General features: G+C 60.0%; 204 protein-coding genes, 1 tRNA gene and 2 pseudogenes (2 of these 207 only partly in view). 107 read left to right on the top strand and 100 right to left on the bottom strand.

What is annotated here, in order from left to right; all coding sequences use genetic code 11:
- The 10 genes from M5B98_RS02120 to M5B98_RS02075 all read right to left on the bottom strand — a co-directional run.
- On the bottom strand, positions 1-424 hold the 5' end (the start) of the coding sequence (locus tag M5B98_RS02120) for a hypothetical protein (protein ID WP_248741633.1). The gene continues 1,706 nt to the left of window position 1, outside the view; only the first 424 of its 2,130 coding nucleotides appear in the window; its start codon is at positions 422-424; its stop codon lies beyond the left edge, outside the window.
- A gap of 153 nt (positions 425-577) precedes the next feature.
- Positions 578-1,414 carry a hypothetical protein gene (locus M5B98_RS02115; protein ID WP_248741632.1) on the bottom strand — a complete coding sequence of 279 codons (837 nt, stop codon included), beginning with the start codon at positions 1,412-1,414 and terminating at the stop codon, positions 578-580.
- A gap of 184 nt (positions 1,415-1,598) precedes the next feature.
- A complete protein-coding gene (locus M5B98_RS02110) occupies positions 1,599-2,168 on the bottom strand; it encodes a hypothetical protein (protein WP_248741631.1) in 570 nt (189 codons plus the stop codon).
- A gap of 2 nt (positions 2,169-2,170) precedes the next feature.
- Positions 2,171-3,313 (bottom strand): toll/interleukin-1 receptor domain-containing protein, encoded by a 1,143-nt coding sequence (locus M5B98_RS02105; RefSeq protein ID WP_248741630.1) that lies wholly within the window; start codon positions 3,311-3,313, stop codon positions 2,171-2,173.
- 81 nt (positions 3,314-3,394) lie between these two features.
- The gene (locus M5B98_RS02100; protein ID WP_248741629.1) at positions 3,395-5,011 is read right to left on the bottom strand and encodes a CBASS cGAMP-activated phospholipase; all 1,617 of its coding nucleotides are present in this window, start codon (positions 5,009-5,011) and stop codon (positions 3,395-3,397) included.
- A 63-nt stretch (positions 5,012-5,074) separates the two neighbouring features.
- Complete coding sequence (locus M5B98_RS02095; protein ID WP_248741628.1) at positions 5,075-5,674, bottom strand: TIR domain-containing protein; 600 nt, start codon at positions 5,672-5,674, stop codon at positions 5,075-5,077.
- A 262-nt stretch (positions 5,675-5,936) separates the two neighbouring features.
- Positions 5,937-6,113 (bottom strand): antitoxin Xre/MbcA/ParS toxin-binding domain-containing protein, encoded by a 177-nt coding sequence (locus M5B98_RS02090; protein ID WP_248741627.1) that lies wholly within the window; start codon positions 6,111-6,113, stop codon positions 5,937-5,939.
- Positions 6,114-6,328: 215 nt separating this feature from the next.
- Complete coding sequence (locus M5B98_RS02085) at positions 6,329-6,973, bottom strand: Mu transposase C-terminal domain-containing protein (RefSeq protein ID WP_248741626.1); 645 nt, start codon at positions 6,971-6,973, stop codon at positions 6,329-6,331.
- Positions 6,974-6,981: 8 nt separating this feature from the next.
- Complete coding sequence (locus tag M5B98_RS02080) at positions 6,982-8,070, bottom strand: integrase catalytic domain-containing protein (protein ID WP_248741625.1); 1,089 nt, start codon at positions 8,068-8,070, stop codon at positions 6,982-6,984.
- Between the two features lie 670 nt (positions 8,071-8,740).
- A complete protein-coding gene (locus M5B98_RS02075; protein ID WP_248741624.1) occupies positions 8,741-9,010 on the bottom strand; it encodes a hypothetical protein in 270 nt (89 codons plus the stop codon).
- Positions 9,011-9,135: 125 nt separating this feature from the next.
- Between M5B98_RS02075 and M5B98_RS02070 the strand changes: the two genes are divergently transcribed.
- Both M5B98_RS02070 and M5B98_RS02065 read left to right on the top strand, forming a co-directional pair.
- Positions 9,136-10,227, top strand: a complete 1,092-nt coding sequence (locus tag M5B98_RS02070) for a VOC family protein (protein ID WP_412548531.1) — start codon at positions 9,136-9,138, stop codon at positions 10,225-10,227.
- Positions 10,228-10,294: 67 nt separating this feature from the next.
- On the top strand, positions 10,295-11,248 hold the full coding sequence (locus tag M5B98_RS02065) for a fumarylacetoacetate hydrolase family protein (protein ID WP_248741622.1): 954 nt from the start codon (positions 10,295-10,297) through the stop codon (positions 11,246-11,248).
- Here the strand turns inward: M5B98_RS02065 and M5B98_RS02060 are convergent, their stop codons facing one another.
- Together M5B98_RS02060 and M5B98_RS02055 are read right to left on the bottom strand one after the other, a co-directional pair.
- Positions 11,249-12,544: an OmpP1/FadL family transporter gene (locus tag M5B98_RS02060; RefSeq protein ID WP_248741621.1), complete on the bottom strand. Its 1,296-nt coding sequence runs from the start codon at positions 12,542-12,544 to the stop codon at positions 11,249-11,251.
- Between the two features lie 111 nt (positions 12,545-12,655).
- On the bottom strand, positions 12,656-13,729 hold the full coding sequence (locus tag M5B98_RS02055; protein ID WP_248741620.1) for an amidohydrolase family protein: 1,074 nt from the start codon (positions 13,727-13,729) through the stop codon (positions 12,656-12,658).
- A 195-nt stretch (positions 13,730-13,924) separates the two neighbouring features.
- On the opposite strand from M5B98_RS02055, the gene M5B98_RS02050 reads away from it, so the two are divergent.
- The 11 genes from M5B98_RS02050 (at position 13,925) to M5B98_RS02000 (ending at position 23,828) form a co-directional block, all read left to right on the top strand.
- On the top strand, positions 13,925-14,530 hold the full coding sequence (locus M5B98_RS02050) for a TetR/AcrR family transcriptional regulator (RefSeq protein WP_085710178.1): 606 nt from the start codon (positions 13,925-13,927) through the stop codon (positions 14,528-14,530).
- A 169-nt stretch (positions 14,531-14,699) separates the two neighbouring features.
- Positions 14,700-15,569 carry an alpha/beta hydrolase family protein gene (locus M5B98_RS02045; protein ID WP_248741619.1) on the top strand — a complete coding sequence of 290 codons (870 nt, stop codon included), beginning with the start codon at positions 14,700-14,702 and terminating at the stop codon, positions 15,567-15,569.
- Between the two features lie 9 nt (positions 15,570-15,578).
- The gene (locus tag M5B98_RS02040; RefSeq protein WP_248741618.1) at positions 15,579-16,589 is read left to right on the top strand and encodes a VOC family protein; all 1,011 of its coding nucleotides are present in this window, start codon (positions 15,579-15,581) and stop codon (positions 16,587-16,589) included.
- 13 nt (positions 16,590-16,602) lie between these two features.
- The gene (locus tag M5B98_RS02035) at positions 16,603-18,354 is read left to right on the top strand and encodes a bifunctional 3-(3-hydroxy-phenyl)propionate/3-hydroxycinnamic acid hydroxylase (protein ID WP_248741617.1); all 1,752 of its coding nucleotides are present in this window, start codon (positions 16,603-16,605) and stop codon (positions 18,352-18,354) included.
- Positions 18,351-19,142 (top strand): 2-keto-4-pentenoate hydratase, encoded by a 792-nt coding sequence (locus tag M5B98_RS02030; protein ID WP_248741616.1) that lies wholly within the window; start codon positions 18,351-18,353, stop codon positions 19,140-19,142. Before M5B98_RS02035 ends, M5B98_RS02030 begins: the two co-directional genes overlap by 4 nt.
- A gap of 58 nt (positions 19,143-19,200) precedes the next feature.
- The gene (locus tag M5B98_RS02025; protein WP_248741615.1) at positions 19,201-20,142 is read left to right on the top strand and encodes an acetaldehyde dehydrogenase (acetylating); all 942 of its coding nucleotides are present in this window, start codon (positions 19,201-19,203) and stop codon (positions 20,140-20,142) included.
- Positions 20,143-20,152: 10 nt separating this feature from the next.
- Positions 20,153-21,172, top strand: coding sequence for a 4-hydroxy-2-oxovalerate aldolase (dmpG, locus tag M5B98_RS02020; RefSeq protein ID WP_248741614.1), 1,020 nt, complete (start codon positions 20,153-20,155; stop codon positions 21,170-21,172).
- 250 nt (positions 21,173-21,422) lie between these two features.
- Positions 21,423-21,878 (top strand): hypothetical protein, encoded by a 456-nt coding sequence (locus M5B98_RS02015; protein ID WP_248741613.1) that lies wholly within the window; start codon positions 21,423-21,425, stop codon positions 21,876-21,878.
- A gap of 106 nt (positions 21,879-21,984) precedes the next feature.
- Complete coding sequence (locus M5B98_RS02010) at positions 21,985-22,389, top strand: DUF4259 domain-containing protein (protein ID WP_248741612.1); 405 nt, start codon at positions 21,985-21,987, stop codon at positions 22,387-22,389.
- A gap of 589 nt (positions 22,390-22,978) precedes the next feature.
- Entirely contained in the window at positions 22,979-23,200 is a 222-nt protein-coding gene (locus tag M5B98_RS02005; protein ID WP_248741611.1) for a hypothetical protein, read from the top strand.
- An 82-nt stretch (positions 23,201-23,282) separates the two neighbouring features.
- Positions 23,283-23,828, top strand: coding sequence for an NADAR family protein (locus tag M5B98_RS02000; protein WP_248741610.1), 546 nt, complete (start codon positions 23,283-23,285; stop codon positions 23,826-23,828).
- Between the two features lie 59 nt (positions 23,829-23,887).
- Here the strand turns inward: M5B98_RS02000 and M5B98_RS01995 are convergent, their stop codons facing one another.
- Positions 23,888-24,328 (bottom strand): hypothetical protein, encoded by a 441-nt coding sequence (locus M5B98_RS01995; RefSeq protein WP_085709877.1) that lies wholly within the window; start codon positions 24,326-24,328, stop codon positions 23,888-23,890.
- A 296-nt stretch (positions 24,329-24,624) separates the two neighbouring features.
- On the opposite strand from M5B98_RS01995, the gene M5B98_RS01990 reads away from it, so the two are divergent.
- Positions 24,625-26,484 (top strand): ABC transporter ATP-binding protein, encoded by a 1,860-nt coding sequence (locus M5B98_RS01990; protein WP_248741609.1) that lies wholly within the window; start codon positions 24,625-24,627, stop codon positions 26,482-26,484.
- Between the two features lie 37 nt (positions 26,485-26,521).
- Positions 26,522-27,586, top strand: a complete 1,065-nt coding sequence (locus M5B98_RS01985; RefSeq protein ID WP_248741608.1) for a YncE family protein — start codon at positions 26,522-26,524, stop codon at positions 27,584-27,586.
- Positions 27,587-27,589: 3 nt separating this feature from the next.
- On the opposite strand, the gene M5B98_RS01980 is transcribed toward M5B98_RS01985, so the two are convergent.
- From M5B98_RS01980 to M5B98_RS01965, 4 genes are all read right to left on the bottom strand, one after another.
- Positions 27,590-30,667, bottom strand: coding sequence for an efflux RND transporter permease subunit (locus M5B98_RS01980; protein ID WP_248741607.1), 3,078 nt, complete (start codon positions 30,665-30,667; stop codon positions 27,590-27,592).
- Positions 30,664-31,830, bottom strand: coding sequence for an efflux RND transporter periplasmic adaptor subunit (locus M5B98_RS01975; protein WP_248741606.1), 1,167 nt, complete (start codon positions 31,828-31,830; stop codon positions 30,664-30,666). The genes M5B98_RS01980 and M5B98_RS01975 overlap by 4 nt, the downstream gene beginning before the upstream one ends.
- Complete coding sequence (locus M5B98_RS01970; RefSeq protein WP_248741605.1) at positions 31,827-33,245, bottom strand: efflux transporter outer membrane subunit; 1,419 nt, start codon at positions 33,243-33,245, stop codon at positions 31,827-31,829. The genes M5B98_RS01975 and M5B98_RS01970 overlap by 4 nt, the downstream gene beginning before the upstream one ends.
- Positions 33,246-33,349: 104 nt before the next feature.
- A complete protein-coding gene (locus M5B98_RS01965; RefSeq protein WP_248741604.1) occupies positions 33,350-34,039 on the bottom strand; it encodes a response regulator transcription factor in 690 nt (229 codons plus the stop codon).
- Between the two features lie 117 nt (positions 34,040-34,156).
- On the opposite strand from M5B98_RS01965, the gene M5B98_RS01960 reads away from it, so the two are divergent.
- Both M5B98_RS01960 and M5B98_RS01955 read left to right on the top strand, forming a co-directional pair.
- Positions 34,157-34,849 (top strand): response regulator transcription factor, encoded by a 693-nt coding sequence (locus tag M5B98_RS01960; RefSeq protein ID WP_134826845.1) that lies wholly within the window; start codon positions 34,157-34,159, stop codon positions 34,847-34,849.
- Entirely contained in the window at positions 34,827-36,200 is a 1,374-nt protein-coding gene (locus M5B98_RS01955; protein ID WP_248741603.1) for a sensor histidine kinase, read from the top strand. Before M5B98_RS01960 ends, M5B98_RS01955 begins: the two co-directional genes overlap by 23 nt.
- A 13-nt stretch (positions 36,201-36,213) precedes the next feature.
- On the opposite strand, the gene M5B98_RS01950 is transcribed toward M5B98_RS01955, so the two are convergent.
- The gene (locus tag M5B98_RS01950; RefSeq protein ID WP_248741602.1) at positions 36,214-37,131 is read right to left on the bottom strand and encodes a LysR family transcriptional regulator; all 918 of its coding nucleotides are present in this window, start codon (positions 37,129-37,131) and stop codon (positions 36,214-36,216) included.
- A 66-nt stretch (positions 37,132-37,197) separates the two neighbouring features.
- On the opposite strand from M5B98_RS01950, the gene M5B98_RS01945 reads away from it, so the two are divergent.
- Both M5B98_RS01945 and M5B98_RS01940 read left to right on the top strand, forming a co-directional pair.
- Positions 37,198-37,815 carry a LysE family translocator gene (locus tag M5B98_RS01945; RefSeq protein WP_248741601.1) on the top strand — a complete coding sequence of 206 codons (618 nt, stop codon included), beginning with the start codon at positions 37,198-37,200 and terminating at the stop codon, positions 37,813-37,815.
- Positions 37,816-37,940: 125 nt separating this feature from the next.
- On the top strand, positions 37,941-38,360 hold the full coding sequence (locus M5B98_RS01940) for an organic hydroperoxide resistance protein (protein WP_085709867.1): 420 nt from the start codon (positions 37,941-37,943) through the stop codon (positions 38,358-38,360).
- 13 nt (positions 38,361-38,373) lie between these two features.
- Here the strand turns inward: M5B98_RS01940 and M5B98_RS01935 are convergent, their stop codons facing one another.
- Positions 38,374-39,804 carry an amino acid permease gene (locus M5B98_RS01935; protein ID WP_248741600.1) on the bottom strand — a complete coding sequence of 477 codons (1,431 nt, stop codon included), beginning with the start codon at positions 39,802-39,804 and terminating at the stop codon, positions 38,374-38,376.
- A 108-nt stretch (positions 39,805-39,912) separates the two neighbouring features.
- Positions 39,913-40,371, bottom strand: a complete 459-nt coding sequence (locus tag M5B98_RS01930; protein ID WP_248741599.1) for a GNAT family N-acetyltransferase — start codon at positions 40,369-40,371, stop codon at positions 39,913-39,915.
- Positions 40,372-40,557: 186 nt separating this feature from the next.
- Between M5B98_RS01930 and M5B98_RS01925 the strand changes: the two genes are divergently transcribed.
- Entirely contained in the window at positions 40,558-40,719 is a 162-nt protein-coding gene (locus M5B98_RS01925) for a hypothetical protein (protein WP_248741598.1), read from the top strand.
- A gap of 98 nt (positions 40,720-40,817) precedes the next feature.
- Here M5B98_RS01925 and M5B98_RS01920 read toward each other — a convergent pair whose 3' ends face one another.
- On the bottom strand, positions 40,818-41,243 hold the full coding sequence (locus tag M5B98_RS01920) for a cupin domain-containing protein (RefSeq protein ID WP_248741597.1): 426 nt from the start codon (positions 41,241-41,243) through the stop codon (positions 40,818-40,820).
- 122 nt (positions 41,244-41,365) lie between these two features.
- Complete coding sequence (locus M5B98_RS01915) at positions 41,366-42,262, bottom strand: transcriptional regulator GcvA (protein ID WP_248741596.1); 897 nt, start codon at positions 42,260-42,262, stop codon at positions 41,366-41,368.
- 107 nt (positions 42,263-42,369) lie between these two features.
- On the opposite strand from M5B98_RS01915, the gene gstA reads away from it, so the two are divergent.
- Positions 42,370-42,981: a glutathione transferase GstA gene (gstA, locus tag M5B98_RS01910; protein WP_248741595.1), complete on the top strand. Its 612-nt coding sequence runs from the start codon at positions 42,370-42,372 to the stop codon at positions 42,979-42,981.
- 23 nt (positions 42,982-43,004) lie between these two features.
- On the opposite strand, the gene M5B98_RS01905 is transcribed toward gstA, so the two are convergent.
- Positions 43,005-43,691 carry an alpha/beta hydrolase gene (locus tag M5B98_RS01905; RefSeq protein ID WP_248741594.1) on the bottom strand — a complete coding sequence of 229 codons (687 nt, stop codon included), beginning with the start codon at positions 43,689-43,691 and terminating at the stop codon, positions 43,005-43,007.
- A gap of 166 nt (positions 43,692-43,857) precedes the next feature.
- Between M5B98_RS01905 and M5B98_RS01900 the strand changes: the two genes are divergently transcribed.
- Together M5B98_RS01900 and M5B98_RS01895 are read left to right on the top strand one after the other, a co-directional pair.
- The gene (locus M5B98_RS01900; RefSeq protein WP_114882977.1) at positions 43,858-44,454 is read left to right on the top strand and encodes a paraquat-inducible protein A; all 597 of its coding nucleotides are present in this window, start codon (positions 43,858-43,860) and stop codon (positions 44,452-44,454) included.
- Positions 44,451-45,122: a paraquat-inducible protein A gene (locus M5B98_RS01895; protein WP_085709859.1), complete on the top strand. Its 672-nt coding sequence runs from the start codon at positions 44,451-44,453 to the stop codon at positions 45,120-45,122. Before M5B98_RS01900 ends, M5B98_RS01895 begins: the two co-directional genes overlap by 4 nt.
- Before the next feature lie 10 nt (positions 45,123-45,132).
- Here the strand turns inward: M5B98_RS01895 and M5B98_RS01890 are convergent, their stop codons facing one another.
- Positions 45,133-45,882 carry an SDR family NAD(P)-dependent oxidoreductase gene (locus M5B98_RS01890; protein WP_248741593.1) on the bottom strand — a complete coding sequence of 250 codons (750 nt, stop codon included), beginning with the start codon at positions 45,880-45,882 and terminating at the stop codon, positions 45,133-45,135.
- Positions 45,883-46,047: 165 nt separating this feature from the next.
- Here M5B98_RS01890 and M5B98_RS01885 point away from each other — a divergent pair, with 165 nt between their 5' ends.
- The 6 genes from M5B98_RS01885 to M5B98_RS01860 all read left to right on the top strand — a co-directional run bounded on the left by M5B98_RS01885 (position 46,048) and on the right by M5B98_RS01860 (position 50,974).
- Entirely contained in the window at positions 46,048-46,944 is an 897-nt protein-coding gene (locus M5B98_RS01885; RefSeq protein WP_248741592.1) for a LysR family transcriptional regulator, read from the top strand.
- Positions 46,945-47,044: 100 nt separating this feature from the next.
- Complete coding sequence (locus M5B98_RS01880) at positions 47,045-47,905, top strand: putative selenate ABC transporter substrate-binding protein (protein ID WP_248741591.1); 861 nt, start codon at positions 47,045-47,047, stop codon at positions 47,903-47,905.
- Positions 47,902-48,699, top strand: coding sequence for a phosphonate ABC transporter ATP-binding protein (locus M5B98_RS01875; protein ID WP_248741590.1), 798 nt, complete (start codon positions 47,902-47,904; stop codon positions 48,697-48,699). The genes M5B98_RS01880 and M5B98_RS01875 overlap by 4 nt, the downstream gene beginning before the upstream one ends.
- Positions 48,693-49,520, top strand: coding sequence for a PhnE/PtxC family ABC transporter permease (locus M5B98_RS01870; RefSeq protein ID WP_248741589.1), 828 nt, complete (start codon positions 48,693-48,695; stop codon positions 49,518-49,520). Before M5B98_RS01875 ends, M5B98_RS01870 begins: the two co-directional genes overlap by 7 nt.
- Positions 49,517-50,284, top strand: coding sequence for a phosphonate ABC transporter, permease protein PhnE (gene phnE / locus M5B98_RS01865; protein ID WP_248741588.1), 768 nt, complete (start codon positions 49,517-49,519; stop codon positions 50,282-50,284). Before M5B98_RS01870 ends, phnE begins: the two co-directional genes overlap by 4 nt.
- A 96-nt stretch (positions 50,285-50,380) precedes the next feature.
- Entirely contained in the window at positions 50,381-50,974 is a 594-nt protein-coding gene (locus tag M5B98_RS01860; protein WP_248741587.1) for a hypothetical protein, read from the top strand.
- Positions 50,975-51,103: 129 nt separating this feature from the next.
- Here M5B98_RS01860 and M5B98_RS01855 read toward each other — a convergent pair whose 3' ends face one another.
- Complete coding sequence (locus M5B98_RS01855) at positions 51,104-51,664, bottom strand: ATP phosphoribosyltransferase regulatory subunit (protein WP_248742155.1); 561 nt, start codon at positions 51,662-51,664, stop codon at positions 51,104-51,106.
- A 417-nt stretch (positions 51,665-52,081) separates the two neighbouring features.
- Here M5B98_RS01855 and M5B98_RS01850 point away from each other — a divergent pair.
- The 4 genes and pseudogenes from M5B98_RS01850 to M5B98_RS01835 form a co-directional block, all read left to right on the top strand.
- Positions 52,082-52,554 (top strand): annotated as a pseudogene (locus M5B98_RS01850) (PhnE/PtxC family ABC transporter permease); the annotation flags it as partial.
- Positions 52,555-52,719: 165 nt separating this feature from the next.
- Positions 52,720-55,131 carry an AAA family ATPase gene (locus tag M5B98_RS01845; RefSeq protein ID WP_248741586.1) on the top strand — a complete coding sequence of 804 codons (2,412 nt, stop codon included), beginning with the start codon at positions 52,720-52,722 and terminating at the stop codon, positions 55,129-55,131.
- Between the two features lie 251 nt (positions 55,132-55,382).
- A complete protein-coding gene (locus tag M5B98_RS01840) occupies positions 55,383-55,598 on the top strand; it encodes a hypothetical protein (RefSeq protein ID WP_248741585.1) in 216 nt (71 codons plus the stop codon).
- Between the two features lie 542 nt (positions 55,599-56,140).
- The gene (locus M5B98_RS01835) at positions 56,141-56,500 is read left to right on the top strand and encodes a DUF6124 family protein (RefSeq protein WP_114882967.1); all 360 of its coding nucleotides are present in this window, start codon (positions 56,141-56,143) and stop codon (positions 56,498-56,500) included.
- Between the two features lie 189 nt (positions 56,501-56,689).
- Here the strand turns inward: M5B98_RS01835 and M5B98_RS01830 are convergent, their stop codons facing one another.
- On the bottom strand, positions 56,690-57,349 hold the full coding sequence (locus M5B98_RS01830) for a carbonic anhydrase (protein WP_085709845.1): 660 nt from the start codon (positions 57,347-57,349) through the stop codon (positions 56,690-56,692).
- Positions 57,350-57,564: 215 nt separating this feature from the next.
- Between M5B98_RS01830 and M5B98_RS01825 the strand changes: the two genes are divergently transcribed.
- Positions 57,565-58,131 carry a TetR/AcrR family transcriptional regulator gene (locus M5B98_RS01825; RefSeq protein WP_114882965.1) on the top strand — a complete coding sequence of 189 codons (567 nt, stop codon included), beginning with the start codon at positions 57,565-57,567 and terminating at the stop codon, positions 58,129-58,131.
- A gap of 81 nt (positions 58,132-58,212) precedes the next feature.
- Here the strand turns inward: M5B98_RS01825 and M5B98_RS01820 are convergent, their stop codons facing one another.
- Genes M5B98_RS01820 through M5B98_RS01810 form a run of 3 tightly spaced genes read right to left on the bottom strand, consistent with a single transcriptional unit; the run spans position 58,213 to position 63,937 of the window.
- Positions 58,213-59,616: an efflux transporter outer membrane subunit gene (locus tag M5B98_RS01820; protein ID WP_248741584.1), complete on the bottom strand. Its 1,404-nt coding sequence runs from the start codon at positions 59,614-59,616 to the stop codon at positions 58,213-58,215.
- Between the two features lie 4 nt (positions 59,617-59,620).
- Positions 59,621-62,752 (bottom strand): efflux RND transporter permease subunit, encoded by a 3,132-nt coding sequence (locus tag M5B98_RS01815; RefSeq protein ID WP_248741583.1) that lies wholly within the window; start codon positions 62,750-62,752, stop codon positions 59,621-59,623.
- A 27-nt stretch (positions 62,753-62,779) separates the two neighbouring features.
- Positions 62,780-63,937 carry a MexC family multidrug efflux RND transporter periplasmic adaptor subunit gene (locus tag M5B98_RS01810; RefSeq protein ID WP_248741582.1) on the bottom strand — a complete coding sequence of 386 codons (1,158 nt, stop codon included), beginning with the start codon at positions 63,935-63,937 and terminating at the stop codon, positions 62,780-62,782.
- 118 nt (positions 63,938-64,055) lie between these two features.
- On the opposite strand from M5B98_RS01810, the gene M5B98_RS01805 reads away from it, so the two are divergent.
- A complete protein-coding gene (locus tag M5B98_RS01805) occupies positions 64,056-64,622 on the top strand; it encodes a TetR/AcrR family transcriptional regulator (RefSeq protein WP_248741581.1) in 567 nt (188 codons plus the stop codon).
- On the opposite strand, the gene M5B98_RS01800 is transcribed toward M5B98_RS01805, so the two are convergent.
- Entirely contained in the window at positions 64,623-65,234 is a 612-nt protein-coding gene (locus M5B98_RS01800; protein WP_248741580.1) for a dTMP kinase, read from the bottom strand.
- A 148-nt stretch (positions 65,235-65,382) separates the two neighbouring features.
- On the opposite strand from M5B98_RS01800, the gene M5B98_RS01795 reads away from it, so the two are divergent.
- The 3 genes from M5B98_RS01795 (at position 65,383) to M5B98_RS01785 (ending at position 70,563) form a co-directional block, all read left to right on the top strand.
- Positions 65,383-66,516 (top strand): aminotransferase class V-fold PLP-dependent enzyme, encoded by a 1,134-nt coding sequence (locus tag M5B98_RS01795; protein ID WP_248741579.1) that lies wholly within the window; start codon positions 65,383-65,385, stop codon positions 66,514-66,516.
- Between the two features lie 271 nt (positions 66,517-66,787).
- Positions 66,788-69,193, top strand: a complete 2,406-nt coding sequence (locus tag M5B98_RS01790) for a glucose/quinate/shikimate family membrane-bound PQQ-dependent dehydrogenase (protein ID WP_248741578.1) — start codon at positions 66,788-66,790, stop codon at positions 69,191-69,193.
- Between the two features lie 83 nt (positions 69,194-69,276).
- Positions 69,277-70,563 carry a carbohydrate porin gene (locus tag M5B98_RS01785; RefSeq protein ID WP_248741577.1) on the top strand — a complete coding sequence of 429 codons (1,287 nt, stop codon included), beginning with the start codon at positions 69,277-69,279 and terminating at the stop codon, positions 70,561-70,563.
- An 11-nt stretch (positions 70,564-70,574) separates the two neighbouring features.
- Here M5B98_RS01785 and M5B98_RS01780 read toward each other — a convergent pair whose 3' ends face one another.
- Positions 70,575-71,255, bottom strand: coding sequence for a DUF3313 domain-containing protein (locus M5B98_RS01780; protein WP_248741576.1), 681 nt, complete (start codon positions 71,253-71,255; stop codon positions 70,575-70,577).
- Positions 71,255-71,581 (bottom strand): hypothetical protein, encoded by a 327-nt coding sequence (locus M5B98_RS01775; protein WP_248741575.1) that lies wholly within the window; start codon positions 71,579-71,581, stop codon positions 71,255-71,257. The genes M5B98_RS01780 and M5B98_RS01775 overlap by 1 nt, the downstream gene beginning before the upstream one ends.
- A 146-nt stretch (positions 71,582-71,727) precedes the next feature.
- Between M5B98_RS01775 and M5B98_RS01770 the strand changes: the two genes are divergently transcribed.
- The 3 genes from M5B98_RS01770 to M5B98_RS01760 all read left to right on the top strand — a co-directional run bounded on the left by M5B98_RS01770 (position 71,728) and on the right by M5B98_RS01760 (position 75,159).
- Entirely contained in the window at positions 71,728-72,453 is a 726-nt protein-coding gene (locus M5B98_RS01770) for a response regulator (protein ID WP_134826812.1), read from the top strand.
- Positions 72,450-73,784: an ATP-binding protein gene (locus M5B98_RS01765; protein WP_248741574.1), complete on the top strand. Its 1,335-nt coding sequence runs from the start codon at positions 72,450-72,452 to the stop codon at positions 73,782-73,784. The genes M5B98_RS01770 and M5B98_RS01765 overlap by 4 nt, the downstream gene beginning before the upstream one ends.
- A 79-nt stretch (positions 73,785-73,863) precedes the next feature.
- Positions 73,864-75,159 carry an OprD family porin gene (locus M5B98_RS01760; RefSeq protein ID WP_248741573.1) on the top strand — a complete coding sequence of 432 codons (1,296 nt, stop codon included), beginning with the start codon at positions 73,864-73,866 and terminating at the stop codon, positions 75,157-75,159.
- A gap of 9 nt (positions 75,160-75,168) precedes the next feature.
- Here M5B98_RS01760 and M5B98_RS01755 read toward each other — a convergent pair.
- The 7 genes from M5B98_RS01755 to fdnG form a co-directional block, all read right to left on the bottom strand.
- Positions 75,169-75,264 (bottom strand) — tRNA-Sec (locus tag M5B98_RS01755).
- A 6-nt stretch (positions 75,265-75,270) separates the two neighbouring features.
- On the bottom strand, positions 75,271-77,190 hold the full coding sequence (gene selB, locus M5B98_RS01750; RefSeq protein ID WP_248742154.1) for a selenocysteine-specific translation elongation factor: 1,920 nt from the start codon (positions 77,188-77,190) through the stop codon (positions 75,271-75,273).
- Positions 77,187-78,593 (bottom strand): L-seryl-tRNA(Sec) selenium transferase, encoded by a 1,407-nt coding sequence (gene selA / locus M5B98_RS01745; RefSeq protein ID WP_248741572.1) that lies wholly within the window; start codon positions 78,591-78,593, stop codon positions 77,187-77,189. The genes selB and selA overlap by 4 nt, the downstream gene beginning before the upstream one ends.
- Positions 78,594-78,641: 48 nt before the next feature.
- The gene (gene fdhE, locus M5B98_RS01740) at positions 78,642-79,568 is read right to left on the bottom strand and encodes a formate dehydrogenase accessory protein FdhE (RefSeq protein WP_248741571.1); all 927 of its coding nucleotides are present in this window, start codon (positions 79,566-79,568) and stop codon (positions 78,642-78,644) included.
- A 3-nt stretch (positions 79,569-79,571) separates the two neighbouring features.
- Positions 79,572-80,225, bottom strand: a complete 654-nt coding sequence (locus tag M5B98_RS01735; RefSeq protein ID WP_248741570.1) for a formate dehydrogenase subunit gamma — start codon at positions 80,223-80,225, stop codon at positions 79,572-79,574.
- Positions 80,222-81,157: a formate dehydrogenase subunit beta gene (gene fdxH, locus M5B98_RS01730; RefSeq protein WP_248741569.1), complete on the bottom strand. Its 936-nt coding sequence runs from the start codon at positions 81,155-81,157 to the stop codon at positions 80,222-80,224. Before fdxH ends, M5B98_RS01735 begins: the two co-directional genes overlap by 4 nt.
- A gap of 14 nt (positions 81,158-81,171) precedes the next feature.
- A complete protein-coding gene (gene fdnG / locus M5B98_RS01725; RefSeq protein WP_248741568.1) occupies positions 81,172-84,237 on the bottom strand; it encodes a formate dehydrogenase-N subunit alpha in 3,066 nt (1,021 codons plus the stop codon).
- A gap of 219 nt (positions 84,238-84,456) precedes the next feature.
- On the opposite strand from fdnG, the gene M5B98_RS01720 reads away from it, so the two are divergent.
- Together M5B98_RS01720 and M5B98_RS01715 are read left to right on the top strand one after the other, a co-directional pair.
- Complete coding sequence (locus tag M5B98_RS01720; RefSeq protein ID WP_248741567.1) at positions 84,457-85,611, top strand: MalY/PatB family protein; 1,155 nt, start codon at positions 84,457-84,459, stop codon at positions 85,609-85,611.
- 141 nt (positions 85,612-85,752) lie between these two features.
- Positions 85,753-87,096, top strand: a complete 1,344-nt coding sequence (locus tag M5B98_RS01715; RefSeq protein ID WP_248741566.1) for a cation:proton antiporter — start codon at positions 85,753-85,755, stop codon at positions 87,094-87,096.
- 2 nt (positions 87,097-87,098) lie between these two features.
- On the opposite strand, the gene M5B98_RS01710 is transcribed toward M5B98_RS01715, so the two are convergent.
- From M5B98_RS01710 to M5B98_RS01700, 3 genes are read right to left on the bottom strand one after another with little or no spacing between them, the layout of a single operon-like run.
- Positions 87,099-89,018 carry a PAS domain-containing sensor histidine kinase gene (locus tag M5B98_RS01710; protein WP_248741565.1) on the bottom strand — a complete coding sequence of 640 codons (1,920 nt, stop codon included), beginning with the start codon at positions 89,016-89,018 and terminating at the stop codon, positions 87,099-87,101.
- A 10-nt stretch (positions 89,019-89,028) separates the two neighbouring features.
- Positions 89,029-91,347, bottom strand: a complete 2,319-nt coding sequence (locus M5B98_RS01705; protein ID WP_248741564.1) for an ATP-dependent DNA helicase — start codon at positions 91,345-91,347, stop codon at positions 89,029-89,031.
- Positions 91,344-92,996: a VRR-NUC domain-containing protein gene (locus M5B98_RS01700; RefSeq protein WP_248741563.1), complete on the bottom strand. Its 1,653-nt coding sequence runs from the start codon at positions 92,994-92,996 to the stop codon at positions 91,344-91,346. Before M5B98_RS01700 ends, M5B98_RS01705 begins: the two co-directional genes overlap by 4 nt.
- A gap of 198 nt (positions 92,997-93,194) precedes the next feature.
- Here M5B98_RS01700 and M5B98_RS01695 point away from each other — a divergent pair, with 198 nt between their 5' ends.
- A complete protein-coding gene (locus M5B98_RS01695; protein ID WP_085709821.1) occupies positions 93,195-93,419 on the top strand; it encodes a YgdI/YgdR family lipoprotein in 225 nt (74 codons plus the stop codon).
- A gap of 58 nt (positions 93,420-93,477) precedes the next feature.
- On the opposite strand, the gene M5B98_RS01690 is transcribed toward M5B98_RS01695, so the two are convergent.
- From M5B98_RS01690 to M5B98_RS01625, 14 genes are all read right to left on the bottom strand, one after another.
- Positions 93,478-93,852, bottom strand: a complete 375-nt coding sequence (locus M5B98_RS01690; RefSeq protein ID WP_134826799.1) for a hypothetical protein — start codon at positions 93,850-93,852, stop codon at positions 93,478-93,480.
- A gap of 163 nt (positions 93,853-94,015) precedes the next feature.
- Entirely contained in the window at positions 94,016-95,869 is a 1,854-nt protein-coding gene (locus M5B98_RS01685; RefSeq protein WP_248741562.1) for a polyurethanase, read from the bottom strand.
- Between the two features lie 150 nt (positions 95,870-96,019).
- Entirely contained in the window at positions 96,020-97,708 is a 1,689-nt protein-coding gene (locus tag M5B98_RS01680; protein ID WP_248741561.1) for a polyurethanase, read from the bottom strand.
- Between the two features lie 57 nt (positions 97,709-97,765).
- Positions 97,766-100,852 (bottom strand): autotransporter serine protease, encoded by a 3,087-nt coding sequence (locus tag M5B98_RS01675; RefSeq protein ID WP_248741560.1) that lies wholly within the window; start codon positions 100,850-100,852, stop codon positions 97,766-97,768.
- 81 nt (positions 100,853-100,933) lie between these two features.
- Entirely contained in the window at positions 100,934-103,885 is a 2,952-nt protein-coding gene (locus M5B98_RS01670) for an autotransporter serine protease (RefSeq protein WP_248741559.1), read from the bottom strand.
- 42 nt (positions 103,886-103,927) lie between these two features.
- Positions 103,928-105,295 carry a TolC family outer membrane protein gene (locus M5B98_RS01665; protein WP_248741558.1) on the bottom strand — a complete coding sequence of 456 codons (1,368 nt, stop codon included), beginning with the start codon at positions 105,293-105,295 and terminating at the stop codon, positions 103,928-103,930.
- Between the two features lie 2 nt (positions 105,296-105,297).
- Entirely contained in the window at positions 105,298-106,647 is a 1,350-nt protein-coding gene (locus M5B98_RS01660) for an HlyD family type I secretion periplasmic adaptor subunit (RefSeq protein WP_248741557.1), read from the bottom strand.
- The gene (locus tag M5B98_RS01655) at positions 106,644-108,431 is read right to left on the bottom strand and encodes a type I secretion system permease/ATPase (RefSeq protein ID WP_248741556.1); all 1,788 of its coding nucleotides are present in this window, start codon (positions 108,429-108,431) and stop codon (positions 106,644-106,646) included. The genes M5B98_RS01660 and M5B98_RS01655 overlap by 4 nt, the downstream gene beginning before the upstream one ends.
- A gap of 203 nt (positions 108,432-108,634) precedes the next feature.
- On the bottom strand, positions 108,635-109,063 hold the full coding sequence (locus tag M5B98_RS01650; protein ID WP_248741555.1) for an AprI/Inh family metalloprotease inhibitor: 429 nt from the start codon (positions 109,061-109,063) through the stop codon (positions 108,635-108,637).
- Positions 109,064-109,156: 93 nt separating this feature from the next.
- Positions 109,157-110,614, bottom strand: a complete 1,458-nt coding sequence (locus tag M5B98_RS01645; RefSeq protein ID WP_248741554.1) for a serralysin family metalloprotease — start codon at positions 110,612-110,614, stop codon at positions 109,157-109,159.
- Between the two features lie 402 nt (positions 110,615-111,016).
- Positions 111,017-112,102, bottom strand: coding sequence for a polyamine ABC transporter substrate-binding protein (locus tag M5B98_RS01640; protein ID WP_248741553.1), 1,086 nt, complete (start codon positions 112,100-112,102; stop codon positions 111,017-111,019).
- A 56-nt stretch (positions 112,103-112,158) separates the two neighbouring features.
- Complete coding sequence (locus tag M5B98_RS01635) at positions 112,159-112,503, bottom strand: cupin domain-containing protein (RefSeq protein ID WP_248741552.1); 345 nt, start codon at positions 112,501-112,503, stop codon at positions 112,159-112,161.
- Between the two features lie 39 nt (positions 112,504-112,542).
- A complete protein-coding gene (locus M5B98_RS01630) occupies positions 112,543-113,949 on the bottom strand; it encodes an NAD(P)/FAD-dependent oxidoreductase (RefSeq protein ID WP_248741551.1) in 1,407 nt (468 codons plus the stop codon).
- A gap of 51 nt (positions 113,950-114,000) precedes the next feature.
- A complete protein-coding gene (locus M5B98_RS01625) occupies positions 114,001-114,816 on the bottom strand; it encodes a helix-turn-helix domain-containing protein (protein ID WP_248741550.1) in 816 nt (271 codons plus the stop codon).
- A gap of 263 nt (positions 114,817-115,079) precedes the next feature.
- Here M5B98_RS01625 and M5B98_RS01620 point away from each other — a divergent pair, with 263 nt between their 5' ends.
- On the top strand, positions 115,080-115,352 hold the full coding sequence (locus M5B98_RS01620) for a DUF1652 domain-containing protein (protein WP_248742153.1): 273 nt from the start codon (positions 115,080-115,082) through the stop codon (positions 115,350-115,352).
- Positions 115,353-115,410: 58 nt separating this feature from the next.
- On the opposite strand, the gene M5B98_RS01615 is transcribed toward M5B98_RS01620, so the two are convergent.
- A complete protein-coding gene (locus M5B98_RS01615) occupies positions 115,411-117,885 on the bottom strand; it encodes a UvrD-helicase domain-containing protein (RefSeq protein WP_248741549.1) in 2,475 nt (824 codons plus the stop codon).
- A 279-nt stretch (positions 117,886-118,164) separates the two neighbouring features.
- Between M5B98_RS01615 and M5B98_RS01610 the strand changes: the two genes are divergently transcribed.
- Positions 118,165-118,860 carry a pirin family protein gene (locus tag M5B98_RS01610; RefSeq protein ID WP_248741548.1) on the top strand — a complete coding sequence of 232 codons (696 nt, stop codon included), beginning with the start codon at positions 118,165-118,167 and terminating at the stop codon, positions 118,858-118,860.
- A gap of 62 nt (positions 118,861-118,922) precedes the next feature.
- Here the strand turns inward: M5B98_RS01610 and pgm are convergent, their stop codons facing one another.
- The 4 genes from pgm to M5B98_RS01590 all read right to left on the bottom strand — a co-directional run bounded on the left by pgm (position 118,923) and on the right by M5B98_RS01590 (position 125,149).
- Positions 118,923-120,569: a phosphoglucomutase (alpha-D-glucose-1,6-bisphosphate-dependent) gene (gene pgm, locus M5B98_RS01605; protein WP_248741547.1), complete on the bottom strand. Its 1,647-nt coding sequence runs from the start codon at positions 120,567-120,569 to the stop codon at positions 118,923-118,925.
- A 109-nt stretch (positions 120,570-120,678) separates the two neighbouring features.
- Positions 120,679-122,079 carry a PLP-dependent aminotransferase family protein gene (locus M5B98_RS01600; RefSeq protein WP_248741546.1) on the bottom strand — a complete coding sequence of 467 codons (1,401 nt, stop codon included), beginning with the start codon at positions 122,077-122,079 and terminating at the stop codon, positions 120,679-120,681.
- A gap of 46 nt (positions 122,080-122,125) precedes the next feature.
- Positions 122,126-123,580 (bottom strand): hypothetical protein, encoded by a 1,455-nt coding sequence (locus tag M5B98_RS01595; RefSeq protein ID WP_248741545.1) that lies wholly within the window; start codon positions 123,578-123,580, stop codon positions 122,126-122,128.
- Positions 123,581-124,126: 546 nt separating this feature from the next.
- The gene (locus tag M5B98_RS01590; protein WP_085709804.1) at positions 124,127-125,149 is read right to left on the bottom strand and encodes a zinc-dependent alcohol dehydrogenase family protein; all 1,023 of its coding nucleotides are present in this window, start codon (positions 125,147-125,149) and stop codon (positions 124,127-124,129) included.
- Between the two features lie 270 nt (positions 125,150-125,419).
- On the opposite strand from M5B98_RS01590, the gene M5B98_RS01585 reads away from it, so the two are divergent.
- The 5 genes from M5B98_RS01585 to hxsA all read left to right on the top strand — a co-directional run bounded on the left by M5B98_RS01585 (position 125,420) and on the right by hxsA (position 130,315).
- Entirely contained in the window at positions 125,420-126,334 is a 915-nt protein-coding gene (locus M5B98_RS01585) for a LysR family transcriptional regulator (RefSeq protein ID WP_085709803.1), read from the top strand.
- Between the two features lie 357 nt (positions 126,335-126,691).
- Entirely contained in the window at positions 126,692-126,991 is a 300-nt protein-coding gene (gene hxsD, locus M5B98_RS01580; protein WP_248741544.1) for a His-Xaa-Ser system protein HxsD, read from the top strand.
- Complete coding sequence (gene hxsB / locus M5B98_RS01575; RefSeq protein WP_248741543.1) at positions 126,988-128,475, top strand: His-Xaa-Ser system radical SAM maturase HxsB; 1,488 nt, start codon at positions 126,988-126,990, stop codon at positions 128,473-128,475. Before hxsD ends, hxsB begins: the two co-directional genes overlap by 4 nt.
- A complete protein-coding gene (gene hxsC, locus M5B98_RS01570) occupies positions 128,475-129,710 on the top strand; it encodes a His-Xaa-Ser system radical SAM maturase HxsC (RefSeq protein ID WP_248742152.1) in 1,236 nt (411 codons plus the stop codon). Before hxsB ends, hxsC begins: the two co-directional genes overlap by 1 nt.
- On the top strand, positions 129,707-130,315 hold the full coding sequence (hxsA, locus tag M5B98_RS01565; protein WP_248741542.1) for a His-Xaa-Ser repeat protein HxsA: 609 nt from the start codon (positions 129,707-129,709) through the stop codon (positions 130,313-130,315). Before hxsC ends, hxsA begins: the two co-directional genes overlap by 4 nt.
- A gap of 154 nt (positions 130,316-130,469) precedes the next feature.
- Here hxsA and M5B98_RS01560 read toward each other — a convergent pair whose 3' ends face one another.
- The 3 genes from M5B98_RS01560 to M5B98_RS01550 all read right to left on the bottom strand — a co-directional run bounded on the left by M5B98_RS01560 (position 130,470) and on the right by M5B98_RS01550 (position 132,414).
- Positions 130,470-131,654 (bottom strand): sugar transporter, encoded by a 1,185-nt coding sequence (locus tag M5B98_RS01560; RefSeq protein ID WP_248741541.1) that lies wholly within the window; start codon positions 131,652-131,654, stop codon positions 130,470-130,472.
- A gap of 152 nt (positions 131,655-131,806) precedes the next feature.
- Entirely contained in the window at positions 131,807-132,091 is a 285-nt protein-coding gene (locus M5B98_RS01555; protein ID WP_248741540.1) for a hypothetical protein, read from the bottom strand.
- A gap of 44 nt (positions 132,092-132,135) precedes the next feature.
- Positions 132,136-132,414 (bottom strand): hypothetical protein, encoded by a 279-nt coding sequence (locus M5B98_RS01550; RefSeq protein ID WP_134826782.1) that lies wholly within the window; start codon positions 132,412-132,414, stop codon positions 132,136-132,138.
- 190 nt (positions 132,415-132,604) lie between these two features.
- Here M5B98_RS01550 and M5B98_RS01545 point away from each other — a divergent pair, with 190 nt between their 5' ends.
- The 4 genes from M5B98_RS01545 (at position 132,605) to M5B98_RS01530 (ending at position 139,602) form a co-directional block, all read left to right on the top strand.
- A complete protein-coding gene (locus M5B98_RS01545; RefSeq protein WP_248741539.1) occupies positions 132,605-133,531 on the top strand; it encodes an HTH-type transcriptional regulator ArgP in 927 nt (308 codons plus the stop codon).
- A 192-nt stretch (positions 133,532-133,723) separates the two neighbouring features.
- Complete coding sequence (mexE, locus tag M5B98_RS01540) at positions 133,724-134,977, top strand: multidrug efflux RND transporter periplasmic adaptor subunit MexE (protein WP_114882883.1); 1,254 nt, start codon at positions 133,724-133,726, stop codon at positions 134,975-134,977.
- Between the two features lie 15 nt (positions 134,978-134,992).
- The gene (locus M5B98_RS01535; RefSeq protein ID WP_085709791.1) at positions 134,993-138,184 is read left to right on the top strand and encodes an efflux RND transporter permease subunit; all 3,192 of its coding nucleotides are present in this window, start codon (positions 134,993-134,995) and stop codon (positions 138,182-138,184) included.
- A complete protein-coding gene (locus M5B98_RS01530) occupies positions 138,181-139,602 on the top strand; it encodes an efflux transporter outer membrane subunit (RefSeq protein ID WP_114882879.1) in 1,422 nt (473 codons plus the stop codon). The genes M5B98_RS01535 and M5B98_RS01530 overlap by 4 nt, the downstream gene beginning before the upstream one ends.
- Positions 139,603-139,660: 58 nt before the next feature.
- Here the strand turns inward: M5B98_RS01530 and M5B98_RS01525 are convergent, their stop codons facing one another.
- The 3 genes from M5B98_RS01525 to M5B98_RS01515 are packed head-to-tail and all read right to left on the bottom strand — an operon-like array spanning position 139,661 to position 142,971.
- Positions 139,661-140,641, bottom strand: a complete 981-nt coding sequence (locus M5B98_RS01525) for an HlyD family secretion protein (RefSeq protein WP_248741538.1) — start codon at positions 140,639-140,641, stop codon at positions 139,661-139,663.
- Positions 140,642-140,645: 4 nt separating this feature from the next.
- On the bottom strand, positions 140,646-140,846 hold the full coding sequence (locus M5B98_RS01520) for a DUF1656 domain-containing protein (RefSeq protein ID WP_085709788.1): 201 nt from the start codon (positions 140,844-140,846) through the stop codon (positions 140,646-140,648).
- The gene (locus M5B98_RS01515) at positions 140,836-142,971 is read right to left on the bottom strand and encodes an FUSC family protein (RefSeq protein ID WP_248741537.1); all 2,136 of its coding nucleotides are present in this window, start codon (positions 142,969-142,971) and stop codon (positions 140,836-140,838) included. The genes M5B98_RS01520 and M5B98_RS01515 overlap by 11 nt, the downstream gene beginning before the upstream one ends.
- A gap of 191 nt (positions 142,972-143,162) precedes the next feature.
- Here M5B98_RS01515 and M5B98_RS01510 point away from each other — a divergent pair, with 191 nt between their 5' ends.
- The 3 genes from M5B98_RS01510 to M5B98_RS01500 all read left to right on the top strand — a co-directional run bounded on the left by M5B98_RS01510 (position 143,163) and on the right by M5B98_RS01500 (position 147,527).
- Positions 143,163-144,218, top strand: coding sequence for a tetratricopeptide repeat protein (locus M5B98_RS01510; protein ID WP_085710171.1), 1,056 nt, complete (start codon positions 143,163-143,165; stop codon positions 144,216-144,218).
- A gap of 139 nt (positions 144,219-144,357) precedes the next feature.
- On the top strand, positions 144,358-145,860 hold the full coding sequence (locus M5B98_RS01505; RefSeq protein ID WP_248741536.1) for an ATPase domain-containing protein: 1,503 nt from the start codon (positions 144,358-144,360) through the stop codon (positions 145,858-145,860).
- Positions 145,857-147,527: an ATP-binding protein gene (locus tag M5B98_RS01500; RefSeq protein ID WP_248741535.1), complete on the top strand. Its 1,671-nt coding sequence runs from the start codon at positions 145,857-145,859 to the stop codon at positions 147,525-147,527. The genes M5B98_RS01505 and M5B98_RS01500 overlap by 4 nt, the downstream gene beginning before the upstream one ends.
- 13 nt (positions 147,528-147,540) lie before the next feature.
- Here the strand turns inward: M5B98_RS01500 and M5B98_RS01495 are convergent, their stop codons facing one another.
- Genes M5B98_RS01495 through M5B98_RS01475 form a run of 5 tightly spaced genes read right to left on the bottom strand, consistent with a single transcriptional unit; the run spans position 147,541 to position 154,079 of the window.
- Positions 147,541-147,918 carry a response regulator gene (locus tag M5B98_RS01495; RefSeq protein ID WP_007954537.1) on the bottom strand — a complete coding sequence of 126 codons (378 nt, stop codon included), beginning with the start codon at positions 147,916-147,918 and terminating at the stop codon, positions 147,541-147,543.
- Positions 147,919-147,962: 44 nt separating this feature from the next.
- Complete coding sequence (locus tag M5B98_RS01490; RefSeq protein ID WP_085709784.1) at positions 147,963-149,177, bottom strand: hybrid sensor histidine kinase/response regulator; 1,215 nt, start codon at positions 149,175-149,177, stop codon at positions 147,963-147,965.
- Positions 149,171-149,764, bottom strand: a complete 594-nt coding sequence (locus M5B98_RS01485) for a chemotaxis protein CheB (RefSeq protein ID WP_248741534.1) — start codon at positions 149,762-149,764, stop codon at positions 149,171-149,173. Before M5B98_RS01485 ends, M5B98_RS01490 begins: the two co-directional genes overlap by 7 nt.
- Complete coding sequence (locus M5B98_RS01480; RefSeq protein WP_248741533.1) at positions 149,761-150,594, bottom strand: CheR family methyltransferase; 834 nt, start codon at positions 150,592-150,594, stop codon at positions 149,761-149,763. Before M5B98_RS01480 ends, M5B98_RS01485 begins: the two co-directional genes overlap by 4 nt.
- Positions 150,594-154,079, bottom strand: a complete 3,486-nt coding sequence (locus M5B98_RS01475; protein WP_248741532.1) for a response regulator — start codon at positions 154,077-154,079, stop codon at positions 150,594-150,596. The genes M5B98_RS01480 and M5B98_RS01475 overlap by 1 nt, the downstream gene beginning before the upstream one ends.
- 263 nt (positions 154,080-154,342) lie before the next feature.
- Between M5B98_RS01475 and M5B98_RS01470 the strand changes: the two genes are divergently transcribed.
- The 12 genes from M5B98_RS01470 to M5B98_RS01415 all read left to right on the top strand — a co-directional run bounded on the left by M5B98_RS01470 (position 154,343) and on the right by M5B98_RS01415 (position 167,392).
- Entirely contained in the window at positions 154,343-154,708 is a 366-nt protein-coding gene (locus M5B98_RS01470; protein WP_248741531.1) for a response regulator, read from the top strand.
- 96 nt (positions 154,709-154,804) lie between these two features.
- A complete protein-coding gene (locus M5B98_RS01465; protein WP_248741530.1) occupies positions 154,805-156,094 on the top strand; it encodes a glycosyltransferase in 1,290 nt (429 codons plus the stop codon).
- A gap of 150 nt (positions 156,095-156,244) precedes the next feature.
- Complete coding sequence (locus M5B98_RS01460; protein WP_248741529.1) at positions 156,245-157,090, top strand: phosphatidylinositol-specific phospholipase C domain-containing protein; 846 nt, start codon at positions 156,245-156,247, stop codon at positions 157,088-157,090.
- 75 nt (positions 157,091-157,165) lie between these two features.
- Positions 157,166-158,071 (top strand): AraC family transcriptional regulator, encoded by a 906-nt coding sequence (locus tag M5B98_RS01455; protein ID WP_248741528.1) that lies wholly within the window; start codon positions 157,166-157,168, stop codon positions 158,069-158,071.
- A 227-nt stretch (positions 158,072-158,298) separates the two neighbouring features.
- Positions 158,299-159,609: an ABC transporter substrate-binding protein gene (locus M5B98_RS01450; protein ID WP_248741527.1), complete on the top strand. Its 1,311-nt coding sequence runs from the start codon at positions 158,299-158,301 to the stop codon at positions 159,607-159,609.
- Positions 159,610-159,689: 80 nt separating this feature from the next.
- The gene (locus M5B98_RS01445) at positions 159,690-160,616 is read left to right on the top strand and encodes a carbohydrate ABC transporter permease (protein ID WP_119426385.1); all 927 of its coding nucleotides are present in this window, start codon (positions 159,690-159,692) and stop codon (positions 160,614-160,616) included.
- An 8-nt stretch (positions 160,617-160,624) separates the two neighbouring features.
- Complete coding sequence (locus tag M5B98_RS01440; RefSeq protein WP_248741526.1) at positions 160,625-161,455, top strand: carbohydrate ABC transporter permease; 831 nt, start codon at positions 160,625-160,627, stop codon at positions 161,453-161,455.
- 23 nt (positions 161,456-161,478) lie between these two features.
- A complete protein-coding gene (locus tag M5B98_RS01435; RefSeq protein WP_085709772.1) occupies positions 161,479-162,582 on the top strand; it encodes an ABC transporter ATP-binding protein in 1,104 nt (367 codons plus the stop codon).
- A gap of 16 nt (positions 162,583-162,598) precedes the next feature.
- Positions 162,599-164,071, top strand: coding sequence for a mannitol dehydrogenase family protein (locus M5B98_RS01430; protein ID WP_248741525.1), 1,473 nt, complete (start codon positions 162,599-162,601; stop codon positions 164,069-164,071).
- A gap of 207 nt (positions 164,072-164,278) precedes the next feature.
- Positions 164,279-165,775, top strand: a complete 1,497-nt coding sequence (gene xylB, locus M5B98_RS01425; protein WP_248741524.1) for a xylulokinase — start codon at positions 164,279-164,281, stop codon at positions 165,773-165,775.
- A 13-nt stretch (positions 165,776-165,788) separates the two neighbouring features.
- On the top strand, positions 165,789-166,727 hold the full coding sequence (locus tag M5B98_RS01420; protein ID WP_248741523.1) for a carbohydrate kinase family protein: 939 nt from the start codon (positions 165,789-165,791) through the stop codon (positions 166,725-166,727).
- 44 nt (positions 166,728-166,771) lie between these two features.
- Positions 166,772-167,392, top strand: a complete 621-nt coding sequence (locus M5B98_RS01415; RefSeq protein WP_248741522.1) for a hypothetical protein — start codon at positions 166,772-166,774, stop codon at positions 167,390-167,392.
- Positions 167,393-167,464: 72 nt separating this feature from the next.
- Here M5B98_RS01415 and M5B98_RS01410 read toward each other — a convergent pair whose 3' ends face one another.
- Positions 167,465-168,766 (bottom strand): OprD family porin, encoded by a 1,302-nt coding sequence (locus tag M5B98_RS01410; protein WP_248741521.1) that lies wholly within the window; start codon positions 168,764-168,766, stop codon positions 167,465-167,467.
- A gap of 361 nt (positions 168,767-169,127) precedes the next feature.
- Between M5B98_RS01410 and M5B98_RS01405 the strand changes: the two genes are divergently transcribed.
- Both M5B98_RS01405 and M5B98_RS01400 read left to right on the top strand, forming a co-directional pair.
- Positions 169,128-171,113 carry a type VI secretion system tip protein VgrG gene (locus M5B98_RS01405; RefSeq protein WP_248741520.1) on the top strand — a complete coding sequence of 662 codons (1,986 nt, stop codon included), beginning with the start codon at positions 169,128-169,130 and terminating at the stop codon, positions 171,111-171,113.
- Positions 171,110-171,667 (top strand): hypothetical protein, encoded by a 558-nt coding sequence (locus tag M5B98_RS01400; protein ID WP_248741519.1) that lies wholly within the window; start codon positions 171,110-171,112, stop codon positions 171,665-171,667. Before M5B98_RS01405 ends, M5B98_RS01400 begins: the two co-directional genes overlap by 4 nt.
- Before the next feature lie 59 nt (positions 171,668-171,726).
- Here M5B98_RS01400 and M5B98_RS01395 read toward each other — a convergent pair whose 3' ends face one another.
- Positions 171,727-172,023 (bottom strand): hypothetical protein, encoded by a 297-nt coding sequence (locus M5B98_RS01395; RefSeq protein WP_248741518.1) that lies wholly within the window; start codon positions 172,021-172,023, stop codon positions 171,727-171,729.
- Between the two features lie 486 nt (positions 172,024-172,509).
- Here M5B98_RS01395 and M5B98_RS01390 point away from each other — a divergent pair, with 486 nt between their 5' ends.
- Positions 172,510-172,776, top strand: coding sequence for a DUF2790 domain-containing protein (locus tag M5B98_RS01390; RefSeq protein ID WP_248741517.1), 267 nt, complete (start codon positions 172,510-172,512; stop codon positions 172,774-172,776).
- 91 nt (positions 172,777-172,867) lie between these two features.
- A complete protein-coding gene (locus M5B98_RS01385) occupies positions 172,868-173,266 on the top strand; it encodes a hypothetical protein (RefSeq protein WP_085709759.1) in 399 nt (132 codons plus the stop codon).
- Here M5B98_RS01385 and M5B98_RS01380 read toward each other — a convergent pair.
- Entirely contained in the window at positions 173,263-173,532 is a 270-nt protein-coding gene (locus M5B98_RS01380; protein ID WP_248741516.1) for a DUF1652 domain-containing protein, read from the bottom strand. The two genes, M5B98_RS01385 and M5B98_RS01380, sit on opposite strands and share 4 nt — an antisense overlap.
- A gap of 371 nt (positions 173,533-173,903) precedes the next feature.
- Here M5B98_RS01380 and eco point away from each other — a divergent pair, with 371 nt between their 5' ends.
- Positions 173,904-174,389: a serine protease inhibitor ecotin gene (gene eco, locus M5B98_RS01375; RefSeq protein ID WP_248741515.1), complete on the top strand. Its 486-nt coding sequence runs from the start codon at positions 173,904-173,906 to the stop codon at positions 174,387-174,389.
- A gap of 20 nt (positions 174,390-174,409) precedes the next feature.
- Positions 174,410-174,715, top strand: a complete 306-nt coding sequence (locus M5B98_RS01370) for an NIPSNAP family protein (protein ID WP_085709756.1) — start codon at positions 174,410-174,412, stop codon at positions 174,713-174,715.
- Positions 174,716-174,730: 15 nt separating this feature from the next.
- Here M5B98_RS01370 and ilvA read toward each other — a convergent pair.
- Positions 174,731-175,732, bottom strand: a pseudogene (ilvA, locus tag M5B98_RS01365) (threonine ammonia-lyase, biosynthetic); the annotation flags it as partial.
- A 251-nt stretch (positions 175,733-175,983) separates the two neighbouring features.
- Here ilvA and M5B98_RS01360 point away from each other — a divergent pair.
- The gene (locus tag M5B98_RS01360; protein ID WP_248741514.1) at positions 175,984-176,322 is read left to right on the top strand and encodes a DUF2834 domain-containing protein; all 339 of its coding nucleotides are present in this window, start codon (positions 175,984-175,986) and stop codon (positions 176,320-176,322) included.
- Here M5B98_RS01360 and M5B98_RS01355 read toward each other — a convergent pair.
- Both M5B98_RS01355 and M5B98_RS01350 read right to left on the bottom strand, forming a co-directional pair.
- Positions 176,303-177,226 carry a magnesium transporter CorA family protein gene (locus M5B98_RS01355; RefSeq protein ID WP_119426398.1) on the bottom strand — a complete coding sequence of 308 codons (924 nt, stop codon included), beginning with the start codon at positions 177,224-177,226 and terminating at the stop codon, positions 176,303-176,305. The two genes, M5B98_RS01360 and M5B98_RS01355, sit on opposite strands and share 20 nt — an antisense overlap.
- Positions 177,227-177,233: 7 nt before the next feature.
- Entirely contained in the window at positions 177,234-178,808 is a 1,575-nt protein-coding gene (locus M5B98_RS01350) for a RimK family protein (protein ID WP_248741513.1), read from the bottom strand.
- A 92-nt stretch (positions 178,809-178,900) separates the two neighbouring features.
- On the opposite strand from M5B98_RS01350, the gene rimI reads away from it, so the two are divergent.
- Positions 178,901-180,004 (top strand): ribosomal protein S18-alanine N-acetyltransferase, encoded by a 1,104-nt coding sequence (gene rimI / locus M5B98_RS01345; protein WP_248741512.1) that lies wholly within the window; start codon positions 178,901-178,903, stop codon positions 180,002-180,004.
- Positions 180,005-180,009: 5 nt separating this feature from the next.
- On the opposite strand, the gene M5B98_RS01340 is transcribed toward rimI, so the two are convergent.
- Together M5B98_RS01340 and M5B98_RS01335 are read right to left on the bottom strand one after the other, a co-directional pair.
- Positions 180,010-181,155, bottom strand: coding sequence for a PQQ-dependent sugar dehydrogenase (locus M5B98_RS01340; protein ID WP_248741511.1), 1,146 nt, complete (start codon positions 181,153-181,155; stop codon positions 180,010-180,012).
- 89 nt (positions 181,156-181,244) lie between these two features.
- The gene (locus M5B98_RS01335) at positions 181,245-181,568 is read right to left on the bottom strand and encodes a hypothetical protein (protein WP_085722089.1); all 324 of its coding nucleotides are present in this window, start codon (positions 181,566-181,568) and stop codon (positions 181,245-181,247) included.
- Positions 181,569-181,753: 185 nt separating this feature from the next.
- Between M5B98_RS01335 and M5B98_RS01330 the strand changes: the two genes are divergently transcribed.
- Positions 181,754-182,614: a Ku protein gene (locus tag M5B98_RS01330; RefSeq protein ID WP_248741510.1), complete on the top strand. Its 861-nt coding sequence runs from the start codon at positions 181,754-181,756 to the stop codon at positions 182,612-182,614.
- Between the two features lie 54 nt (positions 182,615-182,668).
- On the opposite strand, the gene lpxO is transcribed toward M5B98_RS01330, so the two are convergent.
- Positions 182,669-183,568: a lipid A hydroxylase LpxO gene (gene lpxO, locus M5B98_RS01325; protein WP_248741509.1), complete on the bottom strand. Its 900-nt coding sequence runs from the start codon at positions 183,566-183,568 to the stop codon at positions 182,669-182,671.
- A gap of 391 nt (positions 183,569-183,959) precedes the next feature.
- Between lpxO and M5B98_RS01320 the strand changes: the two genes are divergently transcribed.
- Positions 183,960-185,546 carry an ABC-F family ATPase gene (locus tag M5B98_RS01320; protein WP_248741508.1) on the top strand — a complete coding sequence of 529 codons (1,587 nt, stop codon included), beginning with the start codon at positions 183,960-183,962 and terminating at the stop codon, positions 185,544-185,546.
- 138 nt (positions 185,547-185,684) lie between these two features.
- Positions 185,685-186,872 (top strand): MFS transporter, encoded by a 1,188-nt coding sequence (locus tag M5B98_RS01315; RefSeq protein ID WP_248741507.1) that lies wholly within the window; start codon positions 185,685-185,687, stop codon positions 186,870-186,872.
- A gap of 3 nt (positions 186,873-186,875) precedes the next feature.
- On the opposite strand, the gene M5B98_RS01310 is transcribed toward M5B98_RS01315, so the two are convergent.
- A complete protein-coding gene (locus M5B98_RS01310; RefSeq protein WP_085708151.1) occupies positions 186,876-187,913 on the bottom strand; it encodes an alpha/beta hydrolase family protein in 1,038 nt (345 codons plus the stop codon).
- 235 nt (positions 187,914-188,148) lie between these two features.
- On the bottom strand, positions 188,149-188,760 hold the full coding sequence (locus tag M5B98_RS01305) for an FMN-dependent NADH-azoreductase (protein ID WP_085708152.1): 612 nt from the start codon (positions 188,758-188,760) through the stop codon (positions 188,149-188,151).
- A 128-nt stretch (positions 188,761-188,888) separates the two neighbouring features.
- Here M5B98_RS01305 and M5B98_RS01300 point away from each other — a divergent pair, with 128 nt between their 5' ends.
- Positions 188,889-189,797 (top strand): LysR substrate-binding domain-containing protein, encoded by a 909-nt coding sequence (locus tag M5B98_RS01300; protein ID WP_119426161.1) that lies wholly within the window; start codon positions 188,889-188,891, stop codon positions 189,795-189,797.
- Positions 189,794-190,153: an MmcQ/YjbR family DNA-binding protein gene (locus M5B98_RS01295; protein WP_248741506.1), complete on the top strand. Its 360-nt coding sequence runs from the start codon at positions 189,794-189,796 to the stop codon at positions 190,151-190,153. The genes M5B98_RS01300 and M5B98_RS01295 overlap by 4 nt, the downstream gene beginning before the upstream one ends.
- A gap of 2 nt (positions 190,154-190,155) precedes the next feature.
- On the opposite strand, the gene M5B98_RS01290 is transcribed toward M5B98_RS01295, so the two are convergent.
- Together M5B98_RS01290 and M5B98_RS01285 are read right to left on the bottom strand one after the other, a co-directional pair.
- The gene (locus tag M5B98_RS01290) at positions 190,156-190,584 is read right to left on the bottom strand and encodes a DUF1294 domain-containing protein (RefSeq protein WP_248741505.1); all 429 of its coding nucleotides are present in this window, start codon (positions 190,582-190,584) and stop codon (positions 190,156-190,158) included.
- Positions 190,581-191,411 carry an undecaprenyl-diphosphate phosphatase gene (locus M5B98_RS01285; protein ID WP_248741504.1) on the bottom strand — a complete coding sequence of 277 codons (831 nt, stop codon included), beginning with the start codon at positions 191,409-191,411 and terminating at the stop codon, positions 190,581-190,583. Before M5B98_RS01285 ends, M5B98_RS01290 begins: the two co-directional genes overlap by 4 nt.
- A 304-nt stretch (positions 191,412-191,715) precedes the next feature.
- Here M5B98_RS01285 and M5B98_RS01280 point away from each other — a divergent pair, with 304 nt between their 5' ends.
- From M5B98_RS01280 to M5B98_RS01235, 10 genes are all read left to right on the top strand, one after another.
- On the top strand, positions 191,716-193,350 hold the full coding sequence (locus M5B98_RS01280) for a methyl-accepting chemotaxis protein (RefSeq protein ID WP_248741503.1): 1,635 nt from the start codon (positions 191,716-191,718) through the stop codon (positions 193,348-193,350).
- Between the two features lie 81 nt (positions 193,351-193,431).
- Positions 193,432-193,995 carry a nicotinamide riboside transporter PnuC gene (gene pnuC / locus M5B98_RS01275; RefSeq protein ID WP_119426166.1) on the top strand — a complete coding sequence of 188 codons (564 nt, stop codon included), beginning with the start codon at positions 193,432-193,434 and terminating at the stop codon, positions 193,993-193,995.
- Complete coding sequence (locus M5B98_RS01270; RefSeq protein ID WP_248741502.1) at positions 193,992-194,516, top strand: AAA family ATPase; 525 nt, start codon at positions 193,992-193,994, stop codon at positions 194,514-194,516. Before pnuC ends, M5B98_RS01270 begins: the two co-directional genes overlap by 4 nt.
- A 114-nt stretch (positions 194,517-194,630) precedes the next feature.
- Positions 194,631-194,876 carry a hypothetical protein gene (locus tag M5B98_RS01265; RefSeq protein WP_248741501.1) on the top strand — a complete coding sequence of 82 codons (246 nt, stop codon included), beginning with the start codon at positions 194,631-194,633 and terminating at the stop codon, positions 194,874-194,876.
- Positions 194,852-195,313 (top strand): hypothetical protein, encoded by a 462-nt coding sequence (locus M5B98_RS01260; protein ID WP_248741500.1) that lies wholly within the window; start codon positions 194,852-194,854, stop codon positions 195,311-195,313. Before M5B98_RS01265 ends, M5B98_RS01260 begins: the two co-directional genes overlap by 25 nt.
- Positions 195,310-195,888, top strand: a complete 579-nt coding sequence (locus M5B98_RS01255) for an adhesin (protein ID WP_114882792.1) — start codon at positions 195,310-195,312, stop codon at positions 195,886-195,888. The genes M5B98_RS01260 and M5B98_RS01255 overlap by 4 nt, the downstream gene beginning before the upstream one ends.
- 59 nt (positions 195,889-195,947) lie before the next feature.
- Positions 195,948-196,907, top strand: a complete 960-nt coding sequence (locus M5B98_RS01250) for a heme utilization protein (RefSeq protein ID WP_248741499.1) — start codon at positions 195,948-195,950, stop codon at positions 196,905-196,907.
- A gap of 65 nt (positions 196,908-196,972) precedes the next feature.
- Positions 196,973-197,653, top strand: coding sequence for a C39 family peptidase (locus tag M5B98_RS01245; protein WP_114882788.1), 681 nt, complete (start codon positions 196,973-196,975; stop codon positions 197,651-197,653).
- 44 nt (positions 197,654-197,697) lie between these two features.
- Entirely contained in the window at positions 197,698-198,444 is a 747-nt protein-coding gene (locus M5B98_RS01240; protein ID WP_248742151.1) for a hypothetical protein, read from the top strand.
- A 45-nt stretch (positions 198,445-198,489) separates the two neighbouring features.
- Positions 198,490-199,800: a hypothetical protein gene (locus M5B98_RS01235; protein ID WP_114882784.1), complete on the top strand. Its 1,311-nt coding sequence runs from the start codon at positions 198,490-198,492 to the stop codon at positions 199,798-199,800.
- A 94-nt stretch (positions 199,801-199,894) separates the two neighbouring features.
- Here the strand turns inward: M5B98_RS01235 and M5B98_RS01230 are convergent, their stop codons facing one another.
- The gene (locus tag M5B98_RS01230) at positions 199,895-201,220 is read right to left on the bottom strand and encodes a sigma-54 dependent transcriptional regulator (RefSeq protein ID WP_114882782.1); all 1,326 of its coding nucleotides are present in this window, start codon (positions 201,218-201,220) and stop codon (positions 199,895-199,897) included.
- Positions 201,221-201,564: 344 nt separating this feature from the next.
- Here M5B98_RS01230 and M5B98_RS01225 point away from each other — a divergent pair, with 344 nt between their 5' ends.
- The 3 genes from M5B98_RS01225 (at position 201,565) to nhaB (ending at position 204,980) form a co-directional block, all read left to right on the top strand.
- A complete protein-coding gene (locus M5B98_RS01225; RefSeq protein WP_096820315.1) occupies positions 201,565-201,831 on the top strand; it encodes a hypothetical protein in 267 nt (88 codons plus the stop codon).
- 282 nt (positions 201,832-202,113) lie between these two features.
- Complete coding sequence (locus M5B98_RS01220; protein ID WP_248741498.1) at positions 202,114-203,403, top strand: hypothetical protein; 1,290 nt, start codon at positions 202,114-202,116, stop codon at positions 203,401-203,403.
- A 74-nt stretch (positions 203,404-203,477) separates the two neighbouring features.
- Positions 203,478-204,980, top strand: a complete 1,503-nt coding sequence (nhaB, locus tag M5B98_RS01215) for a sodium/proton antiporter NhaB (protein WP_085708169.1) — start codon at positions 203,478-203,480, stop codon at positions 204,978-204,980.
- Positions 204,981-205,025: 45 nt separating this feature from the next.
- On the opposite strand, the gene M5B98_RS01210 is transcribed toward nhaB, so the two are convergent.
- Genes M5B98_RS01210 through gnd form a run of 3 tightly spaced genes read right to left on the bottom strand, consistent with a single transcriptional unit; the run spans position 205,026 to position 208,332 of the window.
- Positions 205,026-205,835 carry an HAD family hydrolase gene (locus M5B98_RS01210; RefSeq protein ID WP_248741497.1) on the bottom strand — a complete coding sequence of 270 codons (810 nt, stop codon included), beginning with the start codon at positions 205,833-205,835 and terminating at the stop codon, positions 205,026-205,028.
- A complete protein-coding gene (gene zwf, locus M5B98_RS01205; RefSeq protein WP_248741496.1) occupies positions 205,832-207,355 on the bottom strand; it encodes a glucose-6-phosphate dehydrogenase in 1,524 nt (507 codons plus the stop codon). Before zwf ends, M5B98_RS01210 begins: the two co-directional genes overlap by 4 nt.
- Positions 207,352-208,332 (bottom strand): phosphogluconate dehydrogenase (NAD(+)-dependent, decarboxylating), encoded by a 981-nt coding sequence (gnd, locus tag M5B98_RS01200; protein WP_085708172.1) that lies wholly within the window; start codon positions 208,330-208,332, stop codon positions 207,352-207,354. Before gnd ends, zwf begins: the two co-directional genes overlap by 4 nt.
- 272 nt (positions 208,333-208,604) lie before the next feature.
- On the opposite strand from gnd, the gene M5B98_RS01195 reads away from it, so the two are divergent.
- The 3 genes from M5B98_RS01195 to M5B98_RS01185 all read left to right on the top strand — a co-directional run bounded on the left by M5B98_RS01195 (position 208,605) and on the right by M5B98_RS01185 (position 211,181).
- Positions 208,605-208,787, top strand: coding sequence for a DUF6026 family protein (locus M5B98_RS01195; protein ID WP_085708173.1), 183 nt, complete (start codon positions 208,605-208,607; stop codon positions 208,785-208,787).
- A gap of 214 nt (positions 208,788-209,001) precedes the next feature.
- Positions 209,002-210,750 (top strand): phosphoethanolamine transferase CptA, encoded by a 1,749-nt coding sequence (locus M5B98_RS01190; protein WP_248741495.1) that lies wholly within the window; start codon positions 209,002-209,004, stop codon positions 210,748-210,750.
- Between the two features lie 224 nt (positions 210,751-210,974).
- Positions 210,975-211,181 carry a hypothetical protein gene (locus M5B98_RS01185; protein WP_248741494.1) on the top strand — a complete coding sequence of 69 codons (207 nt, stop codon included), beginning with the start codon at positions 210,975-210,977 and terminating at the stop codon, positions 211,179-211,181.
- A gap of 83 nt (positions 211,182-211,264) precedes the next feature.
- On the opposite strand, the gene M5B98_RS01180 is transcribed toward M5B98_RS01185, so the two are convergent.
- The 7 genes from M5B98_RS01180 to M5B98_RS01150 all read right to left on the bottom strand — a co-directional run bounded on the left by M5B98_RS01180 (position 211,265) and on the right by M5B98_RS01150 (position 216,878).
- Positions 211,265-211,762 carry a GNAT family N-acetyltransferase gene (locus M5B98_RS01180; RefSeq protein WP_248741493.1) on the bottom strand — a complete coding sequence of 166 codons (498 nt, stop codon included), beginning with the start codon at positions 211,760-211,762 and terminating at the stop codon, positions 211,265-211,267.
- Positions 211,763-211,859: 97 nt separating this feature from the next.
- The gene (locus M5B98_RS01175) at positions 211,860-212,441 is read right to left on the bottom strand and encodes a DinB family protein (protein ID WP_248741492.1); all 582 of its coding nucleotides are present in this window, start codon (positions 212,439-212,441) and stop codon (positions 211,860-211,862) included.
- A gap of 17 nt (positions 212,442-212,458) precedes the next feature.
- Positions 212,459-213,577, bottom strand: a complete 1,119-nt coding sequence (gene zapE / locus M5B98_RS01170) for a cell division protein ZapE (protein WP_248741491.1) — start codon at positions 213,575-213,577, stop codon at positions 212,459-212,461.
- A 22-nt stretch (positions 213,578-213,599) separates the two neighbouring features.
- The gene (locus tag M5B98_RS01165; RefSeq protein WP_085708179.1) at positions 213,600-213,941 is read right to left on the bottom strand and encodes a nuclear transport factor 2 family protein; all 342 of its coding nucleotides are present in this window, start codon (positions 213,939-213,941) and stop codon (positions 213,600-213,602) included.
- A gap of 51 nt (positions 213,942-213,992) precedes the next feature.
- Positions 213,993-214,709 (bottom strand): helix-turn-helix transcriptional regulator, encoded by a 717-nt coding sequence (locus M5B98_RS01160; protein WP_085708180.1) that lies wholly within the window; start codon positions 214,707-214,709, stop codon positions 213,993-213,995.
- An 88-nt stretch (positions 214,710-214,797) separates the two neighbouring features.
- Positions 214,798-215,757 (bottom strand): agmatinase, encoded by a 960-nt coding sequence (gene speB, locus M5B98_RS01155; protein WP_114882763.1) that lies wholly within the window; start codon positions 215,755-215,757, stop codon positions 214,798-214,800.
- Positions 215,758-215,786: 29 nt separating this feature from the next.
- Positions 215,787-216,878: a polyamine ABC transporter substrate-binding protein gene (locus tag M5B98_RS01150; RefSeq protein WP_248741490.1), complete on the bottom strand. Its 1,092-nt coding sequence runs from the start codon at positions 216,876-216,878 to the stop codon at positions 215,787-215,789.
- A 99-nt stretch (positions 216,879-216,977) separates the two neighbouring features.
- Between M5B98_RS01150 and M5B98_RS01145 the strand changes: the two genes are divergently transcribed.
- From M5B98_RS01145 to M5B98_RS01130, 4 genes are all read left to right on the top strand, one after another.
- Positions 216,978-217,877 carry a LysR family transcriptional regulator gene (locus tag M5B98_RS01145; RefSeq protein ID WP_248741489.1) on the top strand — a complete coding sequence of 300 codons (900 nt, stop codon included), beginning with the start codon at positions 216,978-216,980 and terminating at the stop codon, positions 217,875-217,877.
- 99 nt (positions 217,878-217,976) lie between these two features.
- Positions 217,977-219,443 (top strand): nucleobase:cation symporter-2 family protein, encoded by a 1,467-nt coding sequence (locus M5B98_RS01140; RefSeq protein ID WP_248741488.1) that lies wholly within the window; start codon positions 217,977-217,979, stop codon positions 219,441-219,443.
- Positions 219,444-219,513: 70 nt separating this feature from the next.
- A complete protein-coding gene (locus tag M5B98_RS01135; protein ID WP_248741487.1) occupies positions 219,514-219,987 on the top strand; it encodes an LEA type 2 family protein in 474 nt (157 codons plus the stop codon).
- A gap of 53 nt (positions 219,988-220,040) precedes the next feature.
- Positions 220,041-220,595, top strand: a complete 555-nt coding sequence (locus M5B98_RS01130; RefSeq protein ID WP_248741486.1) for a GNAT family N-acetyltransferase — start codon at positions 220,041-220,043, stop codon at positions 220,593-220,595.
- Here the strand turns inward: M5B98_RS01130 and M5B98_RS01125 are convergent.
- Positions 220,585-221,508, bottom strand: a complete 924-nt coding sequence (locus tag M5B98_RS01125; protein WP_248741485.1) for a carbon-nitrogen hydrolase family protein — start codon at positions 221,506-221,508, stop codon at positions 220,585-220,587. The two genes, M5B98_RS01130 and M5B98_RS01125, sit on opposite strands and share 11 nt — an antisense overlap.
- A gap of 84 nt (positions 221,509-221,592) precedes the next feature.
- On the opposite strand from M5B98_RS01125, the gene M5B98_RS01120 reads away from it, so the two are divergent.
- Positions 221,593-222,507 carry a LysR family transcriptional regulator gene (locus M5B98_RS01120; protein WP_248741484.1) on the top strand — a complete coding sequence of 305 codons (915 nt, stop codon included), beginning with the start codon at positions 221,593-221,595 and terminating at the stop codon, positions 222,505-222,507.
- Here M5B98_RS01120 and M5B98_RS01115 read toward each other — a convergent pair whose 3' ends face one another.
- Complete coding sequence (locus M5B98_RS01115; RefSeq protein WP_007957535.1) at positions 222,508-222,762, bottom strand: hypothetical protein; 255 nt, start codon at positions 222,760-222,762, stop codon at positions 222,508-222,510.
- Between the two features lie 153 nt (positions 222,763-222,915).
- On the opposite strand from M5B98_RS01115, the gene M5B98_RS01110 reads away from it, so the two are divergent.
- On the top strand, positions 222,916-223,233 hold the full coding sequence (locus tag M5B98_RS01110) for a DUF883 family protein (RefSeq protein ID WP_016982860.1): 318 nt from the start codon (positions 222,916-222,918) through the stop codon (positions 223,231-223,233).
- A 55-nt stretch (positions 223,234-223,288) separates the two neighbouring features.
- On the opposite strand, the gene M5B98_RS01105 is transcribed toward M5B98_RS01110, so the two are convergent.
- Positions 223,289-224,320, bottom strand: a complete 1,032-nt coding sequence (locus tag M5B98_RS01105; RefSeq protein WP_085708187.1) for an Ldh family oxidoreductase — start codon at positions 224,318-224,320, stop codon at positions 223,289-223,291.
- A gap of 103 nt (positions 224,321-224,423) precedes the next feature.
- On the opposite strand from M5B98_RS01105, the gene M5B98_RS01100 reads away from it, so the two are divergent.
- Positions 224,424-229,316: a dermonecrotic toxin domain-containing protein gene (locus M5B98_RS01100; protein WP_318654164.1), complete on the top strand. Its 4,893-nt coding sequence runs from the start codon at positions 224,424-224,426 to the stop codon at positions 229,314-229,316.
- A 238-nt stretch (positions 229,317-229,554) separates the two neighbouring features.
- Complete coding sequence (locus tag M5B98_RS01095; protein WP_248741483.1) at positions 229,555-230,556, top strand: FecR family protein; 1,002 nt, start codon at positions 229,555-229,557, stop codon at positions 230,554-230,556.
- A 57-nt stretch (positions 230,557-230,613) separates the two neighbouring features.
- On the opposite strand, the gene M5B98_RS01090 is transcribed toward M5B98_RS01095, so the two are convergent.
- Positions 230,614-230,686: the 3' portion of an acylase gene (locus M5B98_RS01090; RefSeq protein WP_248741482.1), read on the bottom strand. Its footprint extends 2,270 nt past the window's final position; the window shows 73 of its 2,343 coding nt (coding positions 2,271-2,343); its start codon lies beyond the right edge, outside the window; the stop codon is at positions 230,614-230,616.

Here is a 230,686-nt window from a genome sequence, read left to right as displayed (position 1 = left end):
GAAGCGTGAAGACTCGGCCCAGTAACATCAGGTAATCAGGGTCTTGGCCATCTTCGAGGGTGTCGAGCAGCAAACGCTCTGCTGCTGGAAGGTCGGAAGCGGCCACAAGGGCGTTGAGCTCCCTAAGAAGCGCATCCTTGTTCCTGGTTTTTTTTGACGAGAGTTCGGAACCTTGGATTTGCCGCTCCACCCGGAGCCTTTTGAGTCGCCCCTGGACTTTCAGAAAAGCGCCTGGGCGCGCTGAGACTTCTCTGATCACCGAGCTCAAGGCTGAGTATTCGCACGACCGCAGATGTGCACTGATCGCGACCAGCTCATTGCCCCTTGCTAGCCCCTCAAACAGCTCCTGAACTGCGGCCTCCAGTGACCCTGGCTCAGCAGCCACATAGCGACATAGGTCGTCCAGCAGTTGATCGCAGTCCATTGCTCACGTTCCAATCTATTTCGGCACAAATATGTAACTCATGGCACACCTTAGCCGATCATCCGTCATCAAGTTAAGCGAATATTGAGGCCGGTCGCCAAGAGTGAGCGGTTGGCATCTGCCATGCCTCCGCGCTCCCCAGTGGCCACATGCCTACGCACTTTCATCTGACCTTTCAGAGAACTCATCTTCGAGACCGTAAGCGTAATAGAGGGAGTCGAGATAGAAGCCGCCCTTATAGCTCACACGCTCAAAATGATCCATCAGCTCTCTACCACTGACTTTAGGCAGGTGGTCGGTAGGAATATCGAATCCGAACGCGGCTGACTTGGGGCTAAAAGGTGCCTCCTCCAGGCTAATCTCATCTGCAAAAAAACGCTCAGATTTGGGGAGTCGCTGTCTGCGGGGAACTTTGGTGCGAACCTGCGCGCTGAATGAAAGCTCGGAGTAAATCCAAGGTGACAAGGTTTGATTTCGGCCAGCACTTTTCAGGGGCACAGATTTACTGGTATTCAAGAAGACGAAGCATTCAGTCTGGTCGATCATCCTGTGAAGCTCCGTCATCAACATGACGTAAGCTGCCGCTGCAGCCTCATCACATTTCCTGTGCGAGTAATATTTCTGATCCCCGACGATTTCAGATTCTGAGTACTGCTCATTCACGGCATCCAAAAGCTCACCAACGCTCCCCCAAACACAAGAATCGATGAACACTTCGACACTCCTCTTCTCCATCGCGATGGCGAATTTTATGGCATTTTCTTCATCACCATGGGAGTGAGAGAGAAAAATGTGGGCGTGGCCAGAAGGGAATAGGATTTGAGCAAGTTCTTTAGCGCCTAAAACGTCTTTGCCTCCCAGCTGTGCAACAATGGCATTTGTGAGCTTGCTGATATTTAGCCCGCCAGCGTTAGCTTTATAAGCTTCAACCTCCTGCCGCGATACAGCGCCAAGTGACTTGAAGCCCTCTAGCTCAAACCCTAAATACATTAACACTCCTTCACTAAAACTTTTGGCCCGGCGCGCAATATCGATACGCCCCACATCTGTAAACGGCTTCCTTGTTACCGTTAATTAGATGGCGCCCCAACCGTAGGTAACAAGTTGAGAGGGTCGATAGCCACCCACGGCATAGGCTTCTACCAGGCATCCTTGCTTGGAAATTTACCCACAATTAATGAGCAGGCAAAAACCGGTTGAATAGCGATGCGAAATCTATGTCGTCAAGCTCGGACTCAGTGAAATAACCTTTATCGCGAGCAAGATTCAGCGCTGCACCGCCTGGCGCGGCAACCGGCAGAATGAAAGAGCCTTGATTGAACTGCTTGAAGATGTCGTATTCGACCTCTACACCGTCCATCCCGCCAATGAACACAGCACCGACTAGATCTGGTCGAGAGAGCATCTGTTTGCGCATCAATAGCAAGCTGCCTTGGAGGTCGTTTGGCACGGCATCTGTATAGATCACGTTGTCAAATCGCTGGTTCTCTTCTGGGAAGCTCCCTTCAAAAAATCGGCTTTGATACAGAACCACAGAGCTTGCGTAATCAACACCGAGATCTTCACAAATGCTCCAGATCATTGGGGTGATTGCTGGATGGCCGCCCCATACGATCTTGTGCTGGCGAACCGCAGCGATGGCGAACTCGCGAACGGCACACTGGATAAGAAACGGGTCAGCAGTCTCAAAATACTGACCTCGCCCAGCCACTGGGATACTTGCCGAGAGAAAAATCGCCCCCATTTCTACGCCCTCCAGTCTGCAAATTGCCAGCCCGCTTCGCAGGCCTTAACCCATCGGGTCGCCTGGATGTGCTGGCCGAGCCAGTCCAAATGACTCAGCCACTGCGGATGCAGGCCTACATGGTCATAGAGTATGGCCACAGATCCCTCAGGAGAGTTCATTGAAGCTTCGTGCATAGTCGTGGAGGTCGGCACGCCCACCGTTGGGTAAACCACGACCATCCGATCATCGGGCAGACGTACCTGAATCCCGCGCCCGGCTCCCATCCCAATCACCTCGCCACCAATGGACTCGATGCCGATTCGCAGATTGCTCACCAGGTTAACGGTTCGCACCGCATGGCTCTTGCTGCGGACTTCTTCAAGCTGGAGACAAATCCGGTCAATCGCGTGGTCAGAAATCCTTCCAGATGCGACATCCAGCTCACTCGCATCGAGCTCAGCAAGGCTTGCGGTAGCCAAGCGCGCGGAACGCTGAGCTTCAGGCCATCCTACTCGAAGCACGCTGATGCCCTTGGCAAGCGCCCTCCCGAACTCGGCCGATGTCCATCGACTGTTGAAGTAGTCAGGCGTATCGAGCATCAATAACACGTCAGAGTCGCAAAGCCGATGCCACAGCATGGTCTGAAAATCTTCGGCCGGCGCAATGCTGTGGGTATCCAGGAACACATCGAAATGCCTGGCAGAAAGCGCATCGAACATCTGCAACGCAGCCTGCCTGGCCTCGTCTCGCCGATAACTGACAAAGACCCGTCTCTGCTTTGGAAGCAAGCCTGCGCATTCCAGCAGGGCCGTGGCGACTCGTTTTGCCCCACCACTGGCGTAAGACAAGCAGTTCAGCGGGCGCAGGATTTCTGGGACTTCAGTCGCGACTCGCCCCAGGTCGGACACGACTGGGACGACAGGAACACCACCTCGCAGCAAGCTTGGTAAGCTAGGATGATCCGCGCCCACTCCGCCAAAAAACACCACAGCAGCTGATCGTTGCTGGTGGGGGGTGAAGGCGGCTGGAACGATTTCCCAGCCGATTTCCTGGCCTAACCTCAAGCCAAACATGGAAACCGCATCTGCTACAGCGCTTTCAAGCTCAGAAATTTGCGCTGCCGAGGGTGTTCCCAAGACAGCTAGCTGATAGATGAATGACATGACAGCCCCGCTACCGGACTCATTAAGCGCCAATAATCAAATGGGCACTGGGAGGGTTAACCTCTCAGTGCCCATGCCCACTCAGAACCGCTCCCACGGATCAACATGCTGGCCGTCGAAGAACCTAGAACGCACCTCAGCAAAGTGCTTTTTGCCGGCCTCATTGCCCCGTTGCGCCATATCCTGGATGGCCTCGGTGTCATCAAGTTTGATTTCTAGAGGGGTCTGCTCGTTGACACGTAGGTGCCGGGTCGGGCCGAGGAAGCTATCCGCCAACGCCAAAGCGCCATGCTCCTGGGCGGCGAAAAAGAGATCTGTGCTGTGAAGCGCCCAACCTGCCTTGCCGTTTAGGAACCGAGTACTGAAATCGCTTTCGCTGGTGAGCGTACCGACGCTCAGAACATCGATCCTATCCAAAGGTACCTTCAGATAACGAACCGCTTCAGCCAGGGCTGGCAGAATGGGGTTATTAGCCCAGACACCACCATCCAGGAAAGTCTCCAGCGCTACCGCGCCATTGAATTCGGCCTCATCAAAGTAGGTGGGCGCCGCAGAAGAGGCCAGCGCAGCCTCCACGGCTGTTATATCTCTATAAGCCGTACGATCTGGGCTATGCGGTGTGACAATAGCTTCTGCGTGACCATGCTTGGCCTTCACCGTTGGGATCACCAAGCGGCAAAGGGAATCCCCGGCCAGCGTTTTTTCGCCGTAAACCTCAGTGAGTAACTCCTTCAGTGTCGCGGAGTCATGCTTGGAAAAGACCCAGTGCCGTAGGGCCCGGTTCTTGGGGAAAATTTTTGGCCCCTTCGTCTGGTAAAACTCAAGAATTTGACCTGGCTTCAAGCCCAATGCCAGCCCAATCGCCAGGATCGCGCCCGTGGATGTACCGGCCACCAGATCGAAGTGCGAGATCAGGTCGTTTCCACCGCCGGCCTTCAGCATATCGTCCCACTTGGCCAAGACTGCGGCTGTGAAGGTGCCTCTGAGCCCGCCTCCGTCCAGGGCCAAGATACGGAAATTGCGACCCCGCGAAACATTCCGCCGGGTCAGTGGCAGGTTTTTCAGCTGTTCTACAATTAGATCCACAACCTGGTCTGCAGACGTGCTTTCGGCAATAACCTTATTGACTGCCTCAGGCAACCCGTTGCGCAGGCGTGATAGCAACGAAGGGTCTTCTTTGAGGTAGCCTGCGATTGCCCCGCCGAAGCCAGCCACAATAAAGCCGGGCTTACCGAGCTCAAGCATTGCATCAAGCTCATTGGGAACGCCCGCTTTTGCTTTGTTGACGTCCCACCAAGCGCCTCCCACGCAAACAACGACGTCAGAACGATCCGCCATCCAGTCTCGCATCGGGGTCAGGCCGTCTGCTGCGGTGTCATCGCTATTATCTGCAGGCACAATTTCTACAGAAGCAAATGCTCTCTGCGCTTCAATTTCAGCGGTGTACTGGTCGGTCGAGAAGCTTTTCGCTCGAACAAGCGTGAGCGCACCTTTGCTACCGCCTGCCTCGATGAAGTCTTCTGCTGCCTTCTGCAGTGGCGCAGTGAATGTGGGATGGCTTCCATGGACAATGGAGCCTCCTTCGCTGAAGACCTTAGCTGCGAGCTTCTGTACGAAAGCAGCAATCTCTGGTTTTGATTCTTTATTTGATCCGGACAGATGGATCCTGACGCCGGCCAGGCGCTGTATAACTGCCATGTGAAATACCTGAGTAATCTGAAATATCGATTGCTGTGAGCCAACACGGCTAGGAGTGCATTTCTAACGGCCAGCCAGGCCTGCCGCCGTTTCGATCCAGCCAGCGATGTTGTCCCTGCCATTCTGAGCGGCGAAGTCGTATCTCATGCAGTGCTTGGAAAGGGGGACTACCGTGTCGCGGGTAGGAGCATCGAACCACAGATCAGCGGCCGGAATGGCAAGGGTGTAATCCTCATACCTCACCCACTTTCCGCCCTTGACCTCCGCGAAGAGAATTTTGCCGTTGGCGAGATACAGTCCCACCTGATCCAGAGGGTTTGTGCCTTTCACCCCGAGCTGCTTGTCGTTGTTTCTCACGCCATGGATATCAACGGTGAGCAGCCCGTTGCCCTTCAGGACACTGCGCACGATCTCGTACCGCACCCACCGCCTGCCGGCGGTGTACTGGCCAGCGAGTACACACGTTACAGAAGTGTTGTTGAGACCGTTGCGAAGGAAGGTCTTCAGCGCTTCATCGCCTTCCTTCTTGGAGGCCTCGAATATACTGCCATCAAAGAAGCCCTGGGCTTCTTGATCCTTGCTGACCACCAGGCAATTCCTGACATTCCAGCATCGCCACACGTCTTCCTGATAATGGAAGGAAAAAAACGTTCTCCGTGCCATCCCTTGCTCCCGTTCGTTAGCACCCCCTGCCTCGGCTCCCAGCCTCAGCGAAGGGCTGCATGCGGGGCTGCTGTGGCCATCAAAAGCGAGGCCGTCCAGCAGCGGAGGCTTTGAAATGCAGGGAGACTACCACCAAGCGCTGGAGTTGACATCACTATGATGGCAGCAGGCATGCAAGCGGCTGTAGTGCGGCTGCGGCGGAGGATGGCTATGATCCATCTCTTGATGGTTAGGCAGACCGGGTTCCGATCAGAGCTAACGCTCAGGTGAAGATGCCATGGTCAAGACGCATGAGTAGGTCATAAATCTCGTCATACCCTGAAAGCGTGCACAGCAGGCTGCAGGGGGCTCGACAGCCTAGCTCACGCACAGGCATCTCCAGCCAGTCTTGCGCGATCTTCGAATTTCCGAATACCTGCAGCGCAATCATCGCGATCATGGCGGCAAATCTTGATCCGTTGTTCTGCCGGCAACTCGATTAGGTGCCTTAAGTCGGCTTTCACATGACTGAGGTCGCTCATAACTCAAGTCTCCATAGAATCGATGATCAGCACTGGTACCAGCAAGTCTATCTCTTCGGGGTCTAAGATTATCTGTGGTTGGAAAATATCTTCTTCCTCCCAAGCACCTTCGTCGGTTTGAACATAGACTTTACTATTCTTCAATAGGGTATTCCTCGACGTCCTCTAGGTCATCCCCCTCGACGGAATGAGGGGCTGGAAGTGGTGGCGGTAGAGCTAACTGCTTCGGCGCACTCATGAAAGCCGTTTTCAGCGCCTCAGCTTCTTGAAGAATTTCTTCCTGCCGATCCATCGCGGCGAGTGCGAAATCATCATCGATAGTCCCGTCTGCCTTGTTAATCAAAGCTGGCATACGCTTTGATAGTTGCTTGTGATTCGAGTAGGATTCCCAATGTTTAGACAGCCCGTCACGAGTGTAAGAACAAGGAATTTTTAGGAATGCATGAGGAGTCTTCACCCAAATATAGTTAAGGTCGTGCTGCAAGTACTTCACATCCAGCTTTTGGCCAACATAGTCTTCCAAAGCATCACTTGCATACCTGCGGCCGGCGAAATTAATACCATGCGGGTGCACCTTATGGGAGAAAGAGGTTGGGCAAAAATCGATGAGAAACCTCTGCGCATCCTCCGTGGAAATAATTCTGGATGAGTCATACTTTCCTTGAGCTTTGTAGTGAGCGAAAGCTTGCCTCGGAGTACAACCAAGTGCGGCTTGTTTTTTTCCATGGTAAACTGTAACCTCCTTCATCATCCACTCTGCACATTGCTTGAAGTCCATTTTGGCGTTTAACTCGCTTTCAAACTTTGTCGCTCCATCACGTTGCTCCCGGTCGAACCGGGAAGAAAATGCACTCCAGTGGTCATGAACGAGCCAATTACACGCTCTATTATCCCGCCGTACCATTTTTTGCCGATGGGGCGATGATCCCACTCCATCCCCCATTCTTTGCACTGCTGAATGAAGGCATCGCTCGTAAACTCTGCAGCATTGTCGGTAAAAACTACAAACGGGATGCCATGAAACGGATACTCATCAGGATGAGTCAAAAAACTAAATAAACTGCTTTGCTTATTCATAACCGCAAACGCCAATGCGGCAGCAACTGTACTTATACTCGGAGCCTCCATACTTAGATAAAACCCTAGGATTACCCTTGACCTGTCACAAATGATCATGGTTATCCAGGGTCGCCCGATGATGACATCCCTGTTATACTCATCGACGAGCAATATATCCACTCGAGTATGATCCATTGACACACGACGCAACAAACCATCGATAATAAATTTTTTTGGCTTAAAGCCATACTTTTGATCAAATTGCTCCGCAGTAAGCACCTTCCGGTCACGGTCTTTTTCCGGTATGTTAAGAAGAAACTTTCTTGCCGTATGACGACTTACCGGTTTTTCACCAGTAGCTTCACAATAATTGCGGGCCCACTTTAGCAACTCACTGATGGACGCCTTTGGGCCTTTATAGTGAGTTTCGCAAGCTTTGCTGAGCGCTGCCACCTGTCCTGACGTTGCTCTACTGCCTCCTATAGGTGTCCCCCTGTGTTTCCGAACGATATTTTTTCCGTTGCGATAATCCTCCAGCAACTTATAGAAATGTGATCTTTTTAACCCAGTGAGTTCCATGCCCCTCTTGGCAGGCAGCCCTTGATCAATTTCCTCGAATACAGATATACGCTCACTTGCGAGTTGCTCCTCTCGGTGATCAATCGTTCTGACCTGATACGGAATGGCTTCAGTGCTGGGTGGAACTCCAGACTCCTTCCAATCTCTGGGGATTCCATCGTGGGCATTTTTAACTGGAGCCAACTGAGCATTTAGTTCAATTCCCTGGTTATCTTTCTCCAGATCATCGTCATCCATATCCAACCCCAACGGCTCTGTTGAGCAACTGAATCACATGACACTTGAGTAATCATAGCCGCCCAATTAATACATGCAACCCCTGGGCAAAAGACCGAAGGGAACGCGCCCCAAAGGCAAAGACCGATTTAATTTAATATTGAACTTTAAAAGCAGGGGAAATAAGTACACTTGGCTGACAATTAAAAATATGCAAATTTCAATAAGTTAAACCCTTCCACGCCCAAGCATCGAGATTTTAAATTCACAATACTCATATAAATCGAGATTGTTTTTATAACCGAAAGGCAATTACCGCAAAAAATATTGTTATAAAAATATTCGGGGCTTAATCACGGGAATAGTCGCCCGCTGTCAGCCGGCATCACAAAGATACGCGATTGTGAGAATGCTATATGAGCGTCAGCGATGCAGCCTTCACCGCTTGTAGGGGTGATACCTCACCAATCAACGTGGACATATCGGTCGACCGAGGACAGTAGAAGGAGAAAGGATAGCCATCCAGCCGTACCGAAAACTGCCTGGATGGCCTGTACATTTCATTGCCGGAAAAAAGATGATGTTCTTTTCATTGCCGGAAAAAGATTTCTGTTTTCCGGTAATAGAGCGACATTCTCGCTAACTACCTGTAATCTCTAAAAATTCTTATTGTCCGCTTAAATTTCAACGTTCACATCTTTCGCACCACACTGTGCATCGCTGGCAGGTAACGCCGAGCCGCTTCCTCCACCGACATCGCCTTGGCGATGTACACCAGGTTCAGACAGCCCATAAGCCGCGCCTCATGCGTGATCGGAATGGCAATGGCCGCGATCTTGCGCTCCTGGCCCCAGTGGGAATTATTTTCTCCATACCCCTTGCTTACCGTATGTTCCACCAACCGTTCAACAAACCGCCGGTCCGCTGCCAGCGCGGATTGCTCGTCTTCGCGGCTGATCATCAACTCAATCAGTTCTTCACGTTCGGCCGGCGGGCAAAAGGCGAAGTATGTTTTCCGGAATCCACCAAGGCGACACATTTGACTCAAATTGAACGACCATGTTCAACTTGCGCTACGCCATACTCTTGCGCCTAGAGACTCCCATAGTGAAGCTCAATCCCGCACAGCCAGCACGCCACGACGCTCCCACCGTACGCGCTCGCGCACTGACTCATCTGATTTTCGAACGGCCGGATCTGGAACGGACCGAGCGCTTTCTTCAGGACTTCGGACTGCTGACGGTTCTGCGCAATGCGGATCTGCTGCTTTTGCGTGGTACCGGACCGACGCCCTATTGCTATCGCGTACATCGCGGCAAGAAGCCCCGTTTTATTGGTTTCGGTCTGAGTGTCGGTTCCCGTACCGACCTGGAGCGTCTGAGCTTGTTACCACAAGCCTCACCCATCATGCCGTGCGATCACCCCGGCGGTGGCGAACAAGTCACCTTGCAAGACCCGTCCGGTTTTCTCGTCGAGGCCCTTCATGGCCAGTCGGTGGTTGGCGCCCGGCCCCATCGCCCGGCCTTGCCGCTCAACCTCGGGGATAGCGTGGTGCGCATCAATGCAACCCAGCGTCCGCCGATTGCTCCACCGGAGATCATCCGCCTTGGCCATCTCGTGCTGGAAGTGGCGGACTTCCAGCGCACGTGTGCCTGGTACACACAACACTTCGGATTCATTCCCAGCGATGTGCAGTTGTTGCCTGACGGTTCGCCGGCGGTGGCCTTCCTGCGTCTGAATCTGGGCGACACGCCAGCCGACCATCACACGCTGGCCCTGGCCCAGGGATTCATGCCGGCCTACAGCCATAGCGCTTATGAGGTGGTCGATCTGGACGCCGTCGGCATGGGCCAGAAGGTTCTTCGGGACCAGGGTTGGCGCCATGCCTGGGGTATTGGCCGGCACATTCTTGGGAGCCAGATCTTCGATTACTGGCAGGACCCGTTCGGCGACAAGCACGAGCACTATTGTGATGGTGACCGGTTAACTGCCGACCAGCCCACAGGTCTGCACAGTGTCAGCGCAGCGGCGATGTCCCAGTGGGGCGAATCCATGCCCAGAAGTTTTACCAAACCGAAACTGACACCGGCGAATGTTCTTTCCTTGTTCCGCCATCTTCGCCGCAGTCCGGATCTGAGCGTGCGCAAGCTGATCACACTGGCACGCCTGTTCGCCTGATTTTGCAGCGTCACAAACCACACGAGGTTGGCGCTGGCCCCCTCCTCACCCCCCAGGAGTCGTTGTCATGGCTGTGCAGGTTGTCCGTTTCGAATATCAGAACACCGTCCAATGGGGACGTATTCACAATCAGCGCATCACGCCCGTTCCTGGGCAATACGCGACAACCGGCGAGTTCATCCGGCAAGTCAGCATCGAGCAGTTGCGCGACCTGAAGAGCCCGACACTCGACCTCAATCAAGTGCGGCTGCTCTCCCCGGTCACCCGCAACCAGCAGTTTGTCTGTCAGGGTGCCAACTACCGTCAGCACATGATCGAGTCCGGGATGGATCCGGACGCCAAGTCGTACAACATGATGTTCACCAAGGCAGCCAGTTGCATTTGCCCGGCCGACAGCGACCTGATCAAGCCACGCCATGTACGTTTTCTCGACTACGAGATTGAACTGGGCCTGGTCATGCGCAGCGACATCAACGGCCCGGTCCAGGTTGACGACAGCAATCTGCACCAGTTCGTGGCCGGGCTGGTCATCGTCAATGACTATTCGGCGCGGGACATCCAGATTCCGCAGATGCAGTTCTACAAAGGCAAAAGTTTCCGCACCTTCGGCCCGGTCGGGCCTTATTTGTGTCTGTTGGAAGCCAACCAGATGCACTACCTCAAGGCCTTGCAGCTGCGCCTGACCGTCAACGACCAACTGCGACAAGACGACAATACCGCGAACATGGTTTACACCCCTGCGCAGACCCTGACAGAACTGTCTGCCGTGCAAGACCTCGCGGCCGGAGACCTGATTGCCACAGGCACTCCGGCCGGCTGTGCGCTGGCCATTCCATCACCCGCCACCCAGCGCATTGCCGCCCTGCTGCCCGAGGCCCTCAAGTGGAAACTGTTTCTGAAGGCCCAGGCCCGTCGCGAGCGCTACCTCAAGCCGGGCGACAGGGTCGAGGCGAGAATCCATAGCGCGGACGGCATTGTCGATCTGGGAGTCCAACGCAATCTTGTCGTCGAGCAAGACTGATCAGAAGCTGTGATTCAACTGCAGCCCGAGGCCGTTGACCGTGTTCTGGTAGGTGGCGCTGTAACCCGGACGCAGCCCACCCTGGGACGTGTCCTGTGAAACCTTCACCGGATCTTCGTGGATGTAGCCGTATCCTAGATCCAGAGAGGTCTGATCGGTCATCTGCCAGTTCAGGCCAACCGTGAAAATCTTCCGGTCTCCCGTTGGTGCACGGGTGGACGTGTACTGATTGGGCATCGGCGTCGGCTCATAGGCGATCCCGCCGCGAACCTTCCATTGCTTGTTCAGGCGATAGGCCATGCCGGTGGAGAACGACCAGGTATCACGCCACTTCAGGGTTTCGAGGATCGTATCGAAAGGGCCATAGGCCTGTGGCACGCCGGAGTTCAGTACCCTCAATTCCTGCACACGGCTCCAGCGACTCCACAACGCGCCGGCGGAGACATCCAGCCGATCATTGATGCGCCAGGTCGCCGAGGCATCGACCGTCTCCGGTGAAGTGAAATCCAAGCTCGCATCATATTTACCGTTGAGCCCTGGCAGCCCCAGCCCCGGGATCGGTGCCAGCAATCCATTGGCACCTGAGACCTTGGTCTTTCCGCTCAGCTTGTAATCGACTCTGGAGTGATAGGTGAGCCCCAGGGTCAGGTCGTCGAGCGGGTCGAACAGGATGCCCAGACTGAAGCCCATGGCCGTGTCGTCGCCGGTGACTTTGACAGTTCCGTCGCCCTGCCCGCCCACCGCGCTGTTGGCGATCTTGCTTTCGAGCAGCCCGTCGATGCGGTTGATCGTCGGCCCAAACCCCACAGACAGTCGATCATTGATCCGGTAACTGACCGTCGGCTGCAAGGTGACGACCTTCACCTGAGTCTGCGAGCTGCGGTAGCGTCCCTGGAAGTTGCTCTCGTAGTCCGTGCTCCCGCCAAACGGGGCGTAAACCCCGAAACCCACGTGCCAGTCCTCGTTGAGTTGCAGCGTGTAGAAGCCCGATGGCACGACGATCGGATCAGGCACCATGTTGCCGTGCGAAGTGCCCGACACCGTGGTATTGACCTGGCTGATGCGCGAACTGACATCGATGAAGCTGAGACCGCCACTGACGTGTTCACCCGTCAGGCGGGACATGCCGGCGGGGTTGCCGTAAACGATGGAGGCGTCCTGAACATCAGAAGCCCGACCGGAATAAGCCTTGCCTCCCGAGCTGATGCTCTGTTCGTTGATTTGCAGGCCGTTGGCCAGGAGTTGAGTGGAGGTGAGGCAAAGCCCCAGCACACAAAGCTGATTTCTTATTGTCATGATTTGGCTCTTGTTATTTTTTTTGGTGGGCGCGAACACCCAAGGCACGCGGATGGATCGTTGGATTCAATGATGTGAAGCGTCGCCGGCCTTCCATGGCGACGGGTTAGCTCAGCGTTTGCGCATCCGCTCGGCCAGCGCACCGATCGGTCGGGTCATGCTGCGTCGCAAGCGTTGAGAGAAGGATTCGCCCTCATAGACCGGCGCCGGGGTAACCACTTCATTGGGCTGGCTGTACTGCGGAAACAGACTGAGTGCGTGGGCACGGTTGATGCCATGCATGATCGCCGGCGACCACATCTCCAGGCTTTCCAGCGTCCGGCACTGCAGCGCCGTGGCGGGAGCCGGGGCGAAGGGATAGTCACTGCCGAAAAGAATGTGTGACGGTTCCACCAGTTCCTTGAGCGCCGCCATGGAATAAGGTGATGGCGACAACGCCGTGTCGAAGTAAAAGCGACGGATGTAGGTCATGACCCCTTGCGGCGCGTGTTGCTGAAATTCCGGCAACATGTTGGCCAGCGAAACACGCCAGGCCACAAACGGCAGGAAGCCGCCGGAGTGGGACAGAATCCAGCGAATGCCGGGATAGCGCTCCATGGTCCCGCTGAGGATCAGATTGACCGCCGCGCGAGTGGTATCGCAGAGAAACTCGATGAGAAATCCCGGGGTCTGCAGACCGATGCTTTCGCTGGTCTGGTGCATGTTGGGATGGATGAATACCACGGCTTTTCGGCGGTCGAGTTCGGCCATCAGTTCGTCGAAGCGCGGATCACCCAGAAACACCCCGTCGGTGCTGCCCAGCAAAACAATGCCCTCGGCCTTGAGTACGTCCAGCGCGTGAATGGCTTCACGGCAGGCGGCCTCGGTGAACGGCATCGGCAGCACCGCGAAGTTGCCGAAGCGGCTCGGGTAGCGCGTGCGCATCTGCGCGGCGAACTCGTTGCAGCGTCGCGCCAGCTCGCTGGCTTGTTGGACCCCGTCACCGAAGTGGACGCCGGGCGCAGACAGCGAGGTGATCGCCCGTTCGATGCCGTTCGCATCCATCACCTCAATGGATTTTTCCGGGGTCCAGTCTGGCAGCGGCGCTCCCGCAACGGAGTGCAGCCCTCTGGCATTCATCGCATCGACGAATGCGGGGGGAATGATGTGATGGTGGACATCGATACGGCCTTGCTTGATTGACATGCTGACTCTCTTGTTTGGGCTTCGACCGAGCGCCTGCGGCCATTGGGTAAAGGGCTGTGCTCGGTGGGCGTACAACTTTCGAGATCAATATTGAACATTTGTGTTCAATCATGTCAATGATCGGCAAACGCTGATTTGCTTTATTTTGAACGCGCTTGTTCAATGTCCGGAATCTCTCCGTTGGAGCTCATTGCTTTGAAACTCAGTCCCGTGCAGAAGCGCATCCATGAAGCTGCGATCCGGCTGTTTGTCGAGAAACGTGTCGAAGAGGTCAATGTCAGCGAACTGGCACAGATCGCCGGGGTAGCGCGCGGCACGATCTACAACAACCTCAACTCGGTGGAGACGCTGTTCGAAGATGTCGCCAGCCAGCTCAGTGCCGAAATGAACGACAGGGCCGCGCGCAGTACAGATCCCCATGCGTCCCCTGCCGTCCGCCTGGCCACCGGTATCCGCCTGTATATCCGCCGCGCCCATGAAGAGCCGCACTGGGGAGCCTTCATCGTGCGCTACGGGGCCAGCAATGAGACGTTGCAACAGATGTGGAGCGGTCCGCCCATGCACGATGTGCTCAGCGGCCTGAGCAGTGAGCAATACAGCTTTCGACAGGAGCAACTGCCTTCGGTAATGGCGATGATCGGAGGTGGCGTACTGGGGGCCACGATGCTGGTACTTCAGGGTCACAAGACCTGGCGCGACGCGGGTTCCGATATGGCCGAATTCGTACTCAGGGCGCTCGGCGTGCCGGCCGATGAAGCGCGCGGCATCGCTACTCAGGATCTGCCCCTTCTCGCAGCCTGATGTCCTCCGCTGATTTTTCTTGAGCCAGATCCCTTGGGGAATCTGGCTTTTTTATTGCCCGCAAAAAGACAATTGAACACTGTTGTTCAATTCTAATCTTGAGTGTTAGAGTCTGCCGCAAGCACTGACCCACCGCCCGGGTCGTAGTGCCTTACGCCAGGAACTGACAATGAACAATAAAGAACCTCTTCCTGCCCTGACCTCGCGAACGGTACAAGTGGGTCGTCGGCAGATTTTCATCAGCGAAACGGGCGTCGGCCATCCCCTGCTGATGCTTCACGGTGGCGGAGCGGGAGCCTCGGGGCTCTCCAACTACTCGCGCAATATCGAATCGCTTGCCGGGCAGTTCCGGGTGATTGTGGTCGACATGCCCGGTTACGGCCGATCCACCAAAGGTGTGGATCGCAAGGACCCCTTCGGCGATCTGGCGGGGGCGATGCTCGGCCTGCTCGACACCCTGAACATCAGCAGCGCCCACGTGGTGGGCAACTCTTTGGGTGGTGCCTGTGCCTTGCGCATGGCGCTGGATGCACCTGGCCGGGTGTCGGCTCTGGTGCTGATGGGCCCCGGTGGCGTCAATACCACTCGCAGTCTGCCGACACCGGGTCTCAAGCTGTTGCTCGACTACTACAACGGCGAAGGCCCGACTCTGGCCAAGATCACGCGTTTTATCCGCGAGTACCTGGTGTATGACGGCAGCCAGGTCAGTGACGAGATGATCCGCGAGCGTTTCGAGGCGAGTATCGACCCGCAGGTCGTTGCGGCCCCTCCCCTGCGTCGGCCAACGGGCATTCCCCGTTTCTCGCGCTGGGACTTCACCCGCGATTCACGCCTCCAGCATTGCCAGGTTCCGACCCTGGTGCTCTGGGGCGCGGACGACAAGGTCAATCGCCCCAGCGGCGGCGAGGCGCTGCGCAGTCGCATGCCGGATTGCAACCTCTACCTGTTCAGCCGGACCGGTCATTGGGTGCAGTGGGAACGTGCGGACGAATTCAACTCCGTGACTCTGGCGTTCCTCGCCAGTCGCACCGCGCGCTGAGTTGTCGTCATGAATAATCAAGCAACGATCAGTCGGACAACGCCGGACATCTTCGGCGCCAGCAGCATGGGCTATGCATTGATCGAGTCTCGCCACCTGACGCGTTGGCGTGAGCTGCTCCAGCACGGCATCGGTCTGCACCTGGCCAGTTCGGACGAACAAACCCTGGCTTTCCGGATGGATCAGCACCAGCGGCGGATCATTATCCAGCGCGGTCCGCAGGAAGATTTTCTTGCCGTCGGCTGGCAATTACGCGACCAGTCCACCCTCGACGAAGTGCTCAAGCGCCTGCAACACCTCGGTATCGAAGCGCAACCCAGCCAACCGGAAGAAGCCGCACAACGCGGCGTGAAAAGGTTCTGGCGGGTGCTCGGTCCCAAACGCATGGCCGTCGAGCTGTTCTGGGAGCCGCTGCTGAGCGACAAGCCACTGAACATGCTCAGTGCAGGGTTCATCACCGGTTCCGCCGGGATGGGCCACCTGGCGATCACCTCGCGCAAGCCACAGCAGATGCAGCGTTTCTGGCAGGAAATATTTGATGCCAGAGCCAGCGACCACATCGTCGAGCGGATTGCCGGAGTGACCCTGGACATTGATTTCTTCCGGGTCAACGAACGTCACCACTCGATTGCCATCGCCCGCTTGCGTGGCCTGCCGATGGATCCGATTCGTACCCGCGTACAGCACATGAACCTGCTGACCACCTCGGTCAGTGAACTGACCAACGCCTATTTGCGCTGCAGGACCCTCGGTTTCGAAATGGCCCACGAAATCGGAGAGCACCCCAACGACCGTGAGCAATCGTTCTACGTGATGAGCCCCAGCGGTTTCGAGCTGGAACTGGGTTGCAACGCCAGGGTGGTCGATGAGGCTCTTTGGCGCACAACCTCCTATCAAGGCATCAGCCTTTGGGGGCATCGCCCGGAGAAAAGCGGTGCCTGGCACACGTTGACCACCAACCTGGCGAACTTCGCCCGTGGCACACGTTCGTTGCTCAAGCCCGAATATTCACCGCTGTAAGAGAGATATCGTCATGAATAACAAAAACGAGTCTGTAACGAGCGTCGACGTGATTATTTCCGGGCTTGGCCCGACGGGCGCCACGCTCGCGCATCTGCTCGGCAAGCGTGGTCTGTCGGTGCTGGTACTGGAACGTGAGCCCATGTTTTATGGCAACGCCCGGGCGGTCTATACGGACGACGAGTGCATGCGCGTCATGCAGGCGGCCGGCGTTGCCGCCGAGCTTTCAGCCAACATGCAAGTCGATACGCCCGCTCAGTGGGTGCTGGCCAACGGCAAGATCCTCGGCCAGTACTGGCGCCTCGATCGCCCTTACGGCTGGCCGATCATCAACTTCCTTTACCAGCCCTGGCTGGAAACCACGCTGAGCGATCTGCTCGAGCGCTATCCCAATGTGCGGGTTGCCCGTGGTCGTGAACTCACGCAGTTCACACAGGATGAACATGGGGTGACCGTCACCCATCAGGCCACCAGCACCTTCCGCTTCAGTGATGCGACGGATGCCCGTCAGGCCTGCGAAATCGATCCGGACCCGCAAACCATTCGCGGGCGCTATCTGGTGGGGGCTGACGGCGGCCGCAGTACGGTTCGTGAGGCCTTGGGCATCGGCATGAGCGGCAAGAACTTTCCCGAACCCTGGCTGGTGGTCGACCTGGAGATGAAGGAAGGCGAGGATGCCTTGCGTCATCTGCCCTACTTCAGCTTCATCTGCGACCCGGATTGCCCGACGGTCTGCTGTCCTCAGCCCGGTCGTTTCCATCGCTTCGAATTCATGCTGATGCCCGGCCAGACGCGCGAACAGATGGAAGACCCGACTGTGGTGCGCAACCTGATCAGCCGCTACGTCGATCCGGACAAGTTCGAGGTCAAACGCAAGTTGGTCTACACCTTTAACGCACTGGTGGCGAAGGATTGGCGCAAGGGTCGGGTTTTGATTGCCGGCGATGCTGCCCACATGACGCCGCAGTTCATGGGTCAGGGCATGAGTTCCGGTGTGCGTGACGCCTACAACCTCGCCTGGAAAATCGACGCCGTGATCAAGGGGCAAGCCGGTGAGCGGCTGCTCGACACCTATGGCAGCGAACGCTTCCACCATGCCAAGGCGATGATTGATATTTCGGTGCAGATGAAAGACTTCGTCTCGATGTCCAGCCCGGTTTCCAGCCTGATGCGCAACCTGCTGGTCAGGACCGTCCTGGCGACACCATTTCTCGGCCGCTATGTTCGCGAAGGCCGTTTCAAACCGGCCCCGACCTATGCCCCTGACAGCTATCTGGGCATGCCACGCCGCCACCGGCGCTCGCCGGAAGGCCGGATGATTCCGCAACCCGAAGTCCGCACCTTCAAGGGCCAGCGCGTATTGCTCGATGACCTGTTGGGCGACGGTTTTGCCTTGATAGGACTTGAGGTCGATCCACGCGTCCATCTGAGTCAGGCGTCCCGGAAACTGCTGGACATCCAGAACACGCGCTTCGCCACCCTCTTCCCGTTCGGCACCCGTCCGCAGGGCGCCGATACCGATCGTTCCAATACCCAAGAGTTGGTCGAACTGGAGGACGTGCAGGGCGAGATGGTCGCCTGGTTCAAACGCTCGGGGTTCTCCTGCGGAGCCGTCGCCGTGGTGCGCCCGGACAAATTCACCTTCGCCATGGTCGAGGCCGCGGATCTGGATCGGGCCATCAACGAACTCAAGTTCCAGCTGCAATGGAGCCCCGGCGCTGAAGTCGTCGCAGACGAGCCTCGACTGCTGAGGAAAATCGCATGAGCCAGTTCCCATTGAAGGTTCTGCAAGACGCCGCCGCAGCCCTGGTCAGAGCACGGGAGCAACGCGAGCCCTGTGCAAGGATCTCGTCCACTTTCGGTATCGATTCGTTGACCGGCGCCTATGCCGTGCAGGAGATCAACACCCAACGGGCCCTGGCCCAGGGGCGACGTCTGGTCGGCTGCAAAATCGGACTGACCTCGCCTGCCGTGCAACAGCAACTGGGCGTCGATCAACCGGATTTCGGCATGCTGTTCGCCGATATGGAAATCGCCGATGGCGGTGAAATCCAGATCAGTCAGTTGATCCAGCCCAAGGCCGAAGGCGAGATTGCGTTCGTTCTGGGCCGCGATCTTCCGTATGAAGATACGACCCTCGCGGAACTGCTGCGGGCGGTCGAGTACGTGGTGCCTGCGCTGGAAATCGTCGACTCGGCCATCGAGAACTGGAACATATCGCTGGTGGACACGGTGGCGGACAACGCCTCATCCGGGCTGTATGTGTTGGGTAAACAGCCGACTCCACTCGCCTCGCTGGACCTTCGGCTGGAAGGCATGCTGCTGGAAAAAAATGCCGCCACGACTTCGATCGGTGTCGGTGCCGCATGCCTCGGCAATCCGGTGGACGCCTGCCTGTGGCTGGCTCGCACCATGGCCCGGATGGGCCGGCCCTTGCAGGCCGGCGACGTGCTGCTCTCCGGCGCCCTGGGGCCGATGACGCCTGTCGTGGCCGGGGACAGTCTGCACTTGCACCTGACCCGACTTGGCCAGATCCGTTGCCGCTTCATCTGACCTGCCCGTCCTTCTGCGCCAGGCTGTCGTGGCCTGGCCAATTTGAGAGATTGCTCCCATGAGTCAAACCAAACTCAAGGTCGCCATCATCGGCTCCGGCAACATCGGCACCGACCTGATGATCAAGATTCTGCGCAACGCCAGACACCTGGAAATGGCGGTAATGGTCGGCATCGACCCAGCATCCGACGGTCTCGCCCGCGCAGAACGCATGGGCGTCGCGACCACCCACGAGGGGGTTGAAGGCCTGATCCGCATGGACGCGTTCAAGGACATCGATTTCGTCTTCGATGCCACCTCGGCTAGTGCCCATATCGAGAACGAAAAACGCCTGCGCTCGATCAAGCCGGGTATCCGCCTGATCGACCTCACTCCGGCGGCTATCGGCCCTTACTGCATTCCAGTGGTCAACCTGGAGCAAAATCTGGATCGACTCAACGTCAACATGGTCACCTGCGGTGGTCAGGCGACGATTCCAGTGGTCGCCGCAGTATCCCGTGTTGCCCGGGTTCACTACGCCGAAATCGTCGCCTCGATCGCCAGTAAATCCGCCGGCCCCGGCACCCGTGCCAACATCGATGAGTTTACGGAAACTACTTCCAGAGCCATCGAAATGGTGGGTGGGGCGTCCAAAGGCAAGGCGATCATCATCATGAACCCCGCCGAACCGCCGCTGATGATGCGTGACACGGTGTTTGTACTGTCCGAAACCGCCGATCAGGCGCAGATCGAGGCTTCCGTCGAGGAGATGGTGGCGGCCGTCCAGGCCTATGTGCCGGGCTATCGCCTGAAACAGAAGGTTCAGTTCGACGTCATTGCCGAATCGGCACCCCTGAACATTCCGGGGCTGGGACGCTTCAGCGGCCTAAAAACCTCGGTATTTCTTGAGGTTGAAGGCGCCGCCCATTACCTGCCTGCGTACGCCGGCAATCTCGATATCATGACCTCCGCTGCCTTGGCCACCGCCGAGCGCAAGGCGCAGTCGATGCTCAACGCCTGAGGGGCCCGACATGACATTCAATCCCGGCAAGAAAATCTACATCTCCGACGTCACCCTGCGCGACGGCAGCCATGCCATCCGCCATCAGTACTCGCTGCAGAATGTGCAGGACATTGCGCGCGCACTGGACAAGGCCAGGGTCGATTCGATTGAAATCGCCCACGGCGACGGCCTGCAGGGCTCGAGCTTCAACTATGGTTTCGCCGCCCATACCGACCTGGAGTGGATCGAAGCGGCGGCCGATGTCATCGAGCACGCCAAAATCACCACCCTGCTGCTGCCGGGGATCGGCACGGTGCACGACCTCAAGGCCGCCTATGACGCCGGCGCACGCGTGGTGCGCATCGCCACACACTGTACGGAAGCCGACGTTTCGAAACAGCACATTGAATATGCTCGCGAGCTGGGCATGGACACCGTCGGTTTCCTGATGATGAGCCACATGATCGCCCCCGAGCACCTGGCGGCCCAGGCCCGGCTGATGGAAAGCTACGGCGCGACCTGCGTGTACATGGCCGACTCCGGTGGCGCGATGAACATGCAGGATGTTCGCGAGCGCTTCCGGGCTTTCAAAGCCGTACTGAAACCGGAAACCGAAACCGGCATGCACGCCCACCACAACCTGTCGCTGGGCGTCGCCAACTCGATAACCGCCGTCGAGGAAGGCTGCGACCGGATCGATGCAAGTCTGGCCGGGATGGGGGCTGGTGCGGGCAATGCGCCGCTGGAAGTGTTCATCGCCGCCGCCGAACGTCTCGGCTGGAACCACGGCACCGACCTCTACACACTGCTCGACGCCGCCGACGACATCGTACGCCCGCTGCAGGATCGGCCAGTGCGGGTCGACCGTGAAACCCTGGCACTGGGTTATGCCGGCGTCTATTCAAGCTTCCTGCGCCACGCCGAAATTACCGCCGCCAGGCACGGCCTCAAGACCCTGGACATACTGGTCGAACTGGGCAGGCGTCGCATGGTTGGCGGTCAGGAAGACATGATCGTCGACGTCGCGCTGGATCTGCTCAAGCGCTGAACCACGCAACATTGCCGGCCTGCCGCCCACGCAGCGGTGGGCCGGTCCTGGATAAGCGAATGTGCCGCCCCTTGTCAGGCCAGCCCTGGTGCGCACCGGCTCACGTCGCGAGCGCGCTGCCAGCAAACACCGGGGTTAACAAAGTCATAAGCCCCGTACTCGATTTGATTTACCATCCGCAAGCGGTCCGCTCCGGCGCCGCTCAGCCCACGCCTGTATTTCGAATTTCAAATGGAAGGACCCCCGCTTCATGTCCAATATGTTGTTCCGCCCCCTCGCCTTGTCCAGCCTGTTAGTCCTCGCCAGCTGCACCACTGCAACGCCAACCGCATCGACGCCGGTCACCTCCAAGGCCATCGAAGCCTTCGTAGACATCTGCCTGAAGACCGCGCCCTCATTCGCCGGCTCTGCTGAAGCGGCCAAGCGGTTCGGCATCAATGACCTCCAGGACATGGGCTTTACGCGCATCGGCTTCACCGCGGACAAAAATCTTTCCGTGCAACTTTCCGAAAAGGAATGCGTCGTTACCACTCCGAACCAACCCGACGACAGTCTGACCCGCCAGCTGCTGAGCGCCGCGCAGACTTACTCGCAAACGCCGGTAGCAGATCGTGTGCCATCGAAGGTGCGTATCCAGGACAACAACTTTATTCTTCACCATGACCGGAACGGCGGTGAAGCGTATGTGCTGATGCGGAACAAGTAATCAGCACGTTTACTCCGCGTACGAAAAAAAACGCAAGTGGCAACCGCACTTCCGAACTGCGTAAATTCTTGGTGCTGCAGCACCGATGTTAAAGGACGAATAATCGATGGGTACATGGTCAATTCATGCATTTGGGAACGACGAAGCAGCTGATTTTGCTATTGAACTGAGCGAGTCCAGCAATCTCGATCTGATCCAGTCAGCGCTGGAGGATGTAATTGCAGCGGATGAGTATCTGGAGGCTCCCGAGGCAGACCGTGGGATAGCTGCTGCAGCGGTTTTGGCTTTGCTCAACGGCCAGGAAATCCCTGGAGCCCTTGATGAGGCGCTATCTACTTGGGTGAAGAGTCAAACGACTAAACCAAGTTCGGCTCTGCTCACCAAAGCACAAGTGGTCATTGAGCGTGTGTTATCCGAAAACTCAGAGCTCGCGGAGCTTTGGATCGAGAGTGACGAATACGAGTCTTGGCAAGACGGACTGCGCCTTATAAAAGCATCGCTAGGTCGATAGTATCGAAAAGAGGACTGACTTAACTTCTCAGAAAATAAATCAGTCCCCTTTTCTGAAACTCTTCGCGTCCCCCTCGCCCAGCATAGCAACTGAGGCTAAGCGCCCCACTGCCGCTTATAGGCCGCGACGTGCTCAGGAAAGACATCACCATAGGCTGGGTATTCAATGCCTAGAACAACCACTTCGATTTCATCCGTCTCAGAGTTAACGGAGTAGTCAGCAATAGATGCACCGAAAGCAGGAACCTCTACCCCGTCTACGCGCACTGTAAATTTGAAATGGCGCTGATCACGCTGGGTAGTAGCCCTGACCTGTTCCCGGATTGCGGAATATCCCGGGCCAGGAACAAATATACCGTGTGCAACCCCCATGGGCGGATCCCCATGCTCCAGCTCGGACCAACCGATTTGTTGTCCATTACTGAAAACCTCGAATCGGGGCATGAGTTACCTATAAAATCTGACTGAATTTCTCGCAGGGTAACTCAACAGCTTTCATAACCAAATGTCGTGAAGGCGGAAATGTCCCCCGGCAGGCCCAACCAACAATTAAAGATCTGCCGAACCAATCGGCATGCGGAAAAACACGGATGACTTCTTTCAGAAATCTTGGCTTCTGGGGCAAAGTCTGGGCCTGTACCTGGATAGCGTTCCTGCTGCTGATTTCCGCAGATTCAGGCACTGACTGGATGGATATAAGCTCATCCGGTCGCAAGCGTGTCTTCAGTCCCGGCTTTCTCGTGCTGTGCGTTTTTGTAGCGGTGATTGAGCTGATACTACTCAACCACTTCTATGGTGCAGGAATGAAGTGAGGTATTCAGGCTCGCCGACTCTCTCGTGAGTGCATATCGTGGTAAACCTCCCACGCCAAACCCAATTGCCAAGGAAGTCCAATTGCAAGACTCCAAATACCTGGAAGACCTCCGCTCCCGCTTCAACGCCGGAGAGGATCTGAACTATGTCTTTTTCTGGGGACACCAGCGCAGCAAGCACGGCGTCACTGCTTCGTGCTTCAGCCAGTGGTTCGAAGCCGAATTTGTTGTCGACGGACAACGTTATGCGACTGCCGAACATTTCATGATGGCCGAGAAGGCCGACTTGTTCGGCGATCAGGACATTCGTGCTCAAGTGCTACAGGCGCCCACTCCCAACGCAGCCAAGGCGCTTGGCCGCAAGGTGCGCGGCTTCAACGAACACGAATGGCTGGAACATCGATACGAGATTGTCGTCCGGGCCAACCGGGCCAAGTTCTCGCAAAACCCGGAACTGCATGCATTCCTCAAGGAAACCGGCTCCAGCATCATCGTCGAGGCGAGCCCGGTCGACAGCATCTGGGGCATCGGCCTCGCCCAGGACCACAAAAACGCGAGCAATCCCGAGCTGTGGCAAGGCCTGAATCTGCTGGGATTCGCGCTGATGCAGATCCGCGACGAAAAATGATTCGCCCAGGTCGCGGTGATTGACACCGCGACCGGCGCACAGAAATGCAATTGGTAACCTTACGCGGCCGCCCTCTCATGCTCGCTTTCATGGACGTAAATCCACGAAATACCCGATGGGGAGTTCTCATCAAGACGCATGAGCGCCGAGTCGACTTTTTTCTTGGTGATCCCGTCCTTGACCAGGTCGAACACCGTCAGGAAGAAGCCACCGGGTAGCGGCGTGATCGATAGATTGGTGATATGCGATTCGGGACTTCCGGCACGCTTGCCATGCAGGCCCCAGAGTCGTTCCCAGTAGTCGGCCCGTTCCATGATCTGGCCATCCGTGAGCACCACCCGAAAATCGTCCGCCAGCGCATCGTACAAGGGTTTAATGGCGCCTTCCGATTGCGAAGACATGCCGCGTGACCACGGGAAAAACAGGTTGTACCAGCGATACACCTCGGCTTCGACGAGCGCTGTTTTGTCTGAGGTTTCGAGTACTCGATTGCTTGCCATCTGCGTTCTCCTTAACAAGTAAAAAGGCGCGGGTTCTCCGTTACGCATCGAACGAACGATGCTCCGCGCCTTTCAAGATCCATCCTGAAAGCTGCGTCACCGGGCTCAGCTAAAGTGATCGTTTCCCAAGGGCTGCTGTCACTTCGCTGACCCGGATAAAAAATAGTCTTTACCCTGTTGGATAGTATTGAGAACTGACCAATGGTCAAAGATGGCCGAGCGATCGCTGTCCTCCTATCCGGGGCCAGCGACGAAGATGGCATACTCCCCTGAACCTGATCATTTCGGAGACCCTTATGCTTCGCGTGTTTGAACGCAGGCTCGATCCTTTCCCGCCCGACGAGGCGCCGCCACCGCCCGTTGGCCTGATGCGTTTTCTGTGGGCCTGCACCCGTGGTGCCCGTGGTTATGTCCTGGCGCTGGCGCTGCTCAGTGCCAGTGTGTCGATCTACGAAGCCTGGCTGTTTTCGTTTCTCGGGCAAGTGGTGGACCTGCTCTCGACCTGGCAGGCCGGAGGTGCCGCGAGCGGTGAGGAAAGCCGTGTGCTGTGGGGCATCGCCATCGTCCTGCTCACGAGTATTGGCCTGGTGGCGTTGCGCACGATGGTCCAGCACCAGATTCTGGCGATCAATTTGCCGCTGCGCCTGCGCTGGGATTTCCATCGTCTGATGCTGCGGCAAAGCCTTTCGTTCTTTTCCGACGAGTTCTCCGGCCGGGTCACGACCAAAGTGATGCAGACCGCGCTGGCGGTACGTGAAGTCCTGTTCACGATCATCGAAATCGCTCCCGGTATCGGCGTTTACTTCATTGCGATCATTGCTCTGGCCGGCGGTTTTGCCCTGAAACTGATGCTGCCGTTCATTGCCTGGGTCGCCCTGTTCGGGCTGGCGATGCTGTATTTCGTGCCGCGCCTGGGACAGGTCGGGCAGGAACAGGCCCATGCGCGCTCGTCGATGACGGGGCGAATTTCCGACGCTTACACCAACATCACCACCGTCAAACTGTTCTCGCACTCCAACCGCGAAGCGCACTTCGCGCGTGCGGCGATGGAAGATTTCAAGCTCACCGGTTTTCGCCAGATGCGTCTGGTCAGTCAGTTCGAGATCGTCAATCAGGCCCTGGTGGTCGGGCTGATCCTCGGCGCCGGCGGGTATGCTCTGTGGCTCTGGCATCAGGGGCAGGTCGGTGCGGGCGCGGTGGCCGCGATCACCGCCATGGCGTTGCGGATCAACGGCATGTCCCACTGGATCATGTGGCAGATGACCTCGCTGTTCGAAAACATCGGCACCGTGCAGGACGGCATGGCCACCCTCACCCGCGGCCCCAAGGTGCAAGACGCACCCGACGCCGGCGTGCTGGTGCCTTCCGGCGGCGCGGTGACCTTCGACAACGTGCACTTCAACTACAACGGTGAGCGTCAGGTGCTCGACGGTTTGAGCCTGCACATCCGCGCCGGGGAAAAAATCGGTCTGGTGGGCCGCTCCGGGGCCGGCAAATCGACGCTGATCAATCTTTTGCTGCGTTTCTATGACGTCGACAGCGGTACGATTCGCATCGATGGCCAGAACATTGCGCAGGTGACACAGGACAGTCTGCGCAGCGCCATCGGCATGGTCACTCAGGATACGTCGCTGCTGCACCGCTCGATCCGCGACAACATTGCCTACGGACGCCCGGACGCCACCGATGCGCAGGTTCACCGTGCAGCGGTCAACGCCCAGGCCGACGGTTTCATCAGCCAACTGAGCGATCGCCAGGGTCACACCGGTTACGACACGCTGGTCGGCGAGCGCGGCATCAAGCTGTCCGGCGGTCAGCGCCAACGTATCGCCATCGCCCGGGTGATGCTCAAGAACGCGCCGATCCTGCTGCTCGACGAGGCCACCAGTGCACTGGATTCCGAAGTCGAAGTCGCCATCCAGGAAAGTCTGGATGAAATGATGCAGGGCAAGACCGTTATTGCCATTGCGCATCGTTTGTCGACGATTGCCGCCATGGACCGGCTGATTGTCATGGACGAGGGCCGCATCATCGAACAAGGCACCCACGCCGAACTGCTGGAACGAAACGGCACCTACGCGCGGCTTTGGCAGCATCAGAGCGGCGGTTTTCTCGGTGAAGATCAAGGGCTGGATGAAGCAATGGACCGGGCATGAACCGTTCCTGCCGAACACTGAAATTTTGAGGTTTTGAATGGTATTTGCAAAAACCTGGCGAGCGCTTGCCGTCCTGACGGTCTGCCTGTCCGGCGCCCAATACGCCGAGGCCGACGCGCCGCTGCTGTACACCCTGAACGCCGCCAAGGCATTGCCCGGTGAGGGTCACAGTTGGGGCTTCGCTGCCCTGCAACCACAGAGCGCGCAACTGTTCGTGGCCCGCCGCGAAAACGGCCTGTCGGTGTTCGACGTCGAGCAGCAGAAACTGCTGAAAACCCTCCACAACTCTGCAGGCGCCAACGCCGTTGCCTTCGTGCCGGAACGCAACCGCGCCTATGTCGCCAACATGGATGGAACGCTGGGCATCGTGGCGCTGGATCGCCTGCAAGTGCTGCAACGGCTCAAGCTCGATTCGGGCAATCTCAACAATCTGGTTTACGACGCCAGCCGCGACCGGCTGATCGTCACCAGCGGCCGGCGCGGCGATCATTCGACGCTGTACCTGATCGATGCCAAGACCGATCGCCTGACCGATGTGGTGGACATTCCAGCGCAAAAACTCGACGGCCCGGTGATCCTTGAAAACGGTCAATTCATCGTCCCCATGCGCGACGAGGATAAAGTCGCCGTGCTTTCAGGGGCGAAGCTTGAACAGCAGCAATTCTGGACATTCAATGGTTGCAGCAAACCCAGCGCACTGGCCGTGGACGAACCGCGTCAGCGCCTGTTCGTGGCTTGCCGTGGCGCTGACCCGATTCTGGTGGTTGCCGACCTGAAAACCGGCAAGGCCTTGAGCACCCTGCCCATCGGCCGCGCCGTCAACGCGCTGGCCTACGATCGGGTGAAAGACCAGTTGCTGGTGCCCAGTGGCGCCGACGCCAGCCTTGCGATTGTCCAGCGCGACGATCAAGGGCAATACCAATTGCGCGGCAGCGTCGGGACCCGGCCATGGGCGCACAACATGGTGCTGGACGCCCGACGCGGTCAGGCCTACCTGTTCACCGCCGACTTCACCCAGCCGGCGCCGAGCCGGGAGCAACCCAAACCCGACCCGGCGTTTCACCCCGACACCTTCACCGTCCTGACCTACAAGGCGCAGTAAGCGTCAGGAAGCCTCGATGACCTCGGTGGCGTGTGCCTTGCGCCGCCGACGCTCGAACCACAGGTAAACCACCGGCGTGGTGTAGAGCGTCAGGATCTGCGAAACCGCCAGGCCACCGACAATCGCGATGCCCAAAGGCTGACGCAACTCCGAGCCGGCACCGTGCCCGAATGCCAGCGGCACGGCCCCGAGTAACGCGGCCAGCGACGTCATCAGAATCGGCCGCAAGCGCAACAGGCACCCTTCCCTCACCGCTTCACGCGGCGACAATCCGCGTTGCTGCGCCTGCAAGGTGAAGTCGACGATCATGATCGCGTTCTTCTTGACGATGCCGATCAGCAGAATGATCCCGATCATCCCCAGCACCGACAGTTCCTGCCCGCACAGCATCAAGGCCAGCAGCGCGCCGAAACCGGCGGACGGCAAGGTCGAGATGATCGTCAGCGGGTGGATCGCGTTTTCATACAACACGCCGAGCACGATGTAGACCGTCAGGATCGCCGCCAGAATTAGCCACGGTTGCGACTTCAGCGAATCCTGAAATGCCTGGGCCGTACCCTGAAAACTGCCCGCCACGGTGTCAGGCATGGCGACCGCCAGCGACGCCTGATTGATCGCGCTGACCGCCTCGCTCAAGGCATGCCCCGGCGCGAGATCGAACGACAGGGTAATGGCCGGGAACACGCCCTGATGGTTGATGATGATCGGCACTTGCTCGGTCTTGAGGCTGGCCAACAGGTTCAAAGGCACCAGCGCCCCGGAGCTTGCGCGAACAAACAGATGCTCAAGGGTCGCGGTGGACGTTTGCCAGCTCGGGTCCAGCTCCAGAATCACATGGTTCTGATCCAGTTGCGTGAACATGGTCGCGATCTGCCGCTGGCCGAACGCGTCGTACAGCACGTCGTCGATGGCCTGCACCGTCACGCCCAGACGCGCAGCGGTCGGACGGTCGATCACCAGCGTCGACTGAGGAATTGCCTGCTGCTGGTCAGAGGTGACGTGCTGCAATTGCGGCAAGGTCTTGAGTTTGGCCAGCAGCACCCCGCTCCAGTGATCCAGCTCGACGCTGTCCGGGTCCTGCAGGGTGTACTGATACTGGGTCTTGCTCGCCCGGCCGCCGATCTGGATGTCCTGGTTGGCCTGCATGAACACCTTGACCCCGGACAACCCGTCCAGCGCCGGCTGCAAGCGTCGGATGACCTCGGCAGCACTCGCCGTGCGCTCATTGAACGGCTTGAGGTTGATCATCACCTTGCCCTGGCTGACCGTCGGGTTCGGACCGATCCAGAAATACACCCGCGCCACTGCCGGATCCTGACCAATGATCTCCGCCGCACGGTTGACCTGGGCGCGCATGGCCGTCGGCGAAATGTCCGCCGCCGCTTCCGCCACGCCTTGAATCAGACCGTTGTCCTGCTGCGGGAAGAATCCCTTGGGAATGCCGACATACAACACCGCCGTGGCCGCCAGCGTGGCGATGGCCACCGCCATGGTGATGCGCTGATGATCGAGCACCCAGTCCAGGCTGCGCCGATAGCCGTTGTGCAACCGGTCGAACACCCGCTCGCAGGCCTGGGCGAAACGCCCCTCTTCCTGATCGGCATGGGGTTTGAGCAGCCAGGCGCAGAGCATCGGGGTGATGGTCAGCGAGACGATGCCGGACATGATGATCGCCACACTGACGGTCACCGCAAACTCTCGCATCAGACGCCCGACGATGCCGGACATCAACAGGATCGGCAGGAACACCGCAATCAACGACACTGTCATCGAGACAATGGTGAAACCCACTTCGCGCAAACCATCGACCGCCGATTGCAGGCGCGACTTGCCCATTTCCAGATGCCGGACGATGTTCTCCATCACCACGATGGCATCGTCCACCACGAATCCGACGGCAATCGCCAGGCCCATGATCGACAGGTTGTCGAGGCTGTAGCCGAGCAGATACATGACGCCGAACGTGGCCACCAGCGACAGCGGAATGGTCAGGCTGGGAATCAGCGTGGCGGTGGCCTTGCGCAGGAACACGAAGATCACCACGACCACCAGCGCAATCGACAGCAGCAAGGTGAACTGCATGTCATTGACCGACGCTTCGATGGTCTGAGTGCGGTCGCCCACCACTTGCACCTGCACGTCGCGGGGCAAGGACGCGGTCAGCTCGGGCAACTTGGCCTTGATTGTGGCGATGGTCGACAGCAGGTTGAAACCCGGTTGCTTGTGGATGTCGACGATGACCGTCGGTTCACCGCCCAGTTGCGCGGCTTGCTGGGTGTCCTCGGCCCCGGCGATGACCCGTCCCAGATCACCGAGTTTGATCGGCATGCCGTTTTTATAGGCGACGACCTGATCGCGATAGTGCTGCGGATCGAGCAACTGGTCGGTGGCGCCCAGGGTGATCGAGCGGCTCTGGCCATCGAGGGTGCCCTTGGGCTGATCCAGAGTACTGACGCCGATCACGCTGCGCACATCTTCCAGCGTCAGACCTCGTGCAGCCAGCGCATCAGGATCGATCTGCACGCGCACGGCAGGCTTCTGCTCACCATGAAAATCCACCAGCCCCACGCCGGGCATTTGCGACAGGCGCTGGGCGATGTAGTTGTCGGCGTAGCGATCCAGCTCCGGCAGCGTGCGGGTCGGCGACGTCACCGCCAGCGACAGCACGGTGCCTTCGGCCGGGTTGACCTTGTTGAAGGTCGGCGCGCTGGACATGGTCTTGGGCAGGTTCGGCGTGGCGGTGTTGATCGCAGTCTGTACGTCCTGCGCGGCACCGTCGATGTCCCGCGACAGGTCGAATTGCAGCACCACCTGGGTCTTGCCAGCGGCGCTGGAAGAGGTCATCGAAGTGACTTGCGGCACGGCGGCAAAGGCCCGTTCCAGTGGGGTTGCCACCGATGAGGCCATGGTTTCGGCGCTCGCTCCGGAGAGTTTGGCGGTGACCTGAATGGTCGGAAAATCCACCGTCGGCAGCGGCGCCACCGGCAACTGGAAGTACGCGAAAGCCCCCAGCAGCATGACGCCGAGCGCCAGCAGGCTCAGCCCCACACGCCGTTGAATCAGTCCGGCCAGCGCATTCATCGGGCGGCCTCCGCCAGATCGGCGCTGGTGTCAGTCTTTACCGGCACTACCTTCAACCCCGGTGCGACCCGCGACTGGCCCTGCACCACCACGGTTTCGCCGGCATTCAAGCCCTGACGAATCCACTGCTTGCCGTCCACCACATTGGCGGCGTCCACCAGACGCGGCTGTACCCGCTGATCGGCATCGACCACATAGACGAAATTGCCCTGACGCCCCAGTTGCACCGCATCGGCCGGCACCACGGCCACGTCGCGATGGGTCTGCACCAGCAGGCGCGCACTCACCAGTTCACCCGGCCACAGCTTGGCATCAGCGTTGTCGAACTGCGCCTTGAGCTGGATCTGCCCGCTGGCCGCCGTCACCTGGCTGTCGATGAAGCTCAGATGACCTTTGGCGATTTCCTGCTGGCCATCGCGGGTCATGGCGACCACTTGCAAGGCACCTTTGGCGTTCTCTTCGAGGATCTCCGCCAGTTCGTCCTGGGAGACAGCGAACGCAACGGAGATCGGATTCATCTGGGTGATCGTCACCAGCCCCGTCGCTTCGGCACCGTGGGCAATCGCGCCGACATCCAGCAGACGCTGGCCGGTGCGGCCGGTCAGCGGCGCCTTGACCTGAGTGAACTCCAGTTGCAGCCGCGCCGCATCCAGCGCCGCCTGGTCGGCCTGCACCGTCGCCTGTTGCGCAGCCAGTTGCGCGCGGTAAGTGTCGACGTCCTGAGTCGGGCCGGCCTTGGCCGCCGCGAGTTTGCTGGCCCGGTCGAGATTGACCCTGAGGTTCGCCAGTTGCGCCTGATCCTTGGCCAGCAGCGCCTGCGCCTGCGCGACCTGGGCCTGATAGACCCGTGGATCGATCACCGCCAACAGGCTGCCGGCGGTGACGGTCTGCCCTTCGTTGAACAGGACTTTCTGCAACTCGCCGTCCACCCTCACCCGCACATTGACGCTGTTGAGCGCCTGCACGTTGCCGATGGCACTGATCCACACCGGCAGATCCTGACGGCTGACCTTGCTCATCTGTACCGGGATCGCACCGGCATCAGTTTTCACCGGCGCAGCGTGAGCCTGTTTGATCCATTGAAAACCGCCGACGGCCACCGCCAGCGAAAGTGCCGCGACGCCCAGGAAAACGGTGCGACGACGTGGGTGCAGGACAGTCATGGATGAGTCACCTGAACAGAAGAATTGAGTGCCAGAGCGTCAGCGGAAAAATCCCCGCCCAGGGCCCGGAACAGGCCGACCGCCGCTTGAAGGTGTTGCAGACGAACCTGCAGCAGCGTGTCTTCGGCCTGATATTGCGTGCGCTCGACGATCAGCAGCGTCTGGAAGTCGGTGGAGCCGAGGCGGTAGCGAACCTGTGCCAGACGCGCCGCTTCCCGCGCCGAATCCACCGCCGAGGCGTTCAACGCGTAACTCTTGTCGAGTTCGCGGGCGGCGCTGATCTGGGTTTCGACGTCTTGCAGGGCTTCGACGATGGACTCGCGATAACTGGCGGTCAGCTCCTGAACATGAGCCTGATCGAAATGCAGTTGGCCCTTGAGTTGGCCACCGGCAAACACTGGTTGCCCGAGGGTGCCGATGACACTCCAGATCTGCCCGCCGGCGAGGGTGTCGATCCCGCCCAGCAGGTCCAGCGACAGATTCGGCAGGAACGCGGCACGGGCCACGCCGACATCGAAGTTGGCAGATTTGAGCCGCGCTTCGGCAGCCTGAATGTCTGGCCGCTGACGCAGCAGGCCGATCGGCAGACCGGTCGCCGGTTGCGGCACCTGCACGGCGCCGAGGCTGTCGCCCTGCAAATGGAAGCCCTCGGGTGGCGCACCCACCAGCACCGCCAGTTGATACAGCGCCTGATCCCGCTGCTGCCGTAGCGGCGGCATTGCCGCTTCGAAGGTCTGCATGGCGTTGCGCTGCTGGGCGACTTCGAGATTGGAAACGGCGCCCTGACTGGCCTGGATTTCCACCAGATCCAGCACCTGACGGGCATCGTCGGCGATGGACTGAGCCAGACGCAGGCGCTCTTCCAGCGACAGCACCTGAAAGTAACTGTCGGCAATGCTCGCGCTCAGGCTCATGCGCAGGGTCTGGGCATCGAACGCGGTGGCGTTGGCCAGGGCGTCGGCTGAGTCGGCCGCCGCACGTTGCTTGCCCCAGAAATCCACTTCATAGGTGGCCTCGGCAAATACGCTGCGTTTCTGCGTAGTGCCGTAGTTGTTCTGGCGCTGATAGTTGCCGCCCAGGTTCAGCGCCGGATATTGCCCGGCGCCGGTGACCTGCGCGGAGGCCCGCGCCTCGTCGATACGGCTGATCGCCGCTTTGAGGGTGAAGTTTGAGGCCAGCCCACGATCAATCAGTTGATCCAGCTCGGCGCTGTGAAACTCGCGCCACCATTGACCGCCCGCAGCGGATTGACCGCCAGAAGCCGCATTCCACTGTTGGGCCAGCGGCAACGCGGGCTGCCGATACTCGGGCACCATCGAGCAGCCACCGAGGGTCAATACGCCCAGCAGGACCAGCGTCGCTGATGATTGAAATGCAACGCGCCGTCTGCGCGCCTTGGTCTTTGGAACCGACATGAGCAAGCTGTCTCCCCGCTTGAGCCTTTGTGGAGCGATCCACGAATGCGGCGAAGATAGCGAGGGGTGCCTGCCAGAGCGTTCCCCGGCAGATAAACTTTTGTTTAGCCTTGCTCGGGCGTCGTCTGGAAGCTGTAGCCGGCGCCGGGGATGGTCCTGATCAACGAATAGTCGAAACCGTCATCGAGTTTGCGCCGCAATCGATGGATGTGTTTGTCGATGACGTTGTTGTTGGGGTCGAAATCGTAATCCCAGGCACTGTCGAGCAGCATGTCGCGGGTGACGATCTGGCCGCTGTGGCGCATGAGTTTTTCCAGCAACAGGGCTTCGCGATGCTGCAAGGCAATCACCTTGCCCCGGCGTACGGCCGTGCGTGTCGCACAATCCAGATGCAACTCGCCAACCACCAGTTGCCGCGCCGGCCCCGCGACCTGATCGCGCCCGCGCAGCAAGGCTTCGAGCCGCGCCAGCACTTCAGCGAAGGCATAAGGCTTGGCCAGATAATCATCACAACCGGCCTGCAAACCTTCGACCTTCTGCTCGGTCGAGGCCTGGGCGCTGAGCATCAGGATCGGCACCCGTACCTGCCGTGCGCGCAAGGCCTTGATCAGGCCGATACCGTCGAGGCCGGGTAGGCGCCGGTCGACGATCAACACGTCGTGGATCCCCTCCAGTGCCATGTCCAGACCGCTGTTGCCATCGCCGGCGACATCGACCACATGCCCGCTTTCGCTCAAACCGCGCAGCAGGTAAGCGGCGGTCTGGGCATCATCTTCAACCACGAGAATGCGCAAGGCACCTACTCCATCAAGCCAACCTGAACTTTTATTTATCCGGCGGGAACGTGGCGCAACCGCAGGCTTTGCCACACTATGCCATCTCTGCCTGATGATGTGAGTGGTTCAAAAGCCATGACCCATGTTCTGGTCGTCGAGGACGACTTGCCCACCCGCCGCGAAATCGAAGCGGCGCTGACGGACCACGGTTTCACCGTGAGCAGCGTCGACAATGGCCGTGAAGGCCTGTTGAAAGCCCTCGGCGAGCCGTTCGACCTGATCGTGCTCGATCGCATGCTGCCCGGCGGCCTCGACGGTCTGGGCGTACTCACCGCGTTGCGCGCCGCCAGCGTCAACACCCCGGTGCTGATCCTCAGCGCCCTGAGTGCGCTGGATGAACGGGTACGCGGCTTGCGCGCCGGGGGCGACGACTACCTGACCAAACCCTTCGAATTCATCGAGCTGACCGCCCGCCTGGACGCCTTGAACCGGCGTCGGGCCGAACCGGTGGCCGTGACTCAGGAAACCCGTCTGAAGGTCGGTAACCTGGATGTCGATCTCTTGAGCCGCACCGTGCGCCGTGGCGAACGCACCATCGATCTGGTGCCCCGTGAATACGCATTGCTCGAACATCTGGTGCGCCACGCCGATCAGGTGGTGACCCGCACCATGCTGTTCGAAGCGGTGTGGAATTACAGCTATGACGAACGCACCAACGTCATCGAAGTGCACATGAGCCGACTGCGCCGCAAGGTCGACGGCGAAGGCGAGCCGCCGATGATCCATACCATTCGTGGAGCCGGGTATGTCCTCCGTTCACCTGAGTGAAATCCCGCGCACCATCAGTTTTCGCACGGCGTTGCTGTTTCTCGGGCTGTTCGGCTGCTCGTTTCTGGCGCTGTTCGGTTACGTCTACTGGCAAACCGCGTTCTACCTGAAGACCGAAGCCGACACCGCCCTGTATCGGCAAGTGGAAAACCGCAGCGCCCAGCCGCCGGAACTGCAATTGCAGGAAATCCGCAAACACGCCCTGCAGGACGTCGAAGCGCGCCTGCCCCACAGCCTGTTCGACGCTGACGGCAAATTCATTGCCGGTGTGATCAAAGAACTGCCGCCCTTCTCCGCCTACGACAAGCCGCAGGAGTTTCGCTGGCTCAAGTCCAACGGACACCACCGACCGGTGCGCTTCATCGTGCATAAACTGGCGGACGGTAAAACGCTGCTGGTCGCCCAGGACGTTCATGACATCCGCGAATTCGACGAACTGCTGATCAACGCGCTGATTTCCGGCGGCCTGCTGCTGTTGCTGGTCGGGTTGCTCGGCGCCGTGGTGCTGGGTTATTCGGCACACCGACGACTGGACAAGGTCAGCCGCTCGATCAAAGGCATCATCGAGGGCGACTTGAAAGGACGTTTGCCGGTCAAGGGCAACAACGATGACATCGACCGTCTCGCCTCGGTGGTCAACGGCATGCTCGATGAGCTGGAGCGTTTGATGAGTGAAGTCAAAGGCGTATGCGACGACATCGCCCACGACCTGCGCACGCCCCTCACACGCCTGATCGCCGGCCTGGAACGCACCCAGCGCCGGGGTCTGGATGAAGCGCAATACGCCGCCAGCATCGATGCGGCGCTGACCGAGGCCAAAGCCTTGCTGCTGACTTTCAAGGCCCTGCTGCGCATTTCGGAAATCGAAAACAGCGCCCGGCGCAGCCACTTCGCCCCGCTGGACCTGAACCTGATCAGCGCCGATGCCGCCGAGTTGTACGAACCGCTGGCCGAAGAGCGCGGCATCAGCCTGACCATCGAAAACAGTCAGGCGCCCGCGATCATGGCCGGCGACGCACAACTGCTGTTCGACGCGCTGTGCAACCTGCTAGACAACGCCATCAAGTTCTCGCCCGACCACAGTCAGGTGCGCCTGAGCGTGATTGCCGATCATGAAACCGTGGGCATTCGCGTCACCGACAACGGCCCCGGCATTCCTCCGGCCGAGCGTGAAGCGGTGCTGCGTCGGTTGTACCGCGCGGAATCCAGCCGCCATACGCCAGGTAACGGCTTGGGCTTGAGCATGGTGTCGGCGGTCGCGCGCCTGCATGACATGCGGGTGACGGTGAACGATGCGGCGCCGGGGTGCCGGATTGATTTGCTGGGCAAGGCAACGCCGGCCAGCCATTGAAAACCGACAGGCCTCAACCCACCGACCGCAACCACTCCAACAAATCCATTTCCAGGCTGCCCGGTTTGGGAGGCGCAGGCGACAGCAGGCAATAATGCGAGCCGTCTTCAACGAAGCCTGCCGGTGCGGCCAATACCCCGCTTTCGATATCGTCGCGGACCAGATGCCACGGACCGATGGCCACTCCAAGGCCCGCGACAGCCGCCTGAATGCTGAAGTAAAAGTGTTCGAAAGACTGCATCTGCGCCGCAGGAACCGGCTGGCCCGCTGCGGCGGCCCATTCCTGCCAGGCCGTGGGTCGGCTGCTCGTTTGCAGCAGAGGCACCGTGGCATGCAGGCCTTTGCCGCTTTCATCGAACCACTGACCGACTTTATCTGGTCGGCAGACTGGCCCGACCTTCTCGGCAAACAAGCGCTCGGCGTGGTAACCGGGAGGCCGGGGGAAATCGTCCCGGCGAATGGCCAGGTCGATTCCCTGTTCAAATGAAAACGGACCGCCGCCCGCCACCAGATGAATGTCCGGGCCGCGATGTTGTGCCTGGAAATCACTCCAGCGCGGAATCAACCAGCGCATCAACAGCGTCGGCTCGCACGACAGGACCAGCCGCCGCGTACGACGCGCCTCAGTGCGGATCTCGCGGACGGCCTGGTTCATCACCCCCAAACCTTCGCTCACCGCTTTCAGCAGTCGCCTCCCCGGCTCCGTCAGGAAAACCCTTCGCTGGCGCCGCTCGAACAGGTCAACACCCAGATCCTCTTCAAGCAGACGCACCGCCCGGCTGATGGCGCCGGGTGTCAGATGCAGTTCGTCAGCCGCACGGGCGAAGTTCTCGAACCGGCCTGCGGATTCGAAGCAACGCAGCGCCAGCAGAGAAGGCATACGCCCCTCGGAAAACGGTGAGTCAGATTCACCATTTGCTTCAGAAATCATCGTTAGTTCCAGCGTTCGCTATCTGTAAACATGGCTTTCTATCACCAACCCACCCAAGGTTCCACCATGAGCGAATGGATAGTCGTAATCACCATCACCCTGCTGGCATGCATCAGCCCCGGACCGGACTTCGCCCTGGTCTCGCGCAACGGGTTGCTGCTCTCTCGACGCGCAGGCGTTCTCACGGCGATGGGCATTGGTCTGGGCGTGCTGGTGCATGTCGGCTACACCCTGCTCGGGCTCGGATTAGTGCTTCAACAATCGCCCTGGTTGTTCAATGCACTGAAAATGGCAGGGGCTGCGTATCTGGTTTATCTGGGCATCAAGATGCTTCGCTCCAGACCTGACGTTCAGCAGCCGGATGCTGCGTCTCCTGCCCTGTCGGATCTGGCCGCGTTGCGTTCAGGTTTTCTCACCAATGCGTTGAACCCCAAAACCTCGATTTTCATCGTGAGCCTGTTCATGGGTGTCGTCCGGCCGGACACCGGCCTGCCGGTACAAATGGCCTACGGGGTGTTCATTGCCGGGGCGCATGTGCTGTGGTTCAGCCTGGTGGCGCTGTGTTTCTCCGCCGGGCGGGTGCGGGAGAAACTGCTGGCGGCGCGGCAGTGGATTGACCGGGCGTTCGGCGGCCTGCTCGTGGGCTTCGGGGTTCTGCTGACGCTGTCTCAGCGATCAGGCTGAACGCATTGCTACACAGCGATACATAACCCCCGTTTCATGACACATCCCCGGTACATGCCGATGCAAAAGTGTGGGCCATCGGAACCTTCCCTCCGACTCAACCACTCACACAGGCAGGCCTTCTCATGATCAATCAAATCGACACCGTGCTGTACACCGGCAAGACCCGCACCACTGGCGGACGCGATGGCGCCTCGCGCAGTTCCGACGGCAATCTGGACGTCAAGCTGTCGCCACCGGGCTCCAACGGCAGCGGCACCAACCCGGAGCAACTGCTGGCCGCCGGCTGGTCGGCCTGTTTCATCGGCGCCATGGGCAAAGCGGCGGCTGCGCTGAAGATCAGGCTGCCAGCGGATGTGGCGGTGGAAACCGAAATCGATCTGGGCAAGACCGGCGACGCGTTTTTCCTGCAGGCACGCTTGAATGTCAGCCTGCCGGGGCTGGAGCCTTCGGTCGCCCAGTCGCTGGTGGAAGCCGCGCATCAGACCTGCCCTTACTCCAAGGCCACGCGCGGCAACATCGACGTGACCCTGCGCCTGATCTGAATCCCGATCCTCCCTATACGCCCGAGGCACTGCCTCGGGCGTTTTGTTTGACCGGGACAGAAGTAGTCGCCGGCCCATGCTGACGGGTGGTCACCAGCCCGATAAAGGAAATGGCCAGAGCCAGGCCAATGGTCGACGTCACTTCCAGACGATGCTCCGGCGTCAGCATCATCACCGCGAGCGCCGCGCAGATGAAGGCCATCACCAGATAGGTCAGCCACGGAAACAGCCACATGCGAAAGGTCAGCTCGACATTCTGCCGAAGCAGCATTCGCCGCATGCGCAGCTGGGAAACCGCGATCACCAGGTACACCAGCAACGCAATGGCACCGGAACTGGCGAGCAGGAACTGAAACAGTCCGGCAGGCATGAAGTAGCTGAGCAGCGTCACCCCGGCGCCGATGACGCTGCTGGCAATCACCGCCGCCCTCGGCACGCCTGCGCCGGACGTCACTTTCAACGCGTGCGGTGCGTCGCCGCGAAGCCCCAGGGAAAACAGCATGCGCGAAGCGATATAGATCGACGAGTTCATGCAACTGGCCACGGCGATCAACACCACTACATCGACCATGAATTTGGCGTGGGGAACGTTCATCAACTCCAGTGCGCGCTGATAGGAACCGACGGACGCCAGCAGCGGGTCGTTCCACGGCACCACGGAAATCACCACGAAGATCGACAGCAAATAGAACACGCCGATACGCCAGATCACCGAGCGCGTCGCCTTGGCGATGTTCTGCGCCGGATTGTCCGATTCGGCGGCGGCGATGGTCACCGCCTCGGTCCCGATGAAACTGAACATGATGGTGATGAACGCGCCGACCACCGCCGACAAGCCGTTGGGAGCAAAGCCGCCATGTTCTTCCATCAACCGGCTGAGGCCGCTGGCTTCACGCTCGGGAATCCAGCCCATCAGCACGGCGAAACCCACACCGATGAAACCGATGATCGCCACGACCTTGGCCATGGCGAACCAGAATTCGAACTCGCCGTACTTGGAGACACTGAACAGGTTGGTAATCACCAGCAGGATGATCGACACCAGCGCGAACAGCCACGCATCGACCTGGGGAAACCACTGATTCAAGACATGCCCGGCGGCCAGTGCCTCGATGGGAATGACCAGCACCCAGAACCACCAGTAGAGCCAGCCGATGGTGAAGCCGGCCCAGCGGCCGATGGCCTGATCGGCGTAGGTGGAAAACGATCCGGTGTCCGGTCGGGCCACCGCCATTTCCCCCAGCATGCGCATCACCAGCACCACCAGCAGGCCGGAAAACAGATACGCCAGCAACACCGCCGGCCCCGCCGCTGCAATGGCGTGCCCGGAACCGACAAACAACCCCGCGCCGATGATTCCCGCAATTGACAACATGGTCACGTGACGTGGTTTGAAACCCTGCGCCAGTTGACCGCTCGATTCCTTCGAATTCAGGCTGTTCATTGTTTTTGTTGTTCTCTGATGGACGCCTCACCTTACGTGGCTGAAGTTCAACGCAAATAGCTCGGGTGCGGCATGCCGATGCCTGATTTCGACATGCCCGGGTGACGGTCAGCGTGAACCGGCGAGTGTCTTGCGCATGAAAACCCGGGCAAATCCGTCCTCGGTGGCGCGATGGGTTTCCACAAAACCGAGCTTTTCATAGATGGCGACGTTCTCGGTCATCCGCTCGTGGGTGTACAGCCGCACCGCCTCGCAACCGAGACTCAGCGCATGGGTTTCGCAGAAAGTCATCAGCACTTTGCCGAGCCCTTTGCCCTTTTGCTGGGGCGACACGGCGACGTTGATCAGCAGCAGCTCGTTGCCCTCCTGGCTCATCACCAGCACACCGAGGATTTCCTTGTTGTCGGTCAGCACGAACGTATCGGTTTCACGCAGCACTTGCTCGTAGTCATCGAGCATCGGCGCGGGTTTGCGGCCGATTCGCGGGATGTAAGGGCTGTAGGCCTCATCGACCAGTGCGGCGATGGGCGCGGCGTCTTCGGGTCGGGCGCGGCGGAGGGTCTGCAAAGGGAGCCTCTTCAGTGGTGGTGATTAAGGCGCTCAGCATGCGATGGATGACGATCCCGGAGCAAATCCACCGCCTCCCCCGTAGCACAATCGAAGCGCCCGAGGATGAACATACGTTCACCAAAAAAATCGACGGATGCGTCTAGTCTGCGGGTTCCAACATAGTGACTACAGGAGTAACCCACCATGTTCTCGCACGAAAGCATCCCGCTGATCATCCTTTTCATCATCCTGCTGCTTGGCGTGCTGACGGCTGTTTTGCATCCGGTGCATGCGTTTTTCAGCTGGCTCAAGCGGCGCAAGCAAAGGGCATCTGCCGGGGTTGTGAAAGAGGTGGATGCGCGCTGAAGTTTTTTCAGTTTGAATCCGGCGGCATCAGCCTGCGTTGAATCCGCCGACAACAAAAAGGCCTGCCACATTGGCAGGCCTTTTCAGTGTCCGGGGAGTTATTGCTTGAGGATCAGCAACGGCTCGCCCTTCTTGACGATGTAAGTCGCCAATTCCGAGCCCTTGTCGTTGCCGACGTTCTTCGCGATGTGCGCCACGCCTTCCGGGATGAACAGCGAATCGCCGGCCTTCAGCGTCACCGGCGCCCGGCCTTCGAGCTGGTATTCGAAAGTACCGCTGATGACGTAGGCGACTTCAACGCCCGGGTGGGCATGTCGGGGCGAGATGATGCCCGGTTCGAAATCGACCCGGGCCTGGATCACTTCGCGGTCCGCAGCGCCCAGGTCCTGATGGACCAGATCCGTGCGGCTCAGGCCTTGTTGCCAGCTCTTCGCCGGGGCAGCAGATTGAGTGTCGGCGGCGTGTGCCAGGCCGGTCATTGAAACCAGTACGGCGGCTGCGGTCATCAGGAGTGTGCGGCGCATGGTGTTGCCCTCTTGGAAGTAGTGAAGTGACGCCGCTACTTTGAAGAGGGCATGTACCGGGAATGTGTCCCGATACCGGCGCTTGTTAGCTCACTGTGTATAAGGGCGGGATTGATACACGCTCATACAACTCGCACCATCTGCGACAGCCACTGCCTGAAGGCGACGATCTTTTTCGAAGCGGCGTTTTCATGGGGCGTGACGAAGTAGAAACCCGAGTCGGACTTGAGCCGCAAATCAAACGGCGCTACCAGTCTTCCGGCCCGTAAATCGTCCTCGACGTAGGTCGATCGCCCGATGCACACGCCCTGCCCGTCAATCGCCGACTGCACCGCCATCATGGCCAGGTCGAAGGTCAGGCGCGGGCCTTTGGCCGGGAGCGGCGGTTGACCTGCGGCGTTCAGCCAGGCGCTCCAGTCATCGGCGGTCTGCCCGCTGACGTGCAGCAAGGTGTGTCGGGCCAGATCGGCCGGCGCTTTGATCGGGTCCGGCCCGCTGAGCAGGCGCGGGCTGCACACCGGGAATATCTCGTCGGCCATCAGCCAGTCGGCGCGCAGTCCCGGCCAGTTTCCATTGCCGTAGCGGATCGCCGCATCGATGCCACCTTTGCGAAAGTCCACCAGCTCGGTGGATGCACTGATGCGCACATCGATTTCGGGAAACGCCTCGCGAAAGGACGGCAGGCGCGGTAACAACCACTTAGACGCCACCGACACCAACGTGCTGATCGTCAGAACGCTTTGATTGTTCGCCTCCTGCAAGCGCTCGGTCGAATGGCGCAGTTCCATGAACGCCGAACGTACACCGGGAAAATAAGCGCTGCCCTCTTCCGTCAGCGCCAGTCCGTCCTTCAAGCGCATGAACAGGCGTACGCCGAGTTCATCTTCGAGGCGGCGGATCTGATGGCTGATTGCGGTTTGCGTGACGTTCAGCTCTTCGGCGGCGCGGGTAAAACTCAGGTGGCGGGCCGCGCATTCGAAGGCGCGCAACCCATTGAGCGACGGTAGTCGGGTGAGCATGGGTTTTCTTCAGTCCATGAGATTTTGTCATACGCTAGCACTGCAGATGTCCTTTGCGAAGCGCCGCCAAAATCCCGGATTCTGGGCCTTCATATGAAGGAGACCCTATGAAACTGTACTTTGCCCCCATGACCTGCTCGCTGGCCCCGCACATTGTGCTGCGAGAACTGACGCTGCCGTTCGAGCTGATCCGGGTCAACAACCAGACCAAGCGCACCGCCGACGGCCAGGACTTTCGCGAGATCAATCCGAAGGGTTACGTGGCCGCACTGATGCTCGACAATGGCGAGGTGCTGACCGAAGGCCCGGCGATTCTGCAATACCTCGCCGACCTCGTGCCCGGTCATGCGCTGGCCCCGGTCAATGGCACTTGGGAGCGCTCGCGTTTGCAGGAATACCTGAATTTCATCAGTTCGGAAATTCATGGGGGCAGCGCGCCGCTGTTCAGCAACGAAATCCCGGAATCCACCAAAACGATCTTCAAACACAAACTCTTCAAACGTCTGGATTACCTGAACCGCCTCCTCGCGACGCAACCGTATCTGATGCAGGCGTTCGGCGTGGCGGATGCCTATTTGTTCACGGTGTTGAAGTGGTTGCCGACCTTCAGCATCGCCATCGAAGACTGGCCAGCGCTGGCGAACTACATGACTCGCATCGCCGAGCGGCCCGGTGTGAAGGCTGCAATCGCAGCAGAGGAAGCCACGCAACCGGTCTGAATCGCCCGGTTGCGTGGTCGTTGTCAGGCCTTGGCGGCCTCGTCGATCAGCGCCGCGACTTCGGCGGCGCGGGAGGCCAGCGAGGCGTGGCTGGCGTCGAGGGTGATGACTTTCTTCGCATTGAGCCGGGCCGACATGCGTTTCTGGTTGTCCGGGTGAATCATGTGGTCCTGACTGGAAATCTGATACCAGGACGGCTTGTGTTTCCACGCTGGATCACTGATGACATCGCCAAAGGTGCTGGCCAACGGGGCTTTCTGGGTGACGGCCATCACCAGCGCTTCATCCGCCGACAGGTCCTGACAGAAGCTTTCATGGAACTTGTCGGCCTTGAGCCAGAGGAAACCGTCACTGTCCGGGGCGAGATTCGGTGCGGCGGCGGGCAGATGTTCCTGAGTGATGCCGCCGGGGCTTTCGCCCTGATCCGGGGCGAACGCGGCGATGTACACCAGCCCCGTCACATTCGGTTGATTGCCGGCCTGGGTGATCACCGCGCCGCCGTAGGAATGCCCGACCAGCAGCACGGGCCCGCTCACTTGAGCGACCATTTTGCGCGTGCGCTCGGCGTCGTCGGCCAGCGACGTCAGCGGCATCTCCACCGCCTGAATCGCGCGGTAGCCCTTGCGCGACAGTTCGACAATCACCTTGCCCCAATGCGCGGCCCCGCCCCAGAACCCGTGTACCAGCACAATCGTCGGTTTTTCACTCATGGCCCTGCTCCTGCTCGTAATGAATTCGGCGCCAAGGAGTATGGAACGCTTCCACAAACCCGGCGGGCCGGCAGACCAAAGGTGCATTTCCGGATGTGACAGTTGTCGGATGCCCCAACGCGCCTATATTGAAGAAGGTTCAAGCCCTCCTCCCCTCGAGCGCCCCATGGCCACGACTGATCACCTGATCATCTGCGAGCATTGCGACTGCGTGTACGAAAAAGCCACGCTCGCCCGCTACCAGAAATCCCTCTGCGCCCGTTGTGGCGGCGTGCTCCAGCGCCACAACAACCTGAGCGTGGAGCAACGTCTGGCCCTGAGTTTTACCGCCGCGATGCTGTGGCTGTTCGCCAATTTCTACCCGGTGATGAGCATCAGCATGAAAGGCCTGAAAAACAGCGCGACCCTGTGGGACTCGGTGCTGGCCCTGAGTCAGGGGCCGATCACCTTCATGGCCATGGTCGCGGCGATCTCGATCATCATCGCCCCGGCCTTTCAACTGGTTTTGCTCATCTGGGTATTGAGCTTCGCCCTCGCCTCGCGCCGCTCGCCGGCCTTCAAGCTGTGTATGCGCTGGCTGGAAGCGCTGCGGCCGTGGAGCATGCTCGAAGTGTGTCTGCTCGGGGCGATGGTGGCGGTGTTCAAACTGGCGGGCATGCTCGATGTGATCCCCGGCATCGGCCTGTTTGCGCTGGCCGTGCTCAGCCTGTTGCTGATCCGCGTCGCCGGGCGCGACATACGTGATTTGTGGGACATCCTGTGAAACGACCACCGACCGCCAGCGAACTCAACCTCTGCCTCTGTCACAGCTGCGGGCTGGCCTGCGACATGACCGATGAGCCGCACCAGTGCCCGCGCTGTGACGCGCCGCTGCACCGGCGCAAGACCAACTCGCTGGCCCGCACCTGGGCCTACATGTTCGCCGCCCTGGCGTTTTACGTGCCGGCGAATCTGCTGCCGGTAATGAACACCACCCTGCTCGGCAACGGCGCCGACAGCACCATCATGAGCGGCGTGCTGGAGTTCTGGGAACACGGCGCGTGGGACATTGCGCTGATCATCTTCATCGCCAGCATCGCGGTGCCGGGGATCAAGTTCATTGCGCTGACGCTGCTGCTGGTCACTGTGCAACGGGACAGCCATTGGGCGCGCCGGGAACGTTCGAAGCTGTATCGGTTCGTCGAGCTGATCGGTTATTGGTCGATGCTCGATGTGCTGGTGGTCGCGCTGGTGGCGGCGCTGGTGAAGTTCCAGGCGCTGGGGGATATCGAGCCGCGACCGGGGATTCTGTTTTTCGGGCTGGTGGTGGTGTTCACCATGCTTTCGGCCATGAGCTTCGATCCGCGCCTGATCTGGGACAAGGCGCCGGCCGAGGAAACCGATGAAACAGACGAGCCCCGGCACTCGAACGAACAAGTGCCGGGGCATTGAGTGACGCCTGTCAGATCTGCGCGGTGCCGCCGTCGACGAAGAGTTCGATGCCGTTGACGAAGCTGCTGTCATCCGAGGCCAGGAACAGCGCAGCCTTGGCAATTTCGCTCGGCTCGCCCAGACGCCCGATCGGCACCACAGACGCCAGTTGATCGAACAGCCCTTGCGCGTGTTCCGCCGGCACCAGCCCCGCCAGACCTGGAGTGCGCACCGGGCCGGGGCTGATGGCGTTGACGCGGATGCGACGAGGTTTCAAGTCCAGCAGCCACGACCGGGCGAAGTTGCGTACGGCGGCTTTGCTCGCGCTGTAGACGCTGAAGTTTTCCGTGCCTTGCACCGAAGTGGTCGATGAAGTCAGCAAAATCGAACCGCCATCGCGCAGCAGCGGCAGCGCTTTCTGCACGGTGAACAGCGTGCCCTTCACGTTGGCGTCGAAAATCCGGTCGAAGTGCTCTTCGGTGATCGCCCCAAGCGGCAGCATGTCACCGCCCCCGGCATTGGCGAACAGGATGTCGAGGTGCCCGGCCTTCTCGGCGATTTCGCGGTAGATGCGGTCCAGATCGTCCAGCTTCGCCACGTCGCCCTGAATACCGATGGCACGAGGGCCGATGGCGGCGACGGCTTTGTCCAGCTCGGCCTGACGACGGCCGGTGATGAATACCGTGGCGCCCTGGGCGACGAATTCCTGCGCCGAGGCCAGGCCGATGCCGGTGGTGCCGCCAGTGATCAGTGCGATTTTGCCTTCAAGTCTGTTGCTCATGATGAATCTCCAGTAACCGTTTCAAGGAAGGTGACGGGTCGTAGGTGAGCCGTTGGAAGCGACTTTAGGCCGATGGATTGATTTGAAAAATCCGCAAAATCGGTTTTGTTTGTGCACAGATATGCACAATACTCAGCCCTGTCTACGATCCTTGAGTGCAGCCCGATGAATCAGTTACTGGCGATCCGTGTGTTCGCCCGCGTCGTGGAAAGCGGTTCGTTCACCAAAGCCGCCGACTCGTTGAATCAGCCGAAAACCACGGTCAGCAAACTGATCGGGCAACTGGAAAGCCACCTCGGTGTGCGCCTGCTGCAGCGCACCACCCGGCGCCTGACCGTCACGGCCGACGGCGCTTCCTACTACCAACTGACCCAGCAACTGCTGCATCAACTGGACGACATCGATCAGGGTTTCAGCCAGGCCCAGGGCTTGCCCCGTGGCCGGATTCGCGTGGACATCGGCGGCTCGACCGCGACCATGCTGGTGATTCCCGAATTGCCGAAGTTCTTCGAGCGCTACCCGGACATTCAGGTCGATCTGGGCGTCAGCGACCGCCCGGTGGACTTGATCAGCGAGCGCGTCGACTGCGTGATTCGCGGCGGCCCTCTGACCGAGCAGGCTCTGGCCGTGCGCCGCTTGGGCGAAGTGTCCTGGACCACCTGCGCCACGCCCGACTATTTGCAGCGTCACGGCACACCGATGCATCCGCTGGAGCTGGCCCGGCATCAAATGATCGCCTATCGCTCGGCCTCCACGGGGCGCATCCTGCCGTCGAACTTCCACCGCAACGGCGAACGCCATCAAATCGAAGGCAAAGGCCTGGTCAGCGTCAACGAAAGCAACGCGCATCTGGCGGCCGGATTGGCGGGGCTGGGGATCATTCACACATTCAGCTACACAGTCAGGGCGGCCATCGAACGCGGCGAACTGGTGCCGATCCTCAGCGACTGGCGCCCGCCGGCCTACCCGTTCCACCTGCTGTATCCGCCGAACCGGCACCTGAGCAACCGCGTGCGGGTGTTCATCGACTGGCTGGTGGAGCGCTTCGCGCAGGTGGACTGAGCCTCGCTGTCGCGCCGATTCGACTAACCTGACGTTGCAGCCGCCGACGTTTTTCCGCAGGCTACGCACCGATCCTGACGCCCATGAAACGGAGATTCCCATGCTCAAACGTACCCTGGCACTGACTGCAGGCCTGGCCCTGTCCTTTTCCACCCTGCTGGCCCAGGCCGCAGACGTGTTGAAAGTCAGCGCGATTCCCGACGAGGCCCCGACCGAACTGCTGCGCAAGTTCGAACCGCTGGGGGCTTATCTGGAGCAGCAATTGGGCATGAAAGTCGAGTTTGTGCCGGTGGCCGACTACCCGGCCGTGGTTGAAGCGCTGGCCACCGACCGCCTCGACATGGCCTGGCTGGGCGGTTTCACCTTCGTCCAGGCACGGCTGAAAACCGATGCCACCACCCCGGTGATCCCGCTGGTGCAGCGCGAGCAGGACGCACAGTTCACCAGCAAATTCATCACCGCCGACCCGAACGTCAAAAGCCTCACCGACCTGAAAGGCAAGACCTTCGCCTTCGGTTCGGTATCGTCGACCTCCGGCAGCCTGATGCCGCGCTACTTCATGCTCAAGGACGGCATCAAACCGGAAACCTATTTCAGCCGCGTCGGCTACTCCGGTGCCCACGACGCCACCGTCGCCTGGGTGCAGGCCGGCAAGGTCGATGCCGGTGTGCTGAACGCCAGCGTCTGGCAGAAACTGGTGGACGCCGGCAAGGTCGATACCAACAAGGTCAAGGTCTTCGCCACCACCCCGGCCTACTTCGATTACAACTGGACCGTGCGCGGCACCCTCGACCCGGCGCTGGCAGCGAAAATCAAAAAAGCCTTCCTCGCCCTCGACCCGGCCAACCCCGAGCAGAAGAAAATCCTCGATCTGCAGGCTGCCAGCCGCTTCATCGAAACCAGCCCGGACAACTACAAAGGCATCGAGGAAGCCGCCCGCGCCGCCGAACTGCTGAAATGACCCTGAGCCTCAAGCAAGTCTTTCTGCACCACGCCAACGGCGTCGAAGCCCTGCGTGGTGTGGATTTGCAGATCAACAGCGGCGAGCAGGTGGCGATCATCGGCCCGTCCGGCGCCGGTAAATCCAGCCTGCTCAACCTGCTGGCCACCGCGATTCGGCCGAGCAGCGGCGACATCGACGTGCTGGGCCAACGGGCCTGGCACTTGTCCGCTCGCCAGCGCCAACACCTGCGCGCAAAAATCGGCCTTGTACATCAGGCACCGCCCCTGCCACCCCGGCAACGGGTGGTGACGGCGGTGCTGGCCGGTAAGCTCGGGCAATGGAGCCTGGGCAAAAGCCTCATCAATCTGCTGCATCCACTGGACATTCCCGGCGCCCGCGCGGCGTTGGCGCGGCTGGATCTGGCGGACAAACTCTTCAGCCAGTGCCAGCAACTTTCCGGTGGCCAATTGCAGCGGGTCGGCATTGCCCGCGTGCTGTATCAGGCGCCGGACGTGCTGCTGGCGGACGAACCGGTATCCGCCATGGACCCGGTCCTCGCCGGGCACACCCTGACGGTGCTGTCGCGCCATGCCCAGGAGCACAACGTCACGCTGGTGGCGAGCCTGCACGCGGTGGACCTGGCACTGGCACATTTCCCGCGCATCATCGGTTTGCGCGAGGGCCAGATCCTGTTCGATTGCCCGTCCGGTCAAGTCAGCCACGATATGCTCGACAGCCTGTACGCCAACGAGCAATTGCAATCCCCGGCGCCGGCCCTGACGCCGCTGATTGTGCAGATTCCACGATGCTGAGCGCCGACACCCGCGACCCCGCCGCACTGCCACGCCTGTTGCTGACACTGCTGGCGATTGCCTTGCTGTGGCCGGGCATTCAGATCAGCGAACTCGACCTCGGCGTGTTGCTGCACGCCGACAGCCAGAGCGAAATGGGCCGCTTTGTCTCGGCCTTCTGGCCGCCGGCCCATGACCGGGACTTTCTGCAACTGCTGCTCAAGGCCACCCTGCAAACCCTGGCCATCGCCACGGCCGGCATGGCGTTGGCACTGATATTGGCGGTGCCGGCCAGTTTGCTCGCCAGCCGCGCCTTGTCGCTGTCCGCCGCTTCCCACGGCGGCCGCCCGAGCCTGCTGGGCCGGTTGCTGCGCTGGCCGGTGCGCGGGTTGCTGATCTTCCTGCGCAGCGTGCCGGAAATCGTCTGGGCGCTGCTGTTCGTGCGCGCCGTCGGCCTCGGCCCGGCAGCGGGCGTGCTGGCGATCGCCATCACCTACAGCGGCATGCTCGGCAAGGTCTACGCGGAAATTTTCGAATCCACCGACCAGCGCCCGGCCCACGCCTTGCTCCAGGCCGGCAGCGGACGCCTGGCCAGTTTCGCCTACGGCGTGCTGCCCAACGTCGCGGCGGAACTGCTCTCCTACACCGTCTACCGCTGGGAATGCGCCATCCGCGCCTCGGTGGTGATGGGCTTCGTCGGCGCCGGCGGCCTCGGCCAACAGATCGACCTGTCGATCCGCATGTTCGCCGGCGGCGAAGTCGCCAGCATGCTGCTGACCTTCCTGCTGCTGGTACTCGGCGCCGACCAACTCAGCCGCCTGCTGCGCTGGAGACTGACATGAAGCGCCTGATCAACACGGCGCTGATCCTCGCCATCGTCTTCGCCGTCATCGCCTCGTTCGCCTACCTGGGCCTCGACCTCGAAGAACTCGGCAGCGCCACCAGCCTGAAACAAATGGGCTCGTACGTCGGCCGCTTCCTGAGCCCCGACTTCAGCGCCGGTTTCCTCAACGCCATCCTCCACGGCGCCATGGAAACCCTCGCCATGTCCGCCCTCGGCACCCTCCTCGCCGCCGTACTGGGACTGCTGTTGGCACTCCCCGCCGCCGGGCGTTTTGGCTGGTTTTTTCAGAGTGTTGCGCGCCTGCTGCTCAACGGCCTGCGCGCCATTCCTGAATTGGTATGGGCTGCGTTGATGGTGTTCGCAGCTGGCCTCGGTCCTAACGCTGGCACCTTGGCCCTGGCACTGCATACCACCGGGGTGCTTGGGCGGCTGTTTGCTGAGGCACTGGAAAACACGCCGCCGGAACCGGCGGAAGCGATTCGCTTGCAAGGGGGGAATCCGGTTGTGGCGTTCTGTTATGGGACCCTGCCGAACCTCGCGCCGCAGTTGCTGGCGTATTGTTTGTATCGGTGGGAGAACAACATCCGGATGGCCAGCGTGCTGGGGTTTGTCGGCGCTGGGGGGCTGGGGCAGATGTTGTATGTGAGCTTGAGTCTGTTTCAGGAGGCGCAGGCGGGGACGGTGATTTTGGCGATGTTGGGGTTGGTGCTTGGGGTGGATTCGTTGAGTGCTTGGAGTCGGGGGCGGTGGGTTAAGGCATAGGTTTGAACACTGCTGGAGCGGCGTCACCCGAAACCTTGGGGAGGCGTAGGAAAACCAAAAACCTTAATTAATCAGCCACACATAAGTAAGAACAACATGCAAGAAACGAAACCTGGTTCACCTGTAAGAACTTCAAAAAAGATTGCTGTTGCAGCCATTGCATTGTTGCTTTTGGGCCTTTGGCTATTTTATATAACTTGGGCATCCCGTATTTCAGCGCATACATTCTTGATGCCGGAAATACCCGAATTAACGACATACCTGCTATTCGGCGTTCTGGTTGGAGCTATTTTTGCTGGCAGGACATTCTACAGCCGCCCTGCTGAAAAAATTGCTAAACATGTAATAAGTTCTTTTCTTACTGCCTTTTGCTTGAGTTTCGCCTTCTCTCTCCATGCTTATGATGTTATCGCTTACCTTCTACCTGGAGAAATCGTCAATTACGAATCATCGTATGAGATAACCTTTCCAGGACCCGCCACTGGAAAGTACAGCCGCTGCGAGGCAGGCATTCGGATAGAGGACCCAAACACACGCCGCAAAATTCAACTCTGCACTACGAAGTCAGATCTTTACGAGCAAAATAAACGACACATGAATGCCGTGTGGGTGACTGCTCGTACGAATAAAATAGGTTCTTATATTGTTGGTTATGCATTTTTCAATAATCTGCACATCAACGAAAACTGAAGCGACAAGGAAGTCAAGAACCAAATTGAATGGATTTATTTTTTCGAATAACAAATTCGTCCCCATTTTTTGAATACCATTTCGCCCTGTCTGGTTTGAAAGCGCCTCCTGGTGGAGGCGCCTTAAAGATCACAGACTCCGAGTCAGTCCTGAGGCCAGCACCAACCGTTCAAGTCCGATGCCGAACCCAGCGCCTTCTCGATACGCACCGCCGCCGACAACTTGTTGTTGTGCGCCCAATACGGGGCAACGCACCTCGAAGCCATTCCCCTCAAGGTAATAACTTAGTCCACGCTTCACTGCGAGACTGAGTTCATATTCCAATCCCAGCGAATCAAGAAAGCCAGTGCAGATTGTTTGGCTACGTTCCAAAGCCTGTGCCGGTGTGGGACTAAGAATTTCGAGTCCCAGTTGAGTGAATTCGCGATAACGACCGGATTGGGGCCGTTCATACCGGTAACAGCGCGCTACATAGAAAAACATCGCTTCTTGTCGTGACCCGAGAAGCACATCGTTGCGCTCCTGAAAGAGCGCAGTAGCTTCTGGGATGAGGCAACAAGGACGTCCGGCCTTGTCATTGAAGGCCCACATTTGTCCGATAACCTCACTCCCGCCGGCCTTCTCAATAAAAGTGTCTTGGCCCCATAGCGCAGGAACTATGACCTCCTCAGCCCCGGCATCGATGAAGATAGCTCCGAAAGCAGCCTTCTATCTCACGCATGAATGCAGCTTCTTTCCCAGTCACTATTCGAGTTCCACGAAGCATAGTCATTTTCAAAATCTCCAATTTACAGGCAATAAAAAAGGCGCCATTGGCGCCTTGGTTTGGTTCACTGAAAGGTCAGACTCGATGGTTCGAACTCTGACTAATCGATGAGCGTACGCAACCGCGGCACCCTGAGCTAGGTCCGTGATGATGATGGCGATTGCTTGGAATAAATTTAGTCATAACGAATCCTTGCACAAAAGTGGGAGCGCTTACAAGGCGCCGCATTTTTTGACAAACCGGCGACACGTCCCACCGAAGCCGTTTTCACACAGGCTGGGCCATTAGTGGGCGTTGGATTAGAGTTTTTCTCACCCCCATTTTTTGGCCCCATTTTTTCGAGCGCCGCCCGCCTGCTGCTCAACGGCTTGCGCGCCATCCCGGAACTCGTCTGGGCCGCCCTCATGGTCTTCGCCGCCGGCCTCGGGCCCAACGCCGGCACCCTCGCCCTTGCACTGCATACCACCGGGGTGCTGGGGCGGTTGTTTGCTGAAGCACTGGAAACACACCGCCGGAACCGGCGGAGGCGATTCGCTTGCAGGGGGGGAATCCGGTTGTGGCGTTCTGTTATGGGACGCTGCCGAACCTCGCGCCGCAGTTACTGGCGTACTGTTTGTATCGGTGGGAGAACAACATCCGGATGGCCAGTGTGCTGGGGTTTGTCGGCGCTGGAGGGCTGGAGCAGATGTTGTATGTGAGCTTGAGTCTGTTTCAGGAGGCGCAGGCGGGAACGGTGATTTTGGCTATGCTGATTTTGGTGTTGGGTGTGGATTGGTTGAGTGGTTGGAGTCGGGGGCGGTGGGTTAAGGCTTAGATCTGGGTGTTTCTGACTCTTTTCAATTCCACTAATGCCGTCCCCTCATCCCTGCCATTTAAGCTGGTTAATTTTTATCTTTATTCTCAACCACATACTTCAAGTGGATAAAAGTCCAAAATACTCATCATTGAGTCAGCAATCCTTAACGAAGGACCGCCAGCCATGATTAGAAAAATAAAAAAGCTAAAAAACTTTGGAATATTTAAGGACTTCAACGGAGACTCCACTAAAGAATTTGGAAAAATCAACTTAGTTTATGGTTGGAACGGAAGCGGAAAATCGACACTCTCTAAAATTTTTGAATCACTAGAAAAACGCCGCAACATCCAAGCAAGTTCTGACCCGGATTGTGAGTTTTCTGTAATTCTTGATGAAAACATAACAATTACAGAAAAAAATATAACAACCTCGAATATTGCTGTCCGCACATTCAACGCTGGCTTCATCAAAGAAAATATCGACTGGGACAACTCAGTCAAAAGCATTCTATTAGTCGCAAAGGAAAAAATCGACGACAGGAAACAACTTGAAAGATTAAAAGCGCAGCAAGAAGGAGATTTAAAATCAATCGAAAAATCAACTTCCGAAGCAACAAAAGCCACCACAGAGTTACAAAAATTTCTAACCGACAGTGCAAAGCGCACAAAATCCAGTCTGCAGATAATTGGAACTGAAGACAGCCACTACCTTAATTACAATCGCACAAAACTTGAATCTTTTATTTCGGCTAACGCGGAAGCTGTTAGAGATCCGTCCTCCATAATTAAAGAAGACGAACTATTAGCGCTAGTAGTAGCAGCAAAGCCTGTACCCAAACCGCAGATCGCCTACATCACAAATAAATTAGACGCAACCAAATTTAAAGACGCCCAATTTCGTTTAGAATCCCTTCTGAAGCAAACCGCGACAAACATTGTACTGTCTAGATTAAAAGATAACACCGACATACAAGCCTGGGTACAAACAGGCCTCGCTATTCACCTCACTCACAAGTCCGAAAATTGTGAATTTTGCGGTGCTGCTTTAATAGAGGCTCGAATTGACGAAATCAATGCTCATTTCAGCGACGAGTACCGTCAATTCCAAACCCGACTTGTCAACGCTGAGCAATGGCTTAATCAGCAAAACCTTGAAATAGGCGATCTTGATCAAGAAGAGCAATTGTATGAGGAAATGCAAGCCGAATTTGCCAAGTCCGCAGCTAAACTAGCCTCGCACATGGTAAGCATAAATAGCGGAATAACAAAATGGCAGAATTTGCTGCAACAAAAAATATCCAACCAGTTTAAGAGTGATTTCATTGTTCCAGCCATTGATGTCGAGGCTTGCGAAGGATTCAACTCAACTCTAGCTGAAATGAACAGTACGATAATGCGTCACAACAGAAAGACTGAAGACTTCACAAAAGAGACCGGCACCATTAAGAAAAAAATTGAGCTTCACTACGCCGCAATGGAGGTGAAAGATTTTGGATACTTCACAAAAATTCAAAAACGCGAAGCCATCCTAAAACAAGCTACTACGCTCGAAAACAATACGAAGACTCGCCAAAGAGAGATCCAAAGCCTTGAAGCTGCACTGTCAAACGAAGTACTTGGAGCTGACGAATTCAATAAGCATCTTCATAACTTCCTAGGTAGATCTGACCTCTGCCTTCGCTTCAACCAAAAAATGCTTGGGTATGAAATAATCCGAGGCGCCGAACTTAAACATGCCAGAGACTTAAGTGAAGGAGAAAAAACAGCCATTGCTTTTGTCTATTTCATAACAAAACTCTCAGAGGGCGACAATAGCATCGCAAAACTTATTATTGCAGTAGACGATCCAATATCCAGCTTTGATTCCAACCATTTGTTCCATGCCTATTCCTACTTGAAACATCACTGCACCCCGGCCCTTCAGCTTTTCATACTCACGCACAACTTTAATTTCTTCAAGCTAATCAGAGACTGGCTTGAAGGAACTAACAAAAATCGAAAGTACAAAACACCCCCAAAAGAACCAAACTGTTTCTTTTACGTAATTGAGGCAAGCGCTCAGACCCCCAGAAAATCCGCATTAAAGGACGCTCCTAAAAGCCTTCACGACTACAGCTCAGAATACCATTACATCTTTAACCGACTTTATAGCTATCGAGAACAGGCACAAATAGATCGTGACGAAGCTTTTTTAACTGCAAATCTAGCGCGCAAAATTCTTGAATCATTTTTTAGTTTCAAATACCCCGTATACAAAGGCGATATGTCTGGATTATTCCAGCAAGGCTTAACTGGATGCACAATCACCACACCTCAAACGAAGGAAAAAATCTACCGATTTATCAACAAATACTCGCACAATGCCATTATCGAAATCGGCGAGGACTCACCTGAGAACCTAGTGGGAGAAAGCCACAACGTAATAGCAGATATTTTCACTTGGATGAAAGAGGTAGATGACACGCACTATGAACAAATGGTTACAGCCTCAGGTTATTTATCTACCCCATTAAATAGAGCTCTTGATGACGCGTTGGAAGTTCTAAAAGTAGGAGAGCCTGAAGAAATAAGGCCATCCGATTCTCCTCAAGTTTGAAAAAATAGGGGGCAGATTTATTTTCTGAAAATCGCCCCCCCTTTTGTGCGCATATAAATACAGAAACGCCCTGCAAACTACTATCATCTCCATACAGTAGTCTCGCGAGACTTTAAGAATGGAGGAAGGCTGACGAATATATTTTCAGAAAATGAATACGTCCCTGATCTTGATCGATGAAGGCACTGTGATAGCATGCTTCCGCCCCCCGGAGAGGGGGATTTCTTTAGATCCCGCAAGGAATATGCCCCGTGAAAGACTTCGTCATCAGCGTCAACAACACCGTCCTCTATCTCTCCCTGGCATTCATCTGGTTGGTCGCTGTCGTCGCGATTTTCACCAGCGGGTTCCTCCCGGCGCTGGGTATCTTCGTAGCCGGCACCCTGTGCTGGTGCATCATTTCCGGCTTCTGGTTCGTCCAGTCGGCGACATACGAAGAACTGCGCAAGCTGAACGCAAAAAACTGAAACATCAGGATAGAGCCGCAAGTGCTCCACCCTGCCTTGAGCGCTTGGCTTTATGCCAAGCGCTTCTCCCTCTGCGAACTACTCGCATAATCCCCGCCATCTCCGACATCCAAATAAGCCTGCCCTTTCCCTGTCAGCCAGTAGGGCGTGAGACTGCTCTGCATGAAATAAGCCCCCATCTTTGAGCGCTTAAACAGGCCGCGTTTAAAGCAACCTGCCGTAACTTCCCCAAGGCTACAACGCCTTGCGTCATTGCCTACGACTACGCCAGAATCCGCCGTCTTGTGCGTCTACGCTGCGGGTTTTATCGTTCCTGGGTCACTGAAAAACAGTGAACGGGTTTGGTAGCCCGAGACAAACACAAGATGCAGAGCACACCATCGCGGCGTTCAATCGTCCCGGTTTTATGGTGGCCATGCACAGGGCACTTTCGAGTGCGCCGGTCTCCTTGTGTCCCGGTCTACCAACCTGCGTATGGCCACCACCCATCGTTTGGTAGCGAGTGGGTGATGGCTCCTGATGACGACACAAGGAGCTACACCATGATCAAACCAACACCCAACCCACCTGAAACCGACCCAACCTCCCCTTACGAATTTCCCGATTCGAAGAAATTCCACGACGCCGCCGAGCGTGCTCTGGATCACTACCTCTCCCCGTCTTCCCGGGTGATGTCGTGCTGCATCGATCCCGAGCCGATGTTCCGGGCCAATCCCAAGTACAACACTGAATCCCTGTTGGCCAATGCCAGCGAATCCCTGGGTTCGGCCACCGAGATGTTGAATAACTTTGCGTCCACGCTCGAACCCTCGCATCGCAAGACGGCGTTGGGGATTGCGCAGGTGGTGATGGTCGCCGGGTTGGCGGTGAATCAGGCGCTGGATCACGTCGAAGTGGCGTAAGCGGTCGGTGGCTGTAGAAGCAGTCGATGGCTGCTTCTACAGCCGTTCACGAAAACCAGTACGGCAAAAACTTCGACGCAGGCTCGATCAACAGGTGACCGGATTGAAGAGAAACATATCCGGAATCAAAAACGTCCCGAGCCCGAACGACAGGACGAAGCGATCTCCGTCCTGACTCGTCCCTCAGCGTTAAACCTGATCAACGTTGCGCGCAGCGACGGCAACGGTGGTCGGTGAGTCGGAAAGCTTGATGAAGCGGCGAGTGGCGCCATCCAGCGCATCGATGCAGCCTGCCTCGATGTCGTAGACCCAGCCGTGCAGGTTCAAACGCCCCTGCTCGAGCGCCAGTGCCACCGATGGGTGAGTGCGCAGGTTCGCCAGTTGTGCGATCACGTTTTCACGCACGAGGCCATCGAGCTTGTCACGCGGCGTATCGAATTCATGCGCGGCGTTGATCGCTTTCGCGGCGTCCGAGTGGCGAAGCCAGTTGGCAACGGCCGGGAGATGATCCAGGCACGTGCAGCGTGAAATCGCGCCCATCGCCCCGCAATCCGAGTGGCCGCAGATCACGATGTCCTTTACGCCGAGCACGGCAACCGCGTATTCGACGGTGGCCGAGACGCCACCCGGTTCAGGACCGTACGACGGCACGATGTTGCCGGCGTTGCGGATCACGAACAGCTCGCCCGGTTCGCGCTGTGTGAGGAGTTCAGGTACTACACGGCTGTCCGAGCAGGTGACGAACAGTGCCTTTGGGTTCTGTTCTGTCGCGAGCTGCTTGAAAAGCTCGACACGTTGCGGATAGACCTCGCGCTGGAAACGCAGAAAGCCATCAATGATGTCACGCATGGAATCCTCCAAATCAAAATGCCGGATACCGACACGAGCACTCGACATGCCCTCGCGCCGCAATGGTGGTCATTATTGCAGACCTCGCGCGCATTGGATGTACTCAATCAACGGTGGACGATGCCTGGCCGGGGTTCCGGGGGAATTTCAACTGGTCGGGTACGGGGCTTTTCCTGCACAATCCCTCGCATTGAAATTCGCTCCGAGACCCACTGATGTCCCTGACTCCCCAAGACGAACGACTCATCAAGGCACTGGCCCTGGCCATCGTTGATCGTCCACGCGCGACGCTCAAGGAGCTGGCTGAAGCCGCCGGCGTCAGCAAGGCGACGCTGCACCGCTTCTGCGGCACCCGTGACAATCTGGTGCAGATCATGGAAAGCCACGGTGAGACCGTTCTGAACCAGATCACCACCACAACCGACCTGTTGAATGGCGACCCGGTGCAGGCCCTGCGCGGTCTGGTGAATGAGCATCTGGCACATCGTGAAATGCTGGTGTTCCTGCTCTTTCAGTATCGCCCCGACACGTTCACCGACACCGATGAAGGCAAGCGCTGGCAGTTTTACCTTGATGCCCTCGATGCCTTTTTTCTGCGCGGCCAGCAATTGGGCGCGTTCCGTATCGATATCACGGCGGCGGTCTTCACCGAGCTGTTCCTGACCATGATCTTCGCCATGGTCGATGCCGAGCGCCGTGGGCGTGCCGCAAGTGCCAACTCGGCCAACGTCGTGGAACAGATGTTCCTGCATGGCGCTGCCAATCCTACCCGTCCTCAATAGCATTTCACCCGCAAAAAAGCCCCGTGACCTTTCGATCCACGGGGCTAAAGGGTTGGATGCGCCAACCCGAAGGAGCTCCTGTCAGGACTTGTCCGGCAACCAGCCTCCGCCCAGCGAGCGGAACAGATCGACCAGGGCTATCTGCCGCTGGGTGCTGACCTCGATAAATGCCGTTTCATTGACGAAACTGGTGCGCTGGGCATCGAGGTAGCGCAGGTGATTGTCGATGCCACCTTCATAACGGGCCTTGGCCAGTTTCAGGGTTTCGCTGCTGGTGTTGGCCAATGCGCGTCGGGCTGCTTCTTCCCGGCGCAAGGTGTCGGTGGCGGCCAGTGCATCGGCGACCTCGCGAAACGCCGTCTGAATCGTTCCCTCATACGCCGCCACCGCCGAGTCCTTGCGCGCTTCCGCCAGGCTCAGGCCGGCACTGTTGCGCCCGGCATCGAACAACGGCAACGACAGGTTCGGCACAAAACTCCAGGACCGCGAGCCTCCGTCGAACAGACCGGACATTTGCGCACTCGACGTGCCGAAGCTGCCGGTCAGGCTGATGCGCGGAAAGAACGCCGCCCGTGCAGCGCCGATGTCGGCATTGCGCGCCTGCAATCGATGCTCGGCGGCGAGGATGTCCGGTCGGCGCTCGATCAGGGTGGAGGTGGTGTCAGGCGCAATGTCCTGAACCAGCATCGGCTCCGTCGACAGCCGTTCAGGAATCGACTTCGCCGCATCCTTGGTGCCGAGCAACAACACCAGCGCGTTGAAGGCCTGCTGTTTCTGCCGCAGATTGCTTTCCTGTTCGGCGCGCGATTGCTCCACCAGCCCCAACGCTTCCTGATAGTCCAGCGCGGTGGCCGTGCCGTTTGATCGGCGCTGGCTGATCAGCGCGAACGAGTATTCGCGGCTGATCAGGGTTTGCTGAGTCAGCTCCAGACGACGCTGGGCGCCATCGTGAATCAGATACGCCTGGCTGACTTCGGCGATCAGGGCGATTTGCGCGGCGCGGGCCGCTTCTTCAGTCGCCAGATACTCCTGCAACGCAGAGTCAGTGAGGCTCTTCACCCGGCCGAACAGATCCAGCTCGTATTCCGGCAGCGACACGCCAACCTGATAACTGCTGGCAACCCCTGCCTGCCCATTACTGGCCAGATCCGCCGGCAAACGCTGACGATTGCCGGATGCAGCGGCATTCAAGCCCGGAACCCGGTCGGCCCGCTGGATGCGGTATTGCGCCCGGGCTTGCTCGATGTCCAGAAGTGTCTGGCGCAACGAGCGGTTGTTGTCCAGGGCGATCACCACCAAGCGGCGCAACTCGGGATCGACGATAAACGTCTGCCACGCCAGTTGATTGATCGGACTGCCCTGCTTCGTCGTCTCTTCCGCCCAGTGCTCCGCAACCGGCGCGACAGGACGCTCATAAGTCGGTGCCAGCGAACAACCGCCCAACAGCATGGCGATCACCAGCGTAGAAAGTGCTGAAGTACGCATGGATTCACTCCTGAGCCAAAGCGGGTTGTGCGACAGGCGCGGGTTTGCTGCGCAACCGCGACAGCACCCAGACAAAGCAGATCGGTACGAACAGCACACCCAGCAGCGTCGCGCTGAGCATCCCGCCGATCACACCGGTACCGATTGCACGCTGACTCGCCGCCCCTGCCCCGGTGGCCAATGCCAGCGGCACCACACCGAGGATGAACGCCATGGAGGTCATGACGATCGGGCGGAAGCGCAGACGGGCGGCCTCAATGGCGGCGTCACGCAGGCTGTAGCCCTTCTCCCACAGTTCCTTGGCGAACTCGACGATAAGGATCGCGTTCTTCGCCGCCAGACCGATGATGGTGATCAGACCGACCTTGAAGTACACGTCATTAGGCATGCCGGCGACCATCACTGCCAGCACTGCACCGATGGCACCAATCGGCACGATCAGCATCACCGTCAACGGAATCGCCCAGCTCTCGTAGAGCGCCACCAGCAACAGGAACACCACCAGAATCGCCAGCGCGAACAGTTGCGTCGCCTGACCGCTGGAGACCTTTTCCTGATACGACAGCCCCGTCCACTCGTAGCTGAAACCTGCCGGCAACTGCGCGGCGATTCGCTCCATTTCCGCCATGGCTTCACCGGTGCTGTAACCCGGCCCGGCGTCACCGACAATGCGGATCGACGGATAACCGTTGTAGCGCACCAGTTGTACCGGGCCTTCTTCCCAGTGGGTGGTGACGAAGGCGCTCAGCGGCACCAGATTGCCGGCGCTGTTGTGCACGTACAGTTTGAGCACGCTTTCCGGGGTCATCCGGTCGCCCTGCTCGGCTTGCACCACCACACGTTGTTGGCGGCCAGAGTTGGTGAAGTCGTTGATCACTTCAGAACCGAACGCGGCGGACAACGCACTGCTGATGGACTCGAAACTCACGCCCAGGGTGCGGGCCTTGTCCCGGTCGATCACTACGCGCAATTGCGGCGACTCAGCCAGGCCTTCCATCATGGCGTAGAGGATTTTCGGGTTGCCGTTGGCCTGACCGAGCACCTGGTCACGGGCGGCGAGCAAGGCTTCGCGACCGAGGCCGCCGCGATCCTGCAGACGCAGCGCGAAACCACCGGAGTTGCCCAGACCGTCAATCGGTGGCGGCGGCACCGCCATCACGGCGCCGTCGTTGGTCACGGCAAATTGTTCGTTCAGCGCCATGACCTCGGCCATCGCCGATTGATCTTCGCCACGCAGCGACCAGTCCTTGAATACCGGGAATGCCAGCGCCGCGTTGTCGCCCATCCCGGAGAAGCTGAAACCCGAGACCAGGAACATCGACTGCACGGCATCACGGGAGGCGAGATAGCGCTCAAGCTGTTCGCCGGTCGCTTCGGTACGGGTACGGGTTGCGCCCGGCGGCAACTGGACGTCGACGATCATGTAGCCCTGGTCTTCCACGGGCACAAAGGATTCCGGCAAACGCAGGTAGAAGTAACCGAGCATTGCGATAATGCCCACATACACCAGCATCATTCGCCCGGCACGGGCCACCAGTCCGTTGTTGAGGATCGAGTAACGCTCGGTGAGCCGCGCAAAACCACGGTTGAAGGCGCCGAAGAAGCCGCGCTTTTCATGGTGCACCTGCGGGATCGGCTTGAGCAGCGTGGCACACAGGGCCGGCGTGAACGTCAGCGCGAGGAAGCCAGAGAACAGGATCGACACCGCCAGCGACACAGAGAACTGCTGGTAAATCACACCCACCGAACCGGACATGAACGCCAGCGGCATGAACACCGCCGACAGCACCAGGGTGATGCCGATGATCGCACCGGATACCTGCCCCATGGCCTTGATCGTCGCATCGACAGGCGACAGGCCTTCTTCGGCCATGATCCGTTCGACGTTCTCCACCACCACAATGGCGTCGTCCACCAGAATGCCGATGGCGAGGACCATGCCGAACATGGTCATCATGTTCACCGAGAAGCCCAGCAGGTACATCATTACCAGCGTACCGAGCAGACACACCGGCACCACAATCGACGGAATCAGCGTGTAGCGGATGTTCTGCAAGAACAGGAACATCACCAGGAATACCAGCACCATCGCCTCGATCAGGGTGTGAATCACCTTCTCGATGGCAACGTCGACGAAACGCGAAGTGTCGTAGGGAACGGAATATTCAACGTCGTCCGGGAAGTACGCCGACAGTTCGGCCAGGCGTTCCTTGACGGCGGTTGCGGTCTGGATTGCGTTGGCACCGGGGGACAACTGGATTGCTGCCGCCACCGCCGGTTTGCCGTTCAGGCGCGAGTTGAAGTTGTAGCTTTCCTGGCCGATTTCCACGCGGGCGACGTCGCCCAGTTTGACCGTCGAGCCGTCCTCGTTGGCCCGCAGAACGATACGTGCGAACTCTTGCGGATTATCCAGCGTGCCTTTCACCGCCAGGGTCGCGGTCAGTTCCTGCTGGCTGCTGCTCGGCGTGCTGCCGAAGCTGCCGGCCGGCACTTGCACGTTCTGCCCGCGAATCGCGGTGCTCACGTCGTCGATGGACAGTCCGTAACCCACCAGTTTCTGCGGGTCGAGCCAGATGCGCATCGCGGCTTCAGAGGAGAAGAATTGCAGCTTGCCGACGCCCGGCACCCGGCGCAGTTCGTTGTTGATGTTGCGCGCGGCGTAGTCGCCCAGCGCGGTCGTGTCGGTGTGCTGGGAGCCTTCCTTATAGTTGAGCGCGTAGATCAGCAGGAAACCGGCGCTCGCCTGTTCCACCTCCAGGCCTTGGGTCAACACAGCTTGCGGCATGCGCGACTCAGCCTTTTTCAGGCGGTTTTGCACGTCGACCTGAGCGAGCTGCGGATCAGTGCCCGGCTGGAACGTCACCGCAATCTCGGCGATGCCGTTGGAGTTGTTGGTCGACTCGAAATACAGCAGGTTCTTGGCACCGTTGAGCGACTCTTCGATCACGCTGGTGACCGAGTCCACCAGCACTTTTGCCGAGGCGCCGGGATAGGTCGCCGTGACCTTGATCTGCGGCGGCGCAACGTCGGGGTACTGCGCCACTGGCAGCATCGGAATGACCAGCAGGCCGGCCAGAGAGATGAACAACGCCACCACCCAGGCGAAGTTCGGGCGTTTGATGAAAAACTTGGACATCGGGAAATCCTCGCGGCGACGGCGCCCTTATTGTTTCGACTCGGACGACTGAGCCACGGCCTGAGACTGCCCCGGTACGACCTTGGCCCCCGGTTGCAGTCCGGCAAGACCACCGACGATCACTTGATCGCCCGCCTTCAAGCCCTCGCTGATCTGCCAGCGCGAACCCTGCATGGCGCCGGTGACCACACTGCGCGCTTCGACCCGCTCGTCTGCGCCGACCACCATCACCTGGGCAGTGCCATCGCTACCCCGCTGCACTGAGCGTTGCGGCACGAGAATGGCCTGGCTGTCGGTGCCCTGTGGCGTACGCACGCGCACATACATGCCCGGCAACAGCACGCCGTCGGTATTGGCGAATTTGCCGCGTAACGACACCTGACCGGTGCCGCGATCCACGGCGACATCGGTAAACATCAGCGCACCCTGACGCTCGTAGTTGGTGCCGTCGACGCGAATCGACAGTGCCTTGTTGTCGTCGGCGGAGAGCTTTCCGTCCTTGAGCGATTCGCGCAGACGCAGCGCGTCGGCAGCCGATTGGGTGAAGTCGACGTAGACCGGATCCAGTTGCTGAATCCGCGCCATCAACGTCGCGTCCCCCTGCCCGACCAAGGCGCCTTCGGTGACCAGCGCACGGCCGACGCGGCCGGAAATCGGTGCCGTCACCGAGGCATAACCGAGGTTCAACCGAGCGCTTTGCAGATCGGCCTGGGCCGAACGGGTGGCTGCCTGAGCGCTGCGCAGATCCGCCATGGCGCTGTCGAAATCCTGTTGGCTGACCGCTTCGATTTTCACCAGCGGTTCATAACGCTTGACCCGTGCCTGCGCCTCAAGCGCAACGGACTGGGCGCGAGCCAGTTCACCTTCGGCTCGCGACAACGCGGCTTTGAGCGGTGCCGGATCGATCTGGAACAACAGATCCCCGGCCTTCACATCCGCGCCTTCTTCAAAACGCTTCTGCATCACGATGCCCGGCACCCGAGCGCGCACTTCCGCAACGCGCATCGGTTCCACCCTGCCCGGCAGCTCCGACGTCAGTGCCAAAGCCTCGGTCTTCACCGCCACCACTTCTACCGGGCGCGCCATTTCCGCCACCGCCGCTTGTTCACTTGCCGGCCCACACCCGGCCAACGCAATGGCGACTGCCAGCGAACCCGCCATTCCTACCGCACGCAAATTGCCCATAACTCACCCAAGGCTTGATCGAATTTGGCGCGAATGCTACGTTTCAAATCCTAATGAGTCAATATTGTCTCATGTGAGTATTTTGTGAATCTTATATGAACACCGCTCAAGGCCTCAGATGAACTCGATTTCCCATGATGAACAGCTGCTCAAGTCGTTGACCCTGGCCGTGGCCAACCGGCCGCGGGCGACGATGAAGGAACTGGCGCAACAGGCAGGCGTGAGCAAGGCCACCCTGCACCGCTACTGCGGAACACGGGAAAACCTGACGGCCAAACTGGAAGAGCACGCCGAGGGCACGCTGAAGCTGATCATCGACAACGCCGGCCTGCAGCATCTGGAACCGCTGGAGGCGCTGCGTCGATTGATCCGGGAACACCTCGCCCACCGCGAGTTGCTGGCCTTTCTGATGGCGCAATACCGACCCGACTTCCTCGACCTGGAACAGGGTGGCAGGCGCTGGCTGTTTTATCTGGAGGCGCTGGACGGGTTCTTTTTGCGAGGCCAGCAGGCGGGGCTGTTTCGCATCGACATCACTGCGGCGATCTTCACCGAGTTGTTCATATCGTTGGTCTACGGGCTGGTGGATGCCGAACTGCGCGGGCGTGCGGCCCATGCGGATTCGGCGCGGACGCTTGAGCAGATGTTTTTGAATGGGGTGCTGGCTGCTCGGTGTCTTTCTTGATCAGCCAAACAATTTACGGATCTCGGAAACCACCTGCATCGTTGCGTCTTCGATCGTGCCTTCATTTCGGCACAAGACCCAGCCGTGATCGGTAGCCGCTTGCTCGAACATCTCCGTACACGCGACATGCTCCGCGTGCTTCTGGATCACCGTACCGCCCAGTCCTCTGGACCGTGCCTTTGCCCTGGCCCATGAAATATCCGGTGCGGTGACGACGCCGACATGCAGGTCAGGCACCTGCACGTTTCGCTCGATATTCAACCGGAGAATCTCTGCAAACGGGACGGTATGGCGAAACGCGGCATCCGACGGATACCAGCGATCGATCAGGATAATGCTGCCCGGCGGCTGTTCAGTCAGCACGTGCCGGGAGATCCAGCTACGGCTATCAGCAAAGCGCTGACACACAGACCACTCCAGATCCCGGGAGTGATTTCTGGCAAGTTCATTGACGAGGGCCATGGTGGCACCCCGGTGCGGATCGCTTTTTCGCTCGCAAAGCCGGATGACTTTCTTGTTGTCGGCCCTCAGGACTGCCGTCACCGCTTCGAGCAATGTGGTTTTGCCGGTTCCTTTTGGCCCATCCAGAGAAACAAACAACGGACGATTCATTTTTCACACAACGATTGAGGCATTGATGACCACTCTATCCTCATTTCTGCATTTCACTCAGCTCATCCCTGCCCTTTGCCTAAACTTGCTTCCCGATGATGTTCGCCAGACCTTTTGACTGCCAGGGAATCACAGAAGGAGTCACCCCATGTCAAAGCTATACCCGAGTATCGATCCTGAGGGGTTGGTCGAGTACTCCGTGGTCTACACCGACCGCTCGCTCAACCACATGTCGCAGTCATTCCAAGGCGTCATGAGGAACATTTCCAGGACTCTGAAGCAGGTCTACAACGCTGAGGGCGTTGCGGTGGTTCCGGGCAGCGGCACCTTCGGCATGGAAGCGGTGGCACGACAGTTCGCCACCGGCCAGCAATGCCTGGTGATACGCAATGGCTGGTTCAGTTATCGCTGGAGCCAGATCCTTGAGACGGGCAACATCCCGGCGGCGACTACGGTGCTGAAAGCCCGACCGGTCGAAACGGGTCGCCAGGCGGCTTATGCCCCGGCCCCTCTGGACGAAGTCCTGGCAGCCATTCACACGCACAAGCCGCAGATTGTCTTCGCCCCCCACGTTGAAACCTCATCGGGGATTATCCTGCCCGACGATTACCTGCGGGCCGTCGGCGACGCCGTGCATGCGGTGGGTGGCCTGTTCGTGCTGGACTGCATCGCTTCCGGCACGCTTTGGGTTGATATGCACAAATGTGCCGTCGACTTGCTGATCAGTGCACCACAGAAAGGCTGGAGCGCCTCGCCTTGCTGTGCCCTGGTGATGTTCAGTGCCTTGGCCCTCGAACGCATCGAGCACACGCAAAGCAGTAGCTTCGCCTGCGACTTGAAGAAGTGGCTGCAGATCATGCAGGCCTACGAACAGGGCGGACATGCCTACCATGCGACCATGCCCAGTGATTCCCTCGCGCGGTTCAACGACGTAATGAATGAAACCCAAGCCTACGGTTTCGAAAAGGTCCGCGGCGAACAACAGGTTCTGGGTGACCGGGTGCGCGCCATGTTGACCGGCAAAGGCTTCAAAAGCGTGGCCGCCGTCGGCTTTCAGGCCCCGGGCGTCGTGGTGAGCTACACCGATGATGCCGATATCAAAAACGGCAAGAAGTTTGCCAGCCACGGCCTGCAGATCGCCGCCGGGGTGCCGCTGCAATGCGATGAACCGGCTGACTTTCAGACCTTCCGTATCGGTCTGTTCGGACTGGAAAAGCTGCACAACATCGAGCGTACGGTCAGAACGCTTGAGCAGGCACTGGATGAGGTGATGGCTCACTAAGTCCACTTCTCGCCCGTAGCCAATAGCGTTCCCGCCGATCCTGTTCGGCGGGAACCATCAAGCCGCGAACAACCTGTCATAAATTCCATATCTGCTGGCAAAAAACCGACTTTCCCACCGTTTCAATAGTCCCTGAGGACCCGCGAGGACAAGGCCAGCGTCGATTCGTCGCACCATTGAGCGCAAAAAACCCTTTCATTCTGAATTAGTGATTTAACTAGGTAGTTACCTAACGATATACTGCCCGCCTCATTTCAACGGGACATTCAACGTGAAGCAGAGTCAACGCCTCTCGGGCATATCAACATTCATTCTGGTCGGGCTTGGGGTGATCATCGCCCTGCTCGGCCTGGCACTGGCGGCTGGCGGTGTGAAATTGGTCAGTCTGGGAGGCTCCTGGTACTTCCTGGTGGGTGGTCTGGTCATGGCCCTGTCCGGTCTGCTGATCGCTCGCCGCAAACCTGCCGGCGCCTGGCTGTTCGCGGCGTTTCTGGTCGGGACTGCGATCTGGGCAGTGAGCGACGCAGGCCTGGTGTTCTGGCCGGTGTTCTCGCGCCTGTTCATGTTCAGCGCCGTAGGTCTGGCGGTTGCGCTGGTCTACCCGATGCTCAAGCGCGCCAATGGCGGCGTTGCGGGTCGCGGTGCTTACGGCGTTGCCGCTGTTCTGGCGGTTGGACTGGCCGTCGCTGCCGGCAACATGTTCGTGGCGCACCCGACCGTCGCCCCTACCGGCACCGGCCCGGGCCTCACCCCGGTCGAGCCGGAAAAGGCGCAGAAAGACTGGGCGCACTACGGCAATACCGAAGGCGGTAGCCGCTTCGCAGCGCTGGACCAGATCAACCGCAACAACGTCGACAAGTTGAAAGTCGCGTGGACCTACCACACCGGCGACATCGCCGAGAGCGATGGCAATGGCGCCGAAGACCAGCTGACCCCGCTGCAGATCGGCAACAAGGTGTTCATCTGCACCCCGCACAACAACCTGATTGCGCTGGATGCCGACACCGGTAAGGAACTCTGGAAAAACGCGATCAACGCCAAATCCAAAGTCTGGCAGCGTTGCCGTGGCATGGCCTATTTCGATGCCAGCGCAGCCGTCGCCAAACCGGCCAGCTCGCCAGTCACCGAAACTCCGGCCGCCCCTGCCGCCAACTGCACCCGCCGTCTGCTGACCAACACCATTGACGCCCGCCTGATCGCGGTAGATGCCGACACCGGCGAGTTCTGCCAGGGTTTCGGCAACAACGGCCAGGTTGATCTGAAGGCCGGTCTGGGTGATGTGCCGGACAGCTACTACCAACTTTCCTCTGCCCCACTGATGGCTGGCACCACCGTGGTCGTTGGCGGTCGCGTGGCGGACAACGTACAGACCGACATGCCGGGCGGCGTGATCCGTGGTTTCGACGTGATGACCGGTGCGATGCGCTGGGCCTTCGACCCGGGCAACCCGCAGGATAAAAAGGCCCCGGCCAATGGCAAGACCTATGTTCGCAGCACGCCGAACAGCTGGGCGCCGATGTCTTACGACCCGGCAACCAACACGGTCTTCCTGCCGATGGGCAGTTCGTCCACCGACATCTACGGTGTAGAGCGCAACAAACTCGACCACACCTACGGTGCTTCGATCCTGGCGCTGGACGCCAACAGCGGCGAAGAAAAGTGGGTCTACCAGACCGTGCACAACGACCTCTGGGACTTCGACCTGCCGATGCAGCCGAGCCTGATCGACTTCACCAAGGACGGTAAAACCGTACCGGCGCTGGTGATCGGCACCAAGGCCGGGCAAATCTACGTGCTGGATCGCGCCACCGGCAAACCGCTGACCGAAGTCAAAGAAGTACCGGTCAAGGCGTCGAACATTCCGAACGAACCGTACTCGCCAACCCAGCCGAAATCCGTGGGCATGCCGCAGATCGGTGCCCAGCACCTGACCGAGTCGGACATGTGGGGCGCTACCCCGTACGACCAACTGCTGTGCCGGATCGATTTCAAGTCGATGCGCTACGAAGGCCTGTACACCGCGCCGGGCACCGACAAATCCCTGAGCTTCCCGGGTTCGCTGGGCGGCATGAACTGGGGCAGCATCTCCACTGACCCGGTGCACGGTTTCATCTTCGTCAACGACATGCGTCTGGGTCTGTGGATTCAGATGATTCCGTCGCAGAACAAAGGTGAAGCAACCTCCGGTGGCGAAGCGCTGAACACCGGCATGGGCGCCGTTCCGCTGAAAGGCACGCCGTACGCGGTGAACAAGAACCGCTTCCTGTCGGTCGCCGGCATTCCGTGCCAGGCGCCGCCATTCGGCACCCTGACCGCGATCGACATGAAGACCCAGAAAGTCGCCTGGCAAGTGCCGGTCGGCACCGTTGAAGACACCGGTCCACTGGGCATCCGCATGCACCTGCCGATCAAGATCGGTCTGCCGACCCTCGGCGGCACCCTGTCGACTCAAGGTGGTTTGATCTTCATCGCCGGCACCCAGGACTTCTACCTGCGCGCCTACAACAGCGGCAACGGTGAAGAAATCTGGAAAGCCCGTCTGCCGGTCGGCAGTCAGGGCGGCCCGATGACTTACGTGTCGCCGAAAACCGGCAAGCAGTACGTGGTCATCACCGCCGGTGGCGCCCGTCAGTCGACTGATCGTGGCGATTACGTCATGGCGTACGCCCTGCCGTAAACCGCTGCGCCCTCCTTCATTTCACTGCGCGCGGCACCTTCGGGTGTCGCGCCGTTTCATGTTCCTGGCTCTGGATTTCAGCAATGTCATTCGTTGTTCGTTTTTCCCACACTGGCGTTCTGCTCGCTCTCGCCTGCAGCACCGCCCTGCCCGCTTTCGCTGACACCGATTCGAATGTGTTCACCCGCAACACCCTGACCGGCGACTGGGGCGGCCTGCGCCACCAGCTCGACGAAGACGGCGTCAAGTTCACCGGCGACTACACCGGCGAAACCGCCTACAACGCCGACGGTGGCCTGCACCGTTCCGCCCGCTACTCACAAAACATCAAGCTCGGCGCGCAATTTGATCTGAGCAAAATCTATGGCGTGGACAACGCCGGCAAGGTCCAGCTGACCATCAACGACCGTCGCGGCAACAGCGCCTCGGAGGATCTGGTCGGCAACCGTCTGCCGATCCAGGAAAACTACGGCGGGCTCTACACCCGCCTGACCGAACTGAGTTACGAGCGCACGCTGTTCACCCCGGCACTGAACGTCAAACTCGGCTACATGGCCATGGGCAACGACCTCGGCGGCCTCGACAGCGGCATTCTCTGCAACTTCATGAACGCCGGTTTCTGCGGCCATCCGCTGAACATGTCCGGCGGCAGCGGCTGGACCAACTACCCCAACGCGCACTTGGGCGTGCGGGTGAAATACGACCTGTCGCCGGAATGGCAATTGCGCGTGGCCGCGTTCAACGTCGATCCGGAAAGCAACGGCAACTCCAGCCGCGCCTGGCACCTGGGACCGAAACACACCACCGGCACCGTGGTGCCTGTCGAACTGGTCTACAAACATGCGGGCACCCTGCCTGGCGAGTACAAGCTCGGTTATTACTACGACAGCTCCGACGTGAAACGCATCGGCAGCGACAAGGAAGTATCCGGTCGCGGCGGCCATTACCTGCTGATCGATCAGGCGGTGTGGAGCTCGCCAACGTCCGAAGGCCGCAGCCTGCACGCCTTCGGTCAGTACTCGGCGGCCAGCGAAGCGGCTTCGCCGTTCAGCAAGTGGTATGGCGCCGGCGTGGTCCTGTACAAACCGTTCGAAGGCCGCCCGCGTGACACCGTCGCCTTGGGTTACGGCCGCGCCGTGCAGAACCCGCGCAGCCGCGACGTACAGCAAGACGCCGCGCTGGCCAACGGCACGCCGCTCTCCAATATCGACGGCGCCGAACAGCTGATCGAGCTCGGCTACGGTTATCAAGCCACCCCATGGCTGACCCTGCGCCCGAACCTGCAGTACATCATCGAGCCGGGCGCGTTTTCGGGGCAGGACATCGACAATGCACTGGTGGTGGGCCTACAGGTAAAAGCGGCGCTGTGACGTAGCGGTTGTCACCGCGCGGTCACCTTGCGCGCGGCGACACAGGTCTGACTCAGATCGCTGGCCCAGCCGTCGAGCACGCCCTTGACGTTCTCGGCGGTCATCACCTGTTTGTCGTTTTCCAATGGCACGCCCGTGCCCTTGCGCACGACTTTCGCCACCACCTCGCCGGTCGATCCGTCCTCGATCGACACTTCCGTGGCAATCTCACTGTCCTGATCACGAATGCCGGCAGCGGTGCTCACGCCGGCCGCAACCAGCGTGATCGGCAGCCATTCGTAGTACCGCAGGCCCTGGGTGCTGGTGGCGACTTGCGTAATGGCGGGTCGCACGACCAGTGTGTTCGGGCCGGGCCGGGAGGCCAGCGGCAGCGTTTTGCCCAGTTCCTGCCGGAGGGCTGCGTCGTAGTAGCGGGTCACACCGGACAAGGTGCTCTGCGGAATTCGCCCCGTGGGCTGGACCTGCGGATAGAACTGGCTCGGCGCCAGATACACCCGGGTGTAACGCCCAGTCGCCAACGCCGGGCTGACCCAGCTCAGAATCGTCTGCCCCGACGGCGTCTGCTGCTCCTTCAACATGCTGTAGTCGTTGAGAAACCCGGAGTACATTTCCGGTTCGACTTTTTTGCTGCTGCAGGCCGACAGGCTCAAAGTCGCTGCCAACAACAGCACCAGCGAATGACGGTTTCTCATCAATGCGCTTCCCCTGCGGTCTGAATCTGGCCGAACGGGGTGTTTTCAGAACACTCGATGCGCAACTGGCCGTGGGTCATGATCCAGTGGATGAATTCGGTCGTGGGGATGGAGTGGATGTATTCCACCCAATGACTGTCGGCCGGGCTGAAGCGCTCGAAGTAGCGGCGCATGACCAGTTGGCTCTGGTCCGGAACGATCCCCAGGCAGGTTTCCTGGAAGAAGATCGGCGCGTTGAACACGCTGCTAGTGGTGCGCTGGGTCAGGATCAGTGGGCGCACGGCACCATGCCCCTGGTTGGAATAAGCGCTTTTCATATCCTTCATATGAACCCCCTTGGATGGAATGCCGGCAGAGTGCCCGAGGTTTTTTGCCCGAGGATGTCCGGCTGATGTCCGCCCGGAAGGAATGTTGCAGAATTGAAATAAATGACCCCGCGATCGAAATGGTTTTAGATGCCCTCTTTTGATTCATGGATCCTGCAAACGTGAGCAGACTGCTGATCGTCGACGACGACGTGGAAATTCTGTCCCTGCTGAAGAAGTTCTTCGTTCAGCACGCCTACGAAGTCGAAGTGGTAACGGATGGCCAGGCCATGTGGGCGGCCATTGACCGGGCGCGGCCGGACACGATCATTCTCGACCTGATGCTGCCGGGTGAAGGCGGTTTGAGCCTGTGCCAGAAAATCCGCGCGCAGATGGGGATCCCGATCATCATGCTGACGGCCATGGCCGAGCTGAGTGACCGGATTGTCGGTCTGGAACTGGGAGCCGACGATTACCTGACCAAGCCCTTCGCACCCCAGGAATTGCTGGCCCGGGTACGTGCATTGCAACGCCGCGCCGGCGAACACGGCCATCGCACCAGCGAACCGGCACGCCCGGTCATGACCTTCGCCGGTTGGCACCTGGACATTACCTGCCGCGAACTGCGCTCACCCGAGGGCGTGATGATTCCGATGTCCGGCGGGGAATTTGATCTGTTGCTGGTCTTTCTCGAACATCCGCAACGGATCCTGACCCGCGAGCAACTGATCGATCTGACCCACGGCCAGGGTCACGACGCCTTTGATCGCAGCATCGACGTGCAGGTCAGCCGCTTGCGGCGCAAGATCGAACCGGACAGCAAACGCCCCGACCTGATCCGCACCGTGCGCAATGGCGGCTATATGTTCACCGCCAAGGTCAGCCGCTCATGATCGGTCGAATCCTGCCGCGCGATACCCTCAGTCGCCGCATCGCCCTGACGATTGTCGCGGCCATGCTCGCCTCGCTGGCTTTCAATGCCTTGTTCGTGCAGGTGGCGGGCATCTGGGCCCGCCCGCCCATCGAGCGCACCGGCCTTTTGGAACGAATTGCGGCGACCACGCGAGTGATCGAGGCGGCGCCCGCCCCATTGCGCCCGCAGCTGGCGAGCGCCGCCAGCACCCCGATGCTTGAAGTGGTGTGGAATGCACAGCGCGCCTCATTCAATTTCCCCGGGGACGGCGCCGCGGTCGAGACCTCGAAAATTCCGGCGCTGGAGCAATTGCTGGGCAGTCACCGGGAAGTTGAAGTGTTCAACCCCGATGACTGGCCGCCAGGCAGTGCTCAGGCTCACTATGTCGCCCTCATTCCCTTGACCGATGGCAGCTGGCTGTCGTTCACGCCGCCGGAGCGTAGCTGGGGCCTGACCCTGAACGCCCGGATAGCGGTGATTGCCTCACTGGGCCTGATCGCCACGTTGCTGGTTGCCTGGATCGCCACCCGCCAACTGGCCAATCCGCTGCAACGCTTTGCCGGGGCCGCCAGGCGTTTTGGCGTCGACCTGAACGCACCGCCCATCGAGATCGAAGGGCCCCACGAAATCCGCCAGGCCATCATCGCCTTCAACGCGATGCAGGCGCAGATCCAGCATTTCATCGGTGAGCGCACGCATATGCTCGCGTCCATCTCCCATGATTTGCGCGCGCCGTTGACCCGGATGCGCCTGCGCAGCGAGTTCATGGAAGACCTGGATCATCAGCAAAAACTCATTCGCGACATCGAGGAAATGCAATCGATGATCAACGCCGCCCTGGCGTTTTTCCGCGAAGGTACACAGCTCGAGCAACCCACGGCGTTCGATCTGTCGGAACTGCTGCAAACCATTCTCGACGACTACCGCGACCAGCACCTCCTCATCGACTTCAACGGCCCGGCCCACCTGGTCTACGACGGCCGACCGCTGAGCCTGAAGCGGGTGATCGTCAACCTGCTGGAAAACGCCGTGAAATACGGCGAACGCCCACGCATCGCACTCAGCCGCAACGCGCACTCGATCTGCATCGAAGTCTGCGACGAAGGCCCGGGCATTCCCGAAGACGCGCTGCAACGGGTGTTCGACCCGTTCTTCCGCCTCGAAACCTCGCGCAACCGCGAAACCGGCGGCGTCGGGCTCGGCCTCTCGGCGGCCCGGGCGATTGTCCGTGAACAGGGTGGCGAACTGACCTTGAGCAATCGCAAGGGCTCGGGGCTGGTGGCGAGGGTCGATTTGCCGGTTGTCGACTGACTCAGCACATCCGCTCAATCATTCAGAGGCAGCCCGCACGACAATCCGGCGACATTCCACCATCGCCGGTCACTGACACATGAAAGGTTTCTCGCCCTCGGGTATCACGCTGGCCTTGCTGCTGGGCGGCGTCGCCAACACAGCATTGGCCAGCGGTTTTCTGGATGACGCCAAGGGCGAAGTGCTCAGCCGCAATTTCTTCCTGAGCAACGACTATCGCTCGCCCTCGCCTAGCGGCAAGAACTACAAACAGGAATGGGCTCAGGGGTTTATCGGCACTTTCGCATCCGGTTTCACCGATGGAACGATCGGTTTTGGCCTCGATGCGCACGCCTTTTACGGGCTGAAACTGGACGGCGGTCGGGGACATTCCGGCACCGGTCTGTTGCCGGTGGACGGCGACGGTCGCAGCGAGAGCGACTACTCCAGCGCCGGCGGCGCCCTGAAACTGAAGGCCTCGCGCACCACCCTCGCCTTCGGCGAAATGACCGTCGAGACCCCGGTGTTCGACACCTCGGACAAACGTCTGCAACCGGAATACGCCACCGGGTTTCTGCTCAACAGCCGTGAAATCGACAACATCAATCTGGTGGCCGGGCATTTCACCGCATTCAAGAATCAGGACAGCTCATCCGGCCAAGGCGATTTCGAGGGCTACGGCGCCAGTACCCGAGCCGGCGGAATCAGCTTAATCGGCGCAGACCTGTTCAGTGACAGCCCTGTCGGCGGCGCGCTATACGCTTCCGACCTCAGCGAAACCTGGCATCAGTACTACGCCAACCTGCATTTCAAACAGTCCGGCGTGCTGCTCGACGCCAACGTCTACCACACCCGCGACACCGGGCAGGCACTGGCCGGAGAAATCGATAACACCGCGTTCAGCCTCTCGGGCAAATACGCCTTCGGCCCGCACGCGTTGATGCTCGGCTGGCAACGCATCAACGGTGACACACCGTTCGATTTCGTCGGTGGCGACTCGATCTATCTGGCCAACTCGATCAAATACGCCGACTTCAACGGCGCCCACGAGCGCTCGTGGCAGGCCCGCTACGACCTGGATCTGGGTGCGTTCGGCATTCCGGGACTGAACTTCATGACCCGCTACGTTTCCGGCAGCCACATCGACGGCACCCACGCGCCCAAGGGCGGCGCCTATAACCCGTTCGACCCGGACAGCGGCCAGTTCCAGCCGCAACAAGGCGACGGCGGCAAACACTGGGAGCGCGACATCGATCTGCGCTACATCGTCCAGTCCGGTGCGGCAAAGGACCTTTCGGTGCAGCTGTCCCACGTCTCGCACCGGGCCAACAGTGCTCAGGCGGGGGATGATATCGACCGGATCTACGTGGTGATTCAGTACCCGTTGGGCTTCTGAATGCAGAAATGGCGGAAGGCAGCCGGAGTCGAACCTGCCCGGGAACGGATGCCGTCCCCAACCGGGTTTGAAGCCCGGCCGCGCCACCGGGCGCGATTGCCTTCCTTGAACTCAGTCGGCGCCGGGGTTGGCCAGCGCGTTGTCGAAGCGGATCTGCCGACCCTCGCCGAGACGCCGGGTCAGGCCGAGGCGGTCGAAGTATTCGAGGATCTGGATACTGCGTTTGCGTCCCAAGCCTAGCGCATCACGGAACGCCGTGACTTGAATCGGCAGATTTTCTTCACCCAGACGCAGTAGCACCGCCGCCATTTGCCGCAAGGTGATGTCGGTAAAGAACAAGTCCCGCACCACCTGATGCACCACGCCGAGCCGCGCCAGTTTGCGCAGCAACAGCCGGACAGTGGCGTCCTCCTGGCCCACGGTTTTGGCCACGTCGCGTACCCACGGTGGGTCGAAACCGGCCTGCTCGAACAGCGGCTGCAACGCCTGCCAGAGGGTTTCGTCGTCGGCATTCAGGCGCACCTGATGGTCCGGCAGGTGAAGCCACGGGCCGCTGGCGGTGAGTGAACCGGCGCTGCGCAGTTCTTCCAGCAGACTGATGAAGGTCGAATGCTCGATGTTCAATCCGCTGAAGCGCCGCAGACGATCACGGTCCGGGCCCATCTGGTCGGGCTCCAGTTCATGGAAGCGCGCCAGTTGCTCCAGCAAGGTGAACTTGAGAATGCCCCAGCGCTGGGCGTTGAACAGCACCTGGCCCTGACGGGTTTCGATCAGACGGACGTTGTCCGGCAGCGACCAGCCTTCACGCGGACGGTTGAACTGACGCTCCAGGCGCTGCGAATCAATGCCGCTTTCGCTGTACTCCAGCAGCGTTGGCAGCGCTTGTTCGAGGCTGGAGCTGATCGCCAGCGCCCGCAATTGCGCCAGACGCCCGGGGCTGCGCCGTTGCCGGGCCGGGGCGAACGGGTCGAGCAACTGACCGCCGCCGAGCGTGCGCTGGGCACTGGGATCGCGCAGGATCAATCGATCGCCCTTCACGCCGTGAACCGGAACATTGGTCAGCAGTTGCGCGAGCATGCGCTGGCCCGGAAGCAGCCTTGGTCCTTCGAGCAATGCCACGCGGGCGATCACGTCTTGCGTGCCGAGGTGCAGATGCACGGGCTGAAAGTGTTCGAAGGTGCGCGTCTCATCGGGCAGCAGCTGGAAGTCGATATCCAGGCGTTGAGTCGGCGCGAACAGTGTTTCAGCGAGCAGCCAATGCCCGCGATGGATGTGCCCGAGTTCCAGGCGATCAGCGCTAATGTTCAGGGCTACACGCTGGCCGGCAAACGCCAGTTCTGCGGGTTGATTCTGCGCGTGCAGCCCCCTCACCCGCACCGTTTTGCCCGACGGCCCGAGGATCAGCCTGTCGCCCACCGCAACCACTCCCGACAGCGCGGTGCCCGTCACCACAATCCCGGCCCCGGCCACACTGAATGCCCGGTCGATGGCCAGACGAAACCCACCTTCGCGACCCCGCTTCAACACTTCACTCTGTGCCTGCAGCAACGCTTGCCGCAGGGCATCGACGCCTTCACCCGTCACGCTTGAAACCGCGAGCATCGGCGCGCCGGCAAACGGACCGGGCGCCAACAGATGTTCGATTTGCCGGCGAACCTCCACCACCCTGCCCGACTCGACCCGATCACACTTGGTGATCGCCACCAGCGCCCGGGGAATCCCCAGCAACTCGACAATCGCCAGGTGCTCTCGGGTCTGCGGCATCACGCCGTCATCCGCCGCCACAACGAGCAACACCAGATCGATGCCTTGGGCGCCGGCGAGCATGTTGTGGGTGAATTTCTCGTGGCCCGGCACGTCGATGAACCCGGTCAGCCCCGCTCCGGGCGCCAGTTCGGCATAGAGATAACCGAGGTCGATGGTCATGCCCCGCTCGCGCTCCTGCGGGCGTCGGTCGCCGGTTTGTCCGGTCAGGGCCTGAAGCAGCGAAGTCTTGCCGTGGTCGATGTGCCCGGCGGTGCCGACGATCATGTCTGCAACGGCCCCAGTTGCGCGAGCCACGCCGGTTCGTCGTCGAGTTGTCGCAGATCCAGCCACAGCGCGTCATCGTCGAGCCGTCCGAGCACCGGGATCGGCAATTCGCGCAATGCGCTTTGCAGATTCAGCAGCATGCGTCCGCGCAGGCGTTTCGACACTTGAGGGCGGGCACACAGTGCCGCGCTTGGCAGCCGCGCCACCGGTTGGCTGCCGCTGCCGATCATGCCCAGTGTTTTCTCCGCCGTGACCGCCCAGGTTTCACCGAGCACCTTGGCCAATGCCGGTTGCAGGCGTTCGGCCTGAGCCAGAATGTCATCTTGCGGGCGGGTCAACAGGCGCAGGGTCGGCAAGCGCTCGGCCAGCCGATCAGGGTCGCGATAGAGCCCGAGCACCGCTTCCAGCGCTGCCAGCGTCATCTTGTCGACCCGCAAGGCGCGTTTCAGCGGGTTTTTCTTGATCTTCGCGATCAGATCCTTGCGCCCGACAATCACCCCCGCCTGGGGCCCGCCGAGCAGTTTGTCACCGCTGAAGGTGACGATGTCCGCGCCATCGAGTAATGCCTGACGCACCGTCGGCTCCGCCGGCAACCCCCAGCGGGTCAGGTCCAGCAGGCTGCCGCTGCCAAGGTCTTCCAGCAGTGGCAAGCCATGCCGATGGGCCAGCTCCGCCAATTCAGCCGTCGGCACCCGGGCGGTAAAACCCTCGATGCTGTAGTTGCTCGCATGCACGCGCATGATCAAGCCGCTGCGCGGGCTGATCGCCGCTTCGTAATCCCGGGCATGGGTGCGATTGGTGGTGCCGACCTCATGCAGGCGCACACCGGCCCGGGCCATGATGTCGGGGATGCGGAACGCGCCGCCGATTTCGATCAGTTCGCCGCGCGAAATGATGCCTTCCTTGCGCGCGCCGAGGCTGTTGAGGGTCAGCAGCACTGCGGCGGCATTGTTGTTGACCACGGTGACGGCTTCGGCGCCGGTCAGCTCGCGGATCAGGCCTTCGATCAGGTCATCACGGTCACCACGCTTGCCGCTGGCCAGGTCGAACTCCAGATTCAAGGGATAACGCGCTGCCAGTTGCATTGCCTCAATGGCTTCTTCCGGCAGCAGCGCACGGCCCAGATTGGTGTGCAGCACCGTGCCGGTCAGGTTGAACACTCGTCGTACCTGACTGCGTTGTTGCAGCGCCAGACGTTCGGCAATCCTGCCGGCCAGGGCTTCAGGGCTGATCTCGACGGCGGAGAGCTGTCCCGCCACGACCGAGTCGCGCAAGTCGTCGAGCAACTGACGCAACATCGCCAGCAGCGCCTCGCGCCCGTGTCGTTCGGCCACGGGCTGGAAGGCGTTGTGACGCAGCAGACTGTCGATGGATGGCAAACGCTGGGCAACACTGGCAGGCATCAGACGCTCCGGATAAAAAGCCGTTGCGCCAGAGTGTAGACGCTCTGCTTATTCGTCTCCGGGTGCCAGCAACAGATTCGGTGCCAGCCGCTGATAGCCGTCCTGGGCCAGGCGCATGTCCAGCAGCAGACTGCTCAGGTCCGCCGACAAGGCTTCGGCCTCGGCATCGTTTTCCAGATACAGCAGTTTCAGGTAACTGTTGCAACTCGGACAGACTTCGGCGCGCAACGGCGCCTGATTGGCGGCGTGGCGATCGTCTTCCAGACTCAGGTATTCCAGGCCCTTGCTCTGCTCGCAGTACACGCATTTGACCCGCACCACATGCCATTCGCAGGCGCACAGCGAACACACCAGATAACGCAAGCCGTTGTGCTTGCCGCGATGGCGGATCACCCCGGCCATCGCCGGCGAACCACAGGCCGGGCACTGGCCGAGGCTGTTGCCGGGCGCCAGTTGCAGGTGCGGCGCGCTGAGCAGCCAGTGGCTCCAGGCCGTTTGCAGCGCCGCGCCAAGAAACGGCACCAGCGCCGCCGGCACCAGCGAATACTGGCCGCTGACCAGCGCCACCGCCCAGGCCCGCAACTGACCGGAGCTGGCAACCCGCAACGACGTGACCGCATCGGCGACGGCGGGTTGTTCCGGTGCACCGTAGCGTTGCAGCAAGGCATCGAGATACGCCTGCCAGCCGTCCTCGCGAATCAGGGTGTCAGCGGCGAACGGCGGCATGCCGTGCTGCCGGCAGACCTCAAGGCGTTGCTCATCAATCGGGGCGTTGGAAGGCGGATCGTCGAGGACTTGCTGCTGTACGCGGCACAGTCCGGCGATCAGACGCAGGTAGTCGGCCAGCGGATGGCCGATCGCCAAGAGTTCCAGACGTTCGGCGCGCAGCGTGAACAGGTTGTGCGGCGGCAAGTGCAGAAACGGCGGCGCACTGGCCGCCGCTTCGATTTCCCCGGGTTCAAGAATGGTTGGCAAGTGTCAGCCCTTTTTGGTGACCGGTCGCTCCGGCGGATCCTGGGATTCCACTTCGCGATACCAGAGTGCGTGATGTTTTTTCGCCCAGGCGCGGCTGACCCAACCATGCAGCATCGCGTCTACCGAGCCTTTGATCCAGATGCCGGCATAGATGTGCACGATGATGCTGAGGATCAGCACAAACCCGGCCAGGGCGTGCAGCAACATCGCCCAGCGAATCGTGGTGATGCCGAAGTACTGACTGAAGTACGCGCGCCAGATCACCAGCCCCGTGAACAACAGTCCGAGCATGCACAGCAGTAAAGTCCAGAACAGCATCTTCTGCCCGGCGTTGTATTTGCCCACCGGCGGCACGGTCTCTTCGTCGTTGACCAGCACCCGGTCGATGCGCCGCAGCCACTTCCAGTCGTTGTCGATAAAGAAGTTCGAGCGCCAGAAACGGAACACCAGGCCGAGGAAGAACACGAACATCAGCACGCCCATGAACGGGTGCAGAATCCGCGTCCACGGCCCGCCACCGAACAGATTGGTCAGCCAGAACATCGACGGATGAAACAGTGCCAGCCCCGAAAGCCCGGCCATGAAGAACAGAATCGCCACCAGCCAGTGGTTGGTGCGCTGGTTGGCGGTGTAGCGCAGGATCGTCTTGTTGCTCATGGCCGGTCCTCCCCGCGTGGATCGAAGGTGTGCACCGCCGGGTCGACCACGTGGACCGAGGTGTCGGGCGGTTCCGGATTGTCATCCTCTTCGGTGCGGTTCGGGCCGATCCGCACATAGTGGAAGAACCCGGCCAGCACCGCCGCGCCCATGGCCAGCAGGCCCAGGGGTTTGCTGATGCCTTTCCACAGGCCCACCAGCGGGCTGATCGCCGGATTTTCCGGTAACCCGGCGTAGATCTTCGGCGTGTCGGCGTGGTGCAACACGTACATGACGTGGGTGCCGCCGACGCCTTCCGGATCGTAGAGACCGGCGTTGTCGAAGCCACGGCTCTTGAGATCAACGATGCGTTCGGCGGCATGGGTTTTCATGTCTTCCTTGCTGCCGAAGACAATCGCCCCGGTCGGGCAGGTTTTCACGCAGGCCGGCTCCAGCCCAACGGCCACGCGATCCGAACACAAGGTGCATTTGTAGGCCTTGTGGTCTTTCTGCGAGATGCGTGGAATGTTGAACGGGCAACCGGTGATGCAATAACCGCAGCCGATGCAGTGGTCCTGATCGAAATCGACGATGCCGTTGGCGTGCTTGATGATCGCCCCGGGGCTCGGGCACGCCGCCAGACAACCGGGCTCGGCGCAATGCATGCAGCCGTCCTTGCGGATCAGCCATTCGAGGTTGCCGGCGTCGGTTTCGTGCTCGGTGAAGCGCATCAGCGTCCACGACTCCGCGCTCAGATCCTGCGGGTTGTCGTAGGTGCCGTGGTTGTGGCCGACCTCGTCGCGCAGCTCGTTCCATTCCGAGCACGCGACCTGACAGGCCTTGCAGCCGATGCATTTGGTGGTATCGATCAGCTTGGCGACTTCCTCCTGATTACGCACCGAGGGTGCCGGGGTCGTGGTGGCCGAGCGGGCGATGATGTCTTGGCTGGCCATCTAAAGATTCTCCATCAGAGCTTCTCCACGTTGACCAGGAATGACTTGGATTCCGGGGTCTGGGTATTGCCATCGCCGAGGAACGGCACCAGGGTGTTGGTCAGATAGCCGTGACGCGTCAGGCCGGTGAAACCCCAGTGCAGCGGGATGCCGATCTGATGCACGACCTGGCCGTTGACCTGCAACGGCCGGATCCTTTTGGTCACCACCGCTACCGCCTCAATGAACCCGCGCTTACAGCTGACCCGCACCCGGTCACCGGCAGCGATGCCCTTCTCTTTCGCCAGCACTTCGCCGATTTCCACGAACTGCTCCGGTTGGGCAATCGCGTTCAATCGACAGTGTTTGCTCCAGAAGTGGAAATGCTCGGTCAGCCGGTAACTGGTGGCGGCGTACGGGTAGTCTTTGGCCACGCCGAGGCTGTCCCACACCGAATCGAAGATCCGCGCCGCCGGGTTGCTGGTGGCTTTCTTGTTTTCGGGGTGCAGCGGGTTGATGCCGATCGGCGTTTCGAACGGCTCGTAGTGCTCGGGGAATGGCCCTTCGTTCATCTTGTCGACGGCGAAGAACCGCGCCACGCCTTCGGGGTTCATGATGAACGGGTTCATCCCGGCTTCCGGCGGCACGTCGGCCTTGTAGTCCGGCACGTCGGTGCCGCCCCAGGCCTTGCCGTTCCACCACACCAGGCGTTTTTTCGGGTCCCAGGGTTTGCCCTGCATGTCCGCCGAAGCGCGGTTGTAGAGAATCCGCCGATTGGCCGGCCAGGCCCACGCCCAGCCCTGGTGCTGATGCATGCCATACGGATCGGCATTGTCGCGCCGGGCCATCTGGTTGCCAGCCTCGGTCCAGCTGCCGCAGAAGATCCAGCAGCCAGAGGCGGTGCTGCCGTCATCCTTGAGCTGGGCGAAGGCGGCCAGTTGCGAATTGCCCTTGATCGCCGCGCCCGTGGCGTCGGTGAAGTCGGTGGTGGCGTAGCCGTTGACCTCCTTGGCGATTTCTTCCGGCGACGGTTCTTCCGGAACCTTGTACGGCCAGGAGAGTTTGAGGATCGGATCGGGATAAGCGCCGCCCTCGGTCTGATAACGCTGACGCAGGCGCATGAACAGCTCGGTCATGATCCGCACGTCGGTGCGGGACTCGCCGGGGCCGTCGGCGCCTTTCCAGTGCCATTGCAGCCAGCGACTGCTGTTGACCAGCGAGCCGTCCTCTTCGGCAAAGCAGGTGGTGGGCAGGCGAATGACTTCGGTCTGGATGTCGGCGCTTTTCACATCGTTGTAAGGCCCGACGTTTTCCCAGAACTGCGAGGTTTCGGTAGCCAGCGGGTCCATCACCACCAGCCATTTCAGTTTGGCGAGAGCAGCCATCACCCGGTTCTTGTCCGGCAGCGCGGCAATCGGGTTGAAGCCCTGGCACATGTAGCCGTTGACCTTGCCCTGCCCCATCAGGTCGAACACCTTGAGGATGTCGTAGTTGGGAATGTCGAGTTTCGGCAGGTAGTCGTAGGCCCACTGATTTTCGGCAGTCGCGTTGGCGCCGTACCAGGCTTTCATGAGGCTGACGTGGAACTTGCTGTAGTTCTGCCAGTAGGACAGTTGCCCCGGGCGCAACGGCAATTGCGTGCGTTTCTTGATGTAGCCGCTGTAGTCCTGTTCGGCATCCATCGGCAGAGTCAGGTAACCCGGCAACGAGTTCGACAGCAACCCGAGGTCGGTCAGGCCCTGAATGTTCGAGTGCCCGCGCAAGGCGTTGACCCCGCCGCCGGGCATGCCGACGTTGCCCAGCAACAGTTGCACCATCGCTGCACTGCGGATGATCTGCGAACCGATCGAGTGCTGGGTCCAGCCCAATGCGTAAAGGATGGTCATGGTCTTGCCCGGTTGCGAGCAAGTGGCGATTTCCTCCCAGATTTTCTTCATCGCATCGACCGGCATGCCGCAGATCTGGCTCGCCAGGTCGATGTTGTAGCGGCTGTAATGCTGCTTCATCAGCTGATAGACGCAGCGCGGGTCCTGCAGGGTCGGGTCGACCTTGGCAAAGCCGTCCTCGCCCAGCTCGTAACCCCAGCTAGATTTTTCGGTATAGGTGCGTTTGGCCGCGTCGTAACCAGTGAACAGCCCGTCCTCGAAGCCGAACCCGGCTTTGACGATGAACGACACGTCGGTGTAGTTGCGTACGTATTCGTGCTGGATCTTGTCCTCGGTCAGCAGGTAATTGATCAGCCCGCCCATGAACGCGATGTCGCTGCCGGTGCGGATCGGCGCGTAGTAATCGGCCACGGAGGCGGTCCGGGTGAATCTCGGGTCGACCACAATCAGCCGCGCGGCGTTGTGCGCCTTGGCTTCGGTCACCCATTTGAAGCCGCATGGATGCGCTTCAGCGGAGTTGCCGCCCATCACCAGGATCAGATTCGCGTTGGCGATATCGGTCCACGTGTTGGTCATGGCTCCACGGCCGTACGTCGGGGCAAGACTTGCCACCGTCGGGCCGTGTCAGACACGCGCCTGGTTATCGAACCCCAGCATGCCGAGACTGCGCACCACCTTATGGGTGATGTAACCCGCTTCGTTGGACGCCGCCGACGCTGCGAGGAACCCGGTGGTCAGCCAGCGGTTCACCGTCTGCCCCTGGGCGTTCTTCTCGACGAAATTGGCGTCACGGTCGGCCTTCATCAGGTCGGCGACGCGGTCGAGGGCTTCATCCCAGGTGATCCGGGTCCATTCGCTGCTGCCGGGCTTGCGCACCTGCGGGTACTGCAGGCGGCCCGGGCTGTGAATGAAGTCCAGCAGGCCCGCGCCTTTCGGACACAGGGTGCCGCGGTTGACCGGGTGGTCGGCGTCGCCCTCGATATGGATGATGTTTTGCGCAACGTTCTTCGCGGCATCGCCCTGGCTGTACATGATCAAGCCGCAACCGACCGAGCAATACGGGCAGGTGTTGCGGGTTTCATGGGTGTGGGCAAGCTTGAAGTGGCGCACCTGCTCGGCGAAGGCCAGCGTCGGGGCCATGCCCAACGCGCCCAGGCTAGAGCCTGCAAGGCCGATACCGGCGACCTTGAAGAACTGACGACGGCTGAGATCCATCGTGCACTCCTGATCAGGTGGAACCCGGTACTTGAGCCGGGTTTTTTCTGGACAATCACGGTGGCGGCAAGCGAGTGCCGACTTTTTCACTGTAGACAACGTCGCCGCCGTCTGTGTGAAAACCGACCGTCGGCCATTCGTCGGTCACAAGTTCGCGCCCGCAGGGGATGGAGGTTTATCATCGCCGGCACGACCCATCTCCGCCCTCAGAGACCGCGCATGACTTTCGATTTTGATCAGGTATTCGACCGCCACGACACCGGCAGCACCAAGTGGAGCCGCTATGCGGCCGATGTGTTGCCGATGTGGGTCGCTGACATGGATTTCGCGGCACCGCCAGTGGTCATCGAGGCGCTGCAACAGCGTCTGCTGCACCCTTTGGTCGGCTACAGCGTCGCCCAGGACAACTTGCGCGAGGCCATCGTCGCCGACCTCTGGAACAAGTTCGCCTGGCGGGTCAAACCGCAGGAGCTGATCTTCCTGCCGGGCGTCGAATCGGGTTTCAACATGGCGCTCAAGGCGTTGGTTCAGCCACAGCAGAATGTCGTGGTGCAAACCCCGAACTACCCGCCGCTGCGCCATGCACCGGGCCATTGGGGCCTGAACAAGATCGAGCTGGAGTTCAACGCCCAGGCCGACGGCACCTACGCCACGCCGCTGGATGCCTTGCGTGAATCCCTCACCGGTGGCAGCGCCCTGCTGCTGAGCAACCCGCACAACCCGATCGGCAAGGTCTTCGACCGTGAAGAACTGCAAGCGGTGGCCGACATCTGCATGGCGCAGGACGCCTGGATCATCTCCGACGAAATCCACGCCGAACTGTGCTACGACGGTCGCGTGCACATTCCGACCGCGTCCCTGAGCCCGGAAATCGCCCAACGCACCATCACCCTGATGTCGGCGAGCAAGGCCTACAACATTGCCGGCCTCAAGACCTCGTTCATGATCATTCAGGACAGCGCCCTGCGCGAGCGCGTCAACCACGCCCGCTGCGGCATGGTCGACAGCGTCAATCCGCTGGGCATGGAAGCCACCCGCGTGGCTTACAGCGAGGCCGGGCCCTGGCTGAAAGAACTCAAGCAATACCTGCAAGCCAACCGTGACTGGCTGGTGGACGCGGTTCGCAGTCGCCTGCCGGGTGTGACGATCAACGTGCCGCAGGGCACTTATCTGGCGTGGCTAGATTGCTCGGCCCTTGGGCTGGACAATCCGCAGCAGTTCTTCCTTGAGCAGGCCCGCGTCGGACTCAGCCCGGGCATCGATTTCGGTGACCAGAGCCAGCAATTCGTGCGCCTGAACTTCGGTTGCCCGCGTTCGCTGCTGGAAGAAGGCATTGCGCGGATGGAGCGTGCGCTGGTCCAGCGCCAGGCCTGAGTCATCGCGTCAATCACGGCGGGCGCCGTGCAAACCAGCGCCCGCCGCCTCTTCCCCGAGAAAAACTGAACCGTCGCCGCGAGCACCTCTCCATACTTCATGGCCCTGTCGGGTCGCGATGGTCAGGGCGGGCCGCGAACCATGACATTCATTATCTGGGTAACAGTGCTGGGCGCCGTCCTGCTGATGCTGGCGTTGACCTCGTCATACCTGCGCTGGATGCCGGTCACGACGTCGGCCGTGTGCCTGTTGCTCGGCATCGGTATCGGCCCGAGCGGGCTCGACCTGCTGAAACTGCCGCTGGAACATGCCGCCTCATGGATGGAGCACCTGACTGAAGTCGCGGTGCTGTTTTCGCTGTTCGTCTGCGGTTTGAAGTTACGGCTGCCATTGCGCGACAAGCGCTGGCGGATAGCTTTCGGTCTGGCAGGCCCGGTGATGGTGCTGACGATCATCGGCGTCAGCCTGCTGCTGCATTACGCTCTGAAACTGTCGTGGGGGCCATCGTTGCTGATCGCTGCGATTCTGGCCCCCACCGATCCGGTGCTGGCAGCACTGGTGCAGGTCAACGATGCGCGGGATGTCGACAGTGTGCGCTTTGGACTGTCCGGCGAGGCCGGCCTGAACGACGGCGTGGCCTTCCCCTTCGTGATCCTCGGACTGTTACTGCTGCAAGGCGATGGCCTGGCCGCGCAATGGAGCCACTGGGTATTGCGCGATCTGCTCTGGGCGGTCCCCGTCGGTCTGCTCACCGGCTACTGGATGGGCCGCGGCCTGGGTCGGGCCACGCTCGCGTTACAGACGCGCAATGAAGACAGCACTGTCAGCCCGAACGACTATCTGGCACTGGCCTTGATCGCACTGGCTTTTGTGGTGGCCGAGTCCTTGGGCGGCTACGGCTTTCTGTCGGTGTTCGCCGCCGGACTGGGCCTGCGTCAGGAGGAAGTGAAGTCCACCGGCGCCCATCAGCCGCCGGCCGAGCATCTGGTGCAGCCGGTGGTCGGCCACCAGAACGTCGAACCGCAACACGCCGTGCATGGCGACACAGAAGGCCTGGAAGGCAGTCAGGTGGCCGCCGGGATCATGATGGGCGACATGCTCGCTTTCGGTGGTCTGGTGGAACGGGCCATGGAAGTGTTTCTGGTGACCCTGCTCGGCGTGGTGCTGGTCACCCATTGGGACTGGCGGGCGCTGTGGGTCGGCGCGGTGCTGTTCTGTGTCATCCGCCCGGCCTGTGTGGTGTTGATGCCATGGGGATCACTGCTGGTGTGGCGTCAGCGAATGTTGATCGGCTGGTTCGGCATTCGCGGCATCGGCAGCCTGTTCTATCTGTTCTACGCCCTGAATCACGGTTTGGGCGCCACAATGGCCGCGCAGTGTACCGATCTCACCCTTTCAGTCGTGGCCCTGAGCATTTTGCTGCACGGCATCAGCACCCAACCGCTCCTTGCCCGTTACGAACAGCACAAACAAGCTGATGCCTGACCTCACTTCATCGACTGGGCGATGATCTCCACCAGTTGCATCTGATTGAACGGTTTCGACAGCCGTGGCAGTTGCGCCGCAAAACCTTCGAGGCGCTCGGCGTAACCGGTGGCCAGGATGATCGGCAGATCCGGCTTGAGCACGCGCACGGCATGGGCCAGCTGCGCGCCGTTCATTTTCGGCATGGCCATGTCGGTGATCATCAGATCGATCACTTCCCCTTGGTCAAACAACTCCAGTGCCTGCGCACCGGAGGCCGCGCCGATGACCCGATGCCCCAGATCCTCCAGCAACAGGCTGGTGCTGGTGCGCACCAGACTGTCGTCGTCCACCACCAGCACGCTGAGTCGCGGCACCGACGCCATGGACGGCCTCGGGCTCATAGGCTTGGCCGCCATCCCGTCGACGGCGACCGGCAGCCAGAGCTCGGCGCAAGTTCCCTGCCCCTTCACGCTTTTGAGAATGAAACGGCCGCCCAACTGTTCGATGAAACCATGCACCATCGACAACCCCAGCCCGGTGCCCTTGCCCAGGCCTTTGGTGGTGAAGAACGGATCGGTCGCCGAGGCCAGCGTCGCGTCGTCCATGCCTTCACCGGTATCCGTCACGCTCAGGCAGACATAGCGTCCCGCCGCAAGGCTTGACTGACTCTCCTGCAAAAACACTCGCGGTTCGGCGCCGATGACCACGCTGCCGCCCTCGGGCATCGCATCGCGGGCGTTGGTGGCCAGGTTGAGGACCGCCAGTTCGAGCTGGTTGGTGTCGGCCAGCACCGCTTCAAGATCGTCGGGAAACTGCGTTTCGATGCGAATCCCCGGCCCCAGCGAACTGCGCAACAGACCGGTGATGCCTTGCACCAGTTTCGGGATGTCCACCGGTTCGGTCCTGAGTTCCTGGCGTCGGGCGAAGGCCAGCATGCGCTGGGTCAGTGACACGCCGCGCAGCGCGCCCTGGGTGGCGTTTTCCAGTAGCCGACTGACTTTCGGGTCGTCGCCGACGCGTTTACGCACGATCTCGAGGTTACCGAGGATCACGGTCAGCAGATTGTTGAAGTCATGGGCGATACCGCCGCTGAGTTGGCCGATGGCCTGCATCTTCTGCGCCTGGAACAGCGCTTCGCGGGTTTGCTCCAGTGCCAGTTGCGCCTGGTGGGCTTCAGTTACGTCACGGGTGATCTTGGCAAAACCGAGCAACGTGCCGGTTTCGCCGCGAATCGCATCGACCACCACGTGCGCCAGAAACCGCGTGCCGTCCTTGCGCAGACGCCAGCTCTTGTTCTCGAAGCGCCCCTCACGCACGGCGGTTTCCAGCGCCCGTTGCGGCTCCCCGATTTCACGGTCTTCCGGGGTGTAGAACATGGAAAAATGCTTGCCGATCACTTCGTCCGGCGCATAGCCCTTGATCCGTTGCGCGCCGGGGTTCCAGTTGGTCACGCGGCCTTCCGGGCTGAGCATGTAGATCGCGTAGTCGGTAACGCCCTGCACCAGCAGGCGGAACTGCTGTTCGCTTTGCTTGAGGGTTTCCTCGGCCATCTTGCGGTCGGTGAGGTCGCGGGTGATTTTCGCAAAACCGAGCAGTTGCCCGTCCGGGCTGTAGATCGGGTCGATCACCACGTGGCACCAGAAATGCGTGCCATCCTTGCGCACCCGCCAGCCTTCGCCCTCGAAACGGCCTTCACGGATCGCCGTGTCCAGCGCACGCTGCGGCATACCGACGGCGCGGTCTTCATCGGTGTAGAACCGTGAAAAGTGTTCGCCGAGAATCTCGGCTTCCTCATAACCCTTGAAGCGTTTGGCCCCGGAGTTCCAGCTGGTGATGATGCCGGCGGGGTCGATCATGTAGATCGCGTAATCGACCACGGCATCGATCAACAGGCGAAAGCGCATTTCTTCGATCGCAGCGGACTTCTTGTTCTCGCTCATCAGGCTTGGCTCAAAGCAGATTTTCAATAACAGGAGTATGCGTCAAACCGGCGGATTGAAAAGCTGCATCTGCGTGATCCAACTGCCACCAGCGCGGCAACAGCTGCTGGATGCGGCTCTCGGCGAAGCGGTCGTCGATCAGCATGACCACGCCGCGATCCTGCTGGGTGCGGATCACCCGCCCGGCAGCCTGCACCACCTTCTGCATGCCGGGAAACAGGTAGGTGTAGTCGTAACCGGCGCCGAAGATCGCTGCCATACGCCGTTTCATCTGTTCGTTGACCGGGTTCAACTGCGCCAGCCCCAGCGTGGCAACGAAGGCGCCGATCAACCGGGCGCCGGGCAAATCGATGCCTTCGCCGAATGCACCGCCGAGGACAGCGAACCCGACGCCCTGGCTGTGCATCGTGAACTGATCGAGAAACGCCTGCCGCTGCCCTTCGGCCATGCCCCGTGATTGTTGCCAGATCGGTATGTGCGAATGCCGTTCGGCGAGCAACTGCGCGACCTGTTGCAGGTAATCGAAGCTGCTGAAGAACGCCAGATAGTTGCCCGGACGCTCGGCGAACTGGCGGGCGATCAGTTCGACAATCGGCTCCAGTGAGGCCTGACGATGGGTGAACCGGGTGGAAATCTGGCTGACGATCCGCACCTGCAACTGTTCGGCGCTGAACGGCGACTCGACGTCGATCCAAACCGTGTCGGCCGGAGTGCCGAGCAGGTCGGCGTAATAATGGCGCGGGCTGAGGGTCGCGGAAAACAGCACGCAGCTGCGGGCTGCTTTCAGGCGCGGGCCGAGCAGCGCGGCGGGCACCACGTTGCGCAGGCACAGTTGCGACAGCGGACGTTTGCGGTCGAGGTCGCGCTTGCTGATGTCGAACAGATAGTTCGCGTCGAACAACTCCGCGACCCGGCCGAATTGCAGCATCTCGAACCAGGCATTCTGCAAACCGCTGTCGAGCCCTTGCGGGTGATCATTGAGGTAATCGCCAATGCTCGCGCTGCACGACGTGATCGCCTGCAGCAGTTTTTCCGGCGCCTTGTCGTAGGCCTGATACGGCGCCAGTTGCGCGTTATTGAGGGCATTCCATTCACGGTTGACCCGTTGCAGGGGCTTTTTCAACGCCTCGGGTGCGGTTTTGCGCACGCCGTTGAAGATCCCCTGATCGAGGGTGGCGCTGTACATCTGCCGCCCGCGCTCGACCAGGTTATGGGCCTCGTCCACCAGCACCGCGACTTTCCATTGATTGAGCTGGGCCAGGCCGAACAGCAGCGCGGTGAAGTCGAAGTAATAGTTGTAGTCCGCCACCACCACATCGGCCCAGCGCGCCATTTCCTGGCTCAGGTAATACGGACACACCGAGTGTTGCGCGGCGACTTCACGGATTGCCGCCTGATCCTGCAACCTCAATTGACTGGCCGCTTCACGGGCCGCCGGCAACCGGTCATAGAAGCCTTGAGCCAACGGGCAGGATTCGCCGTGACAGGCCTTGTCGGGATGCTCGCAAGCCTTGTCCCGCGCGACCATTTCCAGCACTCGCAGCGGCAGGGTTGCATTGTGATCGAACAGCACTTGCGCCGAATCCAGCGCCAGTTTGCGCCCCGGTGTCTTGGCGGTGAGGAAATACACCTTATCCAGCTGCTGCGGCGCCAACGCCTTGAGCATCGGGAATAGCGTGCCCAGGGTTTTGCCGATGCCGGTGGGGGCCTGGGCCATCAGACAGCGGCCGGTGCTGACAGCCTTGAACACCGACTCGGCAAGATGACGCTGGCCGGGGCGGAAACTGTCATGGGGAAAGCCCAGTTGCTGCGCCGCCTGATTACGCGCTTCACGGTGGGCCATTTCCTGTTCGGCCCATGCCAGGAACAAGCCGCACTGTTGTTCGAAGAATTCGCGTAATGCTTCAGCGCTGAAGGCTTCGACCAGACAGGTTTCCTTTTCGCTGACGATGTCGAAGTACACCAGCGCCAGATTGATCTGTTCCAGCTGCAACCGGCAGCACATCAGCCAGCCGTAGATTTTCGCCTGCGCCCAATGCAGCGCGCGGTGATTGGCCGGCTGTTTGCTCAGGTCGCCACGGTAGGTTTTGACTTCCTCCAGGCAGTTCTGCGTCGGGTCGTAGCCGTCTGCACGGCCCTTGACCTTCAAGGTGCGGAACTCGCCTTCCAGCGCCACTTCGCTTTGATAGGCGTCATTGCGCCGCGAGGCGACGGTGCGGTGGCCGGCGATGCCCTCCAGCGCGGTGGGCGACGGAGTGAAGCGCAAGTCGAGATCGCCGCTCTTGGCGGTGAACTCGCACAGCGCCCGCACCGCGATGCTGTAGCTCAAGCGCCCTGCTCCGCCCATTGCACGTAACACACGGCTACCGGCATCTGGTGCGTGTGGCAGAACTCCAGCCAGCGCAGTTGATTGTCCTGCAAGCGGTCGCCGGGGCCTTTGACTTCGATCATCCGGTAGGTCTTGTGCTGCGGCCAGAACTGGATCAGGTCCGGCATGCCGGCGCGGTTGGCCTTGATGTCCAGCAACAGGCGATTGAACCAGTGCTTGAGGTGTTCGGCCGGCAGGCAGGTCAGCGCTTGTTCCAACAGCTCTTCATTGAGTGCGCCCCAGAACACGAACGGCGACTGAATGCCCCACTTGGTGGCAAACCGGCTGCGGATGGTGTCGGCATAACGGCCGTCGTCCAGTTCCGCCAGGCAGACTTCGAACAACGCGGCCCGCCGCCCCTGGAAATCCTCATGGAGCAAGTCCGCCGGCCCGCGTTGGAACGGATTGAAAAACGCGCCCGGCAGCGGTGCGAAAATCGCCGGCCAGCACAACAGGCCGAACAGCGAATTGATCAGGCTGTTTTCCACGTAATGCACCGGGCCTGCATCTTCATGCAGGTGCGCCTGCACGTGATACTCCACCGACAGCGTCGAATCGAGTCGAGGCAGGTGCAGATCCAGGCGTACAACAGGTCGTGCTGCAACGCGCTTGAGCGGTGGCCCGCCGAGTTTGCGCCGCAGCCGTGGCAGTACCCGTTGCAGGCCCTGCTGTTCGGCGGCGCTTTCCGGCGCCTGTTCAGCCAGTGTGCCCAGCTCCAGCGCCAGGGCATATTCACCGCAGCGCTCCAGCACCCGGACCGTCCGCAACCGCGCGCCGGGGTAGGCGCAACCGCGATATAAGCTCAGGGCCAGGGCAAATTCGGCGATGCGCTCGCAATGCTGGCCGATCTGGAACAGCAGCTTGCCGAGCCGACGCTGCAACCACGGGTTGTCGAACTGCAAAACGCTCAGCTCTTCGGCAATCGGCTCGATCGCCTCACCCGCCTCGAAACGCTGCTGGCAATCGTGCAGAAACAGGCAGGCGTCGACGTCGGAACGGCTGCGCAGGCCCCGGGAATCGGCGCCGAGCTCGACTTTTTCGTAGGTGTAGATTCCAAGGTCGGCGAGGACAAACTCCGACCAGTCCTGATACAGATTGCCGAAGAACATCAGGCGAAACCGGTCACACAGGTCCATCAGCGTCAGGCTGAACAATCGGTCTGCAATCGCCGGGCACCAGTCGTGCCAGCAGCGTGACTCAGGAAACTGCTCATGCAGGATCGGCAACCAGTCGACCTTGCGGCCCTTTGGATCATCGATGGCCGGGCCAAAGTCTTGCAGGATTTCAGCCTTCAGCAGCAGATCGAACAGCTCCGGCATCGACAGCAGGGCCTGTTCATCGAGCCAGCCATGATCGAGCAACGGCTGCGCGGCCAGAGCAATATCGCCAATTTCCGGATAGTTGAGTTTGCCCGCCCGAAAATGCACGCCCTTGCGCATCACCATCCGCACCAGCAAACCCTGGGAGCCGCGCGGCAGTGACTTGAACTCACGAATGAAGGCATGCTCCGTTTCGCTCATCACGTCGGCATAACGAAGCTCAAGCCAGTCAAGCACTTGCCGGAAGTTGTTGAGGTAATAGAACGGATCGTCGAGGGGGCTGGAAGTCACGGTGATAACGGGCCATGGCAAGCGAATACTGGTTATGCGTACAGATACCAGTTCTGCCCCGACGGGCGCAAACGGAAAAGGATCAGTGGCATCGGCGATTGAGGTTTTTTCGCCAGTCCATCGAACTTTTACCGGGGATTTGGCACCAACCGCGTTAGAGGACCGACACCGGTCGAAATGAATGAGGAAATACCGGGTATGAATTTCAAGACGTTGTTTATGCCGATGACCGTCGTAGCGCTGATGGCGCTGGCCGGTTGCTCCACCCCGACCGTGGTGACCTTGCAGAATGGCACGCAGTATCTGACCAAGGACATGCCGAAAACCAAGTCCGAAGACGGCTTCTATGAGTTCCGGGATATTTCCGGCGCGAAGATCCGGGTCAAGGCCGATGAAGTGGCCACGGTGCGCAAGGAAGACTGACGATTACCCCGACAAAAAAGGCTGCAATCCTGTAGGAACGCAGCCTTTTTTTCATTCTTCAGCGGGGTAACGCCATGCCCGGAAGGGAGCCGTCGCAGTTCAACGGGCGCTCACCGCGCCGGACCATTTCTTCCTGCAGGCGCTGGCAACGTTGGCGCTCCTGCTGCGCCATACGGTCGATGCTCAGGTTGCCGGTCATTTCGGGCTCATTGTTCTCGCCGATGCGGACGGTCACGAACGGTTGTTCGGGCTGGATATGAAAGCGGCTTTTCTCTTCGACCGGTTCGCTGTTCTCGGTGGGTGCCGGTTTCGGCAATTCATCGGAGCTGACACCGTAGCGGCTCAGAATCGAGCTGTGAGGCAGATCGGCCCAGACGTTGGCCGACAGCAGCGCCAACCCGACAATACCGATATACCCCTTGAAACCTTTCACGTTTGAATCTCCTGTACTCAATGGCGGCTTGCCCATACATGACGAGTGCGCATGCGATGGCTTTAGTCCGCGTTTCCTGTTGGTGCAGGGGTTTGAGTCAGGTAGTGGCCATTGAGTCACTTTTGATGCGGAGAGGGAAATAACTCCCCCTCCACCGTTACCCTCAGGCGATCACGATGCCATCGGCGCTGAGACTGTTCAGCGAAACCCCGACCAGCGTCACCGAATCAGCGCCAAACTTCAGCACCGTATCCTGCCCCACCGATGAGGCATGGGCGCGGAAGTCATCGCCGGGCAACACGCCCTGCACGCCGAGGAACACCAGTTTGTCGTTGCCGTTGAAGCCCACCACCCGGTCCTGGCCGAACGCGCCGCTGAACAGGAACGTATCCGCCCCGCCGCCCGACTCCATCAGGTCATTGCCGGCGCCGCCGACGAACACGTCGTTGCCCGCGCCACCGATCAGGTGATCGTTGCCGTCCAGGCCGAACAGCCAGTCACCGCCGGCGTGGGCCTTGAGGGTGTCGGCGCCATTCGTGCCCTTCACGCTCGATTCGTACTGGGTGACGTTGTTGCCGACTTTCAGGCCATCGGCGGTCACGCTGTGGGTCACGTCGTCCTTGAACAGGCCCCAGAGGAAGCCCGGTTCCTTGGTAACGATGCTGCCGATGTCGCGGGTGATGCTGATCCCGCCGTTGGCATCGCGGATGTACAGGTTGCCGGCGCCATCGTTGGCGAAGTCGAACTTGTTCACCGACTGCTGCAGCTCAAGGGTGTTATTGCCTGAACCGCCGAGGATGATGTTGTAGCCGCCGCTGTCGCGGAAGGTGTCGTTGCCGGCACGGCCTTCCAGATAATCGTTACCGCTGCCGCCCTGGATCAGGTCGTTGCCGTCGCTGCCGATGATGAAGGTGCTGCCCTTGTGGGGCTCGGCGTTGCGGTTGAGGTCCTGCACCCAGGTGTTGGCTCGCGCCGGGTCCGACAGGTTGGCCACGATGATCGTCGAATCACGGCTGGTGAGGTCGTAGAACTTCGACTCGATGACCCGGTTCATGCCGTCGCCGTAAGCCGTCGGCAGGTGCGAGATCCAGGTCGGGATGTTGACGATCGAATACGGCAGCACGTTCCACGCGTTCGAGGCGTAGTGGTCGTTGAAGCTGACGATATTGTCGGTGGCCGAGACTTTCGACGCGTCGTGCACGCCAAGCGATGCCCCGGTGAAGGTCGAGCCGTCGAGGGCGCGGAATACCGGGTCGTTCTCGTAGCCGACGTTGAGCACCTTGTCGGTGCTGCTCTGGGTCGGCGAGGCGTAGGCGATGTAGTTGGAGTCCTGGAAGAACCCGCCCCACTTGCTGCCGCTCAGATCCGCCATGCTGTTGACCGCCAGGCCGCCGAGGCTGTGGCCGCTGACCAGTACGTCCTTGCCGGTGAGGCCGTTGGCCTTGGCGAACGCCACCACGTTGTTCATCAGGTTGCCGAAGGCTTCGCCGACGTAGTTCTTGGCGTAATCCTTGGGCCCGAACGCAGCGAGCAGGTCATTGATGGCGTCGGCGATGGAGTCACCGATGAGGATTTCCCGTGGCCCACTGGTGCCGCGAAAGGCGATGCCGATTTCCGTGAGATGGCCCTGGGCGTCGTACTTGCCGAGGATTTCCACTTGCGCGCTGGTGTAACCGGGCTTTTCGCCGAAGAAGGTTCCGCGAACATCAGTCTTGCCGTCATAGCCCAGTTGCGACGCAGTGATGGGCGTCCAGCCGGCCTTTTTCACGGCGTCGAGGGCGAGTTTTTCCGAATCGGGGTTCCACGGGATTCCGGGAATCACCCCTTGAGAATCGGTACCGCCGATCAGCGCACTGATCAGTGTGGCCGGCAGACCGAGGCCGAAACCGTTGTGCTGATAGCCGACCGCGAAACCGTTGTCGAGGTTGTGATAGGAGTACAGCGTGATGGCCATGGCATCGCTGAATAACGCCTTGGAATCCGCTGTGGTGAAGTTCTTGTAGTCATACACACCCATTGCTGTTGCCTCTCTCTTTGTTGGAATTATTCAGAGATAGCTCACAACCAGAATGCCCCTCCCGGGGCGCTCCGGAGCATTTCGATACAACACTTCTGTCTTGCAGACCCGATGGACACCGCCGCAATGCACAGCGGTGTCCACAGGGGATCAAGCGAACACGAAACTCGAATCCGACAGGTTAGCCACCCCCACGCCGATCAGGGTCACGGCATAGTCGCCAATCTTCAGCACGGTATCGGCGCCGGACTGCGAAGCATGTTGCTTGTAGTCGTAGCCCTGCCCTGCGCCCTGCACGCCCATGAACACCAGTTTGTCGCTGCCCTGGTAGCCATTGATCGAGTCGAAGCCGAAGGCGCCGCTGAACAGGAAGGTGTTGTTGCCACCCACCGCATTCATCACGTCATTGCCGGCGCCGCCGACGAAGGTCACGTGGGCCTTGTCGCTGACCAGGTGATCGTCGCCGCCCAGACCGAACAGCCAGTCGCCGTCAGCGGTGGCTTTCAACGTGTCGCCGAGTGCGCCGCCGTTGAGAGAATGGTTGTACTGGGTCAGTTCAGCGCCGTTGGCCAGGCCTTTGGCGGTGACGGTCCAGGTGATTTCCTTGCTGCTCCACATCGAACCGGACTCTTTGCTCACGATTGCGCCGATGTCACGGGTCATGCTGATGCCGCCGTAGGCGTCGCGCACGTACAGCGTGCCGTCGCCGTCGTTGGCGAAGCTGAAGTTCTGCAACGGTTTCTGCAGGTCGAAGGTGTTATGGCCCTGGCCGCCCAACAGAATGTTGAAGCCCCCGTCATCGCGGAACAGGTCATCGCCGGCGCGGCCTTCGAGGAAGTCGTTGCCCGCCCCGCCCTTGAGCCAGTCGTTGCTGTCGGTGCCGATGATGAAGGTGCTGCCGGTGTGCGGCTCGCCGCTGCGGCCCAGATCTTCGACCCAGGTCTTGCCCCGGGACGAGGCTTCCAGATTGGACACGATGATGGTCGAGTCCTGGCTGGTGAGGTTGTAGAACTTCGAGTCGATCACCCGGTTCAGGCCGTCTGCATAGCCCAGCGAGCTGTGGGCCGACCAGTTCAGCGGGTTGACGATGCTGAACGGCACCAGGTTCTGCGCGGTGGAGGCGTAGTTGTCGTTGAAGTTGACGATGTTGTCGGTGGTCGAGTCGTGCGGCTTGTCGTGTTTGCCCATCGACGCCGTGCTGAACGTGGTGCCGTCGAGCACACGGAATACCGGATCGTTCTCATAGCCGATGTTCAGCACGTTGGTGCCGGTGCTGCTCTGGGTCGGCGAGGCGAAGGAAATGTAGTTGGCGTCCTTGAAGAAACCACCCCAGTCGCTCGTGCTCAGCTCCGCCACGCTGTTGACCCCGAGTCCGCCGAGGCTGTGCCCGCTGATCAGCACATCCTTGGCGGCGATGCCATGGGCCGAAGCAAACGCGGCCACGGATTTGAGCAGGTTGTCGAAGGCGTTCTTCGCGTAATTCTTGGCGTAATCCACCGGCCCGATGGCGGCCAGCAGGTTGTTTTTCATATCGCCGAAGGTGTCGCTGTAACTCAGCCCGCCCGTGCCGCGAAAGGCCACACCGATGCCGATCAGCTTGCCGGCGGCGTCGTATTTGCCGAGCACTTCCGCCTCGGCGCTGGTGAAGCCGTCCTTCTCGCCGAAGAACGTGCCCTTTGCGTCGGTCTTGCCTTGATAACCCAGGGCCGAGGCGCCCAGTGGCGCCCAACCGGTGCCGGGCAAAGGCTGCCCGGTCGGTGTGTAGGAATACAGCGTCAGCGCGATGGCATCGCTGTATAGCGCTTTGCCGTCGGCTTTTTTGTAATCGAACAATCCCATGTCGTGCTCTCTCTTCCTTTCAAATGCGGCAGTTCTCTGCAGAACTGCCGCTACACCTTAGAACTGCCAGTCCAGCGTCAGGCCCACACCGTGGTCCTTTTCGTTCGAACCGATCAGTCCGTTGTAGTCCAGGTTGACCCGGACATCGCTATTCAGCGCCAGACCGGCACGAACGCCGACCACCGCTGCATCTCGATCCATCGACACACTTTGCACGTTGAACGCGCTGTTGCCATTGACGAAGGCCAAGTGGCTGTCGGAATCCACGCTGCTCAGGTTGTGCTGCCAGCCCAGTGTCGCGCCCAGTTCCAGCTGATGTTTGTCCGACAGGGCAAACGTGCGCTTGGCGCGAACGCCGAGGGTCGACAGCACGGCGTCGCGGTTGTCTTCACCGCCCTTCAGTGCGGCGGCATCACCCTTTTCGGTGAAGCTGTCGCTGTTCAGGTGCACGTAAGCCAGATTGGCGAACGGCTCCAGGTTCATCGGCTGCAGACCGAGATCGTAGGCGGCTTCCGTGAACAGTTGTGCGGTGGTCGCATCGCGCTTGGTTTTCTGCTTGCCGCTGACACCGGCAAATTGCAGGTCACGTTTGACGTCGATGCGATGCCAGCTGTAAGCCGCGCCGGCGGTCAGGCGCAAGTCATCGATCTGGTGCCCCAGGTACGTACCCAGGTGATAGCTGTCAATCGACGCCGACGAGTGCGTGCCGCTGCCCATGTTCAAAGAACTGTCGCTATAACCGGTAACGAAACCCAAGCGAGTATCTTCAGTAATCAAGCCATCGACACCGAGCAACAGACCGCCAATTGAGCTGTTGGAATTGGCATTTTCATGGCCGCCATCGGTCTTGCCCCAGGCACCGAGCACCTTGAACCAGGCGTTGCTGCGGTCATCGGTCGGCGCACCGGCGTCGAACAGATCCCGTTCGCGCAGACGCTCGCCCACCGCATCACGCAGATAACGGCTGTCGTTGATCAGCAATGTGCCGATGGCCGGGTGAATCTCGCCGGACAGTTGCTGGAACGCGTTCTGCGCAACGGCGGCAGTCGGTGACAGCAGCAGGGTTTCGAACAACGCATTGCCCGCGCCCAGACGTTCGGCAGCCGCACCGACGGCGCGCTGGTTCGGGGTCAGGCCGACGCTGGCGAACGAAGCACCGTTGCGCCCGACATTCAGTTGAACACCGCCCGAGGAGTAATCGAGGGTGCCGCCGAGGAACGCATAGTTTGGCAAGACCTGACCGAAGCGCCCCTGAATGCCGCCCGCCGCCTGCAGAATGTTGAACTGGCTGCCCAGCAGCGATTTCACTTCAGTCGTGGTCAACAGTGTCGGGCTGTTTTCCAGGGTCAGGGCGACCGTTGCGCCGTCAATGATTGCGGTGCCGCCAGCGACCACGCGGTCGCTGCTGGTCGGCGAGACTTCCACGGCATAGGTCGAGCCCGGTTCGAAGGTCACATCCCCCGCCACGTTCAACGTGCCGATGGAGTTGCCCGGCGCCACGATACCGCCGCTTTTCGCAGTCAGCGCGGCGATGCGCCCGTTACCGCCGAGAATGCCGCCGTCGTTGACTGTGACGGCGGATTGCAGCGAGCCATTGATCGCGAGTCGGCCACCGTTCACCAGGGTCGGGCCGGTGTAGGTGTTGGCGCCGGTCATCACCAGGGTGCCGATGCCTTGTTTGGTCAGACCGCCGTGGCCGGAAATGTCGTTACGCCAGGTGTCGAGCCCGCAGGTGATGTCGGTGCACACGCGCTCGGTGGGCTTGCCGGCGTCGATGATCGCGCCGATCCCCGGCAGATCCGCCACGAACTGGCTGGAGCCGTAGGCGCCTTCGATGCGGAACTCGGCCGGAATGTCCTGCTCGGTGACGAACATCGCCGGGCCGTCGATGCCCTTGCGCAGGTTGATCATGCCCCAGCCGTACAGGGCGTCGATGCCCGGAGCGCCAAGGTCGGTGGCCGTGGTGCGCAACACACTGGCGACCTGGGCACCGGTCATGTACGGGAAACGCTCCATCAGCACCGCCACGGCACCGGCCGCGTGCGGAGCGGCCATCGAAGTGCCGTTGTAGTTGGCATAGCCGGTGGTCAGGTCGCTGGCATTGGTGCCGCCGATGATCGAACTGTAGATCTGCGTACCCGGCGCCGAGACGCAGAAACTCGCGGTGTAACCGCAACGCGAGGAAAAGGTACTCATGATGTACGGGTTGGCGCTGGTCTGATCCGGGTTTTTCTGCAGGGCGGAGACGGTCATCCAGTTCGGCGCGATTTCCGGCACGAAGTAACCGAGACCGGCGATGGCGTCCGGGTTGTTCAGGTTGTAATCGTTACCCGCCGCGAAAATGGTCACGATCCCGCTGCGGGCCGCAGCGATTGCACCGTCATAGGCGCCGCCGGGTTTGGTGCCGAGCAGCGTGCGGATCTCGTTGAACTGCAATTGCGCGTCGTTGACGGTGAAGTGCGGGTACGCCGGGTTGCGACCGCCGAGGTCGAAGCGGTCAGTGATGCCGATGCCCCAGCTGTTGTTGATGATCCGCGCGCCGCTGGCGATCAGGGCATCCCAGCCGGCCTTGTACACCGCGCCGTCGTTGCCACGGACGATGCCGTCTTCCGGGCCCGGGTCGCCGTTGTCGGCACTGATGATCTGCGCACCGAACGCCACGCCATGCATCGGCCCGCCGTCACGGCTGCCCGCCGCGATACCGCCGACGTGGGTGCCATGAGCGCCGAGTTTGCCGTTGGAACCTACCGAAGGTGAACCGTCATAGCGGAAGGCGTCCCCGGCTTTGACCGGGATGTACGGGTCGGTGTATTCGCGGATACCGCTGGTGACCAATGTGATCACTTTGTTCGGCCCGGAAAACTCCGGGTGCGCGGCGTATACCGGCTGGTCGAAGATCCCCAGTTTCACGTTTTTTCCGGTGTAGCCGGCGGCGTAGGCGTAATCCGCGCCGATTGCGCCAAGTCCCCAGTCGGCCTTGAACTCGGCACTGCGCCAACTGGCCGGGTCCCCTGCCCGGCCGTTTTCCACGTAGGGCGCGGCCTGTGCGCTACCCCAGGTGGCCATGGCGCAGAGCAAGGCGCAGTTGAGGGTTTTCAGGCGAAAGCATCCACCCGATTGCGCGGGGGTGTTGTTGTTTTTCATCCAGCGACCTTCCTTAGTGATGTTGCATAAAATCCGTCTATTGAATTGATGGTTCCCACGCCGGAGCGTGGGAACCATCAGTCAGAACTGCCAGTTCAGGCTCAGGCCGACGCCGTGACTCTTCTCGCGGCTGGCCAGTTGTCCGTTGTAATCAAGGTTCACCCGCACGTCGCGGCTCAGGGCCAGGCTGGCCTGTACCCCCACCAGCGCGGCGTTGCGCACCAGCGGCGAACTTTCGACGCTGTACGGCGCGCTGCCGCTGGCGAAGCGCAGATGCTGCTCGGATTCGATGTCGGTGAGGCTGTGCTGCCAGCCGAGACGGCCACTGACATCAAGCTTTTGCGAGCCCGACAGGTTGATCGTCTTGATCGCCCGGACGCCGAGGGTGCTGAGCACCGCATCACGCTGGTCGCCATTGCTTTTCAGCGCGGCAGCGTCGCCCTTCTCGATGAAACCGTCGCTGTCCAGATGCACGTAAACCAGATTGGCGAACGGCTCCAGAGCCAGCGGCTGCACGTTCAGCCGATAGGCCGCCTCGCCGAATACCTGAGTGGTGGCGGCATCGACCTTGGCTTTCTCTTTTGCGCTGACGTCGCCGTATTGCAGGTCCCGTTTCACGTCGGCGCGATGCCAGCTGTAGGCCGCGCCGGTGCTCAAACGCCAGGCGCCGATGTCATGCCCGGCATAAGCGCCGAGGTGGTAGCTGTCGACCTTGGCCGAAGAATGGGTGCCGGAGCCCATGCTCAACGAACTGTCGCTGTAACCGGTGACCAGACCGATGCGGGTCTGCTCGTCCAGCGCACCGTCGACACCGGCCAGCAGGCCGCCAATCGACGTGCTGTAGCCAGCAGTGTCATGCCGCGAATCGGTGGTGCCCCAGGCGCCGAGGGCCTTGACCCAGCCGTTGCCTTGGGCGCTGTTCGCGTCGTGCAGGCGTTCGCCGATGGCGTCGCGCAATTGACGGCTGTCGTTGATCAGCACCGAACCGAGGGCCGGATAGATTTCTCCGCTCAATTGCTGGAAGGCTTGCTGTGCATCACTGGCAGTGGCGGACAGCAGCAGGCTTTCGTACACGGAATTGCCGGCGCCCATGCCTTCGACGGCGCTGGCCACGGCCCGCTGGTTCGGCGTCTGGCCGACGCTGGCAAAGGACGTCGCGTTACGCTCGACGCTCAGCGTGATCCCGTTGCCGGTGGACGCGAGGCTGCCACCGATGAACAGGTAATCCGGCACTACGGCTCCGAACTGCCCCTGTATGCCACCGGCCGCTTGCAGAATGTCGTACTGATGACCGAGCAGGCTTTTCGCTTCGGCGGTGCTGAGCAAGGTCGGGCTGTTTTCCAGTGACAGACTGACGGTGGCACCGCTGATGGACGCCGTGCCGCCGGCAACAATGCGGTCGCTGGCCGTCGGGGACAACTCCACCGCGTAGGTCGAGCCCGGTGCGAAGGTCACGTCACCGGCCACATTCAAGGTGCCGATGGAGTTGCCCGGTGCCACACGACCGCCGCTGTTGGCCGTCAGTGCGCCGATCCGCCCGGAACCGCCGAGGGTGCCGCTGTCATTGACGGTGACCGCCGACGTCAGCGAGCCGTTGACGCTCAGCAGGCCGCCATTGACCGTGGTCGGGCCGCGATAGGTGCTGTCGCCGGTCAGGATCAAATGCCCGGCGCCGGACTTGATCAGGCTGCCCTGATACACCCGATTGGCAGCCGCCGCCTCACGGGCCGTGCCGACGGCGTAATCCGTCTGGTCCTGTTGGCTGGCGCCGGCCGGAACGCCGTTCTGCCAGCCCTTGTCCAGCAGGGTTTGCTGCCAGGCGCTGTGTTCGGCGAGATCTTCGCTCTGGCGCTGGATCAGTGCCTTGTCGGAGATGTCGTTGCTCCACACATCGCGTTGCCCGGAGGCCAGATTTGCGTCGAACGCGCCGAGCAACTGCCCCGGCCCGCCCATCGCCCGCCTCAGGTTGGCCACACCCCAGCCGACCCGCTCGTTGGGTGCGTCGGTCACCGAGCCGTCGAGTTGGGTGGCTGTAGTCAGCAGCACTTCCAGCGCCTGCTGGTTGTTCATGTACGGGTAACGCTCCATCACCAGCGCCAGGGCGCCGGTAGCGTGCGGCGCGGCCATCGAGGTGCCGGACTTGATCCCGTAGCCACCGTCGGGAACGGTGCTGTCGATCTTCGCCCCCGGCGTGGTGATGCACCAGTATTTGGCGATACCGCACTGGTTGTATTTCTGCTGGTTGCTCTGATCCAGCCCCGATACCGCCAGCCAGTGACCTTCCAGGTCCGGCTGAAAGTACGGCAGCGCCGAGCGTACGCTGGCATTCGGATAACCGCTGTTGCCGGCGCTGAACACGTTGATCACACCACGGCGCGACACGTCGGCGGCGGCATCGAGCCAGGTGCCCTTGTTCCAGTGCTGGGCGTAAGCCGCGTGCAGATCGGCCAGGGTTCGATAGCTGACATCCGGCGGCTGGCTGCCCCAACTGTTGTTGATCGCCCGCACGCCGGCATCGGCCAGGGCGTCGTACACCGCTTTGAAGTAACGCGGGTCGGGATTGGGGCCGAACAGGAAACTGTCGTTCTTGTTGGTGTTGCCGACGTAGATCTGTGCATTGAACGCCACGCCGTGCATGCCGGTGCCGTCGCGGGAGGCGCCCATGGTGCCGACCACGTGAGTGCCGTGGGAATCGTTGTTCGGGTTGAGCGTGCCGTTGACGTTGAACAGAGAACCATCGACGTAGCTGCCGCTGGCGGACACCGGGTGATACCGGTCGCTGGCGAACTCGGGATGGGCGGCGTCGAAACCCGAATCCAGCGCGCCGATCTTCACGCCTTTGCCGGTGATACCGGCGGCGTAGGCCTGATCGGCCTGCATCCGGTCCAGTCCCCAGTCCCGCAGGAATTCGGCGGAACGCCAACTGGCTGGATCGCCGGGCTTGCCGGATTCGAGGTATTGGGCCTGAGCCTGGCTGACAGAAATTGCGAGCAACAGGGTGCCGACCGATGCCGGCTTGAAGCGTACGTCCATGTTCACCACTCGTTTTTGTTGTTTGGTGTAAAAACTACGGTGTTATTGCGTCCGTGGGCCTTGCCCGAATGCTTCATCCACCCGAGCCAGATCCTGCTCGCTCAAGGTGCCCGCGTAGTAATGCAACTTGGTCCAGGCCATGAGGTAGTCATAGCGTGCCTGGGCCAGATCGCGGCGGGTGGTAAACAGTTGTTGTTCGGCGTTCAGCGCGTCCAGGTTGGTCCGCTCACCGCCGAGAATGCTTTGTTTGGTCGACACCACCAGCGCTTCGGCCGAGGTCAGGGCTTTCTGGTAGGCGCGCAGTTTGTTGACCCCGGACAGGCACGCACTGAACTGGCGACGCAGCTCGATCAGTGTTTCGCGGGTCTTGCCGTCCAGCTCGTACTCGGCCTGCTCCATGTTGCGACTGGCCTGACGGGTCGACGCCGAGACGCCGCCACCGGCGTACAGCGGCACGTTGACTTCGAAACCGATGGTGTTGGTTTCGTAGCGCTGGTTGTAAGTGTTGCCGCTTTCCGATTCGTTCTTGCGCATCGCCGCGTAGGCACTGACTTTCGGCAGATGCCCGGCGCGGTTGCGTTCCACTTCATAACGCGCCACTTCCACGGCCTGACGCTGGGACGCCAGATTCGGGTTGTTGCTGATCGCCAGTTCGTGCCAGGTGTCGTAGTTGGCCGGCATCAGGGCGAAAGTCTGGAAGTTCTGATCCAGTGGCGCCAGATCGGTGATGTTCACCGCTTGCTCACCGATCAGTGCTCCCAGCTCACGCAACGCGGCATCCTGTTCATTGCGCGCTTCGATTTCCTCGGCGGTCGCCAGTTCATAGCGCGATTCGGCTTCGAGAATGTCGGTCCGCGTGCCTTCGCCCTGCTTGAACATGTGTTCGTTCTGCTGGAACTGCTGCTCGTAGGCCTTTTTCTTGGCCTGCGCGATGTCGATCTGGTCCTGGGCAAACAGGGCCTTGGTGTAGTTGTCCAGCACCCGCACCAGCAGCTCCTGACTCTTGCCGCGAAAGTTCTCGTCGGCAAACAGCGACTGCGCCACGCCTTTGCGATAGGCCGCGTAGGCTTCGTAGTCGAGCAGCGGCTGCTGCAGGGTCAGGGTCGAGCCGTAACTGTTGTAGTTGCGTTCGTCAGTTCGATTGCGCGCCCGCTCGTCCAGCGAGGTGGCCTTCGAGGTGTTATGGCCCTTGTTGTAGTTGTAACCCAGTTTCGGCAACAACCCGGCGCGGCCAATGGCCCGGTTTTCAAGGCCTGCATCGCGTTCCTTGATCGCGCCGAGGAACACCGGGTCATTGCGCAACGCCTGTTCGTAAATCTCGAACGGCCCCATGGCCGCCACCGCACTGTTGCCCGCGAGCAGCGCGAACGCTGCCGCCAGCATGGAAAGCTTATTCATACAGCCGAACATCCTTATTCTTCAGTCAATGCGGAGCCGGCCCGGTCGAGCAGCGGTTTGAACAGGTAGTTGAGGAGTGAACGTTCGCCCGTGCGCACGAACATTTCCGCCGGCATGCCGGGCTTGATCACCAGGCCGTTGAGTTTCTCCATGGCCTGATCGCTGACGCTGCTGCGCAACACGTAATACGGCGCGCCGGTTTTCTCATCGACCATCTGGTCGGCGGAAATCAGGCTGACTTCGCCGGGAACGCGCGGGGTCTTGCTCTGATTGAACGCGGTGAAGAGGATGTCCACCGGCAGGTGCGTGCCGACCTTGTCGATCAGGTTGATCGGCAGGTGCCCTTCCACTTCCAGGCGCGTGCCTTGCGGAACGATCTCCAGCAGGGTTTCGCCCTGACGCACCACGGCGCCTTCGGTGTGCACGCCGAGATTGACCGCGACGCCGTCCGAGGTCGCAAGAATCTCGCTGTGTTGCAGGTCGAAACCGGCAGAGGTCAGTTGCTCGGACAGGGTGACGCTTTTCAGTTGCGCGTCGGCCAGCTGGCTGCGGACTTCTTTCTGGTATTCCTCGCCATGCTGTTGCAGTTTCAGGCGCGATTCGAGAATGCCCTGCTCCACCCGGCCGCTTTCGCCGGTGTTCTCGGCCAGTTGCTGCTGCACTTGCGACAGCTGACGCTGGTACTCCATCAACCGGTTGCGCGGGATGTAGCCGTTGTCCGCCAGCGGTTGCAGATTGCTCAACTGCTGTTGCAGGGAATCGGCCTGAGCGTTGAGATCGGTGCGGGCGCGGCGCATGCCGGCCAGTTGCGAAGTGGCGCCTTCGATGCTGGCGCGCAGTGCAGCCTGCTCGCGGGAGAACGCTTCACGACGGCTGCTGAACAGTTGCCGCTGGCCTTCCAGTACCAGCGCCAGACGCGGGTCCGCGTTGTCGCTCAACTCTGGCGGAAAGGTCACCTGCTTGAGGTTGTCGCGCTCGGCCTGCCACCGCGCCAGGCTGGCCCAGGCCATGCGGTACTGGGCCTGCAGCGATTGCACGTCGGCGGCGACCTGAGTCTGGTCGAGGCGGAACAAGGGCTGGCCCTGCTTCACGATCTCGCCTTCGCGCACCAGGATCCGGCTGACCACACCGCTGCTCATCGACTGCACAGCCTTGCGCTTGCCGGAAACCACCACCGTGCCTTGCACCGGGATCCCTTGATCCAGTGGTGCCAGTGCGGCCCAGGCAAAGAAACTGCCGGCGCCGGCCAGTGCCAGAATCCAGCCCATGCGAGCGAAGAACTTTGCGTCGCGCTCCGGGCGTTCGGTGATATACGCGTGTTCCATCGTGGCTTCGTTTTGCGTGTTCATGCTCGCGCTGCTCATACACCCGAATTCCTTGTCGTCGGCTGATACTGTCGGCTCATGCTGAGCCCGGCCGGTGCCTGCGCGGTCTTTTCAGTTTGTTGTTGCGGTTGTTGCTGCGGGTTGCCGGACAGTGCCTTGAGCACGTCATGGCTCGGGCCAAAGGCTTGCAGGCGACCATCGTTGAGCACCAGCAGCTTGTCAGCCTGGGCCAGCACCGAAGAACGATGTGTCACCAGCACCACCGTGGTGCCCTGGGCCTTGAGTTGCACGATGGCGCTGGACAATGCAGCTTCGCCGACGGTGTCGAGGTTGGAGTTCGGCTCATCCAGCACCACCAGGCTTGGTGTGCCGTAAATCGCCCGCGCCAGGGCCACACGCTGTTTCTGGCCGCCGGACAGACCGCTGCCATCCTCGCCCAGTTGCGTGTCGTAGCCTTGCGGCATACGCAGGATCATTTCGTGTACGCCGGCCTGTTGCGCGGCGGCCACAACCTTTTGCGGGTCGGCTTCGCTGAAACGGGCGATGTTCTCGGCAATGCTGCCGCTGAACAATTCGATATCCTGCGGCAGATAGCCAATGTACGGGCCGAGTTCATCGCGATTCCAGCGATGGATGTCGGCGCCATCCAAGCGTACCGTGCCACCGAGGGTTGGCCACACGCCGACCAGCACCCGCGCCAGGGTCGACTTGCCGGAGCCGGAGGCACCCAGCACGCCCAGCACTTCACCGGCCGCCAGATTGAAATTGATCATGTGCAAGGTCGCGGCACGTTGCCCGGGTGGGCCGGCGCTGACCTGTTCGAAAGTGATCTGGCCTTTCGGCGCCGGCAGCGCCATGGCGTCGTCGCTCGGCGGGAACGACTGCAGCAGGGAGTCGAGACGGCGGTAAGCCAGCTTCGCCCCGCTCCACTGCTTCCACACGGCAATCAACTGATCGATCGGGCTGAGCACGCGGCCCATCAGGATCGAACCGGCGATCATCATCCCGGCGGTCATGTCGCCCTTGATCACCAGCAAGGCACCCAGGCCCAGCACCAGCGATTGCAGGCACAGGCGCAAGGTCTTGCTCAGCGAGCTGATGACCGCGCCGGTGTCGCTGGCCTGGTTCTGCAGGCCGAGGAAGCGCGAATGCACCTGGAACCAGCGCTTGCGCAGCGAGCCGAGCATGCCCATCGCCTGAATGGTTTCGGCGTTGTGCAGGTGGCTGGTGGCCAACTGGCTGGACTTCTGCGAGAAACCGGCAGCTTCGCCCAGTGGTTTCTTGGTCATGTATTCGTTGAGGCACGCCAGGGCAATCAACAGCAGCGCGCCAGCGGTGGCCAGCACGCCGAGCCAGACGTTGAACAGGTAAATCACAAACAGATAGACCGGGAACCACGGCGCATCGAAGAACGCGAACAGCGCAGGCCCGGTGACGAACTGGCGGATGTGGGTCAGGTCGCCCAGAGACTGGCCGGCGTTGCCCTCGCCCCTGAACAGGTTGCGCTCGAACGCGGCTTGATAGACCCGCAGATTGAAACGGCGCTCCAGCTGGCTGCCGATGCGGATCACGATGAAGCTGCGCACCACCTCCAGCAGGCCGATGAAGGCGAAGAACCCCACGACCATCAACGACAGCATCGCCAGCGTGGTTTCGTTTTGCGAAGACAGCACCCGGTCATAGACCTGGAGCATATAAATGGAGGGCACCAGCATCAGCACGTTAATCAGTGCGGTAAAGCATCCGACGCTGATCAGAATGCTCTTGTAGTCGCCCAACGCCTTGAACAAGGGAGCGGTGGCCGGGGCATTCGCCATCTTCATTGATTCTTCCTGAATTGATATTCCCGGCCGTACTTGGCGAGAGTTCTATTAATAGACCGCAAACAGGGCGGGACATACACCGGCAGTACTCGCTTACACTTCAATAACAACTTCGCCATAAAATCCGGCGTCGATGTTATTGAACAGAGGCTTATAACTGTAACGGGGTGGCTTATATTTAAACTTAAGGCCAGTTCCGATAATCAAGGCTGTTGTGCTGCTCGCTTGAGCGTAATCACCAGGCCCGACTTCAAATTACTTAGATAAAGCCCATCACGTTCTCGGCTGAAAAACTGGATTCTTGAGCCCTCCTTGCCTGTGATGGACAGGCCATCCGGGTCGGGAAACCAGCCGATGGCGCTCTCTTGCAACCACTCGCTCAGGCAGTCGGCGCCCTTGCCCAGGGTCTGATTGGCTTCGAGGTCGATGTGGCAGGTGTTCGACGGTTTGTCCTGTATGGCCTGCGCTTCAGGGGCGTCATCGCGGGCGCTGAGTGTCGCCTGCCACTGTCCGGCAAATACCGATGGATCTTCGAGTCTGAGGCTGCTTGCCATGGTTGTTTCTCCAGAAATCATCATCAGCACCGGCAGCAGGCACGCTGCCGTTTTGCGGGTAAAAGCGAATTGGATCATAGGAAATTTCACTCCGGCGTGTAGCCTTGCTTACCGGCCAAAGCGATGCAAGTAAAGAAAGCGGCGCATTACGCGCCGCTTTCCTTTTTTACATCACGCTACGATGTCGCTGATCGCCGCCTGGCCAACGGTGCTGACCTGGAAGTCCGCCACGCCGTGCCCGGAGAAGTCCACCGACAGCAGGCTGTTGCCGCCCGAGGAGGTCAGGATGGCGTCGCCCGCCGCACCGGTGAAGGCGCTGACGAAGTGCAGGCCTGCACCATTGGTGATCGCGCTCAGGTCGATTTTGTCCAGACCGCTGACAAAGTCGAGGATCTGATCGATCGCACCCGGCTTGGAATCGGAACTGGCTGCGAACACGAAGGTGTCCGAACCTGAACCGCCCCACAGCTTGTCGGCACCGCCGCCGCCCCAGATGATGTCGTTGCCGGCACCGCCCTTGAGCTCGTTGGCTGCGCTGTTGCCGATGATCAGGTCGTTGCCCGAGCCGCCGATGGCGTTCTCGATGGTGACGCCCTTGGCGATGGACACGTTGCCCACCAGGCCGCCAACGTCGGAGAACGAGGCTTCATTGAGGTTGATCTTCTGGTTCTGGGTGAAACCCGAGAAGTCGAAGGTGTCCTTGCCGCCCGCATCCCACACCGAGAACACCAGCTTGTCCGACGATGAAGTCGCGCTGAGGAAATCGCGACCGGCGTTGGAGTTGAAGCCGTAGGTGGTGTCACCGGTACGGGTGGACATGTTGGCGCCGTAGAGCTTCTGGATCGCTGCGATGTCATCCAGCAGCGGGCCCGAAGCATAGGCTTCGACACCGCCTTTGCTGAAGTTCTGGCTGGTGTTGCTTTCACTCCAGTAACTCATGAGGCTGTAACCGCGGGTGTCTTGCCCGTAGGAAGCATCCTTGTACGTCGGATTGCCCTCGCCGGCGTTGTAGTCGCCAGGGTGAGACAGGCCCAGGGTGTGGCCGATTTCGTGGGTCAGGGTCTGACGCCCGTAATTGTTCACGCCCGGGTTCTTGTTGACGTCATATCCACTGCCGGTCAGGTACCAGGACTGACCGTCATAGCCTGGCTCGGTGCCTGGCAGGAACGCGAATGCCGCCGCGCCTTCCTGACCGCCGCTGTAGTTACCGAAGGTCATGTGGCCGTCGCCACCCTTGGCTGCTTCGGTAAAGGTCACGTTGGCGACATCGGCCCAGGATTGCATGGCGAGCACCGCCTGGGCTTTTTGCAGGGCACTGAACTGACTGAAACCGGTGACGCCCAGGCCGCCGAAGTTGGCAGTCTTGGAGGTCAGAAAGGTGTAGGTCAGTTCGATCTTGCCGCTACCGTCGAGATCGTGCCAGGAGGCACCGTCACGCAGCAGTTGAGTGGCGGCTTGATCCACCGAGAAGGAGGGTTTGCCATTGACCGTGAGGTTGCCGCCACGATCGTACTGATGGCTGAAGCTATTGATCTGGTTGAACGCCGAACTTGGCGCCGCCAAAGGTGCCGCGTTCAGCTGGAAAGCCTGTTCGGCGGTATCAATAGCATTAGCTTTTACTTTCGACATAAACACACTTCCTTGTTTAGCAATGGAACAGTTTTTGTCCGATAGCGACAACCTCTGGCGAGATTGTCCTATCACTCGCCCAATGAAGGCGTAAGAAACCTGACACAATTTGAAATCTGTCGTCTAGCGATTTTTCGAGATCAAATTGAACTATTCCGGGAAAGTCCCGTAAACAAAGCGCGTGCCGCTGAAAGAATGTTGTAAGTGTGGTGTGTTTGCCTAATTGTCTGACGATTTCTTATTTAAATATTAAATATCGGTAAGTTGCTTTTTGTTAGCCGCGTCTCACTTTCCTGCACTTTATTAGTGCAGTGCCAGCGAAGTGACATCAAACAAATAAACATATGCAGCGGGCGTCATATGCCTCTGACGGAGCGGGAAAAAACCCGCTCCGTCAATTTTTCAGCTACCGGTACGAATCTTGTTCCAGACGCGCGTGCGGATCCGGTCGATGTTCAGCGGCATGGCCTCGAGGGCAAACAATTTGCCCATCATTTCCGGGCTCGGATACACCTTGGTGTCGTTCTTGATGGCCGGGTCGATCAGGCTGTCGGCCTGTTCATTGCCATTGGCGTAATGCACGTAGTTGCTGATGCCGGCCATGACGTCGGGCTGCAGCAAGTAGTTCATGAAGGCGTAACCGGCCTTGGCATCCGGGGCGTCAGCGGGCATGGCGACCATGTCGAACCAGATCGCGGCGCCCTCCTTGGGAATCGCATAGCCGATATCGACGCCGTTCTTCGCCTCTTTGGCGCGGTTTTCCGCCTGCAGGATGTCGCCGGAGAAACCGACCGCTACGCAGATATCGCCGTTGGCCAGGTCGCTGGTGTACTTCGAGGAATGGAAGTAGCTGACATACGGCCGCACTTTCATCAGCAGCGCTTCGGCCTTCTTGTAGTCATCGGGGTTCTTGCTGTGATGCGGCAGCCCCAGGTAGTTCAGCGCTGCCGGCAGCAGTTCCGGGCCGTTGTCGAGGATCGCCACGCCGCACTTCTGCAGCTTTTCCATATATTCGGGCTTGAAGATCAGATCCCAGGAGTCCACAGGCGCGTTATCGCCCAGCACCGCCTTGACCTTGGCGATGTTGTAGCCGATGCCGGTGCTGCCCCACAGGTAAGGAAAACCGTGCTCGTTGCCTGGGTCGTTGGTCTGCAAGGCCTTGAGCAATACCGGATTGAGGTTCTTCCAGTTCGGCAACTGGCTCTTGTCGAGCTTCATCAGCGCCCCGCCCTGAATCTGCCGCGCCATGAAGTGGTTGGACGGAAACACCACGTCGTAACCGGATTTGCCGGTCATCAATTTGCCGTCGAGGGTTTCGTTGCTGTCGTAGACGTCATAGGTCACACCGAGACCGGTGGCCTTTTCGAAGCTTTTCGCGGTGTCCGGCGCGATGTAGTCGGACCAGTTGTAGACCTTGACCGTTTCCGCTGACTGAGCAAGGGAAGCGGCGAGCATCAAGGGGGCGAGAGCGAGGGTCTTTCGGATCATGGATCGATTCCTGTATTGGCTATTGTTGTTGGCAGGCAATCAAAAGGATCAAAGCATCAGAAAATCAGGACGTAGGTCTTGCGCACGGTCTCCTGGATGTCCCAGATGCCGAGCGTGTTGGCCGGCAACATCAGTGCGTCGCCACCTTGTATGTGCAGGGTTTCGCCGCCATCGTCCGGGGTGAACGTGCAGCGACCGGAAATGAAGTGGCAGAACTCCTGGGCGGTGATCTGCCGCCGCCAGCGCCCCGGGGTGCATTCCCAGACGCCGGTTTCGACGCCGTCGCCGCGCTCGACACTGGTGGTCGATGCCACCGCAACCGGTGTGCCGAGCGGCACGGCCACCGGGTTGGATTCGTCCAGTTGCAGCGTTGCGGTGTGCTTGAATTGGGTGATGCTCATGGCGTTTCCTGTCTTAAAAGCTTTGGAATTGAACGACGTTTAGTGCATGAAACCTTCCATGAACCCCGCCACCCGACTGGCAAGCTTGCGCCGCCAGGGCGCGGTCGCCGGGTCAGCCAGGGTCTGGTCTTCGTGGACGAAGCTTTTGATGATTGCGTTGTAACCGAGCCAGCGGCACGGTTCCGGCTCCCAGGCCCGCAGCGCATGAATTCCGCCATCCGGCAGCACCCACGGCTGATGCACCAGTTCGGTATCGCGCTCAAGAATCAGATCGGCGAGGGTGCGGCCGCCGAGGTTGGAAGCGCCGACGCCCTCCCCGCCATAACCGCCGGACAGCGCGATGCCGTTGGCCCGGTCGCAGAGCATGTGCGGCTTGAAATGCCGGGACATGCCGAGATTGCCGCCCCAGGCGTGGGTGATCGTGGTGTTTTTCAGTTGCGGGAACAGCTCGCCGAACAGATAACGCCGCAGCTCCACTTCATCCCGGGTCAGATCGAAGTTGTGGCGCAACTGGCCGGCGAACTGATAGCCGCCACGGGCGCCGAAGATCAGCCGGTTGTCGGCGCTGCGCTGGCCGTAGGTGACTTGACGGCTGAACTCACTGAACGCCTGGCCACGGTTGAGGCCGATTTCGTCCCAGGTTGCCGCCGACAACGGCTCGGTGGCGACAATCAGGCTCTGCACCGGCAATTGATAACGACCCAGCGGCGGCAGCGTCACCGAATAACCTTCGATGGCCGGGACGATCCAGCGACTGCGCACGCTGGCCTTGTCGGTACGCAGACTGCCCGACTGCCAATGGGTCACGGGACTGTTTTCGTAGATTTTTACGCCCATTCCTTGAACGGTTCGCGCCAGGCCTCGTACCAGTTTTGCTGGCTGGATGGTTGCCACGTGCGGGGCGAAGATTCCACCGTAAGGTTTGGCGACACGGATCTGCTGCGCCAATTGCTGAGGATTGAGCCAGCGATAATCGTCGTCGGTCAGGCCTTGGGCGTGCAGCTTGTTCAGATACTCGCGCAGGCTGGCTTCCTGCTCGGGATAGCGCGCGGCGCAGTACAGCACCCCGCCCTTGCGGTAATCGCAGTCGATGCCCTCGCGTTCGAGGACGACCTCCACTTCATCGGGAATGCTGTGCAGCAGATCGAACGAAGCGCGACGTTGTTCGGGTGACAGGCCCGCCAGCAGGCGATCCTCGCCCAGCAGATTGCCCATCAACCAGCCACCGTTGCGGCCGGATGCGCCAAAACCGGCGGTTTGCGCCTCGACAATCGCGATATCCAGGCCTGGCGCGTGTTTCTTCAGGTAGTACGCGGTCCATAACCCGGTGTAGCCGGCGCCGATGATTGCCACGTCGACGTCAAGGTCTTGCTCCAGCGCCGGGCGCGCGGTGAGCGGCTCGTCGAGTTGGTCCATCCACAAACTGATAGTGCGCCACGCCGGCATGCAAGACTCCGCCAATCCAGATTTCGATGGCGTCGATCCTAGTGGCTGACCTCAGGTACTGTCTTGCGCGCGTGTCCGCAAAGAAATTTGTTTGGCATAAGCCTTGGGCGACTGGCCAGTGTGCTGGCGAAAACAGCTATAAAACGCCGAAATCGAGTTGAACCCGGCGGCGAACGCCAGCTCATCGATGCGCAGCGGCAGCGTGGCGTTGTCCAGCGATTGCAGCAAATGCTGGAGCCGTGCCTGATTGACGTAGCGGTAGAAGCTCTGCCCCAGTACCTGGTTCAGCAGATAGGAAATCTGGTTGCGGCTGTAACCGCACTCCTTCGCCACCCGCTGCAGATCCAGTTCGGGATCGAGGTACGGCTGCTGACGCTGGAAATACTGCTGCAGGTCTTCGGCCATGAAACTCAGCTGGCGTGGCGACAGGCCCAACCGGCTCGCCGCCGGACGCTGACTCGGTGTCGAGCTACTGGAGCCCTGCTCGCGCACCAGCGACGCGTATTCGTTGACCCGCCAGATTTTCGCGTCCTTGACGGTGATCGCTTCGCTGGAACGGAACGACACCAGGCCATTACCGCCACGCAGGGTCACTTCGTATTGAATGAACGCCGTGTTGCCGTCGATGCGGATCCGGTCGCAATGCTCCAGCGCTTCGTCGGATTCACGGGGCATGCTGACGCGCACGTACTCGCGCAGTTCGTCGAGACCGAGCACGCGGTTCTGGAAAAAATCGTTGTACTGAATGTCCGGATGGTACAGCGCCATGACGCCATCCAGGTCCCGGTGTTTCCAGCACAGGTGATAGCGCATGACCGTTTCGGCCGTGGCCGGGGTCTGCTGCGGGCCGTCATCATCGGCGTGCATAAGGGACTCTTGGCAAAAGAACCGAGCTTGCCCAACTTCGGGCCCGGCATCAACAACCCGGACGTGATGGCACTTTGTCGATGATTTCATCAGCCGTGACTTACATCAAAAAAATCCCTGCAATCGCCAAACGGCCTGAAAAATCTCACAGGCTTTTCACATTCAGATGCTACTTTTAAGGACAGTCACCGGTTGAGCCAATGAAGGCTCTTCCCACCTACCATGAGCAAACGGAAGCGCTCGATGAAGAAGGCGGGCAATACATGAACAAAGGGGCAAGCAAGGTCACGTTCCCCAATGCCTGCCAGCTGATGCGCTGGCATTTTCATCCCATGGGATTCGAAGCCACGATGGACGCACCGGGCAGCATGATTGCCCGCCTGTTCGATCGGGCCAGCGGCGAAACCATGATCGCCATTGCCGGCATTCCCTGTGCCACGGTGATGAACGCAGCGGATGTTGAACGAATAATCGAAGCCGTCGAGGACGAACTGGAAGCCTTTGTTCCTCCAGAGTCTCTTAGAAGTTACGCCTAAGCCATTGATTTGAAATAAAAAGCCCGCTTCGCGCGGGCTTTTTTTGTGGGCGATCGGTTCAGGCAGTTTTCTTTTCCGGCCGGTGATCGACGAAGAACGGCTTGCCTTTGGCGACCCGGTCCGACGCACGCGGCATGTTCATGGCCTGGGCATCCTGCGGCTCGACGTACCAATAGCAATGACTCACTGCCCGGGTAATGCCGACATAGGCCAGACGCAGGATTTCATCCTTCTGCGCCGTGTCGTAAGGCTCGTTGTCACCGGCCTTGCCGAGCCCGGCCATGCGGTAAACCTGATTCTTGTAGGGCGAACTGGTGAGGTGCTGGCAGTCGCCCAGCAGAAACACCGCGTCGGCCTGCAAGCCTTTGGCGCTGTGATAGGTCAGTTGCTTCAGGCGCCGGGACTCGTATGGCAAGCTCGAATCAACATTAACTACTGACTGAATATGCTGTTCTATCAATGACTTATCGCTACTTTTTCGATAGAGCATCAAGATCGAATCGCCGTTTCTGTAGTGTTCCGCCAGGCGTTGGCCCAGCGCCTGATCATCGCGCTCCAGCACATTGACCGGTTGCAACGGCTTCTCCGCGCCGCCGGCCTTGGCTTTTTTGCCGGGAATTGCCGGTGCGGCACGGACGATATGCTCGGCTGCGTCGATGATGTGCTGATGGCTGCGGTAGTTGTCGCTGAGCATTACTCGCGTGGTGCTCGGCGAGGAAAATTCCTTGTTGAACTCCATGAAGTAGCTCGGCGAACTGCCGCGCCAGCCGTAAATCGACTGCCAGTCATCGCCCACGCACAGCAAGGAAGAGCGTTGCGCACCGCGTCCGACGTGCATGGCCGGGCCACGACTGCGGATCTCTGCAAGACTGGCGCGAATCCACGAGACGATCTGCGGTGAAACGTCCTGAAATTCGTCGATCATCAGGTGCGACATGGGGCGCAGCAGTTCATCGCTCAGTAGCTTGAGGTTTTCCGGCGAATGCTCGCTGAACAGCGCGAACATGCGGTTGTAGGTCATGACCGGCGGCTTCTGATCGAGCAAGTGATCTTCCAGTGCGCGCCAGAACAGGCTCAGCGCCTCGAAGAAAAACCGGTCCGGATCATCCTTGGCGAAACTCATGCGGCCAACGGCGTCCGGCACATCCAGGCCCAGGTTCTCGATAAACCCGGCGGCAGCGACAAAACAGTCCAGCAACGGCGCGGATGCGAGCTCTCCCTTGACCTTGTAATCGAAGCCGGGCCCCGCACTGGCATCACCGGCCAACGTGGCCAAAACACGTTTTGATGACTCGTAACTATCAAGCCAAATCAAAGGTTTACGACAGAAAGCTTGAAACAGGGTGCGCTTCACGGCCCATTCTGCGCGGACCGTCAGCTTGGCATTGGGACGGCAGACTTGCGGGTTTTCCTTGGGGTCGAAACCCAGAATGACCCAGGCATCGAGACTCGGAATATAGCCATGGCAGTGAAAGGTCGCGCCGTTGATCTCGAAGGTCTGACGGTTCGGCTCGACCCCCTTGATCGGCCAGGCTCCGGCGCGAAACCACAGATCCTCGATCACATCGCACAGTTCTTCGTCACGCTTGGCCGCCAGTTCGGTCACCGCCATGCGCTTTTGCACGTCCGGGTGATCGCGCTCCAGCTCCTTGAGCTGCAGGGCATGCCGGGACAGTGGCTGGATGAATTGCCGGAAACGCTCGTCTTCGGTGTAGAGCCGGTGATAGCAGGCGTTGAGCTGCTGGCGCTGGACGTCGTTGATCCGCAGATCGAACGGATTGCTGTCGACGCCATCGTCCCCGCCCTGTGGCCGCAGACTGAGGTTTTCAAACGCCTGCAAACGCTCGAACCCCGGCAGGCTGCGCACCATCGGCAGAATCCGCGAATGGAAGGTGCGCACCAGATCCCGAGCGGCCTTCTGGCTCAGGGAATGCCCCCAGAGGGCAAACAGCTCGATCAGTTTGCTGATGAAGTCTTTGCGTGATTCACGGGTGAAAGTCACCACGGTCATCGAATCCAGCTCAAAGCCCAGGTAATGCGTCAGCAGCAGAATGCGCAACACCAGCGTGGTCGATTTGCCGGCCCCCGCCCCGGCGACCACCGACGTTGACGGCGTATCACTGAAAATCATTTTCCATTGCGCCACACTCGGCTGGGCGTGGGCCGGCAGCAAGCGGGCAACGTCAGCCTTGATGCGTTTCTTCAGTTCGGCAGTCAGTGGCAGACGCCAGTCATCGAACAAGTGATTGTCGATCCCCGGCGCGCGGTGCTCGGTGCTGCGGCTGTCGCGGATCAACAGGACCTGACGGCCCTCTTCCAGCCCCTCGGCCTTGCCTTCCTTGTAGCCGTAATCGAACCCGGCAGTGTGCCCGCTGCGAAAGCCATCGGCCTGACCGTGCAGCCACGATGCCCGATGCTGGGCGCGCAATTGCGTCAGACCATGCCCGAGGAAACGCGCCGCCAGGCGTTTGAACCACGGCATCTCGGCCAGGGGACGAAGTTCGGGAGGAAGATCGGGGGTGTGTTGCGCCACGCTGACGGACTCCAGAGGCTGAGGCTGTTGAGGGCTATGGTGTCTGCATTTGCCGTTGAGTTCTAGCGAAATGCTTACGGGTCATTGAGTTAGGCGATGAACTGAAGGCTGCATAAGAGCGTTTCGAGCTTTATAACATCAGTCAATTCGATGGGAATGCAGCATTTTTTACGCTTTTTCTCGATTATTGGTTGATAGATGATGCTCGCCATCAATCACCGGTCTCGCATCGTGGCTGCGGCCGAAACGCCCCATGACGAACCTTTTGAGGAGAAGATCATGCTTGAACTCAGACCCTTCAGCTCGCTGGGCGGCGCCCATCACGGCTGGCTGGATGCCCATCACCATTTTTCGTTCGCCGAGTACTACGATCCGCAGCGCATGAGCTGGGGCAACCTGCGGGTGTGGAACGATGACATCATCGCCCCGGGCACCGGCTTCCCCACTCACCCGCACCGGGACATGGAGATCATCACTTACGTGCGTGAAGGTGCGATTACCCACCAGGACAACCTGGGCAACAAGGGTCGCACCGAAGCCGGCGACGTTCAGGTGATGAGCGCCGGCACCGGGATCGCCCACAGTGAATACAACCTGGAAACGACCCCGACCAAGATCTTCCAGATCTGGATTCTGCCGACCGAAACCGGTGCACCACCTTCCTGGGGCGCCAAACCGTTCCCCAAAGGTGAGCGCGAAGGCTTCGTGACGCTCGCCAGCGGCAAGGACGGTGACGATGAAAGCCTGCGGATTCGCGCCAACGCACGTTTGGTGGCGGCCACCATCAAGGCCGGGGAAACCGCCGAGTATCGACTCGATGCCGGACGCCGCGCTTATCTCGTACCGGCCACCGGTGTGATTGAAGTCAACGGCTTGCGTGCACAAGCTCGAGACGGTGTCGCGGTGAGCCAGGAACCGGTGCTGACCGTCACTGCCCTTGAAGACAGTGAAATCGTGTTGGTGGATCTGGCCTGATCGGCTGGATTGCGGGCAAAAAAAGGGCGACCTCTTGGTCGCCCTTTTCTATTCAACAGTGATCACTGGGTGGAAATTGCACCATCGACCAGGGTTTGCGCTTCAGCCACCAGTTGCTTGAGGTGGTCGTCGCCGATGAAGCTTTCAGCGTAGATCTTGTAGATGTCCTCGGTGCCCGAAGGACGCGCGGCGAACCAGCCGTTCTCGGTCATCACTTTCAGACCGCCGATGGCCTGATCGTTGCCCGGAGCCTTGCTGAGGATGCTCTGGATCTTCTCGCCCGCCAGTTCGGTCGAGGTTACCTGCTCCGGCGACAACTTGCTCAGCAGGGCTTTCTGCTCAGGGTTGGCCTTGGCGTCGACACGTACCGAGAACGGCTCGCCCAGCTCTTCGGTCAGTGCACGGTAAGCCTGGCTTGGGTCGCGCCCGGTGCGGGCAGTCATTTCAGCAGCCAGCAGGGCCGGGATCAGACCGTCCTTGTCGGTGCTCCAGACGCCGCCGTCCTTGCGCAGGAACGATGCACCAGCGCTTTCCTCACCGCCGAAGCCAAGCGAGCCGTCGAACAGACCGTCGGCAAACCACTTGAAGCCGACCGGCACTTCGTACAGACGACGGCCCAGACGCTTGGCTACACGATCGATCAGGCCGCTGCTGACCACGGTTTTGCCCACGGCCGCATCGGCACGCCATTGCGGACGGTTCTGGAACAGGTAGTCGATCGACACGGCCAGATAATTGTTCGGCGCCAGCAGGCCGCCGGACGGAGTCACGATGCCGTGACGGTCGTGGTCCGGATCGCAGGCGAACGCGACGTCGAAGCGCTCCTTGAGGCCGATCAGGCCTTGCATGGCGTGGCTGGACGACGGGTCCATGCGGATCTGGCCATCCCAGTCGACAGTCATGAAACGGAACGTCGAATCGACTTCCTTGTTCACTACGTCGAGGTCCAGACGATAGTGCTCGGCGATGGCCGACCAGTAGCGCACCCCTGCTCCGCCCAATGGATCGACACCCAGACGCAGTTTGGCGCCACGGATGGCATCGAAATCGATGACGTTGATCAGGTCGGCAACGTAGGTATTGACGTAATCGTGGCGATGCGTGGTCGGGGCTTTGAGCGCCTGTTCGTAACCGATGCGTTTTACGCCCGCCAGTTTGTTCGCCAGCAGCTCGTTGGCCTTGGCTTCGATCCACTTGGTGATGTGAGTGTCGGCCGGGCCACCGTTGGTTGGATTGTATTTGTAGCCACCGCTTTGTGGCGGGTTGTGCGACGGCGTGATGACGATGCCGTCAGCCAGGCCGGTGGTGCGGCCGCGGTTGTAGCAAAGAATGGCGTGGGACACGGCCGGCGTCGGGGTGTATTCGTCGCCTTCGGCGATCATCACGGTCACGCCGTTGGCTGCCAGCACTTCCAGGGCACTGGCCCCGGCCGGTGTGGACAGCGCGTGCGTATCGATGCCGACAAACAGCGGGCCGGTGATGCCCTGGGCTTCGCGGTACAGGCAGATCGCCTGGCTGATGGCCAGAACGTGCCACTCGTTGAAACTCAAGTCGAAGGAGCTGCCACGATGACCGGAAGTACCGAACGCCACACGCTGGGTGGAAATCGAGGCGTCGGGTTGACCGGTGTAATACGCCGTTACCAGTCGCGGGATGTCGACCAACAGCTCTGCCGGTGCCGGTTTGCCCGCAAAAGGACTGAGTGTCATGCAAAACCTCTGAAATAGAGTGGTTCAGGAAATTACAGCGGAGTTTACTGGCAGTTTGACCGTAGTGCGATGGGATCTATCCAGTGCGTCCCCGATGTTTTTTAACAGCTCAGCCATCGGGCGCCAGTCGCAACGCATCGCCGATCAGACCGACGACGCCTTCCAGTTCAGGTCCGTTGCTTGCTGTCGCACTCAGCCGCATGTGTTGCCCATGCATGCCTTGTGCGCTGAACAGTTCGCCCGGCGCGATCAACACGTGCTGCTTGAGCAAGCGCTGGAACACGGCGCCCATCACCACTCGGCGCGACGAGCGCACCCAGACCGTCGCGCCGCCCTCCGGCTCATCGATGTGCAGCGCGTCGCCCAGGCCTTCGCGCAGCAACTCGATCAACCGGGTACGACGCTCCTTGAGCAAGCGCTTCAACACCGGGAGATGCTGATCGACCCGACCACTGGCATACAGTCGGGCAATGGCCTTTTGGCGAATCGGCGAAAGTCGAAACGAGCGCAGCAGAAAGTGCCGTTGCAAGTCGGTGCGCCACTGGCGAGCCAGTACAAAGCCGTAAGGCGCTTCAACGCCGATCACCTTCTCGAAAGTGGAAAACACCAGGAGACGATCCGGGTCCAGCAAATCCCGCAGAGGTCGACGTTCACAGTCGTCACCCAGCTCGCTGTAACTGTCGTTTTCCAGCACCCAGGTTCCATGATCCCTGAGCAACTGCGCGATGGCTTCACGATTTTCCTCAGGTGTCAGACTGCCACGGGGCATGTTCAACACAGAAGACAGCAGGATCAATCGAACCGCCTCGGTTTCCAGCAGCATTTTCAATTGCCCTGGATCAAGCTCACCACCCGATTGCACCGGTAGCTCGATGACCCTCACATCGGCAGACTGGAGCAACCGTAAAACCATCCAGTCACAAGGCGATTCGACCACCACGGTTGAGTTACGCAGTTCAAGGACCGCGATCAGGATCTCCAGCACCCCCCTCACATCAGCGCCGATATAGACGTCCTCGGCGTGCCAGCAATGAGTTGGCGACGAGGTGTATCGAGCCGCCAGCAGCATGCGCAACTCAAGCTCGCCACAAGGTTGGGCCGGAACCTGTGATTGCCGGGGGTATTGCCTCATCAGCTCCCGTTCGAGCATCAGCAACGGGCTGTCCAGCGGCTGGATCGAGGCCGGATCGTCGGCGCTCAATACGCGCATGCCGAAACACCTGGCGTTGACGTAGACGGTTTCCAGCAAGTCATTGCCTCGACCCGGCGGCATGACCGCCGACGCCGGCTGTGCGAAATAGCCGGACTTGGCCACGGAATAGACCCGGCCTTCTTTCTCGAGCAGCGCGTAGGCGTACTGGATGGTCGAAATCGACACGTTCAACCGTTCGGCCAGTTGCCTCAAGGATGGCAGTCGCATCGCGCCTTCGCCGCCTGGCCCATCGATAAGTTGGGTGAGATAGCGATAGACCGCCTGATAGGCGAAATCGGTTTCACGCGAGGCATTCATGAGCGGGCGTCCGGCATTCTTTGGCGATCGGGCGCGAGACTCACACTCAACCTTCCGCCGAACGGTCGCCTGCGGCAACCTCACTATCAACAGGATCCGGGGCGTGCGTCGTCTGGTCAGTCACTCGGACGGGCGCCATGGCATACAACCGGCTGATCAGTTGCACGGGCAAGCCGCTGACATCGGTCATCCATTGCAAAACCTGTTCAGGAGCGTGCAACCCCTGCATCGCACGATGCAGATCCGGCATGGCCACCAGCATGCCCGGATGGCAGGTTCGCAGAAAACGTTCGAGTCCTGCGCCACCCTCGATGAACGGCGCAAACAGCAGGCAGACCAATTGCGCTTCATTGAGCCCGAAATTCTTTTGCAAGGCGGTGGCGGCCAGTGATCGATGCTCGCCCGGATCTGTCAGGGTGCCGAACGTCGCCATGAAGCGCTCACAGGTTTGCTCCGAAACGTCCTGGCGGCGCATGAATGCGAGGCAACGCTGCAGGTATTCGGATACGCCACTTTCGTAATTGCGACCCTCGATGCAGCAAGCCTGGAGACCGCTCAGGTAGGCAGTGATCAAGGGATCCGTCGACTCACCGGTACCCGGTTCGAGCAACAGCTCGTCAGTCTGAAACCCGAGAAAATCGCTGAGCAAGGGCCACCGCTCCTCCATCTTGCCCACCACGATGTCATCGATACCGATATAACTGGTGCGTCGGCAGGCTTCGAACTGGCCGAGCGGCCGCCACGGCGGCAGATCGTCCGGTGCACGGAGTTCCCGGTAACAGTCACCTCCCATACCGTCCAGCACGTCGAACAACTCATCGAACCCGGCGGCCCGCTTCGGCAGCGCGCCGATGCCGGCCTTTTGCGCTGCACGATCCAGCCCTTGCAGGAAGTGCGCCTGACGGCGTGCGGAGTCGCTGCTGACCAGTGCATCGACACCATTGCTCCACCGAGCGACCTGTCCGTAGAACTCGGCCGTGGCCAGGTACGCATCATCCCAAAGCTCCAGGCTCTCGCTCCAGCAGCGGCGGTGGCCAACCATCAGCAAATTGATGCGGTTCGCCTCGCGCCCATCGTCGGAAAGGGGCTCCTGATGATTGAAAGGCAAGACCTCCCGGTTGTCGATCATCAGCAGTTCGACCCTTGGGTCGTCATACAGAAACAGGGCGCTGAAGCTGCGATGCATGTTGTGCAATGCCGACGCCGGTGTGGCACAACCGCGCAGGGTCGCCACCCGTAACTGAAAAGTGCCCGGAGCCCGTCCGGCGATACTCAGTTGCGCAGCACGCAACAGGGCCAGGCTGTAGCAGCAATCACGAGTGCCCGATTGCGTGACCAGCACCTTGAATTCACCGATACGATCCATGCCCCCGGCGGCTACCGCCAATCGCTGAATCAACAGCTGCAATGCCGTGCGTTCGGCACGGGAAAAGAAACTCAGCAATCGTTGCAATACTTGCTGGTAGACATAGTTCATTGCCTGGTCATGGATCGTGCTCATCAGTACTTCACCCGATATCAAAGGTTTTATATTGCGCAGCCACGAACGTCGGATACGCAATCACTCTTCATTAATTAATAGACGCTGAAATGCTAACACTTAAGGTTTTGTAGTTATTTGAAACAGTTGAGCCGGCAATAATTGAAATTCGCCAACCACACGCCGCAAGCCCTCGTCTTTACAGGCTTTTCTCGACAAAGAAGTTTTCCTAGGAAAATTCTTACAATGACTTGCACATGATGAGCACAAGAAAAAAAGAAGGGATTACCGGGTCGCCCTACAGCAATTAAACAGAATCTGAAATATCGGCCAACCACTATTGCCCGGTATTGCGCAAAGTAAACAGAATGCACAGCCATAGCTCATTCCTTGAGATGAAAGTAGTCATTCAATTATCAGGGTCTGGATGGCGATTAGAAGATACAGATCAAGAGTAAAAACCAGTTCAGTTGCTGAACATCCCCAGGCATCGCGCCCAGGGTTTCTCATGGTCTGTAGGGTGGAACGCACAAGAGTCCGTGGGGCCACGGACTCTGATCACAAAAGTCAGGCAGGTTCGACTTGCAGGGCGACCCGCTCACGGCAAGGGCACTCGTCCATGTAGCGGTGTGCTTCGACAAACTCGTTGAACGGGAAGACCCGGGTCTTGAGCGGAACCAGCACGCGGTCGGCCGTCAGCTGGTTGATGTCACGCAGGGCACGTTGCAGCGCGACGTGATCCTGGACGATGCCCAGTTCCGGCTTGCCGGTGAAGTTGCCGATGCAGTGCACGAAGAACTGGATGTTCTTCTGGAACGCTGCGCACGCCGGAAATGGCGTCTGGTTGCCACCTTGCAGGCCATACAGCACCAGACTGCCGCGAGGTGCCAGTACATCGCCCAGCAGCGACATCTGCGGGCCGCCGAGACCGTCGAACACGACGTTGACGCCGCGGTTGTCGGTAATCTTGTTGATCCGCATCAACAGGTCTTCTTCTTCGGTGACGATGACTTTCTCGGCACCGAGGGACAGCAGGTATTCGCGCTCTTCAGCGGTTTTCGTGGCGGCAATCACGCGCACACCCAGCGCCTTGCCCAGCTGGACAAACGATGGACCGGCGCAATGACTGGCGTCGGTGACCAGGGCAAACTGCCCGGGTTTGACTCGCGCCAGATCGACGTAACCGAAGTAGGCGATCAACAGTGGCGTGTAATGCACGCTGGCCTCAATCGGGGTCAGCACGTCCGGATAACGGGTAAGCGCGGTACGCGGCAGAACGATCAGTTCGCCGTAGACCGGATAGTCATTGGGGCTCTCGGCCGGGAAGCTGGCCACCTTGTCACCGACGATCAGGTCTTCGACACCGTCGCCAATGGCTGTGACCACACCCGCCATTTCATGGCCCAGGCCCGAAGGCAGGCGAGCCTGTGACGATGCCAGGTTCTGACGCCAGAGCGTGTCATACCAGCTGATGCCGATCGCCTCGACACGCACCTGCACTTCGCCAGGACCTGGCTGAGCGGCCGCATGCTCTTCGCATTTGAGCACCTCGGCCGGACCAAACTTGTGAAAACGGATCGTGCGGGACATCGCAAACCTCGTCAAAGTAACCTCTAATGCCCTGAACTCTATCTGGGCTTTCCGGCCAAGACTATCAGTGGCTATTAATAGTCGACATGCCTGTCATTGATTCCGCAGTATGGCCAGCATTGAGCAAATCCATGAAAAAACTGCTGCATCCATCTCAGTAAAGCTGAATTACCCGGTGCAGAGTACCAGCCTTTCCCCGTAAGATTCATGCCGGCCATTGTTCTCATATGGTCGCTCTCGTCAAGCTTGATGACTCTGCCAGGACTCCAGATGAATCGTAATGACCTGCGTCGTGTCGACCTGAACCTGTTGATCGTATTCGAAACCCTGATGCACGAACGCAGCGTAACCCGCGCGGCGGAAAAGCTGTTTCTCGGCCAGCCGGCGATCAGCGCGGCGCTTTCGCGCCTGCGCGGTCTGTTCGACGATCCGCTGTTTGTACGCACCGGGCGCAGCATGGAACCGTCCGCCCGTGCGGTGGAAATCTTCGCCCTGCTCTCGCCGGCCCTGGACTCGATTTCGACAGCGGTCAGCCGCGCCGCCGAATTCGACCCGGCCACTAGCACCTCGGTATTCCGGATCGGCTTGTCGGACGACGTCGAATTCGCGTTGCTGCCCATGCTGCTCAAGCGCCTGCGCGCCGAGGCGCCAGGGATCGTGCTGGTGGTGCGCCGCGTCAACTACATCCTGATGCCCGGCCTGCTCGCCTCCGGCGAAATCTCCATTGGCGTCAGCTACACCACCGACCTGCCCGCCAACGCCAAGCGCAAGGTCTTGCGCCGCAGCCAGCCAAAACTATTGCGCGCTGATACCGTGCCGGGGCCGCTGAGCCTGGACGACTACTGCGCCCGCCCCCATGCGCTGGTGTCGTTCGCCGGCGACCTCAGCGGCTTTATCGATGAAGAACTGGAAAAACTCGGCCGCAAACGCCACGTGGTGCTGGCCGTGCCGCAGTTCAACGGCTTGAGTACCTTGCTGGCAGGGACCGATATCGTCGCAACCGTGCCGGATTACACGGCTGATGCGCTGACGTCTGCGGGTGGGGTTCGAGCGGAAGATCCACCGCTGCCGACGCGCACGTTTGAACTGCACATGGCCTGGCGAGGGTCGCAGGATAACGATCCGGGGGAGCGCTGGTTGAGATCGCGGATTCAGATGTTTTTTGGGGATCCGGATAGTCTGTAAGCCAATTTCAACTCCATCGCCGCCCCTTGTATCCCGCTCATTTACGAGTTGTCTGGTCGAGGCAAAGGGCATCGCCTCTCCGGCGGCGCCTCCTTCGACAAGTTCCTTGCCTTGTTCAAATGACTGCTCCATGCAAGCTCATTGGGCGTGCTTGTTTGCAGCGGCTACTCGCTCATCCGCGCTTCGCAGCGAGGTTTATATGAGCCCTTGGCCTTGTCTCTTATCGATAGCTTAACCGAGTGAGTACAGCACCGCCTCGCCGGACAAATGTGTGCAAATATAAAAAATGTGATGGCACAATGCCTCGGCAACCGGCAAAATCCACACGTTTCCAACGGATTTGAAGGATCGGTTCCGATGACATGGCCAGTCACGCTGAAACTCGACAGCGCAGCCTACCCGCTCAGTGTGGTGCAACGCGCCGCTTATTCCCTGGCCGACACCGTCACGATCCAGGTCGGAAGTGAGACCGATCAGATAACTCTCACGGCTCACCCCGTTGAAACAAGGCTAACGCTTTCCCCGGAGCGGGCTCACTCGCTGATCCTTCAGCAACTGAACGACTTCGCCCTACGCGACCATATCAACCGAGAAACAGTAGGGCTGCGCGAAGTCCTCGCCCGAGCTGCGCTCGCTGGATGTGGGATTTCCCAGTGACCATTATTGCGACAGACGCCAAGCACTACCGCTTGCTGCCTTTTCGATTCATGCGCATGAACACGGGACATGATCGTGACATCCTGCTCACCTCCGATACCGGTGAGTACATGCACGTGAACGACGCGCAATTACGAGCCCTCAGTTACTTCGATGTCCAAGCAAGTACGCCTTTTTATAAGGACCTGCTGGCCCGCCACTTCATCTGCGAACCAGACCGCCACGACCCGCTCCCGGAAATGGCGGCGCAATATCGCAGTCGCAAAGACTTCCTTTTCCAGGGCCCTGCACTGCACTTGTTCGTGGTTACATTGCGCTGCAACCACACCTGCCAGTACTGCCAGGTGTCGCGAGCCCCTCTGGGAGGATCCAGCCACGACCTGTCGGAAGCGGATGCACAGGCAGCGGTCGATCGCCTGTTCGAATCGAACGCTCCCGCCCTGACTGTGGAGTTTCAGGGTGGCGAGCCGCTACTGGCCTTCGAGCGCGTCCGCCAGATTGTCGAATGGGTCGTTGAGCGAAATGTGGTCGAACAACGGGATATCCAGTTCGTCATCACCACCACGCTGCACCATCTGACGGAGGAAATACTCGACTTCGCAGAACAAAATCGCATCCAGTTTTCGACCTCGCTTGATGGGCCGGCAGCCTTGCACAATGCCAACCGCCCCAGCCCTTCACGAGATTCCTACGAGCGCACTGTGAAAGGCATCCAGTGGGTCCGTGAGCGTCTTGGGCATGATGCGGTTTCCGCGCTGACCACACTGACATCAAGAAGCCTCGAACAGCCCGAAGCGATCATCGACGAGTATGTAAGCCAGGGTTTTTCCAGCATCTCGCTTCGGCCACTGAGCCCTTATGGGTTCGCCACCAAGAGTGCCCATCGCCTTGATTACCCGATTGAGCGCTACCTGGCCTTCTACCAGAAAGCACTGGCCTATTTGTTGGAGATCAATCAGCAAGGCGTATACCTCTCGGAGAGTTACACGAGCCTGCTGCTGAAGAATATCCTGACGCCCTTCTCCTCTGGCTACGTGGACTTGCGCTCCCCCACCGGCGCTGGTACCGCAGCGCTGGTTTACAACTATGACGGCTATGTCTATCCCTCGGACGAAGCCCGGATGTTGTTGGAAATGGGCGAAGACGGCTTGAGGCTTAGTACCGTCCGGCAACCCTTACCTGAGCTGCTGGCATCGCCCGTCATGGATGCATTGCTTGCCAGTGGCATTGCTGAAGCACTGCCCGGTTGCTCGGACTGCGCGCTGGTCCCCTACTGCGGCGCAGACCCTGTCGAACACTATGCTCGCCAGGGAGATCCGATCGGACACCGAGTATTCAGCAACTTCTGCAAGAAGAACATGGGGCTGCTGAAGCATTTGTTCGGTTTGCTTCGCGACGGCGACGACAATGTACAAAGAGTGCTGCTGTCCTGGTTGAACAGACGCTCCTACAGCGATGTTCGTTTTCCGGGTTACAGGACCTGATAGCGATGCTACGCAAAGATACCCATTTCGAAATCCTTCACCTGCACGAGCCAAAACTGCTCAAGGTCATCACTCTGAATGAGTTCATCGAGCAAGGCTTGGCTGTTTGTGCTGGTAACGCCGAGTTCGGTGACCTATTGCTTTGGCTGCCAAATGAAGAACTGCAACGGAATCCGCACATGCTTTCGTTGCCATTGGGTGGATTTCTGACCCCAGAGCCATTGATAGGCGAATTCGACAGCGAACGGCTACACCTGCACACCCCCAAAGATGCGGAAGTTGTACAGCCCGGTGATGTTATCGCCATCACACCGGGCAACGCTTTGGTAAGAGTGCTTTATCGACGCGGCTCGGACAGCAACCTGTTGTTCATGACAGATCGTTGCAACAGCCTTTGCCTGATGTGCTCGCAGCCGCCCAAAGATATCGATGACCGTTGGCATATCGAAGAGAATCTACGGCTGATAGACCTGATGGACCCGGGCGAGGAAAACCTGGGAATCAGTGGCGGAGAACCAACGCTTTATCGCGACGGTCTGCTCGAAATCCTGGCCAAGTGCAAAGTCGTCTTACCGCAGAAATCCATTCATGTGCTCAGCAATGGGCGCCTGTTCAACGACCCGAGCTGGGGCGCTGCACTTACTGCCGTTGGTCATCCTCAATTGAGCTGGGGCGTTCCACTGTATGCGGACAATGCCGAAGACCATGATCATGTAGTACAGGCTCCGGGCGCGTTCAGCGAAACCCTGCAGGGCCTTTACAACCTGGCCCGAGCCAACCAGATCATCGAGATACGCGTAGTGCTCAATCGCCTGACCACGCCACGCTTGCCAGAGCTCGCCCACTACGTGTTCAGGAACCTGCCCTTCGTGCGGCATGTTGCGCTGATGGGTATCGAAAGTACGGGTCTTGCCAGAAAACACTACGAAGAACTGTGGATTGACCCGCTGGACTATCAGGAGTCGCTGAGCGAAGCCGTGTATTTCTTGTTCAACCGCGGAGTACCGGTCTCAATCTACAACCTGCCCCTGTGCCTGATCCCAGCCCACCTCTCGCGTTTCGCTCGCCAGAGCATCTCGGACTGGAAGAACCTGTTCATCGATACCTGCCAGCAATGCGCTGCAGTCAAACATTGCTCTGGCTTCTTCAAATCCCACACCGACCGCTGGCAAAGCCGCGGCATACAACGACTATCGCCCGAGGCCTTTAGCGCCTACGCAAGGAGTGCACAGTGAAATTGCTTGATCGCTGGAAAGTCATGATCAGTGGAATCACCCTTCTGCCAATTGCAGGAACGACCCTGGCACAGGCAGGCCATATGCCGCTCGCCGATACGAACTGGCAACCTAGCGACAAGATTCAGCCTCCAGTGTTTACCGATACACTCAATGCGCCAGACGCCGTGAACATCTACGCGGCACATCGCTCGCACAGTTCACACCGGTCCCACAGTTCGCACAGTTCTCACTACAGCGGCTCCGGTGGGTATAGCGCACCTCGCTACTACAGCCCACCCGCTACCAGCACTCGGAGTTACAGTACGCCGAGTACTTCGAGCAGCACCTCAAGCAGCAACAGCCTTTATCAGTCGTCTGGCACTATCAGTGGGACTGGTTCGAGCACTTCAAGGAATCGCGCAACCAATGAGCAGAAAAGCAACCTGGTCACCCGTGTGCAGACCGCGCTGATGGTGCGCCAGTATTACCAAGGCACCATTGATGGGGTTATGGGCAAGGCAACTCGTGGTGCATTGATGGCCTTTCAGTCAGATAGTGGGCTGACCGTACATGGTCGGATGGATACCCCATCGCTGAATGCATTGGGGATCAAGATCCCATAAACCGCTTCAAGTTAAAGCGCCTCGCCAGCAACAATCATTTCGACCCGGCAAAAGCTGTAGAAATGGCTAAAACAGGGGATCCGGATAGTCTCTGAAGTCTTGCCGAAACCGCTTTGCCATCGGTATTTTTCCTGTAGCAAAGCGGTTCAAGAACTCAAACAGAAGCCCCGGGTTGAGCCACCCGATAGACCGACAGGCAATAAATCAACAACGCCAACCCCGCCAACATCCCGCCAACCACCCCAACATAAGCAAAACCAAACTGGCTCCCCACCCAGCTCCCCATCAGCGCCCCGCCGCCAATACCGATGTTGTAGATCCCCGAAAACAGCGCCATCGCCACGTCGGTCGCGTCAGGCGCCAGCACCAGAACTTTGGACTGCAGCGCCAGACCGAAGCCCATGATCGCCATTCCCCAGAACAGGCTCAGGGTGCACAGGTAGGAAACCTCGCCGTTCAAAGGCAGCAGCAATGCCAGACACAACGCGAGCAACGACACGGCGACGATCAGAAAGCGCTGCGGGCTGTACCGGTGCAGCCAGCTGAACAGCAGAGATCCGAAAATCCCCGCGCCGCCGAATAGCAGCAGGATCAGCGTGACCGTCTCGCCACTCATGCCCGCCACCACCTGAACGAAAGGCTCGATGTAGCTGTAGGCAGTGAAATGAGCTGTCACGACCATGGCCGTCAGGACATAGATCGCCACCAGCGCCGGTCGCTTCAACAGTAACGGCAGGCTTTTCAGTGATCCCGAGTTCTGGCTCGGTAACAACGGCAAGACTCTCGCCAGCCAGAACACCAGCGTAGCCGCCAACACGGCGATTGCGATGAAGGTGGTTCGCCAACCCATCGCCTCGCCCAATATCCGGCCGAGAGGAATGCCCAGCACCATCGCCAGGGAAGTGCCGGTCGCCAGCAAGCCCAAGGCCTGGACCTGTTTGCCCGGCGGCGCCAGTCGCACGGCGAGAGAAGCGGTGATCGACCAGAACAATGCATGGGATAACGCCACGCCGATCCGGCTCAGCAACAGGACGGCGAAGCTGGTCGCCACACTCGACAGAATGTGACTGACGATGAACATCGCAAACAGCACGATCAACAGCTTGCGCCGCTCGACGTTGCGCGTCAGCAGCATGATGGGCAGCGACGTCAGCGACACCACCCAGGCATAGATGGTCAACATCAGGCCGACCTGAGCCGACGTCATGTCGAAGCTGTTGCCAATCGAACTCAACAGGCCGACCGGGACAAATTCGGTGGTGTTGAAGACGAATGCTGCCAGTGCCAACGCAATGACCGCATACCAATTGCCGCCGGTGGTCGTCGTAGAGTCGCTCATTTGAAAGTCGTGCCCATCTGTCGGTTTTGCGTACACCAATTGCCGGAAAGCCTCAGACGACAGGTGGTTCGATGGCGACTCTACTATAAAGAAACGCGGACGGGTTCATCGTGGGCGGGTGAAACTCTCGGCGCTCTGGATATGAGCGTGCGTCATTGGCCGGCATAGCCTTTGACCCGCATGCAATCATTGGTCAGATCGATCTGTTTTTCAGCGATAACGATGCCATCCCCCACGGCGCTGCCCATGCCGTGAGTCTGGTCATTTGCTGTCGGTGTGGAGTGGTAGCTGGCCGTTGCGGCCTTGGCCTGGTACTGGCATTCAGCTTTGTCGTGCTGGATGTCATAGGCACTGGCGCCCGGCCTGGACCAATCATGAACAGAAGTGGCACAAGCGCTCAAAAGCATCGCAAACAACGTGAAAAAAATGAACCTCATGGCTTTCTCCATCGGTAAAAGGATTCTGATTGCGCTGTTTGAAATCACTTGCAGACGAACGTCACGTGGGCGACTTCATTCTCAGGATCCAGCGGCAAGCGAGATTGAACTTCAAACTCGCCGAGCTGCTTGCCAAGCGATGCACACTTTTTGCAGGCCTTGTCCAAGGCCAGCTGACGCGCCCCTGAGTGGGTGTGTCTCGATAGCAGAGCATTCGCTGACGCCTGATATTCGTAGGGTCCGAGCTTCAAGTCGTGGGACTGCCAGATATAGTTGCCGACCAATGCGACAGCGCTCACAGCAATGATCATGTTGAGTTTCATGGCAGGCATCGATCGCTGGACATTTCATTCCTCATAACGCGCCCCCCTGTGTGGTCAATAGCGCAACGTCTGTGCGGGTCTGAATCGGTCAGATCGCGGTGATGGAATGATTGAGCAGTTCGGTACCGAGATGAAGAAAAACGAAGTATCTTTCAGTGCGGATTAGAAAAACTTAACGAGACTGGCAGCCATGCAACTCGATGCAAAACAGATGCAGGCGTTCCTTGCCGTCGTCGACAGCGGCAGTTTCGAAAAGGCTGCGGAACGGCTCAACGTGACGCCCTCGGCGGTGTCGCAACGGATACACGCACTGGAAGTTCGCCTCGGCAGCTCGGTTGTAGTGCGCGGGCGACCGTGCGAACCCACTCAGGCGGGAAGAAAACTGATGCTCTATCTTCGCCGTGCGACGGTGCTCGAAGAGGAACTCCTCAACGACCTGACCGGTGACGAAAAAGACCATTTGCGGGTTGTCATAGCCGTCAACGGTGACACGCTGGCGACCTGGTTTTTCCCTGCGCTGGCCGAGATATTCGTCAGCGAAAAAATCCTGCTCGACGTCGTGGTCGACGATCAGGACCACACCTATGCATTACTGGAAAGTGGCCAGGTCATCGGTTGCATCGGCACGCGCTCACAGCCGATGCGAGGATGTTTTGCCGAGTTGTTGGGATCGGTACGCTACCAATTGGTGGCATCGCCCGCCTTTCAGGAGCGCTGGTTTGCCAAGGGTCTGACCCGCACGGCTGCACGCAAGGCGCCCGTTTTCGCTTATTCACGCAAGGACACTTTGCAGTCTGATTTCATGCGGTCGCGTTTCGGCCTGCAGGCAGATGCTTATCCGACCCATTACCTGTCACTTCCGGAGGCCCGTCTGAAAGCCATACGCCGTGGCCTTGGATACGGGATGGTGCCGTACATGCAGGTCAGCGACCTGCTGAAAAACCGGGAGCTGGTGGATTTGGCACCCGGTCATTTCACTGACGTAGCGCTTTATTGGCACGCCTGGGATCTGCAATCACCGCGCATGGAAATGCTCTCCGAACGTGCAGTGCATGCGGCGCGCCGCATTTTGAGCAGCAAAACATCGGTCAATCGCTCCACCATGTCAAAAAAGTGAACCGTTGCATTCGCGGCAACACAGATTTGTCATCGATCATATTGATAGCCCCCTAACGAAAGGTGCATGCTAGAGGGCTTCGCTCGGTCTTATATCATTCCGAATGATAGTTACCTTCGTGTCATTCGATTCGTTTGCTATCTACCTGCCGAGCATCATCCGCCCATCTTCAATACATTGGCGGATGCATCCATGGAACAATCACTCAAACATTTGCGCTTCCCGTTGGCTTTGTTGGCCGTGATGGTGATGAGCGCCTGCGGCAAGACTCCAGAAACCGCCGCCGCCATGCCTGCTGCCAAGGTCAGCGTGGCCAAGGTGCTGGAACAACCGGTCAACGAGTGGGACGAATTCACCGGGCGCCTCGAGGCGCCGGAAACCGTTGAAATCCGTCCACGGGTATCCGGCCAGATCGACGAGGTTGCCTTCACCGAAGGTGCACTGGTCAAGAAAGGCGACCTGTTGTTCCAGATCGACCCGCGTCCGTTCCAGGCTGAGGTTCGCCGCCTCGAAGCCCTGGTCGCCCAATCCCGCGCCAATGCCACCCGCAGTGAAAACGAAGCCGGCCGTGGCGAACGCCTGCGTGCCAGCAACGCCATTTCCGCCGAACTGGCCGATTCGCGCACCAGCGCCGCACAAGAAGCTCGCGCCGCAGTCGGCGCACTGCAAGCGCAACTGGATCTGGCCAAACTGAACCTGAGTTTCACCCGTGTAACCGCACCGATCAGTGGCCGCGTCAGCCGGGCCGAGATCACCGCCGGTAACCTGGTGACCGCCGACACCACCCCGCTCACCAGCGTGGTTTCCACCGACAAGGTCTATGCCTACTTTGACGCCGACGAGCGTGTATTCCTCAAATACACCCAACTCGCCCGTCAGGGTCAGCGCGGCGCGACCACTCCGGTGTACATGGGTCTGTCCAACGAAGACGGCAATCCGCACCTGGGCCAGATGAACTTCGTCGACAACCAGGTCAATCCGAAGACCGGCACCATTCGTGGTCGCGCCGTGTTCGACAACAGCGACGGCACCTACACCCCGGGCCTGTATGCGCGCCTGAAACTGGTCGGCAGCGGCACCTACAACGCCATGTTGATCAATGACGAAGCGGTCGGCACCGACCTCGGCAAGAAGTTCGTGCTGGTGATGGATGGCGACAACAAGACCGCCTACCGCGCCGTCGAGCTCGGTCCGAAGATCGAAGGTCTGCGCATCGTGCGCAGCGGCCTGAACAAGGACGACACGATCATCGTCAAGGGTCTGCAACGGGTTCGCCCTGGCTCTCCGGTATCCCCTGAAGTGATCCCGATGGCCAGCGAGCAAACCATTGCCGCTCTCGCTCAACAACGACAAGCGCTGGAAGCCAGCAACCTGCCCAAAGTCGCACCTGCCAAAGGCGCGTCTGGATCGGTTGTGAAACTGGCTGCTGCGACCCCACGCGGTTAAGGGACGACAACTCCGATGAATTTTTCCCAATTCTTCATTTCACGGCCGATCTTCGCAGCGGTGCTTTCGCTGCTGATCCTGATCGCCGGCGCTATCTCGCTGTTCCAGTTGCCGATCAGCGAATACCCGGAAGTCGTGCCGCCCACCGTGGTGGTACGTGCCAACTTCCCGGGCGCCAACCCCAAAGTCATCGGTGAAACCGTGGCAGCTCCACTGGAGCAAGCCATCACCGGCGTCGAGAACATGCTGTACATGTCTTCGCAGTCCACCGCTGACGGCAAGATCACCCTGACCATCACCTTCGCCCTGGGTACCGACCTGGACAACGCGCAGGTGCAGGTGCAGAACCGTGTGACCCGGACCGAGCCGAAACTTCCGGAAGAAGTAACCCGCATCGGTATCACCGTCGACAAGGCTTCGCCCGACCTGACCATGGTCGTGCACTTGACCTCGCCGGACAAACGCTACGACATGCTGTACCTGTCCAACTACGCGATCCTCAACATCAAGGATGAGCTCGCTCGCCTCGGTGGTGTCGGTGACGTGCAGCTGTTCGGTATGGGCGATTACTCGCTGCGTGTATGGCTGGACCCGAACAAGACCGCTTCGCGCAATCTGACTGCCACTGATGTGGTGACCGCGATTCGCGAGCAGAACCGTCAGGTCGCCGCCGGCCAGTTGGGCGCGCCCCCTGCCCCGAATGCCCAAAGCTTTCAGCTGTCGGTCAACACTCAGGGCCGTCTGGTCTCCGAGGAAGAGTTCGAGAACATCATCATTCGCGCAGGCGACAACGGTGAGATCACTCGCCTGAAGGATATTGCCCGCGTCGAACTGGGTTCCAGCCAGTACGCCCTGCGTTCGCTGCTGAACAACCAGCCGGCCGTGGCGATCCCGATCTTCCAGCGCCCGGGCTCCAACGCCATCGAAATCTCGAACGAAGTTCGCGGCAAGATGGAAGAGCTGAAGAAAAGCTTCCCGCAAGGCATGGACTACAGCATCGTCTATGACCCGACGATCTTCGTGCGCGGCTCCATCGAGGCGGTGGTTCACACCCTCTTCGAAGCACTGATCCTCGTGGTTCTGGTGGTGATCCTGTTCCTGCAGACCTGGCGCGCCTCGATCATTCCTTTGGTGGCGGTGCCGGTATCGTTGATCGGTACGTTTGCGGTGATGCACCTGTTCGGCTTCTCGCTCAACGCCCTGTCGCTGTTCGGCCTGGTACTGGCGATCGGTATCGTGGTGGACGACGCCATCGTGGTGGTGGAGAACGTCGAGCGGAACATTGAACTGGGGCTCAACCCCTTCGATGCGACCAAAAAGGCCATGGGTGAAGTGACCGGCCCGATCATTGCCACGGCGCTGGTGCTGTGTGCGGTGTTCGTACCGGCGGCATTCATCTCGGGCCTGACCGGTCAGTTCTACAAGCAGTTCGCACTGACCATCGCGATCTCGACCGTGATCTCGGCCTTCAACTCGCTGACCCTGTCGCCGGCGCTGGCCGCTGTGTTGCTCAAAGGTCACGACGCACCGAAAGACCGCTTCTCGCGGGTGCTGGACAAGATCTTCGGTGGCTGGTTGTTCCGTCCGTTCAACCGTTTCTTCGACCGTGCCAGTCATGGCTACGTCGGCACGGTGCGCCGGGTCATCCGTGGCAGCGGCATCGCCCTCTTCCTGTACGCAGGCCTGATGGTGCTGACCTTCTTCGGTTTCTCCAGCACGCCGACCGGTTTCGTACCCGGCCAGGACAAGCAATACCTGGTGGCCTTCGCGCAACTGCCGGACGCCGCGAGCCTGGACCGTACCGAAGACGTGATCAAGCGCATGTCCGACCTGGCACTGAAACAGCCGGGCGTGGAAAGCGCCGTAGCGTTCCCTGGCCTTTCGATCAACGGCTTCACCAACAGCCCGAACGCCGGCATCGTGTTCGTGACCCTGAAACCGTTCGACGAGCGTAAAGACCCGAGCATGTCCGCCGGTGCGATTGCCGGGGCCCTGAACGGCCAATACGCGAACATCCAGGAAGCGTACATGGCGATCTTCCCGCCGCCGCCGGTACAAGGTCTGGGCACCATCGGTGGTTTCCGCCTGCAAATCGAAGACCGGGGCAACCTGGGCTACGAAGAGCTGTACAAGGAAACCATGAACATTATTGCCAAGAGCCATAACGTTCCGGAACTGGCCAACCTGTTCACCAGCTACACCGTGAACGTGCCGCAGGTCGATGCCGCCATCGACCGGGAAAAAGCCAAGACCCACGGCGTGGCCGTCAGCGACATCTTCGACACCCTGCAGATCTACCTGGGTTCGCTGTATGCCAACGACTTCAACCGCTTCGGTCGTACCTATCAGGTCAACGTTCAGGCCGAGCAGCAGTTCCGCCTCGAATCCGACCAGATCGGCCAGCTGAAAGTACGCAACAACAAGGGCGAAATGATCCCGCTGGCGACCTTCATCAAGGTCAGCGACACCTCGGGCCCGGATCGCGTGATGCACTACAACGGCTTCATCACTGCTGAAATCAACGGTGCCGCAGCTCCGGGCTACAGCTCCGGCCAGGCCGAAAAAGCCATCGAGAAACTGCTCAAGGATGAACTTCCGAACGGCATGACCTACGAGTGGACCGACCTGACCTACCAGCAGATTCTGTCCGGCAACACTGCTCTGTTCGTGTTCCCGCTCTGCGTACTGCTGGCGTTCCTGGTGCTCGCCGCTCAATACGAAAGCTGGAGCCTGCCACTGGCGGTGATCCTGATCGTACCGATGACCCTGCTGTCGGCCATCACCGGCGTGATCATCTCCGGCGGCGACAACAACATCTTCACCCAGATCGGTTTGATCGTACTGGTGGGCCTGGCCTGTAAGAACGCGATTCTGATCGTCGAGTTCGCCAAGGACAAACAGCAGGAAGGTCTCGATCCGCTGGCTGCTGTACTGGAAGCCTGCCGTCTGCGTCTGCGGCCGATCCTGATGACCTCGTTCGCGTTCATCATGGGTGTGGTGCCACTGGTGTTCTCCAGCGGTGCCGGTGCCGAGATGCGTCACGCCATGGGTGTGGCAGTGTTCTCCGGCATGCTCGGGGTGACCTTCTTCGGTCTGCTGCTGACGCCAGTGTTCTATGTACTGATCCGCAACTTCGTGGAACGCAGTGAAGCCCGCAAAGCGGCCAAGGCGCAGAATCTTCCACAGCAACTGGAGGCGCACCAATGAGTCTGAAAGTCTTCCTGCCGAGCCTGCTGGTACTGGCCTTGAGCGCCTGTGCAGTCGGTCCCGACTACAAGACCCCGGCCACGGAGGCGGCCAACATCACGGCCGCCACCGACGGCGCCGCCGGCCAGAAGAACTTTGACCGTTCGAAATTCGAAGGCATCTGGTGGCAGCAGTTCGACGATCCGACCCTCAACCAGTTGGTGACTCAATCGCTGCAAGGCAACCGTCAACTGCGAGTCGCCTTTGCCCGCTGGAAAGCGGCCCGGGCGATCCGCGATGACGTCAGCAATGACGCCATGCCGACCATCACCAGCCGCGCCAGCAGCAATCTGGGCAAAGGACAGATTCCCGGCCAGACCACCCAACGGGTCAACAGCGAACGCTATGACCTGGGTCTGGACATGGCCTGGGAGGTCGATCTGTTTGGCCGCATCCAGCGCAACCTGGAAGCCAGCGAAGCCGATCAGCAGGCCGCCGAAGCCGATCTGTACCAGCTGCAAGTCACCATGATTGCCGAACTGGTGGACGCCTACGGTCAACTGCGTGGCGCCCAGCTGCGGGAAAAGATCGCCGTGGCCAACCTGGAAAACCAGCAGGAGTCGCGCAAGATCACCATCAGCCTGCGTGACGCCGGCGTGGGCGATCAGCTCGATGTCGAGCGCGCCGATGCCCGTCTGGCTTCGGTCGAAGCCAGCGTGCCGCAATTGCAGGCGGAGCAGGTTCGGCAGAAAAACCGCATCGCCACCCTGCTGGGTGAACGTCCGGACAAGCTGACCGTCGACCTGAGCCCGAAAGACTTGCCAGCCATTGCCAAGGCATTGCCGATCGGTAACCCGGGCGAACTGCTGCAACGTCGCCCGGACATCCTCAGCGCCGAGCGCAAACTGGCTTCCGCCACGGCGCGTATCGGTGTGGCCAAGGCCGACCTGTTCCCACGGGTCAGCCTCAGCGGCTTCCTCGGCTGGACCGCCGGGCGTGGTTCGCAGATCGGTTCCTCGGCGGCCAACGCCTGGGCGCTGGGCCCGAGCATCACTTGGGCGGCGTTCGACCTTGGCAGCGTACGTGCCCGCTTGCGCGGTGCCGACGCCGATGCCGAAGGCGCACTGGCGACCTACGAGCAACAAGTGCTGCTGGCCCTGGAAGAGTCGGAAAACGCCTTCAGCGATTACGGCAAGCGTCAGCAACGCTTGATCTCGCTGATCCGCCAAAGCGAATCCAGCCGCAAGGCTGCCGATCTGGCTGAGATCCGCTACCGCGAAGGCACCACGGATTTCCTGGTGCTGCTCGACGCCCAGCGTGAACGCTTGAACGCCGAAGACAGCCAGGCCCAGGCCGAAGTCGAGCTGTATCGCGGCATCGTCGCGATCTACAAGGCTCTCGGTGGCGGCTGGCAACCGGAAACGGTCGCCAGCAAGTAACAGTTTTTTAAAGAGCTCCTTTGGTTGGCCGCAACCAACCAATTTTTTGCCCCGCGTATCATTCGGTCGCGGGGCTTTTTTGTGCCTGTCTTTCGTGGTTTTCCAGAACGGTGACGGTGGCTGTAGTGCCTGCCCTGAGGCGATCCTTGCCGGCATAGTCGGGGTCGATGCCAATCCGCACCGGCACCCGTTGTGCCAGCTTCACCCAGGTGTAACTGGGGTTGATGTTGGCCAGCAATCGACTGCCCGGCGCGTTTTCCCGGTCGGCGATGGCGAAGGCGATGCTTTGCACAGTGCCACCGAACTTCTCACCGCTCATCAACTCGATCCGCACTCGGTCGCCCTCCTCGATCCGTGGCAGCTTGGTCTCCTCGAAATAGCCACTGATGTAGAACGAGTCACTGTCCACCAGTGCCAGCAATGCACCGCCGGCCACAGCGTAATCGCCCTGCCGGGTCAACAGGTTGGTGACGTAGCCACTGACCGGCGATTCGACACGGGTACGCTGCAGGTCCAGTTCCGCCTGAGTCAATGCTGCAATCGCCAATTGCACATTGGCCTCGGCCAGGCCGAGATTGGCCTGGTTGCGCAGCAAGTCAGCCTGGGCCACGGCAACGTCGGTGCTGGATTTTTCCCACTCTTCGCCGGAAATCGCGAAGCCCTGTTTGAGCGTGCGTCTGCGTCGTTCCTCACTCTCGCGTTGTTTCAGCAAGGCCTCGCTGGCCACGATGGACGCCCGGGATTGGCCGAGTGTTGCCTTCGCCACTTCTACCGAACGCCTGGCATGTTCAACCGCCAGACTGTAGCGCGCCGGATCGATCTCCAGCAGCAATTGGCCTTTCTCGACATGCTGGTTGTCCTGGACCGCCAGACTGACGATGCGCCCCGAGACATCCGCCGACAGGGTCACCACGTCTGCCCTCACCCGCGCATCACGCGTCCACGGCGCGCGGGTGTAATGCTCCCAGGCGAACCAGCCGAGCACGATGGCCAGCAGCACCACAGCCAATGTCGTCAATCGAGTGAGCAACGTCTTCAAGGCATCAGGCTCCCATCAACAGAATCAATGTGGCGCAAACACAGGCGTACAGCGCGCCCTCGAACAGCGCTTCATGCCAGACCAGCCGCAACACGCCGAGGCGGCGCAATACCCAGTCCAGCAAGAGAAAGACCGGTATGGCGAGGATCAGCGCCTGGGCGATTGGCGGCAGGTAGACGCCGCCTATCTCGAAATCAATGGGCAAGGACAGGTTCTCCTTCAGGGGCATTGTGCTGCAGATATTCACCGTGACGCTCAAGGAACGAGACGACGATCAACAGCGCCACACGCATGCGGAATACAGACCACAGGTGCTCGTGCGTGGCGGCATGCAGGTCATCCAGCTCGTCACCGAGTGCATGCAGCGTCGTCAGCAAGGCTGGCAGGTGCACATCCGGGCGGCCAGCGACGAAGCGGCCGGTCTGGCGCAAAGCGGCCGTCAGTTGCCGGCCGAAGGTGTCCGTCAGCAAAGCGTTGCCCTGCACCTGTTGTCTGAGCTGGTGAATGGCGACACCGAGCGCCACACAGGCGAGGCTGATTTCATAGCGCCGTTGCATGTCCGGGTCATTGGCTGCCGGCAACAGACCCAGCATGGTGGTCAGGCGGTCGACCATGCGGCTTTCGAACGCGAATTGCTCTGCGTCCGTTGCTGGCGATTGGGTCAGTTGATACACCTGTTCCCGCGCTTCGTTGTAGAACCGACGGATTCGCAACACCGGCCGGAACGGAAAGATCCACGCATAGACGATCAGGGCCAGCATCGCCGCACTGACGTAGGCACCGGCAAATTCGAACCATTGAATGGCCGTGTTCTGCCCGGTGCCGACATTCTGCGGGCCGAGCATCAGGAAACTCGATAACCCCAGCCCCATGCCGATGCCCGCCGTGGCCGGGCTGGCCAGTCCTACCGCGATGACGTAAAGCAGCGGAGCCAGCAATATCGCCAGCCATTCGAAGTCGTTGACCGCCGGCACCAGCATGAACTGATACAACGCTGAAACCACCAGTGCCAGGCCCAGTCCCCGGGCGTAGCTCTGCGCGGCGATCAAGGGGCGCGGGAACGTTGCCATCAGCGAACACAGAATCCCCACCAGAATCATCCCGCCACGGGCACCGTCCCAGGCTGTTTCGATCCAGATCAGCCCGGCCACCAGCAATGCACTGAAGGCCCGGATCGCATTCATCGTCGCCAGAGTGAAGTCCAGGTGCAGCGGGCTGGACTGGCCACGAAACATGCAACTGGCCTCCCGCCCGTCCTGTATGGCTTCGCTCAGTTCGAGGATCTGCTCCAGTTGTTGCAGCAGCCGGGCCTGCTCCCAGCGCAGGGCCCAGGCCAGCGAACGCAAGGTTGCGCTCATGTCCTCGGTCAACTGCTCAGCCCTGTAGGCCAGCGCTTCGAACTGTTGCTGCAGGACAACCAGTTGATGCCTCATGCCTTCCGGCAGTGAACGCCCGTACTGTGCCAGTTGATCGAGAAACGCCAGTTCATCGGCGCGCAAGCGCTGGACCTCGAGTGGCAGATCCCCGTCCCAGCGTTCGGTCAGCAACTGCCGCTGATGACGCAGGGCTGTCAGACGCGAGGTGAGCAGCATCAGTTGATTGCCCAGCATCAACACGAGATTGTTGGCACTGCGCAGGCGCGGAGCATCGAAATACAGATGACGGCGCAAGCCTTCCAGGGCGCTGATTTCGCCGAGCAGTTGCATTTGTCGGCGCTGGAATTCGGTTTCGCTTTCTTCGGTGCGAATCACCGCAGCGGCATGGGTGGCGACCAGTTTTATCACCTGATCGACCTTGGCGAAGTAGTTGCGCGAAACCGCCTCCGGACGGGCCGTCAACAGGCTGACGACACAGACGCAGGCCACCGCCAGCAGGGTTTCGGTCACCCGGGTAACCGCCAGCAGGAAGGTGCCGTCCTGGTCCGGAATGGCCAGCAGCGCCACTACCACGGCGGTGTAGCCACTGAGCACGAACGCCTGGGAACTGGTGTAGCGCAGCAAGGTGCCGCCGGCCGTGCATAGCGCCAGCCACAGCGCCAGGGTTGTGATGAACGGCAAAGGCGCCTGAGGGAAAATCGCCATGATCAGCACCGCCACCGCCGCGCCGAGCGTGGTGCCGATGACCTGACCGAAACTGCGGGCCAGCGCCATCCCGGCCAGTGGCTGACTGATAATGACCACTGCCATGATCGACCATTTGGGTTGATCCAGATCGAACAGGAACGCCAGGTAAAGCGTCAGCAACCCGGCTGCAATGGTTCGCAGGGCAAACAGCAACACTGCCTGACCAGGATGGATCACCGTCTTGAAATAATTGAGCAGGGCTTGCATGGACGCACTCGTCAAAGGAACTTCACCAAGCGTAGTCACTGCATCAGAAGCTCGACGGCTTCCGGGGCCGACAGATGTTGTAGGGATATTCATCCTCAGTCGCGTGACATAACGGGCAGAGTGTTTGACTCAAGGCGTCAGCTGACCGAAGCTTGCCCCTCTGCGTCAATATGAAAGCTTCGGATACCTGCATGCCTCAGTCCCGCCGCTACGTGTTCATCAGTCTTGGCCTCGTGCTTGTCCTTCTGGTTGCCTGGCTGTCGCTGCGCAGCACCGCTCCCGTGGTGCCGGAAGCCATCAAGCATGGCTACAGTGAAGCGCTGGCCGCCGCCAGGGCCGGCCAGCCGGGCGCGGCGCGGGTTTTGTACCAGCAACTGGGACGCCCGGATCTTTCAGTCAAGCGGCGCGTCTGGCTGCATGCCGAACTGCCGAATTACCCGAGCCCGCAAGCGTTGAAACTGGCCGATGCCGATCTGCAGAACGAATCCCCCGACGTACGAATGGCAGCGATCAGGAGCGTGACCGGTCTGGTGCCGGGTGGCCAGCGCAGTCTGTTGCTCGGCCCGTTGCTCGACGATGAGGACCAGAACGTTCGCTTTGCAGCAATCAACGCCCTGCTCGGCCTGTCCCCGGACCAGTTGGGCCTGTACTTCGCGCCGTTGCAGCAAGGCATCGACGTGTGGGAAGAGGCGCTCAAGCATCAGCCGGAAAGCGCCGCCAACCATGCGCAACTGGCGCGTCTGTACCTGCACAATGCCGAGCTCAAACAGGCGCAGGATGCCCTTGAGCAGACTCTGCGCCTGGATCCGGCCAATCTGCCGGCGCTGGTGATGCAGATCGAGGTGCTCGACCGCCAGGGCCAGAGTGACGCCGCCCGGCAACTGCTGGCCCGACAACTGAAGGCCCAACCCGATTCCGCCTACCTGCAACATGCCCTGGGTCTGTGGCTGCTCCATCACGACCAACGGGAATTCGCCCTGCTCGGCCTGTCCAAGGCCGTGGAGCTGGAGCCCGACAACAAAGACTATCGCTACGACCTCGCCACCACGCTGCACAGCGCCGAGGAACTCGAAGCGGCGCAGAAACAGTTACAGGAAATCGTCCAGCGCCACCCGGCCGACCGCAAGGCACGGGTGCTGCTGATCAGTTACTGGAAAGAAAGTGGCCAATTGCAGAATGTTCAGGTTCTGCTGGCCCAGCTCGAACAGATGAATCCGGACGACCCCTCGTTGCAGCAGGGGCTTTGAACGACTTCTGACAGCTTCCATGACACACCCGGAAAGAATTTCGGAACCGCCCTCTCGGCAAAGGGTCAAGTAAACAGGCAGCCCGCAAAGGCGCACCCCGCCCGCTGCCTCGTTTCCCCTAGTCATGAGAGGGCATTTTTTGTCTACATCGAACGAGTTGATCAGCGCAAAAGCCGCCACGGGCATCGAAGGTCTGGACGACATCCTGGCCGGTGGTCTCTCTCGCAGTCATGTTTTCCTGCTGGAGGGCGAGCCCGGTACCGGTAAAACCACGGTGGCGTTGCATTTTCTCCTCGCCGGTGCCCGTGCCGGAGAGCGCTCGCTGTACATCACGCTCTCCGAAACCGAGCGCGAACTGCGCCAGGGTGCGGCATCCCACGGCTGGGACTTGAATGAAAACATCGAGATTTTCGAGCTGACACCGCCGGAAAGCCTGCTCAATGCCGAACATCAACAGAGTCTGCTGTATTCCTCGGATCTTGAACTGGGTGAAGCCACCAAACAGATTTTCGAAGTGGTCGAGCGCTTCAAGCCAACCCGGGTAGTGCTCGACAGCCTGTCGGAAATCCGCCTGCTGGCGCAAAGTTCCCTGCGCTATCGCCGTCAGATCCTGGCGATCAAGCATTACTTCGTGCGCTATGACGCGACGGTGTTGCTGCTGGATGACCTGACCACCGAATCCCTCGACAAGACCGTCCACAGCGTGGCCCACGGCGTCATCCGCCTCGAAGAGCTGACCCCCAACTACGGCGCGGAACGCCGACGCGTGCGTGTGATCAAGTATCGCGGCCAGAAATATCGCGGCGGTTTTCACGACTTCACCATCATGGGCGATGGCGTGCATGTCTTTCCGCGTCTGGTGGCGGCTGAACATCGGGGCGATTACCCGCGTCTGCAATTGACCAGCGGGATCACCGAAATGGACGCGCTGCTGGGCGGCGGCATCGAAACCGGCTCCAGCACACTGATACTCGGCCCGGCCGGTACCGGCAAATCGCTGATCTCGATGATATTTGCCGCTGCGGCAGTCGCACGGGGCGAGAAAGCTGCATTATTCATTTTCGACGAAGAACTGGGCCTGCTGTTCGAGCGCATGAAGAACATCGGCATCGACCTCAAGGCCCTGCAAGCCACCGGTAATCTGCTGATCGAGCAGGTCGACGCCGCCGAACTGTCGCCTGGCGAGTTTTCTCACCGGGTACGACGCTGTGTCGATGAAGCCGACATCAAGACCGTGGTGATCGACAGCATCAACGGCTATCAGGCCGCCATGCCGGAAGAAAATGCACTGGTTCTGCACATGCACGAGCTGTTGCTGTACCTGAACCGCAAGGGTGCCGCGACCTTCATGACCGTCGCCCAGCACGGACTGGTTGGCGACATGCAGGCGCCGGTGGACATCACCTATCTGGCCGACACGGTCATCCTGCTGCGTTACTTCGAAGCCCTCGGCAAGGTGCGCCGGGCGATTTCGATCATCAAGAAACGCACCGGCAGCCACGAATCGACCATCCGTGAATACCGGATTTCCGCCCAGGGCATGACCATCGGCGAACCGCTGGAAGCCTTCCAGGGCGTGCTGCGCGGTGTGCCCACGTACCTCGGCGCGAGCAATCCGCTGCTCAAGGAAGACAACTTGTGACTGTCACCGTCCCGCTGTCCGAACGGGCGCTGATCCTCGCGCCCCTGGGTCGCGACAGCCAGATTGCGCTGATGATCCTCAACGAAGCCGGGTATGGCGGCCTGATCACCCCGGACCTCGCCAACCTTTGCAGTGAACTGGAGCCCGGCGCAGGCCTGTTGCTGATTGCCGCCGAAGCCCTTAATGGCCCGGACCTCGAAGGCCTGCTGGCCTATCTGAAGCAGCAACCGGCATGGTCGGATCTGCCCATCGTGCTATTCACTCATCATGGCGGGGCCGAGCAAGGTCCGTCTTCGCGTCTCAGTGAGTTGCTGGGTAACGTGACATTCCTTGAACGCCCTTTCCATCCAGCCACCTTGATCAGCCTGGTTTCCACTGCCTTGCGCGGTCGACGACGACAGTACGAAGCCCGCGACCGTCTGATCGATCTGAGCGAAAGCGAACGGCGTCTGCAATCGACCCTCGAAACCCTTGAGCAACAAGTCGAGGAACGCACGGCGCAACTACGGCACAACGAAGAAGCGCTGCGCCAGTCGCAGAAGATGGAGGCAGTCGGTCAGCTCACCGGCGGGATCGCCCACGACTTCAACAACATGCTGACCGGGATCATCGGCAGTCTGGAATTGCTGCGCCGGCGTCTTGCCCGTGGCCGGACAGAGGATCTCGACAGCCTGATCGATCTGGGCGTGACCTCTGCCAACCGGGCGGCGGGCCTGACTCACCGTTTGCTGGCCTTCTCGCGGCGCCAGTCGCTGGATTCCAAAGCGGTGCAGATGAATGATCTGGTGCAATCGATGGGCGAGCTGCTGCAACGCAGCCTGAACGAAAGCATCCAGCTGGACATGCGTTTGCACGAGCAATTGTGGGTGGCCGAGGCCGACCCCAATCAACTGGAAAGCGCCCTGCTCAACCTGGTGATCAACGCCCGGGACGCGATGCCCGACGGCGGCAATCTGGTGGTCGAAACGGGCAATCAGGTGCTGGATCGTGACTTCACCGCGAGCTACAGCAATCTGCAACCCGGCGATTACGTCGTGTTAAGCGTGACCGACAACGGCTGCGGCATGCCGCAGAGCGTGATCAACCGCGCATTCGATCCGTTTTTCACCACCAAACCCATCGGTCAGGGCACCGGGCTCGGCCTGTCGATGATCTATGGCTTCAGCAAGCAATCCGGCGGGCATGTGTCGATCGACAGCGAAATCGATCAGGGCACCACGGTGAAACTCTATCTGCCGCGCTTCCAGGGTGAGTCCCTGCCCCACACTCCGATGGATACGGAACAGACTCCGGACGCCCTGGAAGGCGAAACCGTGCTGATCGTCGAGGACGACCCGGCCGTACGGGTGCTGGTCAGCGCCGTATTGAGCGAGTTGGGTTATGGCTTTGTCGAAGCCAGCGACGTCGACGGTGCCGTGCCCATCCTGGACTCGGCCCAGCGCATTGATCTGCTGATCAGCGACGTCGGTCTGCCGGGCATGAACGGCCGGCAACTGGCGGAAATCGGCCGACAATACCGGCCGGAATTGAAAGTGCTGTTCATCACCGGCTATGCCGAGCACGCTGCGGTGCGCGGCGGATTCCTCGATCCTGGCATGCAGATGATCACCAAACCCTTCACCTTCGATCTGTTGACGGCGAAGGTGCGGGAAATGATCAAGAGCTGAGGCGGTTGACGCCTCAGGCCAGCAGTTCCTGAATCTTCTCCTGCAACACGTCCAGGTCGAACGGTTTTTCCAGGATCGGCGCCCGGCGGGTGATCGGGCTGCCGGTCTCGCGGATTTCCTGCGGATAGCCGCTGATGAAGATCACCTTCAGGTCAGGACGCAATTTGACGGCGGGTTCGGCGATCTGCACGCCGGAGATTCCGCCCGGCAAGCGAAAATCGGTAATCAACATGTCCAGATGCGGCTTGCTCGCCAGAATCTCGAACGCCTGCTCGCCGTTTTCGGCCTGCAATACGCGATAGCCCTGGCCTGACAAATAATCGGTCAGGACCATCAGGATTACCGGTTCGTCCTCGACGACGAGTACTACATCTTGTGCATCTACGCTCATGGGAAGCCTTTGTTCGGTCAATAGCTGCTGATACGACCGTGTGGTCACTCAGAGGTTGCGTTTGTTTCGCCGTTTTCCTGGAGCGGCAGACAAACGCGAAACAGGGCGCCCTCGTTGATCCTGCTTTCGACGACGATGGAGCCGCCGTGGGCGGCGACGATCTGTTCGGAAATGAACAGACCCAGTCCGAGACCGGCGACCACCGTCTTGGCGGAGACCCGTTCGAACTGTTGAAAAATGCGCTTCTGGTTCTCCTCGCTGATGCCGATGCCCTGATCCGCAACTTCGACCCGCGCCTCGTTACCTTCGCGATAAACCCGCACCTGCACCGGACTCTTGCCGCCATACCGCAAGGCGTTGGTCAGCAGGTTCGACACCACTTGCTCGATGCGGAACTCGTCCCACTGCCCTTCCACCGCTTCTGTCGCGGTAAAGCTGACTTCAGTCTCGGCCGCTTCGATCTGCTGGGCGAAATTCTGCAGCAGGTTGCCCACCAGTTGCGAAAGGTCGAAGCGGCTCGGTCGGATCGACAGCTTGCCGGTGCGGATCCGCGACACGTCGAGCATGTCCTCGATCAGCCGGATCAGGCTTTTGATCTGGCGCTCGTCGCGGTCGACCATGGCGTGCATCTTGTCGAGGGTGAACGCGGCGGCGTTGTCCCGGGCCAGGTGCATCTTGCGCAGTTGCGTTTCGAGGATAAGGCCGTTGAGCGGCGTGCGCACTTCATGGGCGACGATCGACATGAAATCGTCACGCATGCGTACTGCCTGCTCCAGTTCGCCCTGGGTGCTTTGCAGTTGCTGCAACAGCGCCTCCTGTTCGCGACGGCTCTGCTCCAGCGCTTCGACCTGTTGTTTCATCGCCTTGCTCTGGCGATACAGGTCGACGAATACGTTGACCTTGCTCTTCACCGCATGGATATCCAGCGGCTTGTGCAGGAAGTCCACCGCACCGCTTTCATAGCCCTTGAACGCGTAGTTCAGCTCCCGGCCAGCGGCGCTGACGAAAATGATCGGGATGTTCTTGGTCTTCTCGGTGCCGCGCATCAGTTCGGCCAGTTCGAAGCCGTTCATACCGGGCATCTGCACATCGAGAATGGCCATGGCGAATTCGTGTTGCAGCAACAGCGACAGCGCTTCGTCTGCTGAAAGCGCTTTGTAGACGGTGCGGTCTTCGCGTTTGATCAGCGCTTCGAGAGCCAGCAGGTTCTCGGGCAGATCGTCGACGATCAGCAGTTTTGCCTGGATATTACTCAGCATGCGATTCGTTCCAGCTCGACAAGCAGACGGCCGATGCCGCGTATGGGAAGTATGTGATCCGGTTGATGAGTCTTCAATGCGGCCTCGGGCATGGTCGCCACCAACGCGTCCTGCGGATCCTGAACGATGGTCAGCCCTCCCTGGCGTTTGACCTGGGCCAGTCCTCGCGCGCCGTCGTGATTGGCCCCGGTCAGCAGCACGGCAGCCAGCGCCGGGCCGTAGACATCGGCAGCGGATTCGAACAGGAAGTCGATCGAGGGCCGCGAATGGTGCAAACGATCCTCCAGGCTCAACGACAGGCTACGATCCTGCTCCACCGACAGGTGATAACCCGGTGTGGCGAAATACACCGTGCCGGGGCTGATGTCCTGTTTATCGATGGCCTCGGTCACCGGCAGCTCCACGCGCCGGGCGAACACCTCGGCAAGTTGGCTGCGTCGTTCTTCCGGCAAATGCAGCACGATGATGATCGGCAGACCGAAGCCTGCCCGCAGCGAACCGAGCAGGGTCAACAAGGCCTCGACGCCACCGGCGGAAGCTCCGACCACAATCGCCTCGACCCGAGGCAAATCCGCTGCACTGTTCATGATTTGCGGTAGATCCGTTCTTGTTTCACCAAGGGTTCGAACTGGTTTGAGTAGCCGGAAAAATCCAGCGTTTCCTTGCTACCCAGTACCAGAAATCCACGGTGGCAAAGCGACTCATGGAACAGCCCGAACGCTCGATCCTGAAGTTTTTTATTGAAGTAAATCAACACGTTACGACATGAAATTAATTGAGTTTCAGAGAATACGCTATCCGTTGCCAGGCTGTGATCGGCGAAGGTCACGTTCTCGCACAGGCTCTTGTCGAAAATCGCGTAACCATACGCAGCCGTGTAGTAGTCGGCAAACGAGCGCTGACCGCCGGCCTGCTGGTAGTTGGCGGTGTAGGCGCGCACGTTCTCCATCGAAAAGATCCCCTGCTTGGCCTTGTCCAGCGAGCGCGGGTTGATGTCGGTGGCGTAGATGATCGTGCGATCCAGCAGACCCTCCTCGCGCAGCAGGATCGCCATCGAATAGACCTCCTCGCCGGTGCTGCATCCGGCGATCCAGATCTTGATCGACGGATAGGTCTTGAGCAGCGGCACCACTTCCTGACGGATCGCCAGGAAGTGCGACGGATCGCGGAACATCTCGCTGACCGGAATCGTCAGCAATTGCAGCAGTTGCATGAACGCCGTCGGGTCATGCAGGACCTTTTCCTGCAACGCCGAAATGGTCGCGCATTCGAACTGGCTCAGCGCATGTTGCACCCGGCGCTTGATCGATGCGCCGGAATAATCGCGAAAGTCGTAGCTGTACTTGAGATAAATCGCCTCGATCAGCAACCGCAGTTCGATTTCACTGTTTCGTTCAATGTGATGACTACGTTCCACTAAATGCGTTCCATCTTCGGCAACCACACGCGAATCAGCGAGAACAGGCGATCCAGATCGATGGGCTTGGCCAGGTAATCATTGGCGCCCGCCTGCAGGCAGCGCTCCTGATCGTCCTTCATGGCCTTGGCCGTCACCGCGATGATCGGCAGCTTGCGCCAGCGCGGATCCTTGCGGATTTCCATGGTGGCTTCAAAACCATCCATTTCCGGCATCATCACGTCCATCAGCACCAGATCGATGTCCTCGACTTCTTTCAGTTTTTCAATCGCTTCACGGCCGTTCCGGCCGATCACCACGACTGCCCCCTTGGTTTCCAGCGCGCTGGTCAGGGCGAAGATGTTGCGTACATCGTCGTCCACCAGCAGCACTTTGCGGCCCTCGAAAACCTTGTCGCGGCTACGCGCGGTTTTCAGCATCTTCTGCCGTTCATGGGACAACTGCGATTCGACTTTGTGCAGAAAGAGTGTGACCTCGTCCAGCAAGCGTTCCGGCGAGCGTGCACCCTTGATGATGATCGAACGCGAATACTTGCGCAGATCGGCCTCTTCATCGCGGGTCAGGTTGCGTCCGGTGTAGACGATGACCGGCGGGAACGAGCAGATGTCTTCAGTGGACATGCGCTTGAGCAAATCGTTGCCGAGCATGTCCGGCAACTTCAGGTCGATGATCATGCAATCGAAGATCGTCGTGCGCAGCAGCTCCAGCGCGTCCTGCGCCAGGCCGACAGCGGTGATTTCGATGTCGTCGTCACCGATCAACCGGGCGATGCTCTCCCGTTGCAAATCGTCGTCTTCGACCAGCAACACGCGTTTGACCTTCTGGGTCAGCTTGGCTTCAAGACGCGCGAACACGTCCTTGAGCTCTTCGCGGGTGGTCGGTTTGACCGCGTAACCGATGGCGCCCATGTGCATGGCGGCCTCGACGCGATCCTCGACCGAAATCACGTGCACCGGGATGTGCCGAGTTTCAGCGTGTTCTTTAAGGCGTTGCAGAACGGTCAGGCCCGAGTGATCCGGCAGGCGCATGTCGAGCAGGATCGCATCCGGCACGAACTCTTTCGCCAGGTCGTAACCTTCATCGGCGCCGTGGGCGACCAGGCACTGATAGCCCAACTCGTGGGCCAGGTCGTAGAGGATGTGGGCAAAGTTCGGCTCGTCTTCCACCACCAGAATGCAGCGGGTGTCGAACGGAGCCTTGTTGCGGTCGTCGTTGAAGCGCGGGATATCCGCGGAGGCCACCGGCGAAACCGCCACGACCGGCGCGGCAACCGGTGCGGGCGGAGTAAACGTCAGCGGTGCGAACGCCGTTTCACCCTCTTCGCTGTATTGCTGCGGCAACACCAGAGTAAACACGCTGCCCTGCCCCGGCGCGCTGCTGACGCTGATCGAGCCGCCCAGCAACATCGCCAGATCCCGAGAAATCGACAGCCCCAGACCGGTACCGCCGTACTTGCGATTGGTGGTGCCGTCAGCCTGGCGGAAGGCTTCGAAAATGCTTTCCTGCTGGTCCTGCGCAATCCCGATCCCCGAGTCGCGCACGATAAAGGCAATGCGGTCGTCCGGCTGGCCGGCGATGGTCAGGCTGACCGTGCCGTGTTCGGTGAACTTCACGGCGTTGGACAGCAGGTTCTTGATCACCTGTTCCAGACGCTGGCGGTCGGTGAACAGAGTGATCGGCGCATCCGGTTGCAATTCGACGCTGAACGTCAGTTTCTTGTCTGCGGCCAGTGGTTCGAACACGCTGCGCAAGCCATCGGCCAGACGCGCCACACTGGTGTTTTCCGGAACCACTTCGAGCTTGCCGGCTTCCACCTTGGAAATATCGAGAATGTCGTTGATCAGGTTGAGCAGGTCGTTGCCGGCGGAATAGATCGACTCGGCAAACTTCACCTGCTCGGCGCTGAGGTTTTCCTGCGGGTTTTCCGCCAGCAACTTGGCCAGGATCAGCGAACTGTTCAGCGGCGTGCGCAGTTCGTGGGACATGTTGGCGAGGAATTCGGATTTGTACTTGCTCGAACGCTGCAGCTCTTCGGCGCGCTCTTCCAGTTGTACCTGGGCCTGATTGAGTTCGGTGTTCTTCTGGTCCATGGCGTCGCGTTGCTCGGCCAGGGTCTGGGCCTGTTCGGCCAGTTGCTCGTTGGTCTGCTCCAGCTCGACTTGCTGGGTTTCCAGGTGCGCCTGGGACTCCTTGAGAATCCGTGACTGTTCTTCCAGCTCTTCGTTGGCGGTTTTCAGCTCTTCCTGTTGCACCTGCAACTCTTCATTGAGCTGCTGGGTTTCGGCCAGGACTTCCTGCAGACGCTGACGATAACGCGCCGCCTCGATGGAGGTGCCGATGTTGCCGGCAATCAGTTCCAGCAGCGCCACATCGCGCTCGGTCAGCGGACGCAGGAAGCCCAGTTCGATCACGCCATTGACCCGGTCGTCATCGCTGGTCGGCACCACCAGCACACTGTGCGGCAGGCCTTCGCCCAGACCGGAGCTGACCTTGAAGTAATCGACCGGCACCGAATCGAGACGAATCAATCGCGCCTGCTGGGCGGCCTGGCCAACGATGCCTTCGTCGCTATAGAGGGATTGTTCCTGTTGTTCCTGCTCGCGAGAGAAACCATAAGTCGCCACGCGTTTCAGGCCGCCATGTTCTTCGCGCACGTACAACGCAGCGACGGCAGTGCCCAGGTATTGCGCACAAAATTGCAGGATGTTGCGCCCCAACAGATTGAGCGTCAGTTGTCCCAACACCTGCTCGGCCAGTTCGGTCTGGCCTGTGCGCAGCCAGGCTTGCTGCGAGAGGCGTTCAGCGCTGGCCAGTTGCGCAGCCAGGTTGGCGCTATAACTGTTGGACAGACTGACCAGATCGCGCCGGCCAATATAGGCCAGCAAACCGCTGATGCCGGCGATGAACAGCAGATACAGGCTGATGCTCCAGATCGTGGTCCGGCGCACATCTTCGTTGCGCGTGGTGCGCAATGTCTGCTCGGTGTCGATCACGTCATCGAATTGCTTGCGGATCTCATCGGTCAGGCGCTTGCCGCGCCCGGCCTTGACCGCAGCCTTGTAGTCGCCGCTGGCGCGCTGCAGGTCGATCATCGATTGCGCGTAGGTCGCCCACTCTGTCTGCAGCGCCTGCAAGCGGCGCAAGCGGTCGGTCTGCACCGGGTTGTCGGCCGTCAGTTCGAGCAAGGTATTGAGCGCCACGGCGATGCGAGGCTTGGCTGTTTCATAGGGGTCGAGGAAGTGCTCGTCGCCGCTGAGCAGGTAGCCGCGCATGCCGGTTTCCAGATCGACCGTCAGCTTCACCGCTTCGTTGGCGTTATTGATCACCCGGTCGGTGTGCTCCACCCACTGGATGACCGACAGCAAATAAGTGATCAGCGACACGAAGAACACGGCACTGATCGCACCGACGCCCAGTGGCAGCGCGATGTTGCGGGTCAGCAGTTTGCGAAACCGTGATTCATCAACCGAAGACGGAGAGGACATGTGGCAGCCTTGTCGAACTGTTGAAAACCAGGGAGTTTGCCCCAAAACGGCGGCATGGATCCATTTTTCTCACAGTCTTAGCACTGTTTTCCCACATTTGCCTGCGTCGGATCGCGGGCTAACGGTTATCCTTGCCCGCCCGTTTGCGCCTATTCTTTTTTGTATCCATCCGGGAACTTGTGGCCATGCGCCACTTACTCATGCAAGAGCCCGGCAATATTGATCGACCGGCGCCCCGTCCCCCATTCTTGAGAGCCGCCACTATGTCCACCACCGCGTCCACCATCCTTGTAGTAGAAGACGACACCATCGTGCGCATGCTGATCGTCGACGTGCTGGAGGAACTGGACTTCAAGGTGTTGGAGGCGGACGGCAGCGAACAGGCCTTGGCAATCATCAAGGATGCAAATCAGCACATCGATCTGATGATGACCGACGTCGGGCTGCCGATCATGGATGGCCGTCAACTGGCCACCGAGGCCCGCAATATCCGCCCTTCACTGCCGATTCTGTTTGCCAGTGGCTATGCCGAGACCATTGAAGTGCCGGCGGACATGCATGTGATCGGCAAACCTTTCTCGATCGATCAACTGCGTGACAAGGTGAAAAGCGTTCTGGGTCACCACTGACACAAGCGGCCTTTCCAGCGCGGATTCAACCTCAGGATATGTTCTAATCCGCGCGTTTTTTCTTCTTCCCTCTCGTTCTTCAGGAAACACTTTTTCATGAGTCAGCCCGCAACCAAAGTCCTCGTCATTGGTTACGTCTGGCCGGAACCCCGCTCTTCTGCCGCGAGCGGGCATGTGATGCAGATTCTCGAGACCTTCCTGCAACAGGGCTGGGACATTACGTTTGCCAGCCCTGCAGGCGTCGGCGAACATCCGGCCGATCTTGCCGAGTTGGGCATTCGTACTGTTCCGATCGAATTGAACAACAGCAGCTTCGATGTCTTCGTCAGCGAACTGGCACCGGATATCGTGCTGTTCGACCAGTTCATGATCGAAGAACAATTCGGCTGGCGCGTGGAAAAGCACTGTCCAAATGCTTTGCGCGTACTGGAAACTTCGGACTTGCAGAGTTTGCGGCATGCTCGTCATCAACGCTTGAAGGAGCGGTTGAAGATCAGCGATGACGCGAACGACTTCCATGAGTTGTTCGCGCCCGCGCTGCGCGAAGAATTCGAGCTGATGGCTGACACGGACCTGGCCAAACGCGAGATTGCCGCGCTCTACCGCTGCGATCTGAACCTGATGATCTCGCAGGTGGAAATCGAGTTGCTGGTGCAGCAGTTCAAGTTGCCGCCCGAGTTGCTGCACTGGTGCCCGCTGATGGTCAAACCGTCCAGCACACCGGCAAAACCTTTCGAAGAGCGCGCGCACTTCCTCAGTATCGGCAACTTCCGTCACGCGCCGAACTGGGACGCGGTTTTATGGATGAAGTCGGCCGTCTGGCCGCTGATCCGCGAACAATTGCCGAAAGCACAATTGCACATTTACGGCGCCTACACGCCGCCCAAGGCCGCAGCCTTGCACAACGCCGCGCAGGGTTTTCACATCATGAACTGGGCCGAGGATGCATTGCAGGTCATGTCCGATGCGCGCATCTGTCTGGCACCTCTGCGGTTTGGCGCAGGCATCAAGGGCAAGCTGATCGACGCGATGCTCTGCGGTACTCCGAGTGTCACCACGCCGATCGGTGCGGAAGGCATGTACACCGACCAACCCTGGCCGGGCGCCATTTGTCGTACGGCGCAGGATCTGGCCAATGCCGCCATTGAGCTCTATCGCGACGAGGTCCGCTGGCAAGCAACTCAGTCTCAGGGACAAGCACTGCTCAACGACGTTTACCCGCACGCCATACATGGACCGGCGTTGATCAACAAGTTGCAGGAATGTCGCAAAAACATTGTTCAACTAAGACGCCAAAACTTTATTGGCAGCATGCTGCGCCACCACTCACACAAAAGCACCCAATACATGGCACAGTGGATTGAAGCGAAGAACCAGAACAAGTAACCAGCCTGGACACTTCCAAAAACAATAGCCAACAACTTGAATTGATCCATACATAGCCAGCCAGTACATCAAACACTATAAACATCCTGCAATTGCCGCCCTGACTATCTGACAGAGCGGCATATTTAAAAACTTATGCAGGATGCACTTATGAGCACTAACAACTGGATGGGCTCGACACCCGCCATTGACTCACTATCGATATCTGAACTGACACTGCCGGGCACTCATAACGCCGGCAGTGACTGGCGCGCTTCCTATCCGCTTTTCGGCCCGCCGCGCCACTGGCTCGCATGCCAGCATGACTCCTTTCATGCTCAGTTGAATCATGGTTCCAGGGCGCTGGATATTCGCCTGACTTATGATCAAAAGGGAGAAGGCCCGAAAAAATTTGTCATTCACCATAACGGCCATCGAAACTCTCGAACCCTGGAAAACCTGATCACCGATGTCAATAAGTTCCTGAACAGTAACCCGGATGAATTCATTATTCTGGATTTCCACAGTCTTGACGGGAGCGACTTCGATTACGACTACTTCAATAAGATAGTGATCCACTTTCTTGGCCATCGACTTGTTCCTCGTCAGAACTTGTCATTGAGCCTTCGTGAACTCAAACGCGCCAACACGCAACAACGTGTGTTTGCTGCGGCCAGGTCACATTGGCAACTGGATCACAAACTGTTCCACGATCAGATCAGCCATCGATGGTCCGGCAATGGCATTACCAGCCCGGATGAGTTGAGGCAATTTATTGGCAGCGTTCTGCAGAACCCACCGGGTACCTGGAAGCCCTGGTCGTTATCCGCCACCAGTTACACCGCCCTTGGCGGTCCCGTCGACATTCACGACGAACTGAACGAATGGTTCGATCTGGATAAAAGTGACTGGGCGTTGAAGTGCAACATTATCAATGTCGACTTCATGGAAGAGTCGGATCTGGCGGAGTTTTGCCGGATTGCCAGTTTGATGAAGGCCCGACAACGCACGCTTTGAGCCGCAATGGAAACTGGCGCACCCCGCGCACAAAGAGGCATGATCGCCGGGCGATAACAAAAAAAGCGCCCGATCATGACCCGAACCGCCCGCGTGACCGACCCCTCTTATGAATTGATGGATGACCACAACGGGTTGTCCATCATCTATCGCCAACACGGTTTCCCCTGCCCGCTGGTGCGCTGGCATTTCCACAAGGAATATGAACTGCATTTGATCGTGGCCAGTTCGGGCAAGGTGTTCATCGGCGACTACATCGGCAACTTCTACCCCCAGACACTGTTCCTCACCGGCCCCAACCTGCCGCACAACTGGATCAGCCAGGTGGCCGAAGACGAAGTGGTCGAGAAACGCGACATGCTGGTGAACTTCACCGATGAACTGTTCGAAAGCGGTCATCAGGTGTTTGCCGAACTGAAGACCCTGGCGCCATTGCTGGAGCGTGCGCAGTACGGCATCGAGTTCCGCTGTCCACACACGATCCGCCAAGCGACAAACCTGATGCAGAAGATTGCCGACACCCGAGGCATCACCCGTCTCGGGCACTTTTTCATCCTGATGGAACTGTTGGCCGCCACCGACGACTACCAGCTGCTGTCCGGCGCAACCACCCCGCAACTGGCCGACGAACACAACATCGACCGCACCAACCGCGCGGTGGATTACATCTTCGCCCACTACGCCCGCGAACTGCCGCTGGAGGAAGTCGCCGAGCATCTGGGCATGAAACCCACCTATTTCAGCCGGGTGTTCAAGCAGGCCACAGGGCGCAATTTCATCGAATTCGTCAATCGCCTGCGCATCAGCAAATCCTGCGAGCTGCTGGCGGATGGCGACAAACCGGTGACCGAGGTGTGTTTCGAGTCAGGCTTCAACAACATCTCCAATTTCAACCGGCGCTTTCAGCAGCTCAAAGGCATGACACCCTCGCATTACCGGCGACTGGTGGTGCAGCGTCTGACCGAGCAGAACCACGGCTGACTTCCGAAAACCTGTACGGTTTCATCAACCCTGACCTGCTGAAATCCCCTTCCCTGCGTTAATCACTCCAATCCCGAGTGCAAAAAAGTATCGATTCAAGTGCTAGGGATGATTTGTCAGCCCTGCGATTGAAGGCTGTAATCAGTGCACATTCTTCCTGCAGCCGGAAGACACAAAAACAATAACTGTCCTTCTGTCCCCCTCCGGGTGCAGAAAAGGAGTGCACGATGCAACCCACTGCAAAAGCTCTGCTTGCCCTCACCTGCATGACCCTCAGCAGCGTCAGCCTTGGCGCCCAGACCCTGACCATCGCCACCGTCAACAATAGCGACATGATCCGCATGCAAAAGCTCTCGAAAACCTTCGAGGCCGAGCACCCGGACATCAAGTTGAACTGGGTCGTGCTGGAAGAAAACGTCCTGCGTCAGCGCCTGACCACCGACATCGCCACCCAGGGCGGTCAGTTCGACGTGTTGACCATCGGCATGTACGAAGCCGCACTCTGGGGCGCCAAGGGCTGGCTGGAGCCGATGAAGGATCTGCCGGCCAGCTACGCCCTCGACGATGTGTTCCCGTCGGTGCGTGAAGGCCTGTCGGTCAAGGGTTCGCTGTACGCCCTGCCGTTCTACGCCGAAAGCTCGATCACCTATTACCGCACCGACCTGTTCAAGGACGCCGGCCTGACCATGCCCGAGCGTCCGACCTGGGAGCAGATCGCCGGCTTCGCCGAGAAACTCACCAACAAGGACAAGGAACAGTACGGCATCTGCCTGCGCGGCAAGGCCGGCTGGGGCGAGAACATGGCGCTGATCACCACCGTGGCCAACGCCTACGGTGCGCGCTGGTTCGATGAGCAGTGGAAACCTGAATTCAGCGGCCCGGAATGGAAAAACGCGCTGAATTTCTACGTCGACACCATGAAAAAATCCGGCCCGCCGGGTGCCTCCAGCAACGGTTTCAACGAGAACCTCGCGCTGTTCAACAGCGGCAAATGCGCGATCTGGGTCGATGCCAGCGTCGCCGGCTCGTTCGTCACCGACAAGACCCAGAGCAAGGTCGCCGACCACGTCGGCTTCACCTACGCGCCGCATCAGGTCACCGACAAAGGCTCGGCGTGGCTGTACTCATGGGCGCTGGCGATTCCGACCAGCTCCAAGTCTAAGGACGCCGCCAAGGAGTTCAGTGCCTGGGCCACGTCCAAGGAGTACGGCGAACTGGTCGCCAAGACCGACGGCATCGCCAACGTACCGCCGGGCACCCGCGCCTCGACCTACAGCGAGGCTTACATGAGCGCAGCGCCGTTTGCCAAGGTGACGCTGGAATCGCTGAAAGCGGCCGACCCGAGCAAACCGACCCTCAAGCCTGTGCCTTATATCGGCATTCAACTGGTGACCATTCCCGAGTTCCAGGGCATCGGCACCCAGGTCGGCAAGCTGTTTTCGGCCGCGCTGATCGGCCAGACCACGGTCGACCAGGCCCTGACCGCCGCGCAGCAAACCACCGAACGCGAGATGAAGCGCGCGGGTTACCCCAAGTAACCACTGCCCTCTTCAATTGAAGGAAGGGAGCTTGCTCCCTCCCCTCAAAGAACTCGCTGTATCTCGAGTATGTGATCACCATGAATACTTCAACTGCCAAAGCCCACATCGACCTGTCGCAACCCCGGCGCAAAAACCGCGTAGCCAATCCCGGCTGGTTTCTGGTCAGCCCTTCGGTGGCCCTGTTGCTGCTGTGGATGATCGTGCCGCTGGGCATGACCGTCTATTTTTCGATGATCCGCTACAACCTGCTCGACCCGGGCATCAACGAATTCGTCGGGCTGGATAACTTCACTTACTTTCTGACCGATTCGGGCTTCCTGCCCGGCGCCACCAACACCTTGCTGCTGGTGGGCAGCGTGCTGCTGATCAGCGTGGTGTTCGGCGTGTTGATCAGTGCGTTGCTGGAGGCCAGCGAGTTCTTCGGTCGCGGCATCGTGCGGGTGATGCTGATTTCGCCGTTTTTCATCATGCCCACAGTCGGTGCGCTGATCTGGAAGAACCTGATCTTCCACCCGGTCTCCGGCATCCTCGCCTACCTCTGGAAGCTGTTCGGCGCGCAACCGGTGGACTGGCTGGCGCACTACCCGCTGCTGTCGATCATCATCATTGTCTCGTGGCAATGGCTGCCCTTCGCGATCCTGATCCTGATGACCGCCATGCAGTCCCTCGACCAGGAACAGAAAGAAGCCGCCCGCCTCGATGGCGCCGGCCCTGTCGCGATCTTCTGGCACCTGACCCTGCCACATCTGGCGCGGCCGATTGCGGTGGTGGTGATGATCGAAACCATTTTCCTGCTGTCGGTGTTCGCCGAAATCTTCACCACCACCAACGGCGGCCCCGGCTATGCGTCGACCAACCTCGCCTACCTGATCTACAACCAGGCGCTGGTGCAGTTCGACGTCGGCATGGCCTCGGCCGGCGGCCTGATCGCCGTGGTCATCGCCAACATCGCCGCGATCATTCTGGTGCGGATGATCGGCAAAAACCTGACTGACAAAGCCTGAGGCCTGCCATGACTCTCCAACAATCCCGCCGGCTGCAAAGCCTGCTGCTCGGCACGCTGGCCTGGGCCATCGCGATCATCATTTTCTTCCCGATCTTCTGGATGGTGCTGACCAGTTTCAAGACCGAAATCGACGCCTTCGCCACGCCACCCCAGTTGTTCTTCACGCCGACGCTGGAGAACTACCTGCACATCAACGAGCGCAGCGATTACTTCAGTTTCGCCTGGAACTCGGTGGTGATTTCCTTCAGCGCCACCGCCCTGTGCCTGCTGATTGCGGTGCCGGCGGCCTACTCGATGGCGTTCTACGAAACCCAGCGCACCAAAGGCACGCTGCTGTGGATGCTCTCCACCAAAATGCTGCCGCCGGTGGGTGTGCTGATGCCGATCTACCTGCTGGCCAAGAGTTTCGGCCTGCTCGACACGCGCATCGCACTGATCGTGATCTACACGCTGATCAACCTGCCGATCGTGGTCTGGATGATTTACACCTACTTCAAGGACATCCCCAAAGACATCCTCGAAGCCGCCCGCCTCGACGGTGCCACGCTGATGCAGGAAATGCTCCGGGTGCTGCTGCCAATCGCCAAGGGCGGGCTGGCCTCGACCGTGCTGCTGTCGCTGATCCTGTGCTGGAACGAGGCGTTCTGGTCGCTGAACCTGACCTCGTCCAAAGCCGCGCCGCTGACCGCGTTGATCGCCTCCTACTCAAGCCCCGAAGGTTTGTTCTGGGCCAAGTTGTCGGCCGTCTCGACCCTGGCCTGCGCGCCAATCCTGATCTTCGGCTGGATCAGCCAGAAACAACTGGTGCGCGGCCTGTCGTTCGGCGCCGTCAAATAAGAATTCGCAAAAGGAGCGCCACCATGGCCAACCTGAAAATCAAGAATCTGCAAAAAGGCTTCGAAGGTTTTTCCATCATCAAGGGCATCGACCTTGAGGTGAACGACAAGGAATTCGTGGTGTTCGTCGGCCCGTCGGGCTGCGGCAAATCCACCCTGCTGCGACTGATCGCCGGCCTTGAAGAAGTCAGCGGCGGCACCATCGAACTGGACGGGCGCGACATCACCGAAGTCAGCCCGGCCAAACGTGACCTGGCGATGGTGTTCCAGACCTACGCGCTGTACCCGCACATGACCGTGAAGAAGAACATGTCGTTCGCACTCGACCTGGCGGGCGTGCCGAAGGCTGAAGTCGAGAAGAAAGTCGGCGAAGCGGCGCGGATTCTCGAACTCGGGCCGATGCTGGAACGCAAGCCGAAGCAGCTGTCCGGCGGCCAGCGTCAGCGTGTGGCCATCGGCCGGGCGATCGTGCGCAACCCGAAAATCTTCCTGTTCGACGAACCGCTGTCCAACCTCGACGCCGCCCTGCGGGTGCAGATGCGCCTTGAGCTGCTGCGCCTGCACAAAGACTTGAAAGCGACGATGATCTACGTGACCCACGATCAGGTCGAAGCCATGACCATGGCCGACAAGGTGGTGGTGCTCAATGGCGGCAAAATCGAGCAGGTCGGCTCACCGCTGGAGCTGTATCACAATCCCGCCAACCTGTTCGTTGCCGGTTTCCTCGGCACGCCGAAAATGGGTTTCCTCAAGGGCAAGATCGCCCGGATCGACGGCCCGAGCTGCGAAGTCTCGCTGGACGCCGGCACCCGCATCACCCTGCCGTTCAACGCGTCGAACCTGAGCGTCGGCAGCGCCGTGACCCTGGGCATTCGTCCGGAACATCTGGAGCTGGCGCAACCGGGCGACTGCACCCTGCAAGTCACCGCCGACGTCAGCGAACGACTGGGCAGCGACACCTTCTGCCACGTCAAGACCAACGCCGGCGAAGCCCTGACCATGCGCGTGCGCGGTGATCTGGCGAGCCGCTACGGCGAACAGCTGAACCTGCACCTGGACGCCGCCCACTGCCATCTGTTCGATGCCGACGGCGTGGCGCTGACCCGCCCGTTGCGCGCCGCCGCCTGATTTCGAGACTGACCCGATGAAACTGAACCAGCAAAACCTCAACCGCCTCGCTGCCGAGGTGAAACTGCCAGCCTACAGCCTCAGCGACACCCGCCAGGGCATCGCCCACATCGGCGTCGGCGGCTTCCACCGTGCGCATCAGGCGTATTACACCGATGCACTGATGAACACCGGCGAAGCGCTGGACTGGGCCATTTGCGGTGTCGGCCTGCGCGCCGAAGACCGCCGCGCCCGGGACGATCTCAAGGAACAGGACTACCTGTTCACCCTGTTCGAATTGGGTGATAGCGACGACACCGAAGTCCGCGTCATCGGCGCGATCCGCGACATGCTGCTGGCCAGCGACAGCGCCCAGGTGCTGATCGACAAACTCGCCGACCCGCAAGTCCGCATCGTCTCGCTGACCATCACCGAGGGCGGCTATTGCATCGATGACAGCAACGGCGAGTTCATGGCGCACCTGCCGCAGATTCAGCACGACCTGACCTACCCGCAGCAACCGCAAACCGTGTTCGGCTTCCTTTGTGCAGCGCTGGCCAAGCGACGCAAAGCGGGCATTCCGGCGTTCACCGTGATGTCCTGCGATAACCTGCCACACAACGGCGCCGTCACCCGCAAGGCACTGCTGGCGTTCACCGCGCTACTCGATCCCGACCTGCGCGACTGGATCGACGCCAACGTCAGCTTCCCCAACGCCATGGTCGATCGCATCACCCCGATGACCAGCACCGCGCATCGCCTGCAACTGGCGGACAAACACGCCGTCGACGACGCGTGGCCGGTGGTCTGCGAACCGTTTGTGCAATGGGTGCTGGAAGACAAATTCGTCAACGGCCGCCCGGCCTGGGAAAAGGTCGGCGTACAGTTCACCGACGACGTTTCACCCTACGAAGAGATGAAGATCAAACTGCTTAACGGCAGCCATCTGGCCCTGACGTATCTGGGCTTTTTGAAGGGCTACCGTTTCGTTCACGAAACCATGAACGACCCGTTGTTCGTGCGTTACATGCGCGCCTACATGGACCTGGACGTGACCCCGCAACTGGCGCCGGTGCCGGGCATCGACCTGACGGAGTACAAGAACACGCTGGTGGCGCGGTTCTCCAATCAGGCGATTGCCGATCAGCTGGAGCGGGTGTGTTCGGATGGTTCTTCGAAGTTTCCCAAGTTCACCATTCCGACGATCAATCGGTTGATTGCCGATGGTCGCGAGACCAAGCGCGCGGCACTGGTGGTGGCGGCCTGGGCGCTTTATCTGAAGGGCGTGGACGAGAATGGCGACACTTACTCGATTCCGGATCCTCGGGCGGCGTTTTGTCAGGCGTTGGTGGCGGAGGATGCCTTGATCACTGAGCGGTTGTTGGGGGTTGAGGAGATTTTCGGGGGGGCGATACCGCGTTCGAAGGAGTTTGTGGCGGCGTTTGAGTGGTGCCTGAATAGTTTGCGCGAAGAAGGCGTCACTCGGACTCTGGAACGGGTTCTCGCCTGAAAAGCTCCCCCTCACCCTAGCCCTCTCCCGGAGGGAGAGGGAACCTACCGAGGTGCTCTTTCGAGGTACATCGACCTGAACGTTTTGAGTCGAACTCAGGAATTGAAAGGCTCCACGATCTGCTCCCTTTCCCCCTCTCCCCTCTGGGGAGAGGGTTGGGGTGAGGGGTGGCTTTAGAAGTCGCCAAAAAACCAACAGGTTCACACCATGAACAACCAACAACTCTTCCTCGGCATCGACTGCGGCACCCAAGGCACCAAAGCCATCATCCTCGACGCCACCAGCGGTCAGGTGCTGGGCCAGGGCGCCGCCGCCCACACGATGATCAGCGGCGCCAACGGCCGTCGCGAACAGGACACCGCACAATGGCTGGAGGCCTTCGCCCTCGCCACCCGGCGTGCATTGCTGGCGGCAAATGTCGACGGTCAGGCGATCCTCGGCATCGGCGTTTCCGGCCAGCAACACGGTCTGGTGCTGCTCGACGATCAGGGCCAGGTCCTGCGCCCGGCCAAGCTCTGGTGCGACACCGAAACCACCGCAGAAAACGACCGCCTGCTGACTTGGCTCGGCGGCGAAAAAGGCTCGCTTGAACGCCTCGGCGTGGTGATTGCGCCGGGCTACACCGTGTCCAAACTGTTGTGGACCAAGGAGCAGCACCCCGCCGTTTTCTCTCGGATCGCAAAGATCCTGCTGCCCCACGACTACCTGAATTTCTGGCTCACCGGCCGTAGCTGCAGCGAGTACGGCGACGCATCCGGCACCGGTTACTTCAACGTGCGCATCCGCCAATGGGATCTGCAGCTGCTGCGCGACATCGACGCCAGCGGCCGTCTGCAAGCGGCGCTGCCAGAGCTGATCGACGCCCATCAAGCGGTGGGCACGATCCTGCCGGCGATTGCCGAACACCTCGGCGTCAACCCCAATGCGCTGGTGTCCAGCGGTGGCGGCGACAACATGATGGGCGCCATCGGCACCGGCAATATTCAACCGGGGGCGAGCACCATGAGCCTCGGTTCTTCCGGCACGGTGTATGCCTACTCTGAGGCGCCCAAGGTCAGCCCCGATGCCTCCGTCGCGACCTTCTGCTCGTCGAGCGGCGGCTGGCTGCCGTTGATCTGCACCATGAACCTGACCAACACCACCGGGGCGATTCGCGAACTGTTCGAGCTCGACCTTGAGTCGTTCAACGCGCTTGTCGCTCAGGCCCCGATCGGTGCCGAGGGCGTGAGCATGCTGCCGTTCCTCAACGGCGAACGCGTGCCTCCCCTGCCCCATGCCACCGGCAGCCTGCATGGCCTGACGATCGATAACCTGACGCAAGCCAATCTGTGCCGCGCAGCGGTCGAAGGCACCACCTTCGGCCTGCGTTTCGGACTGGATCTGTTGCGCCAGAATGGTTTACAAAGCCGCAGCATTTGCCTGATCGGAGGCGGCTCGAAAAGTGCGGTGTGGCGGCAGATCGTCGCCGACATCATGAACACCCCGGTGATCTGCACCGAGCAGAGCGAAGCCGCCGCCCTCGGCGCGGCGATTCAGGCGGCGTGGTGCAAGTCGTGGTCCAACGGCCACGAAGACACTCTGGCCGACCTGTGCGAACGCTGCGTGAAGCTCGATCTGAACAGTGAAACCCTGCCGGTTGCCGCCAATGTCGCAGCCTTCCAGCAGGCCTATGAACGCTATCGACTGCATGTCGCAACCTTATAAAGAGCAAACAACTATGTACCTGGTGTGTGGCGAAGCGCTGTTCGATTTCTTCAGCGAAGACGATGCCGGCGGGCAGGCGTCGAAAGTCAATTTCAAGGCGATTGCCGGTGGCTCGCCGTTCAACGTGGCCGTGGGTTTGCGTCGCCTGGGCGTGGACTCGGCGCTGTTCGCCGGACTGTCCACCGACTACCTCGGCCGGCGCTTGCAGCAGGTGCTGCAGGACGAAGGCGTACGCCCGGATTATCTGGTGGATTTCGCCGCGCCGACCACGCTGGCGATGGTCGCGGTAGGCGCCAATGGCTCGCCGCACTACAGCTTCCGTGGTGAAGGCTGCGCTGACCGACAGTTGAGCCTGGCGCACCTGCCGACGCTGGGTCCGGACGTGCGCGGCTTGCACTTCGGTTCCTTCTCACTGGTGGTGCAACCAGTGGCGGATACTTTGCTTGCGCTGATTAAGCGCGAAAGCGGCAAACGCCTGATCAGCCTCGACCCGAACGTGCGCCTCAATCCCGAACCGAACATCGACCTGTGGCGCGAGCGGATCGCCATGCTGGTAGAGCTGGCGGATCTGATCAAGGTCAGCGACGAGGACTTGAGCCTGTTGTATCCCGAGCAGGATCCGCAGCGGGTCATCGAAGGCTGGCTGCAGCATCGTTGCCAGGTGGTGTTCCTGACTCGAGGCGGTGAAGGCGCGACGGTGTTCAGCCGTGCTCACGGCTCTTGGTCGGTGCCGGCGAGTTCGGTGAAAATCGCCGATACCGTCGGCGCGGGCGATACCTTCCAGGCTGCATTGATCACCTGGCTGACCGAGCAGGAACTGGATTCGGTGGAAGGCGTACAGCATCTGCAACGCGAGCAGATCGACGCCATGCTCAGGTTTGCCGTACAGGCGGCCGCCCTGACGTGCAGCAAGACAGGTCCGGATTTGCCTTATCGCCACCAGTTGACCTGACCGCGTAGACTGGCGCCCTTTTTTGCACGACGGGATGACGGCTTTTGAATTCGGGGCGCACGGTTGGACTGTTGGTATTGGCGGCATTGCTGAGCGGTTGCGGAACATCGCCGCCGCGTTCGCCGGAAAACCTCTGCGAGATTTTCCGCGAGAAAAGTGATTGGTACGACGCCGCGCAAGTCACGCAAAAGCGCTGGGGCGTGCCGATCCAGGTGCCGTTCGCGATCATGTATCAGGAGTCCGGCTACCGCTACGACGCCAAGACGCCGCGCAAGTATCTGCTGTGGGTGATCCCGTGGGGACGCGTCACGACCGCAGCGGGTTACGCGCAGGCCAAGGATGAAGTCTGGGCCGACTACCAGAAAAGCACCGGCCGCCACGGCGCCGACCGCGAAGACTTCGATGACGCCATCGACTTTGTCGGCTGGTACATGGACAAGACCACGTCGATCAACGGCGTGTACAAGTACGACGCCTACAACCAGTACCTCAACTACCACGAGGGCTGGGGCGGTTTCCGGCAGAAGACTTATGCCAGCAAGGCTTGGTTGCCGCCGGTGGCGCGCAAGGTGCAGAACCGTTCGGACATGTACGGCCAGCAATACGCGGCGTGCAAGGATGATTTGAATCGCGGGTTCTGGAGCCGGTTCTGGTATTGGCTCTGACCGCAGGCGCAAAAAAAAACCATCACGAGTTTACTCGCGATGGTTTTTTTACGGTCGATGATCTGAACGGACTTACAACACCGAAAAGTTGTAACTCACGATCAACCGGGTCTCATCCACGTCCCGGGCGAACTTCTCGTAGTTCGTCCGATACGTCGCATTACGCAAACGCAGGCTGACGTCCTTGAACGTGCCGCTCTGGATCACGTACTTCAACTCGCTGTCGCGTTCCCACTCTTTGCCTTCCTGATCGCTGCCCGGCACCTTGATGTGATCGCCGTTCACGTAACGGGTCAGGAAGCTCAGGCCGTTGATGCCGATGGCCTTGAAGTCGTAGTCGTAACGCAGCTGCCAGGAACGTTCCTGTGCGGCGGCGAAATCGTTGACCTGCACGTAGTTGACCAGGTACGGGTTGCTGCCATCGAGGTACGGCATCGAATTGTCGCCGTTCATGCGCTGCCAGCCGGCGCTGAAGGTGTGGCCGCTGATGCCGTAGGACAGCATCCCGCTCAAGGCGCGGTTGTCGATGGAGCCGGCTTTTGCATCGCCGCTGTCGGCGCTTTTCAGTAGTCGCAGATCGGCTTTCAACACACCGTCACCCAGCGGCTGATTGCCCAACAGACCCACAAAGTGCTGACGGTAGATGTCTTCCAGCTCGGCGTAGTGGTACTGCGCGGTCAGGCGATCGTTGATCTTGTAGTCGAAGCCGTACATGTCGAAATGATCGGCGGTGGTGTTGCACGCATAGCGCTTGTTCTTGCAGTGCACGCGGATGTCCTGGGAATCGGTCGAGTCCCGGGCGGTGTACTTGTCCAGGCGTGCGGCCATGAAGGTCAGGTCCTTCACCTCTTTGGAGGTCAGCATCGCGCCGTTGAACATGGTCGGCAGCAGACGGCCGTCGTTGTACTTGAGCAGCGGCAGATCCGGCAGCAACGCGCCGTATTTCAGCACCGTATCCGAGACTTTCACTTTGGCGGTCAGGCCCATTTTCGCGTACTGGCCTTTCGAACCGCGCGGGTTGTCGCCGCTGGACGGCAGCAGGCCGCTGTTGCTGCGGTCAGGGCTGGAGTCGAGCTGGAAGCCCGCCATGCCCAGCGCATCGATGCCGAAACCTACGGTGCCTTCGGTGTAACCCGATTGCAGATTGAGAATGAAGCCTTGAGCCGACTCTTCGCGCTTGGACGCGCCCTGATCATTGGAGGTGTGCCCATCACGGAAATCGCGGTTGAAATACACCGTACGCGATTCGATCTTCGCCGTGGTGTCTTCGAAGAAACCGCCGGCCTGAGCCTGTGCGGTAAAACCGGCGCACAGCACCAGGGCTCCGAAGCCAAACGACTGGCGCGGGGTGATGAGGGGAAATGGGGGACGCATTGAAAACTCCAACAGAACAACGATTGCGCAGTCGCGCAAACAACCAGAAATAGCTCCCGTCCCGGCACGGTGAAGAGCCGGGAGGAAGTGAACACGCGGGGGTGAGCGCCCATGATGGCAGATGGCTTTGACGTGCTACAGGCGACTTTAGTCTGAAACTGACTGATTGTTCCTGAGCGCCAAATCAGGTGGCAGTCTTGAGACTGGCAGCGCCAAGTGCCGGTTTTACTGGATAAAACCGTAGCTCTAAGGGTTTTCCCTATGCCTTCGGGGCTGTGCTTCTACGGCATTTGCGCCTTGAACGAGGCCGTTTAATCCTGCACCATCCGCCCACGCTAATCCAAAGGACGGAAATCAAGGCATGCTGGACGCCAACGCTACCCACATTACCCTCACGCTCGAAGGCGCTTCCGCCGACCTGCAAGTCCTCAGCTTCACCGGTCGCGAAGCCCTCAACGAACCGTTCCGTTTCGACCTCGAACTGGTCAGCGCCCGTCCTGACCTCAAGCTCGAAGAACTCCTGCACAAGCCCGGCTGCCTGACTTTCGGCGCCACTGGTGAGGGCAAGATTCATGGCCTGGTGTATCGCATCGAGCAAGGCGACTCCGGCAAGACCCTGACCCGCTACAGCCTCAGCCTGGTGCCGCAACTGGCCTACCTGCGGCACAACCATGACCAGCAAATCTTCCAGCAACTGACGGTGCCGAAGATCATCGCCCAGGTGCTGGAAGATCGCGGCATTCTGGCCGACGCCTACAGCTTCCAGCTCAGCGCCGAGTACCCGGAACGCGATTACTGCGTGCAGTACGACGAATCCGACCTGCATTTCATCCAGCGCCTGTGCGAAGAGGAAGGCATTCACTTCCACTTCCAGCACAGCAGCAGCGGCCACAAACTGGTGTTTGGCGACGACCAGACCGTTTTTCGCAAACTGAAACCGGTGAACTACCAGCAAGACTCCGGCATGACCGCCGACAAACCAGTGATCAAGCGCTTCAACCTGCGCCTGGAAACCCGCACCAGCCGCGTCAGCCGCCGCGACTACGATTTCGAAAAACCGAAGATCCTGCCCGAAGGCGCAGCCAAATCCGCGTTCATGCCGGACCTCGAGGACTACGACTATCCCGGCCGCTTCACCACCCGCGAGCGCGGCAAGTTCCTTTCGACCCGCGCCCTGGAACGCCATCGCAGCGACTACAAACTCGCTGAAGGCAAAGGTGACGAACCGACCCTGACCACGGGCCATTTCCTGACCCTGGCCGAACATCCGCGCGCCGAATGGAACGATATGTGGCTGCTGCTGGAAGTCTTCCACGAAGGCAAGCAACCGCAAGTGCTGGGCGAAAACGTCACCAGCGACGTGACCGACAACAAAAGCGATTTCCACCAGGGCTACCGCAACAGCTTCGTCGCCACCCCCTGGGACGCGCACTACCGCCCTGCCCTCGAACACCCGAAACCGAAAGTCCTCGGCAGCCAGACCGCCATCGTCACCGGCCCCGGCGGCGAAGAGATCCACTGCGATCAGTACGGCCGGGTGAAGGTGCAATTCCACTGGGACCGCGACGGCCAGGCCGACGACAAGACCACCTGCTGGCTGCGTGTCGCCAGCGGCTGGGCCGGTGCTGCCTACGGTGGCATCGCCATCCCACGGATCGGCATGGAAGTGCTGGTGACCTTCCTTGAAGGTGACCCCGACCAACCGCTGGTCACCGGTTGCCTGTACCACAAGGAAAACGTCGTCCCCTACGACCTGCCGGCGAACAAGACCCGCAGCACCTTCAAGACCCTGAGTTCCCCGGGCGGCAAGGGTTACAACGAGTTCCGCATCGAAGACAAGAAAGGCGTCGAGCAGATCTACATCCACGCCCAGCGCGACTGGGACGAAAACATCGAGCACGACCAGAAGATCCGCGTCGGCAATGAACGCCACGACACCGTCGAAGCCAACACCCTGAGCGAATTCAAGGTCGAGGAACATCGCATCACCCACCTGGACCGCAAGAGCGAAATGCGCGCCAACGATCACCTGACCGTGGGCGTGACCCAACACGTGAAGGTCGGCACCGGGCAGTTCGTAGAAGCGGGCACGGAAATTCACTACCACGCTGGCGACAAAGTCGTGATCGAAGGCGGAATGGAGCTGACGGCCAAGGCTGGCGGCAGCTTCGTCAAGGTCGATGCCGGTGGCGTGACCATCAGCGGTGCCGAGGTGAAGGCCAATACCGGTGGTGCGCCGGGTGCCGGCACCGGGATCGCGATTCTGCCGCCGGTCATTCCGGCCCCGGCCGCCAACGACAAGCCTGGCACCGTCGTGTCGCCGAAGCAGGTGGTGAAATCCGCTTGAGGCTCAACGCAGTCTTTGCGGCTGGACTCATCGCTTCAAGCCTTCATGTCGTTGCCGCTCAGCCATCGTTCACGACGGTGGCTGAGTGTGATCTGGCAGGCCCCGACAGCAGACTTTCCTTGCTGCGGGGCCACCCCCTCTCCGACGCTCACGTTTACAAAATCCGTCAGGAACAAGAAACCCGATTCTTGTATGCGGATGCCGATGCTTCTTTCGGCAGTCGTGTTGATTGGCAGTGCGTGCCAACCGGCAAAGGCGCGAATGTCTTTGTGATTACTGGCGAGTTCAGCTCCAACTACCAACAAGGCATTCTGCTTTTTCGGGATACGAACGACAGGCGGATTCACCGCGTGGAGTTCGCGGAGCGAAACCGTCCTCGCTGGGTATTTAGCGGCTCGAAAGGCCCCAAAGTCATTTTCGAGAACGCTGGATATGAGAGCGCCCACAAGTATTTGATTTACGGGCCGGCGGATACCTATCTGGAAACGGATGAGTTGCCGTTACCTGCGACCGCACAAGGCGAATCGCTGATTGAGTTGAAACCTTATCCGTAGCTTGAACGTTTTAATTCAACAGGGGCCCATCGCGTCCCCCGTTGAACGCTGGCGAAATGTCAGGCCGGTGCAGTCCAGTTCAACATTTTCTGCTGCGCAACCTGCAGCAGGTCATTGCCATCCTGTGCCAACAGGTACAACGCATGGGTGATGTGGGGAATGTCCTGGACATCGGCGTGTTTGAAGCACAGGCAATGCAGGGTTTCGAGCAGGTCGGCGGCGGCGCGTACGCGCTGGACGGCGGCTTCGAAGATGTCTTGGGGGTTGGCTTCGGTGTCGATGACCAGCGGTGCGCTGTCGGTGACGCCGCTGTTGAGCGGGAGATAGCGGGCGGAGCTTAGTTTCAGTATTGGCATTGGAATTACTCGATAGGCTTCAATGACCCGCCGACACCGTGACCAAACGATGGGAGGCGGACTGTATGCAAGGCTTGGTCAACTGAGAAACCCGATCAGCTCGCCCGAAGGCGCCCCTGCACACAGCCGCCACAGCAATGTACTCCGAAGACACGAATGTCCGCGGCGCGAATGATGGCACAAGATGTGTCGAGTTATCAGGCGACCAAACCTGAGTCGCTGATTTTGCAGCGACACCAAAACCATAACCGCCCCGCTCCTGCCGCCGGAAGCAGACAAGGCAGCGGTTCCTGTAGGAAGGCGCCGAGAATCCCCCGAGAAACAATCCCCCGTCAGACAGCCGGCATTCAGCCGGGTTAACCCTCGCTTAACGCCGTGGTCAAAGACTCTAGTCATCCGCACGCTCTCAGCCGATGCTGACGCCCAGTGCGGCAGGTCTGGCGTGTTTCACGCCGGGCTTTCTTTCCGTCGCACGGGAGTCTCTCCATGAACATTCGTCCGTTCCTGTTCACCACCGCCCTCGCCTGCACGGCGTTTGCCGGGCTGGCCCAGGCCAATGACACCACGACCACCAAAGCGGTGCCGTACACCTATGGCATGCCGTTGAATGTGGCCAAAGTGGTCTCGATGACCGAGCAGCCAACCAAGGCCTGCAAAGTGATCGATGCCGACATGAAGTACATTGATACGTCAGGCAAACCCGAAGAAATCACCTACCGGAAAATGTCTGACGCCTGCGACTTCCAGAACTGACAGAAAGCTCTGATTTGCGGCTTTGCGGTAGGCGGGCAAGGGTCTCGAAGGTTATCCTCGGGACCCCTCCTCACTGCCGCAAGGATTCGCCATGCAGTTGTCGTTTCGCACATTGTCGACCATCACATTTTCCCTGTGTTTTCTGCTGGCGCTGGCCTGGGGCCTCGTGCCGCAAATACTGCTTTCGATCTGGAGCATTGAATACTCCGAGGCAGCAGGTTTTGTAGCGCGACGCATGGCAGTGCTGTTCGCGGCGTTGGGAGTAATGTTTTATCTGGTGCGCAATGCGCCGGTGTCGATCGCGCGCAATGCAATGAATAACGGTTTTATCGTCGGCTGTTTTGGCCTGGCGGTGCTGGGGTTTGCTGAATGGCTCAACGGCCATGCCGGCCCCGGGATTCTGCTCGCGGTGCTGGTCGAGTTCGCGCTGGGCCTTGGTTTCGTGCAGGCCCGGCGCGTGACGGTCGAACTGGGTGAAACGGTCGGTTAAACGACTCTGGATCGCGGCGCTGAATGATGGGTCGCCGTGTGTTGCGCGAGATCGGAGCGCAACCCGGCGATCAGGCCGTTGATTTCACGACAGCTGTTCAGGTGACTGGCATCGATGCCACTGACCAGCAAATCAACCTGATCGGTCTGGTGATCGCCATAGACCTTGACGGTCATCGACAGATCCGGGGACAGCGTGCACTGACAGCGTTTCGGCAGAAAGCTGCTTTCAATGATATTGCGTAGTTCCAAGGCAGACAGAAACATGGCGAACCCTCTCCTTACTGTGAGACTGCCAATCAAGTATTCACATTGACCGTTGCCACTGTTCCCGGCGGGTGTATCCCCGCTGAATCCCTGGGTATGGCAAGCGGTTGTACTGCGAAATGCCCATTGGAGTGTAGGCGCACAAACTCGGTGCGCTGCACCAAATCAACGCATAAAACGTGCCTTTCATCGGGTCGATTACACCTCCTGTCAAATCAATGACTTGGCGAAAACGCAGGCAAGTGGCCAGTTGCAAAATGCAAGATTCGATCGTGCAGGCACTGCAATTTGCAAGCGGCTGGCGGTTTGCATTCATCGCCCATGGCAGTGAGAATGCCCGTCAACCAACGTACACCCGCCAGGAGGCTTCAATGGGAAATTTCACTGTTTACGCGACGGCCGGCCTGATGCTCGCCGGCCTGTCCACCCTCACCCACGCCGCCAAACTCGAAGACACGGCGCCCTACCCCAAAGCCGAAGCGGGCTTCACCCGCCAGGTCATTCACCTGCCGCAGCAGGCCCAGGAAGATAACTTCAAAGTTGAGATCCTCGCCGGCAAGACCCTCGAGGTGGACTGCAACCGCCAGCGCCTGGGCGGCACCCTCGAAGAGAAAAACCTCGAAGGCTGGGGCTATCCGTTTTACCGCCTGGAAAAAGTCAGCGGCCCGATGAGCACGCTGATGGCCTGCCCGCCCGGCAGTCAGAAAAAGCGCGCCTTCGTCCCTGTGATCGGTGACGGCTTCACCGTGCGTTACAACAGCAAACTTCCGATCGTGGTTTACGCACCGTCCGACGTCGAAGTGCGTTATCGCATCTGGTCGGCTTCGGACAAGGTCGGCACTGCCATCCCCGAGTAACTCGCCAAGGAGCAGCGGCATTGATTACCTGCCACGTCAGATACGTGATTGATCCCTATCAGCTCGACGCCTTCGAAGCCTATGCCAAGACGTGGCTAGGCATCGTCGAACGGCTGGGCGGAACGCATCACGGCTATTTTCTGCCCTCGGAAGGCGCGAGCAACATCGCCTACTGCCTGTTCAGTTTTCCGTCCCTGGCGGATTACGAAAGCTATCGCCACATTGCACTGACCGACCCGGAAAGCACGGCGTTGGTGGCGGACCTGATGGAGAAGAAGTTCATCATCAGCTACGAGCGCAGCTTCCTGCGCCCGCTGCTGCCCTGAACATCCTTAGGCCACGTCGCCGGCCGCAGCGCGCTCGGCGACGTGGCGCAAGCTGTCGAAGTTGATATTGGCGCCGGAATCGATGGCGATCAGCGTCTGATTCCGTGCGCCGGTCTGCGCCACGTGCTTTTTGATGCCCGCAACCGCCAACGCGCCGGAAGGCTCGGTGATCGAGCGGGTATCGTCGTAGATGTTCTTGATTGCCGCGCAGAGTTCGTCGTTGCTGACGGTGATCACTTCATCGACGCAGAAGCGGCAGACCTCGAAGCCATAGGCGCCGATCTGCGCCACCGCCACGCCATCGGCGAAAGTGCCGACGCTGGGCAACACCACTCGCGCATCCGCTTGCAACGCAGCCTTCAGACAGGCCGAGTGCTCCGACTCCACGCCGATGATCCGCACCTCCGGCCGCAGGTATTTCACATACGCTGCGATACCGGCGATCAAACCACCACCGCCCACCGGGACAAAGATCGCATCCAGCGCGCCCTGATGCTCGCGCAGGATTTCCATTGCGACGGTGCCCTGGCCAGCGATCACATCAGGATCGTCGAACGGCGAGACGAAGGTTCGCCCGGTCTGCTGAGCCAGTTGCAGCGCGTGGGCCAGGGCAAACGGAAAGCTTTCGCCATGCAACAGCGCTTCCGCTCCCCGACTGCTGACACCCAGTACTTTCAACTCAGGCGTGGTCGCCGGCATCACGATCGTCGCCGCAATGCCCAGCTCACGGGCTGCCAGCGCAACACCTTGAGCGTGATTGCCTGCCGATGCCGTGATCACCCCGCGCGCCTTTTGCTCGTCACTCAATTGCACCAGCTTGTTGTAGGCACCACGGATCTTGAAGGAGAACGTCGGTTGCAGGTCTTCGCGCTTGAGCAGGATCCGGTTGCCCAGCGCTTCAGACAGTGCCGGCGCAGATTGCAGCGGCGTGCTCACCGCCAGTTCATAGACCGGCGCGGCGAGGATCTTTTTCACATACTGTTCAAGCAAGGCTTGCTGGTCGGGGCTGTGGCGCATGGTCGTCTCCTGACTTTTTATTCAGAACCCCGGAGACAGAAAGTAAAAACCCGCCTCTAGGGCGGGTTGGGTGCTGCAGTCGTGAGCTAGCCCGCCAAGTGAGGAATGGCGGTAATAATGCTTGGCTGGCAGCGCAATACGGTGGAAGTCATGGCCCCGAAATTAGCCCGGGCATTGCTGGCAAGTCAATGGCGAATTTTGCGACGGGCCTGTAGGCTGGCCTTTCGCTCATCTGACCAAGGAAGGAACGCATGATGTCCATCGCCCTGCCCCTCACCGCTTTGATCGCCTTCAGCGGCTACACCGTATCCGTGATGCTGCAAGCCGAACAATCGCTGATCGACTTCGGTATCAGTCTGATGTCGCGGCCAGACACCGCACAGGTGGTGATCGATCTTTATCTGCTGGCGACCCTGGCCGGCATCTGGATGTACAAGGATGCGCGCAAGCGCGGGCAGTCGGGTTGGTCGGTGGTGCCGTATCTGTTGCTGACGGCGGTTTTTGTGTCCATCGGGCCATTGCTCTATCTGGTGACCCGAGGACTGCAGGATCGCAAACGCCCCGCCGCCGTCATTTCGCCAGACGCCTGAGCCCGAACAGCATCCCGCCCGCCCCCAACAGCATCGCCGCCAGGAACAACGGGTACGACACCCACCACGGCGTGCCGGCGGTCATCATGCTGAATTCCGACATGCCGCCGATGCTGGCAATCAGGTTGAGCGGCAGGAACACCACGTTGATCAGCGTCAGTTTGCGCAACAGGTTGTTCATGCTGTTGTTCATCAGGTTGCCCCGGGCGTCGATCAGCCCGGAGAACACCGTCGAATAGATTTCCGCCTGCTTGTAGCACTGGTTGTTTTCGATGATCAGGTCGTCGATCAGGCCAATGGCTTCGCTGCCAAAATGTTGTTTCTCGGCGTGGTTGCGCAGCCGCGTCAGTACCGCGCCGTTGCTGTGCAGCGCGTTGATGTAATAGATCAGGCTTTCGCTGAGGTTGAACATCTGCACCAGATGCTGGTTCTGCATCGAGGCGTTGAATTTCTGCTGCAACTCCCGGGCGACCAGTTTGATCACCTTCAAATGCCCGAGATAGTGATGGATGTTGTTGAACAGCAGGTCCAGCAACACATCCAGCGGCGTATTGAGCGGCCGACCCGTGCCAAGACCGTGCAGCGGCGTGTCGTCGGTGGCGATCACCAGCAACTGGCCCGGCGAGAACAGCAAACCGCAGGACGACACCTCGAACGCCAGACTGCCGCCGCCGGAATAGTTCTCCGGGCGTTTCCAGATCAGAAACAAGTGATCCGGATGAAACTCGATCCGCGACACCTCATCCGGGTCCAGCGCCGAGGCCAGAGCATGCTCATCCAGTTTGAAGTGACTGTGGAGCAGATCGCGTTCAGCCGCGTCGGGGTCGCTGAACAACATCACCTCGGCGTCCAGCCGTTCGACCCGCTGCAACGCGCCGTGGCTCAGTGCAAAGCTGTTGATCATCGAGCGGTCACCAGGCCTGGCCGCGACGTTTGAGTTCCAGGCGCCTGACGAACTCCTCCAGCACCAGCGAATACAGATCGTCCTGCAAGTAGGCGTCTTCGATGCCGGCGTCGAGGTTCGGGTTGTCGTTGACCTCGATGACCACCACTTTGTCGCCGGCCTGTTTCAAATCGACGCCATACAGGCCGTCGCCGATCAGGTTGGCGGTTTTCACTGCCAGTTCCACCACCGCACGCGGCGCTTCGTGGATCGCCAGCGTGCGGCATTCGCCGTTGACGTCCTGGCCCTTGGCCTTGTGGTTGTAGATCTGCCAATGGCCCTTGGACATGAAGTACTGGCAGGCAAAGATCGGTTTGCGGTTGAGCACGCCGATGCGCCAGTCGTACTCGGTGTAGAAAAACTCCTGGGCCAGCAACAGCACCGAATGTTCGAAGAGTTCGGCGGTAGCTTCAAGCAGGGCTTGCTGGCTCTCGACCTTGATCACGCCCCGAGAGAAGCAGCCATCGGGAATCTTCAGCACCAACGGAAAACCCAGGCGTTCGCCGACCCGCTCGAAGTCTTCCGGTCGTTCCTTGTAGAGAATTTCCGTGGCCGGCATGCCCAGTTGATGGCTGTTGAGCAGGTCCGTGAGATAGACCTTGTTGGTGCAGCGCAGGATCGACGTCGGGTCATCCATCACCACCAGCCCTTCGCTTTCGGCTTTCTTGGCGAAACGGTAGGTGTGGTTGTCGACGCTGGTGGTCTCACGGATCAGCAGACCATCGTACTCGGCGAGCCGGGAGTAGTCCTTGCGTTCGATCAGTTCGACATCGATGCCCATGCCCTTGCCGACGCGCACGAAATTCTCCAGCGCCCGGGCGTTCGACGGCGGCAACGCTTCCTGCGGATCGTGGAGGATCGCCAGGTCATAACGTGCCACTTGCGGCGAACGCGGTACACGCCAGATCTTGCGGCTGAAGCCGTCCAGGGCATTGGCGAACTGATCTTCCTGATCGTCGCGCAACTTGTGCAGCGCACCGGACTTGATACCTTCGATGTGCCAACCGTTAGTTCTACGGAACTCAACTAACAGAATCGGACACGGGAACACTTCAAACAATTGTCGGGCCAGATCCTGCAACGGCTCGATATGCGTTTTGCCGAAATAAAGTGTCAGCGTGAAACCTTCGGTATCGCTGTAGAGATGATGGCTGAGGGCCTTTTCCAGGGTTTTATCCAGGTCATCCAGCGCCAGACCGTAAAGGGATTTTCGGGTCAGTTCACTGATGGTGCGCACCGACGGAATCACCTTGTGACCCCGGGCTTCTGCCAGCAGCGAGCAGTAATAGCCGTGGCCCAGATACTTGTAGCTGCGGCACAGGTTGATGACCTGAACGCGTTTTCCCGGCTCACTGTCGGGCGGTTGCTCGAGGTATTCCTGGGCCGTGAGGATGTCTTCACTGGGAAAGTACGAGGCCCAGTCTTCCTTGCGTTCGACGATGATCAACACTTGACTGGAAGTTCTGATTTGCGGTTTTAAATAAGTTGCCGGTGGCAAACTTTGACTGGATACTTCGCGCCAATGACCCTGTACCGCTGACATAGAAATTGATCCGTTGGAGAACAAGACCTTTTCTATTAAGCACGAACTTTTTCGAAAGTCCCGTTTCGTTACGCAACTTTTACGGCGGTCATATGAACACTGTTTTTCGCTTGGCGACAGTTGATGATTTAGCGGCGCTGCTGGCACTGGAAATGCACTGTTTCACCACGGACCGGCTCACTCGCCGCAGCTTTCAGTGGATGATTACCCGCGCCCACGGCCAGCTGCTGGTGGCCGGGCGTGAGGGTCAGTTGCTGGGTTATGCGCTGGTGCTGTTCCATCGCAGCACGTCGCTTGCGCGGTTGTATTCCATCGCCATTTCCCCCGAAGCCCGGGGCAGTGGCCTGGGCAAGCAGTTGCTGCAGCGCATCGAAGCCTGCGCCCTTGAGCACGACTGCGCTTACCTGCGGCTGGAGGTGCGTACTGACAACCCTGCCGCCATCGCGCTGTATGAACGCAGTGGCTATCGGCGCTTTGCGTTAATTCACGACTACTACGAAGACCATGCGGACGCTTTGCGCCTGGAAAAGCGCATCCTGCAACACCACGATTCGCGCAGCATCAAGGTGCCCTATTACCGGCAAACCACCGATTTCACCTGCGGGCCGGCTTGCCTGCTGATGGCCATGGGCGCCTTGCAGGCCGATCGTCTGCTGGAGCGTCGCGAAGAACTGCAGCTCTGGCGCGAAGCGACCACCGTGTTCATGACTGCCGGTCACGGCGGTTGCAGCCCTCAAGGCCTGGCGTTGGCCGCATGGCGCCGAGGGTTTCGCGTGCGCTTGCAACTGAGCATGACCGGGCCACTGTTTCTCGACGGCGTGCGCGACGCGCATAAAAAAGACGTCATGCGCCTGGTGCACGACGAGTTCATGGCACAGCTGAACGACACCGACGTCGATCAAATCATCGGCACGACACTCGATTTGCCCCGTCTGCTAAACGCTGGCGGGCAGCCTTTGGTGCTGATCAGCAGCTATCGGCTGACCCGCTCCAAATCCCCGCACTGGGTGATCGTCACCGATTGCGACGAGGATTTCGTCTACCTGCACGACCCGGATGTCGATCACAGCCAGCACCGCCAACCCATGGACTGCCAGCACGTGCCGGTCAGCCATGGGGAGTTCGAGAAGATGTGTCGGTTTGGGCGCGGCAAACTACGGGCAGCGGTGGTGCTTTACGCCCGCTCACCCGCATGAAGCAGTCACTTGAGTCCGACCTTGTACAGCGAGCCGTCGGACTCGTCCGTCAGCAGATACAGATAGCCGTCCGGCCCTTGACGCACATCACGGATCCGTTGCTTGAGATCGCCCAACAGGCGCTCTTCATGCACCACCTTGTTACCGTCGAACTGCAGACGAATCAGTTCCTGAGTGACCAGCGCCCCGATGAACACGTTGTGCTGCCAGGGCTTGAAACGGTCGCCATCGTAGAACGCCATGCCGGTGACACCCGGTGATTTTTCCCAGACATGGTGCGGGGCGACGGTGCCTTCGACGGTTTTGCCCTGGGCTTCAGGGATGGGCTGCATCGAGTAGTTGATGCCGTGGGTTGCCAGCGGCCAGCCGTAGTTCTTGCCGCGCTCGATGATATTCACCTCATCGCCACCGCGCGGGCCGTGCTCGTTTTCCCACAATGTGCCGGTCCATGGATTGAGTGCTGCGCCCTGCGGGTTGCGATGACCGTAGGACCAGATTTCCGGGCGCACACCGGACTGACCGACAAACGGGTTGTCATCCGGCACCTTGCCGTCGGGGTAAATGCGCACGACCTTGCCTTGCAGCTTGTCCAGATCCTGCGCGGTCGGACGGTCGTTGTTTTCGCCGAGGGTGATGAACAGGTAGCCGTCACGGTCGAATACCAGCCGCGAGCCGAAGTGATTGCCTACCGACAGTTTCGGTTCCTGACGGAAAATCACGTTGAAGTCCTTCAGGGTTTTCAGGTCGTCCGACAGGCGCCCGCGCCCGACCGCTGTCCCGGCCTTGTCACCGGCACCGCCGCCTTCGGCGTAGGACAGGTACACCAGCCGATCCTGTTTGAAGTCCGGTGACAGCACCACATCCAGCAACCCGCCCTGTCCCTTGGCCCAGACCTTGGGAACGCCATCGATCGGCGCCGACAGTTTGCCGTCAGCCCCCACCACCCGCAGATTGCCCGGACGCTCGGTCACCAGCATGCCCTGGCGATCCGGCAGGAACGCGAGCGCCCATGGGTGCGCAAGCCCTTGGGTAATCGTCGTGACTTCAAGGGTGCCCTGCTCGCTTTGCAATTCCTTGGGGGCAGCGGCGTATGCCGGGCTGCAGATAACAGCGCCGGCACACAGGCCGGCTAAAAGGGTTTTACGCAACATGCACGATTCCTTTTGTTCGATTGAAGGGCTGACAGAAGCGGTTCTGCCATTCAACGGTTGCTGTCGCCGTCACGGGCGGGTTCTGCCATTCAACGGTTGCTGTCGCCGTCACGGGCGGGTGGGTTGGGAATGAACTTCGGTGGCGTGCTCGGCACCGAACGCAAGGGCTGGCCATTGCCGATGCCGCCGTTCTCGACGGTGGGCTGGCGAGGCGCGGGCACCGTACTCGGCCCACGAATCACCGGATTGGCGGGCTGCGTGCCCTGCATGCTGTTGGGATTGGCCCGGTGAATCGGGCTGTTGTAGGGGTTGCTGCTGTTGCCGGTCGGACTTTGCGCCAGCAACAGGGCATCGGCGTGAACCAGCCCGCCACTGAGGGCCAGTGATGCGATGCCAAGCAGAAAACGGTTCATGGACGGCCTCTCTCGATGCACGTGGAATAGAGCCTTCGAGTCCACGCTACGCCGAGGGTTCGGATTTGTTAACCCGTCATCGCTAAACAAGGTGTAACACCGTTTGACCAGTTGCCCGTCGGCGGGCAACGGAAACTTTCACGCATGCCGACGGGTCACCCGAACATCACGCGGAGAACGGCACCATGGCTCGGGCAATCTGGAAAGGCGCAATCAGTTTCGGTCTGGTGCACATCCCCGTGGCGCTGGTCTCGGCGACCTCGTCCCAGGGCGTGGACTTCGACTGGCTGGACAGCCGCAGCATGGACCCGGTCGGCTATAAACGGGTCAACAAGGTCACCGGCAAGGAAGTCACCAAGGAACACATCGTCAAAGGCGTGCAGTTCGAAAAAGGCCGCTATGTCGTGCTCAGCGAGGAAGAAATCCGTTCGGCCCACCCGGTCTCGACCCAGACCATCGACATCTTTGCCTTCGTCGACAGCGAGCAGATTCCACTACAGAACATCGACACGCCCTACTACCTGGCCCCGGACAAACGCGGCGGCAAGGTTTACGCATTGCTGCGCGAAACCCTGAGCAAAACCAAAAAAGTCGCCCTCGCCCGTGTGGTTTTACACACGCGTCAGTACCTGGCGGCGCTGATGCCGCTGGAGTCGGCACTGGTGCTGGTGAAACTGCGCTGGCCACAGGAAGTGCGAAGCCTGGACGAACTGGCGCTGGGCAGCGAAGTGACCCAGCCGCAACTGGCGAAAGCCGAACTGGACATGGCCAAACGACTCGTTGAAGACATGAGCGCCGACTGGAAGCCGGAAGATTACACCGACGAATTCGAAGACAAGATCATGGCCCTGGTGGACAAGAAGGCCCATGAAGGCAAGATCGAGGACGTTGAGACCGTTGATGGCGAAGAAGAGCGCAAGTCGGCGGATGTGATCGACTTGACCGAACTGCTCAAACGCAGTCTTGGCGGGAAATCACCGGCCAAATCGGCGAAGAGGACCGCGAGCAAGGCCACCCCGGCGAAAAAGACCAAAAAAGCGTCGTAAAAATGAAATCGGGCGACTGTCTTGCAACAGTCGCCCGATTTATCAGATCAGTTATCAGATCAGAATGAAGATCGCCAGCAGACCGCCGAAGATCGCCCACTTTTCCAGGTAATAGCGCGCGCGATTGCGCTTTTTCAGCTCTTTGCCGCGCAGGCGGATCTTGTAGATTTTGGTAAACAGGCGGTTGATACCACCGGTGCGGTCGCCCGCATCGTTCGGCGCACCGGCGGCCGACATCACGGTACGGCTGAACCAGCCATTGAACGCGGCTGCCCAGCGATATTTCATCGGGCGCTCGACGTCGCAGAACAGAATGATGCGGTTTTTGTCGGTGGTGTTTTCAGCGTAGTGGATGTAGGTCTCGTCGAACATCACCGCTTCACCGTCGCGCCAGTGATAGTTCTCGCCATCGACGTTGATGTAGCAACCGGCATCGTTCGGCGTTTCCAGGCCCAGGTGATAACGGTAGGAACCGGCATACGGGTCACGGTGACGCACCAGTTTCGAGCCCGGTGGCAGTTCGGCGAACATCGCCGCCTTGATCGAGCCGATGCTCTGCACCAGTTCAGTGGTGCGCGGGCACAGTTGCAGCGCCGATGGATGGCTGTCGCCGTACCATTTCAGGTAGAAGCGCTTCCAGCCGGACTTGAAGAACGAGTTGAAACCGACGTCGTCGTACTGGTCCGAGCGCTTGATCGCACCGGCACGCAGAAGATTCTGACCTTCCTCGCGGATTTCTTCCCAATGGGCCTGCAACGGGCTCAGATCGGGAAAGTCCTTCGGGTCGAGGTAGGGTTTGTTCGGTTTCTTCGAAAACAGATAAAGGAAGCAGTTGATCGGCGCGAGAAACGTCGAGTGATCGCTCAACTGACGGCCCAGTTTGTGACGCACACGACCACGCAGGTGAACGTATGCAATGGAAATGACATAAATAGCAGCAATGATGAGTTTCACGGAAATCGTCACACGTCAAAAGTGAACAAACTGCGCGCCTTTCTGGCTGTGGCCATAGGTCTGTGGCAGTGGTCTGGATACAAAACAGCGTCTCGGTGGCACATCCTTGAGCCCATGCCGGGCAAGGGCCTGGGTGAATGGATGGCATTTTAGCCACAGTTTGTAACCAATAGTGAACCTTCATCTGTGAAAAACTGTCCCGCGATTGCGCCAATTGGCATTCCGGGGATCACCGCCCTATCGCTGGAAGAGCCAGACCAGTACAATCGCCGCCAAACTTTACGCGCCCCCCCTTGGTTGATGACGGGATTTCCCGCCTCAGCGCACTTCGACTCGGGCCAAGCGCTCCGGCCGCACCCTCGCTACTCAGAATGCTTCGCAGGATAAACCTTTGATTTCTACAGCTAATATCACGATGCAGTTCGGCGCAAAGCCGCTGTTCGAAAACGTTTCGGTGAAATTCAACAACGGCAACCGTTATGGCCTGATCGGCGCCAACGGTTGCGGCAAGTCGACGTTCATGAAAATCCTCGGTGGCGACCTGGAGCCGTCTGCCGGCCAGGTGATGCTCGAGCCGAACGTGCGCCTCGGTAAACTGCGTCAGGATCAGTTCGCCTACGAAGAATTCACCGTGATCGACACCGTGATCATGGGTCACGAAGAGCTGTGGAAGGTCAAGGCCGAGCGCGATCGCATCTATTCGCTGCCGGAAATGAGCGAAGAAGACGGCATGGCCGTGGCCGAGCTGGAAACCGAGTTCGCCGAGATGGACGGCTACACCGCCGAATCCCGCGCCGGTGAACTGCTGCTGGGTCTGGGCATTCCGCTGGAACAGCATTTTGGCCCGATGACCGAAGTCGCGCCGGGCTGGAAACTGCGTGTCCTGCTGGCTCAGGCCCTGTTCTCCGATCCGGAAGTGCTGTTGCTCGACGAACCGACCAACCACCTGGACATCAACACCATTCGTTGGCTGGAAACGATCCTGACGGCGCGTAACAGCACCATGATCATCATTTCCCACGACCGTCACTTCCTGAACAGCGTCTGCACCCACATGGCCGACCTGGACTACGGCGAGCTGCGTCTGTTCCCGGGCAACTACGACGAGTACATGACCGCGGCGACCCAGTCCCGCGAGCAACTGCTGTCGGACAACGCCAAGAAGAAAGCCCAGATTGCCGAACTGCAGACGTTCGTCAGCCGCTTCTCGGCCAACGCCTCGAAAGCCAAGCAGGCCACTTCCCGTGCCAAGCAGATCGACAAGATCCAGCTGGCCGAGGTCAAGCCATCGAGCCGCGTGAGCCCGTTCATCCGCTTCGAACAGACCAAGAAACTGCACCGCCAGGCCGTGACCATCGAGCAGATGTCCAAAGGCTTCGACGGCAAGACCCTGTTCAAGAACTTCAGCTTCACCGTTGAAGCCGGCGAACGCGTGGCGATCATCGGCCCGAACGGTATCGGCAAGACCACCCTGCTGCGCACCCTGATGGGCGAACTGACCCCGGACGCCGGTACCGTGAAGTGGACCGAAAGCGCGGAACTGGGCTACTACGCTCAGGACCACGCCCACGACTTCGAAGACGAAGTGAGCCTGTTCGACTGGATGGGTCAGTGGACTCAGGGCGAGCAAGTGATTCGTGGCACCCTGGGCCGCATGCTGTTCTCCAACGACGAGATCCTCAAGTCGGTGAAGGTGATTTCCGGTGGTGAGCAAGGTCGCATGCTGTTCGGCAAGCTGATCCTGCAAAAGCCGAACGTTCTGGTAATGGACGAACCGACCAACCACCTGGACATGGAATCGATCGAGGCGCTGAACCTGGCGCTGGAAAACTACCCGGGCACGCTGATTTTCGTCAGCCACGACCGTGAGTTCGTATCGTCCCTGGCCACGCGCATCATCGAGCTGAGCCCGAACGGTGTGACCGACTTCAGCGGCACCTATGACGATTACCTGCGCAGCCAGGGCGTCGTGTTCTGATAGCGGCTTCGAGTCGAAAGCCCCGCCCCATGGCGGGGCTTTTTATTGCGTCCGGGAAAGATAGTTAGCCTGCTTTCTTTTATTTCAGCGCCAAGCCATGATGCGGACTCTCCCACCGCCGCCCGCGAACGAGCCCTCATGTCTGCGCAGCAACAGCCACCGCAAAGCTCCATGGCGATCACCCTGCAGATCGTCTCCATCGTTTTCTACACCTTTATCGCTTTCCTCTGCATCGGCCTGCCGATTGCGGTGCTGCCCGGTTACGTGCATGAACAACTGGGTTTCAGTGCCGTCGTTGCGGGTCTGGTGATCGGGTCGCAATACCTGGCCACCCTGCTCAGCCGCCCCATGGCCGGACGCATGTCGGATACCGTCGGCACCAAACGTGCCATCGTTTACGGTTTGCTGGGGATCGTCCTCAGCGGCCTGCTGACACTGGTTTCCACGTTGCTGCAGGACTTCCCGCTGCCAAGCCTGATCATTCTGATCGCCGGGCGTTTGCTGCTCGGCATCGCTCAGGGGCTGATTGGTGTAGGAACCATCAGCTGGTGCATGGGCCAGGTGGGTGCGGAACATACCGCCCGGTCCATCGGCTGGAACGGCATCGCCTCTTATGGCGCCATCGCTATCGGCGCACCACTGGGCGTGCTGATGGTGGCCGATTACGGTTTTACCAGCCTCGGTATTGCGCTGTCGGTACTGGCCGCTGGCGCTCTGCTGCTGATCCGCAACAAGCCTTCCGTGCCGGTGGTGCGCGGCGAGCGGTTGCCGTTCTGGGCGGTGTTCGGGCGGATCGCGCCGTTCGGTGCCAGTCTGAGCCTGGCCTCGATCGGTTACGGCACCCTGACCACGTTCATCACCCTCTATTACCTCAATCGCGGCTGGACCGGCGCGGCCTACTGCCTGACGGTGTTCGGCGTGTGCTTCATCCTGTCGCGGCTGCTGTTCATTTCCGCCATCGCCCGATTTGGCGGCTTCGCTTCGGCCATCGCCTGCATGAGCATCGAAACCGTCGGGTTGTTGTTGCTGTGGCTCGCCCCCTCGACCGGCTACGCACTGATCGGTGCCGGGCTGGCAGGGTTCGGGTTGTCGCTGGTATACCCCGCGCTGGGGGTTGAAGCCATCAAGCAGGTGCCCAACTCCAGCCGTGGTGCCGGGTTGAGTGCTTACGCGGTGTTTTTCGATCTGGCACTGGCGGTTGCCGGCCCCTTGATGGGCGCGGTGGCGTTGAATCTGGGGTATTCGTGGATCTTCCTGTGCGCAGCGCTGCTGTCAGTGACCGGACTGGCACTGACCTTGTGGCTCAAGCGTCGGGCGATGGCCTGACGCTTACTGATCCGCCGTCTGCATCCCCGCCCGGGAGGGCTTGCCCAGCGCATGGGAGAAGAACCGCCCGGCCTCGGAAATCAGGTTGCGATGGATGTCTTCGCGATCCACCCCGTCAGCATCGGTGCACAGCGCCGGCATCGCACGGATCTGCTCTTCATTGCACGGCGCCATGAACACGAAGTGCCCGGCCCCGGCCAGCAACTTGAAGTCCGGTGCGGTCGGCAGTTTGCGCGCCAGGGCGGCGGCGTTTTTGTCGAAGGCCACCAGTTTGTCGCCGTCGCCGCTGTACAGCAGCACTGGCACATGCACATCGGCCAGGGTGTGTCGGCCGAATTTCAGGCTCAGCGGCGCCATCAACAGCAAGGCGTGGACTCTCGGATCAGCCACCGGTTGCAGGTCGTCGCGATCAACGATCAGTTCGCCCTGGGTGTTGCAGGCGTCGCGGTCGTCCGGGCGCTCCTGGCAGTAGCGGCGCAAGCGATCCAGGTCGGGCTGCGCGCCGGAAAGAATCAGCGCGGTCTCACCGCCCGCCGAATAACCGATCACGCCTACCTGATCGGCGTTCACGAACGGCGCGAGCATGCGGTCGCCAAGCGTGGCGGTAATGGCTTCGGAAATCTGGATCGGGCGCCCATAAAGGTTGCTCAAGGTGCCAAGACGACTGTGATCCTTGGAGTTGTCGCCGGGATGAATCACCGCCACCACCACAAAGCCCTTGCGCGCCAGCGATGTGGCGAGGTCGTGCAGGGCCAGCGGCGTGCCGGTGTTGCCGTGGGACAGCATCAGCATCGGAAAGCGGCCGAGGGCGATTTTGGTGTCTTCGCCGGCTTCGACTGAATAGCCCTCGAGCAGGCTCATGTGCTCGCGGTCGCTGGAGGGATAGAACGCGATGGCACGCATCGGTTGCAGGTCGAGCGGATCGAGGAACGTCATCTCGTGATAACCGACGCTCCAGCGTGGGTGCTGGCCGGGGGCTGCGTGCACTGAATTCAGGCTGCCGAGCAGGCAAATCAGTAACGTTGCACAAAGACGCATCATGGGATGCCCCACCCTGTTGTTACTCAATCGAAAGATCCGTTGTGTTCGACGCCCGAAACTCCGTGGTTCGGTGATCCGGCGCGGCGTTGCACTCAGACGTTGATCGTAAGACTGCATAACCCGGGCCAGATTATGTAACAGTCGGACACAAAAGACTCCGTATCTGGCCCTTGCAGAACCAGAATACAGAGTTTTTTGGGGGTTGCCTGAACGAGAGCTGTTCTTTACGAAAGCCTTACGCAGCGGCGAACAGTTGCTCGCTGATACGGGCGTGGGCCGCGCTCATGGCGTTGTTGCGAACTTCCTCACCGTAGGCCAGGCCTTCGGCACGGACGATTTCGATGTCGGTGATGCCGAGGAAGCCGAAGACCAGTTTCAGGTAGTCTTCGTGAGCCACGCCCGAAGCCTGACCGGCGTGGATGCCGCCCGAGGTGGAGACGATGATCACTTTCTTGCCACCGCACAGGCCTTCAGGGCCGGCTTCGGTGTAGCGGAAAGTCTGGCCGGCGACGGCGATGCGGTCGATCCAGGCCTTGAGCTGGGTTGGCACGGTGAAGTTGTACATCGGCGCGGCAACGACAATGGCGTCGGCGGCGATGAACTCGGCCAGGGTGTTGGCGCTCAGCTCGGCTTCGTGCTGTTGTGCGGCGTTGCGCAGTTCAGCGGTGGTGCCGGCGGCGACCAGAGTGGTCGACGAGAAGTGGCTGATGGCGTCGGCAGCCAGGTCGCGGTAGGTCACGACAGCGCTTGGCTCGGCGGCTTGCCAGGCTTTGACGACTTCGGTGCTCAGCTGACGGGAAGCAGAGTTGTCGCCCAGAATGCTCGAATCGATGTGCAGCAGTTTCATAGTGGAATCTCCTGGAAAGAATCGCCGGTGGCGACGGAATGGAGACAATCCTACCTACGAAACCAATAGCTGATTAGACGGCAACAATGCGATAGTTTGTCCCACTGATAGAACAGTCGGAATTCCCCATGCAAGACCTCAACGATCTCTACTATTTCGCCAAAGTAGTCGAGGCCGGCGGATTCGCCGCTGCCGGCCGCTTGCTGGGCATTCCCAAGTCACGCCTGTCGCGGCGGATTGCCGAACTGGAAGAACGCCTGGGCGCGCGCCTGCTGCAACGCACCACCCGCCAATTGAAGCTGACGGCGGTTGGCGAACGCTATTTGCGCCACTGTCAGGCGATGTTACTGGAAGCGGAAATGGCCGATGAAACGGTGGCCAGCATGTCCAGCGAACCCCGCGGCCGCTTGCGGGTTTCGAGCCCCACCGGGCTGGCCCATGAAATGCTGCCGGTGGTGATCAGCAATTTCCTCGGCAAATACCCGCAGGTGCAACTGGAAGTCACCCTGATCAATCGCCGGGTCGACCTCATCACCGAAGGCATCGATGTCGCCCTGCGGGTGCGCGAACACGGCGACGAAGAGCCGATGCTGGTCACCCGCCGCTTGCGTCAGGCGCAAATGGTGGTGGTCGCGAGCCCTTCCTTTATACAGGGCGTGGAAATCAATCATCCGCAGGACTTGAAAACCTTGCCGGTGCTCGGCGCGCTGGAAGCCGATCGCATGGTGCATGTGCGCCTGCTCGATCAGCACGGCAAAAGTTGCGATCTGGCGCTGGAGGCCCGGTTGGGCATCGACGATTTCATTGTGCGCAAGGCTTGCGTGCTGGCCGGCCAGGGTTTCACCCTGCTGCCGATGATGTATTGCGAAGCGGAGCTGAACAACGGCACGCTGGTGCAATTGTTGCCGGACTGGTCGTTGCCCGGAGGCTGGTTGCAAGCGGTGTACCCGCACCGGCGCGGGGTGATGCCGGCGGTGCGGGCCTGGATCGATCATCTGGTCGAATCGTTCAATGCCTGTGGAGAGCGGCTGTTATGAAACAAGGAAAGATGAGCGAGAAGGATGTCGCGGACTTCTGCCTGGCATTGCCCGGTGCCCGGGAAGACTACAAATGGGGCGGTGTGCGGGTGTTCTCGATTGCCGGCAACAAGATGTTCGCCTTGCAGGGGCTGCGCGGTGAGTCGCTGGCGTTCAAGGTCGACAAGGACCTGTTTCTCGGTCATTGCGACCGGCCGGGCATTCACCCGGCGCCGTATCTGGCGCGTGCGCAGTGGATCATCGTGCACCCGCCCTACCCCTTGGGCGCCGAAGAACTGCGAGGGTTGCTGCAACGCTCCCACCAGTTGGTGGTGAGCAAGTTGCCGAAGAAAATCCAGGTGGGTTTGCTGCTGTAACCCTACCCCAGCGCCAACAGGTTCGAACCGAGGAACAACTGATCGATCCAGAACACCTGGTGCAACGCGACGATCACCCAGAACAGAATCTGAAACGACACCTTGCGCGTCTTGTGCCGGAAGACTTGCTGGGCGATCAATGCGCCCGGCCAGCCGCCCGCCAGTTCCACGGCGTGCAGGACGTTTTCCGGCGTGCGCCAGGCGTCGGCGCGGGCCTTGCGCTTGTCCGCCCAGTACAGGAAGAACGCCAGCACGCTGACAATCCCGTAGGCCATCAACGGCACCAATGAGATCCCGCGCAGCCACATCGACAGCGATCCGAACAGCGGCAACGCGCAGACGACCAGCAGCACGAACAACTTCAACTTCAGATGCTGGATGCTGCCACCGGACGGGCCGCGATCCGGGCGGCGTGCGCGGGAGTCACTCATGCCTTGGCCGCCGCCCAGTCCACCCAGCCGAATTGCCAGGTCGCCAGAATCAACAGGCCGAACACGATCCGGTACCAGGCGAATGCCGCGTAGCTGTGGCTGGCGATGAACTTCAGCAAACCGCGCACCGCGATCATGGCGAAAACGAATGCGGTGACAAAACCGATGGCAAACACCGGAAAGTCCGTCGGCACGAACAGCGCACGGTACTTGTAGCCCGAATACACCGCCGCACCGACCATGGTCGGCATCGCCAGAAAGAACGAGAACTCGGTGGCGGTCTTGCGCGACAGACCGAACAACAGACCGCCAATGATGGTCGACCCGGAGCGCGAGGTGCCCGGGATCATCGCCAGACATTGGGCGAAGCCGACCTTCAGCGCATCCTTCCAGGTGATTTCGTCCACGGTTTCGGCGTGCACTTCATGCTGCCGGCGCTCGGCCCACAACATGATGAAACCGCCCACCACCAGCGCCGTCGCCACGGTGATCGGGTTGAACAGGTATTTGTGAATCAGATCGGCAAAGATCACGCCCAGCACCACGGCGGGCAGGAAGGCGATCAGCAGGTTGGCGGTAAAGCGTCGGGCACTCGGCTGGGTCGGCAAGCCGATGACCACGTCGAGAATCTTGCGGCGAAACTCCCAGACCACCGCGAGAATCGCGCCGAGCTGAATGATGATGTTGAACGCCATGGCGCGTTCGCCGCCGAAATTCAGCAGGTCGGCGACGATGATCTGGTGTCCGGTACTGGAAATGGGCAAAAACTCCGTCAGCCCTTCTACAACTCCAAGAATCAGTGCCTGCAAGGCGGTCCAAAGGTCCATCAATCCCCCAAAGAGCGATGCGCTCAGGCATGCCCCAATAGTATTTTTTTACGTTCACTGCGATCAGCGTAGCGGTTTGTTGCTGTACCGATTCCGCGCGCCAAGGATCCACACGAAACGGTCAAAATTCCGTGAAATGGCAACTTGGGTTCAGGTTTTCACGCACGGGGCCGAAATCCTAACAGACAAGCCGTAACCGCGCTGCCGTGCACTACGACTTGGGTCGCGTATGCCCGGCCACCGAAACGTGGTTGGATGCTGGCGGTGATTTATTACAAGAAAAAGAAACCGGAGTGACAGCGTTATGAACAGCTTGCGCAGTGTGTCGATCAGCCGACGCTTGTGGCTCATCTTGATTGTGGCGGTGGTCATGCTGCTGACCCTGGGCCTGTTGATGCTCAAGCAGATCCACGATGACCTGTATCACGCCAAGGCCCAGAAAACCCAGCATGTGGTGCAGACCGCCAGTGGTTTGCTGACCTACTACCAAGGCCTGGAAGCGGCCGGAACCCTGACCCGCGACGCCGCCCAGAAACAGGCGCTGACCGCGATTCGCGGCCTGCGCTACGACCAGAATGACTACTTCTGGATCAACGACCTCACGCCCGTGATGGTCATGCACCCGACCAATCCCAAGCTCGAAGGCCAGAACCTCTCGGCGATCCGCGACCCGGACGGTTTTGCGGTGTTCAACGAAATGGTCGCCATCGCCAAGGCCAAGGGCGCAGGCATGGTTGATTACCGTTGGCCTAAACCCGGTGCCAGTGAGCCGGTGGCCAAGACGTCCTACGTGAAACTGTTCGAGCCATGGGGCTGGGTGCTGGGTTCCGGTGTGTACGTCGACGACGTGCAGGCCGAGTTTCAGGGTCAGGTGATCAAAGCATCCGTCGTAGGCCTGGTCATCGCGCTGATCATGGGCGTGCTGGTGATTCTGATTGCCCGCAGCATCGTCCGCCCGCTGCAGGAAACCGTAAACGCCATGGCCAACATCGCCAGCGGCGAAAGCGACCTGACCCGCAGCCTCGATACCCATGGCCAGGATGAAGTCACGCAACTGGCCCATCACTTCAATGCCTTTACCGCCAAGCTGCGCCGGGTGATCGGCGATTTGCAGGTGTCGGCCAGCGCGCTGGGCCAATCCTCCACTGAGCTGGGCAATGACGCGAGCCAGGCCCAACAACGCAGCCAGCAACAATCGCAGCAGATGGAGCTGGTGGCGACGGCCATCAACGAAGTCACTTACGGCGTGCAGGATGTGGCGAAGAACGCCGAGCATGCCGCCAACGAAATGCGCGATGCCGAAGCCCAGGCGCAACAGGGCCAGATCAACATTGACGGCAGCCTGCAACAGATCGACAAGCTGTCCGGCACCATTGATCAGGCCGTCGAAGTCATCCGTACACTGGCAACCGAAAGCACGCAGATCGGCAGCGTTCTGGAGGTGATCCGCTCGATTGCCGAGCAGACCAACCTGCTGGCCCTCAACGCCGCCATCGAAGCCGCCCGGGCCGGTGAACAGGGCCGTGGTTTTGCCGTGGTGGCGGATGAAGTTCGCTTGCTGGCGCAACGCACGCAGAAATCCACTGCGGAAATCCAGTCGATGATCGAGCGCCTGCAAAATCATTCCGAAGCGGCAGTGAAGGTGATCGGCGACAGCAGCAAGGCGTCGCAACTGACCATCGAGCAGGCCGGACTGGCCGGCGCCAGCCTCAATGCCATCGGCCAGGCTTTGCGCAACCTCAACGGCCTGAACGCGTCGATTGCCAGTGCGACCCTGCAACAGGCGCACGTGGTCGAGGACATCAACCAGAACGTCACCCAGGCCGCAGGCCTGTCCCACAGCACCGCGATGGCCGCTGAGCAGTCGAGTGCCGCTAGTGTGCGGCTGGGCCAGTTGAGCGAGCAGTTGAACGGTTTGCTGCGCCAGTTCCGCGTCTGATCCCGGTCACCGGTGGGAGCTCACTCCCACCGGTTTTTGGGTACAATCCGCTCCCTCTTTTACTCCCTCCAAGGATCTTGCATGTCCGGGCTCGAACTGTTTGCCGCCGCCCTCGGTGTGATCGCCGTCTGGCTGACGGTCAAACAGAACCCCTGGTGCTGGCCGATCGGGCTGGTCATGGTGCTGCTCTACAGCTGGATCTTCTTCGAGGTGAAGCTGTATTCGGACATGTTGCTGCAAGTGGTTTACGCCGCTCTGCAAGTCTATGGCTGGTGGCAATGGACCCGGGCCGGGACGATGCATGACGGGCGAGAGGTCAGCCGGCTCGACTCCCGTTCGATTCTGCAAGGGCTGGCCATCGGCGCCGCCGGCAGCCTGCTGCTGGGCGCCGCCATGGCGCACTGGACCGATGCCGCGCAGCCCTGGCTCGACGCGGCGCTGACCGCTTTCAGCCTGGTCGCGCAATTCTGGATGGCGCACAAGCGCCTGCAATGCTGGGCGCTGTGGTTCGTGCTGGATGTGATCTTCGTCGGCCTGTTCCTTTACAAGGGCCTTTACCTCACCGCTGCGCTGTACGCCCTGTTCACCCTGATCGCGGTGCAGGGCTGGCGGGAATGGCGCGCCGATCCGGCGTTGCGCGCATGAAAGTCGTTGTTCTGACCGGGCCGGAATCCACCGGCAAGAGCTGGCTGGCGGCCGGGCTGCAGCAACGGTTCGGCGGTTTGCGGGTGGATGAGTACGTGCGCTGGTTCATCGAGCAGAATCCCCGGGATACCTGCCTTGCCGATATCCCCGAGATCGCTCGCGGCCAGTTGCAGTGGGAAGACGAGGCGCGAGCGCAGCAACCACCTCTGCTGATCCTCGACACGCACCTGTTGAGCAATATTCTCTGGAGTCAGACGCTGTTCGGCGACTGCCCGGCCTGGCTGGAAACGGAACTGTTGGCGCGCCATTACGACCTGCACCTGTTGCTGTCTCCGGAACATATCGACTGGACGGACGATGGCCAGCGCTGCCAGCCTGCGCTCCGCGAACGCCTGGCCTTCTACGACGCCACCAAGACCTGGCTGGAACAGCATCGACAACCCTTGCAAATCATTCAGGGCGACTGGGCCGAGCGACAGGCCCGGGCTTTCGATGCCGTGCGCGTTCTTTTGGCAGGTTGACTCGTGCATTTCCCCCGATTCGGGGGAAAAGTGTCCGTTCCTGAAACACTCACCTGGGCCCATAGTGCCTGTCTTTGCGCTCTTGCCGGGTTTGCCCCACGATTTGTTACGCCAATGAAACACCCGGCCGCAAACCCTCATTCCAGAGCATTACAACGCATTCACTCGGGCATCGATGTGCCGGGCTGTTTCAGCGCTGAGACAGTTTCTGTATCAAGTTTGCTCGCCAAACACCAAGCCATTGAATCAAAAGAACAATTAAAAACCGGCACAGCATTCGCTATCTCCTTCACAACGCTGACAAGAGCCAGCCCACTGAAGAAGGAATTGCAGCCGTGGGGAACTTCAATAAAGGCTTGACCTGCCTCCTGCTGATCGGTTCTGCCGCTACCAGTTCTCTGATCAGCGTTGCCGCCCATGCCGATGGCAATGGCGTGATTGTTCTGAACCGCAATGTTCAACCCGTACCACTGGGTCGCAACGGCGGCAAGGATCCCTACCCTACCACCGTCAACGCCAACCCTTCCAAGGCTGTCGTCGCCGCCACCAGCCATGCCGAACTCAGCGACAACGAATTCGCCGGCATCGCCAGCGGCTCGTCGATCGGCGGCATGGTCACCAACGGTATCGGCGCTACCAATCTCAATTCCCTGAATGGCATGAACAACGGCATGCCTGGTGCAGGGGGTGGCAGCGGTAACGGCGCCGGCTCCGGTGCAGCGATCTCCGGCACGATCAACCGTGCCTTGAGCACGGGACTTGCGCCACTCGGCGCCATCGGGGGGGCCATGAAATGAAGTTTTCTCTGATCTTTATCGCTCTGCTGGCGAGCGCCAGCGCCATGGCTGACTCGAATGTGCCCGTGGTCAACAGCGCCAGCATCGACAGCACCGGCGCCCAATACAGCGGAAACGTGGGTGTCAACCAGGCGGCCGGCGACCAGTCGCAGCAGGCCAACCTCCGCTCGATAGCCGTTGGTCACAGCGCATCGGCGACGACCACCGTCACCCAACGGATCAACACCCCGGCGGATCCGCGCATGAATGCGACCGCCACCATCAGCGGCAACTCTTTCAGCAACGGCAACGGTGTACTGGGCGTGAACCAGTCGGCCGGTGCCGGCAACCAGATGGCCAACGTGGTGCATATCAGCACCAGCACCGGCCCGCAAAGTATCGACGATAGCGTCCTTTCCCAACAGAACGTGACGCCGTCCATGAGCTCAGGAGCAACTGACACTCCAAAAGGCAGCCGCCAGGTCGTCACTGGCGACCAGGCCTTCACCGGCAGCCGGGGAGTGATTCAGGTGAACCAGAGTGCCGGGGTGGGAAACCAGATTGCAAACACCCTGAGCATCCGGGTCGCTAACTGACCCAATTGCAGTGCAAGAAAGTTCCAACACTTACCAACACACGAGCAAGGGGAAATAAAATGAAATCTACAATGGCCCTCAAACCACTGGTTTTCGCTCTGGCAGCAGTGATGGCAATGGCAGCACAAGCAGGCGGTCGCGGCGATGACCATGACCATGGACATCAACCAAAAGGCCCGACTCTGGAAGAACTGCTGCAGATCGGTGCAGGCGCAAGCGCCGTATCGGTTGACACCCAAAGCAGCACCACCAACGTGGTGAACAACCAAGGCACTCAAAACGCCTCGTCGATCACCAACTCGATGAACGGTTCGAGCGGTAACATGAATGGCAACTCGGCCGCTGGCGACGGCAACGAACAGGCCAACCTGGCTGCCATTGCGTCCTCCGACGAAAGCTTCATCTTCGGCACCTCGACTGCCGCTGCAAGCGCCACGCAATACAACAACAACAACTATGTAAACAACATGTCGGTGACCAACACCTCGGCCATCAGCGGTGCCGGCAACGGCAGCTCGGGTAACATCACCGGCAACTCGGCCGCCGGCAACTTCAACCAACAGAAAAACGACCTGGCGATCGCTTCGTCCGGTGGTCGCGTAGCTCAGGCAGCTTCGTCAGCCAGCCAGACTTCGAGCAATCTTGTGGTTGAAAACCAGGGCACAGCTACCTATGGCAAAGAAACCCTCAACGGGACCTTCAATGCTGGCGGTGTCTTCGTGGCAGCCGGTGTGGCCAAAACCGAGGGCGACGACCACGGTCATGGTGGTTATGGCGACCGGGGTGGCAAAGGCGACAAAGACAGCACCTCCAAATTCGTGGCTGTAGGCGCCGTGGAACTGGCAGGTACTACCACCCAGCAAGTCATGTATCAAAACGGCTGGAAAAATCCTGTAACCAACACTTCCTACCTCAGCAACGTTGGCAACGGCTCCTCGGGCAACATGGGCTTCAACAGTGCTGCCGGTGTAGGCAACCAGCAAGTCAACGCAATCTCCATCTCGTCGGCCGGCCATTAATCGCGACCGCTCACAAAAGCCCCGGCAACGGGGCTTTTCCACACCACGGACAAGGCGTACCGATCATGCGTATGACCGCCCTCACCTTCCTGCTGTGCCTGTGTGGTGCCACTCAGGCTGCGCAGATGCCCGTCGCCGCCCTTCCAGGCGGTATGCTTGTCTACAAACAGGTACAGAGTATTCGTGAGCGTAAGTTCGCCGACCTTGTTGAACAGAAAACCGATTTCAGTTGCGGCGCGGCTGCTCTGGCAACCGTGTTGCGCCAGGCTTATTGGCTCGATGTCGATGAAGACCACATCATCAAAGGCATGCTGGTCAACGCTGACCAGGACCTTGTACGCACGCAAGGTTTCTCCATGCTCGACATGAAACGCTACATCGAAAGCATCGGCATGCGCGCCAGGGGCTACAAGATTCCGCCTGAAAAACTCGACGCGGTCACGATCCCGGTCGTGGTCCTGATGGACGTTCGCGGCTACAAGCATTTTGTCGTGATGCAGCGTGCCGACAAGGACTGGGTCTACGTCGGCGACCCCGTACTTGGCCACAAGCGTTACTCCCGCGCTGACTTCAGCGCCGGCTGGAACGGCATCGTATTTGCCATCGTCGGCCCCGGCTACGACAGGGCCAACGCCCTGCGCGACCCGCCTACCCCGCTTACCGCGAAAAACAAGCTTGATCAGTTCTACCCGGTCAGAGATGCCGAACTGATGGAGTTCGGTTTCATTCAGAGCGACTTCTTTTAGCGTCCAATAACGATAAAAGGGGCAGGATGCTCCGGGAGCAGATGATGAAAACCTCATACTGGCTGGCCGCCGCTTGTCTGGCGGCAAGCGCATCAAGCTTCGCCAATGAAGGCTTCAAACCTATCGAAATCAGCGATCAGCAGCTCAGCGAACTGCGCGGTCGCTTCGTCATGCCCGGGCGGATCATCAGCTTCGGCATCGTGATGAACAGCACCTGGCGCAATGCCAGCGGCGACCTGATTGGAGCCTCCAGCTCAATGCAGATCCAGTCATCCACCGTTACCCCCCAATTCTACGTTTCCACCATCCAGCAATCCGGCCATGGCGCAGTGGCGTCCCAAGGTACAGGCAACGTTATCGGTGGCGCCGGACTGAACACTACGCAAGGTGTGACGCAGAGCGTTCGCGCCGCAGGTGACAGCAACCTGGCAAACAACGACGTCGGCATAAACGTGACACAAGCCAGCTCCGCACCGGCGTTTACCCCGTCTCAAGGTCAAGTGTTGACGAGTGGCCAGTCCATCAGCGCCAGCAACGGTGCCGGCAGTGTCGCCGTTTCCGCCATCAGTGGCGGCGTGCAAATGGCCATCCAGGCCAGCAACAATCAGGGCTCGGCCCTGCAGCAGGTGGCTCAGCGCGGCTTGTTGCAAAACACCACTTTGCTGGGCAACAGCAATGCCGTGACCAACCAGACCCTGCTCAATGTCGTTCTTAACAGCAACCTGAATCCTGGCGCAGGCGCCGCACAGAATCTTAATCAACTCAAAGGACTACGCAGTTCCGGATATTGATCTACGCTGAGTTTCGATCATTAGCCTTAAAGGGACGGCTTTTCCATGTATCGATCGGCATCACTGCGCGCAGTCGTATGTTTGAGTACACTTTTTCCGGCCGTAGGGTTGCAAGCGGCGACGGATCCTGATGTTGAAACACTTAAACAGGAGTTGCTGGAGCTTAAACAACGATACGAGACCCAACAAAAGGCGTTGGCGGTGCTGGAGCAGCGGGTTCGCCAGGTTGAAGATCAACCTGCCGCGCCACAGCCTAAACGCCTGGTCAAATCACCTGCCGACCTGCGCAAGGGTGGCCAGCAGGTTGCCACCGGTACAGGCGCAGCCGCGGCGTCGGGGGGCGCTGCCGGGGGTAGCGGCGCATCCTATGGCCAATCGCTGGCTGATGATTCACAACCGGCGCAGAGCGTGACCAACCTCTACGACGAGGCCAGCGGGTTCTTTGGCGGGGGCAAGTTCAGCTTCGAAACCGGGCTGACCTACTCGCACTACGATACCCGGCAGCTGGTGCTCAACGGGTTCCTCGCACTTGACTCCATTTTCCTGGGCAACATCAACCTGGACCGGATCAAGGCCGACACCTATACCCTCGACCTCACCGGTCGCTACAACTACAACAACCGCTGGCAGTTCGACCTGAACGTCCCTGTGGTCTACCGGGACTCGACCTACCAGTCCGGTGGCGGCAACAACGGCGGCTCACAAATCACCACCGAAGGTTCTGTTACCCAGGATCCGACCATTGGCGATATCAATGCCGGCGTGGCGTACAAGTTCCTCGACGAATCCGACAGCTTGCCGGATGCCGTGTTTACCCTTCGCGTGAAGGCGCCAACCGGCAAGGACCCGTTCGGTATCAAGCTGATTCAGTCGGCAGACAACAACAACCTGTTTGTGCCTGAAAGCCTGCCGACCGGTAACGGCGTCTGGGCGATTACCCCCGGCATCTCGCTGGTCAAGACCTTCGACCCGGCGGTGCTGTTCGGTTCGCTATCCTACACGCACAACCTCGAGGAGTCCTTCAGCGACATCAGCTCCACAGTCAATCAGAAAACCCCGGGCAAGGTCCGGATCGGCGACAGCTTCCAGGTCGGCATGGGTGTAGCTTTCGCCCTGAACGAAAAAATGAGTATGTCGTTCTCGATGTCGGACCTGATCCAGCGCCGCAGCAGCCTCAAGCCTGATGGCCAGGACTGGCAGTCGGTCGTTTCCAGCGACGCGAACGCCGGCTACTTCAACATCGGCATGACCATTGCGGCCAGCCCCAACCTGACGATCGTTCCGCAGCTTTCCCTTGGCATGACGCCGGACGCACCAGACTTTACGTTCAGCCTGAAATTCCCGTACTACTTCTAACCCGCGACACCATGAACGCAACAACATAAAAAGGCCCGCTGCGATGCACTCGCAGCGGGCCTTTTCAGCTTCTTCCCGGAAGAAGCACCGCGCCCTAGCGGATCTGGTGTTTGTGCAACAAACGGTAGAACGTCGGCCGTGAAACCCCCAGCACCTTGGCGGCCACGCTGAGATTGTCGCTGTGCCGGTTGAGCACATCGCACAATGCCTGGCGTTCGGCCCGGGTCTTGTAGTCTTCGAGGGTGCCCATCGGGGTGGCCAGCGACTGCTGACTGATCAGCCCCAGGTCACGAGCCTCGATCTGCCGCCCTTCGGCCAGCACCAGGCCCCGGCGTACACGGTTGGCCAGTTCACGAACATTGCCCGGCCAGTCGTGCTTGCCCATGGCGATCAGCGCGTCTTCACTGAAGCTGCGCGGCCGACGGCCGGTTTCGTGGCTGTAGAAATGGGAAAAATGGTTGGCCAGCATCGACAGATCGCCGTGGCGCTCTCGCAACGGCGCGGTCACCACTTGCAGCACATTGAGCCGGTAGTACAAGTCCTCGCGAAAGCGCTTTTTCTCGATCGCCGCTTCAAGATCGACGTGGGTGGCCGCCAGCACCCGGACATCCACCGGGATCGGCTGGCTGCCGCCTACTCGTTCAATGTGTTTTTCCTGGAGAAAGCGCAGCAGATTGGCTTGCAGCTCCAGCGGCAGATCGCCGATTTCATCGAGAAACAATGTGCCGCCGTTTGCCGCCTCGATGCGCCCGACCTTGCGTTGATGGGCGCCGGTGAACGCGCCTTTTTCGTGACCGAACAGCTCGGACTGGATCAGATGTTCGGGAATCGCTCCGCAGTTGATGGCCACAAACGGTTTGCTATGGCGCTGCGATTGCCGATGCAGGGTACGGGCGACCAGTTCCTTACCGGTACCGCTTTCGCCGCGAATCAGTACCGGCGACTCGGTGGGAGCCAGTTTGCTGAGCAGCTTGCGCAGTTCGCGGATCGGTTTGCTGTCGCCGAGCAGCTCGTGTTCCGGCTGATCCACATGGACATTGCCCTGGCCACGCAGGCGCGCCATGCCGAACGCCCGGCCGAGGGTGACCTGGACCCGCGATACGTCGAACGGCAGGGTATGAAAGTCGAAAAACCATTCACAAACGAAGTCCCCGACGTTCTGCAGACGCAGCACTTCCTGATTCAGCACGGCGATCCACTCGGTACCGCTGCGGCTGATCAATTCTTTAACGGCTTCGGGACGTTCCAGGTGAAAAGGCTGCAAACGCAGCAAGCCGACATCGCAACTGCGGTCGGCGGCATTTTCCAGGCTACAGCTGTCAACATCCCAGCCGACCGCACGCAAGCCGGGCAACAATCGGTGACAGTCGTCACAAGGGTCGACTACCAATAAACGTCGTAACGCAGGCGCTTCGCTCATGACTGTTCCTTGGCGCCAAATTATAGGAAATGATTGTAAAAACAGTCATTTGGCAGACCTGGCTGTAACATTAGCAAGAATTTGACGGCGCCTTGTATCGATTGCTTATAGGCGTACAAGTGAAGCAGTTATAAGAACCTGTTTTATTAGTTGGCTATCGACTCGAATCTTTCACCCAGCTTTCAAAAAACGCTGTAACAGAGATTGTATGAAAGAAAGTCGAAACTTCTTCAAATCCTGTGTGACCTGTCGGCGGGTTGCGTGCATCAGTACAAGTAACTCGCCGCACGGTAAGCCCAACCGACGGCACATCACTTGATTGGGCACTACAGAGAGAAGACCCCATGACCGCCCCGCTCCGTATCAACGAAGCTCTTTTGATTGCCAACCACGCGTTCAAACCGTTTCAGTGCGTGGCCTGGGCCCCACAAGATGGCAATGGCGAACTGAGCCTGACCGTTATCGACCGCACCAACTCGCAGATCGGTCGCACCCGTATTCCAAGCAGCGCCTATTCCGATCCGGCCCAGCTCGAATACCTGTTGCAACAGGCCCGCGCTGAACTGAGCGATGAAGGTTACGCACTGCAGTCCTGGTCGATGCCACACTGATCCGAGGGCAATGCGGATGACTTGCAAGTCATCCGCCCTTTTCTTTCAAGTTGCTGAGTTCTTTTAAACTTCAGCCATTTTGTACAACTTTCCTCCACACTTTCGCGCCTGAATACTTGGCAGGCTTGCGACTGGTTCAAAAAGTCACTGTTCTGGCACAGAACGACGCTCCACCTGTTAGTTCTGTCAGTTGTACTTGTGCGGCTACAGGGATTGAATGTTTCGCCATGCAGTTACCGACCCGGCTCCCGGCTATTGGTCAACTTGCAAGGAGGAGCAGGCATGTCAATCCAGTCCGCTATTGCGCTCCCGGCGCTGGCGAACAACGCCGGACAACTCGACAAGAGATTTGCCAATAACGGTGTGGCTCAGGCTTATTTTCCCGGCAGCACGTCCAGCCTGACCCAGCATGTCGCACTTGACCCGCAAGGTCGTATCCTGATCGCCGCCAAGGTCGGCACGCCTCAAGGCAGCCGTTTCGGCCTGGCCCGTCTGCTGGATGATGGCTCTGCGGATCTTGGCTTCGGCTTTCAGGGCAGCGTGATCGGCCTGTTCGCCTCTGGTTTCGAAGCCACGGGCAGCAAGGTCCAGGTCTTGCCTGACGGGCGAATCCTGCTGGCAGGCCTGCATTACGAGTCCGAACATCGCACCTTGCCCGCCCTCGCCCTGTTCGATGCAGAGGGTCGGCCGGCCGCGGAATTCGGCGACAACGGCCGGAAAATAGTGCGCTTGCCCGGCGATCTGTCCATGGGCACTCGTGACACCTGGCTGCCACCCGGTGTTCCGGGGGCAGAGGCCTGCGATTTTGCAGTCCAGGATGACGGGCATATCCTGCTGATTGCCAATCACCACTGCTCACTGGCGGACCACGTTGGCATGCTGATCCGCGTCACGCCCGACGGTAATCTTGACGCAACCTTCAATGGCCGAGGGTTTGTCATGGTCCGGCACTTGCTGCTCAATACCTGGCTGGGGAGCTTGTTGCTGCAAGAGGACGGACGAATCGTGGTGGCCGGCGCCATCGACTTCCCTCAAGAAGGCCTGCTCGCACGTTACCTGCCGGACGGGCAGCTCGACGAACGCTTTGCGCTGGACGGCTTCCTGGCCTTCAAGGCTCAAGGACACAGCGCGCTGGTCAACCAGGTCATCGAATCCGCGAATCACCTGCATTGCTTTGGCAGCAGGCGCGACCCGATCCGTTGCATGGCGCTGTCTGTCCATAGCAATGGCCGCCCCGACCTGCACTGCAACAACGGTCAACCCACCCTGCTGGACATCGGCCCCAGCGGCTGCCAGTGGAGCGCCGCACAGCGCATGCCGGACGGCCGGCTTATGGCGGCAGGCGCGACGATTGGCGGGGTCGAGGCCGATTTCATCGTTGCGCGTTATCTGGCCGACGGTCGTCTCGACCAAAGTTTCGGCGCCGGCCACGGCTGGTTGCGTACGCGACTGGGCCGCAGTCTCGACACCGCTACATCGCTGGCGGTGCAACCGGAAGGCGGGATTCTGGTCGGCGGCTATTCGCTGGATGGCAACTACCGCGCCGTGGTTGCGCGCTATCTGAACCCATGAACAGAAACTTCCCACACTTGATCTTGCTCAACGCTTACGGCACCTTGCGCGCTTCTTAAAGCAAGGAGCAACCGATGTCCGGTTCGATGGCCCAGGCGTTCGCGCACAATTTTCTCGGGCATTCGCCCCGCTGGTACAAGGCGTGCATCGTCGGGTTCCTGATTCTCAACGCCGTGGTGCTGTGGTCGGCAGGTCCTGTTGCTGCCGGCTGGCTGTTGGTGATCGAGTTCATTTTCACCCTGGCGATGGCGCTCAAATGCTATCCGCTGATGCCCGGCGGCTTGCTGCTGATCGAAGCGCTGCTGTTGAAGATGACCACGCCCCAGGCGCTGTACGAAGAGTTACAGCACAATTTCCCGGTGATCCTGCTGCTGATGTTCATGGTCGCCGGCATCTACTTCATGAAGGATCTGCTGCTGTTCCTGTTCTCGCGGCTGCTGCTCGGTGTGCGTTCGAAGATGCTGCTGGCGCTGATGTTCTGCTTTTTATCGGCGTTTCTTTCAGCCTTTCTCGACGCGCTGACCGTGACTGCCGTGATTATCAGCGCTGCCGTCGGCTTCTATTCGGTCTATCACCGTGTCGCCTCCGGCAACGATCCGCGTCAGGACAGCGAATTCAGCGACGATCAGCATTTGCCAAAGTTGCATCACGAGGATCTGGAACAATTCCGTGCCTTCCTGCGCAGCCTGCTGATGCATGGGGCGGTCGGGACTGCGCTGGGCGGTGTCTGCACACTGGTTGGCGAGCCGCAGAACCTGCTGATCGGCCACGAGATGGGCTGGCACTTCGCCGAGTTTTTCCTCAAGGTCGCGCCGGTGTCTCTGCCGGTGCTGGTGGCCGGTCTGTTGACCTGCATGCTGCTGGAGAAGCTGCGCTGGTTCGGCTACGGCACCTTGCTACCGGACAATGTCCGCGCAGTGCTGGCCGATTACGCCCGTGAAGACGATGCCGAACGCACGCCTCGCCAGCGCGCCGCGCTGTTGGTGCAAGGTGCGGCCGCGTTGATCCTGATTGCCGGGCTGGCGTTCCATGTCGCCGAAGTGGGCCTGATCGGCCTGATGGTGATTGTGCTGATCACCGCATTTACCGGCATTACCGACGAGCATCGTCTGGGCAGCGCGTTCAAGGACGCCATGCCGTTCACTGCGCTGCTGGTGGTGTTTTTTGCCGTAGTGGCGGTGATCCATGATCAGCAACTGTTCGCGCCGTTGATCCAGTGGGTACTGGCACTGCCTGCCGAGCAGCAACCGGGGATGCTGTTCATCGCCAACGGTCTGTTGTCGGCGATCAGTGACAACGTGTTCGTGGCGACGATCTACATCACCGAAGTGAAACAGGCATTCCTGTCCGGCCACATGAGCCGCGAACATTTCGAGACCCTGGCGATTGCGATCAACACCGGCACCAACCTGCCGAGCGTGGCGACGCCCAATGGTCAGGCCGCGTTCCTGTTTCTGCTGACGTCGGCGATTGCGCCGCTGGTGCGGTTGTCCTACGGGCGGATGGTGTGGATGGCGCTGCCTTACACCGTGGTGATGGGGCTGCTCGGCTGGTATGCCGTGAGTTACTGGCTGTAGAAACAACAACGGGAGCCCTGGGGCTCCCGTTGTTTTATGCGTCGATCAGCGCGGCAGAATGTACTTTTCGATAGCCTGCGCCACACCGTCCTCGGTGTTCGGCCCGGTCACCACGTCCGCCTGACGCTTCACGGCGTCTTCCGCCTGGCCCATGGCGATCGACAGGCCGGCGACATGAAACATCGCCGGATCGTTACCGCCATCGCCAATCGCTGCGCTCTGCGCCAATGGCACACCGAGATGGGCAGCAATAGTTGCCAGAGCCGCGCCCTTGTTGGCCTCCAGCGCCGTCACGTCCAGATACACCGGCTGCGAACGCGACACCTGCGCCATGCCCTCGACCTTCGGCAGCAAACGCGCCTCCAGCTCGATCAACAGGTCGGTGTTGTGGCTGGTCGCGACGATCTTGTCGATGCGCTCCAGATACGGCTCGAAGCTGTCGACCACCACCGGCGGATAACCCAGTCCATGCTGCTCGCGAGGAACCATCGGCCCGTGCGGATCCTTGAGCAGCCAGTCACCACCGCTGAACACCCAGATCTCGACCTCCGGCTGATCGGCGAACAACGCCAGTGCCGTCAGTGCCGCTGTGGCTGGCAGGTAGTGAGCGACCAGAATGCTGCCGTCCGGGTTGACGATGGTGCCGCCGTTGAACGCAGCGGTCGGCAGATCGACGCCAAGCGCCTCGATCTGCTGCAGCATGGCCTTTGGAGGTCGCCCGGTGGCGAGGCTGAACAGCACGCCCGCTTCACGCAGCGCACGAACGGCATCTATGGTGCGCTGACTGAGGCTGTGATCGGGCAGCAACAACGTGCCGTCCATGTCGCTCAGCAGAAAACGGATTGGCTCGCTCATCCGAGACCATGCCAGACGCGACCATCGCGAGTCAGCAGATCATCGGCAGCCTGAGGCCCGTCTTCGCCGGCGGCATAACTCTGCACGCTTGCGTCCTGTTGCCAGGCATCGAGGAACGGCTGCACTGCGCGCCAGCCATTCTCGATGTTGTCGGCTCGTTGGAACAGCGTCTGGTCACCGGTCAGGCAGTCGTAGATCAGGGTTTCGTAGCCGGTGGACGGCTGCATTTCGAAGAAATCCTTATAGGCAAACCCCAGCTCGATGTTGGCCATGTTCAGCGCCGGCCCCGGCCGCTTGGCCAGCAGGTCGAACCACATGCCTTCGTTGGGCTGGATCTGGATACGCAGGTAGGTCGGCTGCAATTCGTCGACCTCGGTGTCGCGGAACTGCGCGTACGGCGCCGGTTTGAAGCAGATGACGATCTCTGTGTCGCGCACGCTCATGCGCTTGCCAGTGCGCAGGTAGAACGGCACGCCGACCCAGCGCCAGTTGTCGATCATCACCTTGAGCGCCACGTAGGTTTCGGTGGTGCTGTCGGGCGATACGTTGGCTTCTTCGCGATAGCCTGCCAGCGGCTTGCCTTCGATTTCGCCGGCACTGTACTGGCCGCGCACCGAGTTGGCCCGCGCTTCTTCGGTGGTCCATGGACGGATCGCGCCGACCACTTTGGCCTTCTCGCCCCGCACCGCATCGGCGCCGAACGCGGCCGGCGGCTCCATCGCCACCATGGCCAGCAGCTGGAACAGGTGATTGGGCACCATGTCCCGCAGGGCGCCGGTGTGTTCGTAGAAACTGCCACGGGTTTCGACGCCGACGGTTTCGGCGGCGGTGATCTGTACGTGGTCGATGTAGTGGTTGTTCCAGAACGCTTCGAACAGGCTGTTGGAGAACCGGCTGACCAGAATGTTCTGAACGGTTTCCTTGCCCAGATAGTGATCGATCCGGTAGATCTGCTTTTCCGACATGACCTTTAGCAGACAGGCGTTCAGTGCCTCGGCGGTTTGCAGGTCGGAGCCGAACGGCTTTTCGATCACCACCCGTCTGAAGGCTTCCGGGGTTTCTTCCAGCAGTTTCGCGGCGCCGAGGCGACGCACCACTTCGCTGAAGAATCGCGGCGCGGTGGCCAGGTAGAACACCGCATTGCCGGTGCCGCTGTCGGCGATTTTCGCCGCCAGCGCGGAATAGGTGCTGTCGTCCAGGAAGTCGCCCTGGACGTAGCTGATACCTTTGGCGAGCTTGGCCCACAAGGCCGGATCAAGCATCTGATCGCCCTTGCCGACCTTCGCCGCCACTTCGGTGCGGATGAAATCTTCGAGCTTTTGCGCGAAGGCTTCATCCGTGATGGCGTTGTGGTCAACGCCAACGATCCGCAGATTTTCGTCAAGCAAGCCGTCGCGACTGAGGTTGTACAGCGCCGGCATCAGCAAGCGCTTGACCAGGTCGCCGTGGGCACCGAACAAAAACAGCGTGGTCGGTGGTGCGGGTTCTGCCTTGGATTTTCTGCGGATCGTATGGGTCATTTCTTCGCAGTCTCTACGTGGCCGCCGAAGCCGAAGCGCTGGGCCGAGAGGATCTTGTCACCGAACGTGCCCTGACCGCGGGAGCGGTAGCGCGAGAACAGCGAGTTGGACAGCACCGGTACCGGCACCTTTTGTTCCATTGCCGCTTCGATGGTCCATTGACCTTCGCCGCTGTCGGCCACGGAACCGGAGAAACCGTCGAGTTTCGGGTCGACCGCCAGGGCATCGGCGGTCAGGTCGAGCAGCCACGACGACACCACGCTGCCACGACGCCAGACTTCGGCGATGTCGGCCACGTTCAGGTCGAAACGCTGATCTTCCGGCAGAAGCTCGCTGGACTTGGTCTTGAGGATGTCGAAGCCTTCGGCGAAGGCCGCCATCATGCCGTACTCGATACCGTTGTGAATCATCTTCACGAAGTGACCGGCACCGGCAGGACCGGCGTGGATGTAGCCATGCTCGGCACGGTGATCATCGGACTTGCGGTCCTTGGTGCGCGGGATGTCGCCCATGCCCGGCGCCAGTGCGGCGAACAGCGGGTCCAGACGCTTAACGGTCTCGGCATCGCCGCCGATCATCATGCAGTAGCCGCGCTCCAGGCCCCAGACGCCGCCGGAGGTGCCGACGTCGATGTAGTGCAGGCCCTTCTCGGCCAGGGTCTTGGCCCGGCGGATGTCGTCCTTATAGTTGGTGTTGCCGCCATCGATGATGGTGTCGCCCGCCTCGAGCAGCGTGCTCAGGGTTTCGATGGTGTCTTCGGTCGGCGCGCCGGCCGGCAGCATGACCCACACGGCACGCGGCTTGGCCAGGCCCGCAACCAGCGCAGGCAGATCGGCAACGCCGGTAGAGCCCTCGGCGGCCAGGGTGTCGACAAAGGCGGTATTGCGGTCGTAAACAACGGTGGTGTGACCGTTGAGCATCAGACGCCGTGCAATATTGCCGCCCATGCGGCCCAGTCCAATAATCCCGAGTTGCATGTGCTGATGCTCCTTACTACAAATAAAAGTGTGTCAAAGGTTATAGCCCAACGCTCTCATGGAGGTTAGTCCAGAGCGTCGGTGTGAAGTTTCCGGGCATTGTGCCCGATCCAGACTGATAACGTCGGGAAACGTGGCGAAGACACAACGACCATGAAAAATAAAAAAGTTCCATTCACGAGCAAAAGAAACCAGAATCGGCGCCGATAGCAGATCAGCGCCCGTTATCGGGAGCGATCTGCAGTTGAGACACGCCATTTGCGAGGTGAGCAATGGGCACAGTACACACAGCAATGCCGCCACAAACCCTGTACGTCACGATCCGCCGCGATGAGCTGCGTCAGTTGAAAGACGAACGCGATCAGCTTAAACAAGAGCTGGCGCAACTGCGCCTGATGACCCAAGGCGTCGAGCCAAAGCCTCTGCCACGCGTCCAGCGCTCACCCCACGCCTGACCGCCCGCCGGATCCGGGAACCGCACCCCTGCCGTTCCCGACATGATCCGCCCTCTGCCATTTGCGGCAACTAACGAAGTTTTCACATTCGCTTGTTGATACTCCGGCCCATTCTGCCGTGCGTGTCCGCGCGCGGCTTCCGTTCGTCGGTTTCATGCTCCCGATTTCATGAAACGTCCCGGCGGTGGCAATGATGACTGAGTTGGAGTGCTGAATGGCATGGTTTAAACGCAGCAAGTCTGCTGCGGCAGGTTTTGACTGGGCCGGTTTCATCTGGCTGTTTGTGTTCTTCTGGTACTTCTCCGGTATCACTCAACTGCTGATCCAGCTGACCGGCACCTCGGGCTTCACCGGATTCCGTCAGGCATTCGTGATGAGCGCGGTCTGGCTGGCGCCAATGCTACTGTTCCCCAAACGCACCCGCCTGCTCGCCGCCGTGATCGGCGTGGTGCTGTGGGCCTGCTCGATGGCCAGCCTGGGCTACTTCTTCATCTATCAGCAGGAATTCTCCCAGAGCGTCATCTTCATCATGTTCGAGTCGAACGTGTCGGAAGCCGGCGAGTACATCACCCAGTACTTCGCCTGGTGGATGATTCCTGCGTTCCTCGCTCACACCGCGTTCGCCTACTTCCTGTGGACCCGCCTGCGTCCGGTCTACATGCCGCGCGGTCGGGCCTTCGTGGCGGCCATGGCGATTCTGATCGCCGTAGTCGGTTACCCGCTGATCAAGCAGACCCAGCGCACCGGCAGCTTCGCCGGCGGTTTCGAGAAGTTCGAAAGCCGCATCGAACCGGCCGTGCCATGGCAGATGGCCGTGGCCTACCACCGCTACCTGGAAACCCTGGGCGAGATGCAGGGCATGCTCCACAGCGCGAGCAAGATCCCGCCGCTGCATAACCTCAAGGATGCCGGCGCCAATCAGCCTGCGACCCTGGTGCTGGTAATCGGCGAGTCCACCAACCGCCAGCGCATGAGCCTCTATGGCTATCAGCGCAAGACCACGCCGGAACTGGACAAGCTCAAGGACCAGCTGTCGGTCTTCGATAACGTCGTCACCCCGCGCCCGTACACCATCGAAGCGCTGCAGCAGGTGTTGACCTTCGCCGACGAAGAAAACCCGGATCTGTACCTGTCCACGCCGTCGCTGGTCAGCATGATGAAACAGGCGGGCTACAAGACCTTCTGGATCACCAACCAGCAGACCATGACCAAGCGCAACACCATGCTCACGACGTTCTCCGAACAGGCCGACGAGCAGGTGTACCTGAACAACAACCGCAACCAGAACGCCGCGCAGTACGACGGCGACGTGATCGAGCCGTTCAACAAGGCCCTGACCGACCCGGCACCGCGCAAGCTGATCGTCGTGCATTTGCTCGGTACGCACATGAGCTACCAGTACCGTTATCCGCCGAGCTACGACAAGTTCCAGGACCGCACTGGCGTCCCGGTCGGCGTGCGTGACGATCAGGTGCCGACCTACAACAGCTACGACAACGCGGTGCTGTACAACGACTTCGTGGTCTCGAGCCTGATCAAGGACTACGCCAAGTCCGATCCGAACGGTTTCCTGCTGTACCTCTCCGACCACGGTGAAGACGTGTTCGACTCGGCGGGCCACACCACCCTGGGTCGTAACGAAAACAAACCGACCGCGCCGATGTACACCATTCCGTTCATGGCCTGGGCCTCGCCGAAATGGCGTGAAAACCACGACTGGAGTTTTGCCGCCGATCTGAGCCGGCCTTACAGCAGCGCTCACCTGATCCACACCTGGGCGGACCTGGCCGGTTTGAGCTTCGATGAGCTGGACCGCAGCAAAAGCATCGTCAGCGACAGCTTCAAACAGCGTCCACTGTTGATCGGCAACCCTTACGAACGCGAACAGCGCGCACTGATCGACTTCAGCCTGATGAAGCCGAAAAAGCCCGAAGAGGCGCCGAAGGAAGTCGTCAAGCAATAACCAGAAAGGGCCGGAAACGGCCCTTTTTTCATGCTCTCGCAAAACCCTGAAATGACACTGTTTCCTGGTTTCTCCTGAATCGCCCTCTCCGCCCCTTCGGAAACAATCGGTAAAACCTGCACGGGGCGCGCGTTAACCCCTGGTTAATGCCCTCAACGGACACTGCGCCTCGAGGCTCTGATTCATGGATGAACGGCTCCGACATTTTTTCGTAGGAGACAACCATGAAAATCACGACTGCAATCCTTGCCGGTCTGATCACACTGGCATCCGCCAGCGCTTTTGCCGAGGGCGGTGCCGAGCGGATGCGCAATCACTGGGAAAACTTCCCGGTCCACACCGCCCAAAGCCAGCAGGCTGACACCAAAACCAACGAACTCCGCGTTCCGGACGACCAGACCGCACAGGTCACCGAGCATTACCGTGCGTGACGTAGCAAGGTTTACCGATGGACCTGCGATGGCTCCGCTCTGGCTTCGCAGATGACAGTTGGGCGCCCTTCGGGGCGCCTTTTTTATGCCTGCAGTTCCTTGATCCAGAACAGCATGCGCCCGTGATTCGGGTCGAACATGCCCGGCGCAAAGCCGAATTTGGTGTAGGAGCCCTGCGCGACGGCATTACCTTCGAGCACTTCCAGGGTGATCTTGCAGCAACCGCGCTGGCGAGCGATTTCCTCGACCTTGCGCAGCATTTTCTGGCTCAGCCCCAGACCTCGAAACTTGGTCACCACCGACACGTCATGCACATTGACCAGTGGCTTGCAGGCGAAGGTCGAAAAACCCTCGAAGCAGTTGACCAGCCCTGCCGGTTCTCCACCGACAAAGGCCAGGACGCTGAAAGCGTGCGGTCGTTTGGCCAGCTCTGCGGGCAGTTGCTGCAACAGTTCGGGGGCAATGGGATGACCGCCACCCATCGGGTCTTCGGCGTAATGATTGAGCACCACACCGATGGCCTCGGCATGCAGCGGGTTGGTATAGCTGGCTTGAAGCACAAGAATCTCTGCGGAATCCATTTCCATCCTCGATCGCACGGGCCCCGGTGCGTTTCATACGCACTGAAAGGCTTACCGACCTTAGCGCGAGGCAGTCCCTGGCCACAACCCGGCCGTCTCAGTGGCCCCAGATCAGTTCTTCGGTCCAGCCCAGTTCGGCAAAATCCTCGGCCCGCAGCCCGGATTCGCCGGCACAGAAAAACTCGTCCAGTTGCGGCGGTTTCACCGGCGTGCCGCTGAGCATGGCGTGGACCTGGCCACGGTGGTGGATCTGATGTTCGAACAGGTGCGAGATCATCCGCAGACGGCTGTCGTGCTGCGGCGTGTCGCGGGCGATGGTGACGATGCGACCCAGATCGGCATCGCGCAGTTGCTCGCAATAAGCGATCAAGCGGCGATCGACATGGACCTGTTCACGGCGCAAGGCCTGCGCCTCGGTGAAGGGCTCGTCAGCGCTGAAGAACACGTAGCAATCGGGATGCGGCTCGTCACCACGCAACTCACGTTCCAGCGCATCGACGTAGAACCAGTCGCACGTGAGGATGTGATTGAGGGTCAGGCGGATACTCGGGAAGAAACTGACCCTCGGTGCCGCCAGCTCCGTGTCGCCGAGCTGCAGCCAGGCCTTGGCCAGTCGATGGTTGGCCCAGGCATTCTGATAGGCCAGGGTCAGCAAGTGATGGGACAGTGGCTGAGGCATGTCGCGCCCTCCGTGCATCAAGTGTCGGCAAAGCGTTGCAGCTGCATCTCCTGCAAACGGCTGAGGGTCCGGCGGAACGGGAACTCCAGATAACCCTCGGTGTACAGCGCGTCCATCGGTACATCGGCCTCGATGTACAGCGGCACCTTGCGGTCGTAGCACTCGTCGACCAACGCAATGAAGCGCCGTACGCCGTCATCGTGCACCGACAGTTGCGGTAACTCGCGGTCGCCGGCCACGACACGCTCCGCGCCGTCCTCGGTGCCACGGGCGATCCGCCCTTCACGCTTTTGCGCGCTCAGGTTCGGCACCTCGCTCAACAGGATAGCCCGGTAGGTGTCGCACAGCGCGATGAAGTCCATCGCAGCGAAGGGTTGCTCGCACAGGTCGGCGTAACGGCACCACAACACCGACTCGCTGGCCTGCACCACGTTCAAGGCGCGGTAACCAACCGGCACCGCTTCGTCGCTGACGGTTTGCCCGGCGGCCAATGCGTCGAACACTTTGGTCAGCGCGCAATCCTGCTCCGGCGCCGCCACCCAATAGCGTTGTTCGATAGCCCCCGGATGCAATCGATGATCTTCGGCGCCGTTCACCGCGACCACCTGCATGTGTTGCTTGATCGCCGTGATCGCCGGCAGGAAGCGGTCACGGTTGAATCCGTCGGCATACAACTGATCCGGCGGCAGGTTGGAGGTGCAGACCACCACCACGCCTTCGTCGAACATCACCTGGAACAACCGGCCGAGGATGATCGCATCACCGATGTCATTGACGAACAGTTCGTCGAAACACAGCACCCGAACTTCGGCCGCCAGCTCCCGGGCCAATGCCCGCAACGGGTCGGCGATCCCGGTCAGTTGAAACGAGCGCTGATGGACCCAGCCCATGAAGTGATGAAAGTGCTGCCGCCGGGCCGGCACCCGCAGGCTTTGATGGAACTGGTCCATCAGCCAGGTCTTGCCGCGCCCGACCGGGCCCCACAGGTAAACGCCGGTAACCGAACGGGCACCGGCGTGCAGGGCTTCATGGCATTTTTGCAACGCCCAGACCGCGTGCTCCTGGGCTTCATCCTGGATGAAGCCCTTGTGCTCGACGGCATGTTGCCAGGCGCTTAAGGGGGAGTCGAAAGTCATGCGCGGCAGTATGCCACGACGGCTACACGGAAATATCCAGCCGTGCGATTTTGCCCTGCTCGTTGAGGCGGAAGGTGTAGCGCAGCTCCAGCGGGCTGCCGGGAAATGTCCCGGAAATCAGCCCTTGCACCAGCACTTTGCCGGTGCGCTGCTGGACGCCCAGCACCTCGACCCGCGGCTGATAGCGTTGGGCGGTATCTTGCATCCAGTCGGCGATGGCCTGCGGGCCGACCTGATGCCTGCCTTCATCAAACACATGGGCATCCTCGGCAAAAAAACTGCCGACCCGGGACGTATCGCGAGCATTGGCGGCGTTGATGTACTCAACGATGGCCGGGGCGAGTATCGAGGTGGGATGAAACATGAGTGCAACTCCTTGTTTTCGGTTCTGACGCCATCCTAAAACAGCCCTGCGTCAGTTTTTGTCAGGAGTGAAACGCCCGTTGTCGTCCAGTTGCATCTGCCGCTGCCAGGTGCGCAGCAGGTCGCTGCGACGCCCCGGATAGCGCTCGCCCTGCAGGCTGGCGGCGGCAATCCGGTCGGTGCGAAACGTGCGATACGCACTGCGCAACTCGCACCACGCGACGATGATCCGCACCTCGTTGAGAAACCCCAGTGCCAACGGCCAGATCAGCCGCTGGCTCGGCACCTGTTGTGCGTCGGCATAATCTATGTGCAGCTTGGCCTGATCGCGGATCGCCTGACGGAACACATTCAACGGCACCACGTTCTGCGGAAAACCGTAACCGGGCGGCCCGGGCATCACCGTCGGATTGCGCAAGGCTTCCTGAGCCTGCGGGTCCAGCACCGCCGCGATTTTCGCCAGAGCATCCGCTGCGGCTTTGCTCAGGACCTCGTCGCCACGCTGATCGACGTAACGCAAGCCCAGAACGATGGCTTCGGTCTCATCGGCGTTGAGCATCAGCGGCGGCAGAAACAAACCGCTGCGCAGCACATAACCGATGCCCGCTTCGCCGTGGATCGGTGCGCCGAGCGCCGTCAGTTCGGCGATGTCGCGATAGAGGGTGCGTTCGGAGATTTCCAGCTCGGACGCCAGCGTCGCGGCGGTGACCGGGCGCTTCTTGCCACGCAGCACTTGCAGCAAAGTCAGTAGACGAGTGGTTCGCGACACGATGCGGGGCTCTGGACGGAAATTTGCCGGAGCTTAGCAGAGCCTGGTGTCAGAAATTGTCAGGAGCTTTCACCAGGCTCAGAGCCGGTCACGCGTCGACTTTGTGCCTTGCCGCGTACAGACACAGCATCTCCATCGCCAGCGTCGCCGCCGCCAGCGACGTCACGTCTGCATGGTCGTAAGCCGGGGCCACTTCCACCACGTCCATGCCCACCAGATTGATCCCGCGCAGGCCCCCGAGGATTTCCAGCGCCTGCACCGTGCTCAACCCGCCGCAGACCGGCGTCCCGGTGCCCGGAGCAAACGCTGGATCGAGACAGTCGATGTCGAACGTCAGGTACACCGGGTTATCGCCGACCCGCGCACGAATGGCCTCGACAATCGCTTCGCAGCCCCGCCGATGCACCTGTCGCGCGTCCAGCACCTGAAAGCCCTGATGATCATCATTGGTGGTGCGCAAACCGATCTGCACCGAACGAGCCGGATCCACCAGCCCTTCCCGCGCCGCGTGCCAGAACATGGTGCCGTGGTCGACCCGTTTGCCGCCCTCGTCGGGCCAGGTGTCGCTGTGGGCGTCGAAGTGGATCAGCGACAGCGTGCCGTGCTTGCGCGCATGGGCCTTGAGCAGCGGATAGCTGATGAAGTGATCGCCGCCGAAGGTGAGCATCGCGCTGCCGGAACTCAGGATGTGCTCGGCGTGGGCTTCGATGCTTTCCGGAATGGTGTGCGGCGAACCGTAATCGAAGTCGCAATCGCCGTAATCGATCACCGCCAGATGATCGAACGGGTCGAACGCCCAGGGCCAGTGCCGTTCCCAGGCGATCCCGGTGGACGCCGCACGGATCCCGCGAGGCCCGAAACGCGCGCCCGGACGGTTGCTGGTGGCGGTGTCGAACGGCACGCCGCTGACCGCCACGTCTACACCGCGCAGGTCACGGCTGTAGCGCCGGCGCATGAAACTGGTAATCCCGGCGTAGGTGCTTTCAGCGGCGGTGCCGTAAAGGCTGTGACGGGTCAGGGCCTGATCGTTTTGCATTGGCACGTCCATCGATGTGCTCCTTTGGTATTTATCCAGGGTTATTGATGGCTACGGAAAGTGGTCCACAGGCGCGTGCGCTGACGCATGTCCTTGAGGCTCATGCTGCGGTCGGCGTATAGCCGTTCGCGCACCTCGGGTTTCGGGTAAATGTCCGGGTCGTTACGCACCGCTTCGTCCACCAGCGGCGTCGCGGCCTGGTTGGCGGTGGCGAAGAACAACGTGTTGGTCAGCGCCGCCACGGATTCGGGGCGCAACATGAATTCGATGAAGGCCCGCGCAGCTTCCGGGTGCGGCGCGTCCTTGGGGATGGCGAGATTGTCCTGCCACACCAGCGTGCCCTCTTTCGGAATCCGGTAGGCGACTTCGAAAGGTTTGTTGGCCTTGCGCGCCTGATCGGCGGCCATGCTTGCGTCACCGTTGTAGGTCAGCGCCAGGCACACGCTGCCGTTAGCCAGATCGCTGATCTGCCGGCCCGTGGCGACGTAGAGCACCGAGGGCTGCAACTTCTGCAACAAGGCTTCGGCGGCGGCCAGATCGTTCTTGTCGGTGCTGTAGGGGTCCTTGCCCAGGTAGTGCAGCGCCAGGCCGATCACCTCCTGCGGCGAATCGAGAATGGCGATCCCGCAATCCTTGAGCTTGCTGGCGTATTCGGGCTTGAACAGCAGATCGAGGCTGTTGAGTGGCACATCCGGCAACCGTTGCTTGACTGCCTCGACATTCATGCCCAGGCCAAGGGTGCCCCAGGTGTAAGGCACGCCGTAGCGGTTGCCGGGATCGACAGCCGCGAGTTTTTCCAGCAGGTCCGGATCAAGATTGGCGTACCCCTTGAGCCCTTCGTGAGGGATTTCCTTCAACGCTCCCGCCGCCAGCCCACGGGCCAACACGCTGGACGACGGCACCACCACGTCGTAACCGCTGCCGCCGGTCAGCAGTTTGGTTTCCAGCACCTCGGAAGTATCAAAGGTGTCGTAGCGCACATGAATGCCGGTTTCCTTTTCGAAGCGCTGCAGGGTGTCGGGCGCCACGTAATCGGCCCAGCTATAGAGGTTGAGCGTCTTGTCCTCGGCCTGGGCGGCGATGGAGACGGAGAGCAACAGCGCGGGCAAACACAGCTTGAACAAGGGAGCCATGACGAACACCTGACCAGAGGAAGTGGTGGCAGGATGCGCCGTCGGATACATTGGAAAAATATCAAGTTTGTTAACCTGACTTTATGCCGGAGTAATGTGATGCTCGGTCAGCTCCACGATGTCGATTTGCAGCTGCTGCGCCTGTTTCTAGGGGTGGTCGAGTCCAACGGTTTCAGCGCCGCCCAAGGCGAACTGGGGCTGAGCCAGTCGAGCATCAGCCAGCAAATGGCCAAGCTGGAAACCCGTCTCGGCTATCGAGTGTGCAACCGTGGCAAGGGTGGTTTCAGCCTCACTCCCAAAGGCGAACAACTGCTGATTGCTGCGCGCAGCCTGTTCGATTCCATTGAAACCTTCCGCCATCAATCCAACGGCGTCGCCGGGCGCTTGATCGGCGAAGTGCGGCTGGGCCTGTCGGAAGCGGTCGATCAATCGGTGCTGCAACGGGTGGCCGAGGCGATCCGGCGGTTTCGCGAACGGGACGAATCGGTGCGTATCGAACTGATCAGCGCCATGCCCGGCGAAATGGAGCGTCTGCTGCTGCAACAACGACTGGACCTGGCCATCGGTTACTTCTCCCAGGTGCAGAGCGCCTTCGATTACCGCGAACTGTTCAGCGAAACCCAGCATCTGTACTGCGCGCCCGGGCATCCGCTGTTCACCAACGAGGCTCCCGATGAAGCGGCGTTGCAGGCGTGTGACCGGGTCGATCATCCGTACCGTTTTCTGCGCAGTGACGAACCGTTTCAGGGCAAGGTCTGCTCGGCACGTTCGGAACAGGTCGAAGGCACCCTCGCCTTCATCCTGTCGGGTAAACATCTCGGTTACCTGCCCAGCCATTACGCCCGCCAATGGCAGGACAAAGGGCTGCTGCGTCCGGTGCTGGAAGGCGAGTTGAGCTTCGAAGTGGCGTTTCATCTGGCTCGCCATCGGGCACAGGTGCCGGGTGATGCGCAGAAGGCGTTTGAAGAAGATCTGCTGTCAGCCTTTGGTCGAACCTGACCTTTTGGGCAGTTTTAATGCGTTGCCCTCGCCCCTCGCTTGCGGCATCCTGCGCACCCATTTTCCGACCCGGCCCCGCATTGCGGCACGCAAACCACCATGACCGTCTCTGAAAAAGCCCCGCGCAACAACGATCTCATCTACGGTCTCAACGACCGTCCGCACTTCACCGCGACGGTGTTTGCCGCGCTGCAACACGTGCTGGCGAGCTTCGTCGGCATCATCACCCCGACCCTGATCATGGGCGGCGCCCTCGGTCTGCAAAGTGAAATCCCGTACCTGATCAGCATGGCGCTGTTCGTCTCCGGCCTCGGTACGTTCGTCCAGGCCAAGCGTTTCGGCCCGGTCGGTTCGGGACTGCTGTGCCTGCAGGGCACCAGTTTTTCCTTTATCAGCGTGATCCTCAGCGCCGGTTTCATGGTCAAGGCCCGGGGCGGCGGCACCGATGAAATCCTGTCAACGATCTTCGGTGTTTGTTTCTTTGCCGCGTTCATCGAAGTGGTGCTGAGCCAGTTCATCGGCAAGCTGCGCATGCTGATCACTCCGGTGGTGACCGGCACCATCATTACGCTGATGGGCCTGTCGCTGATCAAAGTGGCAATGACCGACATTGCCGGCGGCTTCGGCGCGGCGGATCTGGGCGCGGGCAGCCATGTGTTTCTGGCGGCGCTGGTGCTGGGCACCATCGTGGTGCTGAACCGGGTCGACGTGCCGTTCCTGCGTCTGGGCGCCATCGTCATCGGCCTGACCCTCGGCTACGTGGTGGCGTGGCTGATGGGCACCGTGGACTTCGCCAACTTGCCCGAGGTGCCGGTGGTCAGCGTGCCGGTGCCGTTCAAGTACGGTTTCAACTTCGACTGGGTGGCGTTCGTGCCGGTGGCGGTGATTTTCCTGGTGTCGCCGCTGGAGGCCGCCGGTGACCTGACGGCCAACTCGATGATTTCCCGGCAACCGGTCAAAGGCCCGTTGTACATCCGCCGGATCAAGTCCGGACTGCTGGCCGATGGCCTCAACTCGGCGATGGCTGCGGTGTTCAACAGCATGCCGATGGTGACCTTCGCCCAGAACAACGGGGTGATTCAGCTCACCGGCGTGGCCAGCCGTTACGTGGCGTTCTTCATTGCCGGCCTGCTGGTGCTGCTGGGTCTGTTCCCGATGATTGGCGCGGTACTGCAATTGATGCCGAAACCGGTACTTGGCGGTGCGGAGCTGGTGATGTTCGGCACCGTGGCGGTGGCCGGGATCAAGATCCTCGCCGAGGCCGGCCTGCATCGGCGCAACATGCTGATCGTGGCGATTTCGGTCGGCATGGGTCTGGGCATCGCCGCCGTGCCGGAAGTGCTGCGTGAGCTGCCGCAGGCGCTGCGCAATATTTTCGAATCGCCGATCACCGTCGGTGCGCTGTGTGCAATCGTGCTGAACATCTTCCTGCCGGAAGAGTTCATCGAACTGGAAGAGGATGATTTCGACCCGGAAGCCTCTATCCTTCAGGTCATGGAAAACCCGGACGTGCCGGCCAAAGCTGAACCTGCCTCCCCGGCCGCTGTCGCACAGTTGAACCGTTGATCCTGTCCGCTCGATGAAAAAAGGGCTGATACCGGTAACGGTTCAGCCCTTTTTCAATGAGAGAGCATCAATGCGTCGTATCCAAGCCGTCATCCTGTCCCTGCTTCTGCTCTCCCTCAGCGCCTGTGCGCTGTTTCCCAACCGCGACCCGGTGAACATCAACGTGGTCGGCGTCGAACCGCTGCCAAGCCAGGACCTGGAAGTGCGCTTCGCCATCAAGCTGCGGGTGCAGAACCCCAACGAAACCGCCATCGACTACAACGGCATCGCGCTGGATCTTGACGTGAACGGGCATTCGTTCGCGTCCGGTGTCAGCGATCAGAGCGGTTCCATTCCCCGGTTCTCCGAAGCCATCGTCAGCGTCCCGGTGAGCATTTCGGCGTTCTCGGTGTTGCGCCAGACTCTCGGTCTGAGTCAGACGCAATCCCTGGACAACCTGCCCTATGTGCTGCGCGGCAAACTGGCGGGCGGTGTGTTTGGCACCATGCGTTTTGTCGACAGCGGCAAGCTCAGCCTGCCGCGAGCCAGTGCCGCAACCTGGTAGAGATGCGGTAGCCTGCTCCGCTCACTGTCAGAAAACATGGAAGCCGCTGGATTATGGAAGACACGCCCACGCTGTACACCGAACGGCTGATTCTGCGTCCGCTGGAGCTGGCGGACGCCGAGGCCATCCAGCACCAATTTGCGCACTGGGAAGTGGTGCGTTACCTGAACGCTTTGGTGCCATGGCCCTATCCGGACGATGGCGCCCTCACCTACCTGCGCGACATTGCGCTGCCGGCGATTGCGGCGGGCAAAGAGTGGCACTGGACGATTCGTCTCAAGTCGGCACCTGAGCGATTGATCGGCAACATCAGCCTGATGAACGAAACGGACAACCATCGCGGGTTCTGGCTGGCCCCGGCCTGGCAGGGTCAGGGCCTGATGACCGAAGCCAGCGAAGCCGTGACCCGCTACTGGTTCGAAACCCTCGATCAACCGCTGATGCGCGTGCCGAAGGCCGCACCGAATATTGGCTCGCGCAAGCTCTCCGAACGCACCGGCATGCGCCTGATCCGCACCGACGAGGATGACTTCGTCAGCGGCCGCTTCCCACGGGAGATCTGGGAAATCACCCGTGAGGAGTGGCAACAGCAGCGCCTCAAGCGGTGAAACGCACACCGGGTTTGGCGCGCTCATCCACGCTCAATTCGAACACATCCGGCCGTGCATAGTGGCCGACCACGTCGTAGTCATAGCGGGCCCGCACCAGTTCATCGGTGTCGATCTCGGCGGTGAGCAATCCGGCCTCGCCCCGAAGCGGCCCGGCCAGCACATCGCCCATCGGACCAACGATCACACTGCCACCGGCGATCAGAGGTCGATCCCCCGGCCAGTTGGCGATCTCCACGCCCAATTCATTCGGCGAGGCCTGGACCTGACAGGCGCTGACCACAAAGCAGCGCCCTTCATGGGCGATGTGGCGCATGCTCACCTGCCACATCTCGCGCTCGTCCACGGTCGGCGCACACCAGACCTCAATGCCCTTGGCGTACATCGCCGTGCGCAGCAGCGGCATCATGTTTTCCCAGCAGATCACCGCGCCGAGCTTGCCGACCTGAGTGTCGAGCACCGGCAGGGTCGAACCGTCGCCCTTGCCCCAGATCAGCCGCTCGGTGCCGGTGGGCATGAGTTTGCGGTGTTTGGCCACCAGGCCTGCCTGCGGGTCGAAATACAGGGCGGTGCAATGCAAGGTGCTGCCGGCGCGTTCGATCACGCCGATCACCAGATTGGCCCCGGTGCGCGCCGACAGCCCGGCCAGCGCTTCGGTTTCTGCGCCTGGTACATCGATGGCGTTGGCGAAATAACGGGCGTAGGCCTCGCGCCCTTCGGGCAAGCGATAACCCAGTTGCGTGCCGAAGCCCTCGCCTTTCGGGTAACCGCCGAGCAAGGCTTCGGGCATCACGACCAACGCGGCACCGGATTCGATGATGGCGCCTTCCCAGCTCAGGATTTGTTCCAGGGTTTCACCCTTGCCACCGGGCAAGGCGCCGATCTGCAGGGCGGCAACGATTGATTTGGGCATGGCGGTCACTCCGTGAGGTTCAGGTGTTGCTCATTCTCCGGCGCCACGGGATCATGAATAAAGCCCGAATCACTGCTGAATGATATGAACACAATGAATATCGCCACCGTCGATCTCAACCTGCTGAAAGTCTTTGAAGCCCTGCATGAAGAGTCCAGCGCCAGCCGCGCCGCGTTGCGTCTGGGCGTGACGCAATCGGCAGTCAGCGCGGCGTTGCGCCGATTGCGTGAGGTGTACGGCGATCAATTGTTCGTGCGCACCGGCCGGGGCCTGGCGCCGACCCTCAAGGCCAATCAGTTGAAACCGGTGGTCAGCGATGCCCTGAACAAGTGCCGGCAGAGCCTGGCAATGGTCGATCCGGCGGCCAATCAGTACGACGGGCGCTCGGTCAGTGTCGGGCTGTCGGATGATTTCGAAATCGCCTACGGGAGGCGTCTGATCGAAGAGATCGGGCAACGCGCGCCGAAGCTGCGTCTGATCTTCCGCCAGACCCACAGCCAGATCGTCGCCCGGGCCCTGATGGAGCGCAGTATCGACCTGGCGATCACCGCTGGCGGGTTCGCAGAACGGCTGCTCAGCCGTCAGGTGTTGGGTGAAGGGGGTTACGCGTGCCTGGTGGATCCGGCAAGTCTTGAGCCGGGCCAGCAGCAGATCGGTCTGGAGGAGTTCGTCACCCGGGAACACATTCTGGTGTCCTCGGGCGGTTTTATCGGGATCACCGATGAGGGGCTGGCGGTGCTCGGCTTGAGTCGCCGGGTGTGTGCCTCGACCACGCATTTCGCGGCGTTGCCGCACCTGCTCAAGGGCAGTTCGGCCGTGGCGACCATCCCGACCCACGCGGCGCAGGCCATTGCGTCACTGAGCGGGCTGGCCCTGCTGCCCTGCCCGCTGGCCTTGCCGCGTTATCCGGTCGAGCTGGGCTGGCGCACCAATACCCAGATCGATCCGGTGGTGCTGAAAGTCCGCGAAGCGATTGCCGCCAGTTTCAAGACCGAATGATTACTTGTTGGCCGCCATCAGCCGGTTGACTTCACTGCGCACCATATTGGCGAACTCCGGCGGCGACATGCCGTCCAGTTCAGCGCGAACGAACTCGGCCCATTTGCCCTTGCGTTTGGAGCGCTCGCCGAACAATCGCGCGGCTTCGCCCTTGGCTTTGCCCAGATTGTTCTGCCAGAGTTCGAACAGTCGGGATTTCTCGTCTTCCAGCGCAGCGCGCTCTGCGAGGGATTTGTCGGCCAGATTGAAACTCATGGGGAATTACCTGCTGCATGAAATGGCGACATCTTACACGCTGGACGGAAATCTCCGGCGCTGGTTTTTCTTCCTGAAGGAAATTCACTGCAACTTTTCAAGCAGCGCCACACTCCATTGTTCACTGTCCATTAACCTGCAAGGAGTCACCCAATGGCCCGCAAAAGCGCCGTTCAAGCCGCTGAAGACCAAATCAAGGATCAAGCGTTCAGCGAACTCCAGGCTCTGATCGAAGAGTCGGACAAACTGCTCAAAAGCAGTGCCTCACTGGTCGGCGAGGAAGCGGAAACCCTGCGCGGACAAATCGCCCTGAAACTGCAGCAGGCACTGGATTCGGTGTCCAGCGTGCGTGACCGCACAAAACCGGCGGTGGATGCCACCGAAAGCTACATCGGTGGCCACCCATGGCAGACGGTGGCGATCTCTGCCGGTTTCGGCCTGGTGGTCGGTCTGTTGCTTGGCCGCCGCTGAGCGAGAACAAAAAAGGCGAGCCATCGGGCTCGCCTTTTTCATGTCCGCTCAATTGTCATTCGCCCGCCAGTTCACGCAACTGCGCCAGGGTCTGCTCGTCCAGCACAATCCCCTCGGCCAATGATCTGGCCCGCTGCAAATGCCGCCGATCACCCGGCAAACGCTTGAGCCCTACCCCATGCATCTGCCTGACCAGTTCCTGACTGCGTTCGGCGAAGCTCTGTCCGGCGGTCTTGCTCGGGTCGATCACGATCAGCAACTGTCCGGTCCACGGGGTCTTGGCCCCGGGATGGTTCTTCCAGTCGAATTCGAACGAGAAGTTGCCACCGGTCAGCGCAGCGGCAAGCAGCTCTACCATCATCGACAGCGCCGAGCCCTTGTGCCCGCCAAACGGCAGCAACGCGCCGCCTTCGAGAATCGCCTTCGGGTCGCAGGTCGGCTGGCCGAGGCTGTCCACGCCCATGCCCGCCGGCAGTTTTTCACCTTTGCGCGCGGCGATCTGCACGTCGCCGTGGGCAATGGCGCTGGTGGCCAGGTCGAACACGATCGGCGCCCCGTCGGCCCGAGGCGCGGCGAAGGCGATCGGGTTGGTGCCGAACAGTGGTCGGTCGGCACCGTGCGGCACCACGCAAGTCATGCTGTTGACCACGCTCAGCGCCACCAGTCCTTCGTCGGCGAACGGCTCGACGTCCGGCCACAGCGCGGCAAAGTGATGGGAATTGCGGATCGCCAATATCGCGATCCCGGCACTGCGGGCCTTTTCCACCAGCAGCGGACGCGCCGCCGCCAGTGCAGGCTGGGCAAATCCGTTACCGGCATCGACACTGACAAACCCTGATGCGACGTCCTCGACCTTCGGCACGGCCTTACCGTTGACCCAGCCGCTGTTGAGGGTCGAGACATAACCGGGAATCCGGAAAACCCCATGGCTGTGAGCACCGTCGCGCTCGGCGTTGGCGCAATTGGCGGCCAGCGTTGCGGCCACCTCGGCCGAGGTGCCATGACGGATGAAGATCGTTTCCAGCAGTTGAGTCAGCTCGTCCAGGGACACCGTGGACGAGATCGCATGATCGTGTGGCGCAGACATCTGAAGCTCCAGAATAATTATTGGAGGGAACAACAGCGTACGAACTGACGCCTCCGGATTAACCACGGGCAGCCGGTGGCCTGTCAACCCTGCAATGCAAGCGGTGAGGGTTCCCCGCGCAATACCCCTGTACCACCTTCGCCCGTCTGCGCGCCTTTACCTTCCTGTCTCGAACTCACCGCACTTTCAATTTTTTCGAGACTTGACGATGTCCGTACCAACCTCTCCACTGCTCTTCCCCGAAGCCCTCGACGCCCCGGGCCTATGGCCCGGGCTGGGCAGAACCCATGGCCTGGCAGAAAAGGATTTCAGATGGCTGGCCGATGTCAGGCTGACGTCCGATAGCTTGCGGCGCCAGCAAAGGCCACCGATGTCGGCCGAACGAATCCTGCTCAATGCCGACAGCCAGATCCCCGTGCCCCTGCCGGGCGCATTCGTTCTAAGTGAAACCCCTTACGACAAGGGCCAGCTTCTCTACACCCCGTATGAAGGCATCCGTAAATACTACAGTCGCGCGAACCTGAAGGCTCAGCTCGAAGCGCGCCTCAAGACAATCGACGGTCAGGACACGTTGCTCGCATTTCTACCGCTGGCCCAGCAGCGACGACTGCAGGACGCCGAGCGCATTTCGGTGACGTTTTCGATCATTGAGGAGGATGTGTTCGAGGATCGTGATTCCACCCTCAGGCAAGGTCCCATACTCAACGCCCAAGCCATGCTCGATGAACTCAAGAAGCTGCCGACCCTCACGCAATTGCTGGACAGCGCGCTGGATGAACTGCTCGAGCCTCACTTCGGGGCATTGCAACAAAGCAGCACCCGGGTCAGCGTTTACAAGGCCCGCGACGGAGAAAGCAATCAGGCCGCCACTGAAGACGCCCCCAGGGCCGACATTCTGAGTCTGAGTGACGCGGTGCTGCTGCACTACCGTCATCAGCGCTGGCCGAGTGCTCGCCTGCCGGAGTTTTCCCATCCCGGCAGAACTCAGGGCGCGCACGATCAGGAGCAGTGGAGAAATGCCGTCACCCAGGCGTCCGGCATGTTGCCGGCTCTGCTGTTCCGGCAGCTGGAATATTACTGGAGCAGCGCAGCCGCCCTGGGATCAACGCGCCGCACATTTCTCGCACGGGTGCTGGAAGACCAGGCCCGCGTCGACTGGATGCTCAAGCGTGAAGCCGGAATACTCGATGCAAACCAGTTCGGCACGTTGCATCAGCTGATTCGACCGGTTGCCGATGGTCGTCCAGCCCCCATCACCGAAACCGTCCGCCTCTGGGAAAATCCGGCCAACTATGTTGAGCTGGCGGGCTCGCTGATGATCAGTGGCCCCGATGCGTTTCTCTACACGCCTTCTCAAGGTTTGCAGCAGCTCAAGGACTATCAGGACTTGAAAGCGACCCTGCAAGCCAAATTCATCGCAGAAGGTCACGAAGACGAACTCTATGCTCTGCTCAGCCTGGACGAGCGCAGCCGCTTCCTGGGCTTCGATCAGCCTCAGGTTTCGGGCGACCGGGTGGCCGGCGAAGTGTTCCGCTTCCTGTGCGAATCGATCATCACCAAGCAACGTCAAAACATCGAGTATGCCCTGCAAGTGTTTCGTCTCAGCGACGGAGCGGTGAACCTCCACGCGCTGTTCGACAAGAGCCTGGATATCCGCTCGATGATTCACGAGCGCATGCAACAACTCGACGCCCAGGGACGCTGGAGCACGCAACCGGTCTGGTCCGGCAGTCAGCAGCCTTCCCTGCTACTGGCCGACAAGGCCCGCGCCGCGATCAAGACGTTCCAGGCCGTGGAGGCTCCACTTCTGGAAAGTCTCGACAATCAACCCATGACGACCCGGGCGACCCAGCGCGCCTGGCTCGAGACCATGAAAGCGGATCTGGCCCACGCCTGGTTCGTCGGCGTGAACGGCGAAGCCAGGCTCAGGGCATCGAGCGGCAGCTTGCCTGCCTGGGCACAAGCGGTCGTCGAAACCGTCATCAACGCCGACCGGCCGAGCCGCATGGAACGTCTGGGGCTCGAAGGTTTCCGACCCGATGCCTATGTCCTGACGCTCGAGTCTCCCGACGGTAGAACGGTCTGGCGCCTGGCCCATTGCGTACTCATGACCGAGCGCGGAGGCCTCGACCCCCAACACTCCGGACGGGCCGTGCTTTGGACACCGGCGCTGGGGCTCGAGGTATTCGAGAATATCGCCATTGCCCGGCAGACACTGAGCCGGCGGCTGCTCGATAACGTTCAAAGCCTGTCATTGCTGGAAAATATCGTTCCCGATCAGTACCAGCCTCATCAGCGCTACACGCTTGGAAGGTTGCACATCATCCATCGCAACGTGTTGCATGAGCGTATGCAATCGGGCATCGAGCACTATCTGGCGCGTTGCGAACAGGTGCGCCGGCGCATGGATGATGGAGCCAGGCGGGAAAAGGCACTGACAACACTGCGCAAGATGCCGCCCCAGACCAACCTGCGTCTCGCCTGCGAGCATGCCCGGGCCATCGAGAACCAGCAGACGTTTCCTGCGTGGCTGAGCATGGCCCCGGTCAAAGACCAGAAACGGCACGTCGAACTGCTTGAGCGGTGGAACCGGAGTGTCATCGGCGACAAGGATTACCTGACGGGTGTTACGCCGCTGGCCGAGCATGTCGAACAAGCATTGAAAACTGCGCTCGGCCTTCGTTTTCCAAACGAACATCTCGATCCCCGGCAGATCGAGGTCATCCCCAATCTCGCACTCGCCGGCCAGCCCCGCGACCTGGTTGAATTTGCCCTGAATCACGTCAACGTACTTCAGGGCACGGGGTACAGGGTGGTATCGAAAACCGCCGAAACCTTGCCTCCCGGTCTGGATCGCAGAGCCGTCGATCAATTGTTGCTGTCGCTGGAGATTCCGACCACCTATGGACGCAAGATCGCGGCGGCACTATCGACGGACACGGTTGAGGGGCGCGAGCGCAAGCAGCGCTTTTTCCGCCAGTTACCTTGGCAATTGATGCAGCACGCCCATGCCTTGAAGCTGCAGCAACACCTGTCTGCCGCCGCCTATACACAAATCTGTCAGGGACTGGACATGCCCGATGGATACGCCCGCGCCACTGCGCCCGGCGCCCACACGGTCATCAGCCCGTTGGCGCTGGTCAAGACGGCGGGCGCGAATGCAGAAACCGCGGCGGGGCTTTACGTTTTTGCTCCGGGTCAGAGGCACGTGGGGCCACTGATACTTTACGCACCGTATGCCGAACAAGTGTTTCACGAATTCAAGGACGAAGAGGCACTGATCGCGGCCCTGAACACGCCCGGCTCTCTCCAGAATCTATTGCTTCGGCGCTTGCCTGCCGGACGACAGGCCGTCTTTCGCAGTCTGCTGGCGGCCACCGCTGGCCAGACCAGCGAGATGAAGCTGGCCAGCCGCCCCATCGAAGGCAACCTGCTGGAGCACTTGTACAACGATAACCTCAAGCTTTTGCAGCAGCAGCTTGAATCACAGCCCGAACGCGCAGCACAGTCCGACTGGGAAACCGCCAAGACCCTGTTCAGCCGAGGCATCAAACAAGTTTCGGCAACATTGCAGGGCAAACTGGCTTTTGTGCCCTTTCTCTGGCGCGCCTACGACGACATGAAAGACTCGGCCGAAGCCCTGCAGGACCACCACTGGAAACGGGCCCTGCAATCCTTTATTGCCGGTGGCGTGCAAATGGTGCAGATGGCGTTGTTGCCGGAAGTGTCGGCCGGTGCAGAGGCTGCCGAGCAGGAAACGGGAAAAATCACGGCACCCGACATCAGCGAAATCGAACCGACCTCTCCCATACGCACCCTGATGCAGTCATTCGAAGTCACTGACCTCGCGCTCAAGGATCTTGTATACGGATCGACAACGGGGACCTATCACCAGCCCGACACCAATCGTGACTATGCAGCCATCAATGGCAAGGTCTATCAGGTCACAAAACGCGACTCATCCTGGCAATTGACGGGTGCCGGGAAACACAGTTTCCAGTTTCAGAAAAGCGGTCTGGCCATGGTGCAGGTGCCGGCTCACCAGACCGTCCACTATGGCCAGGCGTTCAGAAAACTGGCCGAGCGCAACACCATCTCCCGGCTGCGCCGCACAATGCTGAACATCGAGGCTCGCGGGATGGGCGAAATCCGTCTGAAGTACCCGGACAAGGCCAGAATGCTGGTAAACGCCATCGACCTTGCGCGGCGCTACGCCTTCTACTGCCTGCACAATCTGGCACCGCTCAGCCATGGCACCGACAATCCCCGGGTGAGCGGTTTCCTCGAGCGTTTTTTTGATGTACCTCACGTCACTACGGCGATGCTTTCCAAGATAAGCGCCACGATCCTGCCGATCTGCCGGGCACTGGTGGATCCTGCCGATGAATTGCTGGATACCGATCGCTTCATCGTCGGTTCGAACCGGTTCATGCACGATGTGATTGCGTTCGTACTGGACGGCGACGAGAAGAAGCTGGTGCATTTCACCGAGCATTTTTTCGACCAGCAACTGGATCAGTTCAAAAACCATTTGCTGGAGGCGTTCGATGTCGATGGCCATGCACAGGCGTCTACGCTGATTCACGAGTTTTCCCACCAGTACAGCAAGGCGCTGGATATTGCCTCGTTAAGAGCCCGGGAGCCATTCAGCAACCTGATCTCGACCATCACCCCCGCCGGTGCGCTGCTGTTTCAGGAGCTCGAATTCGATCAGACATCTGCATTGTCATTGAGCACTCCCCGGGCGCAGCTGTTCGCGGAATGGAATACGACACTCAAGTCCTGGGTCGACATCGACAAGGTCCCGGACATGCAGCTCATCAGTGAAGAAGTTCTAAAGCTGACGGGAAGCAAAACCATGCAGGAAGCTCGCAACGCCTTTCTCGATCCGCAGACGCCGGACGTGCGAATCGACGTCATCCTGCGCAACGCCGACTCCATCGCCCGCCTGATCTGCGAAATCGGCCGACAGCTGGATCCGGTTCAGTCCCCTTGAAATGGAAGTGCGCGGGCCCGATGCCCGCGCACTCCTTGAGAAGAGCCTCTGGTGACTGCAAATGCGAACAGTGCGCTTTTGATCATTTTTTCACTCGGTTTATGAATACTGCTCTCAATACATCCTGTTTTCGGGAGGTATGACGGGAAAACCGCCCCCCATTGATAGGAAATCGCCATGACGGCGGTTCTCGCGACCTTCCCGTCAAGGTTAGAATGCAGCAAATCAGGACGAGTCAATGACCCAGAACACCCTTTCCGAAGCCGAATACGATGCGATCACCGATGCCGCTGCGCACTGGTGCATGCGCCTGCACGCCGTCGATTGCACCGCCGAGGAACGGCTGGCGTTCGAGCAATGGCGCGACGCGCATCCGCTGCACGCGTTCGAATACGAGGCCATGCTGGAAATCTGGGATGTCGCCGAGCACTTGCCGCGCCCGGAGCCAGCAGTGATCGTGCCGATTCGCCCAGCGGCCCGGACCTGGCGTCAATATGCGGTAGCGGCCTCCGTTTGCGCGCTGGCGCTGCCGCTGGCAGCCTGGACCGGATGGAACCTTGGCTGGCTGCCCAACAGCTATCAGCATTTCGCGGCCACCGACAACGTCCGCCACGTCACCTTGAGCGATGGCAGTCAGGTCGAGCTGAACCTCAATACCGATCTGACCTTCAGCAATTACAAGGACGAGCGTCGGGTCACCCTGAAAAAGGGCGAGGCTTTCTTTGAAGTCAGCCATGACCTGAGTCACCCGTTCATCGTGAAGGCGGCCGAAGGCCGAATTCGCGTCACCGGCACCCGTTTCAACGTCTGGATGTATGAAGATCAGGTGAAGGTCAATCTGGTCGAGGGCTCGGTACTGGTCACCAGCAACACTCAATTGTCCGGCGACGGCCTGCGTCTGGGGCCTTCGATGCAGGCTCGCTACAAGCACGGCGACTACATGCCGCAAATCAGTCAGACCTACGCCAGCGATACCTCGCTGGCCTGGCGCAGCGGCAAGCTGATACTCGACAACCTGGCGTTGAACGAAGCTTTACCGCTGATCAACCGTTATCTGGACAAACCGCTGATGCTGGCCGATAGCACCACGGGCTCGATCCGGATCGGCGGCATCTACAACATCAAAGAGCTGAACAGTTTCGCCGGCTCGATGCCCAAAGTCCTGCCGGTGTTCATCACCCGCAACCAGGACGGCAACCCGGTGATCAATCCGATACCGCAGCAACCGCCAAAAAGCTGAAAGCCGCCCCTTTGCGGGAGCGGCCTTCAGTGCGTGTTGCGACATCGTGACGACTGATTACTGCGCCGCTACCTTCCCTGTCTTGTCCAGTTCTTCACGCACGCTTTGCACCTGATACTGCGGATCGGCC

Origin of the sequence: Pseudomonas sp. MWU12-3088 (assembly GCF_023242405.1) — a bacterium.
GTDB classification, from domain to species: domain Bacteria; phylum Pseudomonadota; class Gammaproteobacteria; order Pseudomonadales; family Pseudomonadaceae; genus Aquipseudomonas; species Aquipseudomonas kribbensis.
This window is presented reverse-complemented; position numbering and strand designations above follow the sequence as displayed.

Coding starts and splice junctions, on each gene's coding strand:
- M5B98_RS02115 (WP_248741632.1), bottom strand. CDS start 1,414: ATGTATTTAGGGTTTGAGCTAGAGGGCTTCAAGTCACTTGGCGCTGTA.
- M5B98_RS02110 (WP_248741631.1), bottom strand. CDS start 2,168: ATGGGGGCGATTTTTCTCTCGGCAAGTATCCCAGTGGCTGGGCGAGGT.
- M5B98_RS02105 (WP_248741630.1), bottom strand. CDS start 3,313: ATGTCATTCATCTATCAGCTAGCTGTCTTGGGAACACCCTCGGCAGCG.
- M5B98_RS02100 (WP_248741629.1), bottom strand. CDS start 5,011: ATGGCAGTTATACAGCGCCTGGCCGGCGTCAGGATCCATCTGTCCGGA.
- M5B98_RS02095 (WP_248741628.1), bottom strand. CDS start 5,674: ATGGCACGGAGAACGTTTTTTTCCTTCCATTATCAGGAAGACGTGTGG.
- M5B98_RS02090 (WP_248741627.1), bottom strand. CDS start 6,113: ATGATCGCGATGATTGCGCTGCAGGTATTCGGAAATTCGAAGATCGCG.
- M5B98_RS02085 (WP_248741626.1), bottom strand. CDS start 6,973: ATGGACTTCAAGCAATGTGCAGAGTGGATGATGAAGGAGGTTACAGTT.
- M5B98_RS02080 (WP_248741625.1), bottom strand. CDS start 8,070: ATGGATGACGATGATCTGGAGAAAGATAACCAGGGAATTGAACTAAAT.
- M5B98_RS02075 (WP_248741624.1), bottom strand. CDS start 9,010: ATGATCAGCCGCGAAGACGAGCAATCCGCGCTGGCAGCGGACCGGCGG.
- M5B98_RS02065 (WP_248741622.1), top strand. CDS start 10,295: ATGGCTGTGCAGGTTGTCCGTTTCGAATATCAGAACACCGTCCAATGG.
- M5B98_RS02060 (WP_248741621.1), bottom strand. CDS start 12,544: ATGACAATAAGAAATCAGCTTTGTGTGCTGGGGCTTTGCCTCACCTCC.
- M5B98_RS02055 (WP_248741620.1), bottom strand. CDS start 13,729: ATGTCAATCAAGCAAGGCCGTATCGATGTCCACCATCACATCATTCCC.
- M5B98_RS02045 (WP_248741619.1), top strand. CDS start 14,700: ATGAACAATAAAGAACCTCTTCCTGCCCTGACCTCGCGAACGGTACAA.
- M5B98_RS02040 (WP_248741618.1), top strand. CDS start 15,579: ATGAATAATCAAGCAACGATCAGTCGGACAACGCCGGACATCTTCGGC.
- M5B98_RS02035 (WP_248741617.1), top strand. CDS start 16,603: ATGAATAACAAAAACGAGTCTGTAACGAGCGTCGACGTGATTATTTCC.
- M5B98_RS02030 (WP_248741616.1), top strand. CDS start 18,351: ATGAGCCAGTTCCCATTGAAGGTTCTGCAAGACGCCGCCGCAGCCCTG.
- M5B98_RS02025 (WP_248741615.1), top strand. CDS start 19,201: ATGAGTCAAACCAAACTCAAGGTCGCCATCATCGGCTCCGGCAACATC.
- dmpG (WP_248741614.1), top strand. CDS start 20,153: ATGACATTCAATCCCGGCAAGAAAATCTACATCTCCGACGTCACCCTG.
- M5B98_RS02015 (WP_248741613.1), top strand. CDS start 21,423: ATGTCCAATATGTTGTTCCGCCCCCTCGCCTTGTCCAGCCTGTTAGTC.
- M5B98_RS02010 (WP_248741612.1), top strand. CDS start 21,985: ATGGGTACATGGTCAATTCATGCATTTGGGAACGACGAAGCAGCTGAT.
- M5B98_RS02005 (WP_248741611.1), top strand. CDS start 22,979: ATGACTTCTTTCAGAAATCTTGGCTTCTGGGGCAAAGTCTGGGCCTGT.
- M5B98_RS01995 (WP_085709877.1), bottom strand. CDS start 24,328: ATGGCAAGCAATCGAGTACTCGAAACCTCAGACAAAACAGCGCTCGTC.
- M5B98_RS01990 (WP_248741609.1), top strand. CDS start 24,625: ATGCTTCGCGTGTTTGAACGCAGGCTCGATCCTTTCCCGCCCGACGAG.
- M5B98_RS01985 (WP_248741608.1), top strand. CDS start 26,522: ATGGTATTTGCAAAAACCTGGCGAGCGCTTGCCGTCCTGACGGTCTGC.
- M5B98_RS01980 (WP_248741607.1), bottom strand. CDS start 30,667: ATGAATGCGCTGGCCGGACTGATTCAACGGCGTGTGGGGCTGAGCCTG.
- M5B98_RS01975 (WP_248741606.1), bottom strand. CDS start 31,830: ATGACTGTCCTGCACCCACGTCGTCGCACCGTTTTCCTGGGCGTCGCG.
- M5B98_RS01970 (WP_248741605.1), bottom strand. CDS start 33,245: ATGTCGGTTCCAAAGACCAAGGCGCGCAGACGGCGCGTTGCATTTCAA.
- M5B98_RS01960 (WP_134826845.1), top strand. CDS start 34,157: ATGACCCATGTTCTGGTCGTCGAGGACGACTTGCCCACCCGCCGCGAA.
- M5B98_RS01955 (WP_248741603.1), top strand. CDS start 34,827: ATGTCCTCCGTTCACCTGAGTGAAATCCCGCGCACCATCAGTTTTCGC.
- M5B98_RS01950 (WP_248741602.1), bottom strand. CDS start 37,131: ATGATTTCTGAAGCAAATGGTGAATCTGACTCACCGTTTTCCGAGGGG.
- M5B98_RS01945 (WP_248741601.1), top strand. CDS start 37,198: ATGAGCGAATGGATAGTCGTAATCACCATCACCCTGCTGGCATGCATC.
- M5B98_RS01940 (WP_085709867.1), top strand. CDS start 37,941: ATGATCAATCAAATCGACACCGTGCTGTACACCGGCAAGACCCGCACC.
- M5B98_RS01935 (WP_248741600.1), bottom strand. CDS start 39,804: ATGAACAGCCTGAATTCGAAGGAATCGAGCGGTCAACTGGCGCAGGGT.
- M5B98_RS01925 (WP_248741598.1), top strand. CDS start 40,558: ATGTTCTCGCACGAAAGCATCCCGCTGATCATCCTTTTCATCATCCTG.
- M5B98_RS01920 (WP_248741597.1), bottom strand. CDS start 41,243: ATGCGCCGCACACTCCTGATGACCGCAGCCGCCGTACTGGTTTCAATG.
- M5B98_RS01915 (WP_248741596.1), bottom strand. CDS start 42,262: ATGCTCACCCGACTACCGTCGCTCAATGGGTTGCGCGCCTTCGAATGC.
- gstA (WP_248741595.1), top strand. CDS start 42,370: ATGAAACTGTACTTTGCCCCCATGACCTGCTCGCTGGCCCCGCACATT.
- M5B98_RS01905 (WP_248741594.1), bottom strand. CDS start 43,691: ATGAGTGAAAAACCGACGATTGTGCTGGTACACGGGTTCTGGGGCGGG.
- M5B98_RS01900 (WP_114882977.1), top strand. CDS start 43,858: ATGGCCACGACTGATCACCTGATCATCTGCGAGCATTGCGACTGCGTG.
- M5B98_RS01890 (WP_248741593.1), bottom strand. CDS start 45,882: ATGAGCAACAGACTTGAAGGCAAAATCGCACTGATCACTGGCGGCACC.
- M5B98_RS01885 (WP_248741592.1), top strand. CDS start 46,048: ATGAATCAGTTACTGGCGATCCGTGTGTTCGCCCGCGTCGTGGAAAGC.
- M5B98_RS01880 (WP_248741591.1), top strand. CDS start 47,045: ATGCTCAAACGTACCCTGGCACTGACTGCAGGCCTGGCCCTGTCCTTT.
- M5B98_RS01875 (WP_248741590.1), top strand. CDS start 47,902: ATGACCCTGAGCCTCAAGCAAGTCTTTCTGCACCACGCCAACGGCGTC.
- M5B98_RS01870 (WP_248741589.1), top strand. CDS start 48,693: ATGCTGAGCGCCGACACCCGCGACCCCGCCGCACTGCCACGCCTGTTG.
- phnE (WP_248741588.1), top strand. CDS start 49,517: ATGAAGCGCCTGATCAACACGGCGCTGATCCTCGCCATCGTCTTCGCC.
- M5B98_RS01860 (WP_248741587.1), top strand. CDS start 50,381: ATGCAAGAAACGAAACCTGGTTCACCTGTAAGAACTTCAAAAAAGATT.
- M5B98_RS01845 (WP_248741586.1), top strand. CDS start 52,720: ATGATTAGAAAAATAAAAAAGCTAAAAAACTTTGGAATATTTAAGGAC.
- M5B98_RS01835 (WP_114882967.1), top strand. CDS start 56,141: ATGATCAAACCAACACCCAACCCACCTGAAACCGACCCAACCTCCCCT.
- M5B98_RS01830 (WP_085709845.1), bottom strand. CDS start 57,349: ATGCGTGACATCATTGATGGCTTTCTGCGTTTCCAGCGCGAGGTCTAT.
- M5B98_RS01825 (WP_114882965.1), top strand. CDS start 57,565: ATGTCCCTGACTCCCCAAGACGAACGACTCATCAAGGCACTGGCCCTG.
- M5B98_RS01820 (WP_248741584.1), bottom strand. CDS start 59,616: ATGCGTACTTCAGCACTTTCTACGCTGGTGATCGCCATGCTGTTGGGC.
- M5B98_RS01815 (WP_248741583.1), bottom strand. CDS start 62,752: ATGTCCAAGTTTTTCATCAAACGCCCGAACTTCGCCTGGGTGGTGGCG.
- M5B98_RS01810 (WP_248741582.1), bottom strand. CDS start 63,937: ATGGGCAATTTGCGTGCGGTAGGAATGGCGGGTTCGCTGGCAGTCGCC.
- M5B98_RS01805 (WP_248741581.1), top strand. CDS start 64,056: ATGAACTCGATTTCCCATGATGAACAGCTGCTCAAGTCGTTGACCCTG.
- M5B98_RS01800 (WP_248741580.1), bottom strand. CDS start 65,234: ATGAATCGTCCGTTGTTTGTTTCTCTGGATGGGCCAAAAGGAACCGGC.
- M5B98_RS01795 (WP_248741579.1), top strand. CDS start 65,383: ATGTCAAAGCTATACCCGAGTATCGATCCTGAGGGGTTGGTCGAGTAC.
- M5B98_RS01785 (WP_248741577.1), top strand. CDS start 69,277: ATGTCATTCGTTGTTCGTTTTTCCCACACTGGCGTTCTGCTCGCTCTC.
- M5B98_RS01780 (WP_248741576.1), bottom strand. CDS start 71,255: ATGAGAAACCGTCATTCGCTGGTGCTGTTGTTGGCAGCGACTTTGAGC.
- M5B98_RS01775 (WP_248741575.1), bottom strand. CDS start 71,581: ATGAAGGATATGAAAAGCGCTTATTCCAACCAGGGGCATGGTGCCGTG.
- M5B98_RS01770 (WP_134826812.1), top strand. CDS start 71,728: ATGGATCCTGCAAACGTGAGCAGACTGCTGATCGTCGACGACGACGTG.
- M5B98_RS01765 (WP_248741574.1), top strand. CDS start 72,450: ATGATCGGTCGAATCCTGCCGCGCGATACCCTCAGTCGCCGCATCGCC.
- M5B98_RS01760 (WP_248741573.1), top strand. CDS start 73,864: ATGAAAGGTTTCTCGCCCTCGGGTATCACGCTGGCCTTGCTGCTGGGC.
- selB (WP_248742154.1), bottom strand. CDS start 77,190: ATGATCGTCGGCACCGCCGGGCACATCGACCACGGCAAGACTTCGCTG.
- selA (WP_248741572.1), bottom strand. CDS start 78,593: ATGCCTGCCAGTGTTGCCCAGCGTTTGCCATCCATCGACAGTCTGCTG.
- M5B98_RS01735 (WP_248741570.1), bottom strand. CDS start 80,225: ATGAGCAACAAGACGATCCTGCGCTACACCGCCAACCAGCGCACCAAC.
- fdxH (WP_248741569.1), bottom strand. CDS start 81,157: ATGGCCAGCCAAGACATCATCGCCCGCTCGGCCACCACGACCCCGGCA.
- M5B98_RS01720 (WP_248741567.1), top strand. CDS start 84,457: ATGACTTTCGATTTTGATCAGGTATTCGACCGCCACGACACCGGCAGC.
- M5B98_RS01715 (WP_248741566.1), top strand. CDS start 85,753: ATGACATTCATTATCTGGGTAACAGTGCTGGGCGCCGTCCTGCTGATG.
- M5B98_RS01710 (WP_248741565.1), bottom strand. CDS start 89,018: ATGAGCGAGAACAAGAAGTCCGCTGCGATCGAAGAAATGCGCTTTCGC.
- M5B98_RS01695 (WP_085709821.1), top strand. CDS start 93,195: ATGAATTTCAAGACGTTGTTTATGCCGATGACCGTCGTAGCGCTGATG.
- M5B98_RS01685 (WP_248741562.1), bottom strand. CDS start 95,869: ATGGGTGTGTATGACTACAAGAACTTCACCACAGCGGATTCCAAGGCG.
- M5B98_RS01680 (WP_248741561.1), bottom strand. CDS start 97,708: ATGGGATTGTTCGATTACAAAAAAGCCGACGGCAAAGCGCTATACAGC.
- M5B98_RS01675 (WP_248741560.1), bottom strand. CDS start 100,852: ATGAAAAACAACAACACCCCCGCGCAATCGGGTGGATGCTTTCGCCTG.
- M5B98_RS01670 (WP_248741559.1), bottom strand. CDS start 103,885: ATGGACGTACGCTTCAAGCCGGCATCGGTCGGCACCCTGTTGCTCGCA.
- M5B98_RS01665 (WP_248741558.1), bottom strand. CDS start 105,295: ATGTTCGGCTGTATGAATAAGCTTTCCATGCTGGCGGCAGCGTTCGCG.
- M5B98_RS01660 (WP_248741557.1), bottom strand. CDS start 106,647: ATGAGCAGCGCGAGCATGAACACGCAAAACGAAGCCACGATGGAACAC.
- M5B98_RS01655 (WP_248741556.1), bottom strand. CDS start 108,431: ATGAAGATGGCGAATGCCCCGGCCACCGCTCCCTTGTTCAAGGCGTTG.
- M5B98_RS01650 (WP_248741555.1), bottom strand. CDS start 109,063: ATGATCCAATTCGCTTTTACCCGCAAAACGGCAGCGTGCCTGCTGCCG.
- M5B98_RS01645 (WP_248741554.1), bottom strand. CDS start 110,614: ATGTCGAAAGTAAAAGCTAATGCTATTGATACCGCCGAACAGGCTTTC.
- M5B98_RS01640 (WP_248741553.1), bottom strand. CDS start 112,102: ATGATCCGAAAGACCCTCGCTCTCGCCCCCTTGATGCTCGCCGCTTCC.
- M5B98_RS01635 (WP_248741552.1), bottom strand. CDS start 112,503: ATGAGCATCACCCAATTCAAGCACACCGCAACGCTGCAACTGGACGAA.
- M5B98_RS01630 (WP_248741551.1), bottom strand. CDS start 113,949: ATGCCGGCGTGGCGCACTATCAGTTTGTGGATGGACCAACTCGACGAG.
- M5B98_RS01625 (WP_248741550.1), bottom strand. CDS start 114,816: ATGCACGCCGATGATGACGGCCCGCAGCAGACCCCGGCCACGGCCGAA.
- M5B98_RS01620 (WP_248742153.1), top strand. CDS start 115,080: ATGAACAAAGGGGCAAGCAAGGTCACGTTCCCCAATGCCTGCCAGCTG.
- M5B98_RS01610 (WP_248741548.1), top strand. CDS start 118,165: ATGCTTGAACTCAGACCCTTCAGCTCGCTGGGCGGCGCCCATCACGGC.
- pgm (WP_248741547.1), bottom strand. CDS start 120,569: ATGACACTCAGTCCTTTTGCGGGCAAACCGGCACCGGCAGAGCTGTTG.
- M5B98_RS01600 (WP_248741546.1), bottom strand. CDS start 122,079: ATGAATGCCTCGCGTGAAACCGATTTCGCCTATCAGGCGGTCTATCGC.
- M5B98_RS01595 (WP_248741545.1), bottom strand. CDS start 123,580: ATGAGCACGATCCATGACCAGGCAATGAACTATGTCTACCAGCAAGTA.
- M5B98_RS01590 (WP_085709804.1), bottom strand. CDS start 125,149: ATGTCCCGCACGATCCGTTTTCACAAGTTTGGTCCGGCCGAGGTGCTC.
- M5B98_RS01585 (WP_085709803.1), top strand. CDS start 125,420: ATGAATCGTAATGACCTGCGTCGTGTCGACCTGAACCTGTTGATCGTA.
- hxsD (WP_248741544.1), top strand. CDS start 126,692: ATGACATGGCCAGTCACGCTGAAACTCGACAGCGCAGCCTACCCGCTC.
- M5B98_RS01560 (WP_248741541.1), bottom strand. CDS start 131,654: ATGAGCGACTCTACGACGACCACCGGCGGCAATTGGTATGCGGTCATT.
- M5B98_RS01555 (WP_248741540.1), bottom strand. CDS start 132,091: ATGAGGTTCATTTTTTTCACGTTGTTTGCGATGCTTTTGAGCGCTTGT.
- M5B98_RS01550 (WP_134826782.1), bottom strand. CDS start 132,414: ATGAAACTCAACATGATCATTGCTGTGAGCGCTGTCGCATTGGTCGGC.
- M5B98_RS01545 (WP_248741539.1), top strand. CDS start 132,605: ATGCAACTCGATGCAAAACAGATGCAGGCGTTCCTTGCCGTCGTCGAC.
- mexE (WP_114882883.1), top strand. CDS start 133,724: ATGGAACAATCACTCAAACATTTGCGCTTCCCGTTGGCTTTGTTGGCC.
- M5B98_RS01535 (WP_085709791.1), top strand. CDS start 134,993: ATGAATTTTTCCCAATTCTTCATTTCACGGCCGATCTTCGCAGCGGTG.
- M5B98_RS01530 (WP_114882879.1), top strand. CDS start 138,181: ATGAGTCTGAAAGTCTTCCTGCCGAGCCTGCTGGTACTGGCCTTGAGC.
- M5B98_RS01515 (WP_248741537.1), bottom strand. CDS start 142,971: ATGCAAGCCCTGCTCAATTATTTCAAGACGGTGATCCATCCTGGTCAG.
- M5B98_RS01510 (WP_085710171.1), top strand. CDS start 143,163: ATGCCTCAGTCCCGCCGCTACGTGTTCATCAGTCTTGGCCTCGTGCTT.
- M5B98_RS01495 (WP_007954537.1), bottom strand. CDS start 147,918: ATGAGCGTAGATGCACAAGATGTAGTACTCGTCGTCGAGGACGAACCG.
- M5B98_RS01490 (WP_085709784.1), bottom strand. CDS start 149,177: ATGCTGAGTAATATCCAGGCAAAACTGCTGATCGTCGACGATCTGCCC.
- M5B98_RS01485 (WP_248741534.1), bottom strand. CDS start 149,764: ATGAACAGTGCAGCGGATTTGCCTCGGGTCGAGGCGATTGTGGTCGGA.
- M5B98_RS01475 (WP_248741532.1), bottom strand. CDS start 154,079: ATGTCCTCTCCGTCTTCGGTTGATGAATCACGGTTTCGCAAACTGCTG.
- M5B98_RS01470 (WP_248741531.1), top strand. CDS start 154,343: ATGTCCACCACCGCGTCCACCATCCTTGTAGTAGAAGACGACACCATC.
- M5B98_RS01465 (WP_248741530.1), top strand. CDS start 154,805: ATGAGTCAGCCCGCAACCAAAGTCCTCGTCATTGGTTACGTCTGGCCG.
- M5B98_RS01460 (WP_248741529.1), top strand. CDS start 156,245: ATGAGCACTAACAACTGGATGGGCTCGACACCCGCCATTGACTCACTA.
- M5B98_RS01455 (WP_248741528.1), top strand. CDS start 157,166: ATGACCCGAACCGCCCGCGTGACCGACCCCTCTTATGAATTGATGGAT.
- M5B98_RS01450 (WP_248741527.1), top strand. CDS start 158,299: ATGCAACCCACTGCAAAAGCTCTGCTTGCCCTCACCTGCATGACCCTC.
- M5B98_RS01445 (WP_119426385.1), top strand. CDS start 159,690: ATGAATACTTCAACTGCCAAAGCCCACATCGACCTGTCGCAACCCCGG.
- M5B98_RS01440 (WP_248741526.1), top strand. CDS start 160,625: ATGACTCTCCAACAATCCCGCCGGCTGCAAAGCCTGCTGCTCGGCACG.
- M5B98_RS01435 (WP_085709772.1), top strand. CDS start 161,479: ATGGCCAACCTGAAAATCAAGAATCTGCAAAAAGGCTTCGAAGGTTTT.
- M5B98_RS01430 (WP_248741525.1), top strand. CDS start 162,599: ATGAAACTGAACCAGCAAAACCTCAACCGCCTCGCTGCCGAGGTGAAA.
- xylB (WP_248741524.1), top strand. CDS start 164,279: ATGAACAACCAACAACTCTTCCTCGGCATCGACTGCGGCACCCAAGGC.
- M5B98_RS01420 (WP_248741523.1), top strand. CDS start 165,789: ATGTACCTGGTGTGTGGCGAAGCGCTGTTCGATTTCTTCAGCGAAGAC.
- M5B98_RS01410 (WP_248741521.1), bottom strand. CDS start 168,766: ATGCGTCCCCCATTTCCCCTCATCACCCCGCGCCAGTCGTTTGGCTTC.
- M5B98_RS01405 (WP_248741520.1), top strand. CDS start 169,128: ATGCTGGACGCCAACGCTACCCACATTACCCTCACGCTCGAAGGCGCT.
- M5B98_RS01395 (WP_248741518.1), bottom strand. CDS start 172,023: ATGCCAATACTGAAACTAAGCTCCGCCCGCTATCTCCCGCTCAACAGC.
- M5B98_RS01390 (WP_248741517.1), top strand. CDS start 172,510: ATGAACATTCGTCCGTTCCTGTTCACCACCGCCCTCGCCTGCACGGCG.
- M5B98_RS01385 (WP_085709759.1), top strand. CDS start 172,868: ATGCAGTTGTCGTTTCGCACATTGTCGACCATCACATTTTCCCTGTGT.
- M5B98_RS01380 (WP_248741516.1), bottom strand. CDS start 173,532: ATGTTTCTGTCTGCCTTGGAACTACGCAATATCATTGAAAGCAGCTTT.
- eco (WP_248741515.1), top strand. CDS start 173,904: ATGGGAAATTTCACTGTTTACGCGACGGCCGGCCTGATGCTCGCCGGC.
- M5B98_RS01360 (WP_248741514.1), top strand. CDS start 175,984: ATGATGTCCATCGCCCTGCCCCTCACCGCTTTGATCGCCTTCAGCGGC.
- M5B98_RS01355 (WP_119426398.1), bottom strand. CDS start 177,226: ATGATCAACAGCTTTGCACTGAGCCACGGCGCGTTGCAGCGGGTCGAA.
- M5B98_RS01350 (WP_248741513.1), bottom strand. CDS start 178,808: ATGTCAGCGGTACAGGGTCATTGGCGCGAAGTATCCAGTCAAAGTTTG.
- rimI (WP_248741512.1), top strand. CDS start 178,901: ATGAACACTGTTTTTCGCTTGGCGACAGTTGATGATTTAGCGGCGCTG.
- M5B98_RS01340 (WP_248741511.1), bottom strand. CDS start 181,155: ATGTTGCGTAAAACCCTTTTAGCCGGCCTGTGTGCCGGCGCTGTTATC.
- M5B98_RS01335 (WP_085722089.1), bottom strand. CDS start 181,568: ATGAACCGTTTTCTGCTTGGCATCGCATCACTGGCCCTCAGTGGCGGG.
- M5B98_RS01330 (WP_248741510.1), top strand. CDS start 181,754: ATGGCTCGGGCAATCTGGAAAGGCGCAATCAGTTTCGGTCTGGTGCAC.
- M5B98_RS01315 (WP_248741507.1), top strand. CDS start 185,685: ATGTCTGCGCAGCAACAGCCACCGCAAAGCTCCATGGCGATCACCCTG.
- M5B98_RS01310 (WP_085708151.1), bottom strand. CDS start 187,913: ATGATGCGTCTTTGTGCAACGTTACTGATTTGCCTGCTCGGCAGCCTG.
- M5B98_RS01305 (WP_085708152.1), bottom strand. CDS start 188,760: ATGAAACTGCTGCACATCGATTCGAGCATTCTGGGCGACAACTCTGCT.
- M5B98_RS01300 (WP_119426161.1), top strand. CDS start 188,889: ATGCAAGACCTCAACGATCTCTACTATTTCGCCAAAGTAGTCGAGGCC.
- M5B98_RS01295 (WP_248741506.1), top strand. CDS start 189,794: ATGAAACAAGGAAAGATGAGCGAGAAGGATGTCGCGGACTTCTGCCTG.
- M5B98_RS01290 (WP_248741505.1), bottom strand. CDS start 190,584: ATGAGTGACTCCCGCGCACGCCGCCCGGATCGCGGCCCGTCCGGTGGC.
- M5B98_RS01285 (WP_248741504.1), bottom strand. CDS start 191,411: ATGGACCTTTGGACCGCCTTGCAGGCACTGATTCTTGGAGTTGTAGAA.
- M5B98_RS01280 (WP_248741503.1), top strand. CDS start 191,716: ATGAACAGCTTGCGCAGTGTGTCGATCAGCCGACGCTTGTGGCTCATC.
- pnuC (WP_119426166.1), top strand. CDS start 193,432: ATGTCCGGGCTCGAACTGTTTGCCGCCGCCCTCGGTGTGATCGCCGTC.
- M5B98_RS01270 (WP_248741502.1), top strand. CDS start 193,992: ATGAAAGTCGTTGTTCTGACCGGGCCGGAATCCACCGGCAAGAGCTGG.
- M5B98_RS01265 (WP_248741501.1), top strand. CDS start 194,631: ATGAAACACCCGGCCGCAAACCCTCATTCCAGAGCATTACAACGCATT.
- M5B98_RS01255 (WP_114882792.1), top strand. CDS start 195,310: ATGAAGTTTTCTCTGATCTTTATCGCTCTGCTGGCGAGCGCCAGCGCC.
- M5B98_RS01250 (WP_248741499.1), top strand. CDS start 195,948: ATGAAATCTACAATGGCCCTCAAACCACTGGTTTTCGCTCTGGCAGCA.
- M5B98_RS01245 (WP_114882788.1), top strand. CDS start 196,973: ATGCGTATGACCGCCCTCACCTTCCTGCTGTGCCTGTGTGGTGCCACT.
- M5B98_RS01240 (WP_248742151.1), top strand. CDS start 197,698: ATGAAAACCTCATACTGGCTGGCCGCCGCTTGTCTGGCGGCAAGCGCA.
- M5B98_RS01235 (WP_114882784.1), top strand. CDS start 198,490: ATGTATCGATCGGCATCACTGCGCGCAGTCGTATGTTTGAGTACACTT.
- M5B98_RS01230 (WP_114882782.1), bottom strand. CDS start 201,220: ATGAGCGAAGCGCCTGCGTTACGACGTTTATTGGTAGTCGACCCTTGT.
- M5B98_RS01225 (WP_096820315.1), top strand. CDS start 201,565: ATGACCGCCCCGCTCCGTATCAACGAAGCTCTTTTGATTGCCAACCAC.
- M5B98_RS01220 (WP_248741498.1), top strand. CDS start 202,114: ATGTCAATCCAGTCCGCTATTGCGCTCCCGGCGCTGGCGAACAACGCC.
- nhaB (WP_085708169.1), top strand. CDS start 203,478: ATGTCCGGTTCGATGGCCCAGGCGTTCGCGCACAATTTTCTCGGGCAT.
- M5B98_RS01210 (WP_248741497.1), bottom strand. CDS start 205,835: ATGAGCGAGCCAATCCGTTTTCTGCTGAGCGACATGGACGGCACGTTG.
- zwf (WP_248741496.1), bottom strand. CDS start 207,355: ATGACCCATACGATCCGCAGAAAATCCAAGGCAGAACCCGCACCACCG.
- gnd (WP_085708172.1), bottom strand. CDS start 208,332: ATGCAACTCGGGATTATTGGACTGGGCCGCATGGGCGGCAATATTGCA.
- M5B98_RS01195 (WP_085708173.1), top strand. CDS start 208,605: ATGGGCACAGTACACACAGCAATGCCGCCACAAACCCTGTACGTCACG.
- M5B98_RS01190 (WP_248741495.1), top strand. CDS start 209,002: ATGGCATGGTTTAAACGCAGCAAGTCTGCTGCGGCAGGTTTTGACTGG.
- M5B98_RS01185 (WP_248741494.1), top strand. CDS start 210,975: ATGAAAATCACGACTGCAATCCTTGCCGGTCTGATCACACTGGCATCC.
- M5B98_RS01180 (WP_248741493.1), bottom strand. CDS start 211,762: ATGGATTCCGCAGAGATTCTTGTGCTTCAAGCCAGCTATACCAACCCG.
- M5B98_RS01175 (WP_248741492.1), bottom strand. CDS start 212,441: ATGCCTCAGCCACTGTCCCATCACTTGCTGACCCTGGCCTATCAGAAT.
- zapE (WP_248741491.1), bottom strand. CDS start 213,577: ATGACTTTCGACTCCCCCTTAAGCGCCTGGCAACATGCCGTCGAGCAC.
- M5B98_RS01165 (WP_085708179.1), bottom strand. CDS start 213,941: ATGTTTCATCCCACCTCGATACTCGCCCCGGCCATCGTTGAGTACATC.
- speB (WP_114882763.1), bottom strand. CDS start 215,757: ATGGACGTGCCAATGCAAAACGATCAGGCCCTGACCCGTCACAGCCTT.
- M5B98_RS01150 (WP_248741490.1), bottom strand. CDS start 216,878: ATGGCTCCCTTGTTCAAGCTGTGTTTGCCCGCGCTGTTGCTCTCCGTC.
- M5B98_RS01145 (WP_248741489.1), top strand. CDS start 216,978: ATGCTCGGTCAGCTCCACGATGTCGATTTGCAGCTGCTGCGCCTGTTT.
- M5B98_RS01140 (WP_248741488.1), top strand. CDS start 217,977: ATGACCGTCTCTGAAAAAGCCCCGCGCAACAACGATCTCATCTACGGT.
- M5B98_RS01135 (WP_248741487.1), top strand. CDS start 219,514: ATGCGTCGTATCCAAGCCGTCATCCTGTCCCTGCTTCTGCTCTCCCTC.
- M5B98_RS01130 (WP_248741486.1), top strand. CDS start 220,041: ATGGAAGACACGCCCACGCTGTACACCGAACGGCTGATTCTGCGTCCG.
- M5B98_RS01125 (WP_248741485.1), bottom strand. CDS start 221,508: ATGCCCAAATCAATCGTTGCCGCCCTGCAGATCGGCGCCTTGCCCGGT.
- M5B98_RS01120 (WP_248741484.1), top strand. CDS start 221,593: ATGAACACAATGAATATCGCCACCGTCGATCTCAACCTGCTGAAAGTC.
- M5B98_RS01115 (WP_007957535.1), bottom strand. CDS start 222,762: ATGAGTTTCAATCTGGCCGACAAATCCCTCGCAGAGCGCGCTGCGCTG.
- M5B98_RS01110 (WP_016982860.1), top strand. CDS start 222,916: ATGGCCCGCAAAAGCGCCGTTCAAGCCGCTGAAGACCAAATCAAGGAT.
- M5B98_RS01105 (WP_085708187.1), bottom strand. CDS start 224,320: ATGTCTGCGCCACACGATCATGCGATCTCGTCCACGGTGTCCCTGGAC.
- M5B98_RS01095 (WP_248741483.1), top strand. CDS start 229,555: ATGACCCAGAACACCCTTTCCGAAGCCGAATACGATGCGATCACCGAT.